This is a genomic window from Kribbella italica, assembly GCF_014205135.1.
Lineage (GTDB): Bacteria > Actinomycetota > Actinomycetes > Propionibacteriales > Kribbellaceae > Kribbella > Kribbella italica.
In genome coordinates this window covers 6,921,927-7,152,612 of record NZ_JACHMY010000001.1, presented here as the reverse complement: position 1 = coordinate 7,152,612, position 230,686 = coordinate 6,921,927, and the positions used below count along the sequence as shown (strand labels likewise).

Here is a 230,686-nt window from a genome sequence, read left to right as displayed (position 1 = left end):
CCAGAGGCCCAGGTCGGCGGAGAGGGCGGCGATGCCGGCGAGCTCTTCGTCCAGGACCTGCCACTGGGCTTTGGTCCAGTCGGAGTTGCCGATCTCGTCGGGGCCGAGTTCGGACATCACGTACTTGCTGGGGAAGCAGAGCGCGCCTTCGGCGAAGTGGACGAGGCGGGCGCCGGCCTTGGCGGCCTGGCGCAGGAAGCTGCGGACTTCGGCGCCGCTCTCGCGGAGGGCGGCGGCGTCGGTGGGGTCCTGGCGGACGGTCGACTGGACCGCGGCGATGCGCAGGGTCGGGTGGGTGGTGGGTTCCGGCATGTCTTCTCCTGAGGGAGTGGGACGGAAGTGCCGGAGGGCAGCCGTGTAGGACTCGCCCGTTTTGGCGGCGCGGGCTCGGACCCGTCGCTTGAGATTCCTGTGCGCTGTCATCTGGCCTTCCACGCACTCGTCCGCGATCCCCCAGCGATCCCGTCCGAGGCGGATGACCAGGACGAGCGGCCCGAGATCGTGGATCCCTTTGCCTTCTGAGGTGGACCGGGCTGGGGCCGGTCGACGAAGGTGAGGCGCGGGCCGCGCCGGATCTCCATCTTGACCGAGGCCGGCCGGGGCCGTCAACCAGCATGCGGGTGTCGGCGTGGCTGGGTAAGGTCGCGCAGGTGACGACTGTGAGCGGCGTACCGGTGCTGATCGTGAGCGGGCCGGTGGGCGTCGGAAAGAGCTCGGTCGCGCACGAGATGTTCGACCAGTTGAGCGACCGGGACATCGCGCACGCGGTGATCGATCTCGATGCCTTCGGCATCAGTTGGCCGTACGGCGAGGGCGATCCGTACAACGAACGGATGGCCCTGCGGAACCTCGCGTCGGTGTGGGCGAACTACGCCGCGAGCGGGGTCGATCGGGCGATCATCGCGCGGGTCGTCGAGGCGGAGGCCGACCTGGCGGCGTACGCGGAGGCGATCCCGGGGGCCGAGATCCAGGTGTGCCGGCTGGTGGCGTCGGTCGACGTGCTGACGGAGCGGGTCCGGCGGCGGGAGGTCGGGTCGTCGTACGAGGTGCTGGTACGGCGGTCGGTCGAGCTGGCGTCGAGTCTCGAGGCGTCGGGGCCGACGGATTTCGTGGTCGAGACGAGTGGGCGATCGCTGGCGGACGTCGCAGTCGAGGCGTTGACGAAGGCGAGCTGGATCTAGCCGTGTCCGGCGTACTGCGGGAGGCTGCGGCCGAGGCGCCTGGCAGGGCTGGGGTTTATCTGTTCCTGGGCGCTTCGGGTGAGGTGCTCTATGTGGGGAAGGCCGGCAACCTTCGGCAGCGGCTCGCGCAGCATGCTGCGGCGAAGGGGCCTCGGGTGGGGCTGGCCAAGAGGTACGACCTGGTACGACGGGTGGTCTGGGAGGTCGCTGCTTCCGAGGAGGCGGCGGCCTGGCGGGAGTCGGAGCTGATCTTCGCGCTGCGGCCGCCGTACAACGCGAACACTGGGGTGCGTGGGGTCGCGGCGGTGGGGCAGGATGCTCGGGTTCCTTACCTGGTGGTGCGTGAGGAAGCGGCGGGGGTGCTGCGGTTCGCGCTGGAGACCGGCGTGCCGGGTGAAGGGCGGGCCTACGGGTGCTTTCCGCATCTTGGGAAGGGAGTGGCATCCTCGTTGGGGATTGCGTGTAGTGACGGGTACACGGCGCTGCTTCGGTTGCTGTGGGCGAGCGGCGGTGCGGGCGATTTGATGCCGGGGGCAATTACACGGTCAGCGCCGGGCGAGTTCTCGGTGGTGGTTGACGACAGGACCGCGCTGCACGGGTTCCTCAGCGGGACTCGGGCGAAGCTGGTCGACGAGTTGTTGCTGGGGGCAAGCGAGCGGCCGGCGTTCATGATGCCGGCGTTGCGGCGGGACCGGGAGGCGGCACTGCGGTTCTTCGCGGGTGGGCCGAGGCTCGTCCGCGAGCGGCGGCTGCGGCACGGCGTACGGGGTCGGGTGCTGGAGGTGGAGACCTACAGGCGGCTGGTGCGCGAGGAGATCGCTCCGGTGATCAAGGGGTGACCTCGGTCCAGCGCCACCAGGCGGACTCGCCGTCGATGTGGAGGAGGTACTCGGCGACGGGAGTGCCGTCGGGAGATTCCAGGGTGAGGGTGGCGCGGATCTGGGCGGTGGCGGCGGCCCAGGCTTCGTCGTTGGTTTCCAGCTCGGCGAAGAGGTGCTTCACCTCGTCGTAGGCCGGGGTGGGCTCGACGTGCGCCTGGAGCCAGGGGTAGTCGGCACCGACGACGACCAGGTCGGCGACCAGTTCGTCGCCACGCTTGAGGTGCCAGATCTGAGAACGGTCATCCACGGGATCGAGCCTAAGCGCTGTCAGCGGGCCGGGTAGGTTTTGGGTATGGCGCGGCGACTTGGAGCGGGGCAGACGGCTGAGGTTTACGTGGTGGACGTTCGGACGGGGGTGAGTCGGCTCGTCTTTGCGTCGCAGGAGATCCTGGTGGAGGCGCCGAACTGGTCGCCGGACGGGAAATGGCTGCTGCCGAACGGGGACGGGAAGCTGTTCCGGGTTTCGGTGGACGGCGGGGAGCTGGAGGAGATTCCGCTCGGGGGTGTGCCGCCGATCAACAACGACCACGTGGTCAGCCCGGACGGCGAGACGGTTTATGTCTCCGCTGAGGACGGGCACCTGTACGCCGTCACCGCCGGGGTCGCTCGGCGCGTGAGCAACGAGCGGGGCGCGGGGTTTCGGTACTACCTGCACGGGGTTTCGCCGTCCGGGTCGACCTTGGCCTACATCGGGATGGACAGCGCGCGGAACACGAATGTGTGGACGATTCCGGCGGCCGGCGGGATCGACGTACCGGTGACCGACGACGAGTTCGCGGACGACGGCGCCGAGTTCGGGCCGGACGGGGAATGGATCTACTTCAACTCGGAGCGGGCTTCGGCGAACGCGCAGTTGTTCCGGGTGGCCGGCGACGTGGTGGAGCAGTTGACCGACGACGAGCGGGTGAACTGGTTCCCGCACCCGGCGCCGGACGGGTCGGCGATCGCGTACGTGAGTTTCCCGCCGGGGACGGCCGGGCACCCGGCGGATGTCGAGGACGTGCGGGTCCGGCTGCTCGAGCAGGGCGAGATCCGGGAGATCGCGACGGTGTTCGGCGGGCAGGGGACGATGAACGTGCCGAGTTGGTCGCCGGACAGCCGGTTCTTCGCGTACGTCGCCTACCCGGTCCGATAACTCCTTCGCGGACGGCGCCGGCCGAGTTGTAGGTTCGCCCCATGGTGTCGGTGAAGCGGGTGTCGGCGGAGCACGCGGACGCGCTGCTGCGGTTCGAGCTGGAGAACCGGGCGTACTTCGCGCGGGTGATCCCGGACCGCGGCGACGCGTACTTCGCGGAGTTCGCCGACCGGCACGCGGCGGTGCTGGCGATGCAGGACGCCGGCACGGACCACTTCCACGTGCTGGTCGACGACGGGCAGATCCTCGGCCGGGTCAACCTGGTGAACATCGTCGACGGGTCGGCCGAGCTCGGCTACCGGATCGCGGAGTCGGCCGCCGGGCGCGGGTTGGCGACGTGGGGCGTGCGCGAGGTCCTCGGTACGCCGTACGGGCTCCGGCAGATCACCGCGCGCACCACGCTGGACAACCTCGCCTCGCAGAAGATCCTGGCCCGCGTCGGTTTCGTCCGCACCGGCGAGGTCGAGCTCAGCGGCCAACCCGGCTACAGCTATGTGCTGGCGACGCCCCAGGCGTAGGGCGCTCAACCAGAGATCACACGAGGGCTTCGGCTATTTGATCGGCCAGGTCGATGCCGACTCGGGGCTGGTGGTGGAGGCGTTCCCACAGGGCTGAGCTGACGGCTCGGGCCTGGGTGGCGCGGCGGGAGAGGTCGCGGTCGACGGCGGCGGCTTCGCTGTAGGTCGCGATCCGGCGGAGGAGGCCGGCGGACAGGTCGTCGGCGATCTCGTCGATGCGGTCGCGGACGATCGTGGCCGCGTCGAAGGCGGCGCTGCCGGCCAGGCCCTTGGGGTCGATGACGAGCCAGGGTTCGCGGTCGGCGCGCAGGACGTTGGCGAAGTGCAGGTCGCCGTGCAGCATCGTGTCGGTTTTGTCGTCCCCGAAGGCGGCGATGGTCTCCAGCGCGGCATCGATGAGGCGAGCGGGCAGCGGATTGCCCAAGTGTTTGCTTTGGGCAAGCATTTGACGGGACCAGCCGGCCAGTGTCGAGGTCAGGCGCGGGATCTCCGGAGGAGCCGGTACGGCGAGCCGCCGGGCCAGCTCGCCGGCCACCACCCACGGATCATCGGTTGCCGAGGACAACGTCTCCCCCGAGATCCGCTCCAGCAGCATGGCGAAGTCCGCGTCGTCCCGCTCGAGCAGCCGGACCGCGCCCGCACCCGACCACGCGGCCAGGGCGGTCGGCTCGTAGCGGTTGCCCGGGTGCGGGAACGACAGCTTCAGTACGACGCGCGCCCCGTCGCGCAGCGCCGGGACGATCAGCGCGACCTGGCCGTGGACCGCCGGCCCGGTCGGCGTACAGCGCCATCGCCCGAGGTGGTGCTCGGTGAGGCCGGGGAGATGTTCGATCCAGGTCCGGCCGGGAGCACCCTCTCGGGCGATGGTCTGCTCGGCGAAGGCGGCGGGAATCACCCGCACAATCTATGCGGCGGCCGCGGCTTCCGTCAGTTGCTCGGCGGTGGGCTGGATCTGCGGCGTCACCATCGTGACGACCACGTTCGCGACGGCGAAGAACGCCGCGATCAGCATCCCGCGCTGGAAGCCCTCGACGAGAGCCTGCTGCTGGGCGACACCAGAAGCCAGGGCGTCCGTCGTACGGGTGATGGACAGCGTGGTGACAATGGCCAGCCCGAGGGCGCCGCCGACCTGGTACATCGTGGTCACCGCGCCGGAGGCCGCTCCGGCCTCGTGGTGCTCGACCTCGGAGACTGCCGCGATCTGCGCCGGTACGGCGACGCCGATGATGCCGAGCCCGAACAGGACGAAGCCGGGCAACAGCTCAGCGGCGTACGCACCGCTGGCATCCGCACGGGACAGCAGGATCAGCGCGGCCAGGCTCAGCACCGAACCGCCGAGTTGGACCGTGCGGGTCCCGACCTTCTGGACCAGCTGTGACGCGGCGACCGCTCCGAGTACGGCGGCGAAGCCCATCGGGAGGAAGTGCACGCCGGCCTGCAAGGCGGAGTCGCCGCGGACCTGCTGCAGGTAGATCGCGGTCAGGAAGAACATCGACAGGAAGCCCGCGCCGTTCAGCGCCAGCGAAACACTGGAGACGCTCAGCGCTCGCGAACGGAACAGCTTCAGCGGCACCAGCGGCGCCTTCGACCGGGACTCGACCAGCACGAAAGCCCCCAGCAGCACCACTCCGCCGATCAAGAACCCGAGCACCTCGAAAGATCCCCACCCACGAGGCTCGGCGCGGACCACGGCGTACACGATGGCCAGCAGACCACCGGTCCCCAGTACGGCGCCCGCGGTGTCGAAGCCGCGCGGCCGGTCCTCGTTGTGGCGCATGTCGGGCACGAAGACCGGGATCAGCGCGACCAGCGCGAGCACGATCGGCACGTTGACGAAGAAGACCCACTGCCAGCTGAGCGAGTCGACCAGTACGCCGCCCGCCACGACCCCGAGCGTGCCACCGAGTCCGGCCAGGCCACCCCAGACGCCCATCGCGATGTTCCGCTCACGACCGTGCGCGAAGGTCATCGTGAGGATCGCCAGCGCGGCCGGCGAGAGCAGCGCGCCACCAAGTCCTTGCACAGCACGCGCCCCGATCAAGAACTCGGGCGTCGTCGCCAGCCCGCCGACCAGCGAGGTGACGCCGAACAGCAGGAGCCCCGCGACGAAGACCCGGCGCGGGCCGAGCAGGTCGGCCATCCGGCCGCCGAGCAGCAGGAAACCGCCGAAGAGCAGGGTGTACGCGCTGATCACCCATTGCAGCGTTTCGGCCGAGAACCCGAGATCGGCCTGGATGTCGGGCAGCGCGACGTTCACGATCGTCACGTCGAGCACCACGATGAACTGCGCCAGGGCCAGCACCGCCAGGGTGGCCCAGGGACTGCGTTGCTTCACAACTACCTCACAGGAGTCTACGTCGTACGTATACGCTGTATGCTGACGTCGTACACGCTAGGTCTACGGTGTAAACTTGTCAACATGCCCACCCTCACGAAGCGGCTCGACCCCACCCAGGTCGTCGACAGCGCACTGGAGCTCGCCGACACCGAGGGCCTGGACGCGGTCACCCTCCGGCGGCTCGCGCAGCTGCACGAGGTGACGCCGATGGCGCTCTACCGGCACTTCAGCGACAAGAACGACCTGCTCAACGCGCTCGGCGACCGGCTGCTCGCCAGCATCGAGCTGCCGGAGCGGTCGGACCGGCCGTGGGACCAGCGGCTGCACCAGATGCTGACCGCGTTCGTCGACGCGCTGCGGCCGCACCCGCGCGTGGCCGGGCTGACCCTGGGCCGGATCCTGATCGCCGAGCCCGGCCTGGAGATGGCCGAGCGGACGATGGAGCTGCTGGTCGAGGGCGGCTTCGACACCGACTACGCCGCCGAGGTCGGCCGCCAGTCGATCTGCTCGCTGATCACGCTGGTCACCACCGAGCCCGGCTCCGGCGAGGACCCCGAGCCGGTCGCCCGCGAGCAGGCCTTGCGGGTCAAGCGCGCCGCGCTCGGCGCTCTGGACCCCAAGCGCTACCCGCTCATCACCAGCGCTGCCGACACCCTGATCTGCCCGACCTCCACCGACCAGTACTACGCCCTCGGCGTCGACCTGGTCGTCGCCGGCATCCGAGGCGTCCGCGGCGCATGACCGTCAGCGTCCTGACCTACCTCGAGCAGACCAGCCCGTACGACGTCCGCCCGGCCAAGAACGACACCGCCGAGGTCCGCCGGGTCGAAGAGGTCTCCCCCGAGTTCGCCCGCTACTTCTACAGCTCGGTCGGCGGCGACTGGCACTGGACCACCAAGCTCGAGTGGGACTGGGCCCGCTGGATCCAGCACCTGACCCGGCCGGCCTTCGAGACCTGGGTCGCGCACACCGGCGGCGTACCGGCCGGCTACATCGCCCTGAAGGGCGAGGGCACCGAGGTCGAGGTGGAGAACTACAAGGCCCGCGGCATGCGGCCCTACAAGACAGAGCAGGAGGAGCGCCCGGACGCCGACGGCCCGCCGCCTGGTCCGTGGCCCGGGGCTAATCGGTCAGCTGCTCTTTGAGGTCGCCCAACTGGTCGGCGAAGCCGGCTGCCTCGATCTGCTCGACCACGGCAGCGGCCGGGCCGCCGGTGCGGATCAGTAGTTCGGTCAGGTAGAGCAGGACCGGCAGGCGCTCCTCGTCCGTGGCGTCGGGGTGCCGACGGAGGGCTGCTTCGAGAACGCGGATCCCCGCCGCCTCGTCGCCGCGCGAGTCGGCCTGGCGGGCGGCGTTCAGCAGGGCCCGCTCGAACCGGTCGCCGGTCTCGGCCTCCTCGGCGACCGCGCTGATCCGCAGCCAGTTGCCGGCCGGGTCGATGACGGAGAAGCCCGCCCCCGCGCCCTGCTTGCGGCGCGGCCGGGTGATCCGCGGCAGCCCGGCGATCGGCAGCTTCCCGTACGCCGTACGCAGGCCGGCCGCGAACTCGTCGTACAGGGCCTGGGTGTCGGGGACCGCGACGATCACGCTGAACAGGGAGTTCTCCACGTCGTACGCGGGCAGGCCGAAGAACTGCAGGTCGAAGCCGTCGTCGCGGGTCACGCCGAGGCACGGGTACGGACGGTCCTGGCGGTAGGTCAGCCGGAAGCCGAGCGCTTCGTAGAACGGCACCACGTCGTCGAGCTCGCGACAGGGCAGCAGCGGAATCGTCCGGGCGCTCATGGCGCACATCGTACCGTACACCGTACGACTCAGCGGGTTCCCGGCCGGTCGGGCGACACGAAGTGAGCCGAGGGCTACGCTCCGAAGGGTCGTCAGACCATCACACGGGAGGTTCCTTATGGCGGGCAAGTTCGAGCTGTACGAGGACAAGTCGGGCGAGTTCCGGTTCCGGCTCAAGGCCGGCAACGGCGAGGTGATCGCGACCAGCAGCGAGAGCTACAAGACCAAGGCCTCGGCGCTGAACGGGATCGAGTCGATCAAGAAGAACGCCGGCGACGCGAAGGTCGACGACCAGACCTCCTGATCCAGGCGGCGGCAGGGGCTCGTCGAGTCCCTGCCGCCGGTCCGTCGCTACCGCGCCTGCTCGAAGACCACCTCGCGGACCTCGACCCCGAGGCCCTCGATGCCGGCGTCCGGGATCATCGCGGCCAGTTCCTCGACCCGCGCGCGCGACGCGCACTCCAGCAGGTAGTAGCCGGCCAGGAACTCCTTCGCCTCCACGAACGGCCCGTCCGTCACCGCCGGGACGCCGTCGCGCACCTTGACCACCGAGGACTTGGCCGGCTCGGCCAGCGCGACCGTGCTGTGGAACTCGCCGGACTCCTGGACCGTGGCCAGGAACTTCCCGTGCCCGCTGAAGACCGCCTGCTGCTCGGCCTCGGTCAGGGCGCTCAGCACGTCGGGGTTGATGTTCAGCACTACCAGGTACTTCACGAGTGTCTCCTCCGGTTTCGGCTCCCGGAGTGGGAACCGCTCGTCATCAGTACGGAGCCGCCTCGCCCTTCTTGACATGCTACGAACTCTGGCGGCCACCCGAGTGGTTGTGGCACGGTGAAGTCTCGGAAAGCCGGTTTGCTGGGGGAGCCGCGAACGGCTTTGGGGGATTTCTGATGCGTCGCGCCGTCTTGTCCTGTCTCGTGCTCGCCGCCGCGCTGCTGGTTCCGGCCAGTCCGGCGCAGGCCGCCACGATCACCGTCACCACCACCGCCGACGTCGTCAACGGCGCCGACGGACTCACCTCACTCCGGGAGGCGGTCAGTACGGCGAACGCGGCCGCGACTCCCACGACGATCACGCTCGCCGCCTCCGCGTCGTACGGGCTGAACCTGTGCGGCGACAACGACACGAACGCCTCCGGCGACCTGGACAGTACGTCGGCGCAGCCGCTCACCATCGACGGCAACGCCTCGACGATCGACCAGAACTGCGCCGGCGAGCGCGTGCTCGACGCCATCGACTCGGACGGCTCGATCGCCTTGCAGGAGGTCACTTTGACCGGTGGGGACGACGTCGACGGCGCCGCGCTGCGGCACAACGGCGACGCCTCGCTCACCGACTCCACGGCGACCGGCAACAACGCCGGTACGGGCAGGGTCCTCGCCAGCTCGCTCGGTGGCGCAGTGCTCGACCTGACCGACTCCAGCATCCACGACAACACCGGTACGGGTGTGGCGCTGTCGTTGGGCACGGTGCACCTCACCGATACGACGGTCGCGAACAACACCGGTCGCGGGGTCGGCCTGACCGACGGAGCCCTCACGGTGACCGCCTCGACGATCAGCGACAACGGCGGTGACGGCGTACGGACTACTGGGCAGGGCTCTGGTCTGTTCACTCTTACTAATACGACTGTCGACAACAACGGCGGCACCGGAGTCATCTGCTCGGCCTGCGGCGACCTCACTGTCACCGGCTCGACCATCACCAACAACCACCCGGCCGGGACGAGTCAGGGCGGCGGCGTGCAGGTGCTGTTCGACCAGGACGCGCCGGCGGACCAGCCGGTCGTCACGGTGACCGAGTCGACGATCTCCGGCAACTCGCGGACCGGTGCGGGCGGCGGTATCAGTACCGGCATCATCGAGAACAGCGGTGGTCCTCCCCCGGCGCAGATCCACGTCGTCCGCTCGACCATCAGCGGCAACACGGCGTCGGGCGTCGCGGACAGCCAGGGTGGCGGCATCTCCGCGCTCACCGGCGAGGTCCGGGTCGACAACTCGACCGTGACGGGCAACAGCGCGGACGCCGCGGGTGGTGGCATCTACACGCTCGCCCACGACGTCCACCTGCGCCACGCGACGGTCTCCGGCAACACCGCGGGCGGAGTGGGCGACAACGTGGCGACCAGCGCCGGGCTGCAGACCTTCGGCTCGATCCTGGCCGGCGGTGGCGGCACGAGCGACTGCGGCATCGAGCTGGCGACTACTTCTACTGGCTACAACCTGGACGGCGACGGCAGTTGCTCGCTGGCAGGCACCGGCGACCAGAGCAACGTCGGCAGCCCACAGCTGGGCGCACTGGCCGGCAACGGCGGACCCACGCAGACCATGCTGCCGCTGGCTGCTTCGTTGGCGAACGGACTGGTCCCCGCGGCCGCGTGCACTGTACTTACTACGGACCAGCGCGGCACCGCCCGGCCACAGGGCACCAACTGCGAAGCCGGAGCCGTCGAGGTCACCGAAGCGCCCTCTGCTCCCAGCTGCACCCACACCGGCACGAACGGCAGCGACCTGCTGATCGGCACCCCGGGCAACGACGTCCTGTGCGGTCTGAAGGGCGACGACCTGCTGCTCGGCGGTGGCGGCAAGGACATCCTGTACGGCGGCAAGGGCAAGGACCTCCTGATCGGTGGCCCCGGCAAGGACGTGCTCGACGGCGGGCCGGGCAAGGACTTCTGCCTGGGGATCGGAGACACGCTGATCTCCTGCTAGACAAGGTAGTTTCAGCCCATGCTGACCTTCGACGACGTACAAGCAGCCGCCGACCGGATCGCGGGAGCGGCACACCGTACGCCGGTGCTGACGTCCCGCACGCTGAACGAACGGGTCGGCGCGGAGGTGTTCCTCAAGGCCGAGAACTTCCAGCGGATCGGGGCGTTCAAGTTCCGGGGCGCGTTCAACGCGGTGAGCCGGCTGACCGAGGAGGAACGGGCCCGCGGCGTCGCGGCGTTCTCGTCGGGCAACCACGCCCAGGCGGTCGCGCTGGCGGCTCGGCTGGCCGGGACGCGGGCGGTGATCCTGATGCCGGCCGACGCGCCGCCGACGAAGGTCGCCGCGACGCGCGGGTACGGCGCGGAGGTGATCCACTTCGACCGCTACACCGAGGACCGGGCGGCCCTGGCGGCGAAGCTGTCGGAGGATCGCGGGCTGACGCTGATTCCGCCGTACGACCACTACGACGTGATGGCCGGGCAGGGCACGGTCGCACTCGAGCTGATCGAGGAGGTCGGTCCGCTCGGCGCGCTGCTCGTCCCGGTCGGGGGTGGTGGGCTGATGGCCGGCTGCGCGACCGCGGCGACCGTCCTGTCCCCCGGCATCCGGATGATCGGCGTCGAGCCGGCCGCGGGCGACGACCACGCCCGGTCGCTGGCAGCCGGGCACCGGATCGAGATCGCGGTGCCGCGGACGATCGCCGACGGCCAGGCGGTCTCGATGCCGGGCGAGCTGACGTTCGTGGTGAACCAGCGGCTGGTGGAGGAGTTCGCGCTGGTCTCCGACGACGAGATCCGGGCCGCGATGGCGTTCGCGTTCGAGCGGCTGAAGGTGGTCCTGGAGCCGAGCGGCGCGAGTGCGCTGGCGGCGTTGCTGGCCGGCCGGGTGGAGGGCCTCCCGGAGCGGGTCGGAGTGGTGCTTTCAGGCGGGAACGTGGGCCTGGAGAGGTTCCTGGAGCTGCTCGGCGAAGGGCAGGCTGGGTACTGACTGTGCCCGTTGTCACACAGCGCGACCTTGGACTGTGACCCAGGTCACCAAAACCGGCTGCGCGGACGCCTGAACGACGCTCAGACACGCTCAGGACACCTGATGTTCAACACCAGTCGCTGACCCGTCAGAGAGCCACTCAGGGCCTTTTGAGAGGGTCCCTGTGGATTTGAGGGTTTGCGCCGTGATCGTTCTGTTATACAGTCGTCGGCGGTTCGACAAATTAGACGAACTGCAGGTGTGTCAACGCCGAGCTCTGCCAGGCGCACCTGTTCCCCTCGAACAACCATGGCAGAGGTGGGGGACCCAGGATGTTGGGTCCCGGCCGTGAGTGGCCGGGTCCCTGGGGTGAAGTCCGCGGGAGCGGACCGGGCGATCGACTTCCAGCCCGAACCCGACAGCTAACTCCGCAGGCGTCGGGAGACAACCATGCCCGTCACTGCCCGACGGACAGCGCTTCTGCGCGCCGTCACCACGAGCGAATCCAGTACCCGGCCGACCGGACGGACGCTGGCCAAGCACCGCAAGACCAGCAAGCCCTCGGCTCCCCGGGCCGCGGCAGCCGTCCTCTCGGTCGGCCTGGCCGTCTCCGGTGGAGCGGCGCTCAGCGTCGTCGCACCGGCCGACACCGCCCACGCGGGAACCTCGAAGACCTCCTCGGCCGCCTGGGCCCGGGGCAACAAGGCGATCAGCACCAAGCCGCTGCTGCGCTACGGCGACGCCGGTTCGGCCGTTCGTTACGTCCAGCGCTCCCTCGACGTCCCGGCCGGCGGCTGGTACGGCTCGGCCACCCGCACCGCGGTGGCGAACTTCCAGCGCCGCGTGGGCCTGCCCCGCAGCGGCTCGATGACCGTGAACACCTGGCGCTCGCTGTTCTACGCGGCCAGCCACGGTCTGCTGCACGGCGGCTCCGGCAAGGCGACGACGTTCCAGGCCAAGGTGCTGAAGGAAGCCGCGAAGCTCAAGGGCACGCCGTACCGCTACGGCGGCACGACGACCAGGGGCTTCGACTGCTCGGGCTACACCGGCTACGTCTACAAGAAGGCCGGCAAGAAGCTGCCCCGCACCTCGCGCCAGCAGTACAGCGCCACCAAGCACATCAGCCGTAAGGCGGCCAAGCCGGGCGACCTGGTGTTCTTCAAGAGCGGTGGCGGCGGCGTTTACCACGTCGGCATCTACGCCGGCGCGAACACGCTGTGGCACGCCTCGAAGCCGGGCAAGCCGGTCGCGAAGGCGAAGATCTGGAGCTCGAACGTGGCCTTCGGCCGCAAGTGAGGCTCCGGACCGGGTCCTGACCCGGTCCAGACCGTCAGCGAGACCGGATCCCCCCTCCGGTCGCTGACCTGAAACCGGCCGTGCGTCGCCGCCCCACCCCTCCGGCGGCGCACGGCCGGTTTCCTTTTGTTGATACCGCCTTTATTCGTCCAGGAGCCCGGCGTCGTGGGCCAGGATCGCGACCTGGACCCGGTTGGTGGCGTTCAGCTTCACCAGCACCCGCGAGACGTGCGCCTTCACGGTCGCCTCGCTCATGAACAGCGTCTTGCCGATGTCGGCGTTCGACAGCCCCTTGGCGACCGTCGCGAGCACCTCGCGCTCCCGGTCGGTGAGCGCGGTCAACCGCGCCCGCGCGTCCCGCTGCCGGTCCGTCCGCGGGTCCGCCGCGAAGTGCCCGATCAGCCGCCGTGTCACCGCCGGCGACAGCATCGCCTCGCCGGCCGCGACCACCCGGACCGCCTGTACCAACTCCCGCGGCGGCGTGTCCTTCAGCAGGAACCCGCTCGCCCCCGCCTGTAGCGCGCGGAACACGTAGTCGTCCAGGTCGAACGTCGTCAGGACGACGACCTTCGGCGGATCCGGCAGCGCCTGGATCTCCCGCGTCGCGGCCAGCCCGTCCAGCCGGGGCATCCGGATGTCCATCAGGACGACGTCCGGCCGGTGCTCGCGGACCATCGCGGCCGCGTCGGCACCGTCCTCGGCCTCGGCGACCACCTCGAGGTCCTCGTCGGACTCCAGGATCATCTTCAGCCCGGCCCGGACCAGCGCCTCGTCGTCCACGATCAGCAGCCGTGTCATGACTCTCCTTCTCTGCCGTCCGACCACGGCAGCCAGGCTTCGACCCGCCAGCCGCCGTCCGGCGTGGGTCCGGCGGTCAGCTGACCACCGGACAGAGTGACTCGCTCGCGCAGCCCGACCAGCCCGGCGCCCGAGCCCGGGAGCAGTGAACCAGCCGCGACCGGTCGCACGTTCGTCACCCGGACGGTGACGCCGTCGCCTTCCGCACCGCGGACCACGACCTCGGTGGTCGCGCCGCGCGCGTGCTTGTGGACGTTCGTCAGCGACTCCTGGACGAGCCGGTAGACGGTCCGCCCGACCAGCGGCGGCACGCCGTCCGGCAGGTCCAGCGCGCTGCGGACGTCCACGCCGGCCGCTCGCGAGTCGCCGACCAGCCGGGCCAGGTCGGACGCCTTCGGCACCGGCGCCAGGTCGGCGCCGTCCTCGCTCACGTCCGCCTTGAGCACACCGAGCACCTCGCGCAGGTCCTCCATCGCCTGGCGCGCGGTCTGCCGGATCAGCCCGGCGGAGCTCTCCACCTTCTCCGGGCCGACCGCGGGGTTCACCTCGAGGCCACCGGCGTGCAGCGCGATCAGCGACACCTTGTGGGCGAGTACGTCGTGCATCTCCTGGGCGATCCGGGCCCGCTCACCCAGCTTGGCCTGCTCGGCGCGCAGCTCCCGCTCGGCCTCGGCCCGCTCCGCCCGGTCCCGCAGCGACACCATCAGGTCGCGCCGCGCTCCGACGTACGCGCCGACGGCGACCCAGCTGCCGACCAGGAAGGGCCCGGTGAACAGCAGCACGTACGGGTCGCCGCCGTCCTGCCAGGTGCTCGCGACGTACGCCGCGTAGCCCGCAAGACTCAGTACGGCGAGCCAGACGTCCCGGCGACGAATCGCCAGCGTCAGCAGCGCCAGCCCCATCGGGACGAAGATCTGCCCGCCGGCCATCGCCAGGATGCCGATCACGGTCACGGTGATCGGGTACCTGCGCCGCCACCAGAGCACGAGCGAGGCGATCACCCCGATCGCCAGCACCACCCAGCTCTTGGTGATCCAGCCCCTCGACCCGCTCGTGCTCGCCGCCTGGGCCACGATCGTCAGCAGGCTGAACCCGATGTACAACAGGTCGCGGAAGCGCGGGGCGTGCCGGACGAACCAGTCGTACCACCGGCGCACCCGGCGGTACGGCCGGCGGAGCCAGCTGAACCGCTCGGGCGCCCGTTGCACTCCGTCAGCCTAGGGTGTGTCGCCCAATCCCCCGCCGTAGCGAGCAGGTGCCCGGTGCGGTAGCTCGGTGCGCGGGAGACGAGCGCTGCGATGCGAAGCATCGTGAGCTTGGCTCCCGTGCAGCGAGATGCCGTGCCGGGTGCCGCGCAGTAGGCGGGGGATTGGGCGACACACCCTAGCGCTGGGTCATACCTTTCGTCCCCCTCACGGGGGTCCTGGAGTAGCGGTGGTGGCGACTTTCGTAGGGGGCCGGTCGAGACGGTCGGTCGATGTGGCGCGGGGGTCCGGCGGGCGAGAGTAGTGGACATGATCACCGTCGAGAACCTGAGCAAGCGGTACGGCAGCACCACGGCTGTCAGCGATGTCTCCTTCACCGTCCAGCCCGGCAGCATCACCGGCTTCCTCGGGCCCAACGGTGCGGGCAAGTCGACCACGCTGCGGATGCTGACCGGGCTGACCCCGGCGAGCTCCGGCACCGCCACCATCAACGGCAAGCGGTACGCCGACCTGCCGAACCCGGGCCGGGTCGTGGGCGTCATGCTCGACGCCGCGGCGCAGCACCCGGGCCGCACCGGCCGGGAGACGCTGGCGCTCAACGCGAGCGTGCTCGGCGTACCGAAGGCCCGCGCGGACGAGATGCTCGAGGCCGTCGGCCTCACCAGCGCCGCGAAGCGCCGGGTCGGGCAGTACTCGCTCGGCATGCGGCAGCGGCTCGGCATCGCCAACGCGCTGCTCGGTGACCCGGCGGCCCTGATCCTGGACGAGCCGGCCAACGGCATGGACCCCGAAGGCATCCGCTGGATGCGCGGCCTGCTGCAGGACTTCGCCGCCCGGGGCGGCACCGTGATCCTGTCCAGCCACCTGCTGGGCGAAGTACAGGCGACCGTCGACCGGCTGGTCGTGATCGGTGGCGGCCGGATCGTCGCCGACGGCTCGCTGGGTGAGCTCCTGGCCGGCAGCGGCACGCTGGTCCGCGGCCTGGACCCGATCGGCCTGAACCAGGCCCTGACCGCGGCCGGGCTGAACCTGGAGCCGCTGCAGGACGGCTCGCTGCGCGTCGACGCCACCGCCGAGCAGGTCGGCCGTGCGGCCGCCGCCGCGGGCCAGATCCTGCTCGAGCTGCGCGAGAGCGACAGCGCCGGCCTGGAGGAGCTGTTCTTCCAGCTGACCACCCCGACCGCCGTCGCGGCCTGACCACTTCTTCCACCAGGAGCTTTCTGACATGACTGTCACCGAAATGACCACTCCGGCACCCGCCACGACCACCGGTAAGCACCGGGCCGACGCCGTGTCGACCAGCCTGCCGCCCGCGCGCGGCCAGTCCTTCGCCAAGCTCGTCGGCATCGAGCTGCGCAAGTCCGTGAACACCCGCAGCGGCCGGGTCCTGATCCTGGCCATCCTGGCCATCGCGATGGCCGCCCTGGTCTGGGAGCTCACCCACCTGGGTGACGGGCCGGCCCGGTTCGACGGGTTCCTCGGCGCCGCCTCGACCGGCGTACTGCTGATCCTGCCCGTCATCGGTGTGATGGCGATGACGAGCGAGTGGACCCAGCGGACCGCGCTGACCACGTTCACGCTGTCGCCGCGCCGGGTCCGGGTCCAGCTGGCCAAGTTCGCCTCCGCGGTGGTGCTGAGCGCCGTCGTACTGACCGCTACCGCTGTCCTGGCGCTGGCCGCGACCGCGCTCGGTGGAGCCGTCGGCGGCGACGGTACGACGTACGCCGGGATGGGTGGAGCGCTCGCCGGTGCCTACCTGAGCACCGCGCTGAACGTCCTGATGGGCGCCGCCTTCGGTGCCGTCATCGCCCAGACCGCGGCCGCCGTGCTGGTCTTCTTCGTGGCGCCGACCGCCTGGTCGCTGGCCGGGCCGGCGCTGTTCAAGGACAACGCGGACTGGCTGGACGTGTTCGGCGCCTTCGGCCGGATCGCGGAGCGTGACCTGCAGGGCATGGTGCCCGAGACGCTCACCGCGGTCGCGGTCTGGGTCGTCCTGCCGACCATCGCCGGACTGTGGGCAAGCTCACGTCGCGAGGTGAAGTAGACAGCGCTTCCGAGCGCAAAAGACGCGGTGGGCCTGACCGGTTTGAGGGGACCGGGCAGGCCCATCGGACTGTCATCGGAGGACTTGGGGCGTCCGACCAGGGGGCGGTGCGTGTGTCGATCCCCGGCTCCGGGTAACCTAGAACCACGATTACTGACGACTGATCCGTGGGCGCCACGCTGCGTACCCGGTTGACTTGTGCGAGGGGGTCGACGCTATGGGGCGCGGCCGTGCAAAGGCCAAGCAGACGAAGGTCGCTCGCGACCTGAAGTACCGCACCTGGGACACCGACCTGGACCAGCTCAAACGAGAGCTGGCCGGCGGGGACGAGGGTGGCGGTACCCGTTCTGCAAACGGTGACGCCGACACAGACGCCGGCGATGACGCCGACGACTACCACCCCCGTCGGTAAAGCAACAGCAGCTTCAGTGACTGGTCCAAGCGCCTAGGCGCCTGGACCAGTCGGCTGTGCTCGATCGACGGAGTTCGTCACACCGGTACCGCAGGTCATGTCAGCCTGCCGTTTTGCCGTCGCCGGTGTGGCTCGCGATGCCTGTCTGCTCAGGTGGCGCTCACCCGCGGTGAACGCCACCTGAGCAGAAGTACGCCTGGACCGTGCGGCGCTTCGCCGTCCCCAGGCGCGGATCAGCTCGCGTAGTCGCCCTGCAGCTCGACGCCGGTGCTGCCGGTGCTGACCTCGCCGCAGACCCAGGCGGGGATCTCCCGCTCGGCCAGGACGGCGATCGCGCGGTCCGCCGCGGCCGGGTCCAGGACCGCGACCATGCCGACGCCCATGTTCAGCGTCTTCTCCAGCTCCAGCCGCGGTACGTCGCCGAGCTGCCCGACCAGGCCGAAGACCGGCGCCGGCGTCCAGCTCGACCGGTCGATCCGGACCGCGAGCTCGTCCGGGATCACCCGGGCCACGTTCGCCGCGAAACCGCCGCCGGTGATGTGCGACATCGCGTGCAGCGGGCGGTCGCCGTCGGCGTTCAGTGCCCGGATCAGCTCGAGGCAGTGCTTGGCGTAGACCCGGGTCGGGGTGATCAGCGTGTCGCCGAGGGTGCCGCCGAGCTCGGGGACCTCGCGGTCGAGCTGCCAGCCGGCGCGGTCGAAGAAGACGTGCCGGACCAGGGAGTACCCGTTCGAGTGCAGGCCGGACGAGGCCATCGCGACGACGACGTCGCCGGCCTTGACCCGCTCGGCGCCGAGCAGTTCGTCGGCCTCGACCACACCGGTGGAGGCGCCGGCGACGTCGTACTCGTCGGGCTCGAGCAGGCCCGGGTGCTCGGCGGTCTCACCGCCGACCAGCGCCGTACCGGCCTCGACGCACGCCTCGGCGATGCCCTTGACGATCTGCGCGATCGTCTCCGGGACCACCTTGCCGGTGCAGATGTAGTCGGTCATGAACAGCGGCTCGGCGCCGCAGACCACCAGGTCGTCGACGACCATGCCGACCAGGTCGAACCCGATCGTGTCGTGCCGGTCCATCTTCTGCGCGATCGCGACCTTGGTCCCGACGCCGTCGGTCGACGTCGCCAGCAGCGGCCGCCGGTACGCCGTCAGCGCGGTCGCGTCGAACAGCCCGGCGAACCCGCCGAGGCCTCCGACCACCTCGGGACGGGTCGCCTTGGACACCCACTCCTTCATCAGCTCGACGGCCCGGTCCCCGGCCTCGATGTCGACTCCGGCGGCGGCGTAGCTCGCGCCCTGGCTCACGGTGTTCTCCTTCGTCGGCGGGACGGCGTCCCGGAAGTACGTCGTACGGCGAACCTGCCGGCCGTCGCTCGGCCTCTGGTGGGCATCCGCAGGTCGCCACGACCGAGGCGCTGCCGGGCTCGATCACGGCCACCGGCCGACCACTCCCTGGTGAGGGACTGGTCGACTCGGGCCGGCGCGATCATCGGGGTGACTACGGGCGGGAGAGCGCGTCCGCGGCGCCGGCGCCACCGGCGACCGAGGCCAGGCCGTCGACGTCGGTGACCGGAAGCTCCAGCAGGTGCTTGCCGATCCGCTCCGGGTCCGGCAGCTCGACCGGGTAGACCCCGTCGAAGCAGGCCCGGCAGAGCTTGTCCTTCGGCAGCGTGGTCGCCTCGACCAGCGTGTCCAGGTCGATGTACCCGAGCGAGTCGGCGCCGAGCGAGCGGCAGATCTCCTCGGTGTTCAGGCCGTTGGCGATCAGTTCGGCCCGGCTGGCGAAGTCGATGCCGTAGAAGCACGGCCACTTCACCGGCGGCGCGGTGATCCGGACGTGGATCTCCTGCGCACCGGCCTCGCGCAGCATCTTGATCACCGCGCGCTGGGTGTTGCCGCGGACGATGGTGTCGTCGACCACGACCAGCCGCTTGCCCTCGATCACCTCGCGCAGCGGGTTCAGCTTGAGCCGGATGCCGAGCTGCCGGATGGTCTGGCTGGGCTGGATGAAGGTCCGGCCGACGTACGCGTTCTTGACCAGGCCGGCGCCGTACGGGATGCCGGACTCCTCGGCGTACCCGATCGCGCCCGGTACGCCGGACTCCGGCGTCGCGATCACCAGGTCGGCGTCGGCCGGGTGCTCGCGGGCCAGCCGGCGGCCGATCTCGACGCGGGTCGAGTGGATCCGCTGGCCGGAGATCTGGGTGTCCGGGCGGGCCAGGTAGACGAACTCGAACAGGCAGCCCTTGAGGTCCGGCTCCGCGAACTTGGTGGAGCGCAGACCGTCCTCGTCGATCGCGACGATCTCGCCCGCCTCGACCTCGCGGACGAAGCTGGCGCCGACGATGTCCAGCGCGGCAGTCTCGCTCGCCACGACCCAGCCCCGCTCGAGCCGGCCGAGCACCAGCGGGCGGATGCCCTGCGGGTCGCGCGCGGCGTACAGGGTGGACTCGTCCATGAAGACCAGGCTGAACGCGCCCTTGACCTTCGGCAGCACGCGGGCCGCGGCCTGCTCGAGCGTCAGGTCCGGGTACGCCGCGAGCATCGAGGTGAGGATGTCGGTGTCGGAGGACGCGCCGTGCTTGGCGTTCGCCTTCGCGTGCTCGACCTCGAGGTCGAGCCCGAGATCCAGGGAGTCGCTGCCGTCCAGCGTGGCCGCGAGGTCACCGGTGTTGGTCAGGTTGCCGTTGTGCGCGAGCGCCACCGACCCGGTCGCGGTGGACCGGAACGTCGGCTGCGCGTTCGCCCAGACGCTGGAACCGGTCGTCGAGTACCGGCAGTGCCCGACGGCGATGTGCCCCCGCAGCGACGCCAGGGTCGCCTCGTCGAAGACCTGGCTGACCAGGCCCATGTCCTTGTAGACCAGGATCTGACTCCCGTTGCCGACCGCGATCCCGGCCGACTCCTGCCCTCGGTGCTGCAGAGCGTAGAGCCCGAAATAGGTGAGTTTGGCGACCTCTTCCCCAGGAGCCCAGACTCCGAAGACGCCACAGGCGTCCTGCGGACCCAGATCCTGCGGGTCGAGATCATGAGTGAGCCGACCATCGCCACGAGCCACGGCAGCAGTCTACGGGACGGTTTTCACCAGCAGACCAAGCAGTAGCCGGTCGGGTCATCACTGACCGGCGGTTCCTCTCGAGCTGCCGCGGATCCGGCGGTCAGCCCCAGCAGCAGCATCGCTGAAACCGACACCGCCAGAAACCTCTTGATCACAGTGTGTCCCCTCCGAAATAATCCAAACCCATCTACTGAGCGCGCTAAATCGACGCACCCTGTATATGGTCGGTTCCAAACGAGTGTTGGAAGGGTTGTGGAAAGTGCTGGAACCGCTGGGTCTGGACGAGGCGACCTCGGCGGTCTACCACGCCCTCCTCCGCGCCCCAGACAGTACGCCGGAGCAGATTGCCGCGCTAGTGAATAGGTCATTGACCGAGGTTCACCAGCTAATGGACGAGCTGCGCAAACTCGACCTCCTGGTTCCGACCTGGACCAACCCCGACGTCGAGCACGCCGTGCACCCCCGGGTCGGCCTGGCCGGCCTGGTCGAGCGCCGCCGCAGCGAGCTCAACCGGATGCTCGGCGAACTGGCCGAGGCCTCGGCGACCGCCGAGGTGATGGCCGAGCAGTACAACGAGCTGCTCACCTCGCGCACCAGCGGCGACGTCGAGTTCCTCAAGGGCCGCGCGAACGCGTCCCGCCGCATCGAGGAACTGGGCGCGAAGGCCAAGGACTGTTTCTGGGGCCTGATCCCTGCTCACGTCGACGACATCGTCGCCCCGCCGGAGGAGTCGCCCGACCTGCCGCTGCTCGATCGCGGGATCAAGATGCGCAGCGTCTACCTGCAGAGCATGACGATCTCCAAGCCCGGCCTCGAGTACGCCGCGTACATGCACAAGCGCGGCAACGAGGTCCGGGCCACCCCGACCCTGCCGCTGCGCCTCCTGATCATCGACCAGGAGATCGCGATCATGCCCCTGAACCCCGCCGTGGAGAGCGCCGGCGCGGTCATCCACCGCAGCCCCGCCGTCCTCGCGGTGGCCCTCGCCCTCTTCGACTCCTACTGGTCGCGCGCCACCGACCTCTTCGCCCCCGAGGACCGCGACAACGAGTCTCCCCTGACGCCCCACGAGGCCGAGGTCCTCCGCCTCCTCGCCGGAGGCGCCAAGGACGAGCAGGTTGCACGCCTCCTGGGCATCTCCCTCCGCACCGCCCGCCGTATCACCGCAAACCTCTCGGACCGCCTGGACGCAACGTCCCGCTTCGAGCTGGGAGTAGCCGCCGCCAAGCGCGGCTGGGTCTAGCCGACGGATGTACGAGTCGCTGGGCGTCACCGAACTCACGCTGCGCATCTATCGTCATCTGCTCGACCAACCAGACGCTGAGAGCGCAGCGCTGGCTGCCGCGGCAGCCTGCGCGCCGGACGAGGTCGCTCCCGCGCTCAGCAAGCTCCGTGAACTCAAGCTCCTGATCCCTCGCTGGACCGGAGGCGGCGCGGAGTACGCAGTTCATCCGAACGTCGGCTTCAAACTGCTCGCGCGGCAACGCCGGCAGCAACTCGACGCGTTCACCGAGGAATTTCGGCGGGACGAGGCCGAGGCCGAATTGCTGGTGCAGCGGTACACCGACTTTCAGCGCCACAAGCACGCTCAAGACATTGAGATCGTCGAGGGCCGGGAAAAGACCCACGAGCGAATGGAGCAGTTCCAACTCCAAAGATCCATCTGGGGATTCAACCCCACCACGAAGGATGACGGTTTTGGTGCGCCGGAGGATTCCCCGGACCGCCCGTGGCTCGAACGGGGAATCAAATACCGGATCATCTATCTGGCTACGGCGTGGAAAGTGCCGAGATTTGCCGAGAACTGGCGCTGGATGCACAGCTACGGTGCAGAGAGCAGAGTGGTGCCGAGCCTGCCGATGCGGATGATGATCATGGACGGCGCGGCCGTGGTGATGGCACTCGACCCCGACGATCACTCTCGGGGGATCGTGGTACACCACAGCCGGAGTGCCGTGCTGCTGGCCACCGAGCTGTTCGAGAGCTACTGGGCACGGGGCGAACTGCCGCCGCAACTGCGCGATGACGCGGCGTCTTCGGGGGAGATCAGCGCTCAGGAATCCGCGTTCCTCGCGTTGCTGGTGCAGGGGGCAACCGACGAGCAGGCCGGGCGGAAGCTCGGCGTATCTCTGCGGACCGTGCGGCGGATGGCGGCGAAGCTCGGGGAGCAGGTGGGGGCTTCGGGGCGGTTCGAGCTGGGGGTTCGGGCGGCTCAGCGGGGATGGGTGCGGTAACCCGTGGAATTGACCGTCGGGTATTTGTGGACTGGACCGGTTCAGGTGCACCAGCCGTGGCGGGGTGTTGTCAATGGGTTGTGGTCGCGGCAGAAAAGTGCGGGCGGGGTGAGCCATTCCACACCGTAGGGGAAACGGGGCGGCGCGGTCGGGAGTGGGATCGCCAGGGCGAGTGCAAGGGTCGCGACGAGTGCCGGCAGCGGGGCGGACCGGAGGGTGGTCATGGTCGGCGGCTCCTTTCGGGCATGACTAAGCGCACGGCAATAGCCGCGAGCGTTCGTGCGGGGGTTTTGCGCAGCTAATCGAGCCGGCGGAGTGGGCGCTCCGAGCGCCTCCCCAAGAGGCTATTTCCGCCCGGGAGGACCAGCAAGACTCCCGCCCGGCCGCATGGTGCATTGGCACCACGCGGCCTCCCGCCGCGGACACGGACCTGGTCGGCCGCACAGGGCGCGGGCACGGACCTGGTCGGCCACGCAGGGCGCGGGTTCCAAGGGCGCGGTGAGGCCGCGTCAGGGCGGCGGGACCTGCAGGAGTGGGTGGGCAGCGCGTACGTGCTCGGGTACGGCGGTTTCGTGCTGCTCCGTGGTGGTCGGAGGGTCCTGGGCTGCCCGGTGGTCCGCTGACGGCGCCTGCGCGTCGACGCGGGCTGCGGCGTACGCGGCTTACAGCGGGAGGATGCGGCCGGTGCGGGCTGGGAGGGTTACCTCGGCGGCTTCGAAGAGGGGGGTGCCCTGGTGGGAGATGACCAGGGACTGGTCGATGGGGCTGACGTTGAGGGCGTGGAGTAGGCGGGTGCCGGTGGGGGTGGTGGTTGAGGTGAGGACGATGCCGGGGGTGGTGGCGTTGTGGGTGTGGCGGGGGGTCGCGCCGAGGCGGGCGAGGAGGGTGGTCCAGAAGGGGAGGTGGGCGGGGTAGTCGCAGGTGAGGATCAGCGCGTGGCCGTCTCCGGCATGGACTTCTACCCCCACCGGGGACTTGGAGGAGACGTCCGCGGCGAAGACCTCGTGGGTGACCCGGGCGGCGGGCGAGTGCGGCGGGGTGGCCGGGGGCGCGCTGGTCGCGGGCTGAGCGGGCTGGGTGAGGGTGAGGGGTTGGAGGACGCCCACGCGGACTTCGGCGGTCGCAGTGGTCCAGGGGGCCGCCTGGACTGACGGGAAGTAGTGGGGACTGCCGTTGACCAAGTCACCGGGAGCCAGGGACAGTGCGTCGGCGAGGACCGTGCAAGGCGTGCCCTCGGGGGTTTGGGTGGGGAGGGCGCCGACCAGGAGGAGGCGGCCGCCGGCGTGGACGTGGTCGGCGAGGCGTTGTTGGACTTCTGCGGAGAGCCACGGGGTGGAGGCCAGGCAGAGGACCTGGGAAATGGTGAAGTCCGACTGGAGGTTCACCGCGGGGAACGAGAAGCCGGCGAGCAGGAGGGAGCGGGCGAGGACGTCGCGCGGGCCCATGCCGCGGAAGCGTTCCAGGTTGGCGACCTGGTCGCGGCGTACGTCGTCGCCGGGGTGGCAGTACTCGGTCAGGTAGTGGTCGGGGACGAAACCCAGGACGACATCGTCGAACTCTTCGTCACTGTCGGCCAGGACGTCACCAAAAGACCGGACATCGGCGAGCGTCGAGGCGAGGACCGGGTACGACGGGTTGAACTGCCCCTCAGGATCGACCGGTGCGGTGAAGCCGTGGCGTTCGCCGGTGAAGGCGATCCGGTCGTTACCGTCGCCGACGGGGACGTCGAGCGGAGGGTTGTGCCCGCCGGCGAACAGGTAGTAGTTCAGCAGACGGTTGCCCTGGGCAACACAGAGCCGGGTCTTCAACGCCAGTGCCGACGGCGGCACCTGACGGCTCAGGTCCTCGCCGTAGTCCCCGAGCCCGGCCTCGAACTCCAGTGACGTCAGCGGCTGGTCGGCGGAGTGCACCGCGGCCATGAACGCGTTCATCACATAGAGATCCGCGACGTTCTCGACCGTGAGATCGCCGAGGTAGTGGTCGGATCCCGACGTCATCGCCGGCTGACCCGAGTACGACGGGAACAGCTGGCTGATCCCGATCGGATAGGTGCGACCGCGCCCCTCCCCGGTCCCGTGCAGGTTGATCAGGAACGGCACGCCACTCACGCCATGCGACTCGGCCTCACGCCGCAGAAACGCGAAGTACCGCGCATACCGATCCCGCTGAAACACCGACAACTCGTGGTGCAGCGCAAGCGACCCAGCACCAGGCGACCGCACCCCGGCCCGCCACCCATCGACGTCGTCCACATTCAACCCAAAAGCCGAAGCGCCATGCCGAGACCGCACCCAGGCGCCGAAGTCGTCCACCGCCGCGTCCCCGAGGTCAGGCGTGTTCGTCACCCACGACAACATCCCCACCTCGTTGTCCAGCTGCACCGCCACCACCGGACCACCCGCAGGCGCCAAACGCGAAGCCAGCAAGGGCATCACCTCGCCGTACCACCGCTTCACCGATGCCAGGTACGCCGGCGCCAGGTAGTCCACGTCCCGCGTAGGCGCCGGCGTCGAGTCCCACCCCACCGACCCCACCCCCGGCTCGTACACGCTGAACGGCAGCCCCTCGTTCTTCAACTCCGCCATCACAAACGGCCCAGGCCGGGCGATCACGGACAGCCCACGCGAAGCGGCCAACTCCAGAAACCCGGCAAGATCCCGGTACGGCGAAGTCCGCCCGACCAGATCCACAGACCCGTCCGGCAGCTCGTGCACCAGCCACGGCATGTACGTCGCCACGGCGTCGCAGCCCGCCGCCACCAGAAGATCCAGCCGCGACGCCCAGTCCGCGCGATCGAGCCGGAAGTAGTGCACCTCCCCCGACAGCATCAGGGACGGCTTCCCGTCGATCATCAAGCGGCGCCTGCTCAGCTGGACTGTCCTCATCGTGACCTCTCCGCCGGACCGCCACGACGCGGACAGCGCGACGCGCCACCTCTTGCCGCCGGTCCGATTCCTCACCTATGGTCGCTGAAACCGGTTACTGCAACGTTACGGCGGGAGGTCGCAGATGGGCAACCAGCGGCTGACGGTGCGCGAGATCGCCGAGCTGGCGGGTGTCTCGATCGCCACGGTGTCCCGCGTTTCGCGAGGGATCGGCCAGGTCAGCCCGGAAACCCGCGCCCGCGTCGAAAGGGTGATCGAGGAGCACGGCTACCGCCCGAGCCAGCTCGGCCGAGCGCTGGCCGAGCGCAAGCACGGCGCGGTCGCGATGGTCTTCCCCGGCCTGTCCGGCCCGTACTTCTCCGAGCTCATCCAGGGCTTCGAGTACGAGGCGATGGAGGCCGGCGCCAGCGTTCACATCGTCGGTACGCATCATCGTGCGGCCGCCGACGACGACGTACTGGCGATCTCCGGCCGGGTCGACGGCATCGCGGTGCACGGCGGCACGATCCAGGAGCGGACCCTCCGCAGGCTCGCCGCCGAAGTGCCGGTCGTCGTCCTGGCCGGCAGGCCGCTCGACGGCATCCCCGCCGTACGGGCCGACAACAGCAGGGTGGCGGAGCTGACCAGGCATCTGCTGCTCGACCACGGTTACCGGCGACTCGCGTTCGTCGGCAATCCCCACGGCTCTCCCGACGTCACCGAACGCTGGGAAGCCTTCCTGCAGGCGCATCGCGAGGCGAAGGTCACGCCGCCGAAGGAACCCCTCCAGGTCGGGATGCAGCAGTCCGACGGCGTGATCGCGGCCGGTGAACTGCTGACCGGCCGCCGCCATCCCGGCGCGATCGTGTGCGCCAACGACGAGACCGCGCTCGGCGTCCTGATCGGCGCACTCGGCCGCGGTCTCAAGGTCCCCGAGGACGTCGCGATCACCGGGTTCGACGACGTCGCGATGTCCTCGCTGGTCCGGCCCGGGCTGACCACCATCCGGCAGCCCGTCCGTGAGCTCGGAGCCGTCACCGCACGCCTGCTGATCGCCGGCGTCGGCGGTCCGGGCGCGGTGATGGACACCGTCCTCACCACCGAACTCGTGCTGCGCGGCAGCTGCGGCTGCCCGTAACCCCTCCGCCCAGGAGGCCGCCCAGAACGACAGGAGCAGGCTGATGAAACGCCCCACCTTCCTCCGTACGGCGGTAGTCGCCGTCGCGACCACGCTCGCCCTGGTCGGCTGCACCGGCACCAGCGGCACCAACGGCAGCGGAGGAGGTGGAACGGCGGCCAACGGCCTGATCGACTATCTCGACTACGGCGACTTCGGCGGCGGCACCGCGCCGCAGGCCAACTTCAACCCGTACCTCGAGGCGACCAGGCTCGGCGGCGTCGACTACGTCTTCGAGAAGCTGATGGTCTACGACAAGTTCTCCTGTACGGCGAAGCCGTGGCTGGCCACGGGGTTCAAGTGGAACGACCCCAAGACGCTCACCTTCACCCTGCGCGACGGCGTGAAGTGGAACGACGGAAAGCCCTTCAGCAGCAAAGATGTCGCCTTCACCTTCGACCTGCTGAAGAAGAACGACGCCCTCGACACCCAGGGCATCTGGCGCTACCTGGCCGCGGTCGAGACGCCCGACGCCAAGACCGTGACGATCAAGTTCAAGGATCCGGGCGCGTCCACGTTCACGCTGCTGACCGAGATCTACGTCGTCCCCGAGCACGTCTGGTCGCAGCAGTCCGACCCGGTCAAGTTCGTCAACGCGCAGAACCCGGTCGGCACCGGCCCGATGAAGATCAAGTCGTTCAACCCCCAGCAGCTCACGATCGAGCGGAACCCGGACTACTGGCAGGCCGACAAGGTCAAGGTGCAGGAGATCCGCTTCCACAAGGCCGACGCCGGTGGCGCGGTCGAGCAGCTGAAGCTGAGCCGCGGCGAGTACGACACCAACGCGATGTTCGTGCCGGACATCAAGAAGGCGTTCGTCGACCGCAACCCGGACACCAACCACTACTGGTACCCGCCGGGCGGCTCGATCTCGGCGTACATGAACCTGACCAAGGCGCCGTTCGACGACCTGGCCTTCCGCAAGGCGATGACGACGGCCTTCGACCGGGACCAGATCATCACCAAGGCCCAGCTGGGCTACGTGAAGGCGGCCAGCCAGACCGGCCTGGTCGTGCCCGGCCAGGAGAAGTGGTTACCCCAGGGCCTCGCCGACGAGGGCCGGCTCGGCTTCGACGCCGCCAAGACCGACAGCGCGCTGACCGCGGCCGGCTACCCGAAGGATGCCCAGGGCAAGCGACTCGGCAAGGACGGCAAGCAGGTCAAGTTCACCTTCAAGGTGCCCGGCAGCTACACCGACTGGGTCTCGGCCGCGCAGATCATCGTGCAGAACCTGAAAGCGCTCGGCTTCGACGTCGCGCTGGAGACGCCCAACCCGCCGACGTACGAGAGCGACCGCGCGGTCGGCCGGTACGACATGCTGTTCGGCGTCCACGGCGGTTCCTGCAACATGTTCCGCAACTTCTCCGAGCCGCTGGGCAGCGACCAGTCCGCGCCGATCGGCAAGAAGGCCGCGAGCAACTTCGTCCGCTGGAACGACCCGGCGACCGACCAGCTGCTGGACGAGCTCAGACTGGCCACGGACGAGGCCAAGCAGAAGGAGGCCGTCGCCGGGCTCGCGAAGATCATGACCGACCAGGTCCCGATGATCCCGCTCTGGTACGGCGCCAAGTGGTTCCAGTACCAGACCGACAAGGCCGTCGGCTGGCCGGACGAGCAGAACCCGTACGCCGCTCCTGGTGACAACGTACTGGTACTGACGAACCTCAAGCCCGCCGGAAGCTGACATGCGCTACTTCCTGCGCAGGGCCGGCTTCTTCCTGGCCACCCTCTGGGCCGCGATCACGCTCAACTTCCTGATCCCCCGGCTGCAACCTGGTGACCCGGCCGAGGCGATCGTGTCCCGGCTGGGCGGGCAGAGTCAGGCGATCGACCCGGCCCAGGTCGAGGCGGTCCGCAAGATGCTCGGCAGTCCGGACGGCAACCTGCTCACGCAGTACGGCGACTACCTGGCCGCCATCGTCCGAGGCGACTTCGGCATCTCGTACACGTACTTCCCGTACACGGTGACGCACATGATCGGCCAAGGGCTGCCGTGGACACTGATCCTGGTCGGCGTGACGCAGATCGTGTCGTTCGTCGTCGGCACGCTGCTCGGCGCCTGGGCGGCGTACCGGCGCAACAGCCGGGTCGACTCGGTCATCACGCTCGGCTCGACGTTCGTCGGCACGCTGCCGTTCTTCTGGCTCGCGCTGGTGCTGATCTACGTCTTCGCGATCACGCTCAACTGGTTCCCCAGCGGCGGCGGGTACGGCGGCGGCAGCAACCCGGGCTGGACCTGGCTGTTCTTCTCCGACGCCTTCCAGCACAGCATCCTGCCGGCCGTGTCGCTGCTGATCGTCGGCCCGATCGGCTGGATCATCGGCATGCGCAACAACATGGTCCAGACCCTCGGCGAGGACTACGCCCGGCTGGCCCGTGCCAAAGGCCTGCCGCGGCGGCGGATCGCGCTCACGTACGGCGCCCGGATCGCGGTGCTGCCGAACGTGACCGGCTTCGCGATCGCGCTCGGCGGCATTCTCGGCGGGACCGTGCTGGTCGAGTCGATCTTCAACTATCCCGGCCTCGGCCGGATGATGCTGGAGGCCGTCTCGAACCGCGACTACCCGCTGATGCAGGCGCTGTTCCTGTTCATCACGGTCGGTGTGCTGATCGCGAACTTCCTGGCCGACCTGCTGTACGGCGTACTGGATCCACGCGTGCGACGGGAGGAGGCGGTATGACGCTCCCGGACACCGAGCACGCGGAAGTCGCCGCCGTCGAGGCCTCGCGGTCCTCGCGCGTCCCCGGCTGGTTCGTCATCCTCTGGCGCAACCGCAAGTGCCGGATCGGGCTGATCATGCTGCTCGCCTTCGTCGTGATCGCGGTGCTCGCGCCGCTGATCGCGCCGTACGCACCGCGCGCGAACACCTTCACCCCGTCGACCGGCCCGTCGGGCGGCAACTGGCTCGGCACGACCGCGCAGGGCGAGGACGTGTTCAGCCAGCTCGTGTACGGCGCGCGCACGTCGCTCGTCGTCGGCCTGGCGGCGGGAACGTTGTCGACGGTCATCGGTCTGGCCGTCGGGCTCACCGCCGGCTACCTGCGCGGGACGGTCGACGAGGTGCTCTCGTTCTTCATCAACCTGGCGCTCGTCGTACCGGTGCTGCCGCTGATGATCACGCTCGCCGCCTACGCGCCGGTCAAGGGACTGTGGCTGATCATCTTCGTCATCAGCATCACCGGCTGGGCGTACGGCGCGCGGCTGAAGCGGTCGCAGATCATCACGCTGCGGACCCGCGACTACATCACCGCGGCCAAGTTCGCCGGGGACTCGACCGCGCGGATCATCGTCCGGGAGATCCTGCCGAACATGACGTCGCTGGTCGTCGTCGGGTTCATGGGCGCCTGTCTCGGCGCGATCGGTGGCGAGGCCGGGCTGGCGTTCCTCGGGCTCGGCGACCCGACCACCACGAGCTGGGGCACGATGCTCAACCAGGCCAACACCGGCGGCGCGATGCTGACCGGCCAGTGGGCCTGGCTGGTCGCGCCCGGCCTGGCGTTCGCCGGGCTGATGACCGCCCTGACGCTGATCAACTTCGGGGTCGATGCCCTGAGCAACCCGCATCTGAGGGAGGACTGAGATGGCTCTGCTCGAGGTGCGCGACCTGTCGGTCACCTACAGCCCGCGCGACTCCTCGCCGGTCCGCGCGGTCGACGGCGTGTCGTTCGACGTCGCCGACGGCGAGTTCGTCGGGCTGCTCGGTGAGTCCGGCAGCGGCAAGTCGACGCTCGGCAACGCGATCCTGGCGCTGCTCGACAAACCGGCCGCGGTCAGCGGCGGGTCGGTCGTCTTCGACGGTACGACGGTGACGAGCGCGTCGGAGGAGGAGCTCCGGCCGTTGCGCTGGGCCAAGATCTCCACGGTGTTCCAGAGCAGCATGAACTCGCTGAACCCGGTGATCACGGTCGGCGCCCAGTTCGCCGACACCTTCGCGGCGCACGGGCGGGAAGGCGACGCCAGGCATCTGCTGGAGCTGGTCTCGCTGGACGCCGACGTACTCCAGCGCTATCCGCACGAACTCTCCGGCGGCATGAAGCAACGCGTCGCCCTGGCGCTCGCGCTGGCCCTGGAACCGCGCTTCGTCCTGCTGGACGAGCCGACGACGGGGCTGGATGTCGTTGTCCAGCGCAACATCCTCGACCGGCTCCGCGAGCTGCAGAAGGAACTCGGCTTCGCCGTACTCTTCATCAGCCACGACCTCGGCACGGTGATGGAGATGGCCGACCGCGTGATGGTCATGTACGCCGGGGAACTGGTCGAGGACCAGCCGGCCGCGGCGATGATGCGTGCCCAGCTCCACCCGTACACCCAGGGCCTGCTCGGCTCGTACGCCGATCCGCGCGCGTCCCAGATCTCCGTCGACTTCATCCCCGGCCGCCCGCCGAACCTCGCCGAACGCCAGCCCGGCTGCCGCTTCACTCCCCGCTGCCCGGTCGCGGTCGACGCCTGCTCGACCACGCACCCGGACCTGCTCCCCGCCGGCGCGGGCACCGCCCGCTGCCTGCTGGTCGAGGGCGGCCAACCGGTCGACGCTCACCGCGCCCGGACTTTCGTGGTCGAGCGCACCAACAACGAGCAGATCGAGCCAGTTCTCACTGTGCGCAATGCGGTGAAGACCTACAAGGCGAACCGAGCGGTCGACGACGTGTCGTTCGACCTGAAGCCCGGCAGAGTCACCGCACTCGTCGGCCAGAGCGGCTCCGGCAAGACCACCATCGCCCGCCTGGTGACGGGCGTGGAACGCCCCACCGAAGGAACCATCAGTTTCCAAGGCTCGACCGAGGTCGGCAAGCTGCGCGGCCGCAAGCTCCGCGCCTACCGCCGCCATACTCAGCTGGTCTTCCAAGACCCCTTCGCCGCGCTCAACCCCACCCGCACGGTCGCCTACGCGCTCTCGCGTCCGCTCCGCAACCACCTCAAACTCTCCACCGCGGACGCCCGCGACAGAGCCGCCGAGCTCCTCGAGACCGTCGGCCTCTCCCCAGCCGCCCAGTTCCTCGACAAGCTCCCCCACCAGCTCTCCGGCGGTCAGCGCCAACGCGTCGTCATCGCCCGGGCCCTGGCCCCCGAACCGAAGATCCTCGTCGCCGACGAGCCCATCTCCATGCTCGACGTCTCCATCCGCGCCGAGATCCTCGCCCTGCTCGACCAGCTGGTGAAGGACCGCGGCATCGCCATGCTCTACATCACCCACGACCTGCTCAGCGCCCGCCTGCTCGCCGACGACGTCCTCGTCCTCAACCAGGGCAAGGTCGTCGAGTCAGGCCCGACCCTGAACGTCATCCAGCACGCCCAGGACCCCTACACCCAGCTCCTCCTGGACTCGATCCCGACGCCGGGTCAGACGGTCTTGACCGACGTCAGCAGTTTGCCGAGTGACTCCCTGGCGTCGCCGAACAGCAGTGTCGTGCGGGGGTCGTAGAGGAGTTCGTTCTCGATGCCGGCGAAGCCGGGGCGCATCGAGCGCTTCAGGAAGATGACGCGCTGGGCCTCGTCGGCGTTGAGGATCGGCATGCCGTAGATCGGTGCGCTCGGGGTCGTCCGGGCGGCGGGGTTGACGACGTCGTTGGCGCCGACGACCAGGACCACGTCGGCCTGCTTGAAGTCGCCGTTGATGTCGTCCATCTCGCGCAGCTGCTCGTACGGGACCTGGGCCTCGGCGAGCAGCACGTTCATGTGGCCGGGCATCCGGCCCGCCACCGGGTGGATGGCGTAGTCGACCTTGACGCCCCGGCCCTGCAGCTCCTCGACCAGGTCGCGCAGGGTGTGCTGCGCCTGCGCGACGGCCAGGCCGTAGCCGGGGACGATGATCACGCGGTGGGCGTAGCCGAGCAGGATCGCGACATCCTCGGCGCTGCCGGAGATCACCGGCCGCTCGGACACCGTGCCGGCGCCGAGTGTGGATCCGCCGCGGACGGCGCCGAAGAGGATGTTGAAGACCGACCGGCCCATCGCGTCGGCCATCATTTTGGTCAGCAACGTACCGGCCGCACCGACCAGCGTTCCGGCGACGAGCAGCAGCGTGTTGCCGAGCACGTACCCACCGGCCGCGACAGTCAGTCCGGTGAAGGCGTTCAGCAGCGAGATGACGATCGGTACGTCGGCGCCGCCGACCGGCAGCACCAGCATCACGCCGACGGCCAGACCCAGCAGACACAGCAGTACGCCGACCAGCACGCGCGGCTCGGACACCAGCCACACCGACACCGCGACCCCGCCGAGCAGACCGGCGACGAACAGCACCGGCAGCCCCGGGAAGGTGATCGGGCGGGTCGTCATCAGTTCCTGCAGCTTCGCGAACGTCACGATCGAGCCGGAGAACGAGATCGCCCCGACCACGATGGTGAACGCCGTGGCGATCGCGGCGATGGTCTCGCCGTCGTGCACCTCGCCGAGCTCCATCAGCGCGACCAGCGACGCCGCGCCACCGCCGACGCCGTTGAACAGCGCGACCAGCTGCGGCATGTGCGTCATCTGCACCCGCCGCGACCCGACCACGCCGCCGACCGTGCCGATCACCAGCGCGATCAGGATCGGGACCAGGTTGTCCGGCTTGTACGCCGCGAACGTGATGATCACGGCCAGCACGGCGCCGGCCGCGCCGAGCGCGTTACCGGTCCGCGCGGTCTTCGGCGACGACAGCGCCTTGAGCGCGACGATGAAGCAGACCGCCGCGACCAGGTAACCGATCTGGGCCCAGGTGCCGATCACTTGCGCAGCTCCTTCTTCGCCCCGCCCGGACCACGGAACATCTCCAGCATCCGGTCGGTGACCACGAACCCGCCGACCATGTTCACCGTCGCCAGCACGACGGCCAGCAGTCCGACGATCACGACCGGCACCGACTCGGCCTGGCCGGTGACGATGATCGCCCCGACCAGGATGACGCCGTGGATCGCGTTGGCGCCGGACATCAGCGGGGTGTGCAGCGTCGCCGACACCTTGCTGATCACCTCGACACCGACGAACGCCGCGAGCACGAAGATCGTCAGCAACGCGATGGACTCGGTCACGAGAGGTTCCCTTCCAGGAGTTCACGGGTCGGCTCGTGCAGGACCGTACCGTCGTGGGTGACGCAGCATCCCGCGACGATCTCGTCGCTGAAGTCCGGGTCGAACGCGGCGTCGCGGGTCATCAGCGTGATCAGGTTGGCCACGTTCTGCCCGTACAGGCGGCTGGCCGGGCCGGCCATCTGGCTGGGCACGTTCGACCCGCCCCAGACCAGCGCGTTGCCGATCGTCAGTTCGGTCCCGGCGACCGAGCCCTCGACGTTGCCGCCCTGCTCGGAGGCCAGGTCGACGACGACCGATCCCGGTTTCATCTGCTCGACCATTTCCCGGGTGACCAGCATCGGCGCGGTCCGGCCCGGTACGGCGGCCGTCGTGATCAGCGCGTCCGCGCCGGCGACGTACGGCGCGAGCAGCTCGCGCTGCAGCTGGGCGCGTTCCTCGGTCATCTCGCGGGCGTAACCGCCCGGGCCGTCCAGCGTGCCGAGCTCGAGCTCGATCGGCTGCGCGCCCATCGAGGCGATCTCCTCGGCGGCGGCCGTCCGGACGTCGTACGCCTTGACCACGGCACCGAGGCGCTTCGCGGTGGCGATCGCCTGCAGGCCGGCGACGCCGGCGCCCAGGACGAGCACCTGCGCCGGCGGCACCGTGCCGGCGGCGGTCATGTTCAGCGGGAAGAACCGGGGCAGCCGCTCGGCCGCGACGATCGCGGCCCGGTACCCGGCGACCAGCGCCTGCGAGGACAGCGCGTCCATCGCCTGCGCCCGGGAGATCCGCGGGATCAGCTCCATCGCGAACGCCGTCAGCTTGGCCCGGGTCGCGGCCCGGACGACGTCCGGCGGGTTGGTCGGCAGGAACGACATCAGCGCCGTCCCGGCGTGCAGCCGCTGCAGGCGTTCGCGCTCCAGCGGCTGGACCGAGGCCACCACGGTCGCGGCGTGATCCGCTCCCCAGGCGACTTCCGCGCCGGCCTCCCGGTAGGCGTCGTCGGAGAACAGCGCCCGCTCACCGGCCGCGGGTTCGACCGCGACCTGGTACCCGAGCTGCACCAGCTTGACGACGTGTTCCGGCACCAAAGCCACCCGGCGCTCGGCCGGACGGGTCTCTCGCACGACTGCGATCTTCACTCGCCGAAACCTATGCCAAACTCTGGGTCGCCGGAAAGCCCGCTCCCTACTAAGAGCCCAAGTTCTGCAGAAGAGTTGCCTCAGCGAGACACACCTTGGCGAACTCCTCCAGGTGCAGGCCTTCGTCGATGCCGTGGGCCCGGGTGTCCGGATCCTCGACCCCCGTCACCAGAACGGCGGCCTTCGGGAACGTCTGCTGGAACTCGGCGATGAACGGGATCGAGCCGCCCATGCCGGTGTCGACGGGCTCGACCCCCCACGCGGACGCGAACGCCGACCGGGCCGCGTCGTACGCCGCACCGCGCGCGTTGATCGAGCACGGCTGGCCGATGTCGCCGTCCGTCACCGTCACCTGCGCGCCCCACGGCGCGTTCTGCTCCAGATGGTTGCGCAGGGCCTGCATCGCCTTGTTCGCGTCGTCACCGGGAGCGACGCGCAGGCTGACCTTCGCCCGCGCGACCGGGACGAGCGTGTTGCTGGCGTCGGCGACCCGCGGCGCGTCGATGGCCAGGACGGCGATCGCCGGCCGGGTCCACAACCGGTCGACCAGCGAGCCCGAGCCGATCAGCTTCACCTGGTCGAGCACGCTCGACTCGGCGCGGAACCGGTCCTCGGGGTAGTCCAGCTCGGCCGCGCGGCTCGCGTGCAGGCCGTCGACGGCGACGTCGCCCTTGTCGTCGTGCAGCGTCGACAGCAGCCGGCACAGCGCGGTCAGCGCGTCCGGTACGGCGCCGCCGAACAGGCCCGAGTGGACTGCGTGGTTCAGTGTCCGGACCTCGACGTAGCAGTCGACCAGTCCGCGCAGCGAAACGGTCAACGCCGGCTGGCCGATCGCCCAGTTGCCGGAGTCCGCGATCACGATCGCGTCGGCGGTCAGCTCGTCGGCGTACTCGTCGAGCAGCCGCAGCAGGGTCGGCGAACCGATCTCCTCCTCGCCCTCGACGAAGACCGTCACGCCGACCGGAAGATCGTTGCCAAAGGCCCGTACGGCGGCCAGGTGCGCCGCGATCCCGGCCTTGTCGTCGGCCGCGCCCCGGGCGTACAGCCGGTCCCCGCGCTCGGTCGGCACGAACGGCTCCGAGGTCCACTCCTCGACGTTGCCGGTCGGCTGGACGTCGTGGTGCGCGTACAGCAGCACGGTCGGCTTGCCCTCGGGCGCCGGCTTCTTCGCGATCACGGCCGGCGCGCCTTCGCCGGCCCGGACGATCTTCACCGCGAAACCTTCGGCCTCGAAGAGCGCGGCGGTCGCCTCGGCGGAGCGCTGGACGTCGGCCGCACGGGCCGGGTCCGCACTGACCGAGGGAATCCGGATGAGGTCCTCGAGGTCGGCACGGACGGAGGGCAGAACGCGGTCGATCGCCGCAGGTAGATCGGTCATGCGCCCTACCGTACTGCCGGTCAATTACCTACGATCAACCCTGCAGCCCCCGAAGGTTATCGCCCAAACCTGAGAGGAACGATCATGGCCCGCCCCTTAGCCGTCCTGACCAGTCTGCTCATCACCGCATCCGCCCTGACGGCGGTCTCCGCACCGACGATCGCGACCGCCGCGATCAGTTGCGACACCGCCACCACCGGCGGCAGCACCTTCTACGACGGCCCGTCGGCGTCGAAGAAGTACGACGCCCGGTTCAGCAACAGCCACGGCATTCCCAACCTCAGCACCCACACCCCGCAAGGCGCCGGCACTTGGTACAACTGGGACGGCAGCGGCAAGAACCTGCTGCTGGTCGCGTCGTACCGCGGGGGCGCCGACTCCCAGATCTACGGCATCGACCCGTCCACCGGCTCGACCGTCGGCGTGGTCGCGATCGCCGAGTCGCACGTCGGCGGCATCACCACCAGCAAGGGCTGGGCGTTCGTCTCCGGCGCCGGCAGCTCGATCCGCAAGTACCGGCTGACCGAACTCCGGACCGCGCTCAAGGCCGCCGGTACGCCGTACCTGACGCAGGTCGGGACCGCTCGCGACGTGGCCGGTTCCTCGTTCCTGAGCAGCTACGGCGACTCGCTGTTCTCCGGGAGCTTCAACGAGACCGGGCGCGGCACGATGTACGAGTACAAGATCGCCGACGACGGCACGCTGACCACCGTCACCGGCGCCTGGGAGGTCCCGACCAAGACCCAGGGCCTGATGATCACCGCGAACCACTTCGTCTACAGCACGTCGTACGGGCGGGGGAACCGCAGCAACCTGTACGTCGTACGGCGCGGCCAGAAGGACCTGGACGCGGCGGCGCTGAGCTGCTTCCGGGCGCCGAGCATGACCGAGGGCATCACCGAGTACAACGGCACGGCGTACCTGGTCTACGAATCCGCCAGCCACCTGTACGGCGGCGACCCGGCCACCCTCAACGTGATCCCGAGGATGCACAAGGCGACGGTCTCGTCGCTGACGTCGCTGGTCGGTTAGGACCCGTTGTAGGTCACCGAGTTCAGTACGTCGGTCAGCTGCTGCGGGTCGTCCCCACGGGCCTGGATCCGCAGCAGCTTGCCGCCGGGAATCGTCCGGTACTGCTCGAACACGGCGGGGTTGGAGCCGCAGTCGTAGCGGAAGGTCACCCGCGGGTTGTCCGCCGTCGGCGTGTCGCTGCCGGACGGCGTGCACCCGCTCGGCGCCGTACCGGACGTCGGCAACGCGGCCTGCTCGATCACGCCGATGAACACGCCGGACGTGCTCGCGACGCTCTGCCAGTCCCTGGTGTTCTCGCTGATCAGCAAGGCGAACGGCGTCTTCTGCGCGGACTTCTCCTCCCAGCTCCGCGGCACCTCGACCGACACCGGGTTCTCGGCCACGTCGACCGGCCGGCTCATCACCAGCTCGTACCCGGCGTACCCGCCACCACCGGCCAGCAGCACCGCCAGTGCGGCGGCGATCCAGCCCGCGCGCCGGTTCCGGCGGGGTGCCGGCGTGGCCGCGACGGTCGCCTCGCCATCGGCGCCGCCCTCGGTCTTCGCGTCGGCGGGAGCCGCCGCCAGCTGGGTCTCCTGGTCGACTCCACCCGGCCCGGCGGACACCGGCAGCTCGTCGGCCGGAACCAGCCCGGCCGGGACCTTGCCGGTCCGGTGCGCCTCGTCCAACGCAGTGAGGAAGCTGTCCAGGTCGGGCCAGCGCTTCTCCCGGTCCGGCTCGAGCGCCCGGCGTACGACGACGTCGATCGCGTCCGGGACGTCCTCGCGCAGCGTGCTCATCGAGGGCGGCGGCGCGTCGATCCGCATCACCGCGCCGAGGCTGGCCACGCCGTGCGGCGCCTGGCCGGTGAAGGCGGCATATGCGACCGCGCCCAGCGAGTACAGGTCGGCACGGTGGTCGAGCCGGTCGCCCATCACCTGCTCGGGCGCCACGTACGCCGGCGTACCGCCCGGCATCGTCAATTGGGACACGGTTTCCAGCGACTTGCCCAGCCCGAGGTCGCCGAGCATCGCGCGGTCGCCGGACGGGTCGCTGCGGAACAGCACGTTCGCGGGCTTCACGTCGCGGTGCAGCACGCCGCGCGCGTGCAACTGCTTGAGGCCGCTGCCGACCTGGGCGACCACGTCGACCACGTCGGCGACCTGCATCGGCCCGGCCTTGATCCGGTCGGCCAGCGAACCGCCGTCGGCGTACGTCAGGACCAGGTACGGGCGGCCGTCGTCGGTCTCGCCGACGTCGTGCACCCCGACCACGTGCGGTGAGTCGACCCGGCGCAGGAAGCGTCCCTCGGCCAGGAACCGGCGCCGGACGTCGTCCTCGTCGATCCAGTTGTCGGACAGGATCTTGACCGCGACCTCGGCGTCCAGTTGCTCGTCGCGGGCCAGCCACACGGTCGCGAAACCCCCGGCACCCACCCGGCGGACCAGGGAGTACCGGCCGATCCGGGGCGGCTGGTCCATGCCCGCATTATGCTCGATCCCTCCTGCGACCGCGTCGCCGGAGCGAACAAAACACTCAGTTGTGACGTCACACCGAGGATCGACCACCCCGGTCCCAGCCCTACTCCACCCTCGCTTCGCCTCCAGGCGTGTGGTGCAGCACACTGCTCTTGGACCACGACTGTTGTGTAAGGAGCCTGCAGATGAGGCAGCTGAACGCCCGGCTGACCGTCGTGGTCGCCGTGGTCGCGGTCGCCGCGGTCGCGGGTGGAGGCGTGCTCGCCTCCCGGCAGGGCCCGCAGACGAGCACCGCCGACGCAAGCCCACTGGGTGGGCAGCCCAGCCCGTCGCCGACGCCCACGCCGACCACCCCCAAGCCGCCGACGAAGACACCGTCCGTGACGCCCACGACACCGCCGGCGAGCAAACCGGGTGTGGCCGGCCCCCGGACCGTCGCCGTGAGCCTGGCCAAGCTCGACCAGGGCCGCGCCCCCCAACTGGTCCACACGCTCGGCCGCAAGGTCAGTGGCGGCCCGGACCAAGCCTTCACGGCGCCCGGCAAGGACCGGATCATCGCGGCCACCCAGGCCGGCAGCTCGACGTACGTGCTGGAGAGCAGAGAACCCGACCTCGTTCTGGTCCGGACCAACAACGCCGACGAGAGCAGCGAGGTCCGCGACGTGACGACCCTGGTCGGCGCGATCGACGGCAGCTTCGCCGCGTTCGCCAGCCAGAAGCAGAAGACGACCGGCGAGCAGCTCGCCGGGAGCACGCTGTACGCCGAGGACGGCGGCGAGGGCAAGTACAGGCTCGACCTGCCCGACTCCTGGAACATCCAGGTGATCGCCGTCGCCGCCGGCAAGGTCTTCTACGCGTCCACCCCGCGGGAGGACGGCGTGCCCAAGCTCTACACCTGGGTGCCCGGCCGTTCCTCGGCCACTGCCGTGAAGGGCATCAACTCGCCCACCGCGGTGTCCGCCGACGGTGCGTTGGTCGCGGCAGCGGAGTCCATCGGTGGCGCCGGCAGCTGCTCGAACGTGACCGAGCTCGCCACCGGCAAGAAGCTCTGGCGCACGTGCGAGTACATGGTGAGGGGCTTCACGCCGGACAAGTCCGCGTTCATCGCCGGACCTGCTTACGAGGACGGGTACGCGTCGCTGAGCTCCTGGTTGCTCGACGGCAAGACCGGCGTCCTGCTGCGGGAGTGGACCGGAGTGTCCTTTCGTCACGTCCGTGCCGAGGACGACCAGCACCTGCTGATGGAGGTCGACGACGGCCCCGACACCAAGGGCGCGATCATCCGTTGCACGATCAGTTCCGGCGACTGCGAGCGGGCGACGCCGATCACCCCCGGCGACCAGTTCGGGCTCGGTAGCTGATGGCCGCCGGCAACACGCGACTGGTCGTGCTCGTCACGGCCGTTGCCGTGGCTGCCGTGGCAATTGGTGGAGTGGTCGCGACCAGCCAGGGGCCGGAGTCGGACGACGGTCCGGGGACGGCCTCGCCGCTGGCCGTCAAGACCGGCTCGGCGGGGACGCCGTCCACCGAGCCCGTGTACACGGGCCCGGTCAAGGTCAAGGTGCCGCTGGCGAAGCTGAAGGTGGGCCGCGAGCCCCAGGTCGCGTACAGCGTCGGGCGGGAGATCCGTGGCGGCGCGGGCGGTCCGGTCGTCGTACCGGGCAGTGCGTCGGTGCTGGAGTTCACCCGGATGGGCGAAGAGGCGTTCGCGGTGATGTCGACCGACCAGAACACCAGCGTGTTGCTGAAGCTGAAGATCACCGGTGACCGGGAGCAGGTGCCGGACGTGATCACCGTGCGCGGCACCGAGGACCAGTCGGCGGTGGCGTACTCGACGCAGCCGCGCGGCAAGGACGAGCTGAACGCGGCCGGTTCGACGGTCTACTCGGAGGACCGCGACGGCAAGGTCGAGAAGCTCGTCGTCAAGGACCTGTGGAGCGTGCGCGTGCTCGCCTACGTCGACGGCGTCGTGTACTACCGGGCCAGCCCGACCGACGAGGCGGTGAGCTCGAAACTCTTTGCCTGGAAGCCCGGGGACGCCGCGGCCAAGGTGATCCCGACGACCGGCTCGCCGACGGCGATCAGCCGCGACGGGAAGCTGGTCGCGCTGCGGACCGCCCCCGGCGAGTACCGCGCCTGCTCGACGGTGAACGAGCTGGCCACCGGCCGGAGCCTGTGGCGCACGTGCGACTTCGAGATCCAGAGCTTCACCCCCGACGGTCGCACCGCGATCGCCACACCGCCGTACGAGGACGGCTGGGCCAGCTCCTCGGCGGCCGCGCTCGACGCCAGTGACGGGACGCTGCTGCGCCAGTGGTCCGGCGCGTTCTTCGTCAGCACCCTGGCCGAGGACGACCAGCACGTACTGCTGCTGATCGACGACCGCGAGTCGATGCCGCGCGGCGTCCTGCGCTGCACGATCACGACCGGCGCCTGCGAGTCCGCGATCCCGCTCGGGTCGATCCGGATCGGCCTCGGCAACTAGTCTGCTGGCAGCAGAGCTTCACCCGATCCGGCGCGACGACAGCCAGACTGGTCGGCATGGAACGTATCGCGGTGCTGGCCGACATCCACGGAGTACTCCCCGCGCTGGAGGCCGTCCTGGCCGAGCCGGACGTGCGGAGCGCCGACCTCGTCGTACTGGCGGGCGATCTCGCCGGTGGTCCGCAGCCGGTCGAGACGCTGGATCTCCTGCAGGGGCTGGGCGATCGGGCCGTCTGGGTGCGCGGCAACGGCGAGCGGGAGATGGTCGCGATGGCTCGCCACGAGGTGCGCGAGACGCCGTACGAGATCAGCCTCTGGGCCGCTGACCAGCTCAGGCGCGAGCAGGTGGAGTTCCTGGCAACACTGCCGACGAGCGTGACCATCGGCTCCACGCTGTTCTGCCACGCGACTCCGCGCGACGACGAGGAGATGGTGCTCGTCGACAGCCCGATCAGCCGCTGGACCGAGGTGTTCACGGGCCTGCCGGACGACGTCCGCACGGTCGTCTGTGGGCACACGCACATGCCGTTCGCGCGCCAGGTCGACCGCCGGCTGGTGGTGAACGCCGGCAGCGTCGGCATGCCGTACGGCGCACCGCTGCCGAGCTGGGCGCTGCTGACCGGCTCCGACGTCCAGCTGCGGCGCACGCCGCTCGACCTCGAGGCCATGGCCGACCGCGTCGTCGCCGAGTCGACGTACCCCGACCGCGCCGCCTTCGCCGACGAGTACCTCCGCACCAACTACTCCGACACCGAGGCCCTGGCCGCGTTCAGCCCCCGCGCGAAGGGCTGACCGGCTACCGTCGACCCATGTTCGCGCGGCGGCGGAAGCATTTCGGGACTCCGGCTGACAAGGCGACGTATGCGACCCTGCATACCGCCTCGCTGGCTTCGCCGTACCTGCGCGAAGGGCTGACACCGGTCGCGGCCGGGCGGGCGAGCAAGCACCTGCGCGACCTGCTCGGTACGGCGGCGATCGCGATCTGCGACTCGTCCGGCGTGCTGGCATGGGACGGGGTCGGCGGGCCGTACGAGAGCAACCATCGGGTCGACGCCAAGGCCATCGCGGCGATGACGCTGCGGAGCGGGCGGACCGCCGTACTGGGGGCTCATGACGTCGCCTGCGGGGATCCGCAGTGCCCGATCCGGACGGCGGTGGTCGCGCCGATCGTGACCGAGGACCGGGTGGTCGCCGTACTGGTCGCGTACAGCCCGCGGTCGTCGGCCGCGCTGGTGCGGGCGACCGAGGAGGTCGCGCGCTGGGTGTCGGGGCAGGTCGAGCTGGCCGAGCTCAACAAGGAGCGGACGCGGGCGATGGAGGCCGAGCTGCGCGCGCTCCGGGCGCAGATCAGCCCGCACTTCATCTACAACGCGCTGGCGGCGATCGCGTCGTTCGTGCGGACCGATCCGGAGCGGGCGCGGGAGCTGCTGCTGGAGTTCGCGGACTTCTCGCGGTACGCGCTGCGGCGGGGCGGTGAGTTCACGACGCTGTCGGACGAGCTGCGCAACGTCGAGCGGTACCTGGTGCTGGAGCAGGCCCGGTTCGGCGAGCGGCTGACGGTGTCGCTGCTGATCGCGCCGGAGGTGCTGTCGGTGGCGATCCCGTTCCTGGTCGTGCAGCCGCTCGTCGAGAACGCCGTACGGCACGGTCTGGAGGGCACGACGGGCGTCGGCCAGATCACCATCCGGGCGATGGACCGCGGCTCGGAGGCGGAGATCAGCGTCGAGGACGACGGCTCCGGCAGCGACCCCGAGGTGATCCGGGCGGCCCTGTCCGGCGAGTCCGGCAGCGACTCGATCGGCCTCGGCAACGTCGACGCCCGCCTGCGGCAGGTGTACGGCGACGCGTACGGGCTGGTGGTCGAGACCGCGGTCGAGGCCGGGACAAAGGTCAGCTTCCGGGTGCCCAAATACTCCTCAGGGGTGCACGCGTCGGCTTAGTGTGTGCGCATGGCGGACACTCCTTTGCGCGCGCTGGTCGCCGACGACGAGGAGCCGGCGCTCGCCGAACTGGTCTACCTGCTGCAGCGGGACGAGCGGATCGGGCCGATCCAGACCGCCTCGAACGGGCCGGACGCGCTGAAGCTCCTGCAGGGCACCGACTTCGACGTCGTGTTCTGCGACATCAAGATGCCCGGGCTGGACGGGATCGATCTGGCCCGGGTGCTGTCGAAGTTCGCCCATCCGCCGCAGATCGTCTTCGTCACGGCGTACGACGAGCACGCGGTGCAGGCCTTCGAGCTGCGCGCCACCGACTACGTGATGAAACCCGTGCGCGCCGAACGCCTGGCCGAGGCGGTCCGGCGGGTGGTCGACGCGGGCGGCCCGCTGGTCGTGCAGTCGCCGGACGAGACCGACGACGAGACGATCCCGGTCGAGCTGGCGGGCGTGACGCGGTTCGTGCAGCGCTCCACCGTCCGGTACGTCGAGGCGCAGGGCGACTACGCCCGGCTGCACACGGGGCAGAACTCGCACCTGGTCCGGGTCCCGCTGAGCACGCTCGAGGAGCGCTGGCGCGACGCCGGTTTCACCCGGATCCACCGCAGCACGCTCGTCGCGCTGGCGCACGTCGACGAGATGCGCGTCGACGGCGGGCGGTGCGCCGTACGGGTCGGTGACGACTGGCTGCCGGTCAGCCGGCGGCACACCCGGGAGCTCCGCGACCTCCTGGTCCGCTCGACTTCGTTGCGCGGATGAGATGAGCACGCCGGAGAGTCCACGGCGGGTCCGGGTCACCAGTCCCCGCACCAGCGCTGCCCGGCGGACCAGCGGACACACCGGAACCCGGGAGATCGACGAGCAGACCCGGGTCGGCGAGGTCTACATGAACTCGCTGATCCAGTCGCAGCTCCGGCTCGCCCTGGTCGTCATCGGCGCGACGGCGGTCATCCTCGGCAGCCTCCCGCTGCTGTTCTGGCTCGTCCCGGCCACCCGCACGCTCGGGGTCTTCGGGATCCCGCTACCCTGGGTCCTGCTCGGCATCGTCGTCTACCCGGTCGTCTACGTCGCCGCCAGGATCTACGTCCGCAACGCCGAACGGATCGAAGCCGAGTTCACCGAGTTCGTCGGGCGGCAGTAGGTGTCCCCGGCGATGAGCCTCACCGCGATCGGTTTGGTGATCGCGGCAACGATCGGGATCGGCCTGTTCGGGCTGCGGATCTCCCGCACCACCAGCGACTTCTACGTCGCCAGCCGGGCCGTCACGCCGCGCTGGAACGCGTCCGCGATCAGCGGCGAGTACTTGTCGGCGGCATCTTTCCTCGGCGTCGCCGGTCTGGTCGTGGTGAACGGCGCGGACATGCTCTGGTTCTCGGTCGGTTACACGGTCGGCTACCTGATGCTGCTCGTCCTGATCGCCGCCCCGCTGCGCCGCTCCGGCGCGTACACCTTGCCCGACTTCGCCGAGACGCGCTTCGAGTCGGCCGTCGTCCGGCGGATCTGCTCGTTCCTCGTCGCCGGGATCGGCACGCTCTACCTGCTCCCACAGCTCCGCGGCGCCGGGCTGACCGTCCAGACCGTGACCGGTGCACCGCCCGCGGTCGGGGCGGCGCTGGTCGCGATCATCGTGGTGATCAACGTCGCGGCCGGCGGGATGCGCTCGATCACGTTCGTCCAGGCTTTCCAGTACTGGCTGAAACTCACCGCCCTGGCCGCGCCGGTCTTCGTCATCCTGATCGCCTGGCGCTCGATGGACCACCCGGTCGGCGTACTCGACTCGCTGCAGGGCGCCGGCTCGGAATGGGCCGAACCGTTGTCCCGCGCCGATGGTCGCGACCACCCGCTCTACGCGACGTACTCGTTGCTCTTGGCCCTTTGTTTCGGGACGATGGGCCTGCCGCACGTGCTGGTCCGCTTCTACACCAACCCCGACGGCCGCGCGGCCCGCCGTACGACGGTCGTCGTGCTCGCGCTGCTCGGCGCGTTCTACCTCTTCCCACCCGTGTACGCCGTCCTCGGGCGGACCTTCGCGCCCGACCTCGTCGCGACGGCCGCCGACACCGTCGTCCTCGAGCTGCCCGGCCGGATTTTCCCTGGCACCGTTGGCGATCTGCTCGGCGCGCTCGTCGCGGCCGGGGCCTTCGCCGCGTTCCTGTCCACGTCGTCCGGCCTGACGGTCGCGATCGCGGGCGTCATCGACCAGGACCTGCTGCGCAATCGCCTGCACCGGTTGACCGGAGGCGACTACCTGGCCGTCAACAGCTTCCGGATCGCCGCCGTCCTGGCGATCGCCATTCCCTACCTCGCCTGGAACTTCACCGGTTCGCTGAGCCTCGCCGACACCGTCGGACTGGCGTTCGCCGTCGCGGCCTCGACGTTCTGCCCGCTGCTCGTGCTGGGCATCTGGTGGCGCCGCATGTCGACCGTCGGCGCTGCGGCCGGGCTGCTGGTCGGCGGCGTCGCCGCGATCTCCGCCGTACTGGTCAACGTGATCGGCCCACCCCAGGGCGGCTGGCTCGGCGCGCTGATCGCGCAACCGGCCGCGTGGACGATGCCGCTCGCCTTCCTGACCGTCATCGTCGTGTCGCGGATGACGCCCAACCGGATCCCGGCCGGCACCGCGCGCAGCATGGTCCGCTTGCACACTCCTGAAGCCGTCGACGTCGACCGCGGCTTCACCGGGGGCTGAACCTGCACCACTCACTAACCTCTCCGGACGCGGCCCGCGCCGGCTCGTCTCCGCCTGACCGTCGGCCGTGGCCGGTACTTGGTGAGTGGTGGGCGTCCGCCCCCGCTGGGCCGACCTCCGCCATGGTCGTTTGGCGACGGGCGGGCGTCGGCCGTTCGTCGTACGGATGCGACCGCTCGTCGCAGTGGGGTTCCCCGCCGGTCGAGAGGTGTGCGCCGCTGAGCGCTCGACGCCGGTCGGTGCTGTCGGGGCCGGGTGAGCTGGACCACAGTACGGAGCAGCAACCCGCGCGCCGGACTCCGCCCGGCCCGATCACGTCTGGAGGTCCCGCGATGAGTGAAACGCGTCGTGCGGGCGATCCGGAGCTCACGACGTACCGAGACGTCCAGCTGTCACCGGACTTCTCCGAGCTGCGTCGCCGCTTCCGGCGCTTCGTGTTCCCGATGACCGGCCTGTTCCTGGCCTGGTACTTCCTCTACGTCCTGCTCGCCGACTACGCCCACGACTTCATGTCGCACAAGGTCGGCGGCAACATCACCGTCGGGCTGCTGTTCGGGTTCGGCCAGTTCGTCTCCACCTTCGCGATCACGCTGCTCTACGTCCGCTGGGCCGACCGGAAGTTCGACCCCGACGCCAAGCACCTGCGTGACCAGATCGAGGGAGACGAGTCGTGAGCGCACCACTGTCGTTGCCACTGGCAACCGTCGGCGACCCGAAGGTGAACATCGCGATCTTCGCGATGTTCGTGGTGGCCACCCTGGCGATCGTGATCCGGGCCTCGCGCAACAACAAGAGCGCGGCCGACTTCTACGCCGGTGGCCGCTCGTTCACCGGCCCGCAGAACGGCGTCGCGATCGCCGGCGACTACCTGTCCGCCGCGTCGTTCCTCGGTATCGCCGGGGCGATCGCACTCAACGGGTACGACGGCTTCCTGTATTCGATCGGCTTCCTGGTGGCCTGGCTGGTGGCGCTGCTGCTGGTCGCGGAGCTGCTGCGGAACACCGGCCGGTTCACGATGGCCGACGTCCTGTCGTTCCGGCTCAAGCAGCGTCCGGTCCGGATGGCCGCGGCCATCTCGACCCTGGGCGTCTGCTTCTTCTACCTGCTGGCCCAGATGGCGGGCGCGGGCGGCCTGGTCGCGCTGCTGCTCGGCATCGACGGCAAGGCCGGCCAGAACATCGTCATCGCGGTGGTCGGCGCGATCATGATCACCTACGTGCTCGTCGGCGGCATGAAGGGCACCACCTGGGTGCAGATCGTCAAGGCCGTGCTGCTGGTGATCGGCGCCGGGATCATGACGATCTGGGTGCTGGCGAAGTACTCGTTCAACCTGTCCGGCCTGCTCGGTGCCGCGGTCGACAGGAGCCCGGCGGCCGGCGAGAAGCTGCTCGGCCCGGGACTGCAGTACGGCGTGACCGGGATCAGCAAGCTCGACTTCATCTCGCTCGGCCTGGCCCTGGTCCTCGGTACGGCGGGCCTGCCGCACGTACTGATGCGCTTCTACACCGTCCCGAACTCGCGCGAGGCCCGCCGCAGCGTCAGCTGGGCGATCTGGATCATCGGCATCTTCTACCTGTTCACGCTGGTCCTCGGGTACGGCGCCGCCGCGCTCGTCGGTCCGGACGCGATCCGGGCCGCTCCCGGCAAGGCGAACTCGGCAGCTCCGCTGCTGGCCTACGAACTGGGCGGGGAGATCCTGCTGGGCGTGATCTCGGCGGTCGCGTTCGCGACGATCCTGGCGGTGGTCGCGGGGCTGACCATCACGGCCAGTGCGTCGTTCGCGCACGACATCTACGGCCAGGTGATCAAGAACGGCCAGGTCAGCGGCGACGGCGAGGTCCGGGTGGCCCGGATCACCGTGGTGGTGATCGGCGCGGTCGCGATCATCGGCGGCATCTTCGCCAACGGCCAGAACATCGCGTTCCTGGTCGCCCTGGCCTTCGCGGTCGCGGCGTCGGCGAACCTGCCGACGATCCTCTACTCACTGTTCTGGCGGCGCTTCAACACCCGCGGCGCACTCTGGAGCATCTACGGCGGCCTGGGCTCGGCGATCTTCCTGATCATCTTCAGCCCGGTCGTGTCCGGCAAGGTCGACGCCAAGACCGGCGCCAGCCTGTCGATGATCACCGACACCGGGATCGACTTCCACTGGTTCCCGCTGGACAACCCCGGCATCGTGTCGATCCCGCTGGCGTTCGTCCTCGGCATCGTCGGAACCCTGACCAGCAAGGAAACCACCGACGTCGACCGCTTCGCCGAGATGGAGGTGCGCTCCCTGACCGGCGCCGGCGCCGAGAAGGCCACCCAGCACTGACCGGCGGGGGCGCCGGTCCCATCACGGGTGACAGCCCGGCGCCCCCGCCCCAAGTCCCTGTCAGGCAGGTCCTGCTGAACCGACGCGAACCTGCCTGACAGCCCCAACCACCCGAGGACCCCAGCACCCGCTGGGGCCCTCGCCGCGTCTTACACACGCTCGCTGGGCACGGTCGCCGTCACTCCAACCGCCGCCGCGTGGTGTCCATCTCGCTGAGTAGTCTGTTGGCTCGCGTGGCGGACCGTGAGGTCAACGTGCAGGTTTCCGTTCGACCCCGAAAGACTGAGCCGTGGCTGACCGACCTGAGATTGTTTGTCTTTGTGGCTCTGTGCGGTTCGTGGACGAGATGCTGGTGGCGAACCGGGAGCTGACGCTCGCCGGGGTCATCGTCCTTGCGCCAGGGGTCTTCCTGGGCGCCGACGCGGGCGAGATCACTGACGAGCAGAAGGTGGCGCTCGGTGATCTCCATCTGCGCAAGATCGATCTGGCTGACCGGGTGCTGATCGTCAACCCCGGCGGGTATCTGGGCGAGTCCACGCGTCGGGAGATCGCCTATGCGCACGCCACCCGCAAGCCGGTGTCGTACACCGATCCCACCTAGTGGAACCACCCCGGGAGGTCCGCTAGCGGGGTGGGGGTGTCGCTGGGGGTGAGCTTCGCGAGGTCGTCTTCGAGGGCGTTCAGGCGGCCGGCGCCCAGGGATTGTTTCCACTCGGTATGGAGTTCGTCGAAGATTCGGGCCGAGAGGGTGAGGGCGGCTCGGCCGTGGGGGGTGAGGGTGAGGAGGATCGCTCGCGCGTCGGCGGGGTTCGGGGTGCGGGTGACGTAGTGGAGGTCGGTGAGTCGGCCGACGGTCTTGGTGGCGGCTTGTTTGGTGACGCCCAGCCGGCGGCCGAGGTCGGAGACCGTGCAGCCGTCGCGGCCGACGGCCTGCAGGGCGAAGCCGTACGCCGGGCGCAGGTCGGGGTGGCCTTGCTCGGCGAGGCGGCGGTGGAGCTCGTCGATGATGCGGCGGAAGGCGCCGGCGAGCAGGAGGGGGAGCTCGTAGCCGTGGCGGTCCATGGAAGGCATCTTGGCAGATCGACAACCTGGTGTACTATTTTCGACAACCGGGTTGACCAAATCGAAGGAGTGCAGATGCGCGTGACCGAGACACCGAACGCCGTGATGACGACGTACGCGTCGCCGACCCAGGGCAGCCAGGAGCTGAGCGTGTGGCGGGTGGAGATGAAGGCGACCGCTCAGGGGCCGGTGCACGTGGTCGACAGCGAACAGGTGTGGACCGGGCTGAGCGGGCACGCGCGGATCAGCCTGGGCACGGAAGAGCTGGAGCTGAAGGCCGGAGAAGCTTTGGTACTGCCGGCAGGTGTCGAGCGGCAGGTGACGGCGACCGAAGACTTCACCGCCGTCGTCAGCGGCTACGGGCACGCCAAGGTCAGCGTCCCCGGTGAGGACACCGACCGCGGCACCCCGCCGTGGATCAGCTGATGCGCGAGCTCAGCTGAAGTCGATCGTCGGCCACAGCTCCAGGAACGCCTCGCGCGACCGATCGCCCCGGTACTGCTCCGCGGCGTGCAGCCGGCCCAGCGTGAACGGATTCCCACCGTCGAGGTGCTGCTGAACGGCGAGCTGCCGCAGCAGGTCCCGCGCGACCACGCTGTCCTGGTGGTCGCCGAGGACCTCCTGGACCTGCTCGGCGCGGTTCGCCAGATCCGTCGCCGCCTGACCCAGCACCGGCACCGCCGACTCAGCGGCGTACCGCAGTCGCTTGGACGCCTTGCGCGTCTCGTGCAGCTCGTGGTCCTGCTCGGCCAGCGTCTCGGCCTTCTCCGCCCGCTTCACGCACTTGCTCATCCGCGTCAGGTCGTTCTTCAGCAGACTCGGCACCTGCTTCTTCGCCTTCGTCTCCGCGTCGAGCAGCGGCGGCGCGGTGACCAGGTCGTCGAGGGTGTCGAGCAGCCGGAAGTACCGCTCGCTCTCCAGCGCCTCGAGCGCCCGCACCCGCGCCTGCTTGTAGACCGCGCGCAGATGGTCGTCGATGTACCCCGCGACGCGGCCCATCACCAGCTCCTGCGGCTGCTCCGCGACCGCGACCAGGAAGTGCTCGCGCAGCACCTCCGCGTCCCGCGCCCCGCCGAGCTCACCCGCGAACCACTTCAGCTCGTCCCGGATCGGGTCCCCGACCTCGCGGTCCACCACCGGCCGGTACGTCGCCAGCGCCGAGCGCAGCCGCCGGGTCGCCACCCGCATCTTGTGGATCGAGTCCGGCAGGTCGCGCCGGACCTCCGGGTCGCGCAGGTGGATCGCCTCGACCTGCGCGGTCGCGTACGAACGGAACAGGTCCGCCGTCGTCGGCTTCGCCGGCAGCTCCCAGGTCTCCCGTTTCGGCACGCGATCGCCCAGCGCACGAGCCAGCTTGCTCGGACCCGAGGCCGGTTTCGCCCCGGCGTCCCGCAGTACCGGCTCGGCGGCTTCGAGCAGCTCGGTCGAGCCGCCGACCAGCTCGACCTCCCACTCGCGCCAGGTCTGCGGCTCCTCGCCGTCGACCGTCGCGGTCACGTGGTCGTCGGCGACCTCGGCCAGCACCTCGCCCTCGGCGTCGAGCAGGCGGTGCACGATCCGGCGCGTCGCCAGCGTCACCACCGGCCCGAGCTCGTGGTCGCGGACGTGCACCCGCACCGCCCGCACGACCTGGATCGGCACCTTGCGCACCGCGCGCCCGAGCGGGTGCTGGATCTCCATCCGCCCGCGCGCGGCCGGCAGCTTGATGTGCCAGCCGTCGTCCTCGCCGCCGGTCCGGCGGCGCAGGGTCACCTTGTTCCGCGCGAGGTGCAGCCCGGCGGTGTCGAAGTAGACCGCCTCCAGCGCGAGCTCGACCGGTTGCTCGACCCGGTCGACCCCGGGCAGCTCGTGCAACGCCGGAAGAATGGCGTGCTCGTCGACGTCGTACTTGGTCTCGATCTCGAGCTGCTCGGTCGGCGTCATCCCCAAGTTTTACCAGTCGGCGCAAGCCAGGGTGTGTCTCCCGGTCCCCCGCCGTAGCGAGCAGGTGCTCGGTGCGGTAGCTCGGTGCGCGGGAGACGAGCGCTGCGATGCGAAGCATCGTGAGCTTGGCTCCCGTGCAGCGAGATGCCGTGCCGAGTGCCGCGCAGTAGGCGGGGGACCGGGAGACACACCCTTAGTCGGCCGCCGCGCGAAGATCGTCCAGCAGTCGGGCGCGGTCGCGATCCGGTCCGCCGGACCGGAGGCCGCCGTACGCCGGGCCGGGCGACCGGCGGTGGGTCCACTCGAGCACGGCGATCAGCGCGGCGACCAGGACGAGCAGCGCGATCATCGCACTCCGACCCCCTTGAAGAACGTGTAGTGGAAGGTCCCGCCGGGCTCGGCGGTGCGTTCCAGGTCGCGGATGCCGCGCGCCCAGGCGTCCGGCGTACTGAGGCCGGTGGCGATCGACCGGTCGCGGACCGAGCCGACCATCGCGATGAACGTCTTGCGGGTGAAGCCGTCGACCAGGTGCGGCAGGGTCTCGTCGGCGTACACAGTGCGCGGCTCGGTGACGACCGCGGTGAACCCTGCGGCGGTGAGCAGCGGCTGGACCCGGCGGCCGATCAGCGCGTCGCCGCCGGCGTCGGCCTGGCTGCGGTTGAGGCACTCGATGACGACCTGAGCGTCCTCGCTGCGCGGGTGGTAGATCGCGGAGCCGTGGTCGCCCTCGACGACCGTGATCGTGCCGCCCGGCCGGAGATGCTCGCGGAGCTTCTGCAGCGCCTCGACCGGGTCCGGCAGGTGTTCGAGCACGAAGCAGACGAACAGGTGGTCGAACTCGGCGTCCGGGAGGTCGTGCAGGTCGCCGTGATGCCACTCGACCTGCCCGTACGGCGCTGCGCCGGCGACGCGGCGTTTGGCCTCGGCGAGCGACTCCTCGGAGATGTCGACCGCGGTCAGCGTGATTCCCGGGCTGCGAGTGAGCAGCTGGACGGTCTGCGCGCCGACGCCGCAGCCGACCTCCAGGACGCGGCTGCCAGGTGCGTACTGCGTGCCGCCGTGCAGGAGCCCGGCCAGTGTGCCTGCCTGGTCGCTGAGGCGGCGGGTCTCGGATTCGGTGTAGCCGTGGACGTAGTCGGTTCCCATGAGTCCACCGTGCGCGCCACAATGGTCCGGTGAGTAGATCCAATCCGGGCGAGATTGGCAGGTCCATAACTGCAGGGTCGGACTTCCTGCAGCTGAGCACTGCCGGTGTCGCACCAGGCGGGCTGTCGACGTGGCTGGCCGACCAACTCCGCGCCGCGATCGCCGACGGCCGCCTGCCCCTGGGCACCCGCCTCCCCGCCAGCCGAGTCCTGGCCGCCGATCTGCAGGTCTCCCGGGGCGTGGTCACCGAGGCCTACCAACGCCTCACCGAAGACGGCCACACCACCGCCAGAGGAAGAGCCGGTACGACGGTCGTCGCGGTTCCCTTCACCACCAAAACCTCAACTTCTTCTGGTGAGTCTCCTCGTCCTGTGGTCGTGCAGGCACCCGGCGTCGACATCTTCGACGCCCTCCGATCAGCCCCGGCGCGGATCGACCTCACCCCCGGCGTTCCCGATCTCACCGCCTTCCCCCGCGCCGCCTGGCTCAAGGCCGAGCGCGCCGTGCTCGACCGGCTCTCCGCCGCGTCCTTCGGCTACGGCGACCCCGCCGGTACGCCGGAACTGCGGCTGGCCGTCGCGCGCTGGCTCGCGCGCTACCGCGGCGTCCAGGTCGACCCCGCCGAGGTCATCGTCGTCGCCGGAGTCGCCCAGGCGCTCAGCCTCATCACCCAGATCCTCACCGCCGACGGCATCCACGAACTCGCCGTCGAGGACCCCGGCTCGCTCGGCTCCCGCCAGCACCTGCAGAACCTCGGCCTGCGCACCCCACCCATCCCGGTCGACGCGGACGGCGTACGCGTCGACGAGCTCTACCGCAGCGGAGCGCGCGCCGTACTCCTGACCCCCGCGCACCAGTTCCCCACCGGCGTCGTCCTGGACGGCGAACGCCGCCGCGAGCTGATCCAGTGGGCGACCGAGACCGACGGCCTGATCGTCGAGGACGACTACGACGCCGAGCACCGCTACGACCGCCCGCCGGTCCCCGCTCTGCGCGCGATGCTCGCCGACCACGTGATCTACGCCGGCAGCGTCTCCAAGCTGCTCGCCCCCGCGCTCCGGATCGGCTGGATGATCCCGCCCCCGGCGTACCGCGACCGCCTGATCGCCGCCAAACGCCTGGCCGACCTCGGCAATGCCGCCCTGCCGCAGCTGGTCCTCGCCCACCTGATGGAGTCCGGCGACCTCGAACGCCAGCTCCGCTACGCCCGCCGCCGGCACCGCCGGCGCCGCGACGCGATGATCGATGCCATCAGCAACCACCTGCCGACCGCGACGGTCCACGGCGCCGCCGCCGGCCTGCACCTCACGATCACCTTCCCGGCCGGCTCCCTCGACGACGTGGCCTTCGCCACGCAGGCCCTTGCCGAAGGCATCAAGACCCACCCCCTCAGCTGGCACACCCAGACCCCGCACCCACCCGGCCTGGTCCTCGGCTACGCCGCCCGCACCCCGACGGCGATCACCGAGGCTGTCGCGACACTAGCAGCCGTGCTGCGCCGTACGCCGGCACCCACCAGTTCGCCCGCCCGGCCAGGCGCATGAACGCCGGCAGCAGGATCCCGCGGATCACCGTCGCGTCGACCAGGACGGCGACCGCCATCCCGACCCCGATCATCTTCAGGTAGACCACGCCGCCCGTCGCGTAGACCGCGAACGACAGCGCGAGCACCACGGCCGCCGTACTGACCAGTGGAGCGGTGCGCTGCAGGCCGGTCGCGACCGCGAGCTCGTTGTCGCCGGTCCGCAGGTACTCCTCCCGGATCCGCGACACGATGAACACCTCGTAGTCCATCGACAGCCCGTAGACGATGCAGAACATCAGTAGCGGCATGCTCGCTTCCAGCACCCCGGTCGGCGTGAACCCGAGCAGTCCGGACAGGTTGCCCTGCTGGAACACCCACACCATCACCCCGAACATCACCCCGAGGCTCAGCAGGTTGAGCAGCGTCGCCTTCAGCGGGAGCAGCACGCTTCCGGTCGCCAGGTGCAGTACGGCGAAGCTGAGCAGCAGGATCACGCCGAGGACCAGCGGGATCCGCTCGGTGAGCGCCGACCGCCAGTCGAGCATCTCGGCCGGACTGCCGCCGATGATCACGTCGTACGGCGCGGGCACGGCCCGGACGCGGTCGACCAGCGCGCCGATGTCACCTTCCAGCGCGGACTGCGTCGGCGTGACGGTCAGGTAGGTCCCGCCCTCGGCGGTGAAGCGGTCCGAGCCTGGCGGGATCACACGACGGCCTTCGACGTGGACGCCGGCAGCCGAGTCGACCTGCGCGACTCCGTCGACCCGCGACAGTTGCTCCGCGTACTGCGTACTGCGGGCGCCGGGTGTGCCTTCGGCCTGCCGAGCGACCAGGTAGAGCGCGTCAGACTCCTCCTGGCCGAACTCGTCCCGGATCTCGTCGGCGGTGATCCGGCTGGAGGCTTCGGCCGGGAGGATGCGCGCATCAGGCAGACCGAAGCGCAGACCGAGAGCGGGCGATGCGAGCAGCAGGACGAGCGCGAGGACAGCTCCGCCGATCAGCAGCGGACGGCGCATGACCGCTTGCGCGACCCGGAACCAGCGGCCCTGCTCGACCGGCCGACGGCGTACCGGTCCGGCGGCGCGACGACCGAGCAGGGCCAGCGCCGCGGGAAGGACGACCAGGGAACCGACGAGCGCCGAGCCGACGACCAGGATGCCCGCGTAGCCGAACGACCGGAGGAAGGACAGCGGGAACAGGAGCAGGGCGAGCAGGGAGGTCGCGACCGTGAGACCGCTGAAGAAGACCGTCCGCCCGGCGGTCCGTACGGCGACCACCACCGACTCGCCGATGTCGTTGCCCGCAGCAAGTTCTTCGCGGTATCTCGCGATCACGAACAGGCAGTAGTCGACCCCGAGCGCAAGCCCCATCACCAGCGCGAGGTTGGCCGCGAAGGTGGAGACCTCGGTCACCCCGGCGATCATCCGCAGCCCGGCCAGCGCCCCCGCGGTGGCGAAGACGCCGACGCCGAGCGTCAGCAGGGCGAGTGCGACCCGGCGGTAGATCAGGAGCAGCAAGAGCAGCACCATCGGCAGGACGATCGCCTCGGCGCGGAGGAAGTCGGTGCGCGCCTGGGCGCCGATCTCGCGGAACACCTCGTCCTGACCGCCCGCACGGACGGTGAGAGGGCCGGACTCACCGGCGTACCGGTCGGCGAGCTCGCCGACCCGGGCGCGGGCCTCGTTCACCTCGCCCGGGACGCGGACGAGGATCAGCGCTTGGCTCCCGTCCCGGCTGCGCAGTGCGGGGCTGTCGCCGCGGGACCAGTACGAGCCCGTCTCGGCGACACCCGGCTCCCCCGCCAGCCGGCGATCCAGCTCGGCGGCGGCCCGTCGTACGGCGGGATCGTCGACGCCGGGCGCCCCGGCGTCGACGAGCAGGATGAGGTTCGGCGGACCGGTCCGGAACTGGTCCGCGAGCATCTGCCGCGCCTGGTCGGACTCGGACCCGGGAGCGGCGATCCGGGACAGCGAGAGGGCACCGAGCGCGCCGGCGGCGACCAGCAGCAGGGCGACGGTCAGCGCACCGGCCAGGGCGACGACGAGGATCCGGCGCCGGACCACCCATCCGGCGAACCCGCTTCCGGCCCGGTGGTCGGCGGCGATGTCGTGCTGCGGCATGGCGGAGCCCCCAGGGTAGGATGACGAAACGCGAGTGATTGCTCGCATGAGAGTGCAACTGCAAAATACGAGCTATTGCTCGCGTTTGTCAACGGACCTGTCCGGACGGAGGACCCCAGTGGCCGAGGAGCCGCGCCGCCAGGCGCGTGGGCAACGGCGGATGGAGCAGCTGACCGATGCCGCCGCGCTGGTCTTCGCCGAGGTCGGGTACGCGAAGGCGACGACCAACGCGATCGCCAAGCGGGCCGGAGTCTCGCCGGGCACGCTGTACCAGTTCTTCGCGAACAAGGAGGCGCTCGCCACGGCCCTGGCTGACCGCTACCGGACGGCGCTGCAGGAGGCGCACGCCCAGGCGTTCGACCCGACGGCGGCACAGCTGCCGCTGCCCGAGCTGGTCGACCGGATGATCCGGCCGATGGTCGAGGTCAACCTCGCCAACCCCGGTTTCAAGACCCTGTTCGCCGGGCCGGACCTGCCCGAACACCTGACCGCGCCCGCTCGTGCCCTGCAGGCCGCCGTCACCGGCAAGGTGGCCGAGATCGTGGCCGTCCGCGCGCCCGGGCTCCCCGCCGACCGTCTGCAGCAGACCGCGACGGTCGCCACGCAGATCTTCGCCGCGCTGCTCGGCACGGTGCTCGCGGCTCCGCCCGCCGACCGGGAGTCCTGGATCCAGGAGCTCAACCAGGCCCTGGTCGGTTACCTCACCCCGGTTCTTTCCTGAGGGACAGCTCCAGGAAGCATGGCCGGCCGGCTCCGCTAGTTATCCTGTACGACGTCCTGCCGCACGGGCCGGCGCGGGCGCGGCAGGACGAGCGGCGTACCGGTCAGCGGGTCGGGGATGACCTCTGCGGCCAGACCGAAGACGTGCTCGACCACCTCAGGCGTGATCACCTCGGCCGGGTTGCCGGTGGCAACCACCTCTCCGGACTTGAGGGCGATCAGGTGGTCGGCGTACCGGCTGGCGAGGTTGAGGTCGTGGAGGACGAGGACGATCGTCTTGTGGTGCTGGTGATTGAGGTCCTGGACGAGGTCGAGGATCTCCAGCTGGTGGGCCAGGTCGAGGAACGTCGTGGGCTCGTCGAGCAGCATCGTGTCGGCGTCCTGCGCGAGAGCCAGGGCGATCCAGACGCGTTGGCGCTGGCCGCCGGAGAGCTGGTCGAGGGAGCGGTTGGCCAGGTCGGCGGTGCCCGTGGCGGCGAGGGCCTCGGTGACGACCTTCTCGTCCTCGGGGGTCCACTGACGGAACCACCGCTGGTGCGGATGACGCCCGCGGCCGACGAGGTCGGCGACGGTGATGCCTTCGGGGGCGACCGGCTGCTGCGGGAGGAGCCCGAGCTTCGTGGCCAGTTGGCCGCCGGGGATTCGGCGGACGTCGACGTCGTCCAGGTAGACGGTGCCGCCGCGCGGCACCAGCAGGCGGGCGAGGCCGCGCAGCAGCGTGGACTTGCCGCAGGCGTTGGCGCCGACGATGACGGTGATCTTGCCCTGCGGGATGTCGACCGAGAGGTCGTGCACGACCGGCGTACCGTCGTACGCGAGGCTGAGGTTCTCCGAACGCAACATGGTTATCCTCCTCGGCCGACGCGGTTGGCTCGGGCCATCAGCAGCAACAGGTAGGGCGCGCCCAGGAACGCCGTGACAACGCCGACGGGCAACGGGATCGGCGCGAACAGCTCGCGCGCGACGAGGTCCGCGGCGACGACCAGCAGCGCGCCGATCGCGCCGGAGGCGAGCAGGCCAGCGGCGCGTTCGGCGAGCAGGCGGCGGGCGATCTGCGGAGCGACCAGCGCGACGAAGCCGATCGGGCCGGCAGCCGCCGTCGCCAGGGCGGCGAGGCCGACGCCGATCGCGATCAGCAGACCACGGGACAGCTCGACCCGGCCGGCCAAGGTCCGGGCGAGGTCGTCGCCGAGTTCGAGCAGACGGAGTTGCCGTGACGCGACCACGGCGCCGGGGAGCAGCACCAGCAGCGTGAGGCCGATCATCCACACCTCCGCCCAGGAGCGCCCGGCCAGACTGCCGGACAGCCACATCAGCGCGCTCTTGGCCGTGTAGATGTCGGCCAGGGTCAGCAAGTAGGCCGTGAGCGAGCCGATGATCGCCGTGACGCCGATCCCGACCAGCACCAGCCGGTACCCGGCCACACCGCGTTTGAAGGCGAACAGGTAGATGGTGATTGCTGTCAGCAACGATCCGCCGAGCGCGCCGACCGGGAGCCAGAACGGGCTGGCGCCGAGGATGGTGATCACCACGACGGCGGCCAGAGCGGCGCCGGCGTTGATGCCGATCAGGTCCGGGCTGACCAGCGGGTTGCGCGCGAGCCGCTGGAAGATCGCGCCCGACACGGCGAAGGCGAACCCGACGCCCAGTCCGACCAGGACCCGGGGCAGCCGGTTGTTCACCACCACGTCGGTCACGATCAGCGAGCCGTTGCCGGCGAGTGTGCTGAGGACTTGGGCGAGCGGAATCTCGTAGTCGCCGATGGTCAAGGAATAGGCGCCCACAGCAACGGCCACCAGCAGACCGGTCAGTGTCACGACCACCGCGCCGACATCGAGCCGACCTGACAGTGGGCCGATTCGCACAGCCCGGCTCATAGTTCGGCCAGCCTTTGACGGCGTACCAAGGCGATGAAGAGCGGAGCCCCGACCAGTGCGGTGATGATGCCGACCTGCAGCTCGTCCGGACGCACCACCAGCCTGCCGACGACATCCGCCAGCAGCAGCAACGTGGGCGCCAGAACGATTGAGTACGGGAGGATCCACCGGTAGTCCGCGCCGACGATCGCCCGTGCGACATGCGGGACGGCGAGACCGACGAACCCGATCGGCCCGGCCATCGCGGTCGCCGTACCGGCCAGCAGCATGATCGCGAGCCCGGCCAGGACGCGGACGAGGTTGACCCGGGTGCCGAGCGTGGTCGCGAGCTCCTCGCCCAGCGCCAGCTGGTTGAGGGATCGCCCGAGCACCAGCGCCAGGACGATGCCGATGGCAACGAACGGCACGGCCTGGCCGACGATCGGTCCGGTCGCCAGCGTGAGCGACCCGACCACCCAGAAGCGGAACTCGTTCAGCGTCGACAGATCGAGCAACGTCGCCGCCGACGTGACGGACCCGAGCATGGCCGACAACGCCGCACCGGCCAGCGCCAGCTTGACCGGCGTCGCGCCGCCGCGCCCGAGAGCGCCGACGAGGTAGACCACGACGGTCGCGATCAGTGCGCCGCCCATCGCGAACCACACGTACCCGGTCAGGCTCGTCACCCCGAAGACCCCGATCGCCGCGACGACGGCGACCGCGGCGCCGGCGTTCACGCCGAGAATCCCCGGATCCGCCAACGCGTTGCGCGTGACGCCCTGCATCAGCGCACCGGCCATCCCGAGCGCGGCGCCGGCCATCAGGCCGGTCGCGGTCCGCGGCAGGCGCAGGTACCGGATCACCCGATCGGTGTCGGAGCCGGTGAAGTCCGCCGCCGCGAGGTAGACGTCTCGCGGGGCGAACCACTCGGTCCCGGCCAGCAAGGAGAGCAGCACCGCGGCCAGCAGGACGACGAACGCGACGACCAGGCCACCGGTCTTGGTCAGCCCGTGGTGCAGGAGGCCGCCCGAGCCTGTCCCGCCGCGCCGGTCGTCGACGACCAGCGCCGTCACTTGACCAGGTCGGGATGGATGATCTTCGCGATCAGCTCGGTCGAGTTCGCGCCGCGGACGCCGGCCGAGTGGTGCGCGAACAGCCACGGCACGACGTGCTTGTTCTTGACGGCTTTCAGGTTCGCGAACGCCGGGTTCTTCATCAGCTTGTCGACGTCCGGCTGCCCCTGCGCCTCGGTCAGCGTCGCGTCGCAGCAACCGCTGATCAGTACGTAGTCCGGGTCGGCCTTGATGAACTCCTCGACGCTGATCTTCACGTTCCGCTTCGAGGTCAGGCCCGCGAACGCGTTCACCCCGCCGGCCTGCTTGATCAGCACCGTGCCGAAGTCCGGGCCACCGGACACGGTCATCCCGCCGCCCTCGAGCCCGGGCCGCACGATCGCGACCGTCGGCTTGTCCGCGCTCTCCACCTTCGCCTCGACCGCCGCGATCCGGGTCTTCTGGTCGGCGATCACCTGCTCGGCCTTGTCGCTCGCACCGAACAGCTGGCCCAGGTCGCGCAGGTCGGCGTACACGTTGTCCATCGAGACCGTCGACGGGTCGATCGCCTCGTCGCCCTTGCCGTCCGCGGTCGGGCAGAGCGGGCTGAAGATCCAGGTCTGTACGCCGAGGTCGGACAGCGACTTGCGGCTGCCGAAGCTGCCGTCGCTGCCGGCGGCGTTGAAGATGTCGTTGAAGCCGGACAGCACGAAGTCCGGGTTCAGGCTGAGCAGCTCCTCGCGGCTCGGCATGTTCTTGTAGTACTTGCGGTCCTTCTGCGCCGCGACGTACTCGGGCAGCGGCTCGGAGTCGAGGAACGCGGTCCCGATCAGCCGGTCGGAGACGCCCAGCGCGTGCACCATCTCGATGGCCGGCTGGTACGCCGCGAACACCCGCTCCGGCGGGCCGTCGACGGTGACGTCGAGCCCGCAGTTCTTGACGGTCGTCGCGCTCGCGCTCGGACCTTCGTCGGCGCCGGCACTTCCGCAGGCGGCGACCAGGGACAGGAAAACGGCAGCAAGCACTGCCTTGGGTACGACGGCCATGGCGACCGTTCCTCCAACACCTCGTGGACGGGACGCGTCGTGGCCGGTCTCCTGGCTGACGGGACGACCGCATCCGCCGAGCTGACCTTCCCAGCCCCTCCGGGCCAGTGGTCTCACACCTGGTGAACGCTCAGCGGACAATCCCGATCACAGTGGCGAGGGCCGCGCCGGTACTCCACCGGCTTCCCGAACACCACGACCGGCACACGGTAACCCACCCTGCGACCGAGTCGCAGCACACGGTCCACGGGCGACGGTGGGGCGGGGCGGCGGCGGGAGGCGGCGCGGGCCCGGGGCGGGGGCGGGCGGCCGGCGGCGTACGGCGCCTCAGCGGGTGTAAAGCGGCGACACGGCCAGCGCGAAGGTGACCATGTCGTCGGTCTTCACCGTGTTCCCGGGGAGCGGGACCAGGTCGGCGATCTTGCCGGTGCCGACGCGGATCGTGCCGCGGCCGGTGGCGGTGTCGACGTACCCCTCGTCGCCGAGCGGCACGGACTGGGACGTGGGCGCCTTGCGGACCGAGGCCATCGCCGCCTCCGCGTCGGGGACCCGGCGGGCCGTGGTGTACAGCACACTCGTCGCGGTGATCCAGCCGCAGACGATGTCGCCCGCGGGTGTCGCGCTGTCGCGCCGGGCCGTGGCCACACTGCCCATCACCTTGGCGGCCGCGTTCGTCCCGCGGTCGCACTCCGGCCGGCTGATCATCGGCGCCGCCTCCGGCAGCCCGGCGGCCTGACGCGCCGCCTCCTGCGCCAGTACGACGTACTTGGTCGGCGTCGCCGCCGGGCCCTCGACCTTGTACAGATGCGTCCCCAGCAGGAACACCGCGAACTTGCTCGTCCCGAACCCACCCTGCCCGACCGCGATCGCCCGAGCCGGCTCGCCCTTCGTCGCGGCGTACGCCTTCTGCGCGGCCGTCAGCTCGGTCCTCGTCGCCGGCAGCACCGACACCCCGAGCCGCAGCGCAGGCCCGTCCGGGTTCGTGCTCAACCCCAACTGACAGATGTCGTAGCTCGGCATCCCGATCTCGGCCGGCACCCCCTCCAGCTGAATCCGCACCGCCGGCACCGCCAACGTCGCCTGCACCAACGACTGATCCATCCGCACACACAAGGTGTCCGCCACCTTCGCCGTCGGCGGAACCCCCGGCGACTCCGAAGGACTCTCGCTCGGCGTCTCGGTCGGCGTCGTACTCACCGAAACCAACGGCGGCACACTCGGCGCGGTCTCACCGGAACCCCCACCACATCCGGCCACGACAAGCCCGGCCACCACGAAGACAACTACTGGACGGATACGCATGGTGACCCGACTCTAGCCGGAGCTCCGCAGCTCCCGCTCCTCCTGCGACGGTCCTCCTCCGCGATGCCTTTCCACCAGGGTGGAAACGGGGGCGCCGCCGGGAATTCGGCACGGGCCGAATCTTCTTTCTGGCCCGTCCGGCGGCCGCACATACTCATCCGCACATCAGGGGTGCGGATGATCGTCGGAGGGGACGGCATGGTGCGGAGAGTTCTTGTCGCGTTGTTGGTGGGGGTGTTCGGCGTTTCGGCGTCGACGGTCCCTGCGCAGGCGATCTCAGGTGGTGCAACGGTGAACCCGAACTGGACCGGGTTCGTGGTCAAGATCAACATCGGTGGTGCGAACCCACGGGCATGCACGGGTGCCCTGGTCGACCCGCAGTGGGTCGTGACCGCCGCGAGTTGTTTCGCCGAGGGTGCCCAGGGCGTGGTCAAGCCGGGCCTTCTGGCCAGTCCGACGACGGCGACGGTCGGACGGCCGAATCTCACGGCCGCGGCCGGGCAGGTGCTGCCGGTCGACCGGATCGTGCCGCATCCGAGCCAGGACGTCGCGCTGCTGCGACTGGCGCTGGTCGCGACGACCGGGTCGCCGATCGCAGTGAGCGGTACGGCGCCTTCGGCCGGCGAGCTCCTGGCGGTCTCCGGCTACGGGCGCACGGATGACACCTGGGTGCCCGACGAGCTGGAGGCCGCGAAGGTGGCGACCACTGACGTCTCGAGTGCGACCTTCGGCGTACTCGGGTACGAGGACCCGGCAACCCCGGCCGACGAGCCGCCCGTCTCTGCCTGTCAGGGCGATGCAGGCGGCCCGGTCACCCGGCCCGGAGCCTCGGGTGGGCAGCCTGAAGTGGTGGGCCTGCTGATCGGCTCTGCGCACGACGGCTGTCTGGAGGAGTCCACCGAGGAGGGCACCGGCGCCACGGCGGTCCGCCTCGACGGTCTGCGCGACTGGATCGACACCAACACTCCGGGGTACCGCAGCGGTTTCCATGCGACGTACCTGAGCACGGCCAGCCCCACCACTCCCGGAAAACAAGGGGGAATCGGCGGATTCGACTTCCACGTGGCCCAGGACCAGGTGGTCGCGTTCGACTACGACCATTCGGGCCGGCAGGACCACCTGCTCATGTACCGGCCCGGGAGCAACACCGTCATCATCTCGAAGCTGGACGTCAAGAACCCGCAGGACCCAGCGGACGACAAGTACGTGGCAGTGTTCGTGAGCAAGACCGGAATCGGCGGGTACGCGCTGACCAGCACCGCGGACCGGATCGTGCCGTTCGACTACGACCACGACGGTCAGCTGGACGAACTGGCCGTCTACCGGCCGGGCGCGCAGCAGTTGACGATCATCAGCCATGGTCAGGGATCCTCGTTCAGTACGGCGTACTCCACCCCGTGGTCGATCCTGAGCTCCGACGCGCGGCTCCTGGCCTACGACTTCGACCGCGACGGCAAGTCGGACGACCTGATGGCGTACCGGGTCGGCAGCAACCAGGTCTCGGTGATCACGAAGGGCAGCGGCGCCGCCTTCACGGACAAGCTGCCGATCACCTCGGGCGGCCTGCCCGGCTACACCCTGACCGCCGCCGACCGCGTCGTCGCCTTCGACTACGACCACACCGGCAAGAACGACGACCTGTTCGTCCAGCGCGGCGGGGCGTCGACGCTGACCGTCTTCACCCGCGGCTCCGGCAACACCTTCACCAAGACCTACAGCACCTCGTGGTCGATGCTCGGGAGGAACACCGACGCCATCGCCTACGACTACGACCACGACGGCCGCTCCGACGACATCCTGGCCTACCGCTTCGGGGAGACCGGCCAGTACTCGATCATCTCGAAGGGACCGGGCGCGGCCTTCGAGGACAAGGTGCCGATCACCACGGGCGGAATCGGCGGCTACGACCTCAAGGTCAGCTCCGACCGGCTCGTCGCCTTCGACAGCGAGCACGTCGGCAGCCGAACGAACCTGCTGGCCCACCGCCCCGGCAGCGGCATCGCCTGGGTGATGGACCGCCTCGACCCGCCGCTGCCCAGTACGGCGCCGGTGCAACGACCGCGGGGCGAGACCTCCATCGTGGAGGGCTTCGCGTACCCCGGCGCTGCACGGATCCTCGACGAACTGGGAGTCGAGCTGATCTCGGGCGACGGGCACATCGTGCTCGACGAGGGCTGTGTGGTCCAGCCCGACGAGGCCGGCGTCGGATCGATGAAGGTCCTGTACACGGTCGAGTCCGGCGGGCGCCGGACGCTGTGCCTCACCGTTCTCGGTGACACGGGACGCATCGACCTGATGATTCCGAACGTCTACTCGATCCGCGGAGACGGGTACGAGTCGAACACCGGGCACGACTTCGTCGCGCGGATCGACACGCCGTCGGATCCCGTGGTGGAGATCGAGGGCGATTCGGACTCGTACAACCCGGTGGGGATCGGCGCTGATCCCGAGTCGGAGCCCACCACGCTGCTGCAGATCCGGGTGCCGTGATGGCCGGGCGGAGCAAGCAGGCCGGCAGCGGCATCAGAACGACCGTTGCGTGGCGGTCGCGCCGCCGCCGGGTGCGGATGGCGATCGCGGCGGTGGTGATCGGTGCGCTCGGCGCGTCGTACCTGGTGTCGACCGGGCAACCCGCTGCCGCGAACGAGGCCGCATCGGCCGAACCGCGAGAGTGTGTTCGAGCCGCGGTCGTCGCGGCCTGGGAGTCCGGTGGGCCACAGGTCAAGGCGGCGGCACGGACCGCTCTGCTCGGCGACGAAGCCGCTGTCTGCGCCTTCGTGAACGAGCGCTGGGCCGAGCTGGAGGACGCGGACCGAAGCATCCTGGCGAACCAGATGCACGCCACCGGCGGACCGTCGACCAAGGCCGCGGTGACGCAGGCGCTGGACGCGGAGGACCCGGAGGTCCTTCGCACGTTCCTGGAGTCCGGCTGGCGGGACCCCTGGCACGCGGATCAGGAGATCCGCATCAACCAGATGGTCCAGACCGGCGGTCCGCAGTTGCGGGCGGCCGCCACCCGGGCGATCGACGCGGGCTCCGTCGACGGACTGCGGCAGTTCCTCGAGTCGGGCTGGGAGGGCCCGCACCACGCGGATCTGGAGGTGCGGGTCAATCAGATCCATGCCACCGGTGGAGCGTTGGTGAAGCAGGGGGCGCAGCGCGCGCTCGACGCCGGAAACGTCCAGGCCTTGACCCGGTTCATCGAGGTGGACTGGGGTGTGGCCGCTGCGCGGGACCACGAACGGAACAGCCTGACGGACCTGCTGAGGGCGGCCAAGGAAGCCGGCGCCGAGGCGAAGGCGGAGACGCTCGCGGCCAAGGAACAGGCCGATCGGGCGGTCGCCGAGGCGGACGCCGCCCGGCGAGCAGCGATCACGGCACGCGACGCGGCGAACGCGGCGGCGGGGAACCAGCGGGACGCCGAGATCGCGGCAGGCAACGCGGCTCGCGCCGCGCAACAAGCCGCTGCCGCCGCGCAGCAGGCGGTCGGGGCGGCGAACGAGGCCGCCGCGGCGGCGCGTGAGGCGTCCAGGGCCGCGGTTCGCGTGGCGCTGGCTGCCTCACTCGCCCAGACCAAAGCCGCTGAGGCGTCGAAGGCCGCGGCAGCGGCGCGTCTCGACAAGAACGCCGCGGGCGCGGCCCGGGACGCCGCGCGCGCCGCTCGGGTCGCCGCCGAGGGCGCGAACACGGCCGGCGCAGCGATCCAAGGGGCTGTCGACGCGCTGAACCAGGTCCGGGCGGCGGCCAATGCCGCAAGCTCCGCGGGCGCCAACGCCACTGCGGCCGAAACGGCCGCCAAGGAGGCTGCTGCCGCGGCAACAAGAGCGGGAGCCGACGCTTCCAAGGTCTACGCGGCCGCACAGCGGGCCAGGGCGGCGTCCCTGCGAGCCTCGCGAGCCGCTGCGGCAGCGATCGCGTACGCCAACACCGCGGCGACCGAAGCGATCAAGGCACGGAACGCGGCCCTGGCCGCCGCGGCCAACGCTACGCGTGCAGCGACGGCGGCCGAGGACGCCGCGGAACACGCCGGGAACGCAGCCAACGCAGCAGCACTGGCGAGGGAGCACGCACAGGCGGCAGAGGCCGCGGCCACCGCTGCCCAGACCGCTGCCGAACAGGCGGGCGCGATCTACACCGCGGCGCGCGAGGCCGACCGGGAACGCCTGGAGGTGGCGCACGAGCAGGGGCTGGAAGCGGCTCGCGAGGCGTCGCGCATCATCCAGACGGACGGTCTCGACGTGCCGTCGTACGACCAGCCGCAAGCCGACTGGCACACCCCGGCGGTGAGCGCCGCGCTCGAGGTGATCGCGGACCCGGGCACGTCGCGGGAGGTGGCGGTGGCGAAGGGACGCGAGGTGGCACTGGCCATGGTCCGTATGCCGGGGACCTGGACCAACGAGGCGGCTCGCGACGCCCTGGCCGGCGACGACGAGCAGATCCTGACCTTCGTGCGGGGCGGCCTGGCCGAGGCGGAGGGAATGGACGATCGCACGACGCTGGCCGGGCTGGGCAGTACCGGAACGCCGGCCATGCAGGCGGCGATCAAGACCGCCGCACGCGGGACCGATGCCCAGGTCTCCGCCTTCCTCAGGAACGTGACCTACCCCGAACGCGTCGACGAGGACACGCTGGCCGTCAACCGGATCCTCGCGGCGGCACGGAAGAACGGCGACCAGCACACCGTCGACGCGGCGACGCACGCGCTCGACGACGGTTCCGCGAACACACTGCGGGCGTTCGTCAAGACCGGTCAGCACGCGGCCCGGGAAGCCGACGAGGAGATCAAGGTCAACCAGGTCCTGGCCCGCGCACCGGAAGGCAGCGAGCTGCGGATCGCGGCCGACATCGCGTTGCAGGGGCCGCGCGCGTTCCGGACCAAGTTCATCGAGCAGGGGCACTACCAGGCGGCGTTACGGGACCAGGACACCGCGGCGCACGAGGAGGTCGTCGCGTCCTTGGTGACCCAGGCGGAAGAGGCGGCGTCCCGCGCGCTGGAGAACTCGATGCGTGCGTGGGAGTCCGCGGCGCGGGCGGCCGGCGCGGCCGCGGAAGCTGCCGAGCACGCCGCTGCCGCCGAGCAGGCGGCGCGGGACGCGAGTGCGCACGCCACGGCGGCCGCCGCGGCCGCGAGCCGGGCTCATGCCTCGGCGAACCAGGCGGCGGCGTCGGCGCGGACGGCCATCAGCGCTGCCGCGTCCGCGCACAAGTCCGCGGCGTCCGCGGCCCAGTCGGCGACCTGGGCGCGCATCTCCCTGTCCAAGGCGCAGAAGTTCGCGAACCAGGCCATCGACAGCGCGAACGAGGCCCGGCGGCTCGCCGAGGAAGCCGGCCAGAGCGTCATCGAGGCGGCCGCGGAGTACGACCGGGCCCTCGGCGCGGCCTACCGGCTGATGACCGACGAGCTGGTGGCCCAGGCAGCGGCGGCGACGGGCACGTGCCGCAATCCGCTGCTTCCCGGCGAGTTCACGGCCGAGGGGTACAACCTGGACTGCCTGCAGGACATCGCGGACAACACCGTCGAGCTCGTCGAGGACGGCTTCGACCCGACCCAGCTGGCCTACAAGCAAGGAGTCTTCTGCGAGAACCTGTACGGGCGCGGCGGTCCGCTGTTCGACCGCTGCCTGGCGCACGTGCTCAGCCCGACCTTCATGACGGACGTTCTGACCGACGGGATCGGCGACCTTCTCGACACCATCCACGCGATGGTCGCGGGCCTGAGCGCCATTCTGGAGGAAGTCGCCGTCTGGCGGCTCTGCAAGGGCCCCTGCAAGAAGCTCTACAAGATCCTGACCGGCGACGTGCTGGAGTACGACACCTTCTCCGAGTGGTTGTACTGGAGACAGGTCGAGGCGCGGGAGGAGAGCACCTCGGTCTCGCACTGGCGAGACGTCGCGGTCGGCAACTGGAACATGGTCCAGTGGTACTTCGAGAACAGTTGCTTCGCTCCGCCGTCGGGCATGAGCATCGCCGCTGCCCCGAAGTACCACCACTGCGCGACGCAGAAGGCGAGGTCGGCCCTCTCACAGGCGGGCTGGACCCCACGGGTCTACGACGTCGGTGGGGGTTTCACGGCCAGTCTCAAGATCGAGCACATGGTGCACATCATGATCCGGCACATGTGGGAGTACTTCGGTACGGAGGCCAAGTCGACGCAGACGTACTTCGCGCCGACCGACACGATCGCCAGCGTGACCGGTTACCTGGACCGCGTCGTGCGACAGAATGCTGTCGGCATCCGTGCGTACTTGAACGGAACCCGGAGCAGCTCCCAGTTCACCTTGGTGATCGACGGCTACACGTACGTGCTGGGCATGCGCCGGGACGGCTCGATCGGTCAGTTCTACCGGAAGTGACCGATCACTGGACGGGTGGACTCCCGAAACATCGGATGGGTGGTGACCGTCGACGTGTCTGACGCGAGACTCACGCTGGCCGGCGTGCTGGAGGCTCCGGCAGGTCACGGGACGCTCGTGTCGGTCGGGATGGGACCGGACGGGCCGGCCGCAGTGTGGTCGAGCTCGTCCGGGGCCGCCGACATCCTGGGACGGCAGTCGACCCCGGACGGCGCGTCGTACGCGGCAACGAGGACGGCCACCTCTCCGTCCGCCGTACTCGTGCGTCATGCGGCTGACGGCTCGATCCTGCCGGAGGTGACTGTCGTCGACCGGTTCCCGGTGGCGCACCCGCTGGTGCAGCCGATGCCGGACGGGGGTTACCTGATCGTGGGGGCGCGCTGCCGATGGTCCGACGGCACCCCGGAGCAGAACGCGATCGTGTACTCCCGCGACGGCGTCGTCGAGCGAACCGGGACGCTCGGCGACGGCGTCGAGCATCTCCAGGTGGACGACGACGGCAGGATCTGGGCCGGGTACGCCGACGAAGGAGTGCTCGGTGCCTTCGGATGGAACGGTCCCGGCCCCTTGCCGCTCGGAGCGCCGGGCGTCGTCCGGTGGTCTCCAACCTTCGACAAGCAGTGGGAGTTCCCGTCGGACGACGTGTGGATCGACGCCTGTTACGCACTGAACGTCTCCGGCGACACCGTGCTGGCCTGCCCGTACGCCGACTTTCCGGTACTGCGGATCCGGCAGGGTGAGGTCGAGGTGGGCACGACCAGCGCCGAGGGTCCCAACGGGATCGTGGCCGCGGGCGACACCGTCGGCCTGATCGGGAGCTACGACGAACCAGGCAGCGTCCTCGTCGGGCGGCTGACGGACGGGCAGCTGGAATCGCCGCGCACGTGGAGCCTCACGATGCCCGACGGGAGTCCTGTTCCGCCCGTCCGTGTCACCTGCCGTGGCTCGGTCGCGCACTTCTTCGTCGGGACCGCGTGGTTGCGGTTCACCCTCACTGGGGGACCTCCGTCAGGGCCCCGTCCTGTCAGGTCTCCGCAGGTGTGACAGCGCTTTGAAAGTGCAGGCACGTGGAATGTGTGGTGGCACCGGGCTCCGGTGTCACCACCTGTTTGCGTGCACCGGAGGTTGCCGATGCTGCGGATCCACTTCACCTCGGAGGACCTGATGCGGGTCCGGCTCGCGGCCGGGCCGGATCCTCTGTGGGAAGCGATGCTGAGCGCGCATCAGGTCGACCTGGTCGGCGGGCCGGTGGTGTTCGGGGAGTGGCGGTCGCGGGTGCGGGCCGTGCTGTCCTCGGAGGCGCGTGTGTACCTGCGGCTTGCGTCGCAGCAGGGGTACACGCCCGACTTCCTCACGTCTGCGGGCGATGCCGGCGAGCTGGACGAGGGCCTCGACTCGGTGGTCGGTACGTCGACGGCGCGCTTCCGGAACGAGCTGGGGATCCTTGGCCGGCAGGGTGAGGTGTCTCGGTGGGCGGCCGATCCGCCGGGGTCGGCCGGGGCCCGGCGGCGGTTGGCCGCTGGTCTTCGGGCCTATCACGACGAGGCGATCGCGCCGTACTGGAGTGCGCTGAGCCGCAACGTCGACACCGACATCGCGGCTCGCGCGCGGATCCTGACCGGCGCTGGGACGGCGGCGCTCCTGGCGTCGGTGCATCCGTCGATCACGTGGCGGGAACCGGTGCTGACCATCGACACCCGGGTGGAGCGTGACCTGTACCTGGAGGGCAGGGGGCTGACCTTGCAGCCGGCCTATTTCTGCTGGCGCACGCCTTTCGCGCTGGCCGGCGCGGCCCTCGCACCCGTTCTCGTCTACCCGTTGCGGCACCGGACCTCGTCGCTCCAGTCGTCCAGGACCGATCAGCACGAGCGCGCACTCGCGGCGCTGCTGGGCAGGACGCGCGGGGCGGTGCTGGTCGCTCTGACCTACGGCGCGAGCACGGGCGAGCTGGCACGGCAGCTCGGTGTTTCCGCGCCGTCGGCCTCCGAGCACGCGACCGTACTGCGCGAAGCCGGTCTGGTCGCCTCGCGACGCGAGCGGAACAGCGTGTGGCACACGCTGACACCGCTCGGTCACGCCGTGCTGGACGCCGCGACGGCTCTGCCGGACGCCGGTCAGCCGTCCCGCGTCCGGTCGCGGGCCTGACGGCTGATCCGCGCCCCCGCGCAACAGCGTCCGCTAGCTCGGGGTTGCGCGGAGTTCTCGTTCCCGTACGGCGTGTTCGTCGGTGCGGGCGTCGTACCGCCAGAAGTCCTTGAGCCACACCGCTGTGCCGACGACGCCGGCCACGCAAAGGATGCCGCCGCTCACGATGGAGGTGCGGACGCTGGTCAGGTCGGCCACCAAACCGGAGCGGGACTGGCCGCCCAGTGGGCCCAGTGAGTACGACAGCATCTCGATGCCGGCCAAGCGGCCACGCATTTCGTCGGGGATCGTCTGGTTCCAGATCACGGCGCGGAACAGGCCGGAGATCATGTCGGCCCCGCCCGCGACGGCGAAGAAGGCGATGGCGAACCAGATGTTCGGGGCCAGGCCGGCGATGCCGACCGAAGCTCCCCAGGCGATGGTGGCCAGGGTGACCGCGCGGCCGTGGTGGTGGACCCGGCGCGCCCAGCCGCTGGTCAGCGTCGCGAGCATGGCCCCGACGGCTTCGGCGCTGTAGAGGAGGCCGAGCAGTTTGGGTTCCTTCAGGACCTCGGTCGCGAACGCCGGGAACAGCACGATCGGCATCGCGAGGAACATGCCGACCATGTCCACGGCGTACGTCCCGAGCAGATCGCGCCGCCGGACGGCGTACTTGATCCCGTCCCCGATCGCCCGCAGGCTCGGTGGCGTGCTGTGCTCGCTCGGTTTGTACGAGCCCAGCAGCAGGAACAGCAGCGTCGCGATCGCCAGCCCGGCCAGCTCCACGGCGTACGCCCACTTCACACCGGCCGTGCCGACCAGTACGCCGCCGAGCGCGGGCCCGGCGAGCTGGCCGACCTGCAGGATCAGCGAGTTGAGCGTCACCGCGGCGGGCATGTCCTCGTGCCGTACGACGCGCGGGAACAGCGCCTCGCGCGACGGCCGCTGCAGCGACGACGCGATCGCGTTCAGCGCGCCGCAGACGTAGATCAGCCAGATCTGCGGGCTCGCCAGCAGGGTGTTCGCCAGCAGGGCCGCACAGATCACCACCTGCGCGACGCCGGTCAGGACAAGCATCTGGCGCCGGTCGACGTGATCGGCCAGCGCGCCGCCGTACAGGCCGAAGATCACCAGCGGGGCAATCGTCACCAGGCCCATCGCGCCGACCGCGAAGTTCGAGCCGGTCAGCTGGTAGAGCTGGAACGGCAGCGCGACGTACCCGACCATGCCGCCGAGGAAGAACACCGAGCCCGAGATCACCAGGATGCGGAAGTCGCGGGACTGCCGCCACGGGGTCAGATCCACCTTCAGACGGTCCAGCCGCTCGCGGAAACTTGTTGCCACTGGCACATAGTGGCACCCGGCGGCGGGCCGCGACGACCCTATTTCGGCCCTACGGTCGGCTCTGGACGCGGTCTGGACCGGAACCAAACGGCCTCAGCCGGCGTCAACACCAACGGCGCGGGGGACGGCTCGGCGCCGGAGCACAGACGGAGAACCAGATGATCTCGACCACGACGGTCCGAACCCGGGCCTTCGCCCTCGTCGCCGCGGGCGCGGTAGCACTCGGTACGGCGTTGCTGACGCCGGTCACCGCGACCGCGACCGCGAGCCCGGCGACCGCCGCCGCGCCGATGCAGGTGCAGAGCGGTGTGCCGTTCACGCTGAAGCCCGGCGAGATCCTGCGCCCGGGGCAGTACCGCCGGTCCTGGAACAACAAGTACACGTTCATCATGCAGAAGGACGGCAACGCCGTGCTCTACCAGGGCAAGACCGCCCTGTGGTCGAGCGCGACGAACGTCAAGGGCTCGTCGATCTCGCTGCAGCGCGACGGCAACCTGGTCGTCTTCCTGAGCACCCGCGCGATCTGGCACAGCAACACCAACGGCAAGAAGCCGTCCGGCCTGGTCGTCCAGGACGACGGCAACCTGGTGATGTACGACACCGCCAAGCACGCCTACTGGTCGCGCTGGACGGTCATCGAGACGCTGAACCCGGGCCGCGCCCTGAAGACCGGCCAGCTGCTCTACTCGCGCAACGGCATGTACCGCCTGCAGATGCAGAGCGACGGCAACCTGGTCCTGGTCAAGGCCGGCAAGACCCCGCTGTGGTCCAGCAAGACCAGCAAGAAGGGCGCCTTCGCGATCATGCAGACCGACGGCAACCTGGTCGTCTACGTCGGCAAGACCGCCCTGTGGTCGAGCCGCACGAACAAGAAGGGCTCGATCCTGCAGATGCAGGGCGACGGCAACCTGGTCATCTACTCCGGCCGCACCCCGGTCTGGTCCACCCGCACCGGCGGCAAGTAGCCCTTGCTCTACTCCTCTACCAGCGGTAGGAGCGCGCTGAGGTCGGTGCGCTCTCCGCTGGCGCGGAGTTTGCCGCTGTCGCGGGCCTCGGGCCAGGTGATGCGGCCGAGGCCCAGGTCGATCCAGAGCTCGGGGGGCATCTCGACGACGGCGCCGGGGGTGCCGCGGGTGTGGCGGGGGCCCTCGATGCACTGCACTGCGCCGTACGGCGGGACGCGCACCTCGACGGCGTGGCCGGGGGCCTTGGTGACCAGCAGCTTCAGCAGTTGTTTCACCAGGAGTTTCAGATCGGCCCGTTCGGCTTCACCTGCCTGGTAGCGGCGTAGTGCCGTGTCGAAGTCCACGACGGGCCAGCGTAGTCGCGGTTTCGCTCCCGCCCCCTTCGTGGTCGATAATCGAGGGCGACGACGATGCGATGCGGAGGTCCGGATGCTCACGCCCAGGCACCAGGCGCTGGTGGCGACACTGGCCGGGATGACCGTCGGGGTGGCCGTCTTCGGCACCGTGCTGGCCATCAACAGTGCGAACGGGGATGGCTCCGCGCAGACCGTCGTCACCAGTCCGACCCCGAGTCCCACGACGACCGCGACCGACGGGCTCCAGCCGGGCGCGTTGCAGTTCGTCGCGCAGACGTTCGGCACCGACCGGTCGCCGGTGAGCGCCGAGGTCCCGACGGGCTGGAAGAGCAGTCAGACCGGCACCAGGCCGCGGTACGTCGATCCGACCGGCGTCTGGCAGGTCCGGTTCGACGCGCGCGGCAGCAAGCAGACGCCGGACGCGCTGCTCGAGGCACGCCAGGGCAGCATCGACGAGCCGGACTACAAGGTGCTCAGCACCGAGAACACCACGCTCGTCTACACCTACACCGACGACGCGCGCGGCCCGCGGATGGGCCTGTCGCGCTGGATCCCGGCCGGGGACAGCGGCCGGTCGGCGGTCGAGATCACCGTCGGCGGCCGCCCGCAGGACGAGGCGGGGCTGCGCGCCGTGCTGGAGCGGGCCACCGAGACCCTGCAGCTGCCGGGCTCGGGCGACGACCGGCCCAGCTAGTACGCCGTACAGCCGGTCAGCACTTGAGGTCCGCCGCCGGCGCCGAGCCCTGCAGCAGGTAGCTCTCGACCGCGGTGTCGACGCACGCGTTGCCGGCCTTGTAGCCGGTGTGGCCGTCGCCGTCGCGGGTGATCAGCACCCCGCTCTCCAGCCCGCCCGCCAGCCCGACCGCCCACCCGTACGGCGTCGCCGGGTCGCGGGTGGTCCCGATCACGACGATCGGCTTCGTGCCGGGCGCCTTGATCGAGTGTGGCTTGCCGGTCGGCTTCACCGGCCAGTTCGCGCAGCTCAGCGACCCCCAGAGCAGGTACGCGCCGAACCGCGGCGACTCGGCCTGGTACTTCGACGCGAGCGCCTTCGCCTCCGCGACCGACCTGATGTCCTGGCGGTCGAGGCAGTTCACCGCGTAGATCGCCTCGTTCGCGTTGGTCGTGTAGCCGCGCGGGGTCCGGTCGGTGTTCTCGTCGACGATCGCGAGCAGCCGCGAGCCCTTGCCGGCCAAGCCGTCGGCGACGGCCTCTTCCAGCCGCGGCCAGGCCTCCCGCGAGTACAGCGGGTAGATCACGCCGAGCACCGCGAGGGCCTGCGTGACCTCGCGCTCCCCGCCGGTCGGGATCGGCTTGGCGTCGGTCTCGGTGAGCAGCTTGTCGACCGCGGCCAGCACCTCGGCCTTGGTGGTGCCGAGCTGGCAGTTGCGGCCCGCGCACTCCTCGGCGAACGCGTCGAGCGCGGTGTCGAAGCCCTTGGCCTGGGCGATGTTGTTCTCCTCGGCCGTCTTCGCCGGGTCGACCGCGCCGTCCAGGACCAGCCGGCCGACGTTCTTCGGGAACAGTTCCGCGTACGTCGCGCCGAGGAAGGTGCCGTACGAGTAGCCGATGTAGTTCAGCTCGACGTCGCCGACCAGCGCCCGCAGTACGTCGATGTCGCGCGCCGCGTCCTCGGTCGAGACGTGCGGCAGCAGCTTGCCCGAGCGCTCCTCGCAGGCGTCGGCGAAGCCCTTCGACACGGTGTTCAGCTCGTTGATCTCGGCCTCGTTGTCGGGGCTGCCGTCGGTCGCGATGAACTTGTCCTGCTCGGCGGTGTCCAGGCAGCGCACCGGCGTCGAGTCGCCGACACCGCGCGGGTCCCAGCCGACCACGTCGAACTTGCGCAGCAGCGCCGGGCCGAGGACGAACGAGGCCGCAGCGGCGAACTGGACGCCGGAAGCGCCCGGGCCGCCCGGGTTGAGGAAGAGCGTGCCGATCCTGCCGGTCCGGTCGCGGGCCGGGACCTTGCGGGCGCGCAGCTCGATGGTGTCGCCGGCGGGCTTGGTGTAGTCCAGCGGGACGGTGATCGTCGCGCACTGGCTGCCCGAGCCGCAGCGCTGCCAGGAGGGCGTCTGCTGGTAGAACTTCTCCAGCCCGGTGGGGATCGGGCCCGCCGGTGCGTTGGTCGGGTTGCCGCCCGTCGTACCGCCGCCGCCGTCGGCGTCCTGCGCCCGCGAGGCGACGCCGCACCCACCGACCAGCGCCACGACCAGCAGCCCTGCAACCACCCTGCACGTCTTCACTACGAGCCGTCTCCCGTGTTGTCGTCCGGTCCAGCCGTGGTGGACCCAGTGTCCGTCGGCGAATCGCTCAAACGCCGCCGGCGGCGTGGCTTGCGCCTGCGAGGGGCGGACTCCCCGTCCGCGGGCTGGGTGTCCGTGGACTGCCCCTCCGGCGTCGGCTTGGGCGGCGTGGTCTGCCGGGCAACCGGAGTCGGGAGGTCAGCCGGCGCGTCCGGTGTGGTGGTGCTGCTCGCCTCGTACTGCTGGCGGGGTGAGCACACGTCCGCCCGGCTGCAGGCGCAGCGGCGGCCGGAAGCAGCGAGCCGTACGACGACGGTGTCGCTCGGGACGTTGTGCCCGACGACCACGCCGTCTCCGGCGGGCGTCTCCACCGGCGTACCGACCGAGGGCGCCTTGGCGTTGAACTCCTGGTAGAGCGGGTGCTCGTACTTCAAGCAGCACATCAGCCGGCCGCACGCGCCCGAGATCTTCAGCGGGTTGAGCGGCAGGTCCTGGTCCTTCGCCATCCGGACGCTGACCGGCTCGAAGTCCTTGAGGAACGTCGCGCAGCACAGGTCGCGCCCGCACGGTCCGATCCCGCCCTGCAGCCGGGCCTCGTCGCGCGCGCCGACCTGGCGCAGCTCGATCCGCGCCCGCAGTCCACGCGCGAGGTCCCGGACCAGCTCGCGGAAGTCGACGCGGTGCGGCGCGGAGAAGTACACGATCACCAGCTGGTCCACGTCGGCCCGCCGGTCGACGAAGTCGATCCCGACCACCTTCATCGGCAGCCCGTGCTCGCGGATCAGCCGCTTCGCGGTCAGCCGCGCGTCGGCGCGGCGGTCACGGTTCTGCTCGTCGCGCTGCAGGTCGGCATCGGTCGCGACGCCCTCGCAGAGCGGCAGGCCGCCGATCTCCTCGGTCACGTACTGCGGCGCCCACACGCACTCGGCGACCTCGGGCCCGTCGTCGGTCGGGACCAGCACCTTCTGCCCGACCCGCGGCCGGTGCGGACCGGGGTCCAGGTAGTACAGCCGTCCGTACCGCTCGAACGACACCGCCATCACCATGCCCACGCGGCCAGACTAGGGCATGGCTCCCAGTTCCCCGCCGTAGCGAGCAGGTGCTCAGCGCTTGCTGTCCTTGATGGTCTTGTCGAGCGCGTCGCCGAACGGCCCGTACGCCGTGCAGTAGACGTCGCGGTCGCCGCTGTTCCAGCCGGCGCGCTCCGGGAACCAGGCGACCGGCTCGAGCTCGGAGTCGTCGACGTCGATCCCGACGTACGCCTTGAACTTCTCGTCGCAGGCCGCCTCGCCGAGGTCGGCGAGCTTCTTGTCGCCCGGCCAGTCCTGGGCCGGCAGCGTCACGATGCCGTACAGCTCCCCGTCGTGGTCGGCGGTGCAGGACGTGCGCGCGACCTCGTCCTCGTCGGAGGTGTCGTCGAAGCACTCGCCGACGTACAGGGCCTCGATGTACACGCCGGTGGGCTCCGTCGAGCTGACCGGCGTACCGCCGCTGGAGTACTCGTCCTCGGGCAACTGGGAGCCGATCACGATCAGGACGATCACCACCGCGGCGATCACCGAGATCACGCTGCCGACGATCAGGCCGACGACCGCCTGCGGGGTGCCGTCCTCGTTGCGGCGCTTGATCTGGACCAGGGCGGCGATGCCGAGCCCGACCGCGACCGGCGCGGCGATGGTGAAGATGATGCTGGCCAGACCGGTGATGAGCGCGGCTGTGGCCAGGCCGTTGGTCCGGCGGACCGCGCTGGGGTAGCCGTAGCCGTACGGCACCGGGGGCTGGCCGTAGGCCTGCGGGTACTGCTGGGTCGGGTACTGCGGCGGCGGCTGGTACGGCGCCTGCTGCTGGTACGACGGCTGCTGTGGCGCCGTGTACGACTGCTGCGGCTGTTGCGGTGCCGAGTACGGCGGGACGAACGGCGCCGGGGCGTCGTCCTGCGGCCGCTGCTGCTCGCCGTACGAGGGGAAGCTCCGCGGCCGGTCCTGTGGCCGGTTCGGGTCGTGCTGGTACGGCGGTTGTGTCATTTTCTTCTCCCCCAGGACCTAACGCTGCGCGCCGCGCATGGAGCCGACCAGGCGCTCCCCGCCCACCATGCACAGTACGTTGCCATCAGCAACAGCTTGATCTTCCAGCACGACGTAGTACATGTCCAGGTCGGAGCGCTCGTACGGCGTCCCGACGAAGTCCTGGAAGGCGGTCGCGCAGTGCTGGGTCGCGGACGTGCCCTTCTGCTCCGTCGACAGGCCGGTCATCGCCGCCCTCACCTTCGCGTACGCCTCACCGGAGTGGGACGCGCCGCAGTCCGCGATCGTGACCATCCGCAGCGTCTCGGCCGCCAGATCGGCGTGGAAGCACTGCAGCACCCGGACCTCGGCGATCGGGACGGAGCGGCCAATGCCGGCCTGCCGTTCGCCGTACAGGCCGAGGACGGCGGCGACGCCGATCGCGATCACCCAGCAGCCGGAGATCGCCAGCGCCGCCTGCGCCATCCGCCGGCCGCGGACACCGGCTCTCCTGGTCCGCCGCAACGCGACCGCCGCCAGCGGGATGCCGACCGGGATCAGCCCGGGCAGGCTGAAGGCGAGCGCCGCGATCGCGAAGCGATCCAGCCGCTGCGTCGGCGTCGGTACGCCGTCGAGCCACGACTCAGCCGACGGCAGCGACCGCACAGGCTCGACAGGCTGCGGCGGTTGGGTCATCCAGTTCCTTCGTGCGAGGTCCAGCGGCTGAGTTCCCCAGCCAGCCAGGACATCGCCCGCACCCCTACCTTCGTTACACCAAGTCCGCAACCCAGACCCGTGTCTCACCCCTCGAACAGCCCGCTGGAGGGGGCGTCTGTGGTCGATCTCTCACCTGGTTCTCACAAGCGCTTGGTTGGCTGGTCTTCTCGACCCGGGGTCAGCCTTCGAAGAGGTTGATGGTCATGGCTTCGAGGGCCAGGAGGGGGGCGACGTTGGTTTCGATGGCTTCGCGGCAGGCGGCGAGGGCGCCGATGCGGCGGACGGTTTGTTCGGGGGTGGTGCGGTCGGCGAACTGGGTGATCGACTTGTGCAGCTCGGCGTTGATCAGGTCGCTGCCGGCGCGGGTCTGCACCACCAGGACGTCGCGGTAGAGGGCCATCAGGTCGACCAGTGAGCGGTCGAGTACGTCGCGTTCCCAGCGCTTGGCTCGCGCTTTCTGCTGCTCCTCGAGGTCCTTGACGGCAGCAGCCGCCTCGCGGGGCTTGGCGCCCTTGGTACCCACGCCGAGCGCCTGCTCCAGTGCGGTGCGTTCCTTCTCGTCGACCGCGGCGGCGCTCGCCTTGGCCTCTTCCTTCGCGGCCTCCGCCAACTGCTGGGCCGCCTTCAGGCACGCCCCGATGTCCCGCAGCGCGAACGGCACCTCCAGCACCTTCGTCCGCCGATCGCGCACGGCCTCGTCGCGCGCCAGCGCTCGCGCCCGCCCGATGTGCCCCTGCGCGGCCCGGGCCGCGAACCCGGCCAGCGATGCGTCCACCCCGAGCGTCCGGCTCAGCATCTCCGCGACGGCGTCGACCGGCGGCGTCCGCAGTACCAGCAACCGGCAGCGCGAGCGGATCGTCGGTACGACGTCCTCGACGGTCGGCGCGCACAGCACCCACACGGTCCGCGGCGACGGCTCCTCGATGCTCTTCAGCAGCGCGTCGGCCGCCTGCTCGGTGAGCCGGTCGGCGTCCTCGACGACCATCACCTGCCAGCGCCCCTGCGTCGGACTCATCGCGGCCCGCCGGATCAGCTCGCGGATCTCGCTGACCCGGATCGACAGCAGCTCGGTCCGGATCAGTGACACGTCCGGGTGCGCCCCGCTGAGCGCCGTACGGCAGACGCTGCACTCGCCGCAGCCCTCGTCCGCACACTGCAGCGCCGCCGCGAACGCGCGCCCGGCGTTGGACCGGCCGGAGCCGGGCGGGCCGGTGATCAACCACGCGTGCGTCATCCCCGCCGTCGCCGCGCCGCTCTCGCCGCGCAGCCGGGCGGCAGCACCCGACACAGCCCGAGTCAGTACGTCGACAGCCGGCTCCTGCCCGACCAGGTCGTCCCAGACAGTCATCGGGTGTACCTCCTCGAGTCGGCCCGCAGCCACAGCCCATCCGCCCACCCGGTCGGTGGCCGGTACTTGTCGGCGGGAGCCGAGACGTCGACACCCGAGCCCATCGAGGGCCGGCACCTGCTAACGCGGCCCGCCGCGCGGACTCCAGGCCGCGACCGGAACTCGCAGGTGGGAGCTGAGACGCCGGCACCCGAGCCCATCGGGGGCCGGTACTTGTTGATGCGAGCCGCCGCGCGGACTCCCGGCTGTGGCCAGTACCTGACGCGAGCCGTGGCGTGGGCTCCCGGCCGGTGCTCGGCGTGCACACCCGATCTCTTCAGCCACTGGCAGTTCTCTGTGCGCACCAGCCCTCACCCGATCTTCGGCAGGAGTGGGAGCAACCGGGCCTGGATCTGCGCGGCGATCTGTTCACGATCCTGCGTCGCGTCGATCACCAAGTAGTGCTGCGGTTCAGCAGCCGCCAGCTCCAAGAAGGCCGCCCGGACGCGCTCGTGGAAGTCCGCGGACTGGGCTTCGATCCGGTCGCGTTCCTCGAAGCGGCCGAGGCCGCTCTTCGGGGCCAGGTCCAGCAGGACGGTCAGGTTCGGGCGGAGGTCGGCGGTGGCCCAGCGGTTGACGCGCTCGACGTCCGACAGGTCCAGGTCGCGCCCGGATCCCTGGTAGGCCAGCGCGGAGTCGACGTACCGGTCGGTGATCACGACCGAGCCCGCCTTGAGCGCCGGCTTGATCACCGAGTCGACGTGCTCGGCCTTGTCGGCGGCGTAGATCAGCGCCTCGGCCCGGTGCGAGATGTCGCCGGTGGCCGGGTCGAGCACGATCTGCCGCAGCGTCTTGCCGAGGTCCGTCGCGCCCGGTTCACGCGTCAGCAGGACGTGCTGCCCGCGATCCTCCAGCCATTTCACCAGCAGCGCGGACTGCGTCGACTTGCCCGCGCCCTCCCCACCTTCCAGAGCGACGAACAAGCCAGTGGTCGGATACACCCCAGGCGTCTTCCCGAAGCTCTTCCGTACGTCGCGCCAGAACGGCACGCCCGGCCGGTCGTCCATCTGCCGCCACGCGACCAGCCCGATCGATCCGGCGACCACGGCCGCGATCAGCATGGTCAGGGCGGCGCCGTTGTAGCTCAGCGAACGGTCACCGACCCGCACGGTCTGGCGGCCGATCGCGCCGGCCAGGAACGGCGCGACCGCGAGCGTCAGCGCGAGCACCGTGCGGACCGCGGACTGCACGAAGGCGAAGGTCCGGCCGCGCAGGTTGTCCGGGACCTCGAGGCCGAGCAGCGTCTGCCCGGAGACCCAGGAGGCGCCGGCGCAGAAGCCGAGCAGGATCGCGATCATCGTGGCGATCTCGATCTGCTGGATCAGCGACAGCCCGGCCAGCCCGACCCCCGAGCCGACCAGCCCGGCCGCGAACAGCCGGCGCCGGGACAGCCCGGAGAAGATCCGCGGCGCGAACCCCATCCCGAGCGCGAGGCCGCCGAAGACCGCGCCGAACAGTACGCCGTACCCGGGATCGCCCGCGTCGAGGTCCTCGACGTACGTGCGGCCCAGCCCGATCACCACGGCACCCGCCGCGAAGGCGCCGGAGATGCCGACGACCAGGCCGCGGACCACCGGCGTACCGGTGACGTAGGACCAGCCCTCGACCATGGTCCGCCACAGCGTCGGGTGGTCCTCGTGGTCGTGCGCGCCGGCCCGGCCGATCTCGGCCACGGAGATGATCGCGAGGCCGGAGACCGCGAAGGTGGCCGCGTTCACGTACACCGCGATGTCGATCGCGACCTCGCCCAGGCCGCGGCCGGCCAGCGTGATCGCGGTGAAGATGACCGCCGCCGGCAGCGCCGACCCGTACGTCGTGACCAGGCTGATCTGGTTGGCCGCCTCGAGCCGGTGCCGGGGCACCAGGTTCGGCACGCTGGCGTCCTTGGACGGGCCCCAGATCAGGCTGACGATCTCGATCAGCACGGTGGCGACCAGCACCCAGGTGAGCGTGCCGACGATCGGGATGCTGACGAAGAACGCCGCCCGGATCAGGTCGCCGAGGATCATCGTCCAGCGCCGGTCGAGCCGGTCGGCGACCCAGCCGGCCACCGGGCCCATCACCAGCGCGGGCAGCACGCGCAGGAACAGCACGCCGCCGATCGCGAAGTTGGCCGCCTGGTAGTCGTCCCCGGCGAAGTTCTTGGCCATCGCGGTCAGCGCCAGCAGCCCGATCCAGTCGCCGAGGCTGGACAGCCCGAAGGCGATCCACAGCCGCCGGAACGCCCGGATCCGCAGCACCGCCCGCAGATCGTGGGCCGGTGCAGGATCGGTCAACGGGTCGTACGGCTCCGGCACGACACAGAGCCTAGTCGGCCCTACCGACTGCTTCTGACTCCAGGGGAGAAGTGATCACTGACACAGGTGTGCCGGCCGGGGCGGCCGGCTGATGCAGACTGAGGCGTCCGGATTCGTACCAGGCCGCCCGTACGCCGGGCTGCCGACCGATGTGGAGGCTTCGTGACCACCGCCGTTCCCCTGCCCGCTCAGCGGCCGCTCGTACTCGCCGACGTACTGGGCAGGTCCCGGACCCGCGATCTCGCGCTGGTCGTCACCGCCGCGCTGTTCACCGCCGCGCTGGCGCAGATCGCGATCCCGGTGCCGGGCTCGCCGGTGCCGATCACCGGGCAGACCCTGGCCGTCGTACTGACCGCGGCCGCGCTCGGCCCGCACCGTGGGCTGGCCGGCCAGGCGCTCTACCTGGTCCTCGGCGCGATCGGCCTGCCGTTCTACAGCGAGGCCTCCGGCGGCTTCGAGGTGATCAGCGGCGCGACCGGCGGCTACATCGTCGGCTTCCTGCCCGCGGCGTACCTGATCGGCCTGGCCGCCAAGCACCAGCTCGACCGGGCCCTGTGGAAGGCGCTGCCGCTGTTCGTCGCCGGCCAGGCGATCATCTTCGCCGTCGGCGTCCCGTGGCTGGCCGTCACCGCCCACCTCAGCGCGGGCGAGGCCATCGCGGCCGGCTTCACCCCGTTCATCGTCGGTGGCCTGATCAAGGCAGCCGTGGCCGGCGCGGCCCTGCCCGGCCTGTGGAAGCTCACCAAGCGCGGCTGACTACCGATCGACTGACCCGTTCAGAACGGCGGGCGCACGCCCGCCACGTCGTACAGCTGGACGTCGCCGCCGAGGAACTCGATCCCGGTCCTCGGCGCCCGCGCGACCGCACGCCAGGCGTCGAGGGTCTCCTGCGACTCCCACCGCTCGAAGTTGTTCACCCGGCCCGGATCGACCGGGTCGGCGGTGATCGCGACATCGAGGCAGCCGGGCGCCGAACGCGCCCGGCCGACCAGGTCGGCGTGGGCGGCGACGTACTCGTCGCGGCGTTCGGGATCGACCTGCACGTGTCCGGCGATGATCAGCATCTGAGTCCTCCGTAGGGTTGGTCACCCTACCGACGAACAGACCGGCCGCTGCCGGACAAGGAGAGCTAGGCCGGCAGGGCGGCCGGCTCCTGGACGTCCTCGAACAGGCCTTCCGGTGGTGCGATCAGCGGGAGGTCCGGGATCGGGTACTCGGAGTGCTCGCGCCGGCACGGTCCGAACGGGCCGTCCGGGTCGAGCAGGAAGGTCATGTGGTGGTCGGCGTGGTCGCGCCACCACATCGACATTCCGGTGTCGCCGTCCTGGCGCAGGTACTCCCAGGAACGCCACAGGGCGTCGAGGCGGCACATCGCCTCGAAGTGGCGGTACCACTCCGGGCACCAGACGTGGCTGTGGCCGAGCTTGCGGGCGTAGGCCTTCACCAGGAACTCCGACACGAAGGCCGCGAGGTGCGGAAAGTACGGGGTGTACTGCTCGGACATCGATCACTCCAAGGGATCCGCTCCCGCCGTCTCACGACGGCGGGAGCGCGACGGACGAGTCAGCGGCCCTTTTCGAGCTTCTCGATCTTCTTGCCCAGCTTGCCGAGCTGGTTGGCGCTGTCCTTCATCTGCCGGCTGCTCGCCGACAACCCGGACTTCCGCATCTCGGACTGGAACTCCTTGATGTTCTGGTACTGCTCCTTCAGGTTGTCCAGCGAGTCCGCCATGCTCGTTTCCCTTCTCAGGAACGGTCTTTGTGGTCTGTGCCGGTTGGCACGACCACTCGGACGCAAGCACGAATCCCGCCGGTTCCCGCTCCGGGAAGTATTCAGCCTCCGTCGAACAGTGGGGCTCCGACGGAGGCTGATGACCAGGGCAACTAGCTGAACTTCACCGACAGCGACGCCGCGGCGGTGTGCAGCTTGTACTTGTCGGCCAGCGCCGGGCCGCAGGAGTTCGAGCCGATGCCCGCCTGCGCGAGGTCCAGCGTCACGTACGTCGTGGCGGGCTTCACGTCGATCGTGTGCTTGGCGTTCTCCAGGTCTGCGCTGGTCCAGTCGCGGACGGTCAGGCCGAACAGGTCCGGAGCCGCCTCGATCCGCAGCGTGCCCTCGGCACCGGTCAGAACGGCCCAGCGGGTGTCGATGCGGTGGCCGTTCTCCTGCGGACGCACGTACGGCGTCTGCAGCTGCGCGACGGTCGCGGAGTACTTGCCGACCGCGGCGGCCGACCGGGTGTCGACGTACGCCTCGTTCGGCCCGGCGCCGAACCACTCGACGCCGTCCACCTTCGGCAGCTCGAACGTGACGCCCAGCCGCGGCAGGGTCGCCGGGAACTGGCCCTCGGGCTTGACGGTGAGGTCCAGGTGCAGCCCGTCCTCGAGCCGGCTCCACACCCAGGTCGAGAGCAGACCCCACTGCAGCGCGGGCGGCGCCGTCCGCGTGACGACCTTCCAGCCGGTCTCGTGCGTGGTCGCCGAGACGACCCGGTGCTGCACGCGGTGTACGCCGGCCTCGCGCCAGGCCTCGGCGACCCCCGGGATGGCATCGTTGTCGGTCGGCGCCCGCCAGACGTCGAGGCGCGCGTTCGTGACCCCGCCGACCGTGATCCCGTGCACCCCGGCGACGCCGTCGGTCGGCGCGGTACCCGCCGTGCCGACGCCCGCGGTCGTCGAGCGGCCGGCCGGCTCGTCCAGCCGCACCTGACCCCACGCGACCCGGTGCCCGGCCTCGGCCCACGCCGTACCGTCCGTCAGCTCGGCGATCACCGTCACCCAGGCTTCGGCCTGGCCGGCGAACTCCTGTACCGGCAGCTCGACCGAAGCAGACTCCCCCGGCGCGATCGGCGGCACCGACAGCTCGCCGCCGCCGACCTGCTCGCCCTGGACCTCCACGACGTACCGGAAGCTCAGGTGGCTCGTGTCGAGCACCTCGTACCGGTTGCCGATCACCACACCATTGCCATCGGCAACGATACGCAGCGGCTCGATCACCTTGACGTACTCGAGCATGCCCGGCGACGGCGTCCGGTCCGGGAACAGCAGACCGTCGCAGACGAAGTTGCCGTCGTGGATGCTCTCGCCGAAGTCCCCGCCGTAGGCGTAGAACTCCTGCCCGTCCTCGCTCTTGCGCAGCCCGTGGTCGATGAACTCCCAGATGAAGCCGCCCTGGCAGCGCGGGTACTTCTCGAACAGCTCGCGGTAGTCCAGCAGCCCGCCCGGCCCGTTGCCCATCGCGTGGCCGTACTCGCACAGGATGAACGGCAGTCCCCGGTACGACGTGGGGTCCTCGCCGATCTTCGCGACGTCCTCCGGCGAGGTGTACATCTGCGAGTAGATGTCGACGAACTCCGCGTGCGTGTCCCGCTCGTAGTGCACCGGCCGCGACGGGTCGAGCTCCTTGGCCACGGCGTACATGGCCTTGAGGTTGTCGCCCATGCCGCACTCGTTGCCGAGCGACCAGAGCACGATGCTCGGGTGGTTCTTGTCCCGCTCGACCATCCGGCGCATCCGCAGCTCGAGGTCGGGCTTGAAGCGCTCGTCCATCACCGGGTTCGGCAGGTCGGGCGCCTGCGGCTCGTAGCCGAAGCCGTGGGTCTCCAGGTCGCACTCGTCGACGACGTACAGGCCGTGCAGGTCGCACAGGTCGAGGAAGTGCGGATGCGGCGGGTAGTGGCTGGTGCGGACGGCGTTGATCCCGGCCCGCTTCATGATCAGGACGTCGTCCAGCATGTCCTGCTCGGTCAGCGCGCGGCCGCGGTCGGGGTGGACCTCGTGCCGGTTGACGCCGTTGAACAGGACCCGGTTGCCGTTCACGGTGAAGACGCCGTCGACGATCGCGACGGTGCGGAAACCGATCCGGATCCGGACCTCGCCGCCGTCGGTGCGCACGACCCCGTCGTACAGCTTGGGGCTCTCGGCGCTCCACGGCTCGACCTGCGCGACCGCGGTCTGCTCACCGGTCGCGAACTCCAGCCCGAGCTCCGGTACGACGACGGTCCCGGCGACGTCGGAGTCCACCTTGAGCGTGCCGGCGCCACCGTCGTACGCCGCGTGCACGAACACGTCGGTCGGCGCGGTCGGCTTCAGCGCGAGCAGGTTGACCTCACGGAAGATCCCGGACAGCCACCACATGTCCTGGTCCTCGACGTAGCTACCGGTCGACCACTGGTGCACGCGGACGGCGACGCGGGCCTCCTGGCCGGGCGTCACCAGGTTGGTCAGGTCGAACTCACTCGGCAGCCGCGAGCCGGACGACCAGCCCACGAGCTCGCCGTTCACGTGCAGCGCGAACCGCGAGTCCACGCCCTCGAACCGCAGCACGATCCGCGACCCGGCGAAGTCGGCCGGCACGGTGACGGTCCGGACGTAGTCGCCGGTCGGGTTGTCGGTCGGCACGAACGGCGGCTCGAGCGGGAACGGGTAGACCACGTTCGTGTACGCCGGGGCGCCGTACCCCTGCAGCTGCCAGTGGCCCGGCACGCTGATCGTGTCCCACCCGCTGGTGTCCGGGTCCTTCAGGTCGTCGGGCGCGTCCGCCACGCTCGGCGAGAGCCGGAAGCTCCAGTCACCGGTCAGCGAGACCCGGGCGGAGTCGTCGTCCAGCCAGGCCCGCGGGGGCAGCACTCCGGCGGCGGGGGCGAAGTCTTCGACATAACTGTGGTCGTAGGTCACAGACACCGACCCTACGACTGTTCTGTTCACGAATCCACACCGATGAACAGATATGGACAGGTCGCCCCCGCCGCGGACGGTCAGCTGATCCGGGCTGTGTCCGTCGGGAGGATCGTCTGGCCGGTGACGAACTGGCTCCACAGGCCGAACTCCAACGGCCGGTACGACGACGCGCGGCTCTCGACCAGGCTCACGCTCCGGGTGCGACCGCCCGGCCCGGTGACCTCGCGGGTGGCGCCGAACGACAGCTGGAACCGTGAGGTCCCGGCACGGTTCTGCGGCGGTGTCGCCGTCGGCAGGATGATCTCGTCGAAGGCATACCGGTAGTCCCCGCGATAGGGACCGGAGACCTTCTCGAGCGTCTGTTCCAGGACGACGCCGGTGCTCGGGATCGAGACCAGCAGGCCGAACTCGCCGTTGTCGAACCGGGTGTTCAGCAGGTACACCGGCGTCTCGACGCCCTGCAGGTTGGTGGAGGCTCCGCCCCCGACCTGCGCACCGGCCGGACAGGCCTGTGGCCCGCCGGCGCGGAGCACCGACGCCGCACACGTCGGGAACGCGCTGAGGTTGAACGAGACCGACGGATCGAACAGGAACACGAACCGGCGGGCACCCGCCGGGGTGATGCCCTCGGCGGTCCGGCTGCGCCGGTCGAAGTCGACCGTCACACCGTGCCGGGTCCCGGGCTGACGGGTGACCGAAACGTCGAGCCGGTCGAGGTTGCGCGGACCAGCGACCTCGGCCTCGTACGGTCGCTGCGCCCCGGCGGGAGCCGGGTCGGCCGGCACGCTGCCTCCACCCCGGGCGTCGGCAGGAACGGCGGCCGCGGTCAGCAGCAGGGCAACTGAAGCGGTCAGAGCGGCTGTGATCGGCAAGGGAACTCCTTCGGCGAAGGCGGGTCGACCGGACCTTGCCAAGTCAATCGCCGCGCGCGAAAACCAGCCGAAAGCCGGACCTACCGGCAGGCTCAGCCGGAACAGTCCGAGCAGACACCCACCAGCGCCACCTGTTCCGGGGCGAGCTTGAAGCCGAGATCCCGCTGCAGCTTGCGGCGGGTCGGGTCGAGCGTGTCGCCGGGAGCGTCGAGCACCTTGCCGCACTCGGAGCAGCGCACGTGCAGGTGCCGGGGAGCCAGCTCGCCGGACAGGTGGTACGTCGTACCGGCGCGGCCGAGGTGGACGTGCGTGATCAGGCCGAACTCGCCGAGCGCGTCGAGCGCCCGGTAGACGGTCGCGCGGTGGATGCCCGGCCGGAGTTGCTCGGCCCGTTCGCCGATCTGCTCCGCGCTGAGGTGCTCGTCGGTGTTCGCGAGCACCTCGACGACCGCGAGCCGCGCCGGGGTCACCCGCTCCCCGCGCTCCCGCAGCCGCTGCGCGGTCACCTCGGCCGGTCCCAACGGACCGGTGTCTTTCCGGATCGGCGCCATGGTCCAGTCTCTCAGGACTTCTTCGCCGCGGCCTTCTTCGCGGTCGTCTTCTTCGCCGCGGCCTTCTTGGTCGTCGTCTTCTTGGCGGCCGCCTTCTTGGCCGTGCTCTTCTTCGCCGGCGACTTCTTGGCCGTCTTCTTCACCGGACCGCGGGCCCGCTTGTCGGCGAGCAGCTCGGCCGCCCGCAGCAGCGAGATGCTGTCGACCGCGTCGTCCTTGCGCAGCGTCGCGTTGGTCTCCCCGTCGGTGACGTACGGACCGAAGCGGCCCTCCTTCACCACGATCGGCTGGCCGGACTCCGGGTCCTCGCCGAGCTCCTTCAGCGGCGGCGCGGCGGCGCGGCGGCCGCGCTGCTTGGGCTCGGCGTAGATCTTCAGCGCCTCGTCGAGGGTGATGTCGAAGATCTGGTCCTCGGTCTGCAGCGACCGCGAGTCGGTGCCCTTCTTCAGGTACGGCCCGTAGCGGCCGTTCTGCGCGGTGATCTCGTCACCGGACTCCGGGTCCTTGCCGACCACCCGCGGCAGCGCCAGCAGCTTGAGCGCGTCGTCCAGGGTGACGGTGTCCAGCGTCATCGACTTCAGCAGCGAACCGGTCCGCGGCTTGGCGCTCTTCGGCGCGTCCTCGGCCAGCACCTCGGTCACGTACGGACCGAAGCGGCCCGCCTTCGCGACCACCTGCAGGCCGGAGTCCGGTACGGCGCCGAGCTCGATCTCGACACCCGACGGCTGGCTGAGCAGTTCCTTGGCCTTGTCGACCGTGAGCTCGTCCGGCGGCAGGTCCTCCGGCACGTTCGCGCGGGTCTCGTCCGGGCCCTCGACGTACGGGCCGTAGCGCCCGACGCGGACGACGATGCCGCTGTCCGGCGGGCCGACCGGGAAGGTCGACATCTCCCGGGCGTCGATGTCGCCGAGATCGCTGACCATCGACTGCAGGCCCTCGAGGTCGTCGTCGCCGAAGTAGAACCGGCCGAGCACACCCTCGCGCTGCAGGTTCCCGGCGGCGACGTCGTCCAGCACGTCCTCCATCGAGGCGGTGAACGCGTAGTCGACCAGGCGGGTGAAGTGCTCCTCCAGCAGCCGGACGACGGCGAAGGCCAGCCACGCCGGAACCAGCGCGTTGCCCTTCTTGTAGACGTACCCGCGGGCCTGGATCGTGCCCAGGATCGACGCGTACGTCGACGGCCGGCCGATCTCGCGCTCTTCCAGCTGGGCGATCAGCGTCGCCTCGGTGAAGCGCGACGGCGGCTTGGTCTCGTGCCCGGAGGCGATCACCTCGGTGGCCGGCAGGACATCGCCCTGCGCCACGTCGGGGATCTGGGTCTCCCGGTCGTCGGTCTCGTGCGACGGGTCGTCCGCGCCCTCGACGTACGCCTTGAGGAACCCGTGGAACGTGATCACCCGGCCCGACGAGGTGAACTCGCAGTTCTCCCCGGTCGAGGCCTTGGCGTCGATCTTGATCGAGACGCTGTTCCCGGCCGCGTCCTTCATCTGGGACGCGATCGTGCGCATCCAGATCAGCTCGTAGAGCCGGAACTCCGCACCGGACAGCCCGGTCTGCGCCGGGGTCTGGAACTGCTCCCCGGCCGGCCGGATCGCCTCGTGCGCTTCCTGGGCGTTCTTCACCTTGGAGGTGTAGACCCGCGGCTTGTCCGGCAGGTACGACGCGCCGTACAGCTCGCGGACCTGGGCCCGGGCCGCGGTGATCGCGGTGTCCGACAGCGTGACGCTGTCGGTTCGCATGTAGGTGATGTTGCCGTTCTCGTACAGCCGCTGCGCGATCTGCATCGTCTGCGAGGCGGACATGTTCAGCTTGCGTCCGGCCTCCTGCTGCAGCGTGGTGGTCCGGAACGGCGCGTACGGCTTGCGGGTGTACGGCTTGGACTCGATCGAACGCACCGTGAACTGTGAGTCCTGCAGCGCCGCGGCCAGCGCGGTCGCCGTCGACTCGTCCAGGTGGACCGTGTTCTGGCCCTTCAGCTCACCGGTCGACGCGAAGTCACGGCCCTGCGCGATCCGCCGGCTGTCGACCGAGACCAGCCGGGACGGGAACAGCCGGGGCGTCTTGCCCTCGCCGGCGTCCAGCGTCGCGTCCAGGTCCCAGTACGACGCGCTGCGGAACGCGATCCGCTCGCGCTCGCGGTCGACCACCATCCGCACGGCGACCGACTGCACCCGGCCGGCCGACAGCTTCGGCATGACCTTCTTCCACAGCACCGGGGAGACCTCGTAGCCGTAGAGCCGGTCGAGGATCCGCCGGGCCTCCTGGGCGTCGACCAGCGCGTCGTTGATCTGCCGCGCGCTGCCGACCGCGTCCTGGATCGCCTTCGGCGTGATCTCGTGGAAGACCATCCGCTTGACCGGGATCTTCGGCTTCAGCTCGTCCAGCAGGTGCCACGCGATGGCCTCGCCCTCGCGGTCCTCATCGGTCGCGAGGTAGAGCTCGTCGGCGTCCTTCAGCAGGTCCTTGAGCTTGCGAATCTGCGCCTTCTTGTCGGCCGGTACGACGTACAGCGGGTCGAAGTGGTCGTCGATGTTCACGCCGAGCCGGGCCCACGGCAGCCCCTTGTACTTGGCGGGGATCTCGTCGGCCCCCTTCGGCAGGTCCCGGATGTGGCCGAAGCTGGACTCCACCACGTACCCGGCACCGAGGAAACCGGCGATCATCCGCGCCTTCTTCGGCGACTCGACGATCACCAGCCGGCGCCCGGTGCCCGCTACCGCGGTTCCGGACGATGTCTTGGTCCCTGCTGCCCCTGCCACTGCGCTCCTTGCTGTCTGCGGCCTTCACCTGGCCCGTAGGCCAACCAACGTCTGCGGCCGGACTGCTCATTCCCCGTGAGCACCACCCCGAGCACCGACCCTGCCCGAAGACAGAGTACGGCCGACAGCAACGCATTTCTCAACGCACGGTAACCGGTCGCGCCGCCACGAGCCGCATTCGGGTGACGGAAAGCACGGGAAAGCGCGTCGCCCGGCGCTTTCCCGTACCTCCTACCCCGCCCGCACGTGAGGCGCGCACCCGCGAGTCCCGCATGCCGAGACGCTGACCGCTCAGCGAACGAACTTCACATCGGGGTGTCGCGGCGACTCCTTCCACAGCAACGGCTGCGGCCGGCCCTTGAGGAAACGGTCGAAGTACGCCCCGAGGTACGCGCGTTGGGCCGCAACGCTGCGGACCGGGTCGACCGTGCCCAGCAGCCCCTCGACCACTTCGTCCGGTAGGCCGGCGTGACGCGCGAGGCCGGGCGCCGAGAACTGGTAGTCGGCGAAGCTGGCGTGCGTACCGCCGGGCAGGTTGAGGTCGAGCTTCCAGCCGCGCTGGTTGTTCCAGAAGGTGGTCCAGGAGACGTCGTTCATCGGCGCGCCCGGCTGGGACAGGTGGGTGTGGGTCTGCCCACCGAAGAGCAGGAACGGCCGGTCGAGCCCACGCTTGGCCGACTCGATCAGCTCGCCGGCCGGGAAGCCGTACTGCAGGGTGCCGTCCATGTTGACGCCGGCGTCAACCCGCCGGTCGCGCAGCATCGTCTCCGCGGCGGTGAGGCCGCCGAGGCTGTAGCCGAGCATCCCGGTGTGCCGCAGGTCCAGCGACCCGCGCAGTCCGTTCGGCAGCTTGCGGTGCCCGGCGTCCGGGTTGCCACCGGAGGCGAGCTTGCGGAGCTGGTCGAGCACGTACCGGGTGTCGGCGACCCGGACGCTCGTCGCCTTCTTGAGCTCCTCGACCCGGACGACCGCCGGTGCGACCCGACCGCCCGGGAACAGCACCGGCGCCTCACCGGTGTGGTCCATCGTCACCACGACGTAGCCGCGGCTGACCAGGTCCTCGACCAGCTGGGTGCCCATCAGCCGCGACGTGCCGAAGCCGGGCGAGTAGACGACGACAGGGTGCCGCCCGAGCGCCGGTACGCCGGCCCGGGCGTGCGTCGACGCGCCCGCGTAGTCGAGCTGCTCCGGCTTGAGGCCCAGCGGCTCGGTGAGCTCCGCACCGAGCAGCCCCGCGATCTTGGCCGGCACGTACGGCGTCCGCGCGCCGCTGCCCGGGACGGCCGGGTACCAGACGCTCGCCATCAGCTCGCGCGGCTTACCGCTGCCGCTCCACGGATCCTTCCGGGCCCGGTCGACCAGGTGCAGTTCGGTGGTGCCGATCGAGTAGCGGCCGGTCGGCTTCGGGAGCTCCGGGCGGTAGGCGGTCGTGGCCGGCGAGGGCATGGCCGCACTGGCCGTGCCGAGGACATCAGGGTTCAGGGCGAAGGTGGTACCGACGGCGCTCGCGGTCAGGGCGGTCGCGGTCAGCGTGAGCAGGGTTCGGCGTCGCAACGTCATGGCCGCAGTCTTCCGACCGGATCGCTCGGACCGAATCAGCCGAGCGAATGATTTCGCGGCGCCGAAAGGCTGACTCAGCGGACGAAGCCCACCGCCGGGAACTTGCCGGACTCCTTGCGCAGCAGGGATTGCGGCCGGCCGCGCAGGAACTGGTCGAAGAACGCGGCCAGGTAGTCGCGCTGGGCGGTGACGGCCTGGCCCTCGTCGCCCTTGCCGACCAGTTTGCCGACGGCGATCGGGATCAGCTCGTCCTCGCCGTACACGTGGTGGAAGAGCTGGTCGAAGACGAAGCGGAAGTCGCAGAACGCGAAGTGCTCCGATCCCTTCAGCTGCAGGTTCAGCTTCCAGCCCTGCTGGGACTTCCAGAACGCGGCCCAGGACGCGTCGTAGTACGGCGCCTTCGGGTCGAGCCGCTGACTGGTGTCGGAGCCGAAGAGCAGGAACGGGCGCTTCAGCCCCTTCCGGGCGACCTCGCCGACCAGCTTGTCGTCCTTGCTGTCGGACAGCGTGCCGTCGAGGTTCGCCCCGGCCTGCACGCGCCGGTCCTGCAACATCGTGTTCGCGGCCGTGTAGCCGCCGAGCGAGTACCCGAACATGCCGGTACGGCGAAGGTCGAGCCCGTTGCGCAGCCCGCGCGGCAGCTCGCGCTGCTCGGCGTCCGGGTTGCGGCCGGCGTCGACCTGCTCGAGCTGGTTCAGCACGAACCGCGCGTCGGCGGTCCGGGTGTCGACCACGTCGTGGATGAGCTCGGCGGTCGGCGGCTCGTCCGGGTTGTGGCCCGGGACGAACCGGCCGTCGGGGAACTGGACCGGCGTCTCGCCGGTGTGGTCCATGGTGACCACGATGTAGCCCCGGCTGGCCAGGTCCTCGGCCTGCTGGGTGTTGAGGAACCGGCTGAACGGGTAGCCCGGCGAGAACAGGACGACCGGGTGCTTGCCGGACCGGACCGGTACGCCGACCTGGGCGTGTGTGTCGGTGTTGGCGAAGTCGAGCACGGTGCCCGGCAGCCAGAACGCCTCGGACCACTGGCGTCCGACGTACGCGGCGGTCTTCGGCGGCATGTACTTGGCGACCGGGCCGTTGCCGCCGATGCCGGCGGCCGGGTACCAGACGCTGACCATCAGCTCCCGCTTGCCGCTGGGCGCGGTGGAGTCGGCCCGGTCCTGGTCGACCAGGTGCAGCTCGGTGGTGCCCAGGTCGTAGCGGCCGCTCGGCGCGGGCAGGTCGAAGGTGACCGGCGTGTAGTCGGGGTCCTGCGGCTCCGGGTCTGCGGAGGCAGTCAGCGGCGTGGACAGCAGGGCAGCAGCCAGGACGCCGACCAGCGCCTGGTTGATCCTTCGACAGTTCGCCATGCGCAACATCGTCGCCTCACGCACAGTCACCGGGGATCCACCGTCCGATGGAGGACCCGTCTCAACTTCATGACAGCCGAGCTAGTGACAGCGCGACGCCGATCAGTTATCAATAGCCAAAACTGTTCATAGATGCGTGAAGTGAGGCTTTCGTGAGCATCTTTCCAAACCTTAAACGTTCAGCTCTGCTGACTACGGCCTTAGCCGTCCTCGCCGGCGCCTTGGTCGGCACGGCGTCGGCCGAGCCCACCGCCGGCACCTCGCTGGGCAAGGTCACCGCCTTCGCGGCCGACAAAGCGACGTACACGCTGACCGCCGGTCCGGCGAAGGTCCGCGTGGTCTTCGTCAAGGACGACGTGTTCCGGCTCTGGCTCGCCCCGGACGGCGAGTTCACCGACCCGGCCAACACGCCGCCGACCGACCCGACCGCCCCCGCGTCGAACATCGTCGCCAAGACCGACTACGCCACGCCGAAGACCAGTTGGCGCGACCGCGGCAGTTACTACTCGCTGACCACCGGCAAGATCGAGGTGCGCGCGAACAAGTCCCCGCTACGCTTCTCCCTCTACCGGTCGAACGGCCAGCAGGTCTGGTCGGAAACCGCACCGCTGTCCTGGACCGACACCGAAGCCAGCCAGTCGCTGAGTCGCGGCGCGAACGAGCAGTTCTTCGGCGGCGGCATGCAGAACGGCCGCTTCTCGCACCGCGACCAGACCGTCACCGTCTCCCGCGACTTCAACTGGGAGGACGGCGGCAACCCGAACGCCTCGCCGTACTACATGAGCACCGCCGGGTACGGCGTACTGCGCAACACCTTCACCCCCGGCAGCTACTCGTTCGCCGAGCCGGTGGTCACCCGCCACGACGAGAAGCGCTTCGACGCCTACTACTTCGTCGGCGACCTCAAGACCTCGCTGGACCGCTACACCGAGCTGACCGGCCGGCCGTTCATGCCACCGGTCTACGGGCTCGAGTACGGCGACTCCGACTGCTACAACCGCGGCCACTACGCGACCGACCCGGACCCCAGCAACGACTGGAAGGTCCACCCGGACAAGACCACCACGCTGGACGCGGTGAAGGTGGCCCAGAAGTTTCGGGACGAGGACATGCCCGGCGGCTGGATGCTGGTCAACGACGACTACGGCTGCGGCTACTCCGACAACACCGAGTCCGAGCAGGTCGACGGGACCTGGTGGGGCAAGCGGGAGATCGCCCCGCTGAAGCAGACCGGCGAGGAACTGAACAAGCGCGGCATCCAGATGGGTCTGTGGACGCAGTCCTCGCTGGACCGCCAGTCGGCCGAGGTCGGCGAGGCAGGGGTCCGGGTACGCAAGCTGGACGTCGCCTGGGTCGGCCCGGGCTACCGGTACGCGCTGAGCGCCTGCGACACCGCGCACGACGGCATCGAGCAGTACAGCAACGCCCGCGGCTTCGCCTGGATGGTGGAGGGCTGGGCCGGCGCGCAGCGCTGCGCGGTGCAGTGGACCGGCGACCACAGCGGTTCGCTGGACGCGATCAAGTGGCAGATCCCCGCGATCACCGGCTCCGGCAACTCCGGTATCGCCTACAGCGCCGGGGACATCGACGGCATCTTCGGCGGCTCCCCCACCAGCTACGTGCGCGACCTGCAGTGGAAGGCGTTCACGCCGGCGCTGATGACGATGTCGGGGTGGGCCACTCCGGCGTACAAGCAGCCCTGGACGTACGGCGAGCCGTACACGGCCATCAACCGCAAGTACCTCAAGCTGCGCGAGCGGCTGCTGCCCTACTTCTACTCGTACGCCGCCGAGGCGCACCGGACCGGCGCCCCGCTGAACCGGTCGCTGGTGCTGGAGTACCCGACCGACCCGAACACCTGGGGCGACGCGGCCAAGTACGAGTTCCTGGCCGGCAAGGAGTTCCTGGTCGCGCCGAGCTGGAGCGCCGACGAGGTGAAGAGCGGCATCTACCTGCCCAAGGGCCGCTGGATCGACTACTGGACCGGCAAGGTCTACCAGGGCCCGACGACGGTCAACGGCTACCACGCTCCGCTCGACACGCTGCCGCTGTTCGTCAAGGCGGGCGCCGTCGTCCCGATGTGGAAGAGCGGCATCAACACCGCCACCGAGCAGGGCTTCGGCGACCGGCTGACGGTCGACGTCTACCCGGAGGGCAAGTCGTCGTTCGACCTGTACGAGGACGACCGGGTCACCCGCAACTACAAGGAGAACAAGTCCGCCACGCAGAAGCTGCAGGTCGACGCTCCGACCACCGGTCGCGGCGACGTGACGGTGAAGATCGGTGAGAGCCGCGGCTCGTACGCCGGCAAGCCGAGCACCCGTCCGTACGAGCTGACCGTCCACACCGGGACGCCGCCGCGCGACGTGACGCTCGACCACCGCAAGCTCACCAAGCTGGTCAGCAAGAACGCCTACCTGGCCGCCTCCTCCGGCTGGTACTACGAGAACGGCGTCGTCCTGGTGAAGACCACTGCGATCTCCACCAGCAAGTCCGCCACGGTCCGACTGTCCCAGACCACCTCCGTCGGTGGTGGCAGGACGGTCACGGACACCTTCGGCACTCCGGAGCTCAGCAGCCCGTCGCTCTGGAACGCCCCCGGCCAGGCCACTGAGGTCACGGCCACCTTCAAGAACGCCGGTACGACGACCATGCGCGACGTCCGGCTGGTCCCGAACCTCCCGGCCGGCTGGACCGCCACCGGGAGCAGCACGTTCGCCAAGGTCGACCCGGGCAAGACCGTCACCACCAAGCTCCAGGTGACACCGGCCGCGTCCGTGAAACCGGCCTCGTTCACGCTGCGGCTCGACGCGACGTACAAGGTGGGCAACGCGTCGTACAGGAACAGCACGGTCGCGACCGCCCAGTTGCCGTACGCATCGCTGTCCCAGGCGGCGAACGTGGTCGGCGTGACGGACGCGAACACCTATGCCCAGGGCAACTTCGACGGCGCCGGCAACAGCTTCAACGGTGAAGCACTCGCCACCGCTGGATACGCCCCAGGCGCCAAGGTCACCGTCCAGGGCGCAGAGTTCACCTGGCCGACCGGAGCTCCCGGTACGGCGAACCTGGTGAAGGACCAGTCCGCGCCGATCCTGGTGTCCGGTACCGGTTCGCACCTGGCACTGCTCGGTGCCGGGGCCAGCTTGAATGCCAAGGGCAACGTCACCGTCGTCTACACCGATGGCACCGAGTCCCAGGCACCGCTGCAACTACCGAACTGGTGCTGCCAGGACCCCACCACCGGCGGCGCCAAGGAAGCAGTGTCGGTGAAGGGCCGCTACACCGCGAGCGGCCTGGCCAACACGACCACCGACTACCGGGTCTTCTACACCGCTGTACCACTGACCACAGGCAAGACCGCCAAGGCCATCAAGCTCCCCGCCGGCGGACTCGGCTTCTTCGCCGCCACCCTCGCGGACAAGTAGCAATTGGCCGGGACGCAGTATGCAAGGGCAACCACCGTCGGCCGTGTGGTGAAGCACACACCGGATCTGCCGGCGCGCGGCTGACCTGCGAGGACTCCTGACCGAAAGGGCAACGCGGGAGAGCGCAACCGTCTTTCGGCTGGACTTTCCCTGAGACCACCCCCGGAACCCACCTGCCCGCCAGTCAGGGGGAACAACAGGTGGGTTCCGGTGGCAACCAGGCCCTCCGGCATGACACGCTTCGTGCTGGTACGGCCATGGCCCCCTCCCATGGTGGTGCCAGCGCCACCATCCAAGTGGTGCAAACACCATCGGTGCTGGTCCTCGTGACGGCTACTTTCGAAGCAGACGAAAGCCGTTGCCGGGCAGCTGTTGCAGAGAGGGCGCGTGGGAGTCATGGTTGCGACATACCTGAAGAAGTGGGTCGGCAGCCGGCTGCTGAACAGGACCAGCCGCAGGGGTGGTCTGGACCTGTCGAAGATGAAGATGTTCCCCCGTCAGGTGTCGATGCCGCTGCGCCGCAACGGGCTCGACCCGGTGCCGGAGATGGAACGGATCCGCGAGACGGAGCCGGTGCACAAGCTGGCCCACCTGTTCGGCATGAACGTGTTCATGGTCAGCGGGTACGCCGAGGCCAAGGCCGTACTGGCCGACAGCACCAACTTCAGCAACGACATCCGCCCGCTGATCGCCTCGGACCCGAACAAGCCGTCCGAGGGCATCGGGGGCCTGGGCTTCACCGACCCGCCGGACCACACCCGCCTGCGCAAGCTGCTCACGCCGGAGTTCACCAAGCGCCGGCTGGCCCGGCTGGAGCCGGCGATCGAGAAGATCGTCAACGACCAGCTCGACCTGATGGAGGCCAAGGGCCCGGTCGCCGACATCGTCGCGGACTTCGCCTTCAACGTGCCGTTCCTGCTGATCGCCGATCTGCTCGGCGTCGAGGAGGACGACCGCGACCGGTTCCGCGCGCTCGGCCCGGCCCGGTTCGACCTGTCCGGCGGCGGGATCGGCGTGTTCGGCTCGGCGAGCGAGTCGCGCGACTTCCTGTTCGAGATCGTCCGCAAGCAGCGCAAGAACCCCGGTGACGGCCTGATCGGCTCGATCATCCGCGAGCAGGGCGACAGCATCGACGACATCGAGCTCGGCGGCCTGGCCGACGGCGTCTTCCTCGGCGGGTACGAGACCTCGGCCAGCATGCTCGCGCTCGGCACGCTGGTGCTGCTGCGCGACCCGGAGAACTTCGCCCGGATCCGGAACGAGCCGGGCGCGGTCGACGCGATCGTCGAGGAGCTGCTGCGCTACCTGACCGTCGTACAGGTCGCGTTCCCGCGGTTCGCCAAGCACGACCAGGAACTGTTCGGCCACCAGGTGAAGAAGGGCGACCTGGTCGCGGTGTCGCTGTCCGGCGCCGACCGGGACAAGGAGATCTTCGGCCCGAACGCCGAGAGCTTCTGGCCCGAGCGGGTCCCCGCCGCGCACCTCGCGTTCGGGCACGGCATGCACCGCTGCGTCGGCGCCGAGCTGGCCCGCATGGAACTGCGCGCCGCGTTCACCGCGCTGGCCCACCGTTTCCCCGACCTGTCGCTCGCGGTCGCCGAGGAGCAGCTGCGCTTCCGCGACTTCTCGATCGTGTACGGCGTCGAGTCGCTGCCGGTCCAGCTGCACGCGACGGCCGGCAGCCGTCAAGCGGCCGGCTGAACGTTTCACTCTCCCTGGTGACGCACTGGATTCGTAAGACTCCGTCAAGTCAGGGACCGGTAATCAGCTGACCCCGTGACAGCGCGGTCACTCAGGACCACAATGGGCGGTCCGGCTCGACCCTGCGAGCTGGACCGGACCAGGAGGGCCTGCAGCACCATGGGGATGGACGGGGGTCCACACACCGCCCGGATCGCGGCGGCGATGACGCTGGCACAGTCCGGTGGCCACCACGCCGCGGCCGTGGAGATCGAGGCGATCCGGACCGAGCTCGGTCCGGATCCGAGCTACGCGCTGGCCGCCGCGGAGTACGTGCGCGGCGTCACCGCGCACCACGCCAGCGACGCCGACGAGGCCCTCGCGGCGGTCGACGCCTGTCTGGACGTCGCCCGCGCGATCGACGAGCCCGGCTGGGAGGCGAACGCCTTCCCGATCAGGATCATCAACCTGGCCCGCAGCGGTCGCGGCGGCGACACGGTGGCCGACCTGGTCGCGGCCGAAGCAGCACTCAGCCGTACGACGGACGCCGGGCTCGCCGCCTGGGCGCACACCGGCCTCGGCTACGCGTACGACGTACTGCGGTTGTTCGAGCTGTGCATCCCGCACTACGAGGCCGCGACGCAGACCGACGCCGACGTGTTCGAGCTGGCCGAGTCGGAGGCGATCGACCGGCTGAACCTCGCCGAGACCTACCTGCGGTGGACGCACGAGCTGGAGCGGCTCGGCGATCCGTCGTACCAGCAGGAGATTCGGGAGCGGCTCGCGTCGGCGGCGTACTGGGCGAGGGACGCCACCCGGGTCATCGTCGACGACGAGAACCAGGAGTACTGGCGGGTGAGTGCGCGGCTCTGGCTGGCGGCGGCGCGGACCGTCGACGACCCGGCGGCCGCCGCGGACGAGCTGATCGAGTGCCGCGACCAGATCAGCAAGCTGGGCGAAACAGAGCGGCTGGCGATCGCTGGGGCCTACCTGGCAAGGGCTTTGGAGCGTTCGGGTGAGCTGGAGAAGGCGCAGGCGGCCGCTGCCCGGGCGGTCGACGACCTGATCCCGTTGGCCGATCCGGCGACGCAGATGCTGGTCCTGCAGATCAGGTCGGAGCTGGCCGCTGTCGCCGGTGACCCAGGAGCCCTTGCAGGGTTGGATTATGCGCACTCCGTGGCGCGGGCCTGGTGGAAGGAACGACGGCGCGCGCTGAACGCCGTACGGTACGCACTGGACGCGCACGACCTGTCCGCGCGGCACGACGCCGAGTGGCACGCGGCCCGGCAGGACCCGCTGACCGGGATCGGCAACCGCCGGGCGATGGACGAGCGGCTGACCGCGGCCCGCGACTCGCAGCGCGCGGTCACGCTGCTGGCCCTCGACGTGGACCGGCTGAAGATCGTCAACGACACCTTCGGGCACGCCTGCGGGGACGAATTGCTGCAGGTTGTGGCAAACCTCCTGGTAGAACAGGCCCGGTCGACCGACGCTGTGATTCGATCGGGAGGCGACGAGTTCTTCGTGGTGCTGGACCAGCCGGACGCGAAGGGCGGGTACCAGCTGGCCGAGCGGATCCGGGCGGCGGTGGCCGGGATCGCGGCGGGGACGGCCAAACCCTGGCTGGCCGAGCTGGGCCTGAGCATCGGGTACGCGGCGACCGCCGAAGGGGTACCGGTCGACCGGCTCGTCCCACTGGCCGACAGCCGGCTGTACGAGGACAAACGCCGCAACAGGTGAGTGAGAGTGGAGGGTGGGTGCGGGAGACGTCGGGGGTGACCGCGCGGATCGCAGCGGCGATGGCGCGAGCCCAGTCGGGCAGTCCGGCCGAGGCGATGCTGGACATCCACCGGCTGCTGACCGACCTCGGGCCTGAGCCGACGCCGGAACGGGCCGCGGCCGAGTACGTCCGGGCCGTCGCGGCCCACCACGGCACCGACGCCGAGGAGGCGCTGGACGCGGTCGACGGCTGCATCCGGATCGCCCGCACGATCGACGAACCCGGCTGGGAGGCGAACGCGCTCGCGCTGCGGATCGTCACGCTGATCCGGACCGGCGAGGGCGGCGACTCGGTCACCGACCTCGTGGCGGCCGAGAACGCCCTGTCCCGCACGCACGACGCCGGCCTGGCCAGCTGGGCGCACACCGGCCTCGGCTACGCCTACGACCTGCTCAGGCTGTTCGAGCTGTGCATCCCGCACTTCGAGGAAGCCGCCGCGACCATGAGCGACCCGCTCGGGCTGCCGGAGGCGCCGGTGATCGACCGGCTCAACCTGGCCGAGTCCAACCTGCGCTGGGCCCACGAGATGGAGCGGCTGGGCGACTCGTCGTACGACGAGCAGATCGCGGTACGGCGGTCCGAGGCCCGGCGCTGGGCGGCCGACGCGAACCAGGCGATCGTCGGCGCGGATCTGCTGGGCTACTGGCCGATGGCCGGGCGGATGTGGCTCGCGGCGAGCAACTGGGACGCCGAGCCGGCCGAGGCGGCGGTGATCCTCAAGGACTGCCGGGACCAGCTCGCCAAGCTCGGGGACCTGGAGCTGGCCGCGATCGCCGGGGCCTACCTGGCCAAGACCTACGCGGCGCTCGGCCAGCTCGACAACGCGATCGAAGCGGCCGCCCACGCCGGCACCGACCTGCCGCCGACGTCGGACCCGCCGGTCGAGGCGCTGGTCCGGCACACCGCCGTACAGATCGTTGCTGACTCCGGTGACGCCGGCGCGGCTGCTGGACTGCAGTACGCACGCGCCATCACCAGGGGCTGGTGGGCCGAGCGGCTGCGCGGTCTGTACGCCGTACGCAGCGCCTTGGCATCGCACGAGCTGTCCATCCGGCACGACGCCGAGTGGCGTGCCGCTCGAGAGGACCCGCTGACCGGCGTGGGCAACCGACGGGCTCTGGACGAGCGGATGAGCGCCGCGCTGGACTCCGGCCGCTCGATCGCCGTGATCGCGATCGACGTCGACAACCTCAAGGTCGTCAACGACAGCCACGGCCACGCCTCCGGCGACGAGGTGCTGCGCCGCGTCGCCCAACTGCTCACCGAGCAGTCACGCGCCGAGGACGTGGTGGTCCGGGCCGGCGGCGACGAGTTCGTCGTCGTGCTCGACAACCCCGACGAACGCGGCGCCCGCGAACTGGTCGAACGCATCCGCACCGCCGCCGAACGCGTCGCCGCGAGCGCCGCCGAGCCCTGGTTCGGCATGCTCCGCCTCAGCATCGGCCAGGCCTCCAGCACCGACGGAGTCCCGATCACCGAACTCCTCACCGAGGCCGACCGCCGCATGTACGCCGAGAAGCGCAACCGCCGCCGCTGACCGTTTGCTGTCAGGCCCTCGGCGCGGCCGGCGCGAGACCTACCGTGGGCGCCATGCCGCTGCCCGCCCGCCTCGGCGCCGACCTCCTCGAGCTCTTCGAACCGGTCGCGTACTACTTGCATCGGTACCCGCAGCAGCCGCCGTACGTCCACTGGCTGGCGGACCGCGTCTGCTCGAAGGTCCGCGGGCTGTACAAGTGGGCGCAGGTGAAGGACGCCCTGGAGGACGTCATCCCCCTGACCACGGAGGTGGAGGCGTTCCTCGACCGCGGGCTGCTGCCGTCCCCGATGGTCACCTTCGAGGACGTGCTCGCCGACGCGGCCCGCCGGATCGAGTCGGTCGCCGTCTCCGGCGACACCGAGTTCGCACACGGCCGGCGCGCCGGTCTGCGAGCGGCAGCCGTCCGGATCCGGGACTGGCACCGCGATTCCCTCCTCGACAAGCCCACGGTCCCGCGCCCTCCCGCGACCGAGACGCTGACCAAGGCGGCACGCCACGTGATCGTTCCGGACCGCAACCCCGTCGACAAGGTCCAGCGGGCGCTGTCCGCGCTCATGGACGACGGCCGGCCGGTGGACCGTGAGGTCGCCCGTCTGATCGTGGGGAGGCTTCCGACGGCAGCCGAGATGCTCGCCGACCGCGACGAGCTGCGCCGCCGGTTGCGGCGGCTGTGGGAACTCGAGCAGACGATCCGCCTGGACTGGGATCCGACCCCCGAGCGGTTGCGGGAACGGGCGGAGCTGGCCGCCGAGATCGACCAGCTGGCCAGGACCATGGCACCGGCCGGAGCGCACGGCAGCAGCTACGGGCAGGGTTTCGCCGCCGGCTTCGGCCGGGCGCAGGGCGTCCTCCGGGAGATGGCCGACGACGTCCGCGGCGTCTGGCTGCCGGGGCTGACGGCCGAGGACGTCGACTTCGCCGGTCAGTAGTCCAGGAAGCCTTCCACGACGAGGTTCCTGATCTGTGGCAGGTACTCGGCGTACAGGTTGTCGCGGTCGAGGATGGTGGCCAGGGCGTCGAGGATCTGGCCGGTGGTGAGGTCACCGTCGCAGGCGCCGACGAAGCCGGCCAGGACGGTGTCGGCCTGCTCGGCGCGTCGCATGCCGCGTTGGCGGCGCAGGACGATGGTGGCCGGGTCCTCCGCGCCGGGCGGGCCGGCGGTCTCCTGGACGACGTCGTCGGCCAGCTTGAGGTGCAGGCCGGTCAGATCGTCCGGCACGCCTTCCTGGCGCTGGAAGCGGTGCAGGACGTGCGGGCCGATCGGCTGCTCGATCTCGTACGGCCAGGCCTCGGCGTCCGTCGTACCGGGGACGTTGTGCAGGGTGATCCAGCCCATGCCGATCGCCTCGACCTGCTGGTCGTCCAGCCAGGCCAGCCACTCGTCGTACCGCTGCGTGTACTCCGGCCGGCCGTGCAGGCCCGCGTCCCGCAACCACAGCTCGACGTACTCGGCCGGGTCCAGCTGCTCGCGCTGCACGGCCCAGCTGGACCGGTCGCCGGTCCAGCCTGCGATGCGCTCCTGCCAGTCCTGGCCGCGTACACAGGTCCAGTTGGCCAGCAGCTGGCACCAGCCGCCGTCGGTGAGGTGCTGCGGCGCCTGCCGGACCAGCTGCTCGACCACAGCGTCTCCAACGAAGCCGGTCTCGCGGTAGGTCAGCTTGCCGTCGCTCGGCGGTGCGATGACGTACGGCGGGTTGCTGACGATCAGGTCGAAGCGCTGACCCTCCACCGGCTCGTAGAGCGACCCGTCGCGCACGTCCAGCTCGACCCGGTTCAGCGCGGCCGTCCAGCGCGTCAACTGCAAGGCGCGAGGGTTCACGTCGGTGGCGACGATGTGGTTCGCCCGCTCGGACAGGTGCAGCGCCTGGATGCCGCAGCCGGTGCCCAGGTCGAGTGCGCTCTCCACCTTCAACGGCACGGTCAGCTTCACCAGACTCAGGCTGGCCGGAGCGATCCCGAGCACGTAATCGGACCGTATCGGCGCCCGCCGGCCGTCCAGCCCCGGCGTCGGGTCCGCGACCACCCACCAGGCGCGGTCGTCCTCGGCGAACGGCCGGACGTCGATCGCGGCGACCACCTCGTCGCCCTGCGCGACAATGATGCCCAGGGCAAGCAATTCGTGCAGAATCTCCTTGTCCAGAAGAGATCCCGGCACCGGACGCTGCAGCAGGAACAGCCGGATCAGCGTGTCGAGCGGGTCACCACCACTGGTCCGCCGGTACGCCAACGTGGTCTCGTTGCGCGCCAACGCCGCGTTGGCCCGGCTCCCCAACCGCTCGGCCACACCGTCGACGGTGTAGTCCGCCGTCTCGAACAGTCCACGCAACCGATCCACCAGACCACTCGACAGGTCACTCATGCCCCCATCCTCGCGCACGCCGCTGCGTTCACAGAAAGTACGGCGTCGCCATCCGGAGTACCTCGGCGAGCTTGGCGCGGACCAGGTCGCGGTGCGGGACCTGCTGCACCGCGTCGCCGATCCGGACGCCCTGGTCGACCAGGACGTAGACGGCGCGCAGGGTGCGCATGGTGTTGGTGATCTCCGGGCGGACGCCGTCCGGTGGCGGGTTGCCCAGCGCGCGGCCGGCCGGGTCGAGCCAGTCGGTCACGTCGGTCTCGAGCAGGTCGGCGCGGGTCAGCGTCGACGCCAGGGCGAAGCCGAGCCGGTCGTCCTCCAGGTCGCGCAGCACGTAGTCCGTGGGGGTCAGGATCCGCCCGATGCCGAGCCGGAGCATCTCCACCGGCTCCACCGCCGGGAACCGCCCGAGCGTGCCGAGCAGGTCGGCCCCGTGCGCGACGGCGTGCAGCCAGCCGAGCTCGGCGTCGTACCCGCGCAGGTCCTCCTCGGCGACGTACCAGCGCTCGAACGGCGGCACCCAGGTCGGCTCGAACACCCCGACCGACACGATCGCGTCGAGGATCAGCGGCGCGAACGTCCGGACCTGGACCTGCGGATCGGTGAACCGCTCGATCATCTCGTCACCGAGTCCGCGCAGCAGCTCCGGGGACAGCAGGCCCTTGGCGATCCAGGTCGCCAAGGTCGCGTAAGCCTGCCCGTCGCGCACGGCCGGGTCAGGGGACCGCAGCAGCCCCGACAACTCGGCCACCAACTCCGGGAGCGGACGATCGGCCGGAACCTCGAAACCCTCAGCGCGCACCCGCGCCCAGTCGGTCATGACAGGGAACCTAACCAATCAGGAACCGGCCCGCCACTCAGGCCCGGACAGACAACCAGCCCGTGGGGTGTCCGTTGTCACGGACACTCCACGGGCTGTCGGCCAAGACCCCTCAGCCTGGCCGGGTGGTAGGCCGCCGGTTCCCCTGATCCGGCGGCCGTCTGTGGGGCGTCAGGCGTCGCGCTTGCTGGCGCTCAGCAGCGCCAGGATCATCAGCGCGGCGGCCCAGCCGGCGAAGTACAGCAGGGCCCACCAGGGGCTCAGCGCGTAGTCGGTGCCGCCGGCGAACTCGCCGGCGAGTCCCATCTCCTGTCCCTGGTTCAGGAACGAGCTGCCGTTGGCGAACGGCGCCCACTTGGCCAGGTCGTCGCCGATCTTGGGGATCAGCGTGAACAGGCTCTCCACCAGCAGCGGCCAGAGGATCAGGATCGCGATCGCTCCGGCGCTCTGCCGGATCAGGATGCCGACCGCCACGGCGATCACCGCGGACAGGGCGAACACGATGCCCTGACCGGCCAGCAGCCGCCACTCGGCGCCGGTGTTGATCGACAGGTCGGCACCGCCGGCCAGCAGGCTGCCGATCAGCCACGCGCCGAAGGACGCGATCAGACCGACCAGGCCGGCCAGCACGGCGACCACGAAGGTCTTGCCGAGCAGCAGCGCCGCCCGCTGCGGAACGGCCTGGAAGCTGGTCCGGATGGTGCCGAACCGGTACTCGGTGGTGACCGCCAGCGCGGCCATCACCATCATCACCATCTGGCTGAGCTGGGCTCCGCCCTGGGTCATGAAGACGGTCGCCGACGCCTCGTCACTGGCGTCCAGGAAGGCCGTCGACAGGGCCGCCAGCCCGATCGTGAGCACGGCGGCGATGATCATGCACCACCACGGCGAGCGGGTGGTGAAGAGCTTGATCCGCTCGACTGCGATGACCGACATCTCAGTTGTCCTCTCGTGGCCCGGAGACCGTCTCGACGCCGGAGACCGGCGGTACGCCGAGTGCGCCGGCGACACCCGGAGCAGGCTGGGCACCGTCCTGCGCGTGGTACTGGACCGAGTCGCCGGTCAGCTCCATGAAGGCCTGCTCCAGCGAGCCGCGCTGCTGGGTCAGCTCGTGCAGGACGACGCCCTGCGCGGCGGCCAGCTCGCCGACCTGGTCGGTGGTCACGTCGCCGTCGACGTACAGGACCTTGGTGTCCTGGTCGCCGGCCTCGACGCGGGTGGTCAGTTGCTGCTGCTGCAGCACCGCCTGCAACTGGTCCAGCTGCGGGGTGCGGACCTTGATCGTGCTGCCGCTGGCCCGCTCGACGAACTCGGCGGTCGAGCTCTGCGCGATCAGCCGGCCGCGGCCGATCACGATCAGCTCCTCGGCGGTCAGCGCCATCTCCGACAGCAGGTGGCTGGAGACCAGCACCGTGCGGCCTTCCGAGGCCAGCCGCTGCATGAAGGTCCGGATCCAGACGATGCCCTCGGGGTCGAGGCCGTTGACCGGCTCGTCGAAGAGCAGAATCCGCGGGTCGCCGAGCAGGGCGCCGGCGATGCCGAGCCGCTGCGACATGCCGAGCGAGTACGCCCCGGCACGCTTGTTGGCGACCTCGGTCAGGCCGACCATGTCCAGCACCTTGTCGACGCTGTTCTTCGGCAGCCGGTTCGACGCGGCCATCCAGGACAGGTGCGCGCGGGCGGACCGGTTCGGGTGCACCCACTTCGCGTCCAGCAGCGCGCCGATCTCGGTCAGCGGCTGCCGCAGGTCCCGGTAGCGTTTGCCGTCGATCCGGACGTCGCCGGAGGTCGGGGTGTCGAGTCCGAGGATCATCCGCATGGTGGTGGACTTACCGGCCCCGTTCGGGCCGAGGAAGCCGGTCACCTTGCCGGGTTTCACCTCGAAGGACAGGTTGTCAACGGCAACGGTTGCGCCGTATCGCTTGGTGAGGCTCTGTGCCTCGATCATCGCCGTACTCCTCGTTCGGTAGCGCGCCGGATGTCAGGGCGGGCAGTCCATCTCAGTATCGAGCCGGGACCCCCGGATCGCATCGGACCCGGGACGGATCCGGTGTGTCCACCTGGGGATGGAGTCTTCCGTCCCACCACCCCGGCAGCCATCGGGCAAGTCCCTGACCGTCCCCCTGAGCATCCCGTACGGCGGGGTCGTGGGGCATCAGCCGAAAGTCGACGCGCCGGAGACGAAAGACCGGGAGTGACTGCCACTTGGCGGCGTACTCCGGAACTTTCCTGCCCTATCAGGCACAGGAGAACGCACAACGGCCCGCCGGAGAGCTCCGGCGGGCCGTTGCGGTGCTGCGGATGGATCAGGCGGCGATGCTGGCTTCCGCCGGGGTGTCGGAGATGACCGACTCGCGCCGCTTGGACACGACCACGGCCGCGACGATGATGACCACGGCCACCACCGCGATCGCGATCCGCAGCGGGGTGTTGGTGTCCTCGCCGATGCTCGACATGCCGACGACGGCCGGGGCGATCAGCACCGAGACCAGGTTCATCACCTTGATCAGCGGGTTGATGGCCGGACCGGCGGTGTCCTTGAACGGGTCGCCCACGGTGTCACCGATGATGGTGGCCTCGTGCGCCGGCGAACCCTTGCCACCGTGGTTGCCGTCCTCGACCAGCTTCTTCGCGTTGTCCCAGGCGCCACCGGAGTTGGCCAGGAACACCGCCATCAGCGTGCCGGACGCGATCGCACCGGCCAGGTAACCGGCCAGCGCCGAGGCGCCGAGGCCGAAGCCGACGGCGATCGGGGCCGCGATCGCGAGCAGACCAGGCGTGGCCAGCTCACGCAGCGAGTCGCGGGTGCAGATGTCCACGACCTTGCCGTACTCCGGCTTGCCGGTGCCTTCCATGATCCCGGGGATGTCGCGGAACTGGCGACGGACCTCGTAGACGACCGCACCGGCGGCGCGGCCGACGGCGTTGACCAGCAGTCCGGAGAACATGAACACGACGGCCGCACCGATGATCAGGCCGACCAGCGTGGACGGGTCGAAGACCAGCGCGTCGGTGTTGAACGCGGCGTCGCCGGCGTCGTTCAGCACCGCGTAGATCGAGTCCGTGTAGGAGCCGAACAGCGCGGTCGCCGCCAGGACGGCGGTGGCGATCGCGATGCCCTTGGTGATCGCCTTGGTGGTGTTGCCGACGGCGTCCAGCTCGGTCAGGATCTGGGCCGCGTCGCCGTCCACGTCACCGGACATCTCGGCGATGCCCTGCGCGTTGTCGGAGACCGGACCGAAGGTGTCCATCGCGACGATGACGCCGACGGTGGTCAGCAGACCGCCACCGGCCAGCGCGATCGCGAACAGCGCGAGCACACCGGAGCCACCGACCAGGAAGGCGCCGTAGACAGCGGCGGCGATCACCAGGGCGGTGTAGACGGCCGACTCGAAGCCGACCGCGATACCCGACAGGATGACGGTCGCGGCGCCGGTCAGCGAGGACTTGCCGACGTCCTTGACCGGCTTGTCCTCGGTGCCGGTGAAGTAGCCGGTCAGGGCCAGGATGATCGCGGCCAGCACGATGCCGATGATCACCGAGACGGTGGCGATCACCCGGGGGTCGCCGCTCTGGGCGGCGATCTTCTCGGTCGCGTTGGTCAGGTCGCCGAAGTTGCTCGGCAGGTAGGCGAACGCGGCGATCGCACACAGCACCGCGGAGAACGCGGCGGAGATGTAGAACGCCCGGTTGATCGTCTTCAGGCCGTTCTCGCCGGCCCGCGGCTTGGTCAGGAAGACGCCGATGACCGCGGTGACGGCACCGATGGCCGGCACGATCAGCGGGAAGATCAGGCCCTGCTCGCCGAAGGCGGCCTTGCCCAGGATCAGCGAGGCGACCAGCATGACGGCGTACGACTCGAACAGGTCGGCGGCCATACCGGCGCAGTCACCGACGTTGTCGCCCACGTTGTCGGCGATCGTCGCGGCGTTGCGGGGGTCGTCCTCGGGGATGTTCTGCTCGACCTTGCCGACCAGGTCCGCGCCGACGTCGGCGGCCTTGGTGAAGATGCCACCGCCGACACGCATGAACATGGCGAGCATGGCGGCACCGAAGCCGAAGCCCTCGAGCACGGTCGGGGCGTCACCCTTGAAGAGCAGCACCACCAGGGCCGCACCGAACAGGCCGAGGCCGACGGTTGCCATCCCGACCGTTCCACCGGTCCGGAACGCGACGCGCATGGCGGGCTCGCGTCCTTCGTCCCGGGCGGCGGCGGCGACGCGGACGTTGGCCCGGGTCGCGAGCCACATGCCCAGGTAGCCGATGGCGGCGGAGAAGCCCGCACCGACCAGGAAGAAGACCGAGCGGAAGATCTTCAGTGTGGTCTCGTTGCCGCCGTCGCTGTGCACCGGCAGCAGGAACAGCAGCAGGAACGCCACCACGGCGAAGACCGACAGCGTCCTGAACTGCCGGGACAGGTAGGCCGAAGCGCCTTCCTGCACCGCCAGGGCGATCGTCTTCATGTTCTCGGTGCCATCGTTCGCGGCAAGCACCTGGCTGCGGAACACCATCGCGATCGCGACCGCGAGGACCGCGATCACACCGACGACGATGACCAGCGTGGTGTTGCTCGACGACAGATCCACCGCTTGTACTGAAAGCGCGGACATCCGTCCTCCTTGTAGGCAACCCCTCAGGGCAACCGAAGGGGTCGGATGATACGAAAAAGACGCCAGGACTGCTGGCGCGGTGGGTCACTCTAACGGGTCACAAACCAGACCTGACCGCGGGGTGGTCTGACTCACACCACCGAACGTGATGACAGGGACACCTTTTCAGATCGCAGACGCGACATCCGGGTGGATCTCGAAAACCTTGGTCAGGCCGGTGATGCGGAAGATCTTCAGCAGCCGTTCCTGCGTACAGACCAGCGACAGCGACCCGTCGTGGGTGCGGACCCGTTTCAGTCCTCCGACCAGTACGCCGAGCCCGGTGGAGTCCAGGAACTCCACTCTTTCCAGGTCGACGACGAGGTCGTACTGCCCCGCGTCGACCAGCGAGACGATCGTCTCGCGCAGTTTCGGCGCGGTGTAGACGTCGATCTCCCCACCCACCTCGACGACGGTGCGCCCGCCCTCCGGACGCGTCGTCAGCGACAGATCCACTTCGGCCTCCGATCCCGTGAACCGTTGCATTCAACCATGTACGGACCGTGAGTAGGGCCGCGTGCAAAACTCTTTCATCCCGGTGCGTGCCGCGTCGACCTACCTGGGCGAAAAGCCGCGTGCATCCGGCGGAGGCGTTCGCCCGTGCACGAGGAGGGCTAGGGTCTGGTTCATGGGTGAGGCGGCACGGCTACTGCAAAACCTCACCTCCGGTCCAGACCGGTCAGGCCGGTTGACCCATGTGGAATCCGTACCGGCCAGGGGTTCCCGGACCGCCGAGTGGCCTCGCTGGGTCCCACCCGAAGTGCTCGCCCAGCTGGCCGATGCCGGCGTCACCAGTCCGTGGATCCACCAGGTCGCCACCGCCGAAGCGGCGTACAGCGGCAAGCACGTCGTCGTCGCCACCGGTACGGCGTCAGGCAAGTCGCTCGGCTACCTGCTGCCGTCGTTCGCGACGCTGAGCATCGCGCACGCGGCGTCACCGCATCGCCGGGCCGCGTCGGTGCTCTACCTGTCGCCGACCAAGGCGCTCGCGCACGACCAGCTGCGCGCGTTGTCGCAGTACAAGGTGGAAGGCCTGCGCGCGACCACACTGGACGGCGACTCCGAGCGGAGCGAACGCGACTGGGCGCGCGACCACGCGACGTACGTCTTGAGCAATCCCGACATGCTGCACCGGTCGCTGCTGCCGAACCACCAGCGCTGGGCCAGGTTCCTCGGCTGCCTGCAGTACGTCGTGGTCGACGAGTGTCACCACTACCGCGGCGTCTTCGGCGCGCACGTCGCCGGCGTACTGCGTCGCCTGCGGCGGATCTGCGCGCAGTACGGCGCACACCCGATCTTCGTCTGCGCTTCGGCGACTGTTGCCGAGCCGGCCGTGTCCGGCGAGCGGCTGACCGGGCTGCCGATGATCGAGGTGGTCAACGACGGCTCACCGCGCGGCGGTATCTCCTTCGGCCTGTGGGAGCCCCCGCTGACCTCAGTGCGCGGCGAGAACGGAGCACCGGTACGACGGTCCGCCCCGGCCGAGGTCGCCGAGTTGCTGACCGACCTGGTGGTGTCAGGTGTTCGCACCGTCGCCTTCGTCCGCTCGCGACGCGGAGCCGAGCAGGTCGCGATGACGGCCCGGGACAACCTGGCCGAGGTGGACCCGGCACTGGCCGAGCAGGTGTCGGCGTACCGGGCGGGCTATCTGCCGGAGGAGCGGCGTCGGCTGGAGAGCATGCTGCAGAGCGGAGAGCTCACCGGCGTCGCCGCGACCAACGCACTCGAGCTGGGGATCGACATCGCCGGACTGGACGCCGTACTGCTGTCCGGCTGGCCGGGCACTCGCGCATCGCTCTGGCAGCAGGCGGGCCGGGCCGGTCGCGCCGGTGGCGACGCACTGGCGTTGCTGGTCGCGCGGGACGATCCGCTCGACACCTATCTGGTCCGGCATCCGCAGGCGATCTTCGGACGGCCGGTCGAGGCGACGGTGTTCAATCCGGAGAACCCGTACGTGCTCGGCCCGCAGCTGTGTGCCGCGGCGCAGGAGCTGCCGCTGACCGATGCGGACTACGAGATCTTCGGGTCCACGACGCCGACCGTGATCGCGCAGCTCGTTCGGCAGGGTCTGCTGCGCGAGCGCCCGCACGGCTGGTTCTGGACCCGGCGCGAACGCGCGGTGGACGCGATCGACATCCGGTCGGCCGGCGGCAAGACCGTTCAGATCGTCGAGGACCAGACCGGTCGCCTGCTCGGGACGGTCGACGGCGGTTCGGCCCACGCGTCGGTGCACGAGGGAGCGGTGTACGTGCATGCCGGTGAGTCGTATCTGGTCCGCACGCTCGACCTGGAGAACCACGCGGCGATCGTCGAGCAGGCCTCACCCGACTACACGACGTTCGCCCGGGACGTCACCGAGATCAGCATCCTGGCCACCGAGTCGACCGAGGCCTGGGGGTCGGCGGAGCTGTCCCGCGGCTGGGTCCAGGTGACGAGCCAGGTGGTGTCGTTCCAGCGCAAGCAGCTGGTCACCGGCGACGTGCTGGACGAGCAGCCGCTGGACCTGCCGGAACGGACGCTGCGGACCAAGGCGGTCTGGTGGACGATGCCGGACACCGCCGTCGCCGCACTCGGGCTGGACGACGTACCGGGTGCCGCGCACGCGGCCGAGCATGCCTCAATCGGGCTGCTCCCACTGTTCGCGACCTGCGACCGCTGGGACATCGGTGGAGTGTCGACGGCCAAGCACGCCGACACCGGCCGGCTGACCGTTTTCGTGTACGACGGGCACCCGGGCGGCGCCGGGTTCGCCGAGCACGGGTACGCCGCGGCGCGCGAGTGGTTGACCGCGACACGGGAGGCGATAGCACACTGTGAGTGCACGGACGGGTGCCCGTCGTGCGTACAGTCGCCCAAATGTGGGAACGGGAACAACCCACTCGACAAGAGCGGCGCCGTGGCGCTGCTCACCGCACTTCTCGGCAGTGAGGCCTGAGGGATCCAGCACACCGCTGCTGGAAGAGAGGCAGCAAACCATGGCCGTTCTCGGAATCGTCCTGATCGTCGTCGCGGTCCTGTTCGGACTCGGCGTGGCGGTCTCGTCCGGCGCCTCGACCACGATGGAGGTCTTCGGCGTCGACTTCGGCGTCGTCGTGGCCACCGTCTTCTTCCTCGGCGCCGCCGCCGGCGCCGTCCTGATCGTCGGCCTGTGGCTGACGAAGAAGGGACTCAGCCGCGGCTACCGCCGGCACAAGGAGGTCCGCGAGCTGCGCCACCAGGTCGCCGCGACCCCTGACCCGGCAACGACCGTGCAGCCCGACGACACCGCTCCGTCCGGCAAGCACGCGGCCGACGTACCGGTCGACGTACCGGCGTCCGACGAGCCGCACACTGTTGCCGACGGCCCCGAAACCCGTCAGCCGCACTGAGCCGGAAGCTGAAGGACTTTTCGCAGAACGCCGTACTGTCTCGAACACACCACGGCGGGCACACAACCGCCGCTCGGCCGTGACGCAGCCGGATTTCGATGCCTTGCGCAACGACTTCCGGCTGGCAGTTAGTTGCCAATGGCATCAAGTACTGGCCGTTGGCCGTAACCAGCTTCCAGGGGTCTGTGCCTTACTGGTCGTGGCGTCAACGTCGCGTTGAGTCACTGCCGAACTTCCGGGTCACACCGCCTCCTCACGGGGGACCGACCCGCCGCGCCACCCCACGCGCAAGGGGTGCCGCCGCGGTTCCCGGAGCCGGCCTGCTCCGCGCCTCGGGGTCCCGACGACCTGACGCCGCGAGATGGCACGACCTCTGGAGGTTGTCTTGATCGTCCGTAGCATTCTGAGTCGCACCGGTGTCGCAGTCCTGGCCGTCAGCGTCGCGCTGGCCACCGCACTGCCGGCCCGCGCCGCAGCACCGGCCCCGACGGCGGCCCCACCGGGCATCGTCGAGGTCGGCGCGGTGAAGCAGATCACCAGCAGCGCCGACACCCGGTACTGCCTGACCTTCGTGGCCGCCGAGAAGATCCCGATGGCGGTGATGATGGCCTGCGCGCCGGGCAAGGAGGGCAAGACCCAGGAATGGGTCTACACCGGCAAGGGCCAGCTGCAGGTCGCGATGAGCAAGAGCGTCGGTGGCGCTCTGGCCAAGAGCGGCGCCTGTCTGGACACCGGGGCCGACCTGGTCACCGTGCCCAAGAACGCACCGGTGCTGGTGCTGCCCTGCCGTGACGGCGACGGGCAGAAGTGGAACTACGACGAGTCGACCGGGTCGTTCGTCAACGCGGCGAGTGGACTGGCACTCAGCTCGCTGATGGGTCAGGGCAAGGCGAAGCAGGCCCAGCCGACCGGCACGTCGGCCGCTGTGGGTGCTGCGAACCAGGGCTGGAAGGCCCTGCCGCTGCCCGGTCTCGACATCCTGGGCGCGGTCCTGGCGCTCGTGAACGCGCTGCTGGCGTCCCTGGGCCTGGCCCTGCCGCTGCCGATCGCGAACGCCGCCGGCAGCCTGCTCGAACTGGTCCGGGGCAAGACCCCGGTACCGGCCGAGATGTCGGTGATGCCGAAGCAGATGATGCAGCTGGCCCAGAAGTAACCCCGCACCACACCGAAGGGCGGCCCCGACGATGTCGGGGCCGCCCGTTTTCGTTCTACTGATCGGTGGTTCGGGAGTTCCGCTGCTTGCGCGTCAGCGGAAGGTCCGGTCACCGCCTGCTGGTCACCACCAGCAGTCGTGCCAGTGGTGCCAGTGGTGGTGCCAGTGGTGGCCCCCACCCAGAAGGTCGTACAGCAAGCCTCCGAGCATTGTCCTTCACCTCCGTTTTCGGTGTTCCGAACGCCGACGACGCTACCTCCTGCCATCACGTTCTGTATCTACTCAGCTACCCTTTGAGATGAAACCGCGAGCGAGCTTTAACTCTTCCGCAATGCGCCCCGGCGGTACCGGATTTGACGAGATCGGCTTTGACCTGGGATGGCCACGCCAAGTAGCCCTGGGCAACCGGGTAAAAGTCTTCACAAAGTCATCTGCGGGTGTAAAAGTGTTCCCGCGTACCTCCCCCGCACTGCAAGGAGTCCTCCTGATGCGACCCATCTCGCGTGTGATCCCACCGGCTGCCCTGGGCGTGGCCGCCCTGGTGCTGCTGACCGGCTGTCTGGGGTCGTCGGACTCCGGCAGCGGCGACCAGGACGCGACCCGCAACGCCGACGCCAAGAAGGTCGAGCTGGTGATCGGCGCCAACTCGGTCAAGGGCGGCAAGAACAGCGCCGGCGCGACCTTCACCTCCGACGTCCTGATCCCGAAGTTCGTCGAGGCGCAGAAGGCCAAGGGCGTCGACGTCACGGTCCGCTTCGAGGGCGACGGCTCCGACGACGAGGTCTACAAGCAGAAGCTCGCGCTCAGCCTGTCCAACAAGGCCGGACCGGACCTGATGAACATGGACGGCATCTGGGTCGGCGAGTTCGCCCAGGCCGGCTACGTCAAGCCGCTCACGGACACCGTCGGCGACGCGGCCAAGGTGGACGACTGGGACGGCTGGAAGCAGATCCCGGACTCGGTGCAGCAGCTCGGCAGCTTCGAGAGCAAGCGGTACGGCGTACCGGGTGGGACCGACGGGCGGGTGCTGTACTTCAACAAGAAGCTGTTCGCGCAGGCCGGGCTGCCGGCCGACTGGCAGCCGAAGTCGTGGGACGAGATCGTTGCCGCCGGCCAGAAGCTGAAGCAGCTGCCGGGCGTCACCCCGATCCAGATCAACGGCGGCACCGCGATGGGTGAGGCCACCTCGATGCAGGGTGTGCTGCCGCTGCTGGTGGGCACCGGCGCGACCATCAACACCGACGGCAAGTGGCTGGGCAACACCGCTTCGGTGCGCCAGGTTCTCGACTTCTACCGGCAGATCTACGGCGGCGGCCTGGGTGACCCGGTGCTGCAGCGCGAGGCCAAGGGCCGGGACAAGTCGTTCGCCGAGTTCGCCGCGAACAAGATCGGCATCCTGCTCGAGGGCGACTACTTCTGGCGCAGCGTGGTGGAGCCCAAGGAGGGCGTCGCCAAGATGGCCGACCGCGACACCGCCGTCGGGTACGCGCTGATCCCGGCCGCCAAGCCCGGCGCCGGCGTCAAGGGCCAGGACTTCGTCTCGATGTCCGGTGGCGGCGTGACTGCGATCAACCCGAACACCAAGTTTCCCCAGCAGGCCTGGGAGCTGCTGGCGTTCATGAACTCCGCCGAGATGGTCGAAGCCTCGTTGGACGGCGCGGCCAAGATCACCCAGCGCACCGACGTCAACGCCAAGGTGCTGGCCGGTGACCCGATGCTGAACTTCGTCGCCACCAAGGTGCTGCCGATCACGCAGTACCGGCCGGGTCTGGCGGAGTACCCGAAGATCTCGGCCGCGCTGCAGCAGGCGACCGCGGACGTGATCAGCGGCAAGTCTCCGGACGACGCGGCCAAGGCGTACCAGACCGCCGTCGAGTCCGCCGCGGGCGGCAAGGACAAGGTCACCAGCAACTGATGGCGGCCACCACGAGCCCCGCACCGGGCGACCCGGCGCGGGGACTTGGAACGAGCGAAGCGAGTGGTCCGGGCGCCCCCTCCCCCCAATCACCAGGTCCACGGCGACGTGGCGGGCAAGGCCGAAACCGTGGCCCGGCTCAGGATGTTGCCGGGCTCGGCATCGGGCGGGCGCTCGGCTTCGTCGCGCCCGCGCTGCTGCTGATCGGGGCGTTCCTGGTCTTCCCCGCGGTCTGGACGATCTACATCGGCATCACGAACTACCGGCTCACCGGGGTCGAGGCCGTGTCGCCGTCGATCGTGGGGCTGTCGAACTACACCAAGGCGCTCAACGACGCGCTGTTCCACAACGCGTTGTGGCTGACGCTGCTGTTCGTGCTGGGCTCGGCGATCATCGGGCAGAACATCCTCGGGTTCGCGCTGGCGTGGACGATGCGCAAGGCGCGGCCGGCTGTTCGCCGTACGGTCGAAGGGCTGGTGCTGCTGGCCTGGATCCTGCCGTCGACCGTGGTCGCGTACCTGTGGATCGCGTTCTTCGACCGCGACACCGGGACGCTGAACAGCATCCTCGGCCAGCAGGGCACGGCCTGGCTGATCGAGTACCCGATGGTCTGCCTGGTGTTGTTCAACACCTGGCGCGGTACGGCCTTCTCGATGATGCTCTACTCGTCCGCGCTGCAGGCGGTCCCGCCGTCGCAGCTGGAATCGGCCCGCATGGTCGGGGCCTCGGGTTGGCAGACGCTGCGCGATGTCGTGTTCCCGCACATCCGGGGCCACGTGCTGACCAACACGCTGCTGATCTCGCTGTGGACCGCGAACGACTTCTCGCCGTTCCTGCTCACCAAGGGCGGCCCGAACCACGAGTCCGAGACCGTACCGGTCTACATCTACAACGTCGCACTGCAGGGCGGTGAGCTCGGCTACTCGTCGGCGATCTCGTTCCTGCTGCTGATCGCGAACCTGCTGGTCGCGCTGCTGTACCTGCGACTGCTGAGGAGGCGCTCGTGAGCCCGGCGTACGTCGTACGGCGGATCGGTTTCTACGTCCTGATCTGCGCGATCACGTTGTTCTTCGCGGTCCCGATGCTGTGGATCGCGTCCGCGCCCTTCGACGCCTCTCCCGGTCTCGGCGTGCGCTGGCCGGACTGGACGCTGGACAACGTCCGCAAGACGCTCGACCACCCCTACGCGTTGCACTCGATGGTCAACTCGCTGCTGATCTGCGTGACGACGGCTGTTGCCGTGACCGCGTTCGCGGCGCTGGCGTCGTACGCGCTCTCGCGGGTGCGCATCCCGGGGCGGGACGCCTTGCTGTACGGGCTCCTGCTGCTGTCGTCGGTGGTCACCGGGACGGCGGCGATGGTGCCGATCTTCGTGATGATGTTCCAGCTCGGGCTGATCGACTCCCGCTTCGGTGTCGCGCTGGTGATGACCGGCGGACTGTTGCCGGCGGCAATCTTCATCCTGAAGGACTTCGTCGACGCCGTACCGAAGTCGTACGAGGAGTCCGCCCGGGTGTTCGGCGCGTCCACCACGCAGATCCTGCGCGACGTGGTGCTGCCGGTCGCCCGGCCCGGTCTGGCGACCATCCTGGTCTGGGCGTTCGTGAACTCGTGGGGCAACTTTCTGGTGCCCTTCCTGCTGATCCGGTCGATCGACAAGCAACCCGGCGCGGTGCTGCTGCAGACCTTCACCGACGAGGGCGGCAGCGCCAACCTCTCGGTGATCCCGGTCTTCTCGCTGCTGTTCTCGATCCCGGTTGTCGTGCTGTACCTGTTGGTGAACTCGAGGTACGGGTTCCGCTTCCACGGAGGAATCAAGAGCTGATGGCTGGCATCGACATCGAAAGCCTGGCGACGGTCTACCCGAACGGCGTGCGCGCCGTCGACGGACTGGACCTGAGCGTGGCCGACGGCGAGTTCTTCGCCCTGCTCGGGCCGTCCGGGTGCGGCAAGACGACGCTGCTGCGAACGATCGCGGGGCTGGAGAACGCCTCCGAGGGCACGGTCCGGATCGACGGCGCTGATGTGACCCGGCTCGAGCCCGGGAAGCGTGGGGTGGCGATGGTCTTCCAGGACTACGCGCTGTTCCCGCACATGAGCGTGGCCGAGAACATCACGTATCCGTTGAAGGTCCGTCGGGTCGCCGCTGCTACGCGCGCCACTGTCGCGGAGAAGACCTCGGGTGAGCTCTCATTGCAAGGGCTGCTCGAACGTCGTCCTGGGCAACTCTCTGGTGGCCAGCAGCAACGGGTCGCGCTGGCTCGGGCGATCGCGTCCGAGGGCAAGGTGCTGCTGCTCGACGAGCCGCTGTCCAACCTGGACGCGCGGCTGCGGCTCGAGGCGCGGACGTTCCTGAAGAAGTTGCAGCGGGATCTGGGCATCACCACGGTCTTCGTCACGCACGACCAGGCCGAGGCGCTGGCCTTGGCGGACAAGATCGCGGTCATGCAGACCGGGAAGCTGGTCCAGCTCGGCTCTCCGCGCGAGGTGTTCGCCCGGCCCTCGAACACCTTCGTCGCCAACTTCATCGGCTCCACGCCGATGAACCTCCTGGAGGGCGAGGTCGGCGCCACGGACAGTTCCTCGTCCGGCACCGTCGAGGTCGCCGGCGGACGGTTGCCCGCAGCAACCGGTTCGATTCCGACCGGCGCGAAGGTCACGGTCGGCATCCGCCCGGAGTACCTCACCTTGTCCACCGGCGACGCCACCGGACCGTCGATCCACGGCATCGTCGTCGTCGCGGAGAACCTCGGCACGTCGTCCCTGGTCTCGGTCGACTGCGCGGGCACGCTGATCGGTGTCACCGTCCCTGAGGAGGACGAGCCGGCTCCTGGTACGCCGGTCAACCTCACCGCCCCGGTCCAACGAGTCCTGCTCTACGACCAGGACTCCGGAGAGCTCCTTGCCCGCCAGCCGGTGCCGGCCGGTTCGCAGCCAGTCCCGGCGGGCTCCCGCTCGACCTCTGCCCCGGGCTCGGCTGGCTCGGCCGGCTCCGCGGACAGCTGATGGCAGTCACCTCCTTCAAACGCCGCTGGACTCTCGACGACCGGGCGGAGTCCGTCTGGCACTCGCTGCCGGTCGACATCCCACCCGGCTGCGAGGGCCTGCTAGTCACCCTGACCGTCCCCGCCGTCGAAGGCGTCGTCATCGACCTCGGCTGCGAAGGCGCCAACGGCTGGCGCGGCTGGTCTGGTGGAGCGCGGCAGACCTTCGCCATCACCCCAACAGCCGCCACCCCCGGCTACCTGCCCGGCGAACTCGAACCAGGCACCTGGTGGGTCGTCCTCGGCCTCCACCGCCTCCCGATCGAGGGCGCCGAACTGATCGTCGAAGCAACCACCGGCCCCGTCTCCGTCGTACCGGGCCTTTCCGAGTACGCCGCCGCCACCGAAGCCGTCGCCGTACCGCCTCGCCCACCCCGCCGCACCCTCCCCTCGGCCGACGGCCTCCGCTGGATCGCAGGCGACTTCCACGCCCACTCGCTGCACTCCGACGGCTCCACCCCCATCGCGAACCTCGCCGCCCTCGGCGTCGCCGCCGGCCTCGACGTACTGGCCTGCACCGATCACAACACCGAGGCACACCACCTCGAACTCCCCTCGGTAGGCCGCCGCTTCGGCATCGGCCTGATCCCCGGCCAGGAAGTCACCACCGAGTCCGGCCACGCCAACGCCTTCGGCACCATCGGCGTCATCGACTTCCGCCGCCCCGCCGCCGAGTGGGTCCCCGAAGTCGCCCGCCGCGGCGGCCTGCTGTCGATCAACCACCCCCTCGGCGGCGACTGCTCATGGCGCCAGCCCTTGTGGGGAGCCCACCCACCGCTCGCCGAGATCTGGCACTCCTCCTGGCTCGACCGCCGCTGGGGCGGCCCCATCGCCTGGTGGGAATCCTGGAGCCTCTCCACCACACCCATCGGCGGCAGCGACTGGCACAACCCGTCGTCCCTCTCGCAACCCGGCACCCCCACCACCTGGCTCGCCGTAGACGCCAACGCCAAAACCCCCGACGAACTGGTACCCGCCGTCCTAGAAGCCCTGACCGCCGGCCGCACCACCATCTCCGCCGGCTACAACGCCCCCGTAGTACTCCGCAACGCCAACGAGTTCGTCATCCTCGACGCCCCCAACACCGTCCTGATCTCCCCCGACGGCACCCGCCGTCCCATCCGCACCGCGTTCGAAACCCTGCCCGCCGACCACCCCGGCGGCCACGTCCTGGTCACCCACGACGGAGAGTTCATCTCCCTCACCCACTGACCACCCACGTCCCACCTGTCCGCCCGGACCCCACACCCCACCCCGGCCCGGCAGGGCGCCTCCAGCGCGATCGCGCCCACATTCACCCCGACCACCCTCCCCCGGCAGGCCTCACCCGGCCGCACAGCCACCCGTTCCTGACCAGGCCCCGCCCGGCTCCTACCTCCCCGCTCGCTCTAGTTCTTCTTTCCGGCCGCCGCGACCTCAGCCCCCGGCAACCGAGTCCGGCCGCAGCGCCACCCACCCCAGCCCACGCCGTACGCCGTACAAGCCCCTCTCGCCACACCGACATCCCCTCCAGACAACGCTCATTCACCCAACTGGGCAGAACAAGGAAGGCATGCACAGAGCAGCACCCAACAACTGATGGGGTAGGTGGGTCGCGATCTGGTCGCAATCTGGTAGAGATACCGCGTTGATGTGGACGGCATCCGTCAGCTGGATCCATGATCTTCAACCGAAGTCCTGCTCATCCTCCCGGACGCACTTCCCCGGCGCCCGGACGGAACCCCGGAGGCTCGTTTGCCCGACCGCATCCGGCTGCTGCTGGTCGACGACCAGATCCTCAGCCGAGGCGTTCTCAGAAGCGCTCTGGAACGCGAACGCGACCTGGAGATCGTCGCCGAGCTGAAGCGCTCCGACGACGTGGTCGCCGCCGCCAAGCGGCACCGCGCGAACATCGCCCTGCTCGACGCCGCCGGTTCCGGCCACGCCAGCATCACCGTCACCACCCAGCTCCGCACCTCGATGCCCGAGTGCCGGGTCGTCATGCTCACCACCTACGGCCGCCCCGGCCACCTCCGCCGCGGCCTCGAAGCCGGCGCCAAAGGCTTCGCCCTCAAGAACACCCCCACCCCACAACTGGCCGACGCAGTACGCCGAGTCCACCTGGGCCTGCGCGTAGTAGACGCCAACCTCGCCGCCGAAACCCTGCACTACACCCAAACCCCCCTCACCGAAGGCGAAACCACCACCCTCCGCGCCGCCCGCGAAGGCGGCACCGTAGCCACCATGGCCGAAAAGCTCGCCGTCTCCGAACGCGTCGTCCGCACCCGCCTCTGGTCCGCCATCGGCAAAACCGGCGCCCGAACCCGAGCCGACGCCATCACCATCGCCGAACACAACGGCTGGCTCTACGACTAACATCGAAAGACCCCGCCCTCGAGCCTGCGCACGCCGAAGCCGTGCCCGCCGACCAGCATCCAAGCGTGCTCCACCAGCTGCTCGGAGGTCCTGCCCCAGCTCAAACAGCCCACGAGCCCAAGCACAGCAGGACCGACTGCAGCCACCCCGCCAGCGGCCGAGCCGGCGGCCACTCACCGCGGCCTTCCCTTCGGGCTACCGCGGTCGCAGCCGCCACGGGCCACCGCAAAGACGGCGGACCACTACCGGTCGCCGGTCGCCGGTCGCCGGTCGCCGGTCGCCGGTCGCGCGAGCATCCCCCCGGCACCACCTGCTGATATGGGCGCAGAGACAGCTGCGCACGTGCAGGCGCGGTCGCGGGCGCAGGATCTCAGGGCGCGACGCGTATGGCTGCGGAGGGCGCGGGAGCGCGGGAGCGGGAGCGCGGGAGCGGGAGCGCAGGCCACGGGCCTCCTCCATGCGCAGGCGCAGAGCGCTGACGCCCGGCGCAGGCACGGGGCACAGGGCACAGGGCATCGGGCCCAAGCTCAGTGGCGCCGGCACGCAAGCGCGCACGTGCCGAAGCAACCGCAGAGCGCAGGCGCGGGGCGCTGACGCCCGGCGCAAGCGCGGGGCACCGGGCACCGGGCACCGGGCACCGGGCACCGGGCACCGGGCACAAGCTAAGTGGCGCCGGGCGCAAGCGCGCGCAAGTGCGCACGTGCCGACGCAAGCGCAGAGCGCAGGCGCGGGGCGCTGGTCGCTGGGCGCGAGCGCGGGGGCGCAGGCGCGTGGGCGCAGGGCTTGGGCGCAGGCGCGTGGGCGCAGGGCTTGGGCGCAGGCGCGTGGGCGCAGGGCTTGGGCGCAGGCGCGTGGGCGCAGGGCAGTGCAGTCGACGGACGACGCCGCGACGGCCTGCGCTTGGTCACGCACCCGGGTCGCTTGCGCTGGCCCCGGACGATGCCGCGACAGGCTCCACCTGGTCACGCATGGTCGCTCGCTTCCCCGGACGACATCGCGCCGGCTTCCGGCTGGACACGCTCGGTCTCCCTCCAGGTCGCTGGCCTGGAACGACAACAGCGACGACCAGAGCACCGGGCCGCCTCTTGCGGCTTCGGGCGCGTCGACCTCGCAGCCTTGCGGTGGTTGGTCCGCTCGACGTCGTCGTCGCCTCGTACTGCACTGTCCCGGTCCATCCCTCGTCCTCGCGCTCGCGGACGATCAGCCAGCCGCGGTATCAGACGCCGTTCACCTGACGGGGCTTGATGGCGAGCTCGAACGAGGTGACCGCTGCGCGGCGGAGTGGCTATCGGGCTGCTTTGGCTGTGTGTTGGGCCAGGAGGTTGAATCCGTGGTGGTCTACCGAGATTGAGGTCGCGGACATGAGGGCGACGGCGGTGCCGGCGGTGCGGTCGAGGCCGAGCCAGGTGCGGAATCCGCCGGTGCCGCCGTTGTGCCAGGTGACGGGCCAGCCGTTGTGGTCAAGGGTGATCCACGCGGCGCCGATGCGCGTCCGGCCGGAGAAGTCCGCGACTGGGTCCAAGGCGGCCACGCCCGGAGCAGAGCCGTCCAGTAGTAGTGCGGCTGCGAGGCGTGCCAGGTCGCGAATCGATCCGCGGATACCGCCAGCAGGCCCGAATGCCTCGCCGGTCCATGGTTGCCGCGTTCGTCCCGATCTGCTTGTGCCGATCAGCGCGCCGGGCTGTAGCTGATCCAGCGTTGCGGGCGCGTAGAACGCCTCAAGCCCGAGAGGTTCGGAGACTCGCCGGTGAAGGAGATCCGCGTAGCTCGTCCCGGCCGCGGACGCGATCGCGTGGCCGAGCAGTTCGAAGCCGAGGTTGGAGTAGCGGGCGGTCGGCCGCTTGAGCTGCACGCCGCGTGCCTGGACGATGAGGTCTTCCCGGCTTTCACCGTAGGGATTGGCGCCCGTCCTCCACAGCGAAATGGTTCGTCGTAGGGGCGCGGCCGCCGGGGGCAGACTCGGCAGTCCGGAGCGATGTGTCGTGATCGGCGCGAGCGTCACGCCGGCCGCGGGGGTGTCCGCGAGCGGCAACAGTTCGCCGAGTGTGGTCGACGGAGTGAGTTCACCGCGCTCGAGCGCATCGGCGTACAGCAGTCCGGTGATCCCCTTGGAGATCGAGCCGAGCTCCATATCCGCATCGAGGGAGGCACCGAGCCCGGCCAATCTGCTCCCGTCCGGCGTCACCGTTGCGGCGACGAGCACCGGGTGCCGATCGCCCACGAGCTCGCGTACTTCCGCCGCAAGTGACTCGTCACCATGGACCTCCGTCACGGCTGACCACCCATCAGGCCACGCCCTCCGTACTTCTTGTGAACGGCCTGCTTCGAAACCCCCAGCACGCTGGCGATCTCCGTCCAGGTCACCCCGCTGTTACGGGCACGGCGGACGAGCACCGCCTCCCATCGCTCTGTCTCCTGACGAAGACGCGCCGTCGCCACCAAGGCGACCACCGGGTCCTCGTCCGAGGTCGCGACGACCAGACTCGCCAGGTGTTGAGCATCCATGCGTCAACTTTAGTTGACGACCAGCTGACCGTCAACCAATGTTGACCCGGGGTTGTGCTCGCGAAGTCCCGGGGCAGTACCGGTTGTCGCCGTACTGGACATCCGGATGCCGCGAGCCGGTGACCGTGGTGGTGTGTGCGGTGGCGTTGCTGGCCCAGGTTGTTGGAGGCCTCGGCGGCTTTGGCTACTGGGTTTCGAGGCGGGTGTGGAGCCAGTTGGGGCCGGTGGTGGTGGCTCCTAGGGGTTCCACTCTTGCTCTTAGACCTCGGTCGGCGGTGATGACCGTGATCTCTCGGGTCGCCTCTTCGGCTACAGCGTCGGCGACTACGTCGACGATGGTGTCGTCGCCTGAGTGAGGGGCGAGGACGACCCGGAGCGGCTGGTCGGAATTGATGGCGTCTGTGGCGGGGCGGGCTGCTCCTTCGAGGATGACGGTGATGTCGGTGTCGGCGCCTGGGCCCTGCTGGTAGGCGGCGAGGTTGGTGAGCAGGCGGCGGGCTGCGCCGGCTCGGTCCTTCCACCAGCCGTCGGGGCGGGAGCCGATGACGTTGGCCGCGTCGACGACCAGCAGGGGCCGAGAAGAGGTAGCCGCGGCACCGGGTGAGAGCTCGCCACCGGGTGAGGTCTTGGCGTCGGGTGGGATCTCGGCGTCGAGTGAATGCTCGGTGCTGGGTGAGGTCTCGTTCACCTGCGGTTGTGGGGAATCGAAGTTGGGGGCCTGGAAGACAGGGGCGTGGGAGACAGGGACGCTCGTGCCGGGGGTGTTGGGTTCTGGGGTGTTGGGGTCGGGGGTGGTCACCTGGTCAGTTTGCTCCCTGGATGGGGTTGTCGGTGGGACCTGCTCGGGACGTACTCGTGATCGTGGGGGTGCCTAGGACGCCGAGGTTCAGGGGGACGGCGACCTTGATGGTGGCTGTTTCGGTGGTGACGGTGCAGGTTGTCAGGGTTGCTTGGTTGGTGGTGGCGATGTCCCGGGCCACGGCGCAGGGGTCGGGTGATTCGGACTGGATGGCTTGGGCTGTGCTCAACGCTGTGAGGTCTGCGGCGGCGGTGGCTCGATGGGTGGCGAGGGAGATCGCCGACCAGAGGGTGGCGATCGTTCCGGCGGCGAACAGGAGCATGGCGGTCCAGAGGACGAGGAGGGTGGCGCCGCCTTGGTCGGTACGGGGTCTGGTCATTGTTCTCCTGGTTCGGACTGCAGGGTGGCCTGGGCCTTCAGGGGAACGGCGGGCAGGGCGGCGAAGAGGGACCAGTCGAGGCGCCGCGTGGCTTCGACTGTTACCTGGACTTCGCCGTTGGTCGTGAAGATTTCGATGGAGGCGTCCTTCGGGGCGGCCCTTCGGCCGATGGTTTGTGCGGCTTCTTCGGTTTCTCCTCGGGCTACGGCTCGGGCCACGTCGCGGGCGGCGTCGATGCAGCGGATGTTGGTGACAACCAGGCCGACGGCCCAGACGCCGGCGACGATCACGGCCATCAGGACGGGGAAGAGCAGGGCGAGCTCGGCGGTGACGGTGCCGCGTTCAGTACGTCGCCCAGCAGCGCGGCGAAGGCGACCACGACGGTGGCGTCGACGTGACGAGTCCATGGGACCGGGCGAGCCGGCCCGAACCGTAGGCGGTCCGGGCCGGCGTACACCCTCAGACCTGGACGCCCTCGATGCCCGCCGACTGCAGGGCCCAGTTGATGATTGCCTTGAGCACCGACATCATCGCGTCGGACTTCAGTAGGGCGATCAGGATGCCGCCGAAGCTGCAGGCGGCGACCGTTGCGACGGCGTACTCAGCTGTGGCGGCGCCTCGTTCGGTACGGCGTCGACGGCGGATGGCCGCGGGGCGTTCGACATGAAGCCGGCGGCGGGTGGCGACGAGCTGGTGGGACATGGGGATCTCCTGATCTGCGGCCGGGCTGTCCGGACGGCTTACTAGCAAGATGCCGCGCCGGGAGCCCTTGTGCAGAAGAAGATTTCAGGTTGGGGACAACGTCAGAGAACCGCGTCGAGGCAGCTCAGTTGTGCGTTGGTCAGGCGCAGACCGGCCGCCTGGGTGTTCTCGATCAGGTGGGCCTCGGAGCTGGTACCGGGGATCGGGACCATGACGGGCGAGCGATGCAGGAGCCAGGCGAGCGAGAGTTGCGACGGGGTGGCACCGGTTTCGGTCGCGAGCTCGGCCAGGAGTCGTGAGGTCGCATGATCGCCGCCGGCGATGGGAAGCCAAGGAATGAAAGCGATTCCTTCGGCTTCGCAGTACTTGAGGACGTCGTCGTGGACCCGGTCGGTCAGGTTGTAGCGGTTCTGGACACTGACGATTTCGACTTGGCGGCGGGCTGTCTCCAGCTGGTCGACGGTGACTTCGGACAGACCGAGATGGCGGACCTTGCCTTCGGATTGGAGCTGGGCGAGAGCGCCCAACTGGTCCTCGAGTGGAACGGCCGGGTCGATGCGGTGGAGTTGCAGGAGATCGAGGCGTTCGACGCGGAGGCGGCGGAGCGACAGTTCGGCCGCCTGGCGGAGGTACTCGGGCCGTCCGACAGGTTTCCACTCCCCTGGCGACGGGCGGGTGTGGCCGATCTTCGTGGCGATCACCACGCTTTCGGCGTACGGGTGCAGTGCTTCGGCGAGGAGTTCTTCGTTGGCGCCGATGCCGTACGCGTCGGCGGTGTCGATGAAGTCGATGCCGAGGTCAACGGCTCGGCGGGCGACGCGGATCGCCGCGGTGCGATCGGCGACAGGCCGGTAGCCGGTGAGTCGCATCGCGCCGAAGCCGAGCCGATGGACGGTGAGGTCGCCGATGCGGGTGGTCGGAGTGGTCATCTGGTTTGGTCCTTCCAGGCTGTGATCGGTTCAGCGTGAGTGGACGCGATGGTGGTTCTGAAATGATTTAGCTGAGACTGAACCGAGGAGGGGCATGCTGACGATCACGTTCACGGTCGAGGACCTGGCGCGGACGCGGCTGGCGGTGTCGCCGATGTGGGAGATCGTCGCGAGTGTCCGGCTGCTGAAGAACCCGCGGGCGCAGCACTTCCATCGGCGCTGGGCGGAGAAGACCGGGCAGCGGATCGCGCGGGAGAAGCTCGAGCTGGGGTTGCTCTTCGACCTGGTCGACACGGGGAGTTGGTACACGCCGGACTTCCTCCCGGCGTCGCCGGCGGCTCCGGTGCCGGATTTGGCGGCTGATCTTGGGGTGTTGATGCGGGTGCCTGCGGAGCAGGTGCGGGCGGATCTTGACGTGCTCGCGTACGCGCGGACGCATCCGGTGGGGTCGTTGGCCGAGGCTGGGCTGCCGCGGAGGCTGCGGAAGGCTCGGGCCGACGAGCTGCCGTCGGCGGATGTGGTGGCGTTGTACGACGACCCCGAGATTGGGGTCGCAGTGTTGGGCGAGCAGTTGGCGGCGTACTGGGAGGTGGCGATCGCGCCGTACTGGGGGCGGATTCGGGCTTTGCTGGAAGGGGATCTGCTGTACCGGGCGCGGCGGTTGGGGCAGGGTGGGGCGGCTGGGTTGTTCGAGGATCTCGATGGTTCGGTGCGGTGGAAGCAGGGGGCGTTGCGGATTCGGCATCGGCGGTTTCACGGCGTACGGGAGTTGGCTGGGGAGGGGTTGTTGCTGACGCCGTCTGCGTTTGTGTGGCCGACGGTGTACTCGAGCACGATTCCGCCGTGGCAGCCGTCGTTGACGTATCCGGCGCGTGGGGTAGCGGGGATCTGGGATACGTCGGTTCGGCGTGCGCCGGCTGGGGTGGTTGGAGTGTTGGGGCGGTCTCGGGCTGAGGTGCTTGCGCAGTTGGATGTGCCTCGGTCGACTACCGAGTTGGCGGAGCGGATCGGGATGACTGCGGGTGGGGTTTCGCAGCATCTTGGGGCGTTGCGGGGTGCTGGGTTGGTGACGGGGCATCGGGTGGGGCGGGTGGTGCTGTACGCGCGGACGAGTGTGGCGGAGGGGTTGCTGGGGGCTGGGGAGGGTGGGTGAGGGAGCTGGGTGAGTGCGGGTGCTTGAGATGGGCGGGCTAGGGGGCCAGGTCGGCGAAGACGTTGGTGAAGGTGGTGGCGATGGTGGGGACTATCCCCAGGAGGACGAAGGCGGGGAGGAAGCAGAGGCCGAGCGGGAGGACGGAGCGGGTTTCGACGGCTCGGGCCTGTTCTTCGGCCGTCCAGCGGCGGGACTGACGGAGGTCGGCGGACTGGGCCTCGAGAGTGGTGGCGAGTGGGGCGCCGGAGCGGAGGGCTCGTTGGACTGCTCGGGCGAAGGGGGCGCAGGTGGGTTCTTGGCGGAGGGTGTCCCAGGCGTCGATGGGGTCGGCGCCTAGGTCGAGTCGGTGTTCGAGTTCGGCGAGGAGGGTGGCGAGGGGACCGTCGATCGCTCGGCTGACGGTGGCGATGGCGGCCTGGGGTGGGCGGCCGGCTCGCAGGCAGGCGGCGAGGAGGTCGACTGCTAGGGGGAGGTCGGCGGCTAGGCGGGCGTTGCGTTTGCGGGTGGCGGCTGGTTCTAGGCGGCTGAGGATTGTTGGAGTGGTGAGGTAGATGGCTAGGGCGGGGGCGAGGCTCCAGGGGATGGGGGCGAGGAGGAGTGCGGCGGCTGCGAGGAGGGCTGCTGTGAGGCGGTGGAGACGACGGGTGCGGGGTGGGACTGGGGTTGGTTTGAGGCGGGCGGCTAGGCGGCGGTAGGTCGAGGGGGTGGTCGGCGTGGGGCGACGGAGGCGGCGAGGGCCGGGGCGTCCGCGGGTGAGGAGGGCTATGGCGATCGCGGCGCAGAGGGCGGCTGCGGCGGGTGGGGAGGTGAGGGCGGTGGGCATTTCGGCTCCGGGGGTGAGGTCTGTGGGGATGCGGCCGGACTTGGTTGCTTGTTGTTGGGGTCGTGGCGGCCGGGAGGAAACACCAGGGGTGCGGGGTGCGGGGTGCGGGGTGCGGGGTGCGGGGTGCGGGGTGCGGGGTGCGGCGCGATGGGGCTGAGGTCTGTGGCGATGCGGCCGGACTCGGTTGGCGGTGGCTGAGGCCGCTGCGGCCGGGAAGTAGCAACAAAGGGCCGAGGGGAGGGGGTGTGGGTGGTTGGCGTGGGTGGTTGGCGTGGGTGGTTGGCGTGGGTGGTTGGCGTGGGTGGTTGGCGTGGGTGGTTGGCGTGGGTGGTTGAGGCGGGTGGTTGAGGCGGGTGGTTGAGGCGGGTGGTTGAGGCGGGTGGTTGAGGCGGGTGGTTGAGGCGGGTGGTTGAGGCGGGTGGTTGAGGTGGGTGGTTGAGGTGGGTGGGTAGCTGAGGTGTGCGGGGTGCCTTTGGGGGTGCGGGTGACCTTGGGGTGTGGGTGGTGGGGTTGTTACGGGGTGGTGGCTAGGTGGTTGGTCCAGGTGAGGCCGGTTAGGGAGAGGGCTGTTCCTGTTAGTAGGCAGGCGGTGCCGGGGAGGGTGGTGGTGAGGAAGGCGATTGGGTTGGCGCCTAGGGCGTAGCCGAGGAGGGTGGCGAAGAGGGGGAGGACTGCCAGTAGGCGGGCTGTGGATTTGGCGGCGGCGAGGTTGGTGGAGCGTTGGCGGGTTAGGGAGTCGTCGGCTCTTAGGGACGTGGTCAGGCGGGTGATGATGGTGGCCAGGGCGGCGCCTGAGTGGTCGGCTACTTGCCAGGCGGCGGCTAGGGGTTTGAGGGCTTCTGCGCCTGGGGATTCAGCGGCTAAGTGGAGGACTGCGGGGACGTCGCCGCCCAGGCGGGCCGCGGCTGCGGCGGGGCGTAGGTCGGGGCAGGCCTCGGCTGCGCCTTCCAGGGCTTCTTGGGGTGGGCGGCCTGCGGTGAGGTCGGCGGCCAGGAGGTCGCAGGCTTCGATGATTTGGGTGCGCTTTCGAGTTGCTTGGGTTTGGCGGCGGGACTTTGTGCGTTGGGTGATGACTGCGGCCAGGGCTGTGATGGCTACGAGGGTGGTGACCAGGGTGGAGGGGCCCAGGGAGAGTCCGATGCCTAGGGCAACCAAGATGACCAGCGCCAGGGGGATGAGTCTGCGGCGGGCTGAGTGGGCCAGGTGGGTGGCGCTGGTGGAGCCTCGGGGTGTCAGGCGGTGGAGGGCTCGGCCTTGGGGTGGGATGAGGGTGAGGACGGCCAGCAGGGTGAGTGCGGCCGAGAGGAGGGCGGGGGTCATGCTGCGGCTCCGGAGAGGAGGTGGGTGAGGTGGGTGGCGCCGGCGCCCAGCTCGAGGGCGCCGTTGGGGGTGAAGTGGACGGCGGGGGCTGTGGTGAGGGCACCCGTGGAGGTGCGGGTGACGACTCGGATCTCGGCGATTCGGCGTCGGCCGGAGTGGTCTCGGGTCAGGTGGATGACGGCGTGGAGGGCTGAGGAGACCTGGCTGTGAACGGCTTGTGGGGTGAGGCCGGCCAGGGCGCCCAGGGCTTCCAGGCGGGCGGGGACGTCGGAGGCCGAGTTGGCGTGGACTGTGCCGCAGCCGCCTTCGTGGCCGGTGTTTAACGCGTTGAGGAGGTCCACGACTTCAGCGCCGCGGACTTCGCCGACGACCAGTCGGTCCGGGCGCATACGGAGGGCTTGGCGGACCAGGTCTCGGAGGGTGATTTCGCCGGTGCCTTCTCCGTTGGGTGGGCGGGACTCGAGGCGGACGACGTGGGGATGGTCGGGGCGGAGCTCGCTGGCGTCTTCGACGATGACCAGGCGTTCGGTGCTGGAGACCGTCGAGAGCAGGGAGTTGAGCAGGGTGGTCTTGCCGGTGCCGGTGCCGCCGCTGATGAGGAAGGCGAGACGGGCGTCGAGCAGGTCGCGGAGGACGGCGATTCCTGGTGGAGGAAGGGATCCTGCGGCGACCAGGTCTTCGAGGGCCAGGACCTTGCGGGACGGGACTCGGAGGGACAGGCAGGTGCCAGGGGAAGCGATCGGAGCCAGGACTGCGTGGAAGCGGGTGCCGTCGGGGAGGCGGACGTCGACGTACGGGCTGGAGTCGTCGAGGCGACGCCCGGCCGCGGCGGCGAGTCGGGTGGCGAGACGGCGTACGGAAGGCTCGTCGCCGGTGCGGAGAGGGATCCGTTCGAGGCCGGAGCCGCGGTCGACGTAGACCTCGTTGGGACCGTTGACGAGGACGTCGGTGATGCCTGGTTCGGTGAGGAGCCGGTCCAGCGGGCCGGCGCCGGTGGCTTCTCGGCGGAGGGCTTCTACGACCTCCAGGACTGTCGAGTCGCCGAAGACGGTGCCGTCGGCGCGGAGGGCTGCGGCGACACGAGCGGGCGTTGGGTCGGCGCCTTGGGAGGCGAGTTTGCCTCGGACGCGGTCGAGGAGTTCGACGGAGACGGTCATGCGGCGAGCAGTCCGTGGAGGCCGAAGAGGTCCAGGAGTTCGCCGGCTGTGCGGCCGAGGGCGCCGCGGGGGCGTGGATCGAAGCGGCCTTTGTCCATCAGGGCAGGGAGGTCACGGTCGAAGCGGAGCTTGGCTGCTAGAGGCAACGACAGGTGTTTGGCCACGTCGACTGCAGAGAGTCCTCCGAGGCCTGGCTCGCGGGCTACTACTCGGAGATCGGTGGCGACCTCGCGTAGAGGCTTGACGAGACGGGCGGCGGCCGCGCAGGAGCGGACGTCTCGGGGGACGACGAGGAACGTTGCTGTTGAGCGGACGAAGGCTTCTTCGGCGGCGGGGTCGGCACGGCGGGGGAGGTCGACGACGACCAGGTCGCTGCTGCGTTGGGCTGCGCCGAGGACCGAACGCATCGCTTCGGGTGGGAGGGCGGTGACGTCGGAGCGGTCCCAGGAGAGGACGGCGAGGTCGTCCACGATGGGCAGGGCTGCGCGGAGGGCGGCGGCGCTGACTCGGCCTGAGGCGTTGAGGAGATCTGGCCAGCGGGCGCCGTTGCCTGTTTCGCTGCCCAGCGCGAGGTCGATGCCGCCGCCCAGCGGGTCGCCGTCGATGAGCATGGTGCGGACGCCGCGGCGGCTGGCGGTGACTGCAACGGCGGCTGCCAGGGTGGTTGCGCCGGCGCCACCGCATCCACCGACGAAGGCGAAGGTGGTGGCCGCACGCACTCCCCCGTCGAGGGTGTCGGCCAGGCGGTCACCGAGGGCCGATTCCTCGGAGGGCAGGACATAGACGCTCTCGGCACCGATCGAGAGAGCGCGACGGAAGATGGTGCCGTCGTCGGCTGCCGAGGATTGATGGTGAGTTGCGACGAGGACGCCGGGGCGGCGGGGTGGTTGGGTGCGGGCGAAGGGGTCTACGAGGTCGTGGCCGACGACAACCAGGGCTGCGGACTGCCAGTGGCGGCGTAGGCCGAGGAGGTCTTTCTCGACGTGCGGGGTGACTTCCGCGGCGGCCGACAGGCGGAGCAAGTCGTCCAGCAGCAGCTCGTCGGCGGTGGCCAGCAGGACTGGTTGTGGCGGCGGTGTGGTCTCCATGCCTACAAGGTGCCGTGAAAGGGCCTGCCGCTCACGGCGTACCGGATTCCCTGTGGACAAAGGGGGTTTGGCGGGTTTCCGTCAGCAGCGGCAATCCGCCAGCGTGAGCCGGAGACCGCCGGGCCGGCAGGAGTTACCGTTCCTTTCGAAGCGTCTTTAACTAAATGCTTCCCGCTGGACAACCGTGCACTGCTTCAGCTCCGGAGGACCGCCCATGCCTCGACTGCCTCTACTCGCCAGCACGGCGACAGTCGCTGCCACCGCCCTGATCGCCGCCGCCGGGATCTCGGTGGCCACTGCCGGCCCACCCGCCGGCTCGACCGCCCCACAAGCCGCGCCCCAGGCCACCTCGGGTGGCGTGAAGACCGCGTACTTCGCCCAGTGGGGCATCTACGCGAACGCCTTCTACCCCAAGACCCTGTCCACCACCGGCGCGGCCGCGAAGCTGGACTTCGTCAACTACGCGTTCGCGAACGTCCACCCGACCAGCCACACCTGCTTCATGGCGAACAAGGCCGCCTCGCAGGACGAGAACAACCCGAACGCCGGTGACGGCGCCGGTGACGCGTTCGCCGACTACGGCAAGTCCTACGGCGCCGACATCAGCGTCGACGGGGTCGGCGACGTCTGGAACCAGCCGATCCAGGGCAACTTCAACCAGCTGAAGAAGCTGAAGGCCAAGCACCCGAACCTGAAGATCCTGATCTCGATCGGCGGCTGGACCTACTCGAAGTACTTCTCCGACGCCGCCTCGACCGACGCCAAGCGCAAGGCCTTCGTCAGCTCCTGCGTGGACATGTTCCTGAAGGGCAACCTGCCGGTGGTCGACGGCTTCGGCGGCCCGGGCAGCGCGGCCGGGATCTTCGACGGCATCGACATCGACTGGGAGTACCCCGGTTCGCCCAACGGTCACGTCGGCAACCACTACAGCCCGGCCGACAAGCAGAACTTCACCCTGCTGCTGGCCGAGCTGCGCAGCCAGATCGATGCCTACGGCAACAGCATCGGGAAGAAGCTGTGGCTGACCGCGGCCACCCCGGCCGGCCAGGACAAGATCGCCACCATCGAGACGAACAAGATCGGCCAGTACCTCGACTACAACAACGTGATGACGTACGACATGCACGGCGGCTGGGACGCCACCGGGCCGACCAACTTCCAGGACCCGCTCTACCAGGCGCCGAACGACCCCAGTACGCCGATCCCGCCGGGCACGGCCAAGTACTCGGTCGACGGCGCGGTGAAGGCGTGGACCACCGGCGACCCGGCGTACGGCATTCCGGGCGGGTTCCCGGCGAACAAGCTGACGATCGGATATCCCTTCTACTACAGGGGATGGAAGGGTGTGCCGGCCACCGCGAACGGCAAGTACCAGCCCGCGACCGGCCCGGCCGACGGCGGCGCGGCGAGCGGCAACGTGCCCGGCGTCTCCTTCTACAAGGAACTCGTCGGGTTCGTCGACAACCCGGCGTACAGCTTCTTCGACGACACCACGAAGGCGTCCTGGTTCTACCGCAACGGCACCTTCTGGACCGGTGACAACGCCCAGTCGATCAAGGCGAAGGCCGACTACCAGCACTGCAACGGGCTGGCCGGGGCGATGATGTACTCGATGGAGGCGCTCGACCCACAGGTCACGCTCTTCAACGCCGTCGTCGACGCCATCAACGCGTCCACCCCCGGCTGCAGCGGCCCGAGCCCGACGCCCACGCCGACCCCGACGCCCACCCCGACCCCCACGCCCACTCCCACCCCGACGCCGACTCCCACGCCGACCCCGACCCCGACGCCTCCGACGGCGACCCCGTGGGCTCCCGGTACGGCGTACGCGACGGGCGCGCTGGTCTCGTACAACGGCGTCACCTACCGCTGCATCCAGGGCCACACGGCGCTGGCCGGCTGGGAGCCCCCGAACGTGCCCGCTCTCTGGGGACAGGTCTGAGGAGGATCACCATGAAACCCAAGCGTCTGACAGTCGCCCTGGCGGCAGTCGCAGCAGTAGTCGTGTCCTTCCTGGTCGCCCCGGCGGCCCAAGCCGCACCGGTCACCGCGGCGTTCACCAAGGTGTCCGACTGGGGCAGTGGCTTCGAGGGCAAGGTGACCGTCACCAACGGCACCGGCAGCCCGCTCAGCACCTGGTCGATCGCACTCGACTTCCCGTCCGGCTACTCGGTCAGCAGTTCCTGGGACGCAGTGCGGTCCAGCAGCGGCCAGACCCACACGTTCACTCCGCCCACCTGGGCGGGGCCGCTCGCACCTGGTGCCAGCGTCACCTTCGGCTTCAACGGCAGTCCCGGCAACTTCCCGGGCCTGGCAGCGTGCCGGCTCAACGGCGGCTCGTGCAGCGGCGGTGGCGGCGGTACGGTGCCCGGTGCACCCTCAGGACTCACCGGTACGCCGTCTGCAACCTCGATCAGCCTCTCCTGGTCCGCAGCGGGTGACGCGACGAGCTACAACGTCTACCGCAACGGCACCAAGGTCGGCAGCCCCAGCGGTACGTCGTACACGGACTCCGGTCTGACGGCGAACACGACGTACAGCTACCAGGTCAGCGCCTCCAACAGCGTCGGTGAAGGCGCCAAGAGCGGTGCGATCTCCGTCAAGACCACCACGGGCGGCGGCACCGAGAACCCGGCTCGCCGGGCGGCGCCGTACCTCTACATGGGCTGGGGCAACCCGCCGAGCCCGGCGACGGTCATCAACGCCACCGGCATCAAGTGGTTCACGATGGCCTTCATCCTGTCGTCCGGTGGCTGCAACCCGGCCTGGGACGGCGCCCGTCCGCTGCAGGGCAGTGCCGATGCCACGGCGATCGCGCAGATCCGTGCGGCCGGCGGCGACATCGTCCCGTCGATCGGCGGCTGGAGCGGCAACAAGCTCGGCCCGAACTGCAGTACGCCGGAAGCGCTGGCCGGCGCCTACCAGCAGGTGATCAACGCCTACAACCTGAAGGCGATCGACGTCGACATCGAGAACAGCGACGAGTTCGAGAACGAGGTCGTCCAGGACCGGATCCTGAACGCGCTGAAGATCGTCAAGCAGAACAACCCCGGGATCCAGACGATCCTGACCTTCGGCACCTCGACCACCGGCCCGAACTACTACGGCAACCGGCTGATCGAGCGGTCGCAGGCGCTCGGCGCGAACATCGACATCTTCACGCTGATGCCGTTCGACTTCGGCAGCTCCAACATCTACAACGACACGGTGGCCGCGTCGCAGGGCCTGAACAACAAGCTGAAGGCCGTCTTCGGCTGGACCACCGCGCAGGCCTACGCCCACCAGGGCATCTCCGGCATGAATGGCCTGTCCGACCAGCAGGAGATGACCACCACGCAGACCTGGCAGAACCTCACCAACTGGTCCAAGAGCAACGGCCTCGGCCGGCTCGCGTTCTGGTCGGTCAACCGGGACCGCGGTTGCGCCGGTGGCGGTGTGGTCGCGCACTGCAGCGGCATCGCCCAGCCGGACTGGGAGTTCACCCGGATCACCGCCGGGTTCTAGCGGACCGGTACGCACCGGGGCAGGAGAGCTGCCCCGGTGCGTCACTCACCCGGGTGAGCTGGCTGAGCCTCGACGAACGCCCGGAACCGCTCAGCAGCTGGTGACAGCGTCCCGCGCAGGCGCCAGCTGAGGCCGATGTCCCGACGAGCCCGTACGCCGGCCAGCGGCACCGGCGTCGCTCCGCTCTCCGTCCCCCGAACCGCTCCACCAGGCAGTACGGCGACGCCCAGCCCCGCGCCGACCAGCCGGTCGATCGTCGTCAGGTCGGTCGACTCGAACGCCACCGACGGCGTGAACCCGGCCGCCTGGCACAGCTCGTCGGTGAGCCGCCGGAAGCCGAAGTCCGGGCGCAGCCCGATGAACGGCTCAGCGGCCGCCTCGGCCAGGTTGATCCGCTGCCGCCCGGCCAGCGCGTGCCCCGGCGGAACATAGAGGCACAGCCGCTGACGCTGCAGCAGGTGCCAGCCGAACACAGCGGGATCCGGTCGAGGGCCGGTGATCGCCAACTCCGACTCCCCAGCGGAGAGGTCCTGCACGATGTCGTGCGACGCCTGCTCGCGCAGCGCGAAGCGGATCGTCGGGGCGACCGCCCGGAACGCCTTCAGCAGATCCGGTACGACGCCGGTCGCGACCGAGTGCAGGAACGCGAGCCGGACCGTCCCCGAGTCGGGATCGACGAGCGTGTCGATCCGCTGCCGCGCGGTGTCGACCGCCGCCGTACCGGCCTGGGCCGCCTCCAGCACGATCCGCCCGTACGGATTGAGCCGCAGGCCGCGGTGCTCGCGCTCGAACAGCGAGACCCCGAAGGCCGCCTCGACGCGGCGCAGCGAGCGCGACAGGTTCGGCTGGCTCGTGCCCAGGGCAGCGGCCGCGGCGGTCAGGTGCTCGGCCTCGGCCAGCACCACGAACCAGCGCAGATCGTCCACATGCATGCGGAAAGCGTATCGATTACTGCCGACTGAGACATTTTACGTATGTCAGAACATCTGGCACCGTCGAGAGCATGCAGACTCCCCCGGTGCAGGTGACGGGCCACCGCCCAGGCACCCCGGGGTACCGCAGACTCTCCACCGCCTTGTTCGCCGCGGGCCTGGCCACGTTCGCCATGCTCTACAGCACCCAGGCGCTGCTGCCCGAGCTGGCGACAGCCTTCGACGTCTCCCCCAGCCAGAGCGCGATCAGCGTTTCGTTGGCCACCCTCGGCCTCGGCATCGCTCTCCTGATCGCCGGACCGGCCTCGGAGGTCCTCGGCCGGACGAAGCTGATGCGCTGGTCCGTGATCGCAGCAGCGGCCATCGCGATCCTGTGCGCACTCGCACCCAACTGGCAGACCCTGCTGGCACTCAGAGGCATCCAGGGCGTCGCACTCGCCGGACTGCCCGCCGTGGCGATGGCCTACCTCCGCGAAGAGGTCCACGAGGACAGCCATGCCAGAGCCAGCGGCCTGTACGTCGCCGGTACGGCGGTCGGTGGCATGACCAGTCGCCTGGTGGCCGGTGGCCTCGCCGACCTCGGCGGATGGCGTACGGCGCTCGGCGGCATCGCCGTACTAGGTGTCGCCTGCGCGGTGCTGCTCATCCTGCTGCTGCCCGAGTCGCGGAACTTCACCGCGACCCGGCCGAGCCTCCAGCAGACCGGCAAGGTGCTGAAGGACCCGGCTCTGCTGGCGCTCTACGCGATCGCGGCAACAGCCATGGGCGCGTTCGTCGCGGTCTACAACGCGACCGGGTTCCGGCTGGCGGCTGCGCCGTACGAGCTCGGACCTGGGCTGGCCAGTCTGGTCTTCGTGGTCTACCTGCTCGGCTCGGCGTCGTCGGCGACCGCCGGGAGACTTGCTGACACCTACGGCCGGCGCGCAGTGGTCCCCATCGGGTGCCTGGTCACGCTGATGGGCATCGCGATCACGTTGACCCACCAGCTCGCACTGGTGGTGGTCGGTCTCGCAGTGATGACCATCGGCTTCTTCGCAGTGCACGGGGTCGCCAGCGGCTGGGTGCCGGCGCGGGCGCACGCGGCCGATGGCGGGACGGCACAGGCGGCAAGCCTCTACCTGTTCGCCTACTACCTGGGCTCGTCGGTGTTCGGGGGCCTCGCGGGAGCAGCGTGGACGCATGAGGCCTGGCCTGGTGTGGCGGCCCTGGCGGGCGCACTGGTGATGGTGACGCTGGTACTGGCGTTGGCGCTCCGACGCGTGCCGAGCCGGGTGAGAAGCTAGAAGCATGACGCGAGCGACAGAAGCGGCGGACACTCTCGGTCTCGCCTACGAGGAGACTCGGCACGGCCGGGTGAACTCGCTCGAGGAGGCCGCGGCCGCGCGTGGGATCGAGCCGGCCAAGCTGATCAAGACGATCGTGGTCCGGCTGGCCGACGACGACTACCGGTTCGTCCTGGTGCCGGGCGACCGCGAGATCGCGTGGCCGAAGCTGCGCACCCTGCTCGGCGTGAAGCGGATCTCGATGCCCAGCGCCGACACCGCGCTGGCGGTGACCGGCTACGTCCGCGGCACGATCACTCCGCTCGGCAGCACGCACGACTGGCCGGTGATCGCCGACGAGCGGATCACCGGGACGATCTCGATCGGCGGCGGTGACCACGGCGTCGGTCTGACCGTCGACGCCGAAGCGCTGGTCAAGGCGACCAACGCCACGGTCGCCGACGTCACGGAGTAAGCAGTCCTCTCTGTCCAGCCCGTAGGCCGGCCTGGAACCGGGTCGTCGCGTCGAGCGCCTTGAGGATCCGCTGCATCCGCCGCTCGACCGTCCGCTGCGCGACCCCCAGCCGCCGCGCGATCGCCTGATCGGTCAGCCCGGCAGCAGCCAGCGCCAGCAGCTGCTGGTCCTCGGCCGACAACGGCCCGTCCGACGGCTCGAACGCCAGTGGCGTCGCCTGCTGCCACAACAGCTCGAACAGCCGCAGCAACCCGTCCAGCAACGACGACGGTCCCAGCTCGACCAGCACGTCGGCACCAGTCTGCAGCAGCCCGGTACGCCGGTCGACGACCACCAGCCTGAGCGGTACGTCGCGAAGCATCCGGCACGACGTACCGGCAGCTCGCGCGGCGTTCAACGACGCCGGGTCCACCAGCAGGGCCATGTCGTAGACCATTCGGTAGACCACACCACCACCAGCCCGCACAGGCAGCGGCAGTACGGCGTCCAGCACCACCACCTCCGTCTGCGCGGACTGCTGCGCCTGGTGGTACCGCTGAGCGATCGCCTCCACGCCGTGGATCACCGTGAACGGCCCGGACTCGGTGGCGGCCCGGAACTCCGCGGTGAGCACCGAAGCGCCCAGCCGCGCCTCGACGATCGCGGCCTGGCGCCGCAACGCCAGGAGCTCGACAGCCGCCTCCGGCACGGCAGGGGTGTACCGGGCCGGGCGGCCCGGCGTACGGGATGCCAGGCCGAGGCCGAGCAGCGACCTGAGGTGCCGAGTGACCCTTGCGACAGGCCAGCCCGTGACCTCGGCCAAACCCACCGTGGTGGATTCCGGCCGGGCCAGAAGCGCCCGGTAGAGCTGCTCGTCCTCCGAGCAGACACCGAGCGCCTCGAGCACCGGAGCGGGGCGGTAGCTGTGCATCAGGGCAGCGAGTGGACGTGCGCGCCGACCTGGTTGGAGAACTGGTTGCCGTTGGTGGCGTCCCAGTTGGTCGACCAGGTCATCGCACCGCGCAGCGTCGGCCAGGTGGTGCTCGGCTTGAAGCTGCCGCAGTTGGTGCCCTTGGTCAGGCAGTCCAGCGCGTTGTTGACGATGGTCGGCGACACGTACCCGCTGCCGGCTCCGCGGGTGGACGCCGGCAGGCCGAGTCCGACCTGGTCGGGCCGCAGGCCGCCCTGCAGCATGATGCAGGCCTGGGCGGTGATGAAGTCGACCGTGCCCTGGGAGTAGACCTGTCCGTTGCAGCCGTTCATCGCGCCGGAGTTGTAGTACTGCACGTTGACGACGGTCAGGATGTCCTTGATCGCCAGGGCCAGCTTGAAGTACTCGAACGACGGCGACTGCATGTCGATCGTCTGCGGCGCCATCGCGATGATCAGCCCGGCGCCGAACTGGCTCTGCAGGCTGCGCAGCGCCTGGCCCATGTACTGCGCGTTGACGCCGTTCTCCAGGTCGATGTCGATCCCGTCGAAGCCGTACTCGCGCAGGACCGACAAAGCGGTCGACGCGAAGTTGGACGCCGCGGTCGCGCTGCCGACCGAGATCGTGCCGCGCTCACCACCGACGGACAGGATGACCTTCTTGCCGGCCGCCTTCTTCGCGGCGATGTCGGCCTTGAACTGGGCCACGGTGTAACCGTTCAACCCGGCGCTGTCCAGGTTGAAGGTGACGCCGCCCGGACGAGCGGCGTCCGCGTCGGCGAAGGCCACCGCGATCAGGTCGTACGCCGCGGGCACGTCGGAGATCTTCTGCACCGCGGCACCGTTGTTGAAGTTCTGCCAGTACCCGGTGAGGATGTGCTTCGGCAGCGACGACGGCGGCACGGTCGGACCGTCCGACGTCGTCCCCGAGACCGAGGCCCCGTACGGCGAGCAGTTGCCGGACGGGTCGCAGGCCCGGACCTTGAAGCCGTACGTCGTACGAGGGGCTAGGCCCGTCGCGGTCCAGCTGGTCACGTTGCCCACACTCGCAGCGGCCTCGGTCCCCCGGACCACCTCGTAGTGGTCGATACCGGAAGCGTCCGTCGCGGCGGACCAGTTCAGCCGCAGCGAGCTCGACGTCGGGCTGCCGACGGTCAGGCCGCCCGGCGTCGACGGCGCGGTCGTGTCCGGCGGCGGCCCGGTCCCGCCCGGCCCGTCGAGTACGACGTCGTCCGCCTGGTACGCCGGTACGCCGTACCAGCCGTGCAGGTAGATGGTCGCGGTCGTGGCACTCGCGCTGGTGGTGAACGTCGTGGTCAGCTGGGACCAGGCCGAGCTGGTGGTCCAGGTGCTGGCCCCACCGTCGGAACCCAGGTACACGTTCGAGCCCTTCACCCAGGCCGACAGGGTGTAGGTCGAGCTGGGCCGGACCGAGACGGTCTGGCTGCACCGGGCGGTGTCGCCGGAGGTCGGAGTGCCCTGGAGGGCGTAGGTGCCGGTCCGGGCCGAGCCGCTGACGGCGGCTCCGGTGCCGGCCGAGCAGGACCAGCCGGCGAGCGAGCCGGTCTCGAAGGTCCCGTTGGTGACGAGGTTGGTCGCGGCCGAGCTGGCGCCAGGCACCAGGAGCAAGCCGACGGAGGCGAGGAGGACGGCGGGGATGATCGCGGCCAGGGGGCGGCGGCTTCGCGAGCGGGTCATGAGACACAAAATGTGATGGCCTCACTACAATGTCAAGACCCTGCATAAAGTGGGAACGCTCTCACGCTCAACAAAAGCTGAAGAATTTACAGAATCGGCAACAAAAGCGCAGAGGCCCGCATCAGAGAGTCGTGGAGGACCTGCGCCGGGAAAGGCGACGGCCCCCGGCGGGGGGGTGACCGGGGGCCGTCTTCGGCCACGGGCTCGGGGGGAGGAGCCGGGGGCCGATCAGGAGGCGACAGTCTGCCACTGTCAGGGAGTATCTACCCCCCGAGCCCGGCCTTCACACATCTCAGTTCTGTTGCAACCAAGACGATGTCCACCAGGTGCCGAACCCCCTCCCAGAGGGCGCTCGAGCCAGTGTCACTGTCACACTGCTCAACAGTCTAACGGGAGACCAGGCCACACGAAAGGCCGGGCCCCTCGGCGTTTCGCCGAACCGCGGAATCCGCCCCCTAAACTCGGTCCATGGAGCACCGGCCGGCCGCCTTCTTCGACCTCGACAAGACGATCATCGCCCGGTCCAGCACGCTGGCCTTCTCCAAGCCGTTCTACGCCGGCGGCCTGATCAACCGGCGGACCGTACTGCGCAGCGCCTACGCCCAGTTCGTCTACCTGCTCGGTGGTGCCGACCACGACCAGATGGAGCGGATGCGTGAGTACCTGTCCGCTATGTGCACAGGCTGGGACGTCCGGACCGTCCAGTCGATCGTCGCCGACACCCTGCACCACATCGTCGAACCGATCGTGTACGACGAGGCGGTGACGCTGATCGAGCAGCACCACGCGGCCGGCCGGGACGTGGTGATCGTGTCGTCGTCCGGGGCCGAGGTGGTCGAGCCGATCGGCGAGCTGCTCGGCGCCGACCGGGTGATCGCCACCCGGATGGTAGTTGCCGATGGCAAGTACACCGGTGAGATCGAGGACTACGTCTACGGACCGCACAAGGCGACCGCGATCACCGCCCTGGCGGCCGCGGAAGGCTATGACCTGCAGGGTTCCTACGGCTACTCCGACTCCGTCACCGACGAGCCGATGCTGTCCGCGGTCGGCCACCCGTTCGCGGTCAACCCGGACAAGGCGCTCCGCCGGCTGGCCCTGGAGCGCGACTGGCCGGTGCTCGACTTCAGCGAGCCGGTCGCCCTGGCCGAGCGGACCAAACGGCTCCACCGGGCGCGCGGCCCGGCCGTCGCGGCGACCGCCGTCGGGGCCGGACTGGCCGCCGGAGCTCTCCTGTACGCCGCCCGCCAACGGTCCCGCCGGCGGGAAAACTGAACGTGACACCAACTTTCTCAACTTGATCAAGACCCCTCAAACTCTTCCCCCACAGGGGTTTGGAGAGTACAAAGGAATCAGCAAAGGGACTTCGGTCCCGGTAGAGAAAATTGCACGGCAGTCAGGTACCCACGCGGCGACCAGCCCATCCCAACCGGGCAGCTCGACCCAGGGCTCGATCCTGTGGCGGCAGACAAGGTGCACGCCTGGTAACCAGAATGACGTGCCAGCGGCGGCGCCCTCGCGAGAGGGCGCCGTTCGCACATCCGGCCCGGAAACCCTTACCGGGTTGGGGAGTTGAGCGGTGACCGCTCCGCCGCCAGCGCGATCACCTCGCACTCGCGCAGCAGCCAGCTCTGGACGCCGGTCACTCCGCGTACCGCGTACCCGGTCAACCCGTCCGGGTACGACGCACCGAGCTCGAGGTGCCCGGCCTCCGGCACCGTGACCGCCACCTGATCGATGCCTCGGGCAACTAACAGGCAGCGCTCGGCCGCCCGGGCGACCAGCCCGTTCGCCGTCGGGAACGGGCGCAGCACGGCCAGCTCGGCGTGCACGATCGCCGCGACGACCAGTCCGGGCGCGGTGGTCGGCGTGGTCAGTGCCTTGGCCAGTCCGCTCAGCCGCTCCCACATCACGTCGGCGGGCGGCGCCGGCGGCAGACCGGGGATGTCGTCGGGCAGCGGCTCGCGACTGGTCCGCAGGTGGCCCAACTGGTCTGCCGAGCCGAGATCGGCGGCCGCCAACTGGTGCAGTCTGGTCCAGACCTGCACCGGAGCGGTGTCGACCTGCGGAGCCAGCCCCATCAGCTCCCCGGTCATCCGCACCGCGCCGGCGGCCAGCGCGTCGCCCTCTCCCCGCCGTACCTCCTCCAGCGTCGACGGACTGCCCGCCAGCGCCGCTGAGGCCTGCGCGCCCCGGAGCAGCGCCTCGGCCGTCACCTCGGAACCGACGCGCCGCAGACCACGGTCCCGGAGCAGTACGTCGACCGCGTCCCGAGCCGCCCGGGCCGCCGACCCGACACCCTCCAGCGCGGCCAGCGGAGCGAACACATCAGCAGTCATGACCTAGACCCTAGGATGGCCTCCCATGGCCAGCAGCACCGACTCCGCTCCGCGGTTCAGCATCGTGGTCCCCTGCCACAACGTGCGACCGTGGCTGCGGCCGTGCCTGGACTCGGTGCTCGGGCAGTCGTTCACCGATTTCGAGGTGATCGGGGTGGACGGCGCCAGCGCCGACGGCACCGACCGGATCCTGGCCGAGTACGCCGCCGCCGACCCGCGGGTGCGGGCGATCACGCTGACCGAGGACATCGGGCTCGGCCCGACCCGGAACGCGGGGCTGAAGGAGTGCCGCGGCGACTACGTGCTGTTCCTGGACGCCGACGACCTCTACACCCCCGGCTCGTTGCAGGCGCTGGCCGAGCGGATCGACGCGACCGACCGCCCGGACCTGGTGATCTTCGACTACGAGCGGATCTTCTGGGACGGCCGCGTGGTCCGCAACCAGCGCCACGACGCGTTCGCGCGCGAGGGCGAGGGCGTCTTCACCGCCGCCGAGCGCCCGGTCTTCCTGACCTTTCTCGAGCTGGTCTGGAACAAGGCCTGCCGGCGCGACTTCCTCACCCTGCACGGCTTCGCCTTCACCGCCGGGTACTACGAGGACGCCCCCTGGACGTACTCGACGATGCTCACCGCCCAGCGGATCGCCACCCTGGACCGGGTCGTCGTGCACTACCGGCAGCACCGCACCGGCGGGAACATCCACGCCACCCGGACCCGCCGGCAGTTCGACATCTTCGACCAGTACGACCGGGTACACGCGTTCATCACGTCGGACCCGGAGCTGGCCGGCTGGCGCAAGTTCGCGTTCGACCGGTCGCTGGACCACATCCTGGCCGTGCTGGCCAAGCCCGAACGGCTGGACCCGGAGGACCGGGCCGAGTTCTTCCACTCCGCCCACCGGTTCGCCAAGCGCTGGAAGCCCGAGGGGTACGCCGCCGACCGGACCAGTCGCGGGTTCAAACGCTGGATGCTGATCCACGACGACTACGCGACGTACTCGACGCTGAAGCTGAGCTCGAAGGTGCTGCACGTGCCGAGTCCGCGCAAGGCGGTCGGCAAGCTGCTGCACCGCGGCGACCCGGACCCGAACCTCGCGCTGTACGGCGCCTACTGGTTCCAGCAGTACGCCTGCAGCCCGCGCGCGATCTACGAGAAGGCCGCCGAGCTGGTCCCCCAGCTGCGCGGGGTCTGGGTGATCGACGCGGACCACATCCAGGCGATCCCGGAGGGCGTCGAGTACGTGGTGGCCGGTTCCCCGGCGTACGAGAAGCTGGTGCACCGGGCGAAGTACTTCGTCAGCAACATGAACCTGCCCAAGGAGCTGGACAAGCGCGACGGGCAGGTCCACGTGCAGACCCAGCACGGGACACCGCTGAAGACGATGGGCACCGACCTGCGGCTGTACCCGCGGGCGGCGCAGGACCTCGACCTGGACGAGCTGATGCGCCAGGTCGACCGGTGGGACTTCAACCTCTCCGCGAACCGGTACTCCTCGGAGATCTGGGAGCGCACCTACCCGTCGCACTTCGAGGAGCTGGAGACCGGCCTCCCGCGCAACGACCGGCTGCTCACCGCGACGCTCGACGAGGTGCGGGCGATCCGGGCCGGGTTCGGCTTCGACGACTCCAACCTCGTCGTCCTGTACGCGCCGACCTGGCGGGACGCGAAGGACGCGGTCCGGACGCCGGCGGGCCTGGTCGACCTCGGCGGCGACGGCCTCCACGTCGACCTGGACCGGCTGGCGGCGGCCGCCGGGGAGAACGGGCGGGTGCTGGTCCGGACCCACTACTCGCTGGCGAAGGGCGCGCCCGAGGTGCACTCCGACCGCGTGGTCGACGTGTCCGGGCACCCGCGGGTCGAGGACCTGATGCTGGCGGCCGACGTCCTGATCTCGGACTACTCGTCGATCAGCTTCGACTACGCGAACCTGGACCGCCCGATCGTGCTGCTGGTCGACGACCAGGCCTTCTACGACACGACCCGCGGGACCTACTTCGACATCACCGAGTTCCCGCCGGGGCTGGTCGCGCGGTCGCCCGACGAGCTCTTCGACGCGCTGCGGACCGGCCGGTTCGCGGCCGCCGAGGCGGCCAAGCACCGGCAGCTGTTCCGGGAGAGGTTCTGCGAGTACGACGACGGCCTGGCCGCGGAGCGCGTGGTCCGGCGGGTCTTCCTCGGCGAGACCGAGCTGCCGCCGATCGTCGCGATGGCCGATCGGAAACCTGCTCCCTCGGCGTACCGGCCGTAGGGCATACTGGTCCACATGTCGACGAGCCTGGTGACCGCGCGCGGTCGCTTCGGCCTGCGACGACGACGCACTGTCTGAACACCTCAGCCCTGTTCCGGTGCCTCGTCTTCCCAAGGATCTGTCATGTCCGATGTTGTTGCTGTTCTGTCCGCGCGGCTGACCGCCGCTGCCGTCGAGGCCTTCGGGCTGAGTGCCGACCCTGAGCTGCGGGCGGCGACGAAGCCTGAGTTCGGGCATTTTCAGAGCAGTGTTGCGCTGCGGTTGGCCAAGCAGCTTGGGCAAGCTCCACGACAGATCGCCGAGCAACTGGTTGCGCAGGCTGAGGTGGGCGACCTGTGCACACTTGAAGTCGCGGGGGCCGGCTTCGTCAATCTGACCCTGTTGCCGAGCACCTTGGCCGCCGGGGTCAACCTCCCCACGAGGTTGCCGGGCAACGGGAAGACCGTGGTCGTCGACTACTCACAGCCCAACGTCGCCAAGCAGATGCACGTCGGCCACCTCCGGTCGACCGTGATCGGCGATGCCCTGTGCAACGTTCTGCAGTACGCCGGGTACGCCGTCGTCCGGCAGAACCACGTCGGTGACTGGGGCACCCAGTTCGGCATGATGGTCGAGCAGCTCCTGGCCGAGGGAACGCCCGCCGGCGAGCTCGACCTGGAGGAGATGCAGCAGCTCTACCAGCGGTCGCGGAGACACTTCGACAGCGATCCGGCGTTCGTCGGCCTGTCCCGGCGGCGGGTCGTCCTGCTGCAGTCCGGCGACCCCGAGACCAGGGGCATCTGGCAACAACTCGTGGACATCTCGCTGGCCGAGTTCGACCGGGTCTACGCGTTTCTCGGCTCGCCGCTGACGCAGGCGGACGTCGTCGGCGAGAGCGCGTACAACGCCGATCTCCCCAGCATCGTCGACGACCTCGACGCGGCCGGGCTGCTGACCGTGTCCGACGGCGCGCAGTGCGCGTTCCTCGACGGGTTCACCGGTCGCGACGGGTCGCCGTTGCCGGTGATCGTGCGGAAGTCCGACGGCGGCTTCGGCTACAGCGCGACCGACCTGGCCGCCGTACGGCACCGGGTCCGGGACCTGCACGCCGACCGGATCGTGTACGTCGTCGACCACCGGCAGACGCTGCACTTCCAGCAGATCTTCGCACTCGCCCGCGCGGCCAACTGGTTGCCCGAGACAACGAAGGCCGAACACGTCGCGTTCGGCACCGTGCTCGGCCCGGACGGCAAACCCTTCAAGACCCGGGACGGCGGCACGGTCTACCTGGTCTCACTGCTCGACGCGGCGGTCGCCCGGGCCACGACATTGCTCGCCGACCGCGAAGGCATCGACCGGGCCGCGGTCGCCCGGGCGGTCGGCATCGGCGCGGTGAAGTACGCCGATCTGTCCAGCGACCGGACCAACGACTACGTCTTCGACCTGGACCGGATGGTCGCGATGACCGGCAACACCGGCCCGTACCTGCAGTACGCCCACGCCCGGCTGACCCGGCTCCTCACCAAGGCCGGCACCACCGACGACAAGGTCACTGTGCTCCATGACCCGGCCGAGCAACGGCTGGCCCTCCTGCTGGCCGGCTTCGACGACGCCGTCCTGCAGGTCGCCGAGACCCTGCAGCCGCACCGGCTCTGCACTTACCTGTACGACGTCGCGACCGCGCTGTCCGCGTTCTACGAGTCCTGCCCGGTCCTCACCAGCGAGGGCGAGACGCGGAGCAGCCGGCTCGCGCTCTGCGCCGCGACTCGCGCCGTACTGCACGACGGCCTGACGCTCCTGGGCATGACCGCCCCGGACGCGATGTGACGGTCAGAGCTTGCGGAGGGTGTGCAGCGCCTCGACGGCGTGGGTGACCAGCTCCTGCTCGGTGAGCCGGCGCTCGCCCTCGGGCAGGCCGGACCACTCGATCGCCAGGTCCTCGACGTACGCGAACCAGGCGTGCGCGCGCATCCGCTCCGGGGTCGCCGGCTCCCGGTCGGCCTCGGGAACGTCGAGGAGCTCCAGCACCCGGTCGGCCATCGTCGTCCGGGTCTTGGCGTAGACCTCGACCGCGTAGTCGTCACCGCCGGCGGCACCGCGGACGAACGAGATGTAGGCCCGGCGGCGACGGGTGATGAAGGCAACGAACGCGAGCAGCATCTCGTGCAGCTGCTCGTCGCGCGGGCGGTTGCCGTCCGGCTTGGTCAGCCGCAGCAACCGGCGGCCGGCCGCGGAGATGACGGCGAGGTAGTAGTCGTGCTTGCTCGGGAAGTACTGGAACAGCACGCTGCGGGAGATGCCCGCCTCGCTCACGATCGCGTCGATCGACAGTTCGTGGATCGGCTGCTCGCGCAGCATCATCAGACCGATCCGGACCAGTTGCTTCTTGCGGTCCTCTGCCGACAGCCCGTGGTCCATTCATCGAGCATTGCTCAGGAGCTATGGGGTGGTCAAGGCAGCCACTGCGGGGTTGACCGGTAATTGAGGTGCTGCGGCATCGTTCGCGGCCTACCGTCGGCAGATGGGTATCGACGAGGGGTGGCCGGCCGGTCTGACGGTCCGGCCGATCGACAAGTCCCACGCGGCCGCGTGGGCCGGGTTACTGGCGGCCAAGGAGAAGGTGGACGCCGAGGGGGAGAACTACGACGCCGACGACCTGATCGAGGAGCTGGCCGATCCGAAGCTCGACGCGGCGCGCGACACGATCGGGATCTGGTCCGGCGAGCAGATGGTCGGGTACGGCGTCGTCCGCGCACCGGACCAGGTGGTGGACGTGCACCGGGTCCGTACCGAGGGCGCCGTCCACCCGGAGTGGCGCGGCCGAGGGATCGGCAGCGCGTTGGTGCCGTGGCTGACCCGTCGCGCCACCGAGCTGCACCACGAGCGGCAGCCGGGCGCCGAGGGCGAGATCAACACCGGCGCGATCGACACCAACACGAGCGCGCTGGCGTTGCTGGCCGTCCTCGGCTTCGAGCGCTGCCGCTACTTCTTCTCCATGGAACGGACCTTCGGTACGCCGGTCGAGGTGCCGCCCGTCCCCGACGGGCTGCGCCTGGTCGCCTACACCCCGGCGTACGACGAACCGCTGCGGATCGCCCACAACGAGGTGTTCCTCGATCACTGGGGCTCGTCGCCGAAGAGCCCGGAGAGCTGGAAGACCTGGTTCACCGGCGCCCGGGCCTTCCGGCCCGAGCTCGCGTACCTGGTGCTGGACGGCGACGAGGTGGTCGCCTACACGATCGGCTACGAGTACGTCGCCGACACCGAGGCGACCGGGATCCGCGAGGTGTACGTCGGCCAGGTCGGCACCAAGCGGTCCCACCGGGGCCGTGGCCTGGCGGCACTCGCGCTGGCCAAGGTGATGGCCGAAGCGGAGGCCGCCGGGTTCCAGCGCGCGTCACTCGGCGTCGACGCGGACAACCCGACCGGCGCGCTCGGCCTGTACGAGCGCCTCGGGTACACGACCAAGAACACCTGGATCAGTCACCGGCTCCCGCTGGCCTGAGCGGGAGCCGGACCTCGACGACGAGGCCACCGCCGGGTCGCGGGTGGGCGGTCGCCTCGCCGCCGTGGCTGCGCGCCACCGCGCGCACGATCGACAGCCCGAGCCCGAAGCCACGCTCGGCGCCGGCCCGCGGGGTCCCGCGCTGGTGGAACGGCCGGAAGAGCGACTCGACCTCGTACGCGGGGATCTCCGCGCCGGTGTTGGCCACCGTGAGCAGCGCGTCGTCGCCCGATCGCGCGGTCGCCACCGACAGCCAGCCGCCGGGCTGGTTGTGCCGGACCGCGTTCTCGACCAGGTTCTGGATGAGGCGCTCCAGCAGCACCGGATCGCCGGTCACCTCGACCGGGGCGAACTCGCGCCGGACCTCCAGGTCACCGGCGTCGTGGACGACCTGATCGGCGATCTCGGCCAGGTCGACGGCGGTCCGTTCGGTCACCTCGTTCTCACTGTCGGCCAGGACGAGCAGCCCCTCGATCAGCCGTTCGTGCCGGTGGTTGACCTCGAGCAGCGACCCGCCGAGCCGCCGGATCTCGGCGGAGGCGGCCGGCTCGGTGACGGCCAGCTCGATCAGCGCACGGTTCAGCGCCAGCGGTGTGCGCAGCTCGTGCGAGGCATTGGCGACGAACCGCCGTTGGCCGTCGAACGAGCGGTCCAAGTGCTCCAGCATCTCGTCGAAGGTGTCCGCGAGCTGCTTCACCTCGTCGTCCGGCCCGTCCAGGCCGATGCGTTCGTGCAACCCGCGGCCCGCGCCGGTCGAGGTGGAGATCCGGTGCGCGGTCTCGCGGATCCGCTGCACCGGCCGCAACGCCCGCCCGGCCACGACCCAGCCGGCGCCTCCGGCGAGCAGGCCGACCCCCAGCAGAGCGATGCCTCCACCGGTCAGCACCGACCTGGCCGCAGCCGACCGCAGCTCGTCCTGCTGCCGCCGGATCTCGGCCACCTGTGCCTCGACATCGGTGCCGGGTCGTTCGGTGCTGGGTTGTTCAGGGCCGGGTCGTTCGGGGCCGTCGGGGCTCGCGGCCGCCGCTGACCGGATCGCGGTGATCCTGGCGTCGGCCTGTTTGGCCAGCTGTCCGGCCAGGCTGTTCTGGACCAGGACCGAGGTGATCGCCAGCAGGACCGCTCCGGCGACCAGGAACAGGCCGCCGTACAGGAGGGTCAGCCGCGTCCGCAGCGTCCACCGGTTCATGGCAACCGGTACCCGGCGCCGGGCACGGTCTCGACCAGCGGGGGTTCGCCGAGCTTGCGCCGGAGCTTCACCATCGTCATCCGGACCGCGTTGGTGAACGGGTCGATGTGCTCGTCCCACGCCTTCTCCAGCAGCGTCTCGGCCGACACGACCGCGCCGTCCGCCCGCAGCAGTTCGGCCAGTACGGCGAACTCCCGGTTCGCCAGGTCGACCCGGCGGCCGTCCCGCTCGACCGACCGGCGGACCGGGTCCAGCCGGACGCCGGAGCGCTCCAGCACCGGCGGGACGGCGGGACGCGAGCGCCGGGCCAGCGCGTGCACGCGGGCCGACAGCTCGGCGAAGGCGAACGGCTTGCTCAGATAGTCGTCGGCACCGATCGCCAGCCCGGCGACCCGCTCGCGGATCGCCGCGGCGGCGGTGAGCATCAGCACCCGGGTGCCGGTGCCTGCGGCAACGACCTGACGGCACACCTCGTCGCCGTGCACGTGCGGCAGGTCCCGGTCGAGCACGACCACGTCGTACTCGTTCACGCCGGTCCGCTCCAGCGCCGCGGCGCCGTCGTACGCGATGTCGACGGCGAACGACTCGCGCCGCAGCCACTCGGCGATCGCGTCGGCGAGCATCCGTTCGTCCTCGACCACCAGGATCCGCATCGTTCCTCCGTCCACCCGTGAACCCATCCTGCCGCGCCCGGTGTAACCACGGGATAACCCCGCGACGGCGAGTTACGGCGTGGTTATCGCCGGCTGGCTCTACTTCTCGGCAACGACCTCCCGGAAGGAGAACCACGATGACGATGCTCAGAACCCTGCTGGTGGTACCTGTGCTGGCCCTGGCGCTCGCCTCCTGCGGTGACTCGGGCAGCACCGGTGTCGCGACCGCGGACCAGCCGAGCGCCTCCGCGGCACCCGCCACGACCGCTCCCCCGGCCGCGACCGGCTTCAGCGAGTGCATGGCCGGGTACGGCCTCGAGGTGAACGACCCCAAGCCCGGCGAGGGGCTCGGGATCGACCCGAAGGTCGCCCAGAACCCCGGGTTCGACGCGGCGATGCAGGCCTGCAAGAAGTACCTGACCGGCGGTGAGCGGACCGCGTCGAGCGATCCCGCGGACCTGGCCAAGTACAAGGCGTTCGCGGAGTGCGTACGGGCCAACGGGCTGCCGGACTTCCCAGACCCCAAGCCCGGTGGTGACGGCGGCCTGTTCGGCGAGGGCTTCGACCGGAACAGCCCGGCGTTCCAGAACGCCGCCAAGAAGTGCAACCACCACCTGTCCGGAGCTGCGGGATGAGGCGGCGGCTGCTCGTGGCGGCCGGCGTACTGGCTGCTGCCGGCCTGGCTGCGCTGCTGCTCTGGCCGGACGCGTCGGCAGGTGAGTCGACGGCGGAGGGCGGGCTGCCGCCGGGAACGACGAAGGTGGTCAAGACCACCCTGGTCCAGACCGTGCAGGTCGGCGGCACGCTCTCGTACGGCGTACCGCAGGGGCTGAAGGCACCACCGGGTGGCGGGACCCTCACGTGGATGCCGCCCGAGGGCGCGACGGTGGGGTTCGGCGCACCGGCGTACAAGGTGAACAACCTGCCGGTGGTGCTGATCAAGGGCACCGTGCCGCTCTACCGCACGCTGCAGCAGGGGGTGAGCGGGCCGGACGTGCTGCAGCTGGAACAGTTCCTGAAGGCCGAGGGCTACCTGAAGGCGAAGCCGAACAGCACGTTCGGCTCGGCGACGACAGCGGCCGTCAAGGACTGGCAGGACGCCGTCGGGCGGTCGGAGACCGGGGTGGTCGAGCCCGGTCAGATCCTCGTCCAGCCGACCCCGATCCGGCTCATGATGCACAACGCCGAGCTCGGCGACCAGTTGGCGGCCGGCACCGCGCTCTTCACCTTCAACACCACCGTGCCGAAGGTGATCGTCGGGCTGGACGTCGCCAAGCAGTACCTGGTCGCCAAGGGCCTGACCGCGACGGTGGTGCTGCCCAACGGCAAGAAGACGTCAGGCAAGGTCGCCTCGGTTTCCACGGTCGCCACCCAGCCCGCGGCCGGCAGCAACGAGCCGCCGCATGTCCCGGTCGTGATCACGCTGACCGACCCGAAGGTCGTCACCGGGCTCGACTCGGCGCCTGTCGACGTACAGCTGGTCGCCGCGCAGAAGAAGGGCGTGCTGGCGGTGCCGGTCAACGCACTGGTCGCCCTGGCCGAGGGCGGGTACGGCGTGCAGGTGGTCGACGGGACGACCAGCCACTACGTCGCGGTGCAGCTCGGTCTCTTCGCCGGCGGCAAGGTCGAGGTGTCCGGCTCCGGCCTGAGTGCCGGTACGACGATCGGGGTGCCGGCATGACTGCGCTGGTGGAGCTGGACCGGGCGTCGCGGACGTACGCCGGTGACGTCGCCGCCCTGACCGCGGCCAGCCTGCGGATCGAACGCGGCGAGCTGGTCGGCGTCGTCGGCCCGTCGGGGTCGGGCAAGTCGACGCTGCTCAACCTGATCGGATCGCTCGACCGCCCGACCAGCGGGACGGTCCGGATCGACGGGCACCTGGTCGGCGCGCTGACCGACCGGGAGATCTCCGCGCTGCGGTCGCGACGGATCGGGTTCGTCTTCCAGCAGTTCCACCTGACCTCCGGAGTCGTTGCCATCGACAACGTTGCCGACGGCCTCCTGTACGCCGGGGTGCCGCGGCCCGAAAGGCTCCGGCGGGCGGCGGCCGCGCTGGCGGAGGTCGGGCTCGGGCACCGGGTCGGCCATCGGCCGCACGAGCTGTCCGGCGGCGAGCGGCAACGGGTCGCGATCGCCCGCGCGATCGTCGGCCGGCCGGCGCTGCTGCTGGCCGACGAGCCGACCGGCAACCTGGACAGCACCGCGGGGCGCGGCGTGATGGACCTGCTGCACGCCCTCCGCGCCGCCGGGACGACGGTCGTGGTGATCACCCACGACCGCTCGATCGCCGCCACTCTCCCCCGCCGGGTCGAACTCCTCGACGGCCGCATCGTCACCGACACCGCCGGCCAAAGGAGCGCCGGAGCCGACGAAGGCGCCGGCCCGGAGCCCCAAGCCTCCCCGCCGATCGGAGGCCGGACCGATGAACACCGGTGACCCACTCGTCCCCGCGAGACTGCGGACGACAGACCTGTTGCGGGTCGGCGGTGCCGGACTGCGGTCGCGGCCGTTGCGCGTGGCCCTGTCCGCGCTGGGGATCGCGATCGGTATCGCGGCGATGATCTCCGTGGTCGGCATCTCCGCCTCCAGCCGGGCGGACTTCGACCGGCAGATGGAGGCCCTCGGCACCAACCTCCTGACCGTCGGCCCCGGGCAGAACGTGTTCGGCGAGCAGGCGCACCTGCCGACCGAGTCGGTCGGGATGATCGACCGGATCGGACCGGTGACCGCGGCCACCGCCACCGGCCGGCTGCCGAGCACCAACGTCTACCGCAACGACCAGATCCCCACCGGTCAGACCGGGGGCATCTCGGTACTGGCTGCCCAGGTCGACCTGCTCTCCGCGGTCGGCACGACAGTTGCCAGCGGCACCTTCTTGAACGACGCCTCGGCGAAGTACCCGGCCGTCGTACTCGGTGCCGGCACGGCCGCTCACTTGGGCATCAGCACCGCGGAACCCGGTCAGCAGGTCTGGCTCGGCGGCTCCTGGTTCACGGTCGTCGGGCTGCTCGCGCCCGCACCCCTGGCTCCGGAGCTGGACACCGCGGCGCTGGTCGGCTGGCCGGTCGCGCAGCAGCTCCTGCACTTCGACGGCTACCCGACGACGGTCTACGCCCGTGCCGCGGACGACTCCGTCACCGCCGTCCAGAAGGTGCTCGCGGCAACAGCCAGTCCACAGGCGCCGAACGAGGTCGAGGTCTCCCGCCCGTCCGACGCGCTCGCCGCCCAGCAGGCCGCCGACGCGACGCTGAACGCGCTGCTGCTCGGTCTCGGCTCGGTCGCGCTGCTGGTCGGCGGGGTCGGCGTCGCCAACACGATGGTGATCTCCGTGCTCGAACGCCGGGCCGAGATCGGCCTGCGCCGTTCGCTGGGCGCTACCCGGGGGCAGATCCGCGGCCAGTTCCTGATGGAGGCGCTGTTGCTGTCCGGACTCGGCGGCGTGTGCGGCGCCCTGCTCGGATCCGGGGTGACGATCGTCTACGCGGTCACGCAGGGCTGGCCGGCCGTCGTACCGGTTCCTGCGCTGGCCGGCGGGCTGATGGCGACGCTGGTGATCGGGAGTCTGGCCGGGCTCTACCCGGCGGTCCGCGCCGCACGGATGTCACCGACCGAGGCCCTGGCCACTCCGTGAGGAGTGCCAGGGCCCCGGCCCGTCGGTCAGAAGTGCGAGTCCACGGCGACCGGCTCGACCGCGGCCGGTTCGGTGGCGGTCTCCGGGCGGACCGTCTTCTTGCGGACCCAGGGGCGGACACCAAGGACGATCACCAGCAGCGTCAGCCCGGCGTACACGGCCGAGCCGATGAACGCGGCGTGCACGCCGTCGGTGAGGATCTCGCGGGCCGCGTCGGCCGGGTTGGTCGACGACGGGGAGGCGTTGCGGCTCGCCGTACCGAAGACGGTGACCAGGATGCCCAGTCCGAGTGCGCCACCGACCTGCTGCAGGACGTTGAGCAGACCCGAGGCGGCGCCCGCGTCCTCAGCCGGTACGCCGGACAGCGCGCGCCCGGTCAGCGGGATGAAGATCAGACCGGCGCCCGCACCGAACAGGATCAGCGGACCGACCACACCACCCAGGTAGCTGCTGTCCACCGTGATCCGGGTCAGCCAGAGCATGCCGGCCGTGACCGAGACCGCGCCGGCGATCATCATCAGCCCGTTGTCGACCCGGCCGGTCAGCCGCGGCACGATCCGGGACGACGCGAACAGCAGACCGGTCATCGGCAGGAAGGCCAGGCCGGCGGCCAGCGGGCTGAACTCCAGCACGCCCTGCAGGAACTGGGTGAGGAAGAAGAACATCCCGAACATCGTGCCGACCACCAGCAGCATGGTCAGGTACGACGCCACCCGGTCGGCGTTCCGGAACATCCGCAGCGGCACGATCGGGTGGCTGACCCGGCGCTCGACCAGGACGAAGACAACCAGCAGCACGACACCGGCCGCGAACGACGCGAGCACCTCGGGCGAGCTCCAGCCCGCCTCGGCCACACGGATGAACCCGTAGACCAGCGCGGTGATACCGACCGTCGAGGTCAGCGCACCGGCCACGTCGAAGCGGCCCTGCTCCCGCGGCGTCTCGGTGAGCACCCGGCGCGCGGCGACGACCAGCGCGATACCGATCGGGATGTTGATGAACAGGCCCCAGCGCCAGGAGACCCAGTCGGTCAGCATGCCACCGAGCACCAGGCCGATGCTGGCGCCGCCGGAGGAGACGAGGCTGTAGAGACCGAGCGCCTTCATCCGCTCCGGTCCCTCCTTGAAGGTCAGCATCAGCAGGGTGAGCGCGGCCGGAGCGGCGATCGCGCCGCCGATGCCCTGCAGGACCCGGGCGGCGAGCAGCAGCTCCGCCGTCGGGGCCAGACCGCCGAGCGCGGAGGCGACGGTGAAGATGCTGACGCCGGTGATGAAGACGCGGCGGCGGCCGAGCAGGTCGCCGGCGCGGGCGCCGAGCAGCAGCAGACCGCCGAAGGCCAGCGCGTACGCGTTCTGCACCCAGGACAGGTTGGCCGGGCTGAAGTCGAGAGCGGTCTGGATCTTGGGCATCGCGATGTTCACCACGGTGCCGTCGAGGATCACCATCAGCTGGGTGATCACGATCACCGCGAGAACGACGCCTGGCCGTCTGGCGGGAGCAGCGGAAGTAGCCGACATAGGAGAGAACTTGCTCCTTCCCCCGGAGGGGCTAGAGTTGAGATCAGAGGAAGTGGAGTGCACCTCCGGATACGATACGGAGGCATCCTCCGCTTTTTCAAGTGAATTGTTCCGCCGGTTTCGAGGAGGTCCGATGAGCACGTCCGCCCAGCAGCGGCCGACCCTGCCCGATCTCCGGCCGACCCGGGCCGACGCCCGGCGCAACTACGACCTGCTGGTCGCGGCCGCCCGCGAGGCGTTCGCCGAGACCGGCACGGACACCTCGCTGGAGGAGATCGCCCGCCGGGCCGGCGTCGGGATCGGCACGCTGTACCGCCGCTTCCCGAACCGCTGTGCCCTGCTCGAGGCGGTCTACGTGGACGAGATCCAGTCCGTCTGCGACCGGGCGTACGGGTTCCACGAGCAGCTCGCGCCGTTCGAGGCGCTGGCCTCCTGGATGCGCAGCTTCGTCGGCTACAACGTGTCGAAGAAGAGCCTGGCCCACGAACTGACGTCGGCCATGGGCAAGGACTCGGAGTTCTTCAAGGCCTGCAAGATGAACGTCAAGGACGCCGGCGGGCTGCTGATCGACACCGCCAAGGCGGCCGGCGCGGTCCGCGCCGACCTGGAGCTGATGGACGTGATGCGCCTGATCGGCAGCATCTCGTCCCTGCCCGGCATCGAGCCGGAGCAGGCCGAGCGGATGCTCGACATCGTGCTCGCCGGGATCAGGCCCCAGAACTAAAGGGTTTCGAGGTACTCCGCACCGGTCACCGGTCCTCCAGCTGGTAGATCCTGATGTCGCCGGCCTGGTAACGCAGGAGCGCGAAGTCGTCCAGGGTCGGCGACGTCGGTCCGTTCGACGGATCGGCGAAGATCCATCGGACGCCGTACCCGCGGGCTTGCTCCAGCAACTGCGCGGTGGGCGCTGCCAGGATCTGGATGGTCAGCTCGGCGCGGTCGGGCCACGGCGAAGGCTGGACCCGATAGGGCTTTCCGTCGACGCCGTTCGTCGCCAGCGCCTGCTCCGTGTAGGCCCAGCCCTCCAGCAGCGTTCGGCGTCCGGCGATCCCGCTGATCAGCCAACCCCGCGCGTCGCAGCCGGGCTGACGCAGGACGGGAACGCACCAACTCCCCGTGAGCACCACATCGGTCGGTGACGAGTGTTCCCCGAGCCACTGCGCGGCAGCCAGCTGGTCCGGACTGAGTGCTCCGGAGGCAACGCGGTAGGTGTTGTCGGTCCGGAAGGCGTTGTACGAGTACCGGATCATGCCGGTCAGGGACGCCACGACCACCACGAGAACCGGGAGCGCGACGCCGAGTCCGGACTGTCCTGCCCACAGCCGCCCGATCAGTAGCCACCCCACGACGAGCAGCAGGGCGAGTACGGCGGCCGCCAGCAGCGGCCGCGCCAGCGCCTCGAGCTGATCCGGCCGGGAATCGGCGGCGCTGATCGCCGAACGTTTCGTGGTCAGTTGCAGTACGACGCCGAGCACAGCGGCGGAGATGCCGACCACCGCCGGCGCCCGCAGGCCGCGGCCCGCGAACGCGACGGCGACCAGCCAGGACGCGGCGGCGGCCGCGAACGGCACCACGTTGCGGAGAAAGTAGACCTCACTCGCGGCGGGGTGATTGAGCAGCAGCATGCCCAACCAGGCGGCGACCAGAGTCCCGGCGAGAAACCAGGCCACCGGATCGCGCCTGGTCAACCGGACCCCGGCCAGGGCGAACCCGGTCAGCAGGACGCCCTTCGAGAGCAGGATCAGTCCGAAGAAGATCCAGAACCCGGTGGCCGCCGCCGAATCGCCCGAGGTGAGCGGCAGGGGCAGCAGGCCTCCCGTGCCCGGCAACGACGTGTCACCGGTGATCAGGCCGTAGGCACTCTCGAACTTGGCGACAGCCAAGAACTGGAACCCCGATCCGCTGGTGCTCCCAGCGATGAAGAGCAAGGTGCTGATCAGCGCGCCCAGCACGAGCGTGCCGGCGGCGATCAAGCGCCACGGCGGCTTTCGGTCGCGCACCAGCACGAACAGCGCCGCGAGTCCGATCCCGCCGAGCAGGAGCGGCAGGGCCGACGGCTTGGCACCTCCGGCGACGACGGCCAGTACCGCTGCCAGCAGCCAAGCGCCCTGCCTGCCGGTACGGCGGAACACCGCGTCGATGATCAGGACTGCCGCCGAGGTGGAGGTGACGACACTGAGCGTCAGGGAAGGGCTGAGCAGACTGGCGACGGTTGTCGGCAGGACTACCACTGCGGCCAGCACTCCGGTCCACCACACCCCGCTGACCTGCCGGGCCAGAGCAGCGCACACCAGCAGCGCGATGACGGCCTGCGGCAGCACCCACAGCCGGAACAACACCAGGGTCGGAGAGATCCCGGTGATGTCCACAGCACCGGCCATGTCCGCGTTGGCGAGCCAGTGGTAGTCCAGGCGAAGACCGGCGACCTGCGGCAGCTCCGGCGGAACCGACCGGGTCAGCTCGTGCACCATCGACAGGTGGTACAGAAGGTCTTGGTAGTACGACGTACCGTCCGGCGGCGGCTTGTGGTCGGCCAGGGTGGCGAAGGTCGTGTAGACGATCAGAGCGGTCGCGCAGATGGCCAGGCCCCAGCACCAGGCCACCGGCAGAGGCGCCGGCGCTGCGATTCTCCAGCACGGCCGTAGTCGAGGCACCACGGCGAAGGCCGCCAGGGCGACCAGCGGCCAGACGATCAACCAGGACTGCAGTCCCACTGCGGTGAAGAGTGCCCAGCCCAGCAACTGATAGGTCATGCCAACGGCCGCACCCAGGCCGATGTCCTCGGCCCAGTTCCCCGTGCTGGACCATGCCGCGCGGAGCAGGAGAACGCCGGGCACGATGACACAACCGCCGAAGTAGGCCCCGTAGCCGGCGATCGGTGCGAGCGGGACGCCGAGAGCGAGCAGACCGGCGACAGCGGCCGCGATCGGCGCCAGCCAGGGAACGAAGCGGGCACCTTGGGCGAGCCCGGGCGCGTGGGCGCGCGACGTGACGGACTGTTCCGCCGGCTCCGTCGGCTCGCGGGCTTGCTCGTCGACGACGTTCACCGGCCTAGCATGATGGCCGGTCACTCGGGAGATCAACCACAAAGGTCGTGGCGTTGTCCGCTGCGATAGTCTCCTGCCGAAGTGCCGCCAGCAGTCGATCGTCGCTGAGCGTGCCGGAAGAGCCATTGGGGGCCAGCCGTCGTGTCGGTGGACGACAAGCAGCAGGTGAACGAGGTCGGGCAGGCGTTCACCGGGCCGCTCGGTGCGGCGCGCACCGGGATGTTCGCGGCCCTGCCCTGGCTGGTCGTCGTACTGGCCTCGGCCGTCGGGCTGCTGGCGATCGACGTGCCGCTCACCGCGATCGCCCGCTATACGGCGTACTTCGTCGGCTGCGTGACGCTGCCCGGAATCCTGCTGCTCAGGGCGGCCTGGCGCAGTACCGGGAACTGGGCGGAGGACGCCGGCTTGGGCGCGGCCGTCGGCATCGCCTGGCAGCTCGCTGGATGGGCTCTGTTCACCGCACTGGGTTGGCAACAGGCTCTGGTCGTCTGGCCGGCTCTGATCCTGCTGACCTTCGCTCTGGTTCCGGCGCTCAGGCGGCACTGGCGGATCGCTGACCCGCAGCCACTGCCGAGCGCGTGGTCCTGGGGGCTGGCCGGCTGTCTGAGCCTGCTCGCACTGGCGATCACGATGGGCGTGATGGCGGACCACAGTCCACCACCTGCCAGCCTTTCGCTGTACCCGGACATGCCCTACCACTTGTCGATCGTGAACGAGCTGCTGCGCAGTGTCCCGCCGCAGCTTCCTCAGGTTTCCGGCGAGGCGCTGGAGTACCACTGGTTCTCGCACGCCGACATGGCGGGTGCTGTCGACATCACCGGTCTCTCGCCGGTCCTCGTGCTGTACCGGCTGTGGTTGCTGCCGGTGAGCTTCGCTGCCGTACTGGCCGCGGCTGCTTTCGCCCGCCAGGTCAGCGGGGTGTGGTGGACCGGGCTCCTGGCCGGGCTGACGTACGTCGTACCGCAGCTCGGCTTTCTGGTACCGGCCTGGCCCCAGCTGGACCTGGCCGGCCCGATCAGCTTGCTGAGCCCGTCGGAGTCTCTGGCCGTGCTGGCACTTGCCGCGGCAGCTTGTTTCGTCGTCGCGATCGCGCATCGCAGCGGTGGCCAAGGCGTCTGGGCACTGGCCCTGGCCGTAGCGATCGTCGGCGGTGGATCGAAGCCGACCGTGCTGCCGATCCTGCTCGGCGGAGTGGGGCTGTCAGCGCTGTTCCTGCTGGTCAGGGACCGACGAATCCCTTGGCGATCGGTGGCGCTCGGGGGAGTGCTGACCGGAGTCGCCGCCGGCACGCTGCTGACCGTGACCGGAAGCACGAGCGGCTCCAAGGTCCAGTTGCTCGCCATCGCGAAGTTCCAGGCCGGGTACGCCGCGGCGACCGGCGACCGTTCGCTGCCGGGCACCGGCGGACTGCTGCTTCCGTCCCTGACCGGCGACCGGTTCGCGCTGGCGGGTGCCGTGGCCGTCCTGGCCGCCTTCGCGCTGGCGCATGCCCTACTGATCGCGGGGCTGGCCTTGACCGCGGTCCCGACCCTGCGGCGCGATCCCGTCGCCTGGTGGTTGCTCGGTGCTCTCACCGCGGCGTGGCTGGGCTTGTCTCTCGTCAACCACCCCTCCGCGAGTCAGTACTACTTCCTTCGCTCCTGCTGGCCGATCGCGGCGGCCGCCGTCGGCTGGCTGATCGCGGCCGGAGTCAGGGGCCGCAGTACCCGAACGATCCTGCGGCTGGTCCTCGGCGGCCTCGCGACGGGCGCGGTCATCGCGGGATTCGCGCAGCTCGTCGACTCCTCGCCAGGGGCTTCGCGAGCCGCCCGGATCGAAGTGCTGGCCCGCCCCACGCTGGTGGTCCTGGGCATCGCCGCCGTCGTACTGGTGGGCTGGCTGTCAGTACGCCGGCGAGCCCGCCTGACCGGACTGGGAATGGCCTTCGCGCTGCTCATGGTCGTCGGTCTCCCGATCGGCACGGCCGCGGCGCAGGCTCTAGCGGCCGCTGGAAAGCCTGGCTCCGGGCACTACGCGTCGAAGGTCTGGCGGATTTCTCCGGACGAACTGGCCGGGGCCGACTGGTTGGCCGCGAACGCCGACCTGACGGATGTCGTGGTCTCCAACACCTACTGCCGTCCGGGCGAGCCACCGCGGCCAGGCTGCGACGCTCGTGGTTACCTCGTCAGCGGTTTCGCCGGTCGCCGAACGTTGCTGGAGGGCTGGGCGTACACCAGCCCGGGCACGGCCTTGAACGGTGTGAACGGCCGGAAGTACTTCTACCAGGCCTCGCCCTGGCCGGATCGAGTCGCCCTGATCGACGACGCGCTGACGAACCCGACGCGGGACCTGCTCGACCGGCTGCGGACGCAGTACGGCGTCCGCTGGATCTATGCCGACGCGCGCAACGGGCCGGTCTCGGTGAAGCTGGACGAACTCGCCGAGGCGCGCTTCCACCAGGACCAGGTGCGCGTCTACGAAATCGCTGCGCCGTGAGCTTCTTCCCGGCGGGCAGGCGGTCAGGTCGTGGAATTACTGGTATAAATCTCAAGTGGACCAGACTGTTCAAGGTCGGTTGACGGAAACGCCGGAGTTCTCGATCTTCTGCAGGACGGCCGCCGATTTCTGGCAACGCAACCTTCTTCCCGACGGCGAGCGGGTGATCCTGGTCGAGGCGATGAGCCAGGACATCCGCGTGACGCTGCGCAACCTCACCGTGGCGAACGCGCTGCGCCGGTTCATCCCGGCCAAGCTGGTCGTTTTCACCGGAGCCGACGACGACTGGAACGAGATCCTCTGGACCTTCTTCGACGGTGAGGCGCTGGCCGACATCTCCCGCGCGTACGGCGCGGCGGACGTGCTGGACATCCACGAGATGCTGGACAGCCGGATCGACGACCCCGACCCCGAACCGTTGCACATCGCCGGCCGGGATCTCCCGCTGGCCGGCTCGGGCATCGACCCGGCCGTGCTGGACGAGATCGTCCGGGCCACCGCCTGCCGGGTCCTGAAGATCCCCCGGGTGACCGACGAGATCCGCGCCGGGGCGAAGTACCGGCAGATCCAGCGCCGCAGCGAGCGGTTCTCGGCGATCTACGACGCGATGTTCGCCGGCCTCGACCCGATCGCCCTGGTCACCAGCCACGTGGACTACAACCACTGGGGGCTGGCGGTCGAGACGGCGACCCGGTTCGAGGTCCCGACCGTGCACGTCCAGAGCACCGGCACCTTCAAGGCGTACACGCTGTTCCCGGAGACCCGGCGCGGCGCGCCGACCTTCCGGGCCGAGCTCACCCACCAGATCGCCGAGTTCTTCGAGAGCCACGTCTGGTCGAACCGGGACCGGCTGGCCTCCAGCGCCGAGCTGACCGCCTGGCGCCTGAAGGGGAACTGGGGCAAGCCTTCCTGGTGGCGCGGCGGCGCGATGTCGGCGATCGAGCTGAAGACCCCGCAGGAGCGGCTGTCCGTGCGGGAGCACGCGCTGGCCCGGTTCGGGTTCGATCCGGACAAGCCGGTGATCGCGGTGTACAACCACGCCATCTCCGACGCGCCGCGGACGAACGTCGAGCTGTTCGACGACCTGGCCGGCTGGTACGCCGCGACCGCCGACTACGCGGTCAAGAAGGACGACGTGAACTGGTTGTTCGTCGACCATCCGAACCAGGCGATCTACGACTCGACCGGCTTCTTCGACGACCTGAAGGCCACGCACCAGGGATCGCCGCTGGCCTTCGTCCGCAGCCTGGACCTGAGCAAGAACGTGATGTGGAGCTTGGTCGACCTCGGCGTCACCGTCCGCGGAAGCATCAGCAACGAGCTGCCGGCGTTCGGTATCCCCGCCCTCCAGGCCGGCTGGTCGGAATGGAGTCACTGCGGGTTCACGACCGTGGCCAAGGACGCCGACGACTACTGGGCCCGGCTGGACGAGTCGATCGAGGGACTGCTGACCGGGCGCCAGCTCCTGACCGAGGAGCAGATCACCCGCGCCCGGCTCTGGGCGTGGTTCTACCGCAGCGGAACCGACGTCTCCACCCAACTGGTCCAGCACTGGGAGATGGGCCGGACCGAACACCTGCTCAACGCCGTCATGGTGGCGATGCGGCATGTCGAGGCCGACGGCGATCCGGCGTTCACCGCCGTCCGGCGGATGTGGACCCGCAAGGACCCCTTCCTGACCCGGACCGACATGACGACCTCACCGGAGGAGTTCACCTTGGCGCTCGGAGGTGTGAGCGAGCTGTGACGAAGACTTTCACCACACCGCGGTTCCAGACCGTCTACGACCGGGTGGTCGAGCCGCTGGTGCTGCCCGGCGAGCTCCGGTCCGGTGAGGCACCCGACCTGACCACGGTCGATCAGTTCGTCCGTGGCGTGGCCGTGATCGGTCGTTTCGTCGCCGCGCCGGGACTGCTCGGCGTCAAGGTCCGACCGACCGGCCGTCCGGTCCGGGTCATCGCGCACGTTCGCTTCGACACCATGTCGCTGGACTGGTGGGAAGAACGAGTTCCCCCCACCGACGATCAGCTGCGGGGAGTGAATGCGCCACGGCTGCTGCTGGTGCGCTCGCAGGGCAAGACCCGCGGCGCCATCCTGCTGATCCGGCATGCGGCCGACGCGGGCCGGCCGACCACCGGCGTGATCAGCTTCGATCTGCGGCCGGAGGAGCTGTCCGAGGAAGGGCTGTTCATCCTCGAGGTGGCGAGCATCGACGCAGGGCGGCCGGACTGGGCTCCCGCCGTGGTCAAGGGGCCGATCGGCATCATGATGGACACGGTCGAGTTCGTCGAGGTGGACGGCACCCCGAAACCCGGCCGGGTCTCCACCGGCACGGTGCCGGTCGACCCGGACGCCGAGACCATGACGGTCCGCGGCGGCTACTTCGTCGCCAACCCCGATGAACGCGACGAACCGCGGCGCTGGATCGCGCGGGCGACCGTGGTCGAGCCACTGGTCCCCGGTCCGACGACGAAGGTCGAGCCGGTCGTCGAGCCAATCGAGGTCGTCGCCGAGCCAGTGGTCGCGAAGGTGAAGGCACCGCCCAGCATCCAGCGGAGGCTGAAGCGGAAGTTGAGGCGTGCCGCCCGCTGGGTCGTCCCGGTGGCCGCCGCACCGGCTGCGCAGCGGATGGGCAAGCGTGCAGCAGCCCTCGAACGCAGGCTGCGCCGCGCCGCGAGCCGGCGGAATCCCGCGCGATCCGCGACGCCGCCTCCGGCACCGCCACCCCCACCGCCGCCTCCTCCGCCACCGGTGGTACCGGCCGGGCCGCCGCCGAACCCACTCGCGGACGTGATGTTCGACCTGGTCGACCAGAACCTCGTGCACGTGGAGTTGGCGGGCGTCGAACCGGGTCCGGTTCCGGAGGTTCGGATCCGGGCTCGCGCCGATGCCGAGATCGAGATCGTCACCGACGGCCCGCTGGAGGTTCCGGTGCTGGTCCGGTTGTCGGTGGATTCCTCGGTCCTGCAGTCGGTGCCCGGGGCCGACGGCGGGACGGTGCGCTGGGACCTCGTCGTCGATCCCGGCAACTGATGGACGCGGAGTACCGGCCGCGTCTCGGTGGTGACGCGGACAAGAACGGCGCGGTACTTCGGACGCTGCTGCGCGAGGCCGTGCCAGGACGACTGGTCCTGCCGGCCGGGTCCTATCCGATCACGGGTGGGCTGGTACTCACCGACTCCTGGTCACTGTCCGGTGCCAGTACGACGCTGTGGCGGGCGGAGGCCGAGCAGGTCCCGCTGATCCAGGTGGCCGGATCGGATGTTTCCGTCACGGACCTGACCCTCGAGCTTCCCGACGCGTCCCCCGGCCCGCACGACGGCGCCGAGTGGACCGCCGTCACGGTCGGCAGCTACTTCTACCCCGAACGACCCGGCTGGATCGAGCGGATCGCCGTCGAGCGGTTGGTGATCCGGCGGCCCGGCCGGTGCGCGGCGAACACCATCACCCTGATCGGCGCCGTCCGGGCGGCCCGGTTCACCGACCTCGAGGTCCACGGCGGCGGTACGGCGTTCATGGCCCACTGGGGCGCCGTGGGTACCGGGGTGACCGACATCGTCGGGCCTTCACTGCACCCGCACCACTTCCGGGTCGACGGTTTCCGGGTGTACGACGCGTTCGAGGGGTTCTGTCTCAGCTCGGTGCACGACGTGGAAGTGCGCGACGTGCGGTGCGAGCGGGTCGAGATCGGATTCCGGTTGCTGCCGGGAGACAACACCGACCGCTACCGTGAGGACAGCGCCGCGGCCGGGATCAACGAGCGACTGCTGATCGACGGCTGCGACATCGGATGGTGCGGCGATCTGTACGCGCTGCGCGTGGCGGGCTGGGGCCGCAGCGAGGTCGACGGCGTCGTCACCACCCACGCCTTCCCCGAGCTCGGCATCCGCGACGTGACGATCCGGCCGTTGCCGATCGTCGTCGCGCACGGGACGCCTCGGGAGGGCCGCCGCCCGACCGTCGTCGAGAACGCCGGGCCAGTGGACCTCGACCACGTTCGCGTGGTCCTCTGACCAGGCCCAGAGGCTAGAACGTCTTGAGGTACTCCGCGAGTGCTTCACGCCAGTCGCGCATGGTGATCCCGGCCGCTTCGAGCGCCGACAGGTCGAGCGCGCTGTTCACCGGCCGCGGCGCGATCGCCTTGCCCCGCGAGTACTCCTCCGAGCTGATCGGGCGGACCTTGCACGAGCTGCCCTCGAGGATCGCCGCCGCGAAGTCGGCCCACGACACCACGTCGCCCGCGCCGGTCGCGTGGTACGTGCCCGACGGCGCACCGCTGTCCAGCAGCGCGACCAGCGCCGCCGCCAGGTCGACCGTGTACGTCGGCCGCCCGTACTGGTCGTCGACCACGGTCAGCTCGTCACGGTCGGCGCCGAGCCGCAGCATCGTGCGGACGAAGTTCGGCCCGTCACCGAAGACCCAGCTGGTCCGCACCACGTAGTACGCCGGACTGAGCCGCGCGGCCAGCTCCCCGGCCGCCTTGGTGATCCCGTAGACCCCCTGCGGGTCGATCCGGTGCTCGGCGGCCAGGAATCCCTCGCCGTCGCCGAACACGTAGTCCGTGCTGACGTGCACCAGCGGGATCTCCAGCCGGCGCGCCTCCCAGGCCAGGTTCGCGACGCCGTTCGCGTTCACGTTCCAGGCCGCGAGCGTGCTGTCGGCGTCCTCGGCCTGGTCGACCGCGGTCCACGCCGCGGCGTTCACGATCGCCGTGATCCCGGACCAGTCGAAACCGACCAGAGCCTCCCGCGCCGTGATGTCCAGCTCCGCCGACGTGACAGCCCGAGCCTGCGGCAACTGGTGCACGAGCGCCTTCCCCAGCTGCCCACCGGCTCCTGTGATCAGGATGGTCATACGGCCTCCCACTCGGAAACTCGGAGTCCCCGAAGGTTTTGGGGCCGCCCGTTCTGGACTGAGGAGAGAGGGAGCGCAGCGACCGAACGACGAGGGAAGAACGGGCGATCAAGCCCCAAAACCCGCGGCGACGAAGTCGACGCCATCAAACACAGTCCCAGTCAATGCGGATCGGGGCCACGTCTTCCAGCATCGGGTGGCCGGCGTCCTTCTCGCTGTAGATCAGCTGGTCTTTCGGCAGCGGCCACTGGACGTCCAGCTGGGGGTCGAACAGGTTCACCAAGGTGTACTTGGCGTCCGGCGACCAGTGCGCGTTGACCAGGTAGTTGTAGACCGTGTTCGGCTCCAGCGTGCAGAACGAGTTGCCGCACCCGCGCGGGACGTAGAGCCCCTGCCGCGGCGTCAGCTCGAAGGTCTCCAGGCGGCCGAAGCCAGGTCCTTCCCGCAGGTCGACGATCGCCGTGAACACCGTGCCGTACGCCGGGGAGATGTACTTGTCCCACGGCTCCGCGTGGATTCCCCGGGTGACGCCGACCTCGGAGTTGAAGGAGACGTTGTTCTGCACGACCTCCAGGTGCGGCAGGCCGAGCTTCTCCAGCTTCTGGGCCTGGAAGCTCTCCTTGAACCAGCCACGGCCGTCGTCGAACACCTGCAGCTCGACGTGCAGCAGACCGGGAATGCTGGTCTCGGTCAGGGTCGGTCCGGTCATCGTCCTGCCTTGCTGAACTCGTAGACGGCGGCACTGCCGTTGCGGTAGCGCTCCTGGGCGAACGGCTCCAGCGTGTCCGCGTGCGGGCGGGTGAACTCGACGTAGATCCAGCGCACGCCGAGGTCCTTCAGCTGCTGGGCCTTGGCCGCGTCGGGCTGGGCGACGAAGCTGTCGTTCAGCTGCAGGATCTCAGGCTTCCAGTAGTCGACGGTGATCGAGTCCCGGCCCTCGGGTCCGAGCTTGTTCGCCTCGACGGTCGGCGTCCACGCCTCGACCAGCATCTGCCGCTCGGAGAACGCGCCGACCACGAACCGCCGGCTGTCGCACTTCTTCGGCTCGATCGGCCGCGTGCAGTGCCGGTTCGTCATCACCACGTCGTTCACGTCGGAGTGGTCCCGGATCCACCGGGCCGCGGCGATCTGCTCGGTACCGACCGCGAGGTACGCCGTGGACTTCAACGGCTTCAGCGGCAGCACCGGGGCCGCCTCGAGCTGGATCCGGGTCACCATCGTGACGCCGCCGGCCAGGATCGCGACCGTGATCGCGGCGAAGAACGCGGTGAACCGCAGTCGCGGGGTGAGGAACCAGGCGACCGCTCCGGCCGCCACCAGCACGGCCAGGCCGACGAGGATCATCTTGGTCGCGTGGATCAGGCCGCCGTGGTTGGGCTGGATCAGCCCGATCGTCCAGAGCGGCAGCAGGATGAAGAACGGGCCGAAGGCCAGGCCGATCAGCACCACGCGCCACCAGCGGCTCTGCAGCTCCCGGACCATGGTGACCAGGCCGACGGCCGAACCGATCGCGAGCAGCGGGCCCGCCGTCCGGGCGAAGTAGTACTGGCTGGAGCCCGGGTGGCTGAAGACCGCGACCGCGGCCGCACCGGCGAAACCGCCGCCGATCAGCAGCCAGGTCGCCGGGTCGCGACGCCCCTCGGCGGTCTTGAGCCGCCAGAGCAGGCCGGTCCCGCGCGCGAGGATCGACAGGACGGCGACCAGCGACGAGAACACCATCGAGGTCGTGGTGATCGCGCCGACCCGGGTGATCGCCGGGGTCGACAGCGCCGCCTCGTGGAACTGGACGTGCAGCCCGGAGTCCGACCCCTGGAACACCACCACGAGCGCGACGATCAACGCGCCGGCCGTCAGGACGCCGTCCAGGAACAAGCCCTTCAGCCGCGAGCGGTCGAACAGGATCATCACCACGAAGGCGACCCCGACACCGGCCACGACCAGCGGCATCGTCGAGCCCTTGGTGCCCGAGGCGGTCAACGCCAGCAGCGGAATCAGCAGCAGGCCGAGCCGGCCCATCTGGTTGCGCCAGCGGAAGACCAGCAGGACGACGATCGCGATCAGCAGCGGCACGGACGGCGCGAGGCTCGGCGACAGCGGGGCCATCGGGTAGCCCAGCGTGGTCAGGCCGAACAGGTTCAGCTCGGAGCCGGCCATGCAGAGCAGCGCGGCGACCGGACCGGTCCACGCGACGCCGGTGATCCGGACGGCGGCGATCGCGACGACCAGGACGATGGCCAGCGGCATCAGGGCCGGCATGAAGCGGAACAGCACCTCGTCCAGGCCGATGCCGGAGACCGTGGCCACCTGCGCGATCCAGGCGTGGCTGAACCAGTGGTAGGCCATCGGGGCGTTCTCGACCCACGGGAAGCTGATCGGGCCGCGGTGCTGCAGCTGGCCGGACATCGCCAGGTGCAGGTACGCGTCGATGTACGGCGCCCGGAAACCGCTCGCCCACTCGAGCGGCTCACGGTTGTAGTACTGCCGCAGGTCCTGCAGGCCGAACAGCGAAGTCGCTGCGACCGCAGGCATCCACCACAGCGGAAGTGCGCTCGTCCGCACCCGGCGGATCCGCGCCCGGGTCCGCGGCACCGCCAGCAGGACGACCGCGAGCGCCAGCGGCAGCGCGGCCGAGAGCCACGGCCACTGCAGCAGGCCGGCCACGATCTGCGCCGCGATCGCCAGCATGAAGCCGACGGCCAGGCCCATCATCACGTCCTCGATCCACCAGCCCCGGTTGGGACGGACGCACCGCCACACCAGGACACCCGGCAGCAACTGCGTCACCACCAGTCCCAGCAGGCCCAGAACGGCTGCGCCGGCCGGAAGATCGGCCCGTACGGCGGTCGTCAGGAAGAACGCGACCGCGAGCAGCAGCACCAGCGCACTGACCGCGGCGGAGGGCCACCGGCCGAAGTGCGATCCGGTCTTCTTCTCCGGAGGTGCCGCCGCGACAGGGGACGACAACTCGGCGGTCTGCGACATCAAAGCTCCTGACAAACGGGAATCACGCACAGTGCACGGGCCGGGGCGCGGCGGCCGGGTCGGGCAGCAGCATAGCCCTGCCGTCAGGGCAGCCGGACAGCGTCGGGGGGCATCCACCCCGGGAGCGCTGGTAGGGTGACCCGCTGATGCGCGCACGGCGCACGCTTCCGAGGAGAGCTATCTTGTCCGACGATCCCCTCGCCCAAACCCCGCAGAGCGGCGAGCCGGACGGCACGTACGTGTCGAACTACTTCGAAACACGTCTGGCGCACAACGCGAACCGGACCAAGATCTGGCAGCACCTCTGCAAGTACCTGCAGAAGTGGATCAGCACCGACGCCGAGGTGCTCGAGCTCGGCGCGGGCTGGTGCGACTTCTCGAACAACGTGCACGCCAAGCGCGTCGTCGCGATGGACCTCGACAGCACGGTGGACCGCGCCGCCGCCGCGCACGTCGAGCCGGTGATCGGTGACTGCACCGACCTGGGCAAGTTCGACGACGGGACCTTCGACGTCGTCTTCGCCTCCAACCTGCTGGAGCACCTGGACCGCGACGCGTCGAACCGGCTGCTGGCCGAGGCCAAGCGGGTCCTGCGGCCCGGTGGCCGGATCATCTTGATGCAGCCAAACTTCCGGCTGAACCCGGGCCGGTACTTCGACGACTTCACCCACGTCGCGATCTTCACCGACCAGTCCCTGCAGGACTACCTGGTCGCCGAGGGCTGGAAGATCGACGCGGTCAAGGCGAAGTTCATGCCTTTGACGCTGAAGTCCAAAGGCGGCAACCTGACCTTCGTGGTGCCGTGGTACCTGCGTTCGCCGATCAAGCCGCTGGCCGGGCAGATGCTCGTCGTCGCGTCCCGCTGACCCCGTACGGAAAACCCCCGATAGGTGCAGAAACGTGTTCAACGGTAAAACACTGTCCGTGGTCCTTCCGACCTACAACGAGAAGGACAGCATCGCCGACGTCATCCGCCGGTTCGACAAGCTCGGTGTGGTCGACGACATCCTGGTGATCAACAACAACGCGGCCGAGGGCACCTCCGAGGAGGTCGCCTCGACCAACGCGCGGGAGATCATCGAGACCAAGCAGGGCTACGGCGCGGCGATCCGGCGCGGGCTGCGCGAGGTCGACACCGACCTGGTCTGCGTCTGCGAGCCGGACGGCACGTTCAACCCCGAGGACCTGCTGAAGCTGCTGTCGTTCTCCGCCGAGTGCGACGTCGTGGTCGGTTCCCGGACGGTCGCCAACTTCATCTGGGACGGCGCCAACATGGGCTGGTTCCTGCAGTTCGGCAACTGGGCCGTGGCCAAGATGCTCGAGGTGCTGTTCAACACCGCCTCGATGAGCGACGTCGGCTGCACCTTCCGGGTGATCACCCGCGAGCACGTCAAGACGATCTCGGACCGGGCCACGCTGGACGGCTCCGCCTTCGGCCTGGAGATGCTGCTGACCTCGGTCGTCACCCGCGCCCGGATGGTGCAGATCCCGGTGAACTACCACCCGCGGGTCGGCGTCTCGTCGGTGACCGGCGACTTCGGCAAGACCGTCACGCTCGGTCTGGAGATGATCCGGCTGATCCTGAAGACCCGGCTGAAGACGATCGGCCGCCGTCCGCGCAGCGCCGCGGCCACGGCCAACGCGACCGTCTGACCCAGCACCGCCCTTCGCCACAGTGTGCGGAATGGTTGCCGAAGGCCCGCGCTCAGTCGGCGGTGAGTCCGTTCGGCGTGGTCATCCTCATCAGCCAGTAGCTTCCCGGCACGTGGGTCACATCGCTGAGGACCTCGCCCTCGACCTCGCCGAAGGACTGGAGGGCGAGCTTCTCGAACTCAGCCGGCTCCCGCACGTACTCACCGCGGTCGTTCTCCGCCATCCAGCGCGAGATCCGGCCCTGCGTCGGCTCGAAGCAGGTGTCCACACTGATCACGCGGCCGCCCGGACTCAGCACGCTCGCGGCCAGGTCGAGCAGCTGGGTGGACTCCTCGTCCGACAGGTGGTGGAGCAGTCCGAGCAGCAGGACGACGTCGATCGGGGGCAGCGAGCGAGCGGCGTCCTCGTCGAAGATGCCGCAGTGGAAGCCGGCGTTCTCACCGCCGAAGCGGTTCTGAGCCCAGTCGATGTACGGCGCGTCGGTGTCGAACCCGTGGTACGTGACCGGCTGGGGCAGGCGCGGGAAGTAGTACGCCGGGCCGCAGCCCACGTCCAGGACACTGTCGCCAGGCCGGATCTCGTCGATACAGCGGTACCGTAACCGGTCGGCACCAACGACTCGCTGCAGCAGCACATAGGCCGGTACGTGCCTGAGAAGGCCTTTCAGACCCTCCATGGGAATCTCCTCCGTCGGGGAACTGACATGCTTCAGGCTCTCCGAAGACCAGTCAAATCGGCGGTCTCAGGGCTTCAGTTCGTAGACGACGACCTGCCCCTGGGTGTAGCGGCGATCAGTCAGCCGGTCGAGAGCCCGCTCGTCGACCTCGCCCGCGCGCTGGTCCGCGAAGACCCAGCGGACGCCGTGGTCGCGGCGCAGGGTTCGGAGAAGCTCAGGCGTCGGCGCCGTGAGCGCCTGCCTCGACAGCTCCACCCGGTCGGGCCACGGCGACGGCAGCAGGTTGGCGGGGACGTTCTCCTTGCCCTGGTTGGCCAGGGACTGCTGCGTGTACGCCCAGCCCTCCATCAGAGTCCGGCGACCGCCGACACCGCTGACGAGGTAACCGCGCGCGTCACAGGCGGGACGCCGCGAACCCGGCAGACAGGCGGTGTTCGACACGACCACGTCGTCCGGTCCCGCCGTGTGCTCCAGCCACAGCGCGGCGCGAATCTCGTCGGTGCTGAACATCGGCTTGCCCGGGACCTGCCGAGACTCCTTGCTGAGCATCCTCACGGCGCCCTCCCATTGCGACCAAGGCCTGCTGGGCAGAGTGAGGCCGACCAGGACACACAGCAACAGGGCCAGGCCGAGGCCACGGACCCGCGGACGCGTGGTGCGAAGGACCAGCCAGCCGAGCAGCCCGACGGCGAGGGCGCCGGCGATCCACAGCATCGGCTGAGTGACCGATCGGGTGATGTCCGCCGGGTCGACAGGTCTGGCTTCGACGTTGCCGAACTCCCGGATCACCACAGCGACCACCGCACCGGCGACGAGACCGCCGGCGACGACGACCCGTCGCTCCACCGGACGGCGGCCCCTGACCGCGCCGCACACCACAGCGGCCGCGGCGACAGCGGCGAAGGGCAGCGAGCCGCCGAGGAAGTAGTACTGGCCGAGGCCAGGGTGGTCGATCAGCAGGAATCCGAGCGTGGCCGCGATCAGGGTGCCGGCCAGCCACCACAGCGCCGGATCGGTCCGGGTCCGGCGCTGCACCAAGCCCAGCAGCGAGACGACCACCGCAATCCGGCTCACCACCAGCGACACCAGGAACGCGGCGACCCAGGCGACCGTCTGACCGTCCGGGTCGCGAAGCCCCGCGATGATCCACCCACCCGGCATCGGAACGCCGGTGTCGCCGGTCAGCACGGCGTATCCCGGGAAGGACCGGAAGACCCCGAACAGCCGCAACGGAGTACCGGCGGTGCTGCCCGCCACGGTCAGCATCGAAGCGACCAGCACACCGACCAGTGCCACGCCGAGCGCCACCGTCGGCCATGGGATGCGTCTGTTCCGTAGCAGCAGGAAGAGGGCCGCCAGGCCCGTACCACCAAGGAGCAACGGCACAGCCGTCGGCTTGGACCCGGCGGACGCGCAGATGACCAGCATCGCGATCAGCCAGGACCGTCGTGGGGCATCGCGATACAGGACGCCGATCACCAGCGCCGCGGCTCCCACGCTGATCGTCGTACCGAAGGACTGCGAGGGGCTCGGGAAGACGATGGGCGAGCCTCCGCTGCCCCCGGCGTACGCCCAGACGGCGATCCGCTGGACGATGGTCGTCAGCGCGACCGCGAGCGGAGCGGTCCACCACACACCGCTGACCTGGCGCGCCAGCGCGGCGACCCCGAGCACCAGCCCCACGATGATCGGGGCGAGCCACAGCCGGAACAGGACGAACCGAGGGTCGATCCCGGTGATCTCCGTGGCCGCGGCCAGGTGTGCGTCGGCGAACCAGTGGTACTGCATCGTCTCGCCCGCCACCTGCGGAATCTGCGGCGGGACGGAACGACCCAACTCGTGCACGATGCTGAGATGCCAGAGCATGTCCTGGTAGAAGTTGCCGCCGTCCAGCGGGACCTGCGCGGCGTCGACCGCGGTGCCGTAGTACAGCAGCAAGGACATCGCCAGCAGCAGCGCCAGCGTGAAGCTCCAGGCCAGCGGCAGCTGCGGTGCGTCCTGTTGTCGCCAGCAGCGGCGGAGCCGCGGGACCGCGGCGAAGACCACCAGCACCGCTGCCGGCCAGGCCACCAGCCACTCCTGCAGTCCGAGGGCCGTGAACAAGGCCCAGCCGGGCAACTCGAAGGAGAGGCCGACGACGATCCCGAGGCCGATGTCCTCCGGCAGGCTTCGCCGGCCGGGCGCGAACGCTCTCAGCAGCAGTACGCCGGGCAGCACCACGCAGCCCGCGAAATAGGCCGTGTACCGGAGGATGTGGTCGTTGCTGACTCCCGTACCAGCCAGCGCCCAGCACCACGCCAGCGCGGGAAGGAGCCAGACGAGCCCACCCACGACCGAGCGTCCGGTCGGCCTACGGGACCAACTCGTCATCGGGCGGAATCGCCGAGCCCAACGGTACACCGGCGATCGTTGCCGACGGCGCTCGTCTCCGGACCCGTGGTGGCCGTCGACGCCCACCGCGGCGGACGACCATGACCGGAAACGACGGAACCAGGCGCGCCCTCGCCGAGAGACAACAGATCGGACATAGTGGTGAAGCCTAACGGGTGGGCAGTGGCACCCGGCGCCACGTCGCCCGTCGATGCGGCCGCCTGTCGGGCGAGCACTACCGCGTCGTCGTGCGGTACAACTGCCGGCCGAGATCCTCGGCCGTGCGGGCGATCCCGGCGGCGAGGGTCGATCGGGCGTAGCCGTCGAGGGCCGGCCAGGACACCGATCGCAACCGGAGATCCCGCGCCTGGACCGAGGCCATCGGGGAGGAGCCGAGCACGATGCGGGGCCGGTGGCGGAACACCCGGGTCGACTCGGCGATCACGGCACCGATGGAGATTCCGCGTCCGGACGCCATCACCTTCACCACCACCGGGTCCTCGGCCGCACGAGCGACTCGCCGTACCCCGGCCAGGCCGGCGACGACCATCGCGGCGCAGTCGGTGACCAGCAGGTAGTCGCGCAGCGTGTCCAGCGAGACGTAGACGGACATCGGCTGCCCGGTCAGGTGTGCCTTGCACAAATGCGAGACCAGGCCCTGCGGTTTACTGACGTTCTGCCCAGGGCCGTAGATGTTCCCGATCCGGCCCACCAGCGCCGGCATTCCGGTCGCTCGCGACACCGCGCCCAGCTGCTGCTCCATCGCCAGCTTCAGCTCGCCGTACGGCGCCAGCGGACGTGGCCGGCTGTTCTCGGTGAACGGGGGCCGATCGGGAGACCCGGCGTACAGGCCGCCGGCCGAGGACGCGAGGAAGAAGGCACCACGGGCACCGGCGTCATGCTGATCGCCGAGGTGGTGGAGGAAGCGGAAGAACGTCTCGCCCTCCACCTGGAGCTGCTCGGCGGACGTCGCGACGACCCCGGCACCGGCGCACCACGCGATGTTCCATTCGCCGCCGTCGGAGCGGGTCGTCAGCTCGGCGAGTCCTTCCTTCAGCGCGTCCGCGCAGGCGTCGGGATCCTGCCACGGGATGCCGGTCGTCAGAACGTCCCGGCCCTGAGCCCGCAACCGGGCCACCACCTGACGACCGAGCAGACCGCCGGCACCGACGACCCAGGTGACGGCGCGGCCGGTCATCGCCGGTTTTCCCGCCGACGGCCCAGCGGCCCTTGGTTGGGATCGGAGACGATCAGGTACAGCGGCTTGCCCATCGCCATGTTGACGGCGACGCCGAGGTACTCGGCCAGAACTCCCAAGGAGAACAGGACCGCCCCGGTACTGAGCAGCACGACGACCATGGTCGAGGTCCAGCCGCGCAGCATTTCGACGCCGAAGATCTGGTTGCCGATCAGGACCAGTGCGATCAGCAGACCGGCCAACGCGGTCAGCGCGCCGATGATACTGACGATGCGGAGCAACCGGGTCCCGCTGGTGAGCACCATGCGCCAGAAGTGCGAGGCCAGACTGCGCAGGCTGTAGCCCGAGGGCCGGTCCGCCTCGCCGCGCAGTTCCACCGGGCAGGTCGCGATCTCCCCCGCCACCCACCCGAGGGCGATGTCGAGATAGACGCCGGCCCCGGAGTACGCGGCGACACTGCGACCCACCTCGCCGAGCACCAGCCGGAAGCTGTGGAACACCGACGTGCCCCGGCTGCCGAGCACGCTCTCGATGAAGGTCTTCGCCGTCTTGGAGGCGAGGTTGCGCAGCGGGCCGTGCGGGGCCGGGTTGACCGGCTTGGCGTAGACGACAGTGGCTCGCTCGGCGAGGGCGGTGTCCACCATCGCGCCGACGTACGACGGGTCGTACTGACCGTCCTCGTCGATGGTCAGGATCCAGTCGCCACCCGAGGACGCCATCCCGGCCAGGGTCGCGGCGTGCTGACCGAAGTTGCGGCTCAGCCAGACCGGCTGCACGAAGTCGTACTTGGCCGCGAGCTCGCGAATCACCCGGGCCGAGTCGTCCGGACCGTGATCGTGGACCAGGACCACCTCGGCCACGCGCACCTGCTGACCGCCAGGCGTGGTGAACACCTCGTGGAGCGGCAGAATCTCCTCGAGCAAACCGGGCAAGCTGATCTCGCCTCGGTACACCGGGATCACGATGGACACATCGTGCGCAGGATCTGCGTCGTAGCCGTCGACGTCACTCACGAGCACGGACTATAGCCCCTTTTCTCCCGGCGCCACCCTGATCACGGCGCGGTCTGTCAAGGGTGTGTGACGCGATGATCTCGCTCAGTAAGGTTTCCGCGCGGCCACGACGACCGACGACCCGAACGGAAGGTTCCGGGACGGCAGCACGGCACGGTCCAGGTCGGTCAGCCTGAGCAGAGCCTTCTCGACCATCGGCGAGAGGTCCGGCAGGGCGGGTACGGCGTCCGGGCCGAGGGCCGCGGCCGGACGACTCGCCTGCTTCAGCCGGGTGAGCAGCCGGCTGGCCGCGAACATCGGGAACGTCGAGCCGAAGAGGTACGTCGAGCGCACGATCTCGAACCCACTCGCCTTCAGCGCCCGGGTCGCCCGCGCGCGCGTGTATCGCCGGAAGTGGTGGTTGTGGTCGTCGAAGTGGGTCCAGGCCCACTGGTAGGCCGGGACCGACATCAGGAAACGTCCGCCCGGAGTGAGGACCCGGTACACCTCGGCGAGGGCCTGGTCCTCGGGATCGCAGTGCTCGATCACGTCGAACGCGGCGACGACGTCGAACACCTCGTCGACGAACGGCAGCTCGAGCGCGGAGCCGCAGACTCCGCCGGGGCCCAGCCCCCGCGGATCGACGTCGAGCGCGACCTGCTTACCGTGCCCACGGAGCCAGGACACGCTGGGGCCGTCCGCGCTGCCGACGTCCAGCAATCTCCGAGGCTCTCCGACGTGCTCGCTGAGCACGACCTCGAGGAGAGAGGCACGAGCGCGGTACCACCAGTAGTCAGGGCTCTGGATCGACGGCGATCCTGCTTCGGTCATTGCAATACCTTACTGAACATCGGGGCCGACCTGCGCGAAGAGGTCTCCCGCGGCTGCCTCACGGCACCGGCACCCCCAGCGGGGCTTTTGTCGACTCCAGCAGGCGGTGGGCGAGGGTCTCGAGGGCGGCTCTGAGCTCGGGGCAGTCCATCACGGTGAACGGCACCCGAACGAAGGCCAAGCGTTCGGCGTACCAGTCGGGTTCGTCGGTGCTGCCGACCAGGCGGGAGCGGTCCGGGCCGAGGTCCTCGAGCCGGCCGAGGCTGCCGGGGATGCAGCGGGCGATCTGCTCGGCGCTCGCCTCGAAGACGATCTCCACCTGGTAGCGCCAGCCCGCGGAGAGGTGGTCCTGGACGGCCTGGGCCGGGTCGAGGCCCTCGGGCGGGGTGAACGTGTCCGGCAGCGGCTCGGCCGACTCGATCCGGTCGATCCGCAGGACCCGCTGGGCGTCGCGGGTGTGCGACCAGCCGAGCAGGTACCAGCGGCCGTGCCGCACGCTGACCGCCCACGGGTCGACGTCCATGCTGAACGCCTCGACGTCGCACTCGCCCCGGCGATAGCCGAGCCGCAGCCGGTGACGCTCACTGCACCCCCGTACGACGGACGCCGCGATCTCCGGATCGGGCATCGCGAGCCGCGACGACGGCGGAATCATCGCGCGGATCGCCTCGGCCGGGCCCGCGACGGCGGTCGGCAGCACCCGGATGATCTTGGCCAGCGCGCTGCCGGCCGGGTCGGTCACGTCGGAGACGCTGTGGTGACCGCCGAGCGCGGCCATCATCAGGCCGAGCGCTTCGGCGGTCGAGAACATCAGCGGGGGGACGCGGAAGCCGCGGCCGATCCGGTAGCCGCCGTACCGGCCGGAGGTGGACTCGATCGGGATGCCCGCCTCGCGCAGGATCCCGACGTACCGGCGGGCGGCGCGATCGGTCACGCCGAGCCGGCGGCCGAGACGGTCGCCGGTGATGCCCGGGCTGTTCTGGATCAGCTCGAGCGCCAGCAGCGCCTTCGCGGTCGGGCTCGCGTCGTCGTCCATCCCATCCCCCGTGTCCCGGAAGCAGATCGTCCGCGAACTCAGATTAGCGGGTGACCGGGCGGTGGGTGTCGAGCTGGGCGAGGTCGGCGGCGCTGAGGCCGGCGTGCCAGCCGGCGCCGTTGGTGATCCTGGTCCGGCGGGTGACGGTCTCGGGGAACAGCTTGGTGAAGAGGGCGTCGACCTGCTCCTCCCGGCGGCTCAGGACCGGGAGGAGCCGGTCCTGGTCGGCCTCCGGGACCGCGGAGCGCGCCTTCTCGGCGGTCGCCTGCAGGCGTTCACCGATCCGCTGCGCGTAGGCCATCAGGAAGGACTGCCGGAACGACCGGGTCCGGGACTCGCCGCGGATGCCGTAGTGCTTGCCCGAGGCAAGCATTGCGCGATTGGCCTGGACCAGCAGGGACGTCGCCAGCAGCTCGGTCAGTTGCAGGTCGAGATCAGCGCCGACGATCGTGACGACGGCGAGCTGGTCCTGCGTCACGGTCCGGCAGCCGTTGGCGTCCGCAACGACCCCGACGAGCTGCGCTTTCGCTGTCACGTAAGGGGTTTCGACCCAGATCCGGCGCGCGCCGGAGTCGTCGGGCAGCTCGAGATCGGGACCGGCGTCCAGCAACGCGTGGTCGAGGGAGAACTTCGCCATCAGTTCCTGCGCCTTGCCCGACAACGCCTCTGCCTCGTCGGGGAACTCGGTCGCCTCCGCCTTCGCGAGCAGGGCCCGGACGCGGGCCAGCATCTTGCGATCGGTCCCCGACTGCTGCGTGCGGTGGGCCGTCTTCGGCTGGGCCGTGCCGGGCAGTGGGGACAGGCGGGCCATCGCCTGCAACCGGTACAGGAAGCCGGCCAGCTGGAGCGTCAGGTCGAGAGTCAGGTAACGCCCGATCCGCCGCTCGGCCGACCAGCTCGTCAGGTCGAGGTCGTCGAACGGGTGCTGAAGCCCCAGGTCGGCCAGCTGATCGGACCAGCGCGAGTCGATCGTGCTCGGCTTGTACGCCCGGTGCTCCGCGCCGATCACCGCGGCCAGCAGCGGTTCGACGCCCGGCTCCAGCCGACGCCGCGCATGCTGTACGACGTCCATCGGCGTCCAGCCGCGCTCCCAGCTCGTCCGCAGCAGGTCGGTCAGGTACTTGCCCACGACCCGGTCGACCAGCGCCTGGTCCTGCTCGTCGTACCGACCGAGGTCGGGAAGGTGCAGCTCAGGCTGCACGGCGACCGTCGCTCGCTGCAGGACCTGCAGTACTTCCGCTTCACTCACACTCTCCAGTCTGTCAGGTCCTCCTGACAGCCTCAGATCTGTGGAGGCCCAGCGGCCAGGCGGCGCCGGACCTGCTCCATCCGCTCCGGCGAGTGATGAGGCATGTCCCAGCGGGTCTCCAGCCACCACGTCGCACCGGCATCGGCCCAGGGCCTCACCTCAGCTGCGGCCGTGGAGGGGTCGGTCTCCCCCTCCGCCACCACGTCGAGCTCCGGCCGGGCGCCGCGCTCACTCAGCCAGCCACGCACCGCGGCCAGCTCGGCCGGACCCGCCTCCCCGGCGTACTGCGGGAGTACGCCGTCGCAGCGCAGCACGCGACGCATCGACTTGGGCCGCGGCCACGCACCGACCACCCAGATCGGGATCCGCTCCTGGACCGGTCGGCCCACCACGGTCAGGTCGTCCCGGACGGACTCGTACGTGTAGTGCTCCCCCTGGTAGACCTGACCACCGTCCCAGAGCGTGCGGATCAGGTCGATGCCCTCGTCCATCATCGAGGCCCGGGTCCGCAGGTCGAGCTCCTCGCCGGTCGACGGCAGGTCCGTCTCGACCGCGCCGAGGCCGACCGCCAGGATCGCCCGGCCGTTCGACAGCTGGTCGAGCGTGGCGACCTGACTGGCCACCTTCCACGGCCGCCGCCACGGGAGCGGGGTGAGCATCGTGCCGAGCTTGATCCGGCTGGTCCGCGCCGCGATCGCGCTCAGCAGTCCCCAGGCGTCGACGCCGTACGCCGCCTCCCAGACGAAGACGCCGTCCCAGCCGGACTCCTCCGCGAGAACGGCCTGCTCGAGCTGCTCGGGGGCGGTGCCACCCGGAAGGATCATCCCGAATCTCATGGACCCGTTCCTATCGCGGATCGGGGTCGTGCCTGAAGAGCTGCCCTTCGAAGCCTCGTGGAGCCGGTGGAGGCCACGTAGAGTAACGGCCATCAAAATCGGGGAGGTGCAGGATGACTCAGACTGCGGAGCGGGGAATCGGCGACCTGAGAGCCGCCGTCGGTGGACCGGTGTTCACGCCGGGTGACGACGGGTACGACGACGCGCGGCGGGTGTGGAACGCGGGGATCGACCGGCGGCCGGGCGTGGTGGTGCGGTGCTCGGGCGTCGACGACGTACGGGCCGCGCTGGCGTTCGCGGTGGACAACGGGCTCGAGGTGTCGGTGCGTGGGGGCGCGCACAACGTCGCCGGCGGCGCGGTGGTCGACGACGGCCTGGTGATCGATCTCAGCCTGATCAACCAGGTCTCCGTCGATCCGGAGGCCCGGCGGGCGACGGTCGGCGGTGGTGCGCTGCTGGCGGATCTGGACGCGGCGACGCAGGAGCACGGGCTCGCCGTACCGGCGGGGATGATCAGCCACACCGGCGTCGGCGGGCTCACGCTCGGCGGCGGGATGGGCTGGCTGACGCGGATCGGCGGGCTGAGCATCGACAACCTCGTCGCGGTCCAGCTCGTCACCGCCGACGGCCGGGTGCTGCGGGCGGCCGCGGACGAGAACCCGGACCTGTTCTGGGCGGTGCGGGGCGGGGGAGGCAACTTCGGTGTCGTCACCGAGTTCGAGTTCTCCCTGTACGCCGTGGGCCCGCTGATCCAGTACGGCCTGATGTTCTGGGATGTTGCCCAAGGCACCGAAGTTCTGCGGCTGGCGCGCGAGGTGATCCCGGGGCTGTCCCGCGACTTCAACGTGGTGATCGCCGGGCTGAGCGCGCCGCCGTTGCCGTTCGTGCCCGAGGAGCACCACTTCCGGACCGGGTACGCCCTGGTCGTCACCGGCTTCGGCTCGCCCGAGGGGCACGCGGAGGTGCTCGACCGGCTGCGGGCGGCGCTGCCGCCGCTGTTCGAGGTCGCGACCCCGATGCCGTACGTCGCACTCCAGCAGTCGCTGGACGAGGCGAACGCCTGGGGCCACCACGTCTACGAGAAGACGTCGTACCTGGAGGACCTGACCGACGACGCGATCGCCGTACTGGTCGAGCATCTGGACCGCAAGCAGTCGCCGCTCTCGGTCAACCTGTTCTACCGCTTGGACGAGGCCTACTCCGAGGTCCCCGAGAACGCCACCGCGTTCGCGGGAGGACGCTCACCGAGGTACGCGACCTTCATCGTCGGCGCGGGCCGGACCCCGGCGCAGTTCCCGGCCGAGCGCGAGTGGGTCAGGACGTTCTGGTCAGCCCTGCAGCCGCACGTCATCGCCGGCGAGGGCTACGTCAACGCGCTGGGTCAGGACGGCCTCGACAGCAGCACGCTGTACGGCGAGAAGTACGAGCGGCTGGCCCGGATCAAGGCCGAGTACGACCCGGGCAACGTCTTCCATCGCAACTCCAACATCAAGCCGGCCTGACCGACGGAGCCAGGCTCGGCGCGTGACCGCTCGACGGAGCGAGGGCCACTGACACGATCAGTGGCCCGACCTCCAGCGTCCGCCACTGGCCGGCGAAGTCGGCCGGTACGTCGAGCCCGTGCTGCGGCCACCAGGCCAGCATCGGTACGTCGGCGAGCTTGCACAGGCACTCCGACCGGGTCCAGCGCTCCCAGAACCGGTCGGTCCCGAACCGCTTCGCCAGCGGCGCCGGGATCACCTGGTCGGCGTACTCGGCATCGACGACCACCGACCAGCCGGCCGGCGGTACGCCGTACCAGCCGACGCAGCGGAAGTCGGGCAGGTGCGAGCGGGTCAGTGCATCCCGCACGTCGTCGACCGAGCCGACCCGCAGGTGCGACTCGGCCTGGTCGAGCAACTGACGGACGCGCGGACGCTCGCCGCCGTCGGGACCGTCAGATACCGGCGGCACCGTCGATGACGATCGCCTGGCCGTTGATGTTCGTGTTCTCCAGCAGCAGCATCCGGACCACCGGGACGACCTCGTCCGGCTCGGTCAGGTGACCGGTCGGCGTCCGCCGGACGATCTGGTCGAGCTGGGTCTGGCCGAGCACCGCGGACATGTCCGAGGCGAAGAAGCCGGGAGCGACCGAGTTCACCAGCACGCGGCCGCCGAGCTCACGGGCCATCGAGCGGGTGGCCGAGTCCATGCCGCCCTTGGTGGCCGAGTAGGCGACCAGGCCGGGGAAACCGCGCTGACCGCAGATCGAGGTGATGTTGACGACCCGGCCCTTGAGGCCCTTGGCCATCATCCGGCGCAGCACGTAGCGGGTCAGCACCAGCGGGGCGGTCAGGTTGGTCTGGATGATCTGCGCGATCTGGTCCGCCGAGGTGTGCACGTGCAGCGAGTCCTGGCCGATCGCGGCGTTGTTCACCAGGCCGTCGATCGGGCCGAGCTTGGCCTCGACCTCCTTGACGAACGCCTGGGTCGCCTTTTCGTCGTTCAGGTCGACGGCACCGGCGTGCACCTGGTCGGGGTACTTCTCGGCCAGCGCGGCGATCTCCGGCGTCACCGACCGGGCGAACGCCGCGACCTTCACGCCCGCGTCGATCAGCCCGTTGACGATGGCCAGGCCGAGGCCGCGGGAGCCGCCGGACACCAGCACGACGGTCGACGGCGGAACCAGAGTGACATCAGACATCGCTTTTCAGGGTCTCCTTCTGGGGAATCTCGGCCAGGAAGCGGATCCGGCGCGGTACGCCGTAGTCCGGCAGCCTGTTCGTGCACCACTGCACGAGGTCGGCGTCGGTGACCGGTCCGAGGTCGGGGTTCAGCACGACCTCGGCGGCGACCATCCGGCCGACCAGCGGGGCCTTGCGGGCGAACACCCGGGCCCAGGCGACGGCCGGGTGGGCCATCAGCACGTTGCGGACCAGGCCCGCGGACACCTTGGACCCGCCGACGTTGATCTCGTCGGTGTCCAGCCGGCCGGTGATCAGCACCCGCTCGTCGACGAACTCGACCCGGTCGCCGGTCCGGTGCGCGCCCTCGAGACCCGCGCCGTGGTGCGGGGAGGCGATCACCAGCTCGTCGCCGTCGACCGACAGCACCGGGCGCTCGGACTCCGGGTCGGGGTCGCGGTCCAGCCAGGCCTTCGGGAAGCCGGCCTTGCCGTCGTGCACGACGATCGAGGCACCGACCTCGGACGAGGCGTAGATCCAGGAGATCCGCGCGTTCGGGAAGAGCTCGGCCAGCTGGTCGAGGATCGCCTGGTCCACCGGCTCGCCGCCGAGCGTGATCTGCTCGAGCGGGACCTTGGACAGCGCCTCGGAGTCACGGAAGATCGTCTGCCGCCAGAACGTCGGCGTACCGGACGCGGCGGTGACGCCGTACTCGGCGGCGATCTGCGGCCAGGTCTCCAGCTCGGACGGCTCGATCACGACCAGGCCCTGGTCGGCCTGGGTCAGCGAGATGGTGATCACCTGCCACCACGCGTACGTGCCCGGCGAGTACGGGACCAGCCAGGTGCGCGGCTGCTGCTTGCCGCGGACGGTGGTCAGCGACTCCAGCGTGTGGCCGATCCGCTTCGGGCGGCCGGTCGAACCGGAGGTGAGCAGCCAGACCCGGCCCGACTCCTCGACCCGCTTCAGCCGGGTGGGGGTGACCGAGTGCTCGTCGCCATTGGCGATCACGACCGCGAAGCCGGACTCGCCGAGTTCCTCGCGCATCGCCAGGTCGACCCGCGACGACGTCGCCACCAGCAGCTCGGTGCCGTGCACCGCGTGATGCCGTACGGCGGCCAGCGCGTCCGCGCCGTTGTCGACCAGGACCGCGGCCGGCGACGGCAGCTGGGGCAGCTTGTGCAGGGTCCGCCAGGTCAGCTTCTTCCCGCCGACGACGACCGTGTTGTCGTCGCCGATCAGAGCGGTGCTGCGACGCTGCGCGGTCACGCCGACTGGAGCTGCTCGATGAAGTCCAGGACGTCGCCGACCTTGGCGATCTGCCGCAGTCCGGGAGCATCGAAGTTCAGCTCGTCGCCGATCTCGTCCTCGACCCGCAGGGCCAGCTCGGAGAAGTCCAGGGAACGGAAGCCGATCTCCCGCAGATCGGCGCTGTCGTCGCCCGGCAGCTCCTTGCCCTGCGCCTTCATCACCTCGCCCATCAGGTCCCGGATCTGGGCGCGCGTCAACTCACTCATAGGCCAAGACTCTAGCCGCCTCTCCCGGCGGAAGACGATTCGCGGGGACCCGGCGGTGGCTGATCTCACTTGTCACGTCGCACGACGGCCCGCAGCCTGCGAACTCTGTCCTTGATCTCCCAGCCGATCAAGGCAATGAGTGGGGCTGCCGCGGCGGTGGCGGCGAGCAGGATCTCTTCTACGGGGAAGCCGGCGATGTGCTGAGCGGGCATGGTGCCTCCCTGTCACAGGTCTTCACTCAGGGTAAGCACCCTGTCTGACCGGGTAAACAGCTCGACGATGACGTTTCGGGGCCGACTACCGTTGGGGGAGAACTTTTGGTCGCCCACGGGTCTCTCTCCGTGTGCAGGAACAGCGGAGGGAGTACGGGTGAGCCGACCGGGCCGGGCGATGTCGGTGGCGGCGCTGGCGAGTGTGCCGGTGCTGCCGCTGGGCTGGTTCGTCGGGCTGCAGGCGCACCAGCCGTGGGTCGCGGCGGCGTACCTCAGCTACTTCCTCCTCGTGCTCGTCATACCGGGGACGATGTTCTGGCGACGCCTCACCGGCGGCTCCGGCTGGTTCGCGGTCGACGCGGTGCTCGGTACGACGTTCGGCCTGGCCTGCGAGGTCCTGATCTACCCGCTCGGCCGCTGGCTCGACATCCCGCTGGCAGCGCTGGTGATGCCAGCGCTGGCGCTCGGACTCTTCCTGGCCCTGCCCGGCCGGACGCGCTCCACCAAGCCGACCCCCTGGTGGTCAGTGGCCGGCGTGATGGTCGTCGCCGGGATCGTCGCGGCCTGGTTCGTCCGGGTCGGCTCCCGGCTCATCCCGCTCGACGGACCGGCGGCCCTGCGCCCCAACTCGGACTCACCGTTCCAGCTGTCGCTGGCTGCCGAGCTGACCCACCACTTCCCGCCGCAGGTCCCGTACGTCGCCGGAGAGCCGCTGACGTACCACTGGATGGCCTTCAACCACATCGCGTCGGCGCACTGGATCACCGGCATCGAGCTCGACGTCCTGACCCAGCGGGTGGTCCCCTTCGCGTTCCTGCTGCTGACGACGCTGGGCGCCGCCGCCGTCGGCATGGTCCTCACCGGCCGGGCAGTCGCGGCTCCGATCGCCGCCGGACTCGCTGTGCTCGCCGGAGACCTCGGACCGTGGGGCTGGACGGTCACCCACACCCTGTACCACGACAGCCCGCTGTCGATGGGGCAGATGATCAGCACCACCCAGGCCTTCTCCACCGTGCTGATGCTGCCGCTGATCGCCGTCACCGCTCAGCTCCTGCGACGCCCGCCGGGCCAGACCCGCAAGCAGCTCGCCGGGTTGTTCCTGGTCGCCGGCATCCTGATCAGCGTCCTCTCGGTCAGCAAGGCCACCGCACTGCCCGTGTACGCCGCCGGACTGGCCGCCGCGTGGATCTACCTGACCATCAAGGCGCGTCGCCTCAACCTGCGCGCGCTGGTCCTCGGCGTGACGGTCGCAGCGGCGTACGCCTTCAACTTCTTCGTCGTCCTGCGTGGTGAGACCAACGGGATGGAGTTCAAACCGGCCGGGACCTACCGCAGCATGCTGGACGGGATGGTCCGCGGCATCGACCCGTCGGTGCCGGCCGGCCGCTCGATGCTGCTCATCGTCACCGCCGCGGTCGTGATCGGTTGGCTGATGCCGGCTGTGGGCGCCCTGCTGATCCGGCGACGGCTGCCGCGCGACCCGATGGTGGTGATGCTGCTGGCCGGGCTGGTCGGAGCGGTCGCCGCCGCCAGCCTGCTCTACCAGTTCAGCCAGGCGCAGGTCTTCTTCGTCCGAACCGCCTTCATCTACGGGGTTCTGCTCGCTGCCTGGGGCCTGGCCTCGCTGGAACGCCGGCAGTACCTGGTGGTCGGTCCGGCCCTGGCCATCGGCGTCGCCGCGATCTACATGGGCCGGGCCCAGACCAAGACGCTGATCCGCGACTGCCAGGACACCGGCTGCCTGGAGAGGATCTTCACCGCGCCGCTCGTCGCCGCCGTGATCCTCACGGCGGCCGGCATCGTCATCCTGGGCCTGAGCATCCGGCGACGGTCGCGGACCGGCCGGACGTGGGCCATCATCGCCGTCTGCGCGCTGCTCGGGCTGACCGTGTCGCCGACGGTGGTCGGCCTGCGGCAGTTCGCCTTCCCGCCGCAGACGGCGTACGACTCGATCGCGCCCGGCGGGATCGACGCGGCCCGGTTCATCCGCCGCCAGTCCGGGCCGGACGACCTGATCGCGACCAACATCCACTGCCACGCCCCGACCGGTCCACGCTGCCACACCGGCTCGTTCTGGATTCCCGGGTACGCCGAACGCCGGGTCCTGGTCGAGGGCTGGTCGTACACGGCGAAGGCGAACAACGTGCGCACCTCGGCCGAGGCGTCCTACGGGCCCTTCTGGGACAAGGAGAAGCTGAAGGTCAACGACGAGGCCTTCACCGCACCGACCCGTGAGGTCCTGGACCGCCTGCGCACGCAGTACGGCGTGCGCTGGCTGCTCGCCGACGACCGGGTGAACCCGGCGCCGGAAGAGCTGGAGAAGCTCGCCGAACTGCGCTTCCAGTCCGGCACGGTGCGCGTCTACCAGCTCTACCCGCCACGGGTCGGCGCCGGCTCCACTCCGATCAGCTAGCGAGCCCGGTCACCGGATGGCGGCCGCGGGCAAGGGAATGCTCTGGTTCCAGGTGCGGTCGAGTGCGGTGACCAGGTAGATGTAGTGGCGTCCGGCAACGGCTGTCGTGTCGGTCCACGTCTGCTGACCGCCGGTGGCCCGCAGCGTCGCGACCAGGTTGCGCGCGTCGTTGTCAGCACACCAGTCACCGGCCAGCAGGTCGCGGCGGTAGACGGCGTACGACGTGGTGTCCTTGGAGGTCGCGCGCCAGTCCAGCTTCACTCCGGTCGTGGTCCGCGAGGCCTTGAGGGCGTGGACCGGGAGCGGCGGGCGTGCGTCGAGCGACGGCATCGCCGGGACCAGTGCGGGGCGGGTGTACCAGGTGCTGTTGAGCAGGCTGGTCGCACCGAGGCGGTCGGCCCGCACGTCCTTGGCGGAGAAGTAGATGTCGCCCTTCACCTCGGGGATCGCGCTGTTGAACGCCAGGTGGTCGCTCAGCTCGGCCGGGTCGGCCCAGTCGGGCGACTGCGTCGACGTACCGACCTTGTACGTCGCCTGGCCGATGTAGAGGTGCACGTCGGTGCCGCGGACCTGGTCGGCCCACCAGGGCACGATCTTGGTGTAGTCGGCGGCGGCGAACCCGCCGGCCCAGTAGACCTGCGGGACGATGTAGTCGATCCACTCCTCGCGGACCCACTTGCGGGTGTCGGCCGCCAGGTCGTCGTACGTCTGGACGCCTGCCGTGGTGTCCGAACCTTCCGCGTCGGTCGCCTTGTTGCGCCAGACGGCGAACGGCGAGATGCCGAACTTCACCCACGGCTTGGCGGCCTTGATCTTGTGCTGGAGCTCCTGGATCAGCAGGTCGATGTTGTTGCGCCGCCAGTCCTGGAGGGTGGAGAAGCCGGCGCCGTACTGCGCGTACGTCGCCGCGTCGTCGAAGACCTGGCCTGCCACCGGGTATGGGTAGAAGTAGTCGTCGAAGTGCACGCCGTCGATGTCGTACTTGCTGACGGCATCCATGATCGCGCTCTCGACCAACTGACGGGCCGCGGGGATGCCGGGGTTGTAGTAGAGCTTGCCGCCGTACGTGACGACCCAGTCCGGGTGCTGCCGCGCAGGGTGCGTCGGGACGAGGGCGTTGAGGTTCGTGCCCATCGAGAGCCGGTACGGGTTGAACCAGGCGTGCAGCTCGAGGTTGCGCTTGTGCGCCTCGGCGACGGCGAACGCCAGCGGGTCGTAGCCGGGATCGCCGCCCTGCGTGCCGGTCAGGTACTGCGACCAGGGCTCGACCGACGACGGCCAGAACGCGTCGGCGGTCGGGCGGACCTGGAGTACGACGGCGTTGTGGTTCTGGCGGACGGCGTCGTCGTACCAGGTGAGCAGCTCGGCCTTCTGCTGCGCCGCGGTCAGCCCGGTGCGCGACGGCCAGTCGATGTTGACGACCGACGAGACCCAGCTGGCCCGGAACTGCCGCAACGGGGTCTTCGCGTCGGGCGTGCACCCGGCGCTCGGCGCCGCGGACGCCGTACTGGTGAGACCGCTGACCAGCAGTCCCACGGCCACCACAAGGCTTCCGACCACACGCCAGGCTCTCATGTCACTCTCCGACTATTCTGCGGGACGGGATCGAAAGATAGTTACACATCTCGATCGGCCTTTGAAGGTGTCATGCAAATCGCTGATCGGGTCATCGGATCCAGGTCTGGCGACCGGATCGCTGAGGGTGGGACGCAGCCGGTACCGTGGTGGCCGGATCGAACCGGTGGAACGAGAGGGCGAACAGGTGCTGCGCACGGCCACGGACGGCGACGTCGACATCATCCGGGACCTGCGCAACCAGCAGCCCAACCGCGAGGTCAGCATCAACTCGCACGAGATCACCGCCGACGAGCACCTCGGCTGGTGGACCAAGGCGAGCGTCGACCCGACCCGCCGGGTGCTGATCTACGAACGCGAAGGCGTCGCCGCGGGCGTGGTCAACTTCTTCGACCTCGAGCTGGACGGTTCGCCGAGGACCGGCGCGTGGGGCTTCTTCCTGGACGCCGAGGGCCTGGCCGAGCGGGGCGAGACCTTGCCGGCCTGGATCGAGGTCATGAAGGACGCCACCGGGTACGCCTTCGACGAGCTCGAGCTGGACGACCTGTACGGCGAGGTGCTGGAGCACAACGCCGTCGTACGGCAGATGAACCGGCGGTTCCGGTTCGTCGAGGGTGAGCCGGAGACGCGCCTCAGCGACGGCCGCGAGATCACCGTGCTGCCCATCAGCCTGAACAAGAACAACCGGCGCAAGCCGAAGGGAAACTCATGAGCGCCAACACCATCAACTTCGGTGACGTGCCCGTCGGGCCGGAGCACCAGCCGTTCGTCATCGCCGAGATGTCCGGCAACCACAACGGCGACATCGAGCGGGCCAAGGACATCGTCCGGGCGATGGCCGAGACCGGCGTCCAGGCGCTGAAGCTGCAGACCTACACCGCCGACACGATCACGCTCGACGTCGACCTGCCGGCCTTCCGGCTGCCGTCGGAGCACGAGCTGTGGGGCGGGGCCCGGCTGTACGACCTGTACCAGGAGGCGCACACCCCGTGGGAGTGGCACGAGCCGATCTTCGAGCTCGCCAACTCGCTCGGCATGCTGGCCTTCTCGTCGCCGTTCGACCCGACCGCGATCGACTTCCTGGAGAAGCTGAACGTCCCGGCGTACAAGGTCGCCTCGAACGAGATCGGTGACCTGCCGCTGGTCCGCGGAATGGCCGAGACCGGCAAGCCGATCATCATCTCCACCGGTTCCGCGACGCTGATGGACATCGACGCGGCGGTCCGCGCGGCCCGCTCGACCGGCAACGAGCAGATCGTCGTGCTCTCCTGTACGGCGAGCTACCCGGCACCGCCGGAGCAGTCGAACCTGCGCTCGATCCCGGTCCTGCGCGACGCCCTCGGCGTCCAGATCGGCCTGTCCGACCACACGATGGGCATCGGCGCCTCGATCGCCGCCGTCGCCCTCGGCGCCACGGTGATCGAGAAGCACGTCACGCTGTCCCGCGCCGACGGTGGCGTCGACTCGGCGTTCTCCCTGGAGCCGGACGAGGTCAAGGCGCTGGTCGAAGGCACCAAGGTCGCCCAGCAGGCCCTCGGCCAGCCGATCGTCGGCCCGAAGCAGGCCGAGCAGAACGTACTGCGCTTCCGGCGCTCCCTGTTCGTCACCCGCGACGTCAAGGCCGGCGAAAAGGTTGCCGCCGACAACGTCCGCTCGGTCCGCCCGGCCGGCGGGCTGCCGCCGGATGCCTTCACGTCGGTCGAAGGCCGAGAGTTCCGCCAGGACACCCCGAAGGGCACGCCGCTGACGTGGGACGTGCTGTAAACCTTCGCTGACAAAGGCCCCGGGCATCGCCCGGGGCCTTTGTTTGCTCAGCCGAGTTTGGCGCTCGTCTTGTCGCGGACCTCGCGCGCGAAGGCCACGAAACCTTCCTCTGGTGTTGCCGGGCCGTACAGCCTGATCCCTACGGAGTACCGGGGAGTGCGGTAGAGGAGGATCCGCTCGTTCCACGCCTTACCGGCGACCGGGTAGGTCCGGATGATGTAGCGGGATCGCTCGCCGAACCCCACCAACTCCCGCTCGAGCACCGATGCGCGGCCACCGGTGACCCGGATGTCGGAGCATTCCGGTTCAGCTTTCTGGGACTCGTCCAGATACTGATCGGCAGTGGGGCCGGTCACCTGGATCACCTCCACCTGGACGATCGGCTCGACTCCACCAACAACTGGGCCCAGCGCCCCCGTTGCCCTGGCCGCCCGGGTGTTCTTCGGAATGGAGGCTCCTGGAGCAGCCACGCCACCGGTCCTGATCAAAGCCCGGCAGCTCTCCGGTTCGACGCGGCGACCAGCCAGCGGATCGGCCCGTGGCGTCCAGCCGTCGATCGGATAGCTCGCCATCTGTCGTACGAGGGGAACGGAGTGGTAGCGCGCTGGGATCGCGTCACGCAGGAGCTGGGTCGGGTACGGCGTCACAGTGGCGGCCGGTGACGCTGCCGGCTCAGGGGCGGCAGCCTGAGTGGCGGTGCAGCCCGCGAGGAGCAGCAGAGCCAGCGCGCAGGACAACCTTGTGGCGGGCTTACGCATCGACTGGGGTGTGGGAAGCGTCGCGGAAGGTCCAGAAGCGGTGGAGGAGGTAGCTGGCTACGGGGACGAGCAGGATGACCAGGGCCTGGGCGAGGAGGACCGGGAGGTGTGCGAGCTCGATCAGGAGGGGCATGCCGACCAGGGAGCAGGCGAGGCCGAACAGGTACATCGTGTAGAACCTGGCGAAGCCTTGGAGCCAGCCGGTGGTGGAGTTGAAGACGAAGGTGCGGTACGCGGGGTAGACGACGACCGCGGTGGTGAAGTTGGCCAGCGCGGTGACGAGCAGGTACGGCCAGGTGCCTTCGAGGAGGTGCCAGCCGAGCCAGAACAGGCCGAAGTACAGGGCGTTCGTGCCGGCGCCGACGATCAGGTAGCGGACGCGGTGGTCGCCGAGGAGTTTCACCGGCAGTTGCGCGACGGCAGTGGTGTTCACAGCGGGAGCAGTGCCTCTCAGCAGTGGGATAATCACAGCGGCGGAAGCCCCGCCGTCTCGTCTTCAGAAGGGCAAGCAGTGCTCGTCTCCGTCGTCGTGCCATGTTATCGGTCCGCCAAGACTCTTCCGCGCCTTGTCGAGGACCTGTCGCACGCCCTGCCGGACGCGACCACCGGGTTCGAGATCATCCTCGTGGTCGACGGCAGTCCGGACGACACCTGGCAGGTCGCCAGCGAGCTGGCGAACAAGTACCCGGAGACCCGCGCGCTCCGCCTGGCCCGCAACTACGGGCAGCACAACGCGATCATCGCCGGCGTCCGCAGCGCGCAGTACGAGGTGGTCGTCACGATGGACGACGACCTGCAGCACCCGGCCGACCAGGTCCCCGTCCTGCTGCAAGCCCTCACCGACGACATCGACCTCGTGTACGGCGTACCGAAGGAGGAGGAGCACGGCGTCGTCCGGTCCTTCTCCTCCCGGCTGGTGAAGGCCGCGATGGCCTCGACGCTGTCGGTCCAGAACGCGAAGTCGATCAGCGCGTTCCGGGCCTTCCGGACCTTCCTGCGGGACGGTTTCGACGGGCTCGACGGCCCGCACGCGTCGGTCGACGTCGCGCTGTCGTGGTCCACCACGCGGATCGCGCAGACCACCGTCCGGATGGAGGACCGCGCCGAGGGGCGCTCGAACTACACGACCTGGATGCTGATGAAGCATGCCTTGACGCTCATTACGGGCTACTCCACCGAACCACTGCGCCTGGTCGGCTACCTGGGCTTCATCTGCGCGGTCTTCGGCGTCGGGCTGTTCGGCGTGATCATCTACAAGTACGCCGTCGGCGCGACCACGGTCGCCGGCTTCACCACGATCGCGTCGATGGTCGCGCTGTTCTCCGGCGCCCAGATGCTCGCCCTCGGCGTGCTCGGCGAGTACGTCGGCCGCCTGCACTCCGGCTCGATGGGCCGGCCGACGTACGTGATCCGCGAACGCACCGACGGGGACGCCCACCCGGACATCACCACCGGGACCGACTGATCGTGCACCTGCTCTTCCCGGGCCGGCACCACGTGCTGACGGCGTACCAGGCGGACTTCCTGCGCGAGGCGGCACCGGCCGGTACGACGGTCGTCTGGGCGGTGACGTCGGCGAACCACCACACCACCAAGCGCAACCCGATCCCGTTCGACCGGCGCGAGGCCGCGATCGAGCGGTTCAGCGTGGCGACCGGCCTGCGGTCACTGGTGATCGGCGTGACGGACACGCCGCCGACCGACGACTTCGCCGAGGTGACGGTGAAGGCGATCGAGGCCGGCACCGACGACGCCGTCCGGCTGTCGCCGGAGAACACCGTCGTCGCGTGCTCGACGCCGGAGGTCGCGAAGCTCTACGAACGCCTTGGCTACAAGGTGATCGGGGTCGAGCCCGAAGGTGTCCAGCGACCGTGGGACGTCCTGCTGATGATTGCTGCAGGCAACGACGAGTGGCGTTCCCTGGCCCACCCGGCGACGGTCGACGTCTTCGACCGGTACCGGCTCGACGCGCAGGTCCGGCGGTGCGTGAACGACCCGGTGGTCGGCGACGACGGCGGGCTGACGACGACGCGCGACTACAAGACGTACGCCGACGCCTTCGAGACGGCCGCGGACCGGAAATGGTCGCAGATCAAGGACTTCGTCCACCCTGGCCGCATCCTCGACATCGGCTGCGCGACCGGGGCGACACTGCAACGGGTCGACGGCGATCCGCGCTTCCACGAGTCCGACCTGATCGGCGTCGAGGTCGCCCGGCACCTGTACGCCGAGTGCGTGCACAAGAAGGAGCAGGGGTTCTTCCAGAACCCGAACGTCTACTTCTACCAGCGCAACATGCTCGGCGCGGCCGTCTTCCCGCCGCGCTCGATCGACACCACGCTCACGCTCGCACTGACCCACGAGATCTGGTCGTACGCCGACGGCTCGCGCGCGTCGACCGTTCAGCGGTTCGTCGACGGTCTCTTCGCGCACACCGCGCCCGGCGGGGTCTGGATCAACTCCGACGTCTGCGGACCGGCGGAGCCCGATCGGTCCGTCGTACTGGCGCTGGATGACTCGGACGGCGTCAATCCTTCGGCGCCGGTCGACCTGGAGTCCCTGAACGACCCCGCGGCCCACGTGAAGGCCTTGTCCACCCGCGCTCACTTCTTCCAGTTCGCCCAGGACTTCCGGCGCAACGCCCGCGTGCCTTTCGCCTACACGCTCCGCGGCGAGCACCCGGTCCTGCGGCTGGCCGACGCGATGGACTTCCTGACCCGCAAGGACTACGCCGACAACTGGCTCAGCGAGACCCACGAGCAGTTCTGCGGACTCACCTTCGCCGACTGGACCGCGATCGCCCGGTCGGCCGGTTTCACGCTCGACCCGTCGTCCAAGCCCTGGCGCAACGACTGGGTGATCGAGAACCGCATCGCGCCGGTCGCTGCGCTCACCACAGTCGACGGCGAGGCCGTCGACTGGCCCGACACCCATCAGCTCCTGATCGCCCGCCGCCCGCGCTAGAGGAACAGCAGGACGCCGACCGCCGCCATGATCGCGGCGGTTGCCGCGTGGACGCCGTACGCCGTGGCCTTGGGGCCCTTGCTGCGCAGCACGATCAGGGCGTCGGCGACGGGCATCAGCGCGGCGACCAGCAGGTATCCGCCCAGCAGGTGGGGTGTGCCCGCGAACAGCACCAGGAAGAGCAGGAGTCCGGCGACGATGTCGCGGTCCGCCTTGACGGTCAGCCACGCCCGGAAGGTGGGATCCTCGGTCGGCGTACCGGGAATGCCGAAGCCGGCCGCCGCGCGGGGCGCCCGGAACACGTTGAGGCCGATGAAGAGGATGCCGACGCCGATCAGTCCGGCGAGCACGGTGGCGACGGTGGTGATCATGGGGTTGCTCCTCAGTAGCTAGCACTGCTAGATGATGTAGCAACGATAATGCTGTCTTCGACAGAATGTCTAGCGGTGCTAGAATCTGGTCATGTCCCCCGTCAACGAGCGCCGTGAACGCGAGCGGGCCGACCGTCATCGACTGATCGTCACGGCCGCGCGGGAGCTCGCGGAGGCCGAGGGCTGGGAGGCGGTGACGACGCGGCGGCTGGCCGACCGGGTCGAGTACAGCCAGCCGGTGCTCTACAGCCACTTCAACGGGATGACCGGGATCGTGAGTGCGGTCGCGCTCGAGGGGTTCGAGGCACTTGCCGCTCAGCTGCGGGGTGCGCGGGAGGAGGCGACCGGGCAGGCGCGGGAGGAGGCGACCGGGCAGGCGCGGGAGGAGGCGACCGGGCAGGCGCGGGAGGAGGCGACCGGGCAGCCGCAGGAGGGAGTGACCGGGCCGCCTGTGGCCGGGAAGTCCGGGAAGGCGTCCCCGTTGGGCGCGGTCTGCCAGGCGTACCTGGACTTCGCGAGCACGCGACCTGCGGTCTATCAGGCGATGTTCGTGCTGCCGACCGAGCTGAAGTTCGCGAGTGACGAGACGCCGGCGTCGATGCGGGCGTGCTTCGACGAGTTCGTCGCGTGCTTCCGGGGGGACGACGAGCCGCGTGAGTTGTCCGCGGAGGTGGTCTGGAGCGCGGTGCACGGGATGGCCGTGCTCTCGGGCAGCGGGCGGATTCCGCCGGCCCTGCAAGAGGAACGGGTCGGCTTCCTCGTCTCCCGGCTCGCCGAGTAACCACAACAGCCGGGCTCCCTGGGGGAACCCGGCTGTTCGTCGTACTGGTTAGCTCAGCTTGCCGCGGAGCTGGCGCTTGACGCGGCGCCGGACCTTGCCGGCGAACTTGCGCGGGTTGCGGATCTGGGCGGCCCTGCGGATCAGCTTCACCGCGGAGTACGCCCTGGAGTTCTTCAGCTTGGTGCGCTCGGCGTTGGCCTTCTGGACCTGGGTGCGCATCTCACGCAGCCGGGTCTCGCGGGTCTTCAGGGCCTTGTCGCGGAAGCCGAGGGTGCGCTCGAGGCCGAAGATCTGGCCCTTGAGCTCGTGGATCTCCTGTGCGGCGCGGTCGGCGTCGGCCAGGACGGTCCGTACGTCGGGCGTCTGCGACCCGTCCGCCGGTACGCCGAGCGCGGTGGCCAGGGCGGCCGCCAGCTCCTTGCCTCGGGCAACCTGTGCGACGGAGGCCGAGGGAGTGTCCGGGGTGGTCGCTGGGGTCTGTGCCGGGGCGTCGATACCGGACATCGCGAGCCAGGTGGACACGAGGTCGTCGCCGACCATCCACGGAGGCCACGGGTGGCGGCGGTGGGCGCCGATCAGGCGGTCGTGGAAGCGTGCCCAGGCGGCGGCGAGGCGGTCCTGCTCGGTCTCGTCGGCGACGGTCACCCAGGCGGACACACCGAAGGCGAAGCTGTCGCCGTCGGTCACCACGTCGTCCCAGCGCGGGAGAACTCGCGAGGTCTGCGACCGAGCCCAGTCCCCCAGCCGCCCGGCGAGGTCCCGGAAGCCGGGGACGTCCTCAGCAGCTGCCAGCCGGAACAGCAGAGTCTCAGCAGAAACCCCACCCGGAACAGTCGCGGGAACAACCGAAGAATCAAAAGCCAAAGCACCTTCAGCTTCAACCTCATCTCCAGCAACTACTACCTTCCACACCTCAGCATCCACATCAGCGGTCAGTACCGCCGGGTGGCCGGTGGTTTGGGCGTAGATCGCGTGGTTCGGCTTTCCGCCACGGACTGCTAGCCAGCCCGTCGGGGTGGACGCCAGGAGGCCGGCTCGCGCCGCGGCTTCGGCGGATTCGGCGATGGGGGTGAGGAGCGGGACGACAGTCGACGCTGCTTCCAGGGCCTCTACGGCGAGGCGGGTGGGGAGCTGGCCGGGGCGGGCGGTCTCGGCGGTGTCCGTGGAGAGCAGGGCGTGCGGGGTCTCGGCTACCGAGAAGGTGGCGTAGGTGGTCGCGCCCGACAGGCCGACTCGGTCCAGCTCGGCGAGCAGCTGGGACGTGGAGACCGGGCGGGTCGGGTCGTCGTGGAGCGGGCGCCACTCGTCGTCGCCGTGGCGCTGGTCAGCGGGGCGGCGGTCGAGCAGGTTCGTCAGGGAGAACTCGTTCTCCAGGCCCAGCACGACAACGGCGTCCGGCGAGCAGACGGCGGCCAGCGCGTCCAGCCGCTGCGACCAGGTCAGGTCAGGGCTGTCGTACCCGATGACGCGGTCCAGACCGTCAGCGGCAACCACCACGTCGTACGACGGACGCCCGGCCTCGGCCAAACCGTCCAGCGCACCCGCGACGACCTGCAGGCCGGCACCGGCGCCCTTGCCGGCGCCTGCGGCGAACCGCTCGCCGAGCTCACCCGCGTCGGAGACCGAGCGGACGAGCAGGGTCGTCTCGGACGCCTTGGCGACGACCGCCTCGACCAGGTCGGCGCCGTGCGGGCCGACGATCAGCGTGCGTGCCCCGTCGGGCAGGACGTCCGTGAGCAGCGCGCGCAGCGCCGGTCCCTGGACAGCCCCCCGCTTGCCGGAGTAGTCGCTCCACGGCTGCATCTCACCGCGGACGACCTCGACGGCCAGCTGGTTGTCAGACACGCTCTCTCCAATCGAACAACATCCGCAGTTCCGCGGGCGGCATCATCCACGGCACGCCCAGTTCCAGGTCGGTGGTCGCCCGGGCGGCGTCCATGTCCAGCTCCTTGCCCAGCATCTCCGGCCACAGCCGCGCGATCCGGCTCTGCCCGCCGAAGAGCGGGTTCTCGCCTTCCATCTCCATCGGGTCGCCGTACACCGCGGCCTCGCAGCCGGCGGCGATCCCGTAGAAGATCGCGGTCGACAGCCGGTTGGCCGCCACCCGCTTGTGCTTGCGCAGCTCGGCGAGCTGCTTGTAGAGGAACCTCGGGTCGGTGCCCTCGTAGGAGAACCCGCGGCGGCCGAACGAGACCACGCGGAACCCGGCGTCCTCGTACGACTTGCGCACCTCGGGCCGGTCGTACTCGGTGTAGTACAGGCTGAAGGTGACCGGACCCGGCTCGGTCTCCCGGATCTCGTCGATCAGGCGCTTGTGGTCGCCCTGGATCTTGCCGCCCTCCCAGCCGTGGAAGAGGAACCAGAGGGTGCCTTCACGCTCTTCCTCCGGTACGGCGCCGAGCTCGGGCTCCAGCTCCTGCAGGTACAGGAACGGGGCGCCGATGCTGGCGTAGTTGCGCCGGCCGAGCGCGTGCCCGCGGCGCCGGGGTCCGTCGCTCCACGTGTACCGCCAGGCGCCGTCGTAGAACTCGTGCACCGGGTTCCAGCCGTCCGCGATGTTCCAGCCGTGCTGGAGGTAGCCGCGCAGGCGGGGCGGGTACGCGTCGTCCAGTCCGGCGTACCGGGCCAGGATGTGGGCCTGGCCGTAGTAGTGGTTGTGGTGATGCATCAGCGGACCTCGAGGTGGAGTGTGCCGGCGTGCGGGCGCAGCGCGGCGGTGTGACCGGCCTGCTCGACCTCGACCGGCAGCCGGGCGGACAGGAACGGTTCGCACTGCACGGCGTGCTCGGCGCCGTCCGGTCCGGTCGCGAAGAGGATCCAGTCGGCCAGGCTGGCCAGCGGGTCCGTGGAGTTGACCACCGCGTCGGCCGGGATCAGGTCGGCGAGGTCGGAGCTCGCGGTCCAGCGGCCGTCCTCGACGGTGAGCCGGCAGGCGACGTCGGCGTGGGCGTCGGAGTCGTCCAGGTAGCGCCGCCAGCTGAAGACGTACCCGTCGCCGTCCAGCACCGCGCCGTCGATCCGCAGTTCCAGACCGTTGCTCCCGGCAACCACGTTGACGTGCTCGGCGGGCAGCCGGAGCGGGGCCTCGTGCAGGTTGACGTAGCCGCCGGTGGAGCGGGTCAGGCTGACCATCCGGCCGTCGGCCAGGTGGTGCACGGCCTGCGGGTCGGCGGTCCAGAGCAGCAGCTTCTCGTCGTCCTTGCCGACCAGCCGGAACGCCCAGGTGGTGCGCTGGGTGAACGGGTCGTCGGGGTTGGTGTCCTCGATGATCGGCCGGACCGGGATCCGGACGCTGAAGTCGCGACCGTCGCCGCTGAACGTCAGCGGCAGCTCCTGGTCCTTGCCGGCCAGCGGCCGGGTCACCTGCAGCTTCGGGTCCTCCAGGCCGACCGGCACGCGGCCCTGCAGGACCAGGGCGTCCGCGGTCTGGCTGACGGCCGTGAGGCGCGTCGGGTCGACCATGCGCCGCAGTACGAAGGCACCGTCGGCACCGGGGCCGGGCTGGACCCAGCTGGTGCCGTCGATCCACGCACCCGGCGGCCAGCCCGGGCTACCGGGCCGCTGGCCACGGAGCTTGCCGATCCGGCGCAGCCGGCCGGACTTCAGCCGCACCATGAAGTGCGCCGGGGCACCGGTCCCCTTGAGCTTGCCGAGCAGCGCCTTGTCGAGCCGGACCTCGAAGCCCACCAGGGCCGGGTCACCGTGCGTGTCGGTCGCGTCGTACCGCCGGACGGCGAGCGGGGTCTCCACGCCGCCGACGACCAACCCGATGCGCAGGCTGGACGACGTCTTGGTCTCCAGGTGCCGGATCTCGGCCGTGCCCTTGACCGACAGCGAGCCGTCGTCGAGCCAGCCGACCTCGCGGACGCTGGTCGCCAGGGTCAGGTCCTTCATCGGCAGCCGGTACAGCTCCCGCGACACCGAAGCGCTCTGGTCCTGTACGCCGGGGTAGTTGTGCTCGAACTGCCACGGGCGGCCGGGCCGGGACAGCGCCCGGGCACCGCCGCGCAGGCCGCCGTCGTTGCGGAAGTGGGCCAGCCGACGGAGCAGGTCGACGTCACCGGCGGCCAGCGCGGAGTGCTGGATCCGGTCGTAGCTGTGAGCGCGGGCCAGCACCGAGTCGTCCAGCCGGTCCATCAGCCGGCGGGCGAGCTTGAGCAGGTTCTGCTCCTCGTCGGCCGGAGCGGCGCCGAAGGCCATCATCAGCGTCAGCATGTCGATCTGGGTGAAGTGCGAGTGCACCCGGCGGCGGACCTCACGCAGCGTGTCGCCGGTCTCGATCAGGTCCATCACCAGCTCGGCGGAGTGGACCCGGTCCTCCATGTTGCCCAGCTGGAACTTCTGCTGGGTGATCGACTCGCCGGACTCCCGCTCGCGCCAGTAGTAGACCGGTACGGCGAGCGCGTCGACGGTGACCGCGTCCAGGTGCGCCTTCAGCGTGACCGGGTAGTCCTCGTAGCGGATCGCGGGGAACTCGTAGCCGAAGTCGTCCCAGAACGACCGCCGGTAGACCTTGTTCCAGGCCATCCGGTCCAGGATCAGGTCCGGGCTCTCGATCACGTGGGTGGCGATCCGGTCCTTGGCGAACGGCAGCCGGTGGATCCAGGACGGCCGGACGCCGGAGCTGTTGTTGAACCGGCGCGCGTTGCCGCCGGCGAACGACGAGCCGCTGCCGTCCAGGGTCCGGATCAGCTTCTCGAAACCGTGCCGGGTGACCAGGTCGTCGCTGTCGACGAAGGTGATGTACTCCCCGTCGGCGTGCCGGACCCCGGTGTTGCGGGCCGGGCCGAGACCCTGGTTCTCCTGCGCGACGATCCGGAACCGCGGGTCGCGGTCGCAGAAGTCCTGCGCGATCGCGGCGCTGTCGTCGGGGGATCCGTCGTCGACCAGGATCGCCTCGAAGTCGGTCCAGGTCTGTCGCGCGATCGAGTCCAGGCAGTCCCCGATGTAGTCGCGGACGTTGTAGAAGGGCACAACGACACTCAGCCGCGGCGTCACAACGGCAAATCTCCTCGGCTCAGAAGGCGGTCGGTCGACATCCTGGTCGGCACTACCGCCTGACCCGATGCTGCCTGGGCACACGGCGCCGGAGCAACCAAGGTCCGGGCGGTGACCAGTGATCCATCGCCGGTCATGTTAGCACCGCTGAGTAGTCGTCCGAGCGGCCTGTGGAGGCCGCGCGGATCTTCTCAGAAACTTTCGGTGTTGTTTACCAAATGCACTGTCAACAAGGTGTGAACCGGCTCGAAACCGTAACGTGCCCAGGCGCGTTGGACCCCGGTGTTGTGACCCTGCGTGGAGATCACCAGGCGGCGCGCGGTGCTGGAGTCCTCGACCGCCGCCAGCAGGTGCGCGTACCGTCCACGACCCTGCTCGGCCGGTACGACGCCCGCCAGCTCGATCTCGGTCCAGGACGCCTGCTGGTCAACGGTCGCCAGCGCGAGCACCCGGCGGTCCGGACCACGCAGTACGACGGCGCCCTGGGCGGCGATGCTCCGCCGCGCCCACTCCTGGTACCCGGCCAGGGCCAGCGCCCGGTCGAACAGCGGGTTGGCGCAGTAGTGGTTCCCGTAGTCGCCGAAGATGTCCCCGACCAGGTCGTCGACCAGTTCGTCGTCGATCGAGGACTCCAGCCCGGCGTTGAAGCCGGCCAGCGGCGCCGGGCGACGGCCTTTGCCTACTGGGAGTGACCAGTAGACCAGGGAGTCCGCCAGGACCGCCGTACGGCGGCCGGTGGCCAGTGCGGCGAACCAGGAGATCTCACGGGCCGGGTAGCGCAGGACGACGACGTCGGCCGTGGACTTGTCGACCGCGGTGAGCACCTCCTCCAGCGGCGTACCGGCGGAGGCGGAGACCGACACCCGATCGACGGAGACACCGAAGCGCTTCGTCTCGTACTCGGAAGGGCTGCTGGTCAGCTCACCGGCCTCCAGCGCGTCGTACCAGCCCATCAGAGTGGGTAGGAGAGCAGCGCGTCGATCACTCGGGTCTGCTCCTCCTCGGTCAGCTGACTGAACAGCGGGAGCCGGACCAGCTGGCCGCTGATCCGTTCGGTGACCTCGCAGCCACCAGGGCCGACCCGCCCGTACCGCTCGCCGGCAGGGGCCGAGTGCAGCGGCACGTAGTGGAACGGCGCGGTGATGTTGCGCTCGCGCAGGTGCGCGATCAGGCCGAGCTGGTGCTCGTGGGTCGGCATCAGCAGGTAGTACATGTGCGCCGGGTGCACGCAGTCGTCCGGCACGGTCGGTACGCCGATGCCGTGCGCGGTGGTCCAGTCGGCCAGCTCCCGCTCGTACCGCTCCCAGATCGCGTAGCGCGGCGCCTGGATCTGGTCGAAGCGCTCCAGCTGGGCGGTCAGGAACGCGGCGAGCGGGTCGGCCGGCAGGTAGCTCGAGCCGATGTCGACCCAGCGGTACTTGTCCACCTGGCCGCGGAAGAACGCGCTGCGGTTGGTGCCCTTCTCGCGGATGATCTCGGCCCGGTGCAGCAGGTCGAGGTCGTTGACGACCAGCGCGCCGCCCTCGCCGCAGTGCACGTTCTTGGTGCCGTGGAACGACTGCGTGGCCATCAGCCCGAGCGACCCGAGCGGGCGGCCCTTGTACGTGCCGCCGAAGCCGTGCGCGTTGTCCTCGATCACCACGACGCCGTGCCGCGCGGCGATCGCGTCGACCTCGTCCATCGCGACCGCGACGCCGGCGTAGTGCACGACGACGATCGCCTTGGTCCGGTCGGTGATCGCCGCCTCGACCTGGGTCTCGTCCAGGTTCAGCGTGTCCGGCCGGACGTCGACGAACACCGGTACGGCGCCGCGCAGCGCGTACGCGTTGGCGGTCGAGACGAAGGTGAACGAGGGCATGATCACCTCGTCGCCGGGCCCCAGGTCGAGCAGCAGCGCGGTCATCTCCAGCGCGTGCGTGCACGAGGTGGTCAGCAGGGACCCGAGCCCGCCGGTCAGCTTGGTGACCAGCTCCGTCGCGCGGGCGGTGAACGGCCCGTCGCCGACGACCGCGGCCGAGGAGAAGGCCTGGTTCACGTAGGCGAGTTCGTCGCCCACCAGGTAGGCCTTGGAGAAGGGGATCGGGTCGGGCATGGTGACGGAGCCTACCGCTGCTCGGGATCGCTGGATTCGAGTGCCTCGGCGTACGTGTGGTGGCCCGGATCCTCCAGGCTGTCGTAGCCGACCAGGAACTGCGGGCGCTTCTGGCTGGACTGGAACAGACGGGCGACGTACTCGCCCAGCAGGCCGAGGCAGAGCAGTTGGATCGCGCCGATCACGGCGACCGCCAGGACGGTCGACGTCCAGCCCGGGATGCTGCGTCCGGCGAGCTTGATGACCAGTGCGCCGACCACCACCGCGCAGGAGACCAGACCACCGAGCAGACCGAGCCAGGTGGCCAGCCTGAGTGGTGCCGCCGAGAACGCCGTGACGCTGTCGAACGCCAGCCCGAGCCTCTTGCGCAGGGTGTACTTGGTCACCCCGGCAGCCCGTTCGGCCCGGACGTAGCGGATCGCGGTACTCGGGAAGCCCAGCCACGGGATCACCAGCCGGAACACCCTGCCGTCCTCGGGCAGCGCGTTCACCGCGTCCACCACCCGGCGCGACACCAGCCGGAAGTCGCCGGCGTCGAACGGGATCTCCCGGCCGACCAGGCGGCACATCAGCCGGTAGTACATCCGGGCGGTGGTCCGCTTGGCCCAGGTGTCGCTGGACCGGTCGGAGCGGACGCCGTACACGACGTCGACGTCCTGATCGCGCGCGGCAGCCAGCAGCTCGGCGATCACCTCGGGCGGGTCCTGCAGGTCGGCGTCGATGGACACCAGGTACTCACCGCGGGCCCGGCGGAAGCCGGCCGACAGGGCGGCCTGGTGCCCGGAGTTGCGCAGCAGACGGACCAGCCGGAGCTGCGGCCAGGTCTTGACCGTCTCGGTCAGCAGCGTGGCTGTCGCGTCCCGGCTGCCGTCGTCGACCGCCACCACCTCGTAGCTGATTCCCAGACTGTCCAGCAGCGGGTGCATCCGCTCGAAGAAGATCGGCAGCACGTCCTCCTCGTCGTACATCGGTACGACGACAGAGAGCACTGGTACGGCGGCCGGCATCGGCACCTCCTCGCCCTAGTGTGCCCGGCGGACCCCGCTAATCTTCCTTCGTGCCAACGATGACGCTCGGAGCGCCCAGCTTGCCCGGTGCCCCGCCGCGTCAAGAACAGAAGACGTTCCCGTGGCGCACTGTGCTGGCTGTCGTGCTCAAGGTCGCGGCAGGTGTCGCTCTGGCCTGGCTGCTGATCTGGCTGATGGCCGGGCACTCGTCCGGTGACAGCATCGTCCGGCTGCTGCGCTTCTGGGTCTTTGGCATCACCTTGCCAGGCACGGTGCTGTGGCGACTGGCCAGCCCGTTCCGGCACAACCTGGTCGAGGACTTCGCCGCCGGTTCTCTGGTGGGCGTCTCGGTACTCCTGCTGGTCTACATGGCCGTCGCTCCGATCGGCCTGCAGGCGTGGGCCTGGCTCTGGATCGTCCCGGTCTTCGTGGCGGCGGTCTGCGTACCGTCCTGGCGCAGGCGCTGCCTGAGCCGGGTGGAGCGGCCGATCAACCCGCTGACCGCCTGGCTGATCGCGGGGGCCTGCGCACTCCCGATCTACGGGATCGGCCGGTACCGGAACCTGGTGCCCGCGCCGTACTCCGACGCCCGCTCGAACTCGCCGGACATGGCCTTCCACCAGGCCCTGTCGGCCAGCGCGAAGTACGACTTCCCCCTGCAGGCGCCGTACCTGCAGGGCGAGCAGATGGACTACCACTACTTCTGGCACCAGTTCACGGCAGCCACGGCCTGGGCGACCGGCGTGGACCTGACCGACCTCGTCTACACGATCGGCTGGATCCCGCTGCTGCTGGCCGGGTGCGCCCTGATCTTCGCGCTGACCGACCGGATCGCTCCGGGCTCGCGCTGGGCCGGTTCGCTCGCCATCGCGGTGGCCGGGATCGGTGGCACGGTCAACGCCTACCCCAACGTGTCGCTGCCGGGCGAGGGCCTGACGAACTACGTCTGGGGCAGTCCCACGCAGAACCTGGGCGGCGGACTGATCGCGCTGATGGCCCTGCTGGGCGTGGACCTGCTCCGCGGCCGTAGCTCCGCGGGCAGCTACGTGCTGTTCGTCCTGATCGGGGTGGCGGCGTCGGGCTCCAAGGCGACCGTGCTGCCGTTGATCATCTGCGGCTTCGGCCTGGTGCTGTTCATCCGGATCTTCTACCGCCGGTTCGCCGTCAACGCCCTGGTGCTGATCGGTGTGCTCGGCGCCGTCTTCCTGGCCGCGATCGTGGTGGTGTTCGGCAACCACTCCTCCGGGCTCGCGGTCCGGCCGTGGATCACGTTCGCCAAGATCGGCACCTACCCGCTGACCGCCAAGGAGGTCGGCTGGGGCGAGTACGACCACGGCGCGATGTGGACCAGCGGCATCATCGTCTGCCTGTCGCTGCTGCTCGGCTCGGCCGGCCTGCTCGTCCTGGCCGGTACGACGGCCCGCTGGTTCCGCGACCCCGGAATGATCTTCCTGGTCGGCATCGCGATCGCCGGGTTCGGCGGGATGGTGCTGACCGACCAGCCGGGCACCAGCCAGATGTACTTCCACCGCACCGCCGTACCGGTGATCGCCGCGCTGGCCGCGGCGGGTGCCTGGATGCTGGTCTTCTGGTTCGCCGACCGGCGGTCCGGCATCGCCGTACTGGCTTCTGTGCTGGGCGGTGCGGGCGCGACGTACCTGGCTCGGGAGATCACCCGGGCCAACCCGGGTGACGGCAAGCCGTTCCGCCGTCCGGACGGCACACTGACCGGACTGGTCACTCCGTGGCTGTGGACCCTGCTCTTCCTGCTTCTGGTGGCCGGACTGGTCACCGGGCTGTGGAAGCTGGCCAAGCGGCGCGGCCGGCCGAGCCGGATCGCCATGGCGTCGTTCGTCCTGGCCGGCATGGGTGCCGGGCTGCTGCTGCCGGTGCAGACGATGCTGAACTACCGCGAAGTCACGCTGCAGCCGCAGACCGACAAGTACCCGCTGGGCCCGACGCAGACCCAGACCGACGCGGCGCACTGGCTGCGGGACCACACCTCGCCGTCCGACCTGGTCGCGACCAACGCGCACTGCGCGATGAAGAACGCCTCCGGCTGCGACGTCCGGCACTTCTGGATCTCCGCGCTGTCCGAGCGGCACCTGCTGGTCGAGGGCTGGGGCTACACCAACACCATCAACGACCTGGTCGCCGCGACCGGCAAGAGCCCGAACGGCCTGCCGTTCTGGGACGAGCAGAAGCTCGAGGACAACGACCGGGCGTTCGTCTCGCCCACCAGGGACAACCTGCGGCTGCTGCGCGCCAAGTACGGCGTCCGCTGGCTGTACGCCGACCCGACCCAGACCGCTGTCTCGCAGAACCTGAACACGCTGGCGACGCTGCGCTACGCGACGCCGGACGCGCTGATCTACGAGCTGCCGTGACCACTGTTCGTGACACGGGTGTACCTGTTCGTGGTCTAGCCCGATTAGGGTGACCCGCATGGCGAAGGCGAGGCGGCGCGGGCCGAGGGAACGCGGCACCGGCTCGATCGCCGGCCTTGCGGCCGTCGTACCGGTCGCCCTGCTGGCTCTGGTGATGATGGACCGGCACGCACCGGTGCTGGACGTGCTGAAGTTCACCGGGTTCGTCCTGCTCGGTGTCGGGCTGCCCGGCCTGGTGCTGTGGCGCCTGATCGGGGCCTACCGCCGCAACCTGGTCGAGGACTGCGCGGCCGGCTTCGCCGTCGGTACGGCGGCTCAGCTGCTCGTCTACCTGGCCAGCTCGTCCGTGGGACTCCAGCGCTGGTCCTGGGTGTGGGCACCGATCGTCCTGGTCGTCGGTGTGGTCGACGGCGACGTCAGGGCTCGGGTCTGGCGCCGTGTAGAGACTCCGCTCGCGCCGGTCACCGCCTGGCTGCTGGCGGCGTCCATGGCGCTGGTCATGCTGCTGATGTACGCCAAGGGCCCCGGGCGCTACGCACCGGCGTACACGGATCCGAACGTCGCCTTCTCGGACATGGCCTTCCACCAGGCGCTGGCGGCGAGCGCCAAGAGCGACGTACCGATCGTGCCGCTGTGGGTCTTCGGCGAGCCGATGAAGTACCACACGTTCTTCCACCAGGTGGCTGCGGCGACCTCCTGGTCGACCGGGATCGACCTGACCAACCTGCTGTACGCGCTGCTGTGGGTGCCGCTCGCGCTGGCCTGCTGCGCGCTGGTGTTCACGCTCACGCAGCGCTTCCTGGTGAAGCCTGGCGAGGAGCCGCACCCGGGAGCTGTCTGGGCCGGGCCGTTCGCCGTACTGCTGGCTGGAGTGGGTGGCACGCTGCAGCCGCTGCACGACATCTCGCTGGGCAACATCTCGATGGCGTCCAGCCAGTACCTCAGTCCGACGCAGAACCTGGGCATGATGCTGGCGCTGCTGCTCGCCGTACTGGCTGTGGACCTGCTGCGGGCCAGGCCTGTCCGCAGCCGGTGGATCCTGTTCCTGCTGGTCGCACTGGCCTCCTCCGGCGCCAAGGCGACCATCCTGCCGCTGGCGATCTGCGGCTTCGGGCTGGTCTTCCTGGCGCGGATGGCGACCAGGCGCTCGACCGGGCGGGCTCTGGCCGGCGGACTGATCGTGCTGGTGATCTTCATCGCCGCGGCCGTCGTGGTGTTCGGTGGAGATTCGTCCGGCCTGCAGGTCAAGCCGGCCCAGATCTTCATCCAGCTCCAGCCGTACGCCTCGCTCCGGAACGGCACTGGAGTCGACCGGGCCGCTCAGCTGCTCAGTGCGGTGACCACGACGGCCGCGTGGGGCCTGGCCGTGGTTGGCGTGCTCTTCCTCCGCAGGTTCTGGCGTGATCCCGGTGTGGTCTTCCTGGCCGGTGCTGCGATCGGTGGCTTCGCGGCGAGCGTGCTGACGTCGCAGCCCGGGGTCAGCCAGGTCTACTTCTACCGGACCGCTTTCCCCTTCCTGGCGGTGCTTTCCTGCCTCGGACTGGCCCGGCTGGCCGACAAGCTGGGTGACCGGCGGAGCGGCGTACTGGTCGCTGCGGCGGCCGGTCTGGGGCTGCTCGGCGCCGGCTTCGCCAGACTGGCGTCGGATGGTGTGTCCGGCGTGAAGGTGCCGTTCCTCCTGACCCTGCTGGCGTTGCTGGTGGCCGGACTGGTCGTAGCCATCGCCTGGAGAGTCGGTCGCCGCAGTGGCGGGCTGTTCACCGCGGCACTGGCATCCTTGGTCGCCGCCTGCATGGCCGGGTCGACCTCACTCCCCCTGCTGACGCTCGTCTCCGACCAGGCGACCCTCGTCATCTACGGCAAGGTCGCCGGCGGCGGTCCCACCACTGCCGAAGCCGACGCGGCCCGCTGGCTGCAGGCGAACTCAGGCCAGGACGACCTGGTCGCCACGAACGCCCACTGCATCGTCCAGCGCGGCGACGTCTGCGACAGCCGCCACTTCTGGATCGCTGCCCTGTCCGAGCGCCAGATGCTCGTCGAGGGCTGGGCGTACACCAACCGCGCGAATCGCATCTCCGTCACCGAAGGCACCAACCCCAGCCTGCTCCGGTTCTGGGACCGCGAGCTCCTGGCCACCAACGACGCCGCCTTCACCTCGCCGTCGGCCGCGGTCATCGACCGCCTGCGCCGGTACGGCGTCCGCTGGCTGTACGCCGACAACCGCGCCGGGCTGGTCTCCCCCGACCTCAAGCAATACGTCCGCCTCCGCCACGCCACCCTGGACGCGACGATCTACGAGATCAGGTGAAAAAGCGCGTCGGCGACGCGGACCCGGCCCTGGCCGTCGACCAGCTGGTAGCCGGCAGCAGCTAGACGGGCTCGCTCGGCCGGGTCCCGCAGCAGAGGCCCGAGTACGGCGGCAGCCGCTGTCGGGTCCTGCTTGAGGTCGGAGAGGACCCCTACGCCTACGGCTGCGCCCGTGGCTACTGTCCGTTCGTAGCCCATCACCTGGTTGTCGACCACGCAGACCAGGCCGGCTGTCGCGCCCAGGCACAGCAGCTCCCAGGTGGAGGTGCCGGAGGCGCTGATGACCAGGTCGGAGGCTACGACGGCCTTGGCCAGCTGGGAGGTGGGGCCGATCACCTCGACGTGCTGGCCCTCCTGCAGGTCGACCGCGGCGATGGCGGCGGCCAGCTCGTCACCGGGAGCGATCACGAGCGCCTCAAACGCCGTACCGGTCGCTGCCAGGGCGCGGACCACGTGCGGCCCGGCTCCGAACGCGTCGGTGCCGCCGAAGAACGCGAAGACCTTCGGGACCGGGTTGGTGCGGATCGTCGGCGGCTGGGTGGGCCGCAGCTCGAGGATCTCGTTGCGGAGGAGCACGTAGTCGAGGCCGGCCAGCCGGACGGCGCCGGCGGGCAGCTCGGGGGTGTCCTGCTCGGAGCCCAGGTTCTGGTCGACCAGGATGTCGGCCACGGCGCCGCCGTACCCGCCGTCGACGATCGCCAGGGTCGGCAGTCTGCTCGCCCGGACGGCGGCGAACACGGCCGGGTCGAGGTCGTAGGAGTCCCAGACCACCGCGCTGAGCCCCAGGCGCCCGAACAGCGCCAGGTGCTCCTCGGCGGTCCAGACCGCCGGCTCGACCGCGATCCCGCGGCTCCGGATCTGCTCGTCGGCCCACGGCACCGTGTGGCTGTCGCAGACGAACACGACCTCGGCACCCCGGCGGACCAGCTCCTCGGCCAGCGCCAGGCTCCGCATCACGTGCCCGATCCCACGTTTGGGGCCTACGTCACACCTGACACCGATCCGCACAGTCACGCCCAGACCGTACCGGGTGAGCTGCACCACGTGGGACGGCGGCGAACTTCTGGGGCGGAAGAGGCGTCTGTCCACAGGCGGGCCAACCGGCGATGCGGGCTTCCGACGGCCAGCCGCTATCGTACGGAGTTGCTGCTCAGGCGGCTGTCCGGAACTGTCCCCTCAGAAGGGTCCTACTCGACGTGTCCATCCTCACCGGCTCCGACATCCTCGTCACCGGAGGCACCGGCTCCTTCGGCAAGGCGTTCATCCGCTACGCGTTGGACAATCTGGACCCGCGCCGGATCATCATCTTCAGCCGCGACGAGCTCAAGCAGTGGGAGGTCCGCCAGCTGTTCGGCGACGACCCGCGGCTGCGGTTCTTCATCGGCGACATCCGCGACCGGCAGCGGCTGAACCGGGCCATGCACAAGGTCGACTACGTCGTGCACGCGGCCGCCCTGAAGCAGGTCGACACCGCGGAGTACAACCCGTGGGAGTTCGTCCAGACCAACGTGGTCGGCTCGCAGAACGTGATCGAGGCCTGCATCGACTCCGGCGTGAAGAAGGTCGTCGCGCTGTCCACCGACAAGGCCTCCAGCCCGATCAACCTGTACGGCGCGACCAAGCTGACCGCCGACAAGCTGTTCATCACCGGCAACCACTACGCCGCCGCCTACGAGACCCGCTTCTGCGTGGTCCGCTACGGCAACGTGATGGGCTCCCGCGGCTCGATCATCCCGAAGTTCCGGGCCCTGCACGAGGCCGGCCAGTCGCTGCCGATCACCGACCTGCGCTGCACCCGCTTCCTGATCACCCTGCCCGAGGCCGTCCAGTTCGTGGTCGACTCGTTCGAGCAGATGCAGGGCGGCGAGCTGTACGTGCCGCGGATCCCGTCGATGAAGATCACCGACCTGGCGCAGGCGATCGCGCCGGGCGCCAAGATGCACGACATGGGCCTGCGCCCGGGCGAGAAGCTGCACGAGGAGATGATCAGCCCGGAGGAAGGCCGCCGCGCCCTGGCGATCGGCGACCGCTACGTTCTGCAGCCGGACCTGGCCACCTGGGGCTACCAGGCCCCGGCCGACGGCGTACCAGTGGCGGACGGGTTCCACTACACCTCGGACAACAACGAGGAGTGGTACACGATCGAGGAGATCACCAAGATCCTCGAGAGCGACGTCTGAGCCGATGCTGCCCTACGGACGCCAGTCGATCAGCGACTCCGACATCGAGGCGGTCACCGCGATCCTGCGCGGTGACTGGCTGACCACCGGCCCGGCCGTCACCGCGTTCGAGAACGCGATCGGCGAGCTGGCCGGCGGCCACCGCGCCGTCAGCTGCACCTCCGGTACGGCGGCCCTGCACATGGCGTACGCCGGACTGGGCGTCGGGCCCGGTGACGAGGTCGTCACCACCCCGATGACGTTCGTGGCGACCGCGTCCTGCGCGGCGATCCTGGGCGCGAAGGTGGTGTTCGCCGACGTCGAGGAGGACACCGCGCTGCTCGACCCGGCCGCCGTCGAGGCGGTCGTGACCGACCGGACCAAGGTGATCGCGGCCGTCGACTACGCCGGCCACGCGGCCGACTACGACGCGCTGCAGCCGATCGCCGACCGCGTCGGCGCGAAGACGCTCGCCGACGCCGCGCACTCGGTCGGCGGCACCTACAAGGGCCGCCCGGTCGGCGACCTGGCCGACGTCACCACGCTGTCGTTCTTCCCGACCAAGAACCTGACCACCGGTGAGGGCGGCGCGGTCGTCGCCAAGGACCCGGCGGTGGCCCAGCGGGTGCACGAGTTCCACCACATCGGCGTGGTCCGCGACACCGACCGGTTCGAGCACACCGACGAGGGCTCGTGGTACTACGAGGTGCACGAGCACGGCCTGAACTACCGGCTGACCGACATCTCCTGCGCGCTCGGCCTGTCCCAGCTGAAGCGGCTTGACGAGTTCAAGAAGCGCCGCACGGAGATCACCGCTCGCTACAACGAGGCCCTCGCGGGCGTCGACGGCATCCGGACGCCGGCCCAGCGCGACCACGTCGACCCGGCCTGGCACCTGTACCCGGTCCGGATCCTCGACGGCCGCCGCCGGGAGATCTTCGACGGCCTGCGCGCGGCCGGCATTCTCGTCCAGGTGAACTACATCCCCGTCCACTGGCAGCCGGTGTTCACCGCGGCCGGTTACCGGCGCGGCATGCTCCCGAACGCGGAGCAGTTCTACCGCGAGGAGATCTCGCTGCCGATGTTCCCCGACCTGACCGACGCGGACGTCGATCGGGTGATCGAGACGCTGACCAAGCTGGTTTCCTGATCACGTTTTTGGTGGAGAGTCAGAGAATTGACCACTGTGACACCTGACCAGTCCTCGGAAGAGACCAGTCCGGCACGCTCGGTGATGATCGCCGGGGAGCTGCTGAACTGGTCCGACCTGCACCCCTCGGACGGCCGCCCGGCGGTCGGCGGGCCGGTGCCGGCGGAGCTGCTGGCGGCCGTCGTCCGCCCGACCGACTCCGTGCTCGTCGCGGGTCCGCACTCGGTCGAGCTGCTCGAGCAGGTCGCCAAGACGGCGGCCTCGGTCGACGTGCTGGTCCGCTCGGCGCCCGACGCCGAGGAGATCGCGAAGGCGCTCGGCGTCCGCGTCTTCTGCGGCACGCTCGACCACTTCGGCCCGGAGCACGGCGAACCGTCGTACGACATGGTTGTGGCGCTCGACGGAGTACCTCGGCTGATCGGGCCGGATACCCTGGTGATGCCGTGGGCGGACGGGCTCGCGGTGCTGAAATCTCGGCTCGCCCCGGGAGGACGGCTCCTGCTCGGTGCCGAGAACAGCTTCGGCATCGAGCGCCTGGTCCAGCCGGACCCGACCGTCACCGTCCCCCGCGACGAGGACTGGCCCGCCGACGTACGCGGCGACGCGGCCGCGCCGGCAGGCCTGAAGGCAGTGCTGGCCGCCCTGGACGGCCCGGACACCGGTGGTTCACAGGTCTACGCGCTGTACCCGAGCCTGGTCGACGCGTCGGTCGGGCTGGCTGCGGTCGACCAGCCGTTGGCTGCGGCCGTGGTTGCTCGGGCGGTCGCGGCCAAGTTCAGCGGGCCGACGCTGACCGACCCGTACCGGACCACCCAGGAGGCCGTCGCCGCCGGGCTCGGGAGCGAGCTGGCTCCCGGCTGGTTCTTCGTTGTCGGCGCGGAGGCTCCCGCCGTGCTGCCTGAGGGCGCCGTTCCGACGGGCGGCGGGGTGCTGCTGGAAGAGCTGCTGCTGACCGCGCTCCGGATCGACGACCACGCGGCGCTGCGGCGGATGGTCCCGGCGTACGTCGAGTGGCTGCGCGCGCAAGACGCGGCAACGGCCGCGATCGCCACGGCCGACAACGTGATCGCCGACGGTCCGTCGTACCGGGTGTTCGGCACCGCGGACGCGGTCGAGAGCACCGGGGACGCGCTCGTGGTGGCCCAGCTCGGCCGGTTCGTCCGGCGCTCGCTGGAAACGGGCTCGCGGCAACCATGGGCGGCCGGCAGCGCACCGCTCGACCTGACGGCCCGGCTGGCTTCGATGGCCGGTCTCTCCATCACCGACGAGCTCTGGGCAGCGGTTGCGGACAGCAACGAGATGATCCGCCCGCAGGGCAGTGCCGAGCAGCTGGCGACGATCGCCCGCTTGAGCCAGGAGCTGTCCGACGCGAGCGTCCAGGCGACCTGGTTCGAGGGTCAGCTGAAGGGGATCCGCCGGTCCAAGCCGTACCGGGTCGGCCAGGCGGTGCTGAACCCGGCCCGCGTCGTGGCCAAGCGGGTCCGCCGCGTGGTGCGCTGATGCACCACGCCAACCACTTCTACGGCCACGCGCACATCATGGCCCAGTACGCCGGGCTGCCGGCCGGCGATCCGCCGAGCATCTGGGGCTACCTGCAGCACGGCTGGAACATCCTGGACGGGTTCGCGTACAACACCGCGTTCGTGCCCGGGATGCCGAAGTTCGTCTGGTCCGACACGGTCCGCCGCCGCGGCTGGTCGATGGGCCTGCGCAACTACTCGGTGATCGGCTCCGCCTGGCTGTACCTGCTCGAGCTCCACCCCGAGCTGGCCGCGCCGGCCCCGGACGCCGCGGGCACCATCTTCTACCCGTTCCACGGCTGGGAAGGCCAGAACGTGCTCGGCGACCACGCCGAGATCGTTGCCTCGATCAACGAGCACGAGACCGGGCCGGTGACGGTCTGCCTGTACTGGAACGAGTTCGAGAACGAAGCGATCAAGCAGGTCTACAGCGCCGCCGGTTTCCGGGTGATCACGCACGGGTACCGGGGCCTGCACTGGCGCAAGACCGACGCCGACTTCCTGCTCAAGCAGCTCAAGGAGCTGCGCAAGCACCGGCGGGTCGCCTCCAACCGGCTCAGCTCCGCCGTGCTGTACGGTGCTTCGGTCGGACTGCAACCGGGCGTGTACGGCGACCCGATGCTGCTGGAGAACGAACACCCCTCGTTCGGCGGCCAGGCCCGGATCCGGCGCCTGTGGCCGGAACTGAACCAGCCGTACGTCCCGCTCGACCTGGCCAGGGCGTTCACCGACGCCGAGCTGGGCGTCGAGCACCTGGCCGGACCGGCCGAGATCCGTGACCTGTTCCGCTGGACCGATCCGGCGATACTGGTCAGACCCAGAACTGCGAAGGTGTTGTCATGAAGATCGGGATCATCACCCAGGCCCGCGCCACCAGCACGCGACTGCCGGCCAAGGTGCTGCTGCAGGCCGGTGGCCGGACGTTCCTCCAGCACCACCTGGACCGCCTGGCCGCGACCGGCCTGCCGGTGATCGTGGCCACCACCACGAACTCCGACGACGAGCCGATCGTCGAGCAGACCACGGCGGCCGGGTTCCCGGTGTTCCGGGGCAGCGAGCTCGACGTGCTGGCCCGGTTCGCCGGCGCGATCCGCGAGCACGAGCTGGACGGCGTCGTCCGGGTCACCTCGGACTGCCCGCTGATCGACCCGGGCGTCATCACCGAGGGCGCCGACCGGTTCGAGGCGGAGGCCGCCGACAACCTGTACGTCTCGAACTGCCTGGAGCGGACCTACCCGCGCGGCATGGACTACGAGATCTTCTCCGGCCCGCGCCTGCTGCAGGCCGACGCCGACGCGACGATCCAGGCCGACCGCGAGCACGTCACGTCGTACCTGCACCAGAACCGGACCGGCGACATGCGGCTGCTGAACATGCCCTGGGACGGCGGCGACGCCTCGCAGTACCGGCTGACGCTGGACACGCCGGACGACCGGCAGCTGCTCACCACGCTGATCGAGGAGTTCGACGCGGCGGACCTGAACTGCGCCGACCTGGTCGCGATCATGGGCAAGCACCCGGAGCTGCACGCCATGAACGAGCACATCGAGCAGAAGAAGCTCGGAGACTAGAAACACTTGCCGCGGCAGGATTGGCGGACACGCTCTACCGCGCGCCCTGACGTCACCGGGCGCGCCTACGGCATGATTTACGGTGATGACCACCGACGACCCCCGACCTGAGCGCGCCCGCTCCTTCGGCGCCGTGGCGGCCGCGTACGACGCGGGCCGCCCGACGTTCCCCGCCGAGGCGCTGGCGTGGGTCCTCGGTCCGGGGCGCCGGCAGGTGCTCGACCTGGGCGCCGGGACCGGCAAGCTGACCGCTGTGGCGGCCGCGCTAGGCCACGACGTGGTCGCGGTCGATCCGTCGGAGGAGATGCTGGCGGTCTGCCGTACGGTGCCCGGCGTGGACACGATGGTCGGCGCGGCCGAGTCGATCCCGCTCGCGCACGGCTCGGTCGACGCGGTGATCGTCGGCCAGGCCTTCCACTGGTTCGACCACGCGCGGGCGCTGCCGGAGATCGCCCGCGTCCTGCGGCCGAACGGCGTACTGGGTCTGCTCTGGAACCACTACGACACCGTCGTCCCGTGGGTCCGGCGGCTGCACCGCGCGATCCTCGGCGAGGACTTCCTGGCCGGCACCGACCAGTTCGACCCGATGCCGATCCTGCTGCAGTCCGACCTTTTCGCCCAGGTGGAGACCGGCCGGTTCCGGCACTGGCACGACCTGGACCGCGGCGGCCTGCGCCAGCTCGCCCTGTCGCACTCGCGGGTCTCGGTGCTGACCGAGTCCCGCCGCGAGTCGGTGCTCGAGCAGATCGACGGGATCTACGACGGCACCGCCCGCCCCCCGGAACCGCTGCGCATGCCGTACTTCACCAACTGCTACCGCACCTGGCCGAGCGACCTGGCCAACTACCGCCGCACCCTGGACGCGCCGGTCGCTCCCCCGCTCTGACCTGGGCCTCTGACGCCCTCGGCAACTTTTTGGTCGCGGTGGGTCACAAACGCAGCTCTGCGGGCTAACGTGCATCTGTTCGTTCCCGACTGAGGGGTGCAGATGGAAGACGACGCAGTGCGTGAGCGGGACGCCCGCGCCTACGAAGCGGTGCACGAGACGGCCGACTTCACCGAGCTGAAACGCCGCTACAAGAACTTCGTGGTGCCCTGGACCATCACCTTCATGGTCTGGTACCTGGCCTACGTGGCCTGCAACAACTGGGCCCGCGACTTCATGAGTACGCGGGTGGTCGGGCACATCAACGTCGCGCTGATCTTCGGCCTGCTGCAGTTCGTCTCCACCTTCGTGATCGCGTTCCTCTACGGCCGGTTCGCGAACCGCAAGCTCGACCCGCTGGCGAGCGGGCTGAACGCCAAGTACAAGAGGGAGCGCCGCCGGTGAGCACTCTGTTGATTCCCCTCGCCGACGCCGAGCCCGGCAACCAGGCACTGACCATCTCGCTGTTCACCGCGGTCGTCGCCGTGACGCTGTACATCACCTGGTGGGCGTCGCGGCAGAACAAGACCACCGCGGACTACTACGCCGGCGGCCGCTCCTTCAGCGGCTCGCAGAACGGCCTGGCCGTGGCCGGCGACTACATGTCGGCCGCGTCGTTCCTGGGCATCTCCGGCCAGATCGCGCTCTACGGGTACGACGGCTTCCTGTACTCGATCGGCTTCCTGGTCGCCTGGCTGGTCGCGCTCCTGCTCGTCGCCGAGCTGCTGCGCAACTCGGGCCGCTTCACGATGGCCGACCAGCTGGCGTTCCGGATGAAGCAGCGCCCGGTCCGGACGGCGGCCGCGTCGTCCACGATCGTCGTCTCGATCTTCTACCTGCTGGCCCAGATGGTCGGCGCGGGTTCGCTCGTCGGCCTGCTGCTCGGCGTGAAGAGCGAGGGCCTGAAGGCCGGCGTGATCGTGCTGGTCGGCGCGCTGATGATCGTCTACGTGACGATCGGCGGCATGAAGGGCACCACCTGGGTGCAGATCGTCAAGGCGGTGCTGCTGATGACCGGCACGCTGCTGATCACCTTCCTGGTGCTGCTCAAGTTCGACTTCAACCCGTCCAAGCTGCTCGGCGCAGCCGCGGCCAACTCGGGCAAGGGCGAGGCGTTCCTGCAGCCCGGCCTGCTGTACGGCAAGGACCTGGTCGGCCAGATCGACTTCCTGTCCCTCGGCCTGGCCCTGGTCCTCGGCACGGCGGGCCTGCCGCACATCCTGATCCGCTTCTACACCGTGCCGGACTCCAAGTCCGCGCGGCGGTCGGTGCAGTGGGCGATCGGCCTGATCGGCGCCTTCTACCTGATGACGCTGGCCCTCGGGTTCGGTGCGGCGGCGCTGCTCGACACCGGGAAGGACAGCGCGGTCGCGGCCTCGAAGGGCAACACCGCGTCGGTACTGCTCGCCGAGGTGGTCGGCGGTGGCGCCGACTCGATCGGCGGCGCGATCCTGCTCGCGCTGATCGCGGCCGTCGCCTTCGCCACCATCCTGGCCGTGGTCGCCGGGCTCACGCTGACCTCGGCCTCGTCGTTCGCGCACGACCTGTACGTCAACGTCATCGCCAAGGGCAAGGTGACCGAGAAGAACGAGATCCGGGTCGCCCGGTTCGCCGCGATCGGCATCGGCGCGGTCGCGATCGGGCTGGCGATCCCGGCGCAGAAGCTGAACATCGCGTTCCTGGTCGCGCTGGCCTTCGCCGTCGCGGCCTCGGCGAACCTGCCGGCGCTGCTGTTCAACCTGTTCTGGAAGCGGTTCAACACCTCCGGCGCGGTCTGGAGCATCTACGGCGGTCTGGTCAGCGCCGTGGTGCTGGTGATCTTCTCGCCGGTCGTGTCCGGCTCGCCGACCTCGATGATCACCGGCGCGGACTTCTCCTGGTTCCCGCTGTCCAACCCCGGCATCGTCTCGATCCCGCTCGGCTTCCTGCTCGGCGTGCTCGGCACCTTCCTGGGCAAGGACCGCTCCAGCGAGCAGCGCTACAGCGAGCTGTCCGTCCGCGCGCTGACCGGCGCCGGCGCGGAGGGTGCCGCCAAGCACTGACCCGTCCCGCTGTTTACCCCCTCGAGGGCGTCGCTCCGACCGGAGCGGCGCCCTCGAGCCGTTGACGCTGCAGTAATCCTGCCGTAACAATAAGCCAGCGCTGCGCAAGAAGTTCATCGTTTTGAGCAATTTCTTGATAGTCCTCTGTGCCTTTACCACCCGCCCACCGGAGAGGCCCGCATGAGAACCAGATCTGTGCCATGGCGTCTGCTCGCCACCGCGCTGGCCGGCAGTTTGCTGCTCGCCGCCCCCACCCTCGCGCCGACCGGCGCGCCGCTCACCGGCAGCACCGCGTCGGCCGCGGTCCTGGCCGGCCCGAACCTCGCCGCCGGCAAGGCCGCCTCGGCCAGCACCAGCACCCAGAACTACGGCGCGTCCAACGTGACCGACGGGAACCAGAACAGCTACTGGGAGAGCGCCAACAACGCCTTCCCGCAATGGGTCCAGGTCGACCTGGGCTCCTCGGTCAGCACCAACCAGGCCGTGCTCAAGCTGCCTGGCTCCGGCTGGGGTTCGCGCAACCAGACCCTCGCCGTCCAGGGCAGCACCGACGGCCAGAACTTCACCGACCTGTCCGCCTCGGCGTCCCGGGCCTTCACCGCGCCCGGCAACACCGTGACCATCGACTACGGCGCGGCCACCGTCCGGTACCTCCGGATCCGGATCACCGCGAACACCGGCTGGCCCGCCGGTCAGCTGTCCGAGCTGGAGGTCTACGGACCGGCCACCGGTGACACCCAGGCTCCCACCGCCCCGGGCAACCTGTCGTTCGCCGAGCCCGGTACCGGCCAGATCCGGCTCGCCTGGACCGCGTCGACCGACAACGTCGGCGTCACCGGGTACGACGTGTACGCCAACGGCCAGCTGCGGACCAGCGTCGGCGGCGGCGTCACGACGTACACGGACACCCAGCCGGCCTCGACGTCGGTGACGTACTTCGTCCGGGCGAAAGATGCCGCGGGCAACCAGTCGCCGAACAGCAACAGCGTCACCCGCGGCGGCAGCTCCGGCCCGGGCAGCAACCTCGCGCTGCGCAAGCCGATCACGGCGTCCGGGTTCGTGCACACCTTCGTGGCGACGAACGCGAACGACGACAACGTCACGACGTACTGGGAGGGCAACGCCAACCCGGCCACGCTGACCACCGAGCTCGGCTCCAACGCCGATCTCAGCTCGGTCGTCGTCCGGCTCAACCCGGACAGCGCGTGGGGCAACCGGACGCAGACCTTCTCGATCCTGGGCCGGGAGCAGAGCGCTTCGGGGTTCACGACGATCGCGGCCTCGGCGGCGTACAACTTCAGCCCGTCGTCGGGCAACACCGTGACGATCCCGGTCAGTTCCCGGGCCGCGGACGTGCGGCTGAACTTCACCGGCAACACGGGCGCTCCGAGCGGCCAGGTCGCCGAGCTCCAGGTGATGGGCGTGCCCGCCCCGAACCCGGACCTCACGCTGTCCGGGGTGTCGTGGACGCCGACCTCGCCGGTCGAGACCGACACGATCACGGTCCGCGGCACCGTCAACAACACCGGTACGGCGGCCGCGGGTGCGACCAACGTCAACTTCTACCTCGGTGAGACCAAGGTCGGGACGGCTTCGGTCGGTGCTCTCGCGGCCGGCGCTTCGACGACCGTGACCGCGTCGATCGGGACCCGCGACGCGGGCAGCTACCCGCTGAGCGCGAAGGTCGACGAGGCGAACACGATCATCGAGCAGAACGACGCGAACAACTCGGCGAACAGCGCGTCGCCGTTGGTGGTGACTCCGGTGGCGAGCTCCGACCTGGTGGCGGGCGCGGTCACCTGGACGCCGGGCAACCCGTCGGCCGGAACCAACGTCGCGTTCTCCGTTGCCATCCGCAACCAGGGGTCGATCGCGTCGGCCTCGGGGGCGCACGGGATCACGTTGACGCTGCTGAACGGCAGCACCGTCGTACGGACTCTGACCGGGTCGTACTCGGGTGCGATCGCTGCTGGTGCGACTGCTCCGGCTGTCGCGTTGGGAAGCTGGCCGGCGGCGAACGGGCGGTACTCCGTCCGCGTCGTACTGGCTGACGACGCCAACGAACTGCCGGTGAAGCGGGCCAACAACACGTCGGAGCGGCCGTTCTTCGTGGGTCGCGGCGCGAACATGCCGTACGACCACCTGGAGGCCGAGGATGCGTCCGTCGGCGGTGGCGCCACGGTGGTCGGCCCGAACCGGACCATCGGTGATCTCGCCGGGGAGGCGTCCGGCCGGAAGGCCGTCACGCTGAACTCGAACGGCGCGTTCGTCGAGTTCACCACCCGGGCCAGCACGAACACCCTGGTCACCAGGTTCTCCATCCCGGACGCGGCCGGCGGTGGCGGCATCAACTCGACCGTCAACGTGTACGTCAACGGCGCGTTCCACAAGGCGCTGCCGCTGACCTCGAAGTACGCCTGGCTGTACGGCGCGGAAGCAAGCCCAGGCAACTCGCCGGGCGGCGATCCCCGCCACATCTACGACGAGGCGAACCTGATGCTCGACGGGACCTTCCCGGCAGGCACGAAGATCAAGCTCCAGAAGGACGCCGCGAACACCACGAACTACGCGATCGACTTCGTCGACACCGAGCAGGTGGCGCCGATCGCGAACCCGGGTTCGACGTACGCGGTGCCGGCCGGCTTCGGTCACCAGGACGTGCAGAACGCGCTCGACCGGGTCCGCATGGACACCACCGGCACCCTCGTCGGCGTCTACCTGCCGCCGGGTGACTACCAGACGTCGAGCAAGTTCCAGATCTACGGCAAGGCGGTCAAGGTGCTGGGCGCCGGCCCCTGGTACACGAAGTTCCGGGCGCCGACGACGCAGGACAACACCGACGTCGGGTTCCGCGCGGAAGCCTCGGCCAACGGGTCGTCGTTCACCGGCTTCGCCTACTTCGGCAACTACACCTCACGGATCGACGGGCCCGGCAAGGTGTTCGACTTCTCGTCCACCGCGAACATGACCATCGACAACATCTGGGTCGAGCACATGGTCTGCCTGTACTGGGGTGCCAACACCGACAACTCCACGATCAAGAACTCGCGGATCCGGAACATGTTTGCCGACGGCATCAACATGACCAACGGCTCGGCCGGCAACACCGTCAGCAACAACGACGCCCGCGCGACCGGGGACGACAGCTTCGCCCTGTTCAACGCCACCGATTCCGGTGGTGGCGAGGTCCGGGACAACGTCTTCGAGAACCTCACGTCGACGCTGACCTGGCGGGCGGCCGGCTTCGCGGTGTACGGCGGCACGAACAACGTGTTCCGCAACCTGTACGTCGCGGACACGCTCGTCTACTCCGGCATCACGATCAGCTCGCTCGACTTCGGCATCCCGATGGCCGGCTTCGGCGCGACACCGCCCACCCGCTTCGAGAACATCTCGGTGGTCCGCGCCGGCGGCCACTTCTGGGGCGGCCAGACCTTCCCCGGCATCTGGATCTACTCCGCCACCAAGATCTTCCAAGGCATCCGCCTCACCGACGTCGACATCGTCGACCCGACGTACTCGGGGATCATGTTCCAGACCGACTACGTAGGCGGAAGTCCCCTCTTCCCCGTCGCCGACACCATCCTCACCAACGTGTCGATCTCCGGCGCCCGCAAGTCCGGCGACGCCTACGACGCCAAGTCCGGCTTCGGCATCTGGGCCAACGAACTCCCCGAACCCGGCGAGGGCCCCGCCCGAGGGACCGCGGTCTTCAACAACCTCACCCTCACCAACAACGCGGTGGACATCCGCAACACCACGTCAACCTTCACCATCACCCGCAACTAGCCGCCCCCAACACAACGGCCGCCGACCATGGGTCGGCGGCCGTTCGCGTTCTCACGCCGACCCGGCTCACCTACCGTCCGGAAGGCTACCGAGTCCACTTCAGAGGACTCTACTGTCCTGAGCACAACCGACCTTACGCCTCTAGAACACCGGCAAAGAAAGGCTTTCGGGGCAGTTCGTCATCTGCCCCGGAATGCCCCGGTGTCTTGCCCAGGATCACGGCACGGTCGTGTGAAGGTCGAGCCTTGTCATCCGACAGGGCGGGGAAATGCCGGTTCACGTGTTCGTCGACGAGACGAAGTCCAAGGGGTTGCTGATGGCCGCGGCGGTCTGCCGTCCAGGGGACGTCGCCGTTCACCGCAAGGCACTACGGAGTCTGCTGCTGCCTGGGCAGGAGCGTCTGCACTTCAACCACGAGACCAACGCACGCCGCAAGCAGATCCTCGAGGTGATCTCCGAGTTCCGGATCCTTGCCGACCTGTACTCGGCTGACCGGGACACGCTCGACGCACGCCGCAGGTGTCTGGAGGCCATCGTGCGCGACCAGGCGGGAACCGCCGAGCGGCTGGTGGTGGAGCGCGAGGAGTCGACGTTCGACCACGACCGGAGAACGCTCCACGCCGCCTGCAATCGGTACAGATGCTTCGACCTACGGTGGGAACTGATGGTTCCGAAGCTGGATCCGTTGCTCTGGGTACCGGACGCCATCGCGTGGGCCTGGGTACGAGGCGGGCACTGGCGCCGTACCGTCGCGTCGTTCTGTCAGGTCCGTGACCCCTGACAGCGCGAGACCCGGCTCGTCCACCGTCCGGTGAGCTGCCGGGTCCACTTCACGTGACTCTTCTGTCCCGTGCGGTTCTTACTCTACTTGGTTGTTCTGGCAATGGCTGGGGCAGATGGGGATCTGCCCTGCGGCGGTGGCGGGAGATGGAGTGGGCTGCGGCGGTGAGGGCCAGGCAGGCGTAGCCGCAGCAGTCGGCGCATGAGGTGAGGATCTCAGCGCCGCGGGGTAATCCGGCGGTTCTCCGCGTCTGCCCCGAGGTTGAGGCGGTTCGGGGTCTGCAGCAGGCGGTGGCCGGTTGGGGTGAGGGAGTGCAGGGCCGTTCCACCCGCTCGGTGGGTGGTGATCAGGCCGGCCGCGCGGAGGATGCGGGTGTGGTCGGAGGTGGAGGCCAGGGAGATTTCGCAGCGGCGTGCGAGTTGCGTCGTACTGGCTGAGGCGAGCAGGGATCGGAGGACTGTCGCGCGGGTGCGGCCTAGTAGGTCGGCCAGGGCGTCGGAGTCGGGCTCGTCGAGTTCGAGGTCCGCGCAGGGGTAGACGAGCACGGGGCGCCGGCCGGGGAGGTCGAGTGCCAGGCACTCGGCGGTGAAGGCGGACGGGTACAGCTGCAGGCCCCGGCCGTCCAGCTGGATGTCGAGCGTCGGCCCAGTGCTCAGTCCGTACGACGTGAGGACCGGATCCGCCCACGTGATGTCCGGGTGCAGCCCGCCGAGCATCGCGTCGGCCCCGCCGTGCAGCAACGCTCGGGAGCGGAGCGCGAGGTCCGCGCCGTACCGGCGTTCGAGCTCGCCGCCGGACGGCGTCAGTACCTGCCGGTGAAAATCCCGTACGGCGTTGCCGAGCGCGCGCCGCGAGCCGGCGCGCCCGGCCAGCAGGCCTTCCATGAACAGCTCCACCTGCGCGGGCAGCCACGGGCCGAGCTGGTCCCTGACGACCTCGGCCGGCGTATCGCAGAGCACCTCGACCGCCGGCTCCAGCCCGGGCGCCTCGACGACCGGCGTGAGGAAGTCCGGGAACTGCCCGCCGGGCGCTATCAGCTTGAACAGCGGCCGCATCGACGGCCGTACCCGCGGTCCGGCCACCCGCCGCCAGCGCCGCGCGGCCGGCGGAATCGCGCGGTCCCCGAGCCCGCGGGCCGCGAGCGCCGCCTCCCACAGCGGTTCGGGCTCGACCGGGAACACCACCCGCCCGAGGTCCGCCGCCGTGAAATGGATCCGGATCACAGCCCGATTGTGCCCACCCCACAACCGATCCGGCGAGCCCTTCCGCCAGACCCGAAACAACCGGGACGCCGGTCCTCGCTCAGCCGGACGAGTACGACGGCCGACCCCACCGGAAGCGCGTCCTTCTCAGCACCTCGGCGGCGGGCTCCAACCGGGCACGAGCCTTCGGTCCAGTCCGAAACCGGTCGCCGCGGCTTCCGCCGGAATCCACCCTGACCGGATGAGACTCCGCGCACTCGCAGCCCTCGTCCTCACCGCCGCGGCCGTCGGCCAGCCGCTCGCCGCCCAGGCCCACCTCCCGGACCCGTCGGCCGCCGCCGCGACCCAGGCGCACCACCTGGACCGATCGACCGGCGCCACACCTCACGCCCACCTCCCGAAGCGATCGACCACCGTCACACCCCAGACCCACCACCCGAGCCGCCCCACGTCGTACGTTGTGTCGACCACGCCCGGCGACACCCCGGAAGGAATCGAGGTCACCCGTGGCGGCACGATCTACGTCACCAGCGTGGGGACCGGCGCCGTCTTCAAGGGCTCGGTCCGCGACCCACGGCTGCGGCTCTGGCTGGCCCCGGGGCGCGACGGGCGCACCTCCGCGACCGGGATCCACACCGACCGCTGGGGGCGCGTCCTGGTCGCCGGCGCGGGCACCGCGAAGCTCTTCCTGTACGACGCCCGCGGCCGTCTCCTGGTAGCGAGAGCCGCGCAAGAAGGGGCCTTCCTCAACGACTTCGTCGTCGTCGGCAACTACGTCTACGTCACGGACTCCGCCAACAACCAGATCTGGCGAGCGACGCTCACCAAGCACGGCCTAGGCAAACTTGAGCCGTGGCTGACCCGCGACCAGATCCAGCCGATCCCGTACTTCCTCAACGGGATCGTCAGCGACGGCCGCGTCCTGCTGGTCGGCGAACAGGGCCAGGACCTCACGTACCGGATCGACCTGCGCACCAAGCAGGTCCGGCCGCTCGAGGTCGACGGCATCCTGTCCGGCGACGGCTACCTGCTCGAAGGGTGCCGCCTGTACGCCGTCTACAACGCCGGCGGCGGCAAGTACGTGACCCGCCTGGCGATCCTCGACCACACCCTCACCCGAGCGACCCTGCGGGCCGACTCCCAGCCCGGCGCACCCGGCGCGACGCCGACGACGATCGCCCGCGACGGGAACCGGCTGCTCTGGGTCAACAGCCAGCTCGACGTGGCGCCCGGCACCCCGCCGTACACGGTGTCCGTGGTCCCAGGACTGCTCTAGAGATCGTCCGCCACGCCGTACAGGATCTCGCCCGCCTCCAGCACCTTCTCGCGGTCCTCCGGACTGAGGTTGGTGAGGATGGCGTCGAGCGCCTGTCCGGCGTCGGCGCGCATGTGCGCGACGGTCTCGGTGCCCTGCTCGGTCAGCTCGACCGCGGTCGCGCGGCCGTCCAGGGTGTCGGGGCGGCGGCGGACCAGCCCCGCCGTCTCCAGGACGGCGACGGTCGTGGTCGCGGTCGGCTGCGAGCAGGGCACCTTGTTCGCGATCGTGCCGATCCGGACCGGCTGCTCACGGGCGATCACCAGCAGCGCGATGAACTGGGTCGGGTGCATCGAGGTGGACATCGCGGTCCGGCGCAGATGCCGGACGATCCGGTGCATCGCCACCATCAGGTGGACTGCCTTCTCGTCCAGCACGATCAACCCCGTCGGTCAGGCCGCCCGGATCTCCGGTCGGTAGATGTCCACCCATGTTGCCAGTGAGGGCAACTGTTCCAGGTTCTGCCGCGCACCGGCATCGGATTCACCCTGAAGACTCGCTGAGAACTTTGCCCGGTCCGGGTGCCCGAGGAGCGGCTCGCCGCGCTCGAAGTGGGTCGTCACGACTCCACGCCGAGCAGGACGCCGTGGTGCTTCGGGCGGTCGATCTCGTCGAGCAGGGCGATGGCGAGGTCGGCGTACGAGATGCGGCTGGCCGAGTTGCCGGGGGCGAAGCGGTAGGAGCCGGTGCGGGCGGGGTTCTCGTGGTCGAAGTCGCCGCTCGGGGTGATCGAGACCCAGTCGGCCGACGACGCCGCCAACTGGTCGGCTGCCGCCTGGTGCGCCGCGAAGAACTCGCGGTACTCCCGGGGGTAGCCGGGTGAGTCCATCAGGAGGGTCCCGTTGTCGGTGGCAAGGATCGACGCGAGTCCGACCCAGATCAGGCGGGTTGTTCCAACCCCTTCCGCCAAGGCTCTGCCTGCGCGGGGGAAGAAGCCGGGGGCGGGGTCGTACACGGCGGCGACGACCGCGTCGTGCTCGGCCGCGAGGAGCGCGACCGCCTCGCGGTCGGTGACGTCCGCGGCGATCGCGTCCAGATCGGCGTACTTGCTGGGGTCCCGGACGGCCGCGGTGACCTCGTGCCCGCGTCGGCGGGCCTCCTCGGCGGCCGCCCGTCCCGCTCGTCCGCCCGCGCCGAACACCAAGATCCTGCTCATGCTGAAGGTCCCTTCTCGTCGTGTCCGGCGAAGGTAGGCGCAGCGCCGGTTACCGCCCGGATACTGGCTAGGCTGGTGGCATGGAGCCGTTGCGCGCGGACATGTTCGACGAGATCTGCCCCTCGACGCTGAACCCGTTCCGGTTCGGCCGGGACAAGTGGGCAGCCCTGGTGATCGCCTGCCTGGAGGACGGCCCCCGCCGCTTCTCCGAGCTCCGCGTCCCGCTGCACCGGGTCACCCCGAAGGTTCTGACCCAGTCCCTGCGCCACCTCGAGCAGGACGGCCTGATCAGCCGTACCGAGTACGCCGTACCGGTGCGCCGCGTCGTCTACGAGCTCACCCCGCTCGGCCACAGCATGCTCGGCCCCATCCGCACCGCCTGCCACTGGACCGCCACCCACTGGGACGAACTCCTCGACGCCCGCGAATCCAGCGTGTGACGTCGTTCACTAGGAGGCCCGTTCGGCGCAGATAGAGGTCTGCTCGGCGAACCACCAGTACCGCGGGTGGTCTGCCGTTGGTAGAAAGGGGGCGGCGCCCGGGCGCGCCGACCGGCTATCGACGAGGAGTCCGCGACCGTGACCAGTTCCGAGCCCCAGTCCCCAGCGCTGTCGAACCTGATGCACGAGGAGCGGCGCTTCGACCCGCCGGCCGAGCTCGCCGCCCAGGCGAACGTCAAGGCCGACGCCTACGAGACGGCCGCCGCGGACCTGGAGGGGTTCTGGGCCGAGCAGGCCAAGCGGCTGACCTGGGCCGTCGAGCCGACCGAGACGCTGGACTGGAGCAACCCACCGTTCGCCAAGTGGTACGCCGACGGCAAGCTCAACGCGGCGTACAACTGCGTCGACCGGCACGTCGAGAACGGCCTCGGCGACCGGGTCGCGTACTACTTCGAGGGCGAGCCGGGTGACACCCGCGAGATCACCTACGCCCAGCTCAAGGACGAGGTCAGCAAGGCCGCGAACGCGCTGCTCGAGCTGAACGTGAAGCCCGGCGACATCGTCGCGATCTACATGCCGATGATCCCCGAGACCGTGGTCGCGATGCTGGCCTGCGCCCGGATCGGCGCCCCGCACACGGTCATCTTCGGCGGCTTCTCCGCGGACGCGCTGAAGGGCCGCATCCTGGACTGCGACGCCCGCGTCGTGATCACCTCCGACGGCGGCTACCGCCGCGGCGCCCCGGCCGCACTGAAGCCCGCCGTCGACACGGCGCTCGAGGACTGCCCGGACGTGCGCAACGTGCTCGTGGTGAACCGGACCGGCCAGGAGACCGCGATGGCCGAGGGCCGCGACCTGTGGTGGGAGGACTTCGTCGGCAAGCAGTCGGCCGAGCACACCCCGGAGGCGTTCGACGCCGAGCACCCGCTGTACGTGATGTACACGTCCGGCAGCACGGGCAAGCCGAAGGGCATCCTGCACACCACCGGCGGCTACCTGGTGGGGACGTCGTACACGCAGTGGGCGGTCTTCGACCTCAAGGCCGACACTGACGTCTACTGGACCGCCGCCGACATCGGCTGGGTCACCGGGCACAGCTACATCGTGTACGGCGCGCTGGCGAACGGGACCACCTCGGTCCTGTACGAGGGCACGCCTGACACCCCGCACCAGGGCCGCTGGTGGGAGATCGTGCAGAAGTACAAGGTCTCGATCCTGTACTGCGCGCCGACCGCGATCCGGACCTTCATGAAGTGGGGCAAGGAGATCCCGGCCAAGTTCGACCTGTCGACGCTGCGGGTGATCGGGTCGGTCGGCGAGCCCATCAACCCCGAGGCCTACGTCTGGTACCGGGAGAACATCGGCGGCAACAACGCGCCGGTGGTCGACACCTGGTGGCAGACCGAGACCGGGATGCACATGATCTCCCCGCTGCCCGGCGTCACCTCCGGCAAGCCCGGCGCGGCGATGAAGGCGATCCCGGGCGTGAGCGTCGACGTCGTCGACGACGCGGGCAAGTCGGTGCCGAACGGCTCGGGTGGTTACCTGATCATCGACAAGCCGTGGCCGTCGATGCTGCGCACGCTGTGGGGCGACGACGAGCGCTTCAAGGAGACCTACTGGTCGCGCTGGCCGGGCGTGTACTTCGCGGGCGACGGCGCCAAGAAGGACGAGGACGGCGACATCTGGCTGCTCGGCCGGGTCGACGACGTGATGAACGTGTCGGGCCACCGGCTGTCCACGACCGAGATCGAGTCCGCGCTGGTCTCGCACCCGAAGGTCGCCGAGGCCGCCGTGGTCGGCGCCTCGGACCCGACGACGGGCCAGGCGATCGCGGCGTTCGTCATCTTGCGCTCCGAGGCGGGTGACGGCGGGCCGGACGTCGTCCAGGAGCTGCGCAACCACGTCGCCAAGGAGATCGGACCGATCGCGAAGCCGCGCCAGATCATGGTCGTGGCCGAGCTGCCCAAGACCCGCTCGGGCAAGATCATGCGCCGCCTGCTGCGCGACGTCGCCGAGAACCGCGAGGTCGGCGACGTCACCACGCTGGCCGACTCCACGGTGATGGACCTGATCAAGACCAACCTCGAGTCCGGCAAGGCCGACGAGGACTGAGCGTCGCTTCAGCCTGTACGCCGCCTGAGCCGGCGTACAGGCTGAATCCGGTTGCGACGGCTTGCCGGCGCTGCTGGAATGACGCTGTGCCGGCACCCCAAGGATTCGACTACGCGTCCCGCCCCGACGGGACCGTCCGCATCACCCATCACGGCAAGCCGGCCACCGTACTGCGCGGCGCCCGCGCCGCCGAGTTCCTCGCCGAGGTCGACGACGACCCGCAGGAAGTGATGGCGCGCTGGACCGGCAACTACAAGCGCGGCAACGAGCGGACGGGCAAGAACCACCCCCGCAACCGCCGCTGAGATGAACCGGGCCGAGCCCTAGCCTGAGCTGGTGGTGAACCTGGAGGCGAAGCGGATCGCCAAGACCAACGACGAGCGGGCGGCGCTGGCGGCTCGGCGGGGGTGGGACATCCGGCTGGAGGCGCCCGGGTTCGCCGACCGGTGGCGGTACGCGTTGCCGTTCAGTCTGCGCGGCAAGCAGGAGCTCTCGTTCGGGGTGGTGAGCGGGCGGCACCACGGGCTGCGGTTCACGGCGTTCGACTACCACCGCCAGGTCACGCTGGAGGCGGTGCGCGACGCCTGGAGGGACGTGGCGGCGCCGAAGGCCGGCGCCGTCCGGATCAACACGGTGTGGGTGATCGAGCTGCCGGCGAAGGTGCCCTGGTTCCAGATCGTGGAAAACGCCGACCCGGCGTACGACCTGAAGGACATGCCGGAGCCGGCCACGCCGAACTCGAACTTCAACCTCTGGTACCGCCTGGTGAACACCAACCCGCAGGTCGCCGCCCAGGTCCTGCACCCGGAGCTGATGAAGTTCATGCGTCGTCACAAGCTGCACACCTGGGCCTTGATGGAGCAGGAGCTGCTGGCCACGGTCTACCCGATCTTCGGCCGCACCAAGCCGGACGAGCTGGTCGAGACCCTCGATCGCCTGACGGCCCTGATCGGGCTGCTGCCGCTGCCGGCCCTGGAGCAGTACCGATGACCGCGCTGGTGGCGATCCTCCACGCCGGCCTCGCCGCCGCGTGGGTCGGCGGCATGGCGTACTCCTTGTTCGTCGTCCAGCCCAAGCTCGCGAAGTTCTACGCCAGGGACCCGGAGACCCGCGAGACGCTCACCGTGGTCATTGCCTCAGGCAACCGCTGGAAGGTGGTCGGGCTGATCGCGGTGATCGCCTCCAGCGGCGGCGTCCTGCTGGCGCTGGACCCGGATCACTGGTGGATCCACGCCGTGAAGGGCGTCCTGCTGCTCGCCGCGAGCGCGATCTTCTGGTACGTGTCGTGGCGCCACTGGCCTCGACGGGTCTTCGCGACCTCGGCCGAGGTTCCGGCGTACCAGGCCCGGCTGCGGTGGCTCGCCACGATCATGCTCGCCCTGGCCGGTACGGCGTTCGCGCTCGGCGTCGCCGCGGCGCATGTTTGATACTTGATCAGGTGGTGCGGTAGGCGACGGTGATGTCGTAGCGGTCGGAGCGGTACGTCGAGCGGCCGCATTCGATGACATCACCGGTGGCGGTCCGGGGAGCCGAGGTGATGATCAGGCAGGGGGTGGCCTGGTCGATGCCGAGCAGCGCGGCGTCCTCGGGGGTGTCGGGTGGGGCGGCGACGATCGAGGCGGAGACCATGCCGAGGGAGACGCCGAAGCGGGCCGCCAGTTCGCCGTACAGGGAGAGCTCGTCGAAGGAGAGCTCGTCGAGGCCCGGGAAGCGCTTGAGGGAGAGGTTGGTGCGCTCGATGGCCATCGGCTCGCCGTCGGCGGTGCGGAGGCGGACCAGGTGCAGGTACGGGGTGCCGACCGGCTCCTCCAGCTCGGCGGCGAGGGTCCCGTCGGCGGTGCCGACGCGGTGCTCGAGGACCTTGGCGCCCGGCGTGATGCCGCGGGCGCGCATGTCCTGGCTGAACGACGACGCGAGCAGCTTGTTCGGGCGTGGTTCGGCGACGAACGTGCCACCGCCGGGACGCCGGGCGGCCAGGCCCTCGGCGACGACGCGGTCGACCTCCTGGCGGACCGTCATCCGGGCCACTCCGAACCGCTCGGCCAGCACCCGCTCCGAGGGCAGCACCGTCCCGGCCGTCAGGCTGCGGGTGAGTCGCTCCAGGATCTCGCGGATCTGGTCACCCTTCGGCCGGTCGGTCCGCAGCTCGGTCGGGAGCTCGGCGAGGTCACCGGGGTTGTTCCTTGGGCGGGCCATGGTGTCGTGTTCCCTGGGGATCTGGCCGGCAAACCGGTTGCCGGGGCTCGGTCGTTCGTAGCGTTGCGGTCGGTCGACCGTTCACCGACAGTACTGGCCGGAGCCCCAGGACGGCCAGCGATCATCTTCCCAAACCGAGGCCCCCCGCGTCGAGCGGCGGAGGGTGTGATCCGCACGGGAAAGCGTTTGCCCGAAAC

General features: G+C 69.9%; 200 protein-coding genes and 2 riboswitches (1 of these 202 running past the window's edge). Of the genes, 100 read left to right on the top strand and 100 right to left on the bottom strand.

Going from position 1 to position 230,686, the window contains the following annotated elements:
• Positions 1-312, bottom strand: partial view of a carbon-nitrogen hydrolase family protein gene (locus HDA39_RS33350; protein ID WP_184802015.1) — the start only. It extends 546 nt beyond the left edge of the window; the window shows 312 of its 858 coding nt (coding positions 1-312); it begins with the start codon at positions 310-312; the stop codon falls past the left edge of the window.
• Positions 313-650: 338 nt separating this feature from the next.
• Here HDA39_RS33350 and HDA39_RS43920 point away from each other — a divergent pair, with 338 nt between their 5' ends.
• Entirely contained in the window at positions 651-1,181 is a 531-nt protein-coding gene (locus HDA39_RS43920; protein WP_184802013.1) for a P-loop NTPase family protein, read from the top strand.
• Positions 1,182-1,183: 2 nt separating this feature from the next.
• Positions 1,184-2,020: a GIY-YIG nuclease family protein gene (locus HDA39_RS33340; protein WP_184802011.1), complete on the top strand. Its 837-nt coding sequence runs from the start codon at positions 1,184-1,186 to the stop codon at positions 2,018-2,020.
• Here the strand turns inward: HDA39_RS33340 and HDA39_RS33335 are convergent.
• Positions 2,010-2,309, bottom strand: coding sequence for a hypothetical protein (locus tag HDA39_RS33335; protein WP_202893193.1), 300 nt, complete (start codon positions 2,307-2,309; stop codon positions 2,010-2,012). The genes HDA39_RS33340 and HDA39_RS33335 overlap by 11 nt on opposite strands.
• 90 nt (positions 2,310-2,399) lie before the next feature.
• Between HDA39_RS33335 and HDA39_RS33330 the strand changes: the two genes are divergently transcribed.
• The gene (locus HDA39_RS33330) at positions 2,400-3,197 is read left to right on the top strand and encodes a TolB family protein (protein WP_337926004.1); all 798 of its coding nucleotides are present in this window, start codon (positions 2,400-2,402) and stop codon (positions 3,195-3,197) included.
• A gap of 41 nt (positions 3,198-3,238) precedes the next feature.
• Positions 3,239-3,715: a GNAT family N-acetyltransferase gene (locus tag HDA39_RS33325; RefSeq protein WP_184802007.1), complete on the top strand. Its 477-nt coding sequence runs from the start codon at positions 3,239-3,241 to the stop codon at positions 3,713-3,715.
• Positions 3,716-3,731: 16 nt separating this feature from the next.
• On the opposite strand, the gene HDA39_RS33320 is transcribed toward HDA39_RS33325, so the two are convergent.
• The gene (locus HDA39_RS33320; RefSeq protein WP_184802004.1) at positions 3,732-4,610 is read right to left on the bottom strand and encodes an aminoglycoside phosphotransferase family protein; all 879 of its coding nucleotides are present in this window, start codon (positions 4,608-4,610) and stop codon (positions 3,732-3,734) included.
• Between the two features lie 9 nt (positions 4,611-4,619).
• Positions 4,620-6,050 (bottom strand): MFS transporter, encoded by a 1,431-nt coding sequence (locus HDA39_RS33315; protein ID WP_337926003.1) that lies wholly within the window; start codon positions 6,048-6,050, stop codon positions 4,620-4,622.
• A gap of 84 nt (positions 6,051-6,134) precedes the next feature.
• Between HDA39_RS33315 and HDA39_RS33310 the strand changes: the two genes are divergently transcribed.
• Positions 6,135-6,794, top strand: coding sequence for a TetR/AcrR family transcriptional regulator (locus HDA39_RS33310; RefSeq protein WP_184802002.1), 660 nt, complete (start codon positions 6,135-6,137; stop codon positions 6,792-6,794).
• Positions 6,791-7,198: a hypothetical protein gene (locus HDA39_RS33305; RefSeq protein WP_184802000.1), complete on the top strand. Its 408-nt coding sequence runs from the start codon at positions 6,791-6,793 to the stop codon at positions 7,196-7,198. Before HDA39_RS33310 ends, HDA39_RS33305 begins: the two co-directional genes overlap by 4 nt.
• On the opposite strand, the gene HDA39_RS33300 is transcribed toward HDA39_RS33305, so the two are convergent.
• Complete coding sequence (locus tag HDA39_RS33300) at positions 7,176-7,835, bottom strand: VOC family protein (protein ID WP_184801998.1); 660 nt, start codon at positions 7,833-7,835, stop codon at positions 7,176-7,178. The genes HDA39_RS33305 and HDA39_RS33300 overlap by 23 nt on opposite strands.
• A gap of 118 nt (positions 7,836-7,953) precedes the next feature.
• On the opposite strand from HDA39_RS33300, the gene HDA39_RS33295 reads away from it, so the two are divergent.
• Positions 7,954-8,139: a YegP family protein gene (locus tag HDA39_RS33295; protein ID WP_184801996.1), complete on the top strand. Its 186-nt coding sequence runs from the start codon at positions 7,954-7,956 to the stop codon at positions 8,137-8,139.
• A gap of 47 nt (positions 8,140-8,186) precedes the next feature.
• Here HDA39_RS33295 and HDA39_RS33290 read toward each other — a convergent pair whose 3' ends face one another.
• Positions 8,187-8,549: a YciI family protein gene (locus tag HDA39_RS33290; RefSeq protein WP_184801995.1), complete on the bottom strand. Its 363-nt coding sequence runs from the start codon at positions 8,547-8,549 to the stop codon at positions 8,187-8,189.
• A 176-nt stretch (positions 8,550-8,725) separates the two neighbouring features.
• Here HDA39_RS33290 and HDA39_RS33285 point away from each other — a divergent pair, with 176 nt between their 5' ends.
• From HDA39_RS33285 to HDA39_RS33275, 3 genes are all read left to right on the top strand, one after another.
• The gene (locus tag HDA39_RS33285; protein WP_184801992.1) at positions 8,726-10,546 is read left to right on the top strand and encodes a right-handed parallel beta-helix repeat-containing protein; all 1,821 of its coding nucleotides are present in this window, start codon (positions 8,726-8,728) and stop codon (positions 10,544-10,546) included.
• A gap of 18 nt (positions 10,547-10,564) precedes the next feature.
• Positions 10,565-11,533 (top strand): pyridoxal-phosphate dependent enzyme, encoded by a 969-nt coding sequence (locus HDA39_RS33280; protein ID WP_184801990.1) that lies wholly within the window; start codon positions 10,565-10,567, stop codon positions 11,531-11,533.
• Between the two features lie 243 nt (positions 11,534-11,776).
• Positions 11,777-11,963, top strand: a riboswitch (cyclic di-AMP (ydaO/yuaA leader).
• Positions 11,963-12,808, top strand: coding sequence for a C40 family peptidase (locus HDA39_RS33275; RefSeq protein WP_184801987.1), 846 nt, complete (start codon positions 11,963-11,965; stop codon positions 12,806-12,808). Its footprint overlaps the riboswitch before it by 1 nt.
• A 141-nt stretch (positions 12,809-12,949) precedes the next feature.
• Here the strand turns inward: HDA39_RS33275 and HDA39_RS33270 are convergent, their stop codons facing one another.
• Both HDA39_RS33270 and HDA39_RS33265 read right to left on the bottom strand, forming a co-directional pair.
• Positions 12,950-13,606 (bottom strand): response regulator, encoded by a 657-nt coding sequence (locus HDA39_RS33270; RefSeq protein ID WP_184801985.1) that lies wholly within the window; start codon positions 13,604-13,606, stop codon positions 12,950-12,952.
• Complete coding sequence (locus tag HDA39_RS33265; RefSeq protein ID WP_184801983.1) at positions 13,603-14,814, bottom strand: histidine kinase; 1,212 nt, start codon at positions 14,812-14,814, stop codon at positions 13,603-13,605. Before HDA39_RS33265 ends, HDA39_RS33270 begins: the two co-directional genes overlap by 4 nt.
• Positions 14,815-15,120: 306 nt before the next feature.
• On the opposite strand from HDA39_RS33265, the gene HDA39_RS33260 reads away from it, so the two are divergent.
• The 3 genes from HDA39_RS33260 to HDA39_RS33250 all read left to right on the top strand — a co-directional run bounded on the left by HDA39_RS33260 (position 15,121) and on the right by HDA39_RS33250 (position 17,267).
• Positions 15,121-16,008: an ABC transporter ATP-binding protein gene (locus HDA39_RS33260; RefSeq protein ID WP_184801981.1), complete on the top strand. Its 888-nt coding sequence runs from the start codon at positions 15,121-15,123 to the stop codon at positions 16,006-16,008.
• Positions 16,009-16,036: 28 nt separating this feature from the next.
• On the top strand, positions 16,037-16,855 hold the full coding sequence (locus tag HDA39_RS33255) for an ABC transporter permease (protein ID WP_184801979.1): 819 nt from the start codon (positions 16,037-16,039) through the stop codon (positions 16,853-16,855).
• Between the two features lie 217 nt (positions 16,856-17,072).
• Positions 17,073-17,267, top strand: a complete 195-nt coding sequence (locus tag HDA39_RS33250) for a DUF3073 domain-containing protein (protein ID WP_184801977.1) — start codon at positions 17,073-17,075, stop codon at positions 17,265-17,267.
• A gap of 233 nt (positions 17,268-17,500) precedes the next feature.
• Here the strand turns inward: HDA39_RS33250 and purM are convergent, their stop codons facing one another.
• Both purM and purF read right to left on the bottom strand, forming a co-directional pair.
• Positions 17,501-18,571, bottom strand: coding sequence for a phosphoribosylformylglycinamidine cyclo-ligase (gene purM, locus HDA39_RS33245; RefSeq protein WP_184801975.1), 1,071 nt, complete (start codon positions 18,569-18,571; stop codon positions 17,501-17,503).
• A 193-nt stretch (positions 18,572-18,764) separates the two neighbouring features.
• Positions 18,765-20,324: an amidophosphoribosyltransferase gene (gene purF, locus HDA39_RS33240; RefSeq protein WP_184801973.1), complete on the bottom strand. Its 1,560-nt coding sequence runs from the start codon at positions 20,322-20,324 to the stop codon at positions 18,765-18,767.
• Between the two features lie 388 nt (positions 20,325-20,712).
• Between purF and HDA39_RS33235 the strand changes: the two genes are divergently transcribed.
• Together HDA39_RS33235 and HDA39_RS33230 are read left to right on the top strand one after the other, a co-directional pair.
• Positions 20,713-21,567, top strand: a complete 855-nt coding sequence (locus HDA39_RS33235) for a helix-turn-helix transcriptional regulator (RefSeq protein ID WP_238356205.1) — start codon at positions 20,713-20,715, stop codon at positions 21,565-21,567.
• Between the two features lie 7 nt (positions 21,568-21,574).
• Positions 21,575-22,558 (top strand): response regulator transcription factor, encoded by a 984-nt coding sequence (locus tag HDA39_RS33230; protein ID WP_184801969.1) that lies wholly within the window; start codon positions 21,575-21,577, stop codon positions 22,556-22,558.
• Between the two features lie 662 nt (positions 22,559-23,220).
• Here HDA39_RS33230 and HDA39_RS33225 read toward each other — a convergent pair.
• A complete protein-coding gene (locus HDA39_RS33225) occupies positions 23,221-25,443 on the bottom strand; it encodes a beta-galactosidase (protein ID WP_184801967.1) in 2,223 nt (740 codons plus the stop codon).
• Positions 25,444-25,567: 124 nt separating this feature from the next.
• Here HDA39_RS33225 and HDA39_RS33220 point away from each other — a divergent pair, with 124 nt between their 5' ends.
• Genes HDA39_RS33220 through HDA39_RS33200 form a run of 5 tightly spaced genes read left to right on the top strand, consistent with a single transcriptional unit; the run spans position 25,568 to position 32,022 of the window.
• Positions 25,568-26,560, top strand: a complete 993-nt coding sequence (locus HDA39_RS33220; protein ID WP_184801965.1) for a substrate-binding domain-containing protein — start codon at positions 25,568-25,570, stop codon at positions 26,558-26,560.
• A 43-nt stretch (positions 26,561-26,603) separates the two neighbouring features.
• Entirely contained in the window at positions 26,604-28,283 is a 1,680-nt protein-coding gene (locus tag HDA39_RS33215) for an ABC transporter substrate-binding protein (protein ID WP_184801963.1), read from the top strand.
• A gap of 1 nt (position 28,284) precedes the next feature.
• Entirely contained in the window at positions 28,285-29,280 is a 996-nt protein-coding gene (locus tag HDA39_RS33210) for an ABC transporter permease (RefSeq protein ID WP_184801961.1), read from the top strand.
• Positions 29,277-30,179 carry an ABC transporter permease gene (locus tag HDA39_RS33205; protein WP_184801959.1) on the top strand — a complete coding sequence of 301 codons (903 nt, stop codon included), beginning with the start codon at positions 29,277-29,279 and terminating at the stop codon, positions 30,177-30,179. The genes HDA39_RS33210 and HDA39_RS33205 overlap by 4 nt, the downstream gene beginning before the upstream one ends.
• 1 nt (position 30,180) lies before the next feature.
• The gene (locus HDA39_RS33200) at positions 30,181-32,022 is read left to right on the top strand and encodes an ABC transporter ATP-binding protein (protein WP_184801957.1); all 1,842 of its coding nucleotides are present in this window, start codon (positions 30,181-30,183) and stop codon (positions 32,020-32,022) included.
• Here HDA39_RS33200 and HDA39_RS33195 read toward each other — a convergent pair.
• The 4 genes from HDA39_RS33195 to HDA39_RS33180 are packed head-to-tail and all read right to left on the bottom strand — an operon-like array spanning position 31,941 to position 36,112.
• Entirely contained in the window at positions 31,941-33,311 is a 1,371-nt protein-coding gene (locus tag HDA39_RS33195) for an NAD(P)(+) transhydrogenase (Re/Si-specific) subunit beta (protein ID WP_184801955.1), read from the bottom strand. The two genes, HDA39_RS33200 and HDA39_RS33195, sit on opposite strands and share 82 nt — an antisense overlap.
• A complete protein-coding gene (locus tag HDA39_RS33190) occupies positions 33,308-33,613 on the bottom strand; it encodes a proton-translocating transhydrogenase family protein (protein ID WP_184801953.1) in 306 nt (101 codons plus the stop codon). The genes HDA39_RS33195 and HDA39_RS33190 overlap by 4 nt, the downstream gene beginning before the upstream one ends.
• The gene (locus tag HDA39_RS33185; RefSeq protein WP_184801951.1) at positions 33,610-34,734 is read right to left on the bottom strand and encodes a Rossmann-fold NAD(P)-binding domain-containing protein; all 1,125 of its coding nucleotides are present in this window, start codon (positions 34,732-34,734) and stop codon (positions 33,610-33,612) included. The genes HDA39_RS33190 and HDA39_RS33185 overlap by 4 nt, the downstream gene beginning before the upstream one ends.
• Before the next feature lie 49 nt (positions 34,735-34,783).
• Positions 34,784-36,112: a dipeptidase gene (locus HDA39_RS33180; RefSeq protein WP_184801949.1), complete on the bottom strand. Its 1,329-nt coding sequence runs from the start codon at positions 36,110-36,112 to the stop codon at positions 34,784-34,786.
• 84 nt (positions 36,113-36,196) lie between these two features.
• Between HDA39_RS33180 and HDA39_RS33175 the strand changes: the two genes are divergently transcribed.
• Positions 36,197-37,144 carry a hypothetical protein gene (locus HDA39_RS33175; RefSeq protein ID WP_184801947.1) on the top strand — a complete coding sequence of 316 codons (948 nt, stop codon included), beginning with the start codon at positions 36,197-36,199 and terminating at the stop codon, positions 37,142-37,144.
• Here HDA39_RS33175 and HDA39_RS33170 read toward each other — a convergent pair.
• Positions 37,141-38,604, bottom strand: a complete 1,464-nt coding sequence (locus HDA39_RS33170) for a serine/threonine-protein kinase (RefSeq protein ID WP_184801945.1) — start codon at positions 38,602-38,604, stop codon at positions 37,141-37,143. The genes HDA39_RS33175 and HDA39_RS33170 overlap by 4 nt on opposite strands.
• A gap of 182 nt (positions 38,605-38,786) precedes the next feature.
• Between HDA39_RS33170 and HDA39_RS33165 the strand changes: the two genes are divergently transcribed.
• From HDA39_RS33165 to HDA39_RS33120, 10 genes are all read left to right on the top strand, one after another.
• Positions 38,787-39,962: a hypothetical protein gene (locus HDA39_RS33165; RefSeq protein ID WP_184801943.1), complete on the top strand. Its 1,176-nt coding sequence runs from the start codon at positions 38,787-38,789 to the stop codon at positions 39,960-39,962.
• Positions 39,962-41,086 (top strand): hypothetical protein, encoded by a 1,125-nt coding sequence (locus tag HDA39_RS33160; RefSeq protein WP_184801941.1) that lies wholly within the window; start codon positions 39,962-39,964, stop codon positions 41,084-41,086. Before HDA39_RS33165 ends, HDA39_RS33160 begins: the two co-directional genes overlap by 1 nt.
• Positions 41,087-41,142: 56 nt before the next feature.
• Positions 41,143-41,877, top strand: a complete 735-nt coding sequence (locus tag HDA39_RS33155) for a metallophosphoesterase family protein (protein WP_184801939.1) — start codon at positions 41,143-41,145, stop codon at positions 41,875-41,877.
• A 17-nt stretch (positions 41,878-41,894) separates the two neighbouring features.
• A complete protein-coding gene (locus HDA39_RS33150) occupies positions 41,895-43,025 on the top strand; it encodes a histidine kinase (protein ID WP_184801937.1) in 1,131 nt (376 codons plus the stop codon).
• 9 nt (positions 43,026-43,034) lie between these two features.
• On the top strand, positions 43,035-43,781 hold the full coding sequence (locus HDA39_RS33145; RefSeq protein WP_184801935.1) for a LytR/AlgR family response regulator transcription factor: 747 nt from the start codon (positions 43,035-43,037) through the stop codon (positions 43,779-43,781).
• 1 nt (position 43,782) lies between these two features.
• Positions 43,783-44,163, top strand: a complete 381-nt coding sequence (locus HDA39_RS33140) for a hypothetical protein (RefSeq protein ID WP_184801933.1) — start codon at positions 43,783-43,785, stop codon at positions 44,161-44,163.
• 12 nt (positions 44,164-44,175) lie between these two features.
• Positions 44,176-45,711 carry a sodium/solute symporter gene (locus tag HDA39_RS33135; protein ID WP_202893191.1) on the top strand — a complete coding sequence of 512 codons (1,536 nt, stop codon included), beginning with the start codon at positions 44,176-44,178 and terminating at the stop codon, positions 45,709-45,711.
• Positions 45,712-46,043: 332 nt separating this feature from the next.
• Positions 46,044-46,385 (top strand): DUF485 domain-containing protein, encoded by a 342-nt coding sequence (locus HDA39_RS33130; RefSeq protein ID WP_184801929.1) that lies wholly within the window; start codon positions 46,044-46,046, stop codon positions 46,383-46,385.
• Positions 46,382-48,025: a solute symporter family protein gene (locus tag HDA39_RS33125; RefSeq protein WP_184801927.1), complete on the top strand. Its 1,644-nt coding sequence runs from the start codon at positions 46,382-46,384 to the stop codon at positions 48,023-48,025. The genes HDA39_RS33130 and HDA39_RS33125 overlap by 4 nt, the downstream gene beginning before the upstream one ends.
• A 346-nt stretch (positions 48,026-48,371) precedes the next feature.
• On the top strand, positions 48,372-48,626 hold the full coding sequence (locus HDA39_RS33120) for a hypothetical protein (RefSeq protein ID WP_202894327.1): 255 nt from the start codon (positions 48,372-48,374) through the stop codon (positions 48,624-48,626).
• Here HDA39_RS33120 and HDA39_RS33115 read toward each other — a convergent pair.
• A complete protein-coding gene (locus tag HDA39_RS33115; RefSeq protein WP_184801923.1) occupies positions 48,623-49,087 on the bottom strand; it encodes a MarR family winged helix-turn-helix transcriptional regulator in 465 nt (154 codons plus the stop codon). The genes HDA39_RS33120 and HDA39_RS33115 overlap by 4 nt on opposite strands.
• A 75-nt stretch (positions 49,088-49,162) precedes the next feature.
• Between HDA39_RS33115 and HDA39_RS33110 the strand changes: the two genes are divergently transcribed.
• Entirely contained in the window at positions 49,163-49,513 is a 351-nt protein-coding gene (locus HDA39_RS33110; RefSeq protein ID WP_184801921.1) for a cupin domain-containing protein, read from the top strand.
• A 9-nt stretch (positions 49,514-49,522) separates the two neighbouring features.
• On the opposite strand, the gene HDA39_RS33105 is transcribed toward HDA39_RS33110, so the two are convergent.
• From HDA39_RS33105 to HDA39_RS33095, 3 genes are all read right to left on the bottom strand, one after another.
• On the bottom strand, positions 49,523-51,010 hold the full coding sequence (locus tag HDA39_RS33105; RefSeq protein ID WP_184801919.1) for a CYTH and CHAD domain-containing protein: 1,488 nt from the start codon (positions 51,008-51,010) through the stop codon (positions 49,523-49,525).
• A 193-nt stretch (positions 51,011-51,203) separates the two neighbouring features.
• On the bottom strand, positions 51,204-51,359 hold the full coding sequence (locus tag HDA39_RS33100) for a hypothetical protein (protein ID WP_184801917.1): 156 nt from the start codon (positions 51,357-51,359) through the stop codon (positions 51,204-51,206).
• Positions 51,356-52,156: a methyltransferase gene (locus tag HDA39_RS33095; protein WP_184801915.1), complete on the bottom strand. Its 801-nt coding sequence runs from the start codon at positions 52,154-52,156 to the stop codon at positions 51,356-51,358. Before HDA39_RS33095 ends, HDA39_RS33100 begins: the two co-directional genes overlap by 4 nt.
• Before the next feature lie 29 nt (positions 52,157-52,185).
• Here HDA39_RS33095 and pdxR point away from each other — a divergent pair, with 29 nt between their 5' ends.
• Positions 52,186-53,700 carry a MocR-like pyridoxine biosynthesis transcription factor PdxR gene (gene pdxR, locus HDA39_RS33090; RefSeq protein ID WP_337926002.1) on the top strand — a complete coding sequence of 505 codons (1,515 nt, stop codon included), beginning with the start codon at positions 52,186-52,188 and terminating at the stop codon, positions 53,698-53,700.
• On the opposite strand, the gene HDA39_RS33085 is transcribed toward pdxR, so the two are convergent.
• On the bottom strand, positions 53,618-55,801 hold the full coding sequence (locus HDA39_RS33085) for an MMPL family transporter (RefSeq protein WP_184801913.1): 2,184 nt from the start codon (positions 55,799-55,801) through the stop codon (positions 53,618-53,620). The genes pdxR and HDA39_RS33085 overlap by 83 nt on opposite strands.
• A 118-nt stretch (positions 55,802-55,919) precedes the next feature.
• Here HDA39_RS33085 and HDA39_RS33080 point away from each other — a divergent pair, with 118 nt between their 5' ends.
• Positions 55,920-56,522 (top strand): TetR/AcrR family transcriptional regulator, encoded by a 603-nt coding sequence (locus HDA39_RS33080; protein ID WP_337926001.1) that lies wholly within the window; start codon positions 55,920-55,922, stop codon positions 56,520-56,522.
• A 35-nt stretch (positions 56,523-56,557) separates the two neighbouring features.
• Here the strand turns inward: HDA39_RS33080 and HDA39_RS33075 are convergent, their stop codons facing one another.
• The 5 genes from HDA39_RS33075 to HDA39_RS33055 all read right to left on the bottom strand — a co-directional run bounded on the left by HDA39_RS33075 (position 56,558) and on the right by HDA39_RS33055 (position 61,777).
• A complete protein-coding gene (locus tag HDA39_RS33075; RefSeq protein WP_184801911.1) occupies positions 56,558-57,364 on the bottom strand; it encodes an ABC transporter ATP-binding protein in 807 nt (268 codons plus the stop codon).
• Positions 57,365-57,366: 2 nt separating this feature from the next.
• Complete coding sequence (locus HDA39_RS33070; RefSeq protein WP_337926000.1) at positions 57,367-58,386, bottom strand: FecCD family ABC transporter permease; 1,020 nt, start codon at positions 58,384-58,386, stop codon at positions 57,367-57,369.
• 8 nt (positions 58,387-58,394) lie between these two features.
• On the bottom strand, positions 58,395-59,450 hold the full coding sequence (locus tag HDA39_RS33065) for a FecCD family ABC transporter permease (RefSeq protein ID WP_337925999.1): 1,056 nt from the start codon (positions 59,448-59,450) through the stop codon (positions 58,395-58,397).
• The gene (locus HDA39_RS33060) at positions 59,447-60,475 is read right to left on the bottom strand and encodes an ABC transporter substrate-binding protein (RefSeq protein ID WP_184801907.1); all 1,029 of its coding nucleotides are present in this window, start codon (positions 60,473-60,475) and stop codon (positions 59,447-59,449) included. Before HDA39_RS33060 ends, HDA39_RS33065 begins: the two co-directional genes overlap by 4 nt.
• 24 nt (positions 60,476-60,499) lie before the next feature.
• A riboswitch (cobalamin riboswitch) is annotated at positions 60,500-60,688 on the bottom strand.
• 114 nt (positions 60,689-60,802) lie between these two features.
• Entirely contained in the window at positions 60,803-61,777 is a 975-nt protein-coding gene (locus HDA39_RS33055) for a hypothetical protein (protein WP_184801905.1), read from the bottom strand.
• A gap of 177 nt (positions 61,778-61,954) precedes the next feature.
• On the opposite strand from HDA39_RS33055, the gene HDA39_RS33050 reads away from it, so the two are divergent.
• The 4 genes from HDA39_RS33050 to HDA39_RS33035 all read left to right on the top strand — a co-directional run bounded on the left by HDA39_RS33050 (position 61,955) and on the right by HDA39_RS33035 (position 70,275).
• Complete coding sequence (locus HDA39_RS33050; protein WP_184801903.1) at positions 61,955-64,267, top strand: S1 family peptidase; 2,313 nt, start codon at positions 61,955-61,957, stop codon at positions 64,265-64,267.
• Positions 64,267-68,130 carry an ALF repeat-containing protein gene (locus HDA39_RS33045; protein WP_184801902.1) on the top strand — a complete coding sequence of 1,288 codons (3,864 nt, stop codon included), beginning with the start codon at positions 64,267-64,269 and terminating at the stop codon, positions 68,128-68,130. Before HDA39_RS33050 ends, HDA39_RS33045 begins: the two co-directional genes overlap by 1 nt.
• 54 nt (positions 68,131-68,184) lie before the next feature.
• Positions 68,185-69,174: a hypothetical protein gene (locus HDA39_RS33040; protein ID WP_184801900.1), complete on the top strand. Its 990-nt coding sequence runs from the start codon at positions 68,185-68,187 to the stop codon at positions 69,172-69,174.
• Positions 69,175-69,261: 87 nt separating this feature from the next.
• Positions 69,262-70,275 carry an ArsR/SmtB family transcription factor gene (locus HDA39_RS33035; protein WP_184801898.1) on the top strand — a complete coding sequence of 338 codons (1,014 nt, stop codon included), beginning with the start codon at positions 69,262-69,264 and terminating at the stop codon, positions 70,273-70,275.
• Between the two features lie 33 nt (positions 70,276-70,308).
• Here HDA39_RS33035 and HDA39_RS33030 read toward each other — a convergent pair whose 3' ends face one another.
• On the bottom strand, positions 70,309-71,598 hold the full coding sequence (locus HDA39_RS33030; protein WP_184801896.1) for an MFS transporter: 1,290 nt from the start codon (positions 71,596-71,598) through the stop codon (positions 70,309-70,311).
• A 158-nt stretch (positions 71,599-71,756) separates the two neighbouring features.
• Here HDA39_RS33030 and HDA39_RS33025 point away from each other — a divergent pair, with 158 nt between their 5' ends.
• Positions 71,757-72,563 (top strand): curculin domain-containing protein, encoded by an 807-nt coding sequence (locus HDA39_RS33025; RefSeq protein WP_184801894.1) that lies wholly within the window; start codon positions 71,757-71,759, stop codon positions 72,561-72,563.
• 8 nt (positions 72,564-72,571) lie between these two features.
• Here the strand turns inward: HDA39_RS33025 and HDA39_RS33020 are convergent, their stop codons facing one another.
• The gene (locus HDA39_RS33020; protein WP_184801892.1) at positions 72,572-72,907 is read right to left on the bottom strand and encodes a sterol carrier family protein; all 336 of its coding nucleotides are present in this window, start codon (positions 72,905-72,907) and stop codon (positions 72,572-72,574) included.
• A gap of 85 nt (positions 72,908-72,992) precedes the next feature.
• Here HDA39_RS33020 and HDA39_RS33015 point away from each other — a divergent pair, with 85 nt between their 5' ends.
• Entirely contained in the window at positions 72,993-73,613 is a 621-nt protein-coding gene (locus tag HDA39_RS33015; protein WP_184801890.1) for a hypothetical protein, read from the top strand.
• A 16-nt stretch (positions 73,614-73,629) separates the two neighbouring features.
• Here HDA39_RS33015 and HDA39_RS33010 read toward each other — a convergent pair whose 3' ends face one another.
• The 6 genes from HDA39_RS33010 to tmk form a co-directional block, all read right to left on the bottom strand.
• On the bottom strand, positions 73,630-75,147 hold the full coding sequence (locus HDA39_RS33010) for an alpha/beta hydrolase (protein ID WP_337925998.1): 1,518 nt from the start codon (positions 75,145-75,147) through the stop codon (positions 73,630-73,632).
• Positions 75,148-75,161: 14 nt separating this feature from the next.
• A complete protein-coding gene (locus HDA39_RS33005; RefSeq protein ID WP_184806783.1) occupies positions 75,162-76,208 on the bottom strand; it encodes a PSP1 domain-containing protein in 1,047 nt (348 codons plus the stop codon).
• 57 nt (positions 76,209-76,265) lie between these two features.
• Positions 76,266-77,186: a DUF4190 domain-containing protein gene (locus HDA39_RS33000; protein ID WP_184801886.1), complete on the bottom strand. Its 921-nt coding sequence runs from the start codon at positions 77,184-77,186 to the stop codon at positions 76,266-76,268.
• Between the two features lie 18 nt (positions 77,187-77,204).
• Positions 77,205-77,861 (bottom strand): DUF4190 domain-containing protein, encoded by a 657-nt coding sequence (locus tag HDA39_RS32995; RefSeq protein WP_184801884.1) that lies wholly within the window; start codon positions 77,859-77,861, stop codon positions 77,205-77,207.
• 199 nt (positions 77,862-78,060) lie between these two features.
• The gene (locus tag HDA39_RS32990) at positions 78,061-79,230 is read right to left on the bottom strand and encodes a DNA polymerase III subunit delta' (RefSeq protein ID WP_184801882.1); all 1,170 of its coding nucleotides are present in this window, start codon (positions 79,228-79,230) and stop codon (positions 78,061-78,063) included.
• Between the two features lie 350 nt (positions 79,231-79,580).
• The gene (tmk, locus tag HDA39_RS43915) at positions 79,581-81,566 is read right to left on the bottom strand and encodes a dTMP kinase (protein WP_184801880.1); all 1,986 of its coding nucleotides are present in this window, start codon (positions 81,564-81,566) and stop codon (positions 79,581-79,583) included.
• A gap of 162 nt (positions 81,567-81,728) precedes the next feature.
• On the opposite strand from tmk, the gene HDA39_RS32980 reads away from it, so the two are divergent.
• Positions 81,729-82,322, top strand: coding sequence for a biotin transporter BioY (locus HDA39_RS32980; RefSeq protein WP_184801878.1), 594 nt, complete (start codon positions 81,729-81,731; stop codon positions 82,320-82,322).
• 20 nt (positions 82,323-82,342) lie between these two features.
• On the opposite strand, the gene HDA39_RS32975 is transcribed toward HDA39_RS32980, so the two are convergent.
• The 9 genes from HDA39_RS32975 to HDA39_RS32935 all read right to left on the bottom strand — a co-directional run bounded on the left by HDA39_RS32975 (position 82,343) and on the right by HDA39_RS32935 (position 93,339).
• Positions 82,343-82,630 (bottom strand): putative quinol monooxygenase, encoded by a 288-nt coding sequence (locus tag HDA39_RS32975; RefSeq protein ID WP_184801876.1) that lies wholly within the window; start codon positions 82,628-82,630, stop codon positions 82,343-82,345.
• A gap of 65 nt (positions 82,631-82,695) precedes the next feature.
• Positions 82,696-83,070 carry a DUF4913 domain-containing protein gene (locus HDA39_RS32970; RefSeq protein ID WP_184801874.1) on the bottom strand — a complete coding sequence of 125 codons (375 nt, stop codon included), beginning with the start codon at positions 83,068-83,070 and terminating at the stop codon, positions 82,696-82,698.
• A 59-nt stretch (positions 83,071-83,129) separates the two neighbouring features.
• The gene (locus HDA39_RS32965) at positions 83,130-83,297 is read right to left on the bottom strand and encodes a hypothetical protein (RefSeq protein WP_184801872.1); all 168 of its coding nucleotides are present in this window, start codon (positions 83,295-83,297) and stop codon (positions 83,130-83,132) included.
• A gap of 152 nt (positions 83,298-83,449) precedes the next feature.
• On the bottom strand, positions 83,450-86,242 hold the full coding sequence (locus HDA39_RS32960) for a glycoside hydrolase family 2 TIM barrel-domain containing protein (RefSeq protein ID WP_337925997.1): 2,793 nt from the start codon (positions 86,240-86,242) through the stop codon (positions 83,450-83,452).
• Positions 86,243-86,322: 80 nt separating this feature from the next.
• A complete protein-coding gene (locus tag HDA39_RS32955; RefSeq protein WP_202893189.1) occupies positions 86,323-87,117 on the bottom strand; it encodes a hypothetical protein in 795 nt (264 codons plus the stop codon).
• A 92-nt stretch (positions 87,118-87,209) separates the two neighbouring features.
• On the bottom strand, positions 87,210-87,668 hold the full coding sequence (locus HDA39_RS32950) for a Fur family transcriptional regulator (RefSeq protein WP_184801870.1): 459 nt from the start codon (positions 87,666-87,668) through the stop codon (positions 87,210-87,212).
• An 11-nt stretch (positions 87,669-87,679) separates the two neighbouring features.
• A complete protein-coding gene (gene topA, locus HDA39_RS32945) occupies positions 87,680-90,427 on the bottom strand; it encodes a type I DNA topoisomerase (RefSeq protein ID WP_184801868.1) in 2,748 nt (915 codons plus the stop codon).
• Between the two features lie 291 nt (positions 90,428-90,718).
• On the bottom strand, positions 90,719-91,987 hold the full coding sequence (locus HDA39_RS32940) for an alpha/beta hydrolase family protein (RefSeq protein WP_184801866.1): 1,269 nt from the start codon (positions 91,985-91,987) through the stop codon (positions 90,719-90,721).
• A 74-nt stretch (positions 91,988-92,061) separates the two neighbouring features.
• The gene (locus HDA39_RS32935) at positions 92,062-93,339 is read right to left on the bottom strand and encodes an alpha/beta hydrolase family protein (protein WP_184801864.1); all 1,278 of its coding nucleotides are present in this window, start codon (positions 93,337-93,339) and stop codon (positions 92,062-92,064) included.
• Between the two features lie 152 nt (positions 93,340-93,491).
• Between HDA39_RS32935 and HDA39_RS32930 the strand changes: the two genes are divergently transcribed.
• The 5 genes from HDA39_RS32930 to HDA39_RS32910 all read left to right on the top strand — a co-directional run bounded on the left by HDA39_RS32930 (position 93,492) and on the right by HDA39_RS32910 (position 102,693).
• Positions 93,492-96,767 carry a TIM-barrel domain-containing protein gene (locus HDA39_RS32930; RefSeq protein ID WP_202893188.1) on the top strand — a complete coding sequence of 1,092 codons (3,276 nt, stop codon included), beginning with the start codon at positions 93,492-93,494 and terminating at the stop codon, positions 96,765-96,767.
• A 396-nt stretch (positions 96,768-97,163) separates the two neighbouring features.
• Entirely contained in the window at positions 97,164-98,468 is a 1,305-nt protein-coding gene (locus HDA39_RS32925) for a cytochrome P450 (protein WP_202893187.1), read from the top strand.
• Positions 98,469-98,627: 159 nt separating this feature from the next.
• Positions 98,628-100,187, top strand: coding sequence for a GGDEF domain-containing protein (locus HDA39_RS32920; RefSeq protein ID WP_184801860.1), 1,560 nt, complete (start codon positions 98,628-98,630; stop codon positions 100,185-100,187).
• Between the two features lie 17 nt (positions 100,188-100,204).
• Positions 100,205-101,764: a GGDEF domain-containing protein gene (locus HDA39_RS32915; protein WP_337925996.1), complete on the top strand. Its 1,560-nt coding sequence runs from the start codon at positions 100,205-100,207 to the stop codon at positions 101,762-101,764.
• Between the two features lie 53 nt (positions 101,765-101,817).
• Positions 101,818-102,693 (top strand): hypothetical protein, encoded by an 876-nt coding sequence (locus HDA39_RS32910; RefSeq protein WP_184801858.1) that lies wholly within the window; start codon positions 101,818-101,820, stop codon positions 102,691-102,693.
• Here the strand turns inward: HDA39_RS32910 and HDA39_RS32905 are convergent.
• From HDA39_RS32905 to HDA39_RS32880, 6 genes are all read right to left on the bottom strand, one after another.
• Positions 102,687-104,123, bottom strand: a complete 1,437-nt coding sequence (locus HDA39_RS32905; protein WP_184801856.1) for a DUF7059 domain-containing protein — start codon at positions 104,121-104,123, stop codon at positions 102,687-102,689. The two genes, HDA39_RS32910 and HDA39_RS32905, sit on opposite strands and share 7 nt — an antisense overlap.
• A 28-nt stretch (positions 104,124-104,151) precedes the next feature.
• Complete coding sequence (locus tag HDA39_RS32900; RefSeq protein ID WP_184801854.1) at positions 104,152-104,940, bottom strand: DUF2785 domain-containing protein; 789 nt, start codon at positions 104,938-104,940, stop codon at positions 104,152-104,154.
• Positions 104,941-105,111: 171 nt separating this feature from the next.
• Positions 105,112-105,876 carry an ABC transporter permease gene (locus HDA39_RS32895; RefSeq protein ID WP_184801852.1) on the bottom strand — a complete coding sequence of 255 codons (765 nt, stop codon included), beginning with the start codon at positions 105,874-105,876 and terminating at the stop codon, positions 105,112-105,114.
• Position 105,877: 1 nt separating this feature from the next.
• A complete protein-coding gene (locus HDA39_RS32890) occupies positions 105,878-106,888 on the bottom strand; it encodes an ABC transporter ATP-binding protein (RefSeq protein ID WP_184801850.1) in 1,011 nt (336 codons plus the stop codon).
• Between the two features lie 358 nt (positions 106,889-107,246).
• Positions 107,247-109,550: a sodium-translocating pyrophosphatase gene (locus tag HDA39_RS32885; protein ID WP_184801848.1), complete on the bottom strand. Its 2,304-nt coding sequence runs from the start codon at positions 109,548-109,550 to the stop codon at positions 107,247-107,249.
• A 165-nt stretch (positions 109,551-109,715) separates the two neighbouring features.
• Entirely contained in the window at positions 109,716-110,075 is a 360-nt protein-coding gene (locus HDA39_RS32880) for an STAS domain-containing protein (RefSeq protein WP_202893186.1), read from the bottom strand.
• 142 nt (positions 110,076-110,217) lie between these two features.
• Between HDA39_RS32880 and HDA39_RS32875 the strand changes: the two genes are divergently transcribed.
• From HDA39_RS32875 to HDA39_RS32835, 9 genes are all read left to right on the top strand, one after another.
• Positions 110,218-112,524, top strand: coding sequence for a DEAD/DEAH box helicase (locus HDA39_RS32875; protein WP_184801846.1), 2,307 nt, complete (start codon positions 110,218-110,220; stop codon positions 112,522-112,524).
• Positions 112,525-112,564: 40 nt separating this feature from the next.
• Positions 112,565-112,957 (top strand): hypothetical protein, encoded by a 393-nt coding sequence (locus tag HDA39_RS32870; RefSeq protein ID WP_184801844.1) that lies wholly within the window; start codon positions 112,565-112,567, stop codon positions 112,955-112,957.
• Positions 112,958-113,342: 385 nt separating this feature from the next.
• Complete coding sequence (locus tag HDA39_RS32865) at positions 113,343-114,110, top strand: ricin-type beta-trefoil lectin domain protein (protein ID WP_184801842.1); 768 nt, start codon at positions 113,343-113,345, stop codon at positions 114,108-114,110.
• Positions 114,111-114,597: 487 nt separating this feature from the next.
• Positions 114,598-116,025 (top strand): extracellular solute-binding protein, encoded by a 1,428-nt coding sequence (locus tag HDA39_RS32860; RefSeq protein WP_184801840.1) that lies wholly within the window; start codon positions 114,598-114,600, stop codon positions 116,023-116,025.
• Positions 116,025-117,032, top strand: coding sequence for a carbohydrate ABC transporter permease (locus HDA39_RS32855; RefSeq protein WP_238356204.1), 1,008 nt, complete (start codon positions 116,025-116,027; stop codon positions 117,030-117,032). The genes HDA39_RS32860 and HDA39_RS32855 overlap by 1 nt, the downstream gene beginning before the upstream one ends.
• Positions 117,029-117,850 carry an ABC transporter permease subunit gene (locus HDA39_RS32850; RefSeq protein ID WP_184801838.1) on the top strand — a complete coding sequence of 274 codons (822 nt, stop codon included), beginning with the start codon at positions 117,029-117,031 and terminating at the stop codon, positions 117,848-117,850. Before HDA39_RS32855 ends, HDA39_RS32850 begins: the two co-directional genes overlap by 4 nt.
• Complete coding sequence (locus HDA39_RS32845) at positions 117,850-119,031, top strand: ABC transporter ATP-binding protein (RefSeq protein ID WP_238356203.1); 1,182 nt, start codon at positions 117,850-117,852, stop codon at positions 119,029-119,031. Before HDA39_RS32850 ends, HDA39_RS32845 begins: the two co-directional genes overlap by 1 nt.
• On the top strand, positions 119,031-120,281 hold the full coding sequence (locus HDA39_RS32840; RefSeq protein WP_184801836.1) for a CehA/McbA family metallohydrolase: 1,251 nt from the start codon (positions 119,031-119,033) through the stop codon (positions 120,279-120,281). The genes HDA39_RS32845 and HDA39_RS32840 overlap by 1 nt, the downstream gene beginning before the upstream one ends.
• Before the next feature lie 522 nt (positions 120,282-120,803).
• The gene (locus HDA39_RS32835; protein WP_184801834.1) at positions 120,804-121,424 is read left to right on the top strand and encodes a response regulator transcription factor; all 621 of its coding nucleotides are present in this window, start codon (positions 120,804-120,806) and stop codon (positions 121,422-121,424) included.
• A gap of 1,285 nt (positions 121,425-122,709) precedes the next feature.
• On the opposite strand, the gene HDA39_RS32830 is transcribed toward HDA39_RS32835, so the two are convergent.
• From HDA39_RS32830 to HDA39_RS32800, 7 genes are all read right to left on the bottom strand, one after another.
• Positions 122,710-123,696 (bottom strand): serine hydrolase, encoded by a 987-nt coding sequence (locus HDA39_RS32830; protein ID WP_184801833.1) that lies wholly within the window; start codon positions 123,694-123,696, stop codon positions 122,710-122,712.
• A complete protein-coding gene (locus tag HDA39_RS32825) occupies positions 123,693-123,929 on the bottom strand; it encodes a helix-turn-helix domain-containing protein (RefSeq protein WP_184801831.1) in 237 nt (78 codons plus the stop codon). Before HDA39_RS32825 ends, HDA39_RS32830 begins: the two co-directional genes overlap by 4 nt.
• A gap of 184 nt (positions 123,930-124,113) precedes the next feature.
• Entirely contained in the window at positions 124,114-124,728 is a 615-nt protein-coding gene (locus tag HDA39_RS42715) for an NYN domain-containing protein (RefSeq protein ID WP_238356202.1), read from the bottom strand.
• A gap of 4 nt (positions 124,729-124,732) precedes the next feature.
• Complete coding sequence (locus HDA39_RS32815) at positions 124,733-125,107, bottom strand: Rv3654c family TadE-like protein (RefSeq protein WP_184801829.1); 375 nt, start codon at positions 125,105-125,107, stop codon at positions 124,733-124,735.
• On the bottom strand, positions 125,104-125,514 hold the full coding sequence (locus tag HDA39_RS32810; protein WP_184801827.1) for a TadE family type IV pilus minor pilin: 411 nt from the start codon (positions 125,512-125,514) through the stop codon (positions 125,104-125,106). The genes HDA39_RS32815 and HDA39_RS32810 overlap by 4 nt, the downstream gene beginning before the upstream one ends.
• A 52-nt stretch (positions 125,515-125,566) precedes the next feature.
• On the bottom strand, positions 125,567-125,809 hold the full coding sequence (locus tag HDA39_RS32805; protein ID WP_184801825.1) for a DUF4244 domain-containing protein: 243 nt from the start codon (positions 125,807-125,809) through the stop codon (positions 125,567-125,569).
• A gap of 101 nt (positions 125,810-125,910) precedes the next feature.
• A complete protein-coding gene (locus tag HDA39_RS32800; RefSeq protein WP_184801824.1) occupies positions 125,911-126,738 on the bottom strand; it encodes an aldo/keto reductase in 828 nt (275 codons plus the stop codon).
• Between the two features lie 94 nt (positions 126,739-126,832).
• On the opposite strand from HDA39_RS32800, the gene HDA39_RS32795 reads away from it, so the two are divergent.
• Positions 126,833-127,891 carry an ArsR/SmtB family transcription factor gene (locus tag HDA39_RS32795; protein WP_184801822.1) on the top strand — a complete coding sequence of 353 codons (1,059 nt, stop codon included), beginning with the start codon at positions 126,833-126,835 and terminating at the stop codon, positions 127,889-127,891.
• Between the two features lie 37 nt (positions 127,892-127,928).
• On the opposite strand, the gene HDA39_RS43500 is transcribed toward HDA39_RS32795, so the two are convergent.
• The 4 genes from HDA39_RS43500 to ssd all read right to left on the bottom strand — a co-directional run bounded on the left by HDA39_RS43500 (position 127,929) and on the right by ssd (position 132,279).
• On the bottom strand, positions 127,929-128,714 hold the full coding sequence (locus HDA39_RS43500; protein ID WP_184801820.1) for a type II secretion system F family protein: 786 nt from the start codon (positions 128,712-128,714) through the stop codon (positions 127,929-127,931).
• Between the two features lie 513 nt (positions 128,715-129,227).
• Positions 129,228-130,034, bottom strand: coding sequence for a type II secretion system F family protein (locus HDA39_RS32785; protein WP_184801818.1), 807 nt, complete (start codon positions 130,032-130,034; stop codon positions 129,228-129,230).
• Positions 130,031-131,191, bottom strand: coding sequence for a TadA family conjugal transfer-associated ATPase (locus HDA39_RS32780; protein ID WP_184801816.1), 1,161 nt, complete (start codon positions 131,189-131,191; stop codon positions 130,031-130,033). Before HDA39_RS32780 ends, HDA39_RS32785 begins: the two co-directional genes overlap by 4 nt.
• The gene (gene ssd, locus HDA39_RS32775) at positions 131,188-132,279 is read right to left on the bottom strand and encodes a septum site-determining protein Ssd (RefSeq protein WP_184801814.1); all 1,092 of its coding nucleotides are present in this window, start codon (positions 132,277-132,279) and stop codon (positions 131,188-131,190) included. The genes HDA39_RS32780 and ssd overlap by 4 nt, the downstream gene beginning before the upstream one ends.
• 214 nt (positions 132,280-132,493) lie before the next feature.
• Here ssd and HDA39_RS32770 point away from each other — a divergent pair, with 214 nt between their 5' ends.
• A complete protein-coding gene (locus HDA39_RS32770; protein WP_184801812.1) occupies positions 132,494-134,221 on the top strand; it encodes a glycosyl hydrolase family 18 protein in 1,728 nt (575 codons plus the stop codon).
• An 11-nt stretch (positions 134,222-134,232) separates the two neighbouring features.
• Positions 134,233-135,783 carry a glycoside hydrolase family 18 protein gene (locus HDA39_RS32765; protein ID WP_184801811.1) on the top strand — a complete coding sequence of 517 codons (1,551 nt, stop codon included), beginning with the start codon at positions 134,233-134,235 and terminating at the stop codon, positions 135,781-135,783.
• Positions 135,784-135,824: 41 nt separating this feature from the next.
• Here HDA39_RS32765 and HDA39_RS32760 read toward each other — a convergent pair whose 3' ends face one another.
• Positions 135,825-136,715 carry a LysR family transcriptional regulator gene (locus HDA39_RS32760; protein ID WP_184801809.1) on the bottom strand — a complete coding sequence of 297 codons (891 nt, stop codon included), beginning with the start codon at positions 136,713-136,715 and terminating at the stop codon, positions 135,825-135,827.
• A gap of 71 nt (positions 136,716-136,786) precedes the next feature.
• On the opposite strand from HDA39_RS32760, the gene HDA39_RS32755 reads away from it, so the two are divergent.
• Together HDA39_RS32755 and HDA39_RS32750 are read left to right on the top strand one after the other, a co-directional pair.
• Positions 136,787-137,998, top strand: a complete 1,212-nt coding sequence (locus HDA39_RS32755) for an MFS transporter (RefSeq protein WP_184801808.1) — start codon at positions 136,787-136,789, stop codon at positions 137,996-137,998.
• 4 nt (positions 137,999-138,002) lie between these two features.
• Positions 138,003-138,452, top strand: coding sequence for an aminoacyl-tRNA deacylase (locus tag HDA39_RS32750; RefSeq protein ID WP_184801806.1), 450 nt, complete (start codon positions 138,003-138,005; stop codon positions 138,450-138,452).
• Here the strand turns inward: HDA39_RS32750 and HDA39_RS32745 are convergent.
• The gene (locus HDA39_RS32745) at positions 138,442-139,362 is read right to left on the bottom strand and encodes a helix-turn-helix domain-containing protein (RefSeq protein ID WP_184801804.1); all 921 of its coding nucleotides are present in this window, start codon (positions 139,360-139,362) and stop codon (positions 138,442-138,444) included. The two genes, HDA39_RS32750 and HDA39_RS32745, sit on opposite strands and share 11 nt — an antisense overlap.
• Positions 139,362-141,059: a chitinase gene (locus tag HDA39_RS32740; protein ID WP_184801802.1), complete on the bottom strand. Its 1,698-nt coding sequence runs from the start codon at positions 141,057-141,059 to the stop codon at positions 139,362-139,364. The genes HDA39_RS32745 and HDA39_RS32740 overlap by 1 nt, the downstream gene beginning before the upstream one ends.
• A 468-nt stretch (positions 141,060-141,527) precedes the next feature.
• Between HDA39_RS32740 and HDA39_RS32735 the strand changes: the two genes are divergently transcribed.
• Positions 141,528-142,334 (top strand): HAD family hydrolase, encoded by an 807-nt coding sequence (locus HDA39_RS32735; protein ID WP_184801800.1) that lies wholly within the window; start codon positions 141,528-141,530, stop codon positions 142,332-142,334.
• Between the two features lie 281 nt (positions 142,335-142,615).
• On the opposite strand, the gene HDA39_RS32730 is transcribed toward HDA39_RS32735, so the two are convergent.
• A complete protein-coding gene (locus HDA39_RS32730; protein ID WP_184801798.1) occupies positions 142,616-143,398 on the bottom strand; it encodes a Fic family protein in 783 nt (260 codons plus the stop codon).
• Positions 143,399-143,423: 25 nt separating this feature from the next.
• Here HDA39_RS32730 and HDA39_RS32725 point away from each other — a divergent pair, with 25 nt between their 5' ends.
• Positions 143,424-145,646: a bifunctional glycosyltransferase/CDP-glycerol:glycerophosphate glycerophosphotransferase gene (locus tag HDA39_RS32725; protein WP_184801796.1), complete on the top strand. Its 2,223-nt coding sequence runs from the start codon at positions 143,424-143,426 to the stop codon at positions 145,644-145,646.
• Positions 145,647-145,769: 123 nt separating this feature from the next.
• The gene (gene argS, locus HDA39_RS32720; RefSeq protein WP_184801794.1) at positions 145,770-147,452 is read left to right on the top strand and encodes an arginine--tRNA ligase; all 1,683 of its coding nucleotides are present in this window, start codon (positions 145,770-145,772) and stop codon (positions 147,450-147,452) included.
• Positions 147,453-147,455: 3 nt separating this feature from the next.
• Here argS and HDA39_RS32715 read toward each other — a convergent pair whose 3' ends face one another.
• Positions 147,456-148,043 (bottom strand): TetR/AcrR family transcriptional regulator, encoded by a 588-nt coding sequence (locus HDA39_RS32715; RefSeq protein ID WP_184801792.1) that lies wholly within the window; start codon positions 148,041-148,043, stop codon positions 147,456-147,458.
• Positions 148,044-148,146: 103 nt separating this feature from the next.
• Between HDA39_RS32715 and HDA39_RS32710 the strand changes: the two genes are divergently transcribed.
• On the top strand, positions 148,147-149,130 hold the full coding sequence (locus tag HDA39_RS32710; RefSeq protein WP_184801790.1) for a GNAT family N-acetyltransferase: 984 nt from the start codon (positions 148,147-148,149) through the stop codon (positions 149,128-149,130).
• On the opposite strand, the gene HDA39_RS32705 is transcribed toward HDA39_RS32710, so the two are convergent.
• Both HDA39_RS32705 and HDA39_RS32700 read right to left on the bottom strand, forming a co-directional pair.
• Positions 149,105-150,319 (bottom strand): sensor histidine kinase, encoded by a 1,215-nt coding sequence (locus HDA39_RS32705; protein WP_184801789.1) that lies wholly within the window; start codon positions 150,317-150,319, stop codon positions 149,105-149,107. The genes HDA39_RS32710 and HDA39_RS32705 overlap by 26 nt on opposite strands.
• A complete protein-coding gene (locus tag HDA39_RS32700) occupies positions 150,316-150,972 on the bottom strand; it encodes a response regulator transcription factor (protein WP_184801786.1) in 657 nt (218 codons plus the stop codon). Before HDA39_RS32700 ends, HDA39_RS32705 begins: the two co-directional genes overlap by 4 nt.
• Before the next feature lie 137 nt (positions 150,973-151,109).
• On the opposite strand from HDA39_RS32700, the gene HDA39_RS32695 reads away from it, so the two are divergent.
• The 4 genes from HDA39_RS32695 to HDA39_RS32680 are packed head-to-tail and all read left to right on the top strand — an operon-like array spanning position 151,110 to position 154,603.
• Positions 151,110-151,607, top strand: a complete 498-nt coding sequence (locus HDA39_RS32695) for a hypothetical protein (protein WP_184801784.1) — start codon at positions 151,110-151,112, stop codon at positions 151,605-151,607.
• Positions 151,604-152,653, top strand: a complete 1,050-nt coding sequence (locus HDA39_RS32690; RefSeq protein ID WP_184801782.1) for a peptidoglycan-binding protein — start codon at positions 151,604-151,606, stop codon at positions 152,651-152,653. Before HDA39_RS32695 ends, HDA39_RS32690 begins: the two co-directional genes overlap by 4 nt.
• Positions 152,650-153,408: an ABC transporter ATP-binding protein gene (locus HDA39_RS32685; protein ID WP_184801780.1), complete on the top strand. Its 759-nt coding sequence runs from the start codon at positions 152,650-152,652 to the stop codon at positions 153,406-153,408. Before HDA39_RS32690 ends, HDA39_RS32685 begins: the two co-directional genes overlap by 4 nt.
• Entirely contained in the window at positions 153,395-154,603 is a 1,209-nt protein-coding gene (locus HDA39_RS32680) for an ABC transporter permease (RefSeq protein WP_184801778.1), read from the top strand. Before HDA39_RS32685 ends, HDA39_RS32680 begins: the two co-directional genes overlap by 14 nt.
• Positions 154,604-154,629: 26 nt before the next feature.
• Here the strand turns inward: HDA39_RS32680 and HDA39_RS32675 are convergent, their stop codons facing one another.
• Positions 154,630-156,120, bottom strand: coding sequence for an MFS transporter (locus HDA39_RS32675; protein WP_184801776.1), 1,491 nt, complete (start codon positions 156,118-156,120; stop codon positions 154,630-154,632).
• Positions 156,121-156,253: 133 nt separating this feature from the next.
• Between HDA39_RS32675 and HDA39_RS32670 the strand changes: the two genes are divergently transcribed.
• The gene (locus HDA39_RS32670) at positions 156,254-156,844 is read left to right on the top strand and encodes a TetR/AcrR family transcriptional regulator (protein ID WP_184801774.1); all 591 of its coding nucleotides are present in this window, start codon (positions 156,254-156,256) and stop codon (positions 156,842-156,844) included.
• Positions 156,845-156,869: 25 nt separating this feature from the next.
• Here the strand turns inward: HDA39_RS32670 and HDA39_RS32665 are convergent, their stop codons facing one another.
• Positions 156,870-159,167: a hypothetical protein gene (locus HDA39_RS32665; RefSeq protein ID WP_337925995.1), complete on the bottom strand. Its 2,298-nt coding sequence runs from the start codon at positions 159,165-159,167 to the stop codon at positions 156,870-156,872.
• A 147-nt stretch (positions 159,168-159,314) separates the two neighbouring features.
• Here HDA39_RS32665 and HDA39_RS32660 point away from each other — a divergent pair, with 147 nt between their 5' ends.
• The 4 genes from HDA39_RS32660 to HDA39_RS32645 are packed head-to-tail and all read left to right on the top strand — an operon-like array spanning position 159,315 to position 165,655.
• A complete protein-coding gene (locus tag HDA39_RS32660; protein ID WP_337925994.1) occupies positions 159,315-161,642 on the top strand; it encodes a hypothetical protein in 2,328 nt (775 codons plus the stop codon).
• Positions 161,643-161,697: 55 nt separating this feature from the next.
• Positions 161,698-163,389 (top strand): hypothetical protein, encoded by a 1,692-nt coding sequence (locus HDA39_RS32655; RefSeq protein ID WP_337925993.1) that lies wholly within the window; start codon positions 161,698-161,700, stop codon positions 163,387-163,389.
• Positions 163,386-164,675, top strand: coding sequence for a hypothetical protein (locus tag HDA39_RS32650; RefSeq protein ID WP_184801772.1), 1,290 nt, complete (start codon positions 163,386-163,388; stop codon positions 164,673-164,675). Before HDA39_RS32655 ends, HDA39_RS32650 begins: the two co-directional genes overlap by 4 nt.
• The gene (locus tag HDA39_RS32645) at positions 164,675-165,655 is read left to right on the top strand and encodes a hypothetical protein (protein WP_184801770.1); all 981 of its coding nucleotides are present in this window, start codon (positions 164,675-164,677) and stop codon (positions 165,653-165,655) included. Before HDA39_RS32650 ends, HDA39_RS32645 begins: the two co-directional genes overlap by 1 nt.
• 13 nt (positions 165,656-165,668) lie before the next feature.
• Here HDA39_RS32645 and rfbD read toward each other — a convergent pair whose 3' ends face one another.
• From rfbD to HDA39_RS32630, 3 genes are all read right to left on the bottom strand, one after another.
• Positions 165,669-166,496, bottom strand: a complete 828-nt coding sequence (gene rfbD, locus HDA39_RS32640; RefSeq protein ID WP_184801768.1) for a dTDP-4-dehydrorhamnose reductase — start codon at positions 166,494-166,496, stop codon at positions 165,669-165,671.
• A gap of 145 nt (positions 166,497-166,641) precedes the next feature.
• Complete coding sequence (locus HDA39_RS32635) at positions 166,642-167,205, bottom strand: dTDP-4-dehydrorhamnose 3,5-epimerase family protein (RefSeq protein ID WP_184801766.1); 564 nt, start codon at positions 167,203-167,205, stop codon at positions 166,642-166,644.
• The gene (locus HDA39_RS32630; RefSeq protein WP_184801764.1) at positions 167,202-169,478 is read right to left on the bottom strand and encodes a hypothetical protein; all 2,277 of its coding nucleotides are present in this window, start codon (positions 169,476-169,478) and stop codon (positions 167,202-167,204) included. The genes HDA39_RS32635 and HDA39_RS32630 overlap by 4 nt, the downstream gene beginning before the upstream one ends.
• Positions 169,479-169,660: 182 nt before the next feature.
• Here HDA39_RS32630 and HDA39_RS32625 point away from each other — a divergent pair, with 182 nt between their 5' ends.
• Both HDA39_RS32625 and HDA39_RS32620 read left to right on the top strand, forming a co-directional pair.
• Positions 169,661-170,344 (top strand): class I SAM-dependent methyltransferase, encoded by a 684-nt coding sequence (locus HDA39_RS32625; protein WP_184801762.1) that lies wholly within the window; start codon positions 169,661-169,663, stop codon positions 170,342-170,344.
• 58 nt (positions 170,345-170,402) lie between these two features.
• Positions 170,403-171,131 carry a glycosyltransferase family 2 protein gene (locus HDA39_RS32620; RefSeq protein ID WP_337925990.1) on the top strand — a complete coding sequence of 243 codons (729 nt, stop codon included), beginning with the start codon at positions 170,403-170,405 and terminating at the stop codon, positions 171,129-171,131.
• Positions 171,132-171,183: 52 nt separating this feature from the next.
• Here HDA39_RS32620 and HDA39_RS32615 read toward each other — a convergent pair whose 3' ends face one another.
• The 8 genes from HDA39_RS32615 to HDA39_RS32580 form a co-directional block, all read right to left on the bottom strand.
• A complete protein-coding gene (locus HDA39_RS32615) occupies positions 171,184-171,807 on the bottom strand; it encodes a class I SAM-dependent methyltransferase (RefSeq protein ID WP_184801758.1) in 624 nt (207 codons plus the stop codon).
• A 66-nt stretch (positions 171,808-171,873) separates the two neighbouring features.
• Positions 171,874-174,177: a hypothetical protein gene (locus tag HDA39_RS32610; protein ID WP_184801756.1), complete on the bottom strand. Its 2,304-nt coding sequence runs from the start codon at positions 174,175-174,177 to the stop codon at positions 171,874-171,876.
• Positions 174,178-174,412: 235 nt separating this feature from the next.
• Positions 174,413-175,375, bottom strand: a complete 963-nt coding sequence (locus tag HDA39_RS32605; protein WP_184801754.1) for an NAD-dependent epimerase/dehydratase family protein — start codon at positions 175,373-175,375, stop codon at positions 174,413-174,415.
• Positions 175,372-176,388 (bottom strand): glycosyltransferase, encoded by a 1,017-nt coding sequence (locus tag HDA39_RS32600; RefSeq protein ID WP_337925989.1) that lies wholly within the window; start codon positions 176,386-176,388, stop codon positions 175,372-175,374. Before HDA39_RS32600 ends, HDA39_RS32605 begins: the two co-directional genes overlap by 4 nt.
• Before the next feature lie 84 nt (positions 176,389-176,472).
• Positions 176,473-177,198, bottom strand: a complete 726-nt coding sequence (locus HDA39_RS32595) for a class I SAM-dependent methyltransferase (RefSeq protein WP_184801751.1) — start codon at positions 177,196-177,198, stop codon at positions 176,473-176,475.
• Between the two features lie 58 nt (positions 177,199-177,256).
• Positions 177,257-178,234 (bottom strand): helix-turn-helix transcriptional regulator, encoded by a 978-nt coding sequence (locus tag HDA39_RS32590; RefSeq protein ID WP_184801749.1) that lies wholly within the window; start codon positions 178,232-178,234, stop codon positions 177,257-177,259.
• Positions 178,235-178,277: 43 nt separating this feature from the next.
• Positions 178,278-179,483, bottom strand: coding sequence for a DUF2786 domain-containing protein (locus HDA39_RS32585; RefSeq protein ID WP_184801747.1), 1,206 nt, complete (start codon positions 179,481-179,483; stop codon positions 178,278-178,280).
• Between the two features lie 32 nt (positions 179,484-179,515).
• Positions 179,516-180,319 (bottom strand): LLM class flavin-dependent oxidoreductase, encoded by an 804-nt coding sequence (locus HDA39_RS32580; RefSeq protein ID WP_184801746.1) that lies wholly within the window; start codon positions 180,317-180,319, stop codon positions 179,516-179,518.
• Between the two features lie 113 nt (positions 180,320-180,432).
• On the opposite strand from HDA39_RS32580, the gene HDA39_RS32575 reads away from it, so the two are divergent.
• The gene (locus HDA39_RS32575; protein WP_184801744.1) at positions 180,433-181,821 is read left to right on the top strand and encodes an FAD-binding oxidoreductase; all 1,389 of its coding nucleotides are present in this window, start codon (positions 180,433-180,435) and stop codon (positions 181,819-181,821) included.
• Here the strand turns inward: HDA39_RS32575 and HDA39_RS32570 are convergent.
• The 5 genes from HDA39_RS32570 to HDA39_RS32550 all read right to left on the bottom strand — a co-directional run bounded on the left by HDA39_RS32570 (position 181,808) and on the right by HDA39_RS32550 (position 184,711).
• Positions 181,808-182,272, bottom strand: a complete 465-nt coding sequence (locus HDA39_RS32570; protein WP_337925988.1) for a hypothetical protein — start codon at positions 182,270-182,272, stop codon at positions 181,808-181,810. The two genes, HDA39_RS32575 and HDA39_RS32570, sit on opposite strands and share 14 nt — an antisense overlap.
• The gene (locus HDA39_RS32565) at positions 182,256-183,002 is read right to left on the bottom strand and encodes an SDR family NAD(P)-dependent oxidoreductase (RefSeq protein WP_184801742.1); all 747 of its coding nucleotides are present in this window, start codon (positions 183,000-183,002) and stop codon (positions 182,256-182,258) included. Before HDA39_RS32565 ends, HDA39_RS32570 begins: the two co-directional genes overlap by 17 nt.
• A complete protein-coding gene (locus HDA39_RS32560; RefSeq protein WP_184801739.1) occupies positions 182,995-184,251 on the bottom strand; it encodes an AMP-binding protein in 1,257 nt (418 codons plus the stop codon). Before HDA39_RS32560 ends, HDA39_RS32565 begins: the two co-directional genes overlap by 8 nt.
• Entirely contained in the window at positions 184,248-184,499 is a 252-nt protein-coding gene (locus HDA39_RS32555) for an acyl carrier protein (RefSeq protein ID WP_184801737.1), read from the bottom strand. Before HDA39_RS32555 ends, HDA39_RS32560 begins: the two co-directional genes overlap by 4 nt.
• 65 nt (positions 184,500-184,564) lie before the next feature.
• Positions 184,565-184,711 (bottom strand): hypothetical protein, encoded by a 147-nt coding sequence (locus HDA39_RS32550; protein WP_184801735.1) that lies wholly within the window; start codon positions 184,709-184,711, stop codon positions 184,565-184,567.
• Positions 184,712-184,868: 157 nt separating this feature from the next.
• On the opposite strand from HDA39_RS32550, the gene HDA39_RS32545 reads away from it, so the two are divergent.
• Entirely contained in the window at positions 184,869-187,124 is a 2,256-nt protein-coding gene (locus tag HDA39_RS32545; RefSeq protein ID WP_184801733.1) for a hypothetical protein, read from the top strand.
• A gap of 9 nt (positions 187,125-187,133) precedes the next feature.
• Here the strand turns inward: HDA39_RS32545 and HDA39_RS32540 are convergent, their stop codons facing one another.
• Entirely contained in the window at positions 187,134-188,699 is a 1,566-nt protein-coding gene (locus HDA39_RS32540; RefSeq protein ID WP_184801731.1) for a glycoside hydrolase family 10-like protein, read from the bottom strand.
• Between the two features lie 166 nt (positions 188,700-188,865).
• On the opposite strand from HDA39_RS32540, the gene HDA39_RS32535 reads away from it, so the two are divergent.
• Both HDA39_RS32535 and pseI read left to right on the top strand, forming a co-directional pair.
• Positions 188,866-189,411, top strand: a complete 546-nt coding sequence (locus HDA39_RS32535) for a GNAT family N-acetyltransferase (protein ID WP_337925987.1) — start codon at positions 188,866-188,868, stop codon at positions 189,409-189,411.
• Positions 189,408-190,463 (top strand): pseudaminic acid synthase, encoded by a 1,056-nt coding sequence (gene pseI / locus HDA39_RS32530; protein WP_184801728.1) that lies wholly within the window; start codon positions 189,408-189,410, stop codon positions 190,461-190,463. Before HDA39_RS32535 ends, pseI begins: the two co-directional genes overlap by 4 nt.
• Positions 190,464-190,510: 47 nt before the next feature.
• On the opposite strand, the gene HDA39_RS32525 is transcribed toward pseI, so the two are convergent.
• Together HDA39_RS32525 and HDA39_RS32520 are read right to left on the bottom strand one after the other, a co-directional pair.
• Positions 190,511-191,035 (bottom strand): hypothetical protein, encoded by a 525-nt coding sequence (locus tag HDA39_RS32525; protein WP_184801726.1) that lies wholly within the window; start codon positions 191,033-191,035, stop codon positions 190,511-190,513.
• A gap of 178 nt (positions 191,036-191,213) precedes the next feature.
• Positions 191,214-191,654 (bottom strand): GtrA family protein, encoded by a 441-nt coding sequence (locus HDA39_RS32520; protein WP_184801724.1) that lies wholly within the window; start codon positions 191,652-191,654, stop codon positions 191,214-191,216.
• A gap of 78 nt (positions 191,655-191,732) precedes the next feature.
• On the opposite strand from HDA39_RS32520, the gene HDA39_RS32515 reads away from it, so the two are divergent.
• Positions 191,733-192,686, top strand: coding sequence for a glycosyltransferase (locus HDA39_RS32515; protein WP_184801722.1), 954 nt, complete (start codon positions 191,733-191,735; stop codon positions 192,684-192,686).
• A gap of 2 nt (positions 192,687-192,688) precedes the next feature.
• Positions 192,689-194,185 carry a class I SAM-dependent methyltransferase gene (locus tag HDA39_RS32510; protein WP_337925986.1) on the top strand — a complete coding sequence of 499 codons (1,497 nt, stop codon included), beginning with the start codon at positions 192,689-192,691 and terminating at the stop codon, positions 194,183-194,185.
• Here the strand turns inward: HDA39_RS32510 and HDA39_RS32505 are convergent.
• On the bottom strand, positions 194,182-194,556 hold the full coding sequence (locus tag HDA39_RS32505) for a DUF4267 domain-containing protein (RefSeq protein WP_184801720.1): 375 nt from the start codon (positions 194,554-194,556) through the stop codon (positions 194,182-194,184). The two genes, HDA39_RS32510 and HDA39_RS32505, sit on opposite strands and share 4 nt — an antisense overlap.
• A 91-nt stretch (positions 194,557-194,647) precedes the next feature.
• Between HDA39_RS32505 and HDA39_RS32500 the strand changes: the two genes are divergently transcribed.
• Complete coding sequence (locus tag HDA39_RS32500) at positions 194,648-195,337, top strand: TetR/AcrR family transcriptional regulator (protein WP_202893185.1); 690 nt, start codon at positions 194,648-194,650, stop codon at positions 195,335-195,337.
• Between the two features lie 48 nt (positions 195,338-195,385).
• Here HDA39_RS32500 and HDA39_RS32495 read toward each other — a convergent pair whose 3' ends face one another.
• The 6 genes from HDA39_RS32495 to HDA39_RS32470 all read right to left on the bottom strand — a co-directional run bounded on the left by HDA39_RS32495 (position 195,386) and on the right by HDA39_RS32470 (position 203,434).
• Positions 195,386-197,182: a hypothetical protein gene (locus HDA39_RS32495; RefSeq protein ID WP_184801718.1), complete on the bottom strand. Its 1,797-nt coding sequence runs from the start codon at positions 197,180-197,182 to the stop codon at positions 195,386-195,388.
• Complete coding sequence (locus tag HDA39_RS32490) at positions 197,175-198,005, bottom strand: hypothetical protein (RefSeq protein ID WP_184801716.1); 831 nt, start codon at positions 198,003-198,005, stop codon at positions 197,175-197,177. The genes HDA39_RS32495 and HDA39_RS32490 overlap by 8 nt, the downstream gene beginning before the upstream one ends.
• Positions 198,005-200,335 (bottom strand): glycosyltransferase, encoded by a 2,331-nt coding sequence (locus HDA39_RS32485; protein ID WP_184801714.1) that lies wholly within the window; start codon positions 200,333-200,335, stop codon positions 198,005-198,007. The genes HDA39_RS32490 and HDA39_RS32485 overlap by 1 nt, the downstream gene beginning before the upstream one ends.
• A gap of 191 nt (positions 200,336-200,526) precedes the next feature.
• Positions 200,527-201,288: an N-acetyltransferase gene (locus HDA39_RS32480; RefSeq protein WP_184801712.1), complete on the bottom strand. Its 762-nt coding sequence runs from the start codon at positions 201,286-201,288 to the stop codon at positions 200,527-200,529.
• Positions 201,288-202,427 carry a dTDP-4-amino-4,6-dideoxygalactose transaminase gene (gene rffA / locus HDA39_RS32475; RefSeq protein WP_184801710.1) on the bottom strand — a complete coding sequence of 380 codons (1,140 nt, stop codon included), beginning with the start codon at positions 202,425-202,427 and terminating at the stop codon, positions 201,288-201,290. The genes HDA39_RS32480 and rffA overlap by 1 nt, the downstream gene beginning before the upstream one ends.
• An 11-nt stretch (positions 202,428-202,438) precedes the next feature.
• A complete protein-coding gene (locus HDA39_RS32470) occupies positions 202,439-203,434 on the bottom strand; it encodes a glycosyltransferase family 2 protein (RefSeq protein ID WP_184801708.1) in 996 nt (331 codons plus the stop codon).
• Positions 203,435-203,493: 59 nt separating this feature from the next.
• Between HDA39_RS32470 and HDA39_RS32465 the strand changes: the two genes are divergently transcribed.
• Both HDA39_RS32465 and HDA39_RS32460 read left to right on the top strand, forming a co-directional pair.
• Positions 203,494-205,821: a hypothetical protein gene (locus tag HDA39_RS32465; protein WP_184806759.1), complete on the top strand. Its 2,328-nt coding sequence runs from the start codon at positions 203,494-203,496 to the stop codon at positions 205,819-205,821.
• Positions 205,822-205,879: 58 nt separating this feature from the next.
• Positions 205,880-208,129, top strand: coding sequence for a hypothetical protein (locus tag HDA39_RS32460; protein WP_184801706.1), 2,250 nt, complete (start codon positions 205,880-205,882; stop codon positions 208,127-208,129).
• On the opposite strand, the gene HDA39_RS32455 is transcribed toward HDA39_RS32460, so the two are convergent.
• Positions 208,114-209,142 (bottom strand): spore coat protein, encoded by a 1,029-nt coding sequence (locus HDA39_RS32455; protein WP_184801703.1) that lies wholly within the window; start codon positions 209,140-209,142, stop codon positions 208,114-208,116. The two genes, HDA39_RS32460 and HDA39_RS32455, sit on opposite strands and share 16 nt — an antisense overlap.
• 182 nt (positions 209,143-209,324) lie before the next feature.
• On the opposite strand from HDA39_RS32455, the gene pseB reads away from it, so the two are divergent.
• The 10 genes from pseB (at position 209,325) to HDA39_RS32405 (ending at position 222,065) form a co-directional block, all read left to right on the top strand.
• Positions 209,325-210,308, top strand: coding sequence for a UDP-N-acetylglucosamine 4,6-dehydratase (inverting) (pseB, locus tag HDA39_RS32450; protein ID WP_184801701.1), 984 nt, complete (start codon positions 209,325-209,327; stop codon positions 210,306-210,308).
• A gap of 4 nt (positions 210,309-210,312) precedes the next feature.
• Entirely contained in the window at positions 210,313-211,437 is a 1,125-nt protein-coding gene (pseC, locus tag HDA39_RS32445; RefSeq protein ID WP_184801699.1) for a UDP-4-amino-4,6-dideoxy-N-acetyl-beta-L-altrosamine transaminase, read from the top strand.
• A 36-nt stretch (positions 211,438-211,473) separates the two neighbouring features.
• Positions 211,474-212,937, top strand: a complete 1,464-nt coding sequence (locus HDA39_RS32440) for a hypothetical protein (RefSeq protein ID WP_337926139.1) — start codon at positions 211,474-211,476, stop codon at positions 212,935-212,937.
• Entirely contained in the window at positions 212,937-213,800 is an 864-nt protein-coding gene (locus HDA39_RS32435) for a hypothetical protein (protein ID WP_184801697.1), read from the top strand. Before HDA39_RS32440 ends, HDA39_RS32435 begins: the two co-directional genes overlap by 1 nt.
• Complete coding sequence (locus HDA39_RS32430) at positions 213,797-214,528, top strand: cytidylyltransferase domain-containing protein (protein ID WP_184801695.1); 732 nt, start codon at positions 213,797-213,799, stop codon at positions 214,526-214,528. Before HDA39_RS32435 ends, HDA39_RS32430 begins: the two co-directional genes overlap by 4 nt.
• Positions 214,529-214,613: 85 nt before the next feature.
• Entirely contained in the window at positions 214,614-215,414 is an 801-nt protein-coding gene (locus HDA39_RS32425) for a class I SAM-dependent methyltransferase (protein ID WP_184801694.1), read from the top strand.
• Between the two features lie 102 nt (positions 215,415-215,516).
• Entirely contained in the window at positions 215,517-215,858 is a 342-nt protein-coding gene (locus HDA39_RS32420; protein WP_184801691.1) for a DUF485 domain-containing protein, read from the top strand.
• A complete protein-coding gene (locus HDA39_RS32415) occupies positions 215,855-217,495 on the top strand; it encodes a sodium:solute symporter family transporter (protein WP_184801689.1) in 1,641 nt (546 codons plus the stop codon). The genes HDA39_RS32420 and HDA39_RS32415 overlap by 4 nt, the downstream gene beginning before the upstream one ends.
• A gap of 180 nt (positions 217,496-217,675) precedes the next feature.
• Positions 217,676-221,284 (top strand): discoidin domain-containing protein, encoded by a 3,609-nt coding sequence (locus HDA39_RS32410; protein ID WP_184801687.1) that lies wholly within the window; start codon positions 217,676-217,678, stop codon positions 221,282-221,284.
• Between the two features lie 268 nt (positions 221,285-221,552).
• Complete coding sequence (locus tag HDA39_RS32405; protein ID WP_184801685.1) at positions 221,553-222,065, top strand: hypothetical protein; 513 nt, start codon at positions 221,553-221,555, stop codon at positions 222,063-222,065.
• A 215-nt stretch (positions 222,066-222,280) separates the two neighbouring features.
• On the opposite strand, the gene HDA39_RS43910 is transcribed toward HDA39_RS32405, so the two are convergent.
• On the bottom strand, positions 222,281-223,288 hold the full coding sequence (locus tag HDA39_RS43910; RefSeq protein ID WP_184801683.1) for a helix-turn-helix domain-containing protein: 1,008 nt from the start codon (positions 223,286-223,288) through the stop codon (positions 222,281-222,283).
• Between the two features lie 220 nt (positions 223,289-223,508).
• Between HDA39_RS43910 and HDA39_RS32395 the strand changes: the two genes are divergently transcribed.
• Positions 223,509-224,543: an NHL repeat-containing protein gene (locus HDA39_RS32395; RefSeq protein WP_238356197.1), complete on the top strand. Its 1,035-nt coding sequence runs from the start codon at positions 223,509-223,511 to the stop codon at positions 224,541-224,543.
• Here HDA39_RS32395 and HDA39_RS32390 read toward each other — a convergent pair.
• Together HDA39_RS32390 and HDA39_RS32385 are read right to left on the bottom strand one after the other, a co-directional pair.
• Positions 224,540-224,959, bottom strand: a complete 420-nt coding sequence (locus tag HDA39_RS32390) for a MarR family transcriptional regulator (protein WP_184801681.1) — start codon at positions 224,957-224,959, stop codon at positions 224,540-224,542. The two genes, HDA39_RS32395 and HDA39_RS32390, sit on opposite strands and share 4 nt — an antisense overlap.
• 182 nt (positions 224,960-225,141) lie before the next feature.
• Positions 225,142-225,738 carry an NAD(P)-dependent oxidoreductase gene (locus HDA39_RS32385; RefSeq protein WP_184801679.1) on the bottom strand — a complete coding sequence of 199 codons (597 nt, stop codon included), beginning with the start codon at positions 225,736-225,738 and terminating at the stop codon, positions 225,142-225,144.
• 80 nt (positions 225,739-225,818) lie between these two features.
• Between HDA39_RS32385 and HDA39_RS32380 the strand changes: the two genes are divergently transcribed.
• From HDA39_RS32380 to HDA39_RS32360, 5 genes are all read left to right on the top strand, one after another.
• Positions 225,819-226,178 (top strand): winged helix-turn-helix transcriptional regulator, encoded by a 360-nt coding sequence (locus HDA39_RS32380; RefSeq protein ID WP_184801677.1) that lies wholly within the window; start codon positions 225,819-225,821, stop codon positions 226,176-226,178.
• Between the two features lie 138 nt (positions 226,179-226,316).
• Positions 226,317-228,293 (top strand): acetate--CoA ligase, encoded by a 1,977-nt coding sequence (acs, locus tag HDA39_RS32375; protein ID WP_460658496.1) that lies wholly within the window; start codon positions 226,317-226,319, stop codon positions 228,291-228,293.
• Between the two features lie 86 nt (positions 228,294-228,379).
• Positions 228,380-228,598, top strand: coding sequence for a hypothetical protein (locus tag HDA39_RS32370; RefSeq protein WP_184801675.1), 219 nt, complete (start codon positions 228,380-228,382; stop codon positions 228,596-228,598).
• Positions 228,599-228,629: 31 nt separating this feature from the next.
• Complete coding sequence (locus HDA39_RS32365; RefSeq protein ID WP_184801673.1) at positions 228,630-229,283, top strand: hypothetical protein; 654 nt, start codon at positions 228,630-228,632, stop codon at positions 229,281-229,283.
• Positions 229,280-229,720, top strand: a complete 441-nt coding sequence (locus tag HDA39_RS32360; RefSeq protein WP_184801671.1) for a hypothetical protein — start codon at positions 229,280-229,282, stop codon at positions 229,718-229,720. Before HDA39_RS32365 ends, HDA39_RS32360 begins: the two co-directional genes overlap by 4 nt.
• 7 nt (positions 229,721-229,727) lie before the next feature.
• Here the strand turns inward: HDA39_RS32360 and HDA39_RS32355 are convergent, their stop codons facing one another.
• Complete coding sequence (locus HDA39_RS32355) at positions 229,728-230,489, bottom strand: GntR family transcriptional regulator (RefSeq protein WP_184801669.1); 762 nt, start codon at positions 230,487-230,489, stop codon at positions 229,728-229,730.
• Positions 230,490-230,686 lie beyond the last annotated feature (197 nt).

Coding starts and splice junctions, on each gene's coding strand:
- HDA39_RS32715 (WP_184801792.1), bottom strand. CDS start 148,043: ATGGACCACGGGCTGTCGGCAGAGGACCGCAAGAAGCAACTGGTCCGG.
- HDA39_RS32740 (WP_184801802.1), bottom strand. CDS start 141,059: ATGACCCGCTCGCGAAGCCGCCGCCCCCTGGCCGCGATCATCCCCGCC.
- HDA39_RS32540 (WP_184801731.1), bottom strand. CDS start 188,699: ATGAGAGCCTGGCGTGTGGTCGGAAGCCTTGTGGTGGCCGTGGGACTG.
- HDA39_RS32395 (WP_238356197.1), top strand. CDS start 223,509: ATGAGACTCCGCGCACTCGCAGCCCTCGTCCTCACCGCCGCGGCCGTC.
- HDA39_RS32565 (WP_184801742.1), bottom strand. CDS start 183,002: ATGTCTGATGTCACTCTGGTTCCGCCGTCGACCGTCGTGCTGGTGTCC.
- HDA39_RS33250 (WP_184801977.1), top strand. CDS start 17,073: ATGGGGCGCGGCCGTGCAAAGGCCAAGCAGACGAAGGTCGCTCGCGAC.
- HDA39_RS33155 (WP_184801939.1), top strand. CDS start 41,143: ATGGAACGTATCGCGGTGCTGGCCGACATCCACGGAGTACTCCCCGCG.
- HDA39_RS32425 (WP_184801694.1), top strand. CDS start 214,614: ATGACCACCGACGACCCCCGACCTGAGCGCGCCCGCTCCTTCGGCGCC.
- HDA39_RS32500 (WP_202893185.1), top strand. CDS start 194,648: ATGTCCCCCGTCAACGAGCGCCGTGAACGCGAGCGGGCCGACCGTCAT.
- HDA39_RS33150 (WP_184801937.1), top strand. CDS start 41,895: ATGTTCGCGCGGCGGCGGAAGCATTTCGGGACTCCGGCTGACAAGGCG.
- HDA39_RS32550 (WP_184801735.1), bottom strand. CDS start 184,711: ATGCCCGCTCAGCACATCGCCGGCTTCCCCGTAGAAGAGATCCTGCTC.
- HDA39_RS32765 (WP_184801811.1), top strand. CDS start 134,233: ATGAAACCCAAGCGTCTGACAGTCGCCCTGGCGGCAGTCGCAGCAGTA.
- HDA39_RS33000 (WP_184801886.1), bottom strand. CDS start 77,186: ATGACACAACCGCCGTACCAGCACGACCCGAACCGGCCACAGGACCGG.
- HDA39_RS32670 (WP_184801774.1), top strand. CDS start 156,254: ATGAGCACGTCCGCCCAGCAGCGGCCGACCCTGCCCGATCTCCGGCCG.
- HDA39_RS32845 (WP_238356203.1), top strand. CDS start 117,850: ATGGCTGGCATCGACATCGAAAGCCTGGCGACGGTCTACCCGAACGGC.
- HDA39_RS33160 (WP_184801941.1), top strand. CDS start 39,962: ATGGCCGCCGGCAACACGCGACTGGTCGTGCTCGTCACGGCCGTTGCC.
- HDA39_RS32410 (WP_184801687.1), top strand. CDS start 217,676: ATGAGAACCAGATCTGTGCCATGGCGTCTGCTCGCCACCGCGCTGGCC.
- HDA39_RS32995 (WP_184801884.1), bottom strand. CDS start 77,861: ATGACCCAACCGCCGCAGCCTGTCGAGCCTGTGCGGTCGCTGCCGTCG.
- HDA39_RS32800 (WP_184801824.1), bottom strand. CDS start 126,738: ATGACCACTCCGACCACCCGCATCGGCGACCTCACCGTCCATCGGCTC.
- HDA39_RS32920 (WP_184801860.1), top strand. CDS start 98,628: ATGGGGATGGACGGGGGTCCACACACCGCCCGGATCGCGGCGGCGATG.
- HDA39_RS33305 (WP_184802000.1), top strand. CDS start 6,791: ATGACCGTCAGCGTCCTGACCTACCTCGAGCAGACCAGCCCGTACGAC.
- HDA39_RS32950 (WP_184801870.1), bottom strand. CDS start 87,668: ATGGCGCCGATCCGGAAAGACACCGGTCCGTTGGGACCGGCCGAGGTG.
- HDA39_RS32890 (WP_184801850.1), bottom strand. CDS start 106,888: ATGATCGAGGCACAGAGCCTCACCAAGCGATACGGCGCAACCGTTGCC.
- HDA39_RS33280 (WP_184801990.1), top strand. CDS start 10,565: ATGCTGACCTTCGACGACGTACAAGCAGCCGCCGACCGGATCGCGGGA.
- HDA39_RS32610 (WP_184801756.1), bottom strand. CDS start 174,177: ATGACGAGTTGGTCCCGTAGGCCGACCGGACGCTCGGTCGTGGGTGGG.
- argS (WP_184801794.1), top strand. CDS start 145,770: ATGTCCGATGTTGTTGCTGTTCTGTCCGCGCGGCTGACCGCCGCTGCC.
- HDA39_RS32705 (WP_184801789.1), bottom strand. CDS start 150,319: ATGAACCGGTGGACGCTGCGGACGCGGCTGACCCTCCTGTACGGCGGC.
- HDA39_RS32780 (WP_184801816.1), bottom strand. CDS start 131,191: ATGACCGTCTCCGTCGAACTCCTCGACCGCGTCCGAGGCAAACTCGCC.
- pseC (WP_184801699.1), top strand. CDS start 210,313: ATGCTGCCCTACGGACGCCAGTCGATCAGCGACTCCGACATCGAGGCG.
- HDA39_RS32730 (WP_184801798.1), bottom strand. CDS start 143,398: ATGACTGCTGATGTGTTCGCTCCGCTGGCCGCGCTGGAGGGTGTCGGG.
- HDA39_RS32680 (WP_184801778.1), top strand. CDS start 153,395: ATGAACACCGGTGACCCACTCGTCCCCGCGAGACTGCGGACGACAGAC.
- HDA39_RS32380 (WP_184801677.1), top strand. CDS start 225,819: ATGGAGCCGTTGCGCGCGGACATGTTCGACGAGATCTGCCCCTCGACG.
- HDA39_RS32605 (WP_184801754.1), bottom strand. CDS start 175,375: ATGACCGGCCGCGCCGTCACCTGGGTCGTCGGTGCCGGCGGTCTGCTC.
- pseI (WP_184801728.1), top strand. CDS start 189,408: ATGAGCGCCAACACCATCAACTTCGGTGACGTGCCCGTCGGGCCGGAG.
- HDA39_RS33275 (WP_184801987.1), top strand. CDS start 11,963: ATGCCCGTCACTGCCCGACGGACAGCGCTTCTGCGCGCCGTCACCACG.
- HDA39_RS32785 (WP_184801818.1), bottom strand. CDS start 130,034: ATGACCCCCGCCCTCCTCTCGGCCGCACTCACCCTGCTGGCCGTCCTC.
- HDA39_RS33145 (WP_184801935.1), top strand. CDS start 43,035: ATGGCGGACACTCCTTTGCGCGCGCTGGTCGCCGACGACGAGGAGCCG.
- HDA39_RS32470 (WP_184801708.1), bottom strand. CDS start 203,434: ATGCCGGCCGCCGTACCAGTGCTCTCTGTCGTCGTACCGATGTACGAC.
- HDA39_RS32480 (WP_184801712.1), bottom strand. CDS start 201,288: ATGGGCTGGTACGACGCGCTGGAGGCCGGTGAGCTGACCAGCAGCCCT.
- HDA39_RS33235 (WP_238356205.1), top strand. CDS start 20,713: ATGGACGAGCTGCGCAAACTCGACCTCCTGGTTCCGACCTGGACCAAC.
- HDA39_RS32815 (WP_184801829.1), bottom strand. CDS start 125,107: ATGACCAGACCCCGTACCGACCAAGGCGGCGCCACCCTCCTCGTCCTC.
- HDA39_RS33225 (WP_184801967.1), bottom strand. CDS start 25,443: ATGAGGACAGTCCAGCTGAGCAGGCGCCGCTTGATGATCGACGGGAAG.
- HDA39_RS33260 (WP_184801981.1), top strand. CDS start 15,121: ATGATCACCGTCGAGAACCTGAGCAAGCGGTACGGCAGCACCACGGCT.
- HDA39_RS33175 (WP_184801947.1), top strand. CDS start 36,197: ATGGCCCGCCCCTTAGCCGTCCTGACCAGTCTGCTCATCACCGCATCC.
- HDA39_RS32975 (WP_184801876.1), bottom strand. CDS start 82,630: ATGCTGATCATCGCCGGACACGTGCAGGTCGATCCCGAACGCCGCGAC.
- HDA39_RS32555 (WP_184801737.1), bottom strand. CDS start 184,499: ATGAGTGAGTTGACGCGCGCCCAGATCCGGGACCTGATGGGCGAGGTG.
- HDA39_RS32910 (WP_184801858.1), top strand. CDS start 101,818: ATGCCGCTGCCCGCCCGCCTCGGCGCCGACCTCCTCGAGCTCTTCGAA.
- HDA39_RS32935 (WP_184801864.1), bottom strand. CDS start 93,339: ATGGCGAACTGTCGAAGGATCAACCAGGCGCTGGTCGGCGTCCTGGCT.
- HDA39_RS32505 (WP_184801720.1), bottom strand. CDS start 194,556: ATGATCACCACCGTCGCCACCGTGCTCGCCGGACTGATCGGCGTCGGC.
- HDA39_RS33220 (WP_184801965.1), top strand. CDS start 25,568: ATGGGCAACCAGCGGCTGACGGTGCGCGAGATCGCCGAGCTGGCGGGT.
- HDA39_RS33135 (WP_202893191.1), top strand. CDS start 44,176: ATGAGCCTCACCGCGATCGGTTTGGTGATCGCGGCAACGATCGGGATC.
- HDA39_RS32940 (WP_184801866.1), bottom strand. CDS start 91,987: ATGACGTTGCGACGCCGAACCCTGCTCACGCTGACCGCGACCGCCCTG.
- HDA39_RS32895 (WP_184801852.1), bottom strand. CDS start 105,876: ATGTCGGTCATCGCAGTCGAGCGGATCAAGCTCTTCACCACCCGCTCG.
- HDA39_RS32770 (WP_184801812.1), top strand. CDS start 132,494: ATGCCTCGACTGCCTCTACTCGCCAGCACGGCGACAGTCGCTGCCACC.
- HDA39_RS32630 (WP_184801764.1), bottom strand. CDS start 169,478: ATGTCGCAGACCGCCGAGTTGTCGTCCCCTGTCGCGGCGGCACCTCCG.
- HDA39_RS32725 (WP_184801796.1), top strand. CDS start 143,424: ATGGCCAGCAGCACCGACTCCGCTCCGCGGTTCAGCATCGTGGTCCCC.
- HDA39_RS32575 (WP_184801744.1), top strand. CDS start 180,433: ATGACTCAGACTGCGGAGCGGGGAATCGGCGACCTGAGAGCCGCCGTC.
- HDA39_RS32645 (WP_184801770.1), top strand. CDS start 164,675: ATGGACGCGGAGTACCGGCCGCGTCTCGGTGGTGACGCGGACAAGAAC.
- HDA39_RS33205 (WP_184801959.1), top strand. CDS start 29,277: ATGACGCTCCCGGACACCGAGCACGCGGAAGTCGCCGCCGTCGAGGCC.
- HDA39_RS32465 (WP_184806759.1), top strand. CDS start 203,494: ATGACGCTCGGAGCGCCCAGCTTGCCCGGTGCCCCGCCGCGTCAAGAA.
- HDA39_RS32810 (WP_184801827.1), bottom strand. CDS start 125,514: ATGGACTCGTCACGTCGACGCCACCGTCGTGGTCGCCTTCGCCGCGCT.
- HDA39_RS32435 (WP_184801697.1), top strand. CDS start 212,937: ATGCACCACGCCAACCACTTCTACGGCCACGCGCACATCATGGCCCAG.
- HDA39_RS32840 (WP_184801836.1), top strand. CDS start 119,031: ATGGCAGTCACCTCCTTCAAACGCCGCTGGACTCTCGACGACCGGGCG.
- HDA39_RS33170 (WP_184801945.1), bottom strand. CDS start 38,604: ATGGACCAGCCGCCCCGGATCGGCCGGTACTCCCTGGTCCGCCGGGTG.
- HDA39_RS32735 (WP_184801800.1), top strand. CDS start 141,528: ATGGAGCACCGGCCGGCCGCCTTCTTCGACCTCGACAAGACGATCATC.
- HDA39_RS32360 (WP_184801671.1), top strand. CDS start 229,280: ATGACCGCGCTGGTGGCGATCCTCCACGCCGGCCTCGCCGCCGCGTGG.
- HDA39_RS32615 (WP_184801758.1), bottom strand. CDS start 171,807: ATGGAGGGTCTGAAAGGCCTTCTCAGGCACGTACCGGCCTATGTGCTG.
- HDA39_RS32460 (WP_184801706.1), top strand. CDS start 205,880: ATGGCGAAGGCGAGGCGGCGCGGGCCGAGGGAACGCGGCACCGGCTCG.
- HDA39_RS33100 (WP_184801917.1), bottom strand. CDS start 51,359: ATGATCGCGCTGCTCGTCCTGGTCGCCGCGCTGATCGCCGTGCTCGAG.
- HDA39_RS32970 (WP_184801874.1), bottom strand. CDS start 83,070: ATGTCCGAGCAGTACACCCCGTACTTTCCGCACCTCGCGGCCTTCGTG.
- HDA39_RS33180 (WP_184801949.1), bottom strand. CDS start 36,112: ATGACCGATCTACCTGCGGCGATCGACCGCGTTCTGCCCTCCGTCCGT.
- HDA39_RS32745 (WP_184801804.1), bottom strand. CDS start 139,362: ATGCACAGCTACCGCCCCGCTCCGGTGCTCGAGGCGCTCGGTGTCTGC.
- HDA39_RS32385 (WP_184801679.1), bottom strand. CDS start 225,738: ATGAGCAGGATCTTGGTGTTCGGCGCGGGCGGACGAGCGGGACGGGCG.
- HDA39_RS33050 (WP_184801903.1), top strand. CDS start 61,955: ATGATCGTCGGAGGGGACGGCATGGTGCGGAGAGTTCTTGTCGCGTTG.
- HDA39_RS33060 (WP_184801907.1), bottom strand. CDS start 60,475: ATGGCCGTCGTACCCAAGGCAGTGCTTGCTGCCGTTTTCCTGTCCCTG.
- HDA39_RS32860 (WP_184801840.1), top strand. CDS start 114,598: ATGCGACCCATCTCGCGTGTGATCCCACCGGCTGCCCTGGGCGTGGCC.
- HDA39_RS32755 (WP_184801808.1), top strand. CDS start 136,787: ATGCAGACTCCCCCGGTGCAGGTGACGGGCCACCGCCCAGGCACCCCG.
- HDA39_RS33055 (WP_184801905.1), bottom strand. CDS start 61,777: ATGCGTATCCGTCCAGTAGTTGTCTTCGTGGTGGCCGGGCTTGTCGTG.
- HDA39_RS32685 (WP_184801780.1), top strand. CDS start 152,650: ATGACTGCGCTGGTGGAGCTGGACCGGGCGTCGCGGACGTACGCCGGT.
- HDA39_RS33200 (WP_184801957.1), top strand. CDS start 30,181: ATGGCTCTGCTCGAGGTGCGCGACCTGTCGGTCACCTACAGCCCGCGC.
- HDA39_RS32805 (WP_184801825.1), bottom strand. CDS start 125,809: ATGTCCCACCAGCTCGTCGCCACCCGCCGCCGGCTTCATGTCGAACGC.
- HDA39_RS33255 (WP_184801979.1), top strand. CDS start 16,037: ATGACTGTCACCGAAATGACCACTCCGGCACCCGCCACGACCACCGGT.
- HDA39_RS32595 (WP_184801751.1), bottom strand. CDS start 177,198: ATGACCGAAGCAGGATCGCCGTCGATCCAGAGCCCTGACTACTGGTGG.
- HDA39_RS32990 (WP_184801882.1), bottom strand. CDS start 79,230: ATGACTGTCTGGGACGACCTGGTCGGGCAGGAGCCGGCTGTCGACGTA.
- HDA39_RS32580 (WP_184801746.1), bottom strand. CDS start 180,319: ATGAGATTCGGGATGATCCTTCCGGGTGGCACCGCCCCCGAGCAGCTC.
- HDA39_RS33120 (WP_202894327.1), top strand. CDS start 48,372: ATGCTGGTGGCGAACCGGGAGCTGACGCTCGCCGGGGTCATCGTCCTT.
- HDA39_RS33095 (WP_184801915.1), bottom strand. CDS start 52,156: ATGGGAACCGACTACGTCCACGGCTACACCGAATCCGAGACCCGCCGC.
- HDA39_RS33285 (WP_184801992.1), top strand. CDS start 8,726: ATGCGTCGCGCCGTCTTGTCCTGTCTCGTGCTCGCCGCCGCGCTGCTG.
- rffA (WP_184801710.1), bottom strand. CDS start 202,427: ATGCCCGACCCGATCCCCTTCTCCAAGGCCTACCTGGTGGGCGACGAA.
- HDA39_RS33210 (WP_184801961.1), top strand. CDS start 28,285: ATGCGCTACTTCCTGCGCAGGGCCGGCTTCTTCCTGGCCACCCTCTGG.
- HDA39_RS33115 (WP_184801923.1), bottom strand. CDS start 49,087: ATGGACCGCCACGGCTACGAGCTCCCCCTCCTGCTCGCCGGCGCCTTC.
- HDA39_RS32925 (WP_202893187.1), top strand. CDS start 97,164: ATGGTTGCGACATACCTGAAGAAGTGGGTCGGCAGCCGGCTGCTGAAC.
- HDA39_RS32965 (WP_184801872.1), bottom strand. CDS start 83,297: ATGGCGGACTCGCTGGACAACCTGAAGGAGCAGTACCAGAACATCAAG.
- HDA39_RS32695 (WP_184801784.1), top strand. CDS start 151,110: ATGACGATGCTCAGAACCCTGCTGGTGGTACCTGTGCTGGCCCTGGCG.
- HDA39_RS33165 (WP_184801943.1), top strand. CDS start 38,787: ATGAGGCAGCTGAACGCCCGGCTGACCGTCGTGGTCGCCGTGGTCGCG.
- HDA39_RS33035 (WP_184801898.1), top strand. CDS start 69,262: ATGCTGCGGATCCACTTCACCTCGGAGGACCTGATGCGGGTCCGGCTC.
- HDA39_RS32825 (WP_184801831.1), bottom strand. CDS start 123,929: ATGGATGCTCAACACCTGGCGAGTCTGGTCGTCGCGACCTCGGACGAG.
- HDA39_RS32675 (WP_184801776.1), bottom strand. CDS start 156,120: ATGTCGGCTACTTCCGCTGCTCCCGCCAGACGGCCAGGCGTCGTTCTC.
- HDA39_RS32870 (WP_184801844.1), top strand. CDS start 112,565: ATGGCCGTTCTCGGAATCGTCCTGATCGTCGTCGCGGTCCTGTTCGGA.
- HDA39_RS32700 (WP_184801786.1), bottom strand. CDS start 150,972: ATGCGGATCCTGGTGGTCGAGGACGAACGGATGCTCGCCGACGCGATC.
- HDA39_RS33025 (WP_184801894.1), top strand. CDS start 71,757: ATGATCTCGACCACGACGGTCCGAACCCGGGCCTTCGCCCTCGTCGCC.
- HDA39_RS33300 (WP_184801998.1), bottom strand. CDS start 7,835: ATGAGCGCCCGGACGATTCCGCTGCTGCCCTGTCGCGAGCTCGACGAC.
- HDA39_RS33295 (WP_184801996.1), top strand. CDS start 7,954: ATGGCGGGCAAGTTCGAGCTGTACGAGGACAAGTCGGGCGAGTTCCGG.
- HDA39_RS32875 (WP_184801846.1), top strand. CDS start 110,218: ATGGGTGAGGCGGCACGGCTACTGCAAAACCTCACCTCCGGTCCAGAC.
- HDA39_RS32525 (WP_184801726.1), bottom strand. CDS start 191,035: ATGGCGAGCTATCCGATCGACGGCTGGACGCCACGGGCCGATCCGCTG.
- HDA39_RS33105 (WP_184801919.1), bottom strand. CDS start 51,010: ATGACGCCGACCGAGCAGCTCGAGATCGAGACCAAGTACGACGTCGAC.
- HDA39_RS32880 (WP_202893186.1), bottom strand. CDS start 110,075: ATGCAACGGTTCACGGGATCGGAGGCCGAAGTGGATCTGTCGCTGACG.
- HDA39_RS32855 (WP_238356204.1), top strand. CDS start 116,025: ATGGCGGCCACCACGAGCCCCGCACCGGGCGACCCGGCGCGGGGACTT.
- HDA39_RS32710 (WP_184801790.1), top strand. CDS start 148,147: ATGGGTATCGACGAGGGGTGGCCGGCCGGTCTGACGGTCCGGCCGATC.
- HDA39_RS32750 (WP_184801806.1), top strand. CDS start 138,003: ATGACGCGAGCGACAGAAGCGGCGGACACTCTCGGTCTCGCCTACGAG.
- HDA39_RS33325 (WP_184802007.1), top strand. CDS start 3,239: ATGGTGTCGGTGAAGCGGGTGTCGGCGGAGCACGCGGACGCGCTGCTG.
- HDA39_RS33085 (WP_184801913.1), bottom strand. CDS start 55,801: ATGCCGCAGCACGACATCGCCGCCGACCACCGGGCCGGAAGCGGGTTC.
- HDA39_RS33270 (WP_184801985.1), bottom strand. CDS start 13,606: ATGACACGGCTGCTGATCGTGGACGACGAGGCGCTGGTCCGGGCCGGG.
- HDA39_RS32900 (WP_184801854.1), bottom strand. CDS start 104,940: ATGACCGACTGGGCGCGGGTGCGCGCTGAGGGTTTCGAGGTTCCGGCC.
- HDA39_RS32885 (WP_184801848.1), bottom strand. CDS start 109,550: ATGTCCGCGCTTTCAGTACAAGCGGTGGATCTGTCGTCGAGCAACACC.
- HDA39_RS33110 (WP_184801921.1), top strand. CDS start 49,163: ATGCGCGTGACCGAGACACCGAACGCCGTGATGACGACGTACGCGTCG.
- HDA39_RS32490 (WP_184801716.1), bottom strand. CDS start 198,005: ATGCATCACCACAACCACTACTACGGCCAGGCCCACATCCTGGCCCGG.
- HDA39_RS33005 (WP_184806783.1), bottom strand. CDS start 76,208: ATGGTGATGGCGGTGTCGTTCGAGCGGTACGGACGGCTGTACTACCTG.
- HDA39_RS33140 (WP_184801933.1), top strand. CDS start 43,783: ATGAGCACGCCGGAGAGTCCACGGCGGGTCCGGGTCACCAGTCCCCGC.
- HDA39_RS32795 (WP_184801822.1), top strand. CDS start 126,833: ATGCTGACGATCACGTTCACGGTCGAGGACCTGGCGCGGACGCGGCTG.
- HDA39_RS32420 (WP_184801691.1), top strand. CDS start 215,517: ATGGAAGACGACGCAGTGCGTGAGCGGGACGCCCGCGCCTACGAAGCG.
- HDA39_RS33045 (WP_184801902.1), top strand. CDS start 64,267: ATGGCCGGGCGGAGCAAGCAGGCCGGCAGCGGCATCAGAACGACCGTT.
- HDA39_RS33130 (WP_184801929.1), top strand. CDS start 46,044: ATGAGTGAAACGCGTCGTGCGGGCGATCCGGAGCTCACGACGTACCGA.
- HDA39_RS32590 (WP_184801749.1), bottom strand. CDS start 178,234: ATGGACGACGACGCGAGCCCGACCGCGAAGGCGCTGCTGGCGCTCGAG.
- rfbD (WP_184801768.1), bottom strand. CDS start 166,496: ATGACCATCCTGATCACAGGAGCCGGTGGGCAGCTGGGGAAGGCGCTC.
- HDA39_RS32690 (WP_184801782.1), top strand. CDS start 151,604: ATGAGGCGGCGGCTGCTCGTGGCGGCCGGCGTACTGGCTGCTGCCGGC.
- HDA39_RS43500 (WP_184801820.1), bottom strand. CDS start 128,714: ATGCCCACCGCCCTCACCTCCCCACCCGCCGCAGCCGCCCTCTGCGCC.
- ssd (WP_184801814.1), bottom strand. CDS start 132,279: ATGGAGACCACACCGCCGCCACAACCAGTCCTGCTGGCCACCGCCGAC.
- HDA39_RS33215 (WP_184801963.1), top strand. CDS start 26,604: ATGAAACGCCCCACCTTCCTCCGTACGGCGGTAGTCGCCGTCGCGACC.
- HDA39_RS32405 (WP_184801685.1), top strand. CDS start 221,553: ATGCCGGTTCACGTGTTCGTCGACGAGACGAAGTCCAAGGGGTTGCTG.
- HDA39_RS32355 (WP_184801669.1), bottom strand. CDS start 230,489: ATGGCCCGCCCAAGGAACAACCCCGGTGACCTCGCCGAGCTCCCGACC.
- HDA39_RS33230 (WP_184801969.1), top strand. CDS start 21,575: ATGTACGAGTCGCTGGGCGTCACCGAACTCACGCTGCGCATCTATCGT.
- HDA39_RS33015 (WP_184801890.1), top strand. CDS start 72,993: ATGCTCACGCCCAGGCACCAGGCGCTGGTGGCGACACTGGCCGGGATG.
- HDA39_RS32430 (WP_184801695.1), top strand. CDS start 213,797: ATGAAGATCGGGATCATCACCCAGGCCCGCGCCACCAGCACGCGACTG.
- HDA39_RS32635 (WP_184801766.1), bottom strand. CDS start 167,205: ATGACCGGACCGACCCTGACCGAGACCAGCATTCCCGGTCTGCTGCAC.
- HDA39_RS33075 (WP_184801911.1), bottom strand. CDS start 57,364: ATGTTGCGTTCGGAGAACCTCAGCCTCGCGTACGACGGTACGCCGGTC.
- HDA39_RS32905 (WP_184801856.1), bottom strand. CDS start 104,123: ATGAGTGACCTGTCGAGTGGTCTGGTGGATCGGTTGCGTGGACTGTTC.
- HDA39_RS33310 (WP_184802002.1), top strand. CDS start 6,135: ATGCCCACCCTCACGAAGCGGCTCGACCCCACCCAGGTCGTCGACAGC.
- HDA39_RS32760 (WP_184801809.1), bottom strand. CDS start 136,715: ATGCATGTGGACGATCTGCGCTGGTTCGTGGTGCTGGCCGAGGCCGAG.